Source organism: Mucilaginibacter defluvii (genome assembly GCF_039543225.1).
Lineage (GTDB): Bacteria > Bacteroidota > Bacteroidia > Sphingobacteriales > Sphingobacteriaceae > Mucilaginibacter > Mucilaginibacter defluvii.
The window spans coordinates 229,559-460,244 of record NZ_BAABJI010000002.1 but is presented as its reverse complement, the minus strand read 5'-3'; the positions used below and the strand labels follow the sequence as shown (position 1 = coordinate 460,244).

The window sequence follows — 230,686 nt, the reverse complement described above, 5'->3', positions numbered from 1 at the left end:
TAGTACAATAAGCTTGTCGTCAAAATGTCATAAATGGATTAGGTTAACAGTTTTAGCAGGTGATTTATCGCAGGAAGCATAGGCTTTAAATAGAGAAGGACACTATCTATCCAGTTTCCGGATAAGATCGAGGAACAGGAAAAGGGCTTCCCGCTTTTTGTCTGTCAAATCATAATCTATCTTATTCAACAAATAATCCTCAATATCAAAGTCATTCCGGTGAGGCAACACTTTAAATAACGATAGCCTGTTTTCTAAACCGAACTTTAAAGCCTTGTTAAACTCCTTTACAAAATCAGCAGACATGGGTTTGTTAGCTATCCAGGCGGCGAACACAAACGGCAGGCCCGTAAACTTTTGCCACTCTTCAGCCAAATCATACGCGTATGGGTATTGCTCCGCCTTGCCAAAAGTCCGGTCGCCTATTTGTACAAATGCCGTATAAGGGTCTGAAGGTGTGGCGTAATCTGGAGCATCAGTAATAAGTTCCGGATCGATCTTCCAAAAGTTTTTAAGCAGCACCCGGGCCAGGTTATTTGAGCTGCGCGATTGCGGATCAAGCTGTACGCGCTTAACCTCATGTATATCGCAATTGCTGAATATAAACACCGAAGCGACCGCACCATTGGCGCCAATACAATAGTCGGACACGATATGCCACTCGGGCATATTTAAAGTGGCGGCAACTGGTATCAGGCCGATGTCCGCTCTGTCGTCAATCAGCTTTTGGGCACAATCTGCCGGTATATCTAAACTAAGTTCAATTTTATCAACAAAGTCGGTATGCTGTATACCATATATAAAAGGCGTGGTGTTAGTGTAGCTAACCGCCGAAATTCTAATCTTTTTCACAGATACTTCAAGCCTGCTTTAAGTGCAGGGAATTATTAAAATCAACAATTTCAAATTTTTGCCCGTCATAGGTAACTTTATACAACACCAAATTTTGGTGCGGAAAACTGTCCATTTCGGTAAGCGGGCGCTCGGTTAGCAAACACATTAGTAAACGCATGGCCCGGCCGTGCATACATACTAAAACATTCTTTTCTTCAGGATGAGATAAGATTACCTTTATCGCTTCCTGCTGCCTTAACTTAACCTCGTTAGGGCTTTCACCGCCCTCTATCTTAGCATCAAGGTTACCGTCAAGCCAGTTACGCATCAGGTCTAAAAATGCCGCTTTATTTTCGGGTGTACTGGTCTGGCCTTCCAGCCTGCCCCAGGCCAATTCGTCTAATCCGGCAAGTTTTTCAAAAGGAATATCCAGATCAATGAATTTTTGGATGCTTTGCTGGGTACGCTTTAGTTCAGAAATATAGATCTTATCAAAAGGAACTTGCTTATAAGCCTCATAAAATAAGGCGGCCTGTGCCCGTCCTTCGTCGTTCAAATCAGTGTTCATCCCCCGCCCCTGCACAATCCCCTGCTTATTCAGATCGGTTTGCCCATGGCGGACAATGTATAGTGTTTTTTGTATCATTCTTTCTTTGAGCTGAAAGCGATTTTAGCCTAAAGCTTATATTCTTTTGTAAAATCAGCTATGAGCTTTTACCTTTTCGCTTTCACCTTTCTTCTTTAACCTCAATTAACCACCGGGAGTTTATAAAACTTAGGTTTGATCTCTTCGGCAAACACATGGTCTTTAAAATCGGTAACTACGTTGTATAACGTATCACGTTCAATTGGGTGGCGGCCAACTTGTTTTATCAGCTCGACCAACTCCTTAGTGCTCATGGCCGGGTGCTGCTCTTCTGCACCAGCCATGGAGTATATTTTCGTGGTATCATCAAGTGTACCATCAATATCGTCCACCCCAAAGTTCAATGAAAGCTGCGCGGTGTTCCTGCTGATCATGGCCCAGTAAGCCTTTATATGATCAAAATTATCCAGGTAAATACGCGCGATGGCGTAATTACGCAGATCTTCCAGCGCAGTTGATTCCGGCACATCAGACATCTGGTTATCCTGGTTGCGGAATTTTAGCGGGATAAACGTTTGGAAACCGCCAGTTTTATCCTGTAATTGGCGCAGGCGCTCCATATGGTCAACCCGGTGCCAGTACCTTTCAATATGCCCGTACAGCATGGTAGCGTTTGAGCGCATGCCCAGTTTATGCCATTCCTCGTGTATTTGCAACCACTGGTCGCCGGTACATTTGTCTTTAGCGATCAGGTCACGCACTTCCGGATGAAATATCTCCGCGCCACCACCCGGCATTGATTCCAATCCGGCATCCTTCATCAGTTGCATACCGGTGGCGTAATCAATTTTAGCTTTTTTGAATATATAATGGTACTCAACAGGCGTTAAGGCCTTTACATGCAGATCTGGACGATGCTGCTTGATGCGGGTAAAAAGTTCGGTGTAAAAAGGCAGATCATATTGCGGCAATACACCGCCTACTATATGTACTTCGGTAACCGGCTCGTTATCGTATTTCTTCACTATGTCGAGCATTTCGTCCATAGTATACTCCCACCCCTCGCCACGCTGTTTTATCAGGCGCGAGTAAGAGCAGAATTTACAATCGTACACACATAAATTAGTGGGCTCAATATGAAAGTTACGGTTAAAATAAGTTTTATCGCCGTGTTTGGCGTTGCGTATATAATTCGCTAAAGTGCCAAGATAGCCGAGTTCAGCTTTTTCATATAACAGCACACCCTCGTCAAAGCTGATGCGTTGCAGGTTGAGTACCTTTTGTGCAATGTCTTTTAAATCAGCAGATAAGTTAGTATCATTCAGTAATACCTGTAAACTATCTGAGTTTTGCATTCAATAAAAGTTTTACCAAAGGTAGTAAAATGTGCAAAACTTATCGTTAAACCAGCTCCCTTATTCCTTAAAGAACGCTGTAATTGACATTGTTTTTACATAGGCGTTGCCACATGCATTAGCTATGAGCAGCTTTAGTTTTTCCTTTTAACATAGGTTGATGAAAAGCCATCGTTTACATTATCAGCCAGTATAATAGTGTCCTTAACCATTTTGGTAACAACAAGCGGAATTTCATTTTCACTATTGTCCGGCTTAATAATATAAAGTGAATCAGCGGAGTAGATTGTTTTGTCTTTTACCAACGAGAAATGATAACCCCGGGTCGCTTCGTTGTTCTTAAAAAACAGCAGTTCATCATCTTTAAACTCTAGATGTAATATATAACGGGCGGTTTCGGGTGTGATAGTTACTCCGGCGAAGCCGCCTGTGGTTTTCTTCCAGTCCCATGCGCCCTTCAGGTTTGCTAAACTGATACTTTCCGTCTCAATGGGTAGCTTAGCTGTTTTACATGAAAATAAAGTTAGAACTGCTAAAAAAGCAATTATTGCATTTTTCATTATCCGGATTTTTTATCAATACGTACATTTACCGCGCAACGCTACGAATATACTATGAAGATCGAAACCATTGCCATACATGCCGGCAACCATCCAGATAAAGCCTCGGGGTTAGTTATACAACCCATCACCACATCAACAACCTTTACCCGAAATGCTGAAGGTGAATATCCGTCAGGGCATATATACAGCCGTTCGTCAAACCCTAACCGGACATCCTTAGAGCATGTTTTGGCACAACTTGAGGGTGGCGTTGATGCGGCGGCATTTTCATCAGGCAACGCGGCGGGCATGGCCGTGTTTCAGTCATTACAACCGGGCACACACATTATTTTGCCTGATGATATGTACCATGGCCTGCGCAACCAGGTAAAAAACTTGTTTGCCGGCATTTTAGAGTTCGATTTTATTGATGTGAATGATGAAACGGTTTTACAACAGCACATCAAACCAAATACAGGTATTATCTGGATTGAGACACCATCAAACCCGCTGTTAAAACTTACCGATATAAAAAAAGTGGTTAGCATAGCTCATGCTAAAGGTATAATAGTAGTGTGCGATAACACCTTTGCGACACCTATATGCCAGCAACCGCTTATATTGGGCGCCGACCTGGTGATGCACTCCTGCACTAAATATTTTGGTGGCCACAGCGATTTAATGGGCGGCGCGCTGATAACTGCTAAGAAAGATGATTGGTGGCAAAAAATCCGCCAGGTGCAAGAAATGGGCGGCGCTATCCCCTCGCCCACAGATTGCTATTATTTAGTGCGCAGCTTAAAAACTTTACCTTACAGAGTACGCGGCCATGTTAGCAACGCGCAACACCTTGCCGAATTTTTAGAACGACATCCAAAAGTTGAGCAGGTAATGTACCCGGGACTTGTATCGCATCCGCAGCATGAGTTGGCATCAACGCAAATGAGTTTGTACGGCGGCATGCTGTCTTTCCTGGTAAAAGGCGGGCAAAACGAAGCTGGCAGAGTAATTAACGCCCTGAATTTATTTACCCAGGCAACCAGTTTAGGCGGGGTTGAAAGTTTAATAGAGCATCGTGCGCTGGTGGAAGGTCCGGATACTAAAACGCCTTTTAATTTACTCAGGGTATCTGTCGGCTTAGAGCATATTGACGATTTGATAGCCGATATGAAACAGGCTTTAGAAAGTTTTTAGCAATAAAAACAAATTAAATTTGGAGGCAAATGTTTTTTTAACATACATTTGCAACAATATTTGGTAGCAAATATTTAAGATCAACACCCCTCAAAAAGGTTTGGTTTATAAAGAAGCGGCGAGAGAACAGGCTCAATTACCCGCTGGCAACCCTTCAGCAACTGAAGAAGGTGCCAATTCCTGCCCCGGAAGAATAACCCCGGGAAATATAAATTAACAAACGAAATGAAATATTTATTTAGCATTCCTGAAAACGTACTACAGCATAATCAATATGGTTTAAACCCTTATTGCTGTATGTGTATGTGTTGCTGCTAAGCCACACCATTAAGCACGCTGAACTTCATTTTTGTAATTCGCGTGTAGCCATTAGGGATTATTACATCCTGTTGCTAAACAAAAACATTAACCTTTTTTAAAATTAAAATCTTAAAAACCATGTCTGCTACAAACCTTAAATTCGAAACATTACAATTACACGCCGGTCAGGAAGTTGATGCCGTTACAGGTTCACGCGCTGTACCGCTATATCAAACTACATCTTACGTATTTAACAGTGCTGAGCATGGCGCCAACCTATTTGCTTTAAGGGAATTCGGTAACATATATACCCGCCTGATGAATCCTACTACCGATGTGTTTGAGAAACGCGTCGCGGCATTAGAAGGTGGTGTAGCAGCTTTGGCTACATCATCGGGCCAGGCAGCACAGTTTTTAGCGCTTAACAATATTCTGCAAGCGGGCGATAACTTTGTTACCTCGCCATTTTTATACGGCGGTACTTACAATCAGTTCAAAGTATCATTCAAAAGGTTAGGTATCGAAGCTCGTTTTGCCAAAAATGATTCGGCAGAAAGCATTGAAGCCTTAATTAATGAGGGTACCAAAGCTATCTATCTCGAAACGATCGGTAACCCGGGATTTAACATTCCTGATTTTGAAAAAATAGCAGCCGTTGCCAACAAGCACGATCTGCCTTTAATAGTTGACAATACCTTTGGCGCTGCCGGTTACCTGTTCCGCCCGTTGGAGCATGGTGCGCATGTAGTAGTACAATCAGCCACTAAATGGATTGGCGGGCATGGCACCAGCATAGGCGGCGTTATTGTTGATGGCGGTAATTACAACTGGGGCAATGGTAAATTTTCGCAATTCACCCAACCGTCCGACGGTTATCATGGCTTGATATTTAATGACGTGTTCGGCATTGGCGGCCCGTTTGGTAATATTCAATATATTATTCGCGCCCGTGTTGAAGGACTGCGTGATTTTGGCCCGTCGCAGTCACCATTTAATTCATGGTTATTGATCCAAGGTTTAGAAACGCTATCGCTGCGCGTGCAACGCCATGTTGACAACGCGCTCGAACTGGCCAAATGGCTTGAGCTGCATCCGTTAGTTGCCAAAGTAAATTATCCGGGCCTTACATCTTCACCTTACCACGAACTGGCTAAAAAATACTTAAGCAATGGCTTCGGAGCCGTTTTGTCCTTTGAAGTTAAGGGCGAAAAGGCAAATGCCACGGCGGTAATTGATAATCTTAAACTGGTAAGCCATTTGGCTAACGTGGGCGATGCCAAAACTCTGATCATCCAACCATCTGCAACCACGCATCAGCAATTAAGTGATAATGAACAGCTTGCGGCCGGTGTTACACCCGCATTGTTGCGTGTAGCTGTCGGTATTGAACATATTGATGATATAAAAGCTGATTTTGAGCAGGCTTTTGCCAAAATTGAACAAAAAGAACCAAGCCTTACATAGGCTTTTGATTATAGTTTTAAAATGCTTCCGGCGTAAAGCCGGAAGCTTAATAATAAGAAATGAGTACTGAAATATACAGGCATAAACAAAAATTCACACTTGAATCGGGCAAGGAGCTGCGCCAGTTGGAAATAGGTTTTAATACCTATGGCAAGCTTAACCAAAACCGTGATAATGTAATTTGGGTATGCCACGCGCTTACAGCCAATTCGGATGTGCTTGATTGGTGGAAAGGACTGTTTGGCGCCGAAGACTTTTTTAATCCGGAGGAGCACTTTATTGTATGCGCCAATATATTGGGTTCTCCATATGGCTCAACCAATCCTTTAAGCGTTAACCCGGTAACCGGGCAGCCTTATTATCTGGCTTTCCCGGAGATTACGATACGCGATATGGTTAAAGCTCATCGTCTGTTGGCCACGCATTTGGGCATCAATAGTATCGAAGTTTTAATAGGCGGATCATTAGGCGGACAGCAAGCCATGGAATGGGCCATCACGGAACCTGGAAAGATCAAGAACCTGATACTCATTGCCACAAACGGTAAACACTCACCATGGGGCATTGCCTTTAACGAGTCGCAACGTTTGGCCATCAGTACCGACCGCACCTTTTATGCCAATACACCACGCGGCGGCGAAAAAGGCCTGAAAGCCGCGCGTAGCATGGCTTTACTTTCATACCGTGGATATAAGGCATACAATATCACTCAGCAGGAAGATAGTAACAACCTTACCGATGGCTATAAAGCATCGAGCTATCAAAATTATCAGGGCCAAAAACTGGTAAACAGGTATAACGCCTACAGCTACTGGTACTTAACCAAGGTTATGGATTCGCACAACGTTGGCCGTAACCGTACCAGTGTTGATAAAGCGCTGAGCCTGATCACAGCCAAGACACTGGTTATCGGCATAACATCCGACCTGTTGTTCCCGATTGAAGAGCAGCGGTATTTATTTCAGCACATACCTAAGGCTGCATTTGCCGAGTTCGACTCATTTTACGGGCACGACGGATTTTTAATTGAAACAGAAGCATTAACAAATATTATCAGATCATTCCTGAAAACTGACGTTAAGGGAAAAATTATTGAATTGCAACAAACAGCATAATGAGCAAAAAACTTACTATTGGTTTATTTGGTTTCGGCGTGGTTGGACAAGGTTTGTACGACATCATCAAAACAAAGAACCTGAACCTGGAGATCGTAAAGATCGCTATTAAAAACCCTGAAAAGAAACGTACCCTGCCTGCCGATTTATTCACTACGGACAGGAATGAGATATTAAGTAACCCTGAAATAAACACGGTTATAGAGTTGATAAACGACACCGAAGCGGCTTTCCAAATTGTTGCTACCGCTTTAAAATCAGGTAAGAATGTGGTATCGGCCAGTAAAAAGATGATTGCCACGTACCTCGAGGAACTGTTAGCCATTCAGCATGAACACGGCACATCTTTACTTTATGAAGGCGCCGTATGCGGTAGTATTCCGATCATCCGTAACCTGGAAGAGTATTATGATAATGAGTTACTGCACTCTATCTGCGGTATCTTCAATGGTTCATCAAACTACATACTTTCAAAAGGTTACCTGGAAAACCTGGACTACGCAAGCGCTCTAAAACAAGCGCAAGAACTCGGCTTTGCCGAAACCGACCCTACTATGGACGTAGGCGGCTACGATGCTAAATTTAAACTGGTTATAGCTGCCGCGCATGCTTACGGTGTGGTGGTTAACCCGGATGATGTGCTGAACATTGGCATACAAAACCTTTCGGCAAACGATCTGCAATATACCCGCGAAAAGAACCTGAAAATAAAACTGGTTCCGGTTGCTAAAGAACTGGATGACCGCCATGTAGCCCTTTTTGTTTTGCCGAAACTGGTAACAGAAAGTGAATTTTTGTACAATGTGGAATACGAATACAATGGCGTTATAGTTCAAGCAGCCTTTGCCGATCAGCAATTCTTTTTCGGTAAAGGAGCCGGCGGCCATCCTACCGGCGCGGCTGTATTGTCGGATGTTGCAGCCCTGCGTTACGACTATCATTATGAATACAAAAAAGCCAAGGAAAAAGGCAGCCTTACATTTACCAACGATATTAAGCTAACTGTTTACCTGAGATATACAGATGAGAGCCTGGTTAAAGACCTTGATTTTGAACACATTTTTGAAAGCTACACGTCTGACGGTTTTAAATATGTTATCGGCAAAGTTAAACTGCAAAATCTGATCGATAATCAAAACCGCATTGCTGAAAGTAAAGCGTTCGTGGCCTTTGCCGATCAGTTGACGGGCGTAACCTTAGCTAAAGTAACTACACAGGCAGCCGAATTGGTATAACCCATCTGCTTGTACTTAAACAAAAGCTCAGGAAGTTCCGGAGCTTTTGTTTGTTAGCTTTTGATTAAACGCTGTATCTCGTCCAGTTTCATCAAAGCTTCAACCGGGGTGAGTGTGTTTACATCAAGATTGTTCAATGTATCCCGTATCTTAACCAGCACCGGGTCGTCTATGGAGAACATTTGCATTTGCACCGCCTGCTTCTGCACCTTACGGATACTTTCCTTAATATGCTCACCTCCTGTGCGTTCCGCTTCCAGTTTCTTAAGTATTTCATTAGCACGACCGAGCACCTTTGGCGGCATACCGGCCAGCTTAGCCACATGTATACCAAAACTATGCTCACTCCCACCAGGCACCAGTTTACGCAGGAATATGATCTGCTGGCCAACCTCTTTTACTGATACATTAAAGTTTTTGATGCGGTTGAAAGAATTGCTTAATTCATTTAACTCATGGTAATGTGTGGCGAACAAAGTTTTAGCCTTAGCTGATGGATGATTATGCAGGTACTCGGCAATAGCCCAGGCGATGGATATACCATCATACGTTGAAGTACCACGCCCTATTTCATCCAATAAAATCAAACTTCGGTCAGAAATATTGTTTAAAATACTGGCCGTTTCATTCATCTCCACCATAAAGGTTGATTCGCCGGAGGACAAATTATCCGACGCACCCACGCGGGTAAATATCTTGTCGACAAGCCCGATGGTAGCATCTTTAGCGGGTACAAAACAACCCATCTGCGCCATCAGCACTATAAGGCCGGTTTGCCTAAGCAAGGCCGACTTACCCGCCATGTTAGGGCCGGTGATGATAATTACCTGCTGCGTTTCCGAATCCAGGTAAACATCGTTGGTGATATATGATTCGCCCAGAGGCAAAGTTTTTTCTATAACCGGATGCCGGCCGCCTTTTATGTCGATCAGCCTGCCCTCGTTTATAACCGGCTTGGCATAATGATTTTTAATGGATATGTGCGCAAAGTTTAACAGCACATCCAGGCGGGCAATAAGTTGCGCGTTTAACTGTATCGGCTTGATGTATTCAGCAAGTGAATAAAGCAGGTCGTTGTACAACTGCGTTTCAATTACTAATATCTTTTCTTCAGCACCTAATATTTGCTCCTCATACTCCTTTAGTTCGGGGGTAATGTAACGCTCCGCATTTACCAACGTTTGTTTGCGTATCCATTCAGTTGGTACCTTGTCGCGATGCGAGTGCGTAACTTCGAGGTAGTAACCAAATACATTATTAAACGATACTTTGAGCGACGGTATGCCGGTTATTTCCGCCTCGCGCTTCTGTATCTCTAACAAATATCCTTTGCCGCCGAACGCTATTTTACGCAAGCGGTCAAGCTCCTCATTTATACCCTCGTTGATTACAGATCCTTTTATTAACGCGATAGGTGGTTCTGGGTAAAGTTCTTTCTCGATCTTCTCACATATATAAAAACACGGATTTAACTGTGCGCCAATGGTTTGCAGGGGTTGGCTTCCTGATGCCTCGCTGATCTTTTTTATTTCGCTGGTGGCTTGCAATGCTTTCTTTAGCTGGCAAATCTCCCGCGGGTTGGCTTTTTGTAATCCGATTTTTGAAATTAAACGCTCCAGGTCGCCGATCTGCCTCAGGTGCTGCTGCAAATTTTCCCGCAGCTCTTCGTGCTCAATCAGGTGTTCAACAACGTTAAGGCGATCATTTATAGGCTTTAGCTCCTTCAATGGCATCACAATCCAGCGGCGCAGCAAGCGGGCACCCATGGGCGAGCAGGTGTTGTCGAGCACATCAACCAGGGTATGCGCATTTTCATTAGCCGAGCCAACCAATTCCAGGTTACGGATGCTAAAGCGGTCGAGCCACAAATAGCGGTCTTCCTCTATCCGGCTGATGGCTGATATATGCTGCAGATTACGATGCTCAGTTTCATTAAGATAATGCAGCGCCACGCCGGCAGCTATTATACCCAGGTTCAGTTTATCTATGCCAAACCCTTTAAGCGATTGTACGCCAAAATGTTTAAGCAGCGTCTCGTAAGCATAGTCGCCGCTGTATGGCCACTCATCAAGCGAATAAGTATAAAAACGGTCGCCATAAGTGTCCTTAAAATCATGCTGGCGGCTCTTAGGATAAATTACCTCGCTTGGTGAAAAACTTTGCAGCAGCTTATCAATATAGCCGCTGTTGCCTTGCGCCGTTAAAAACTCACCTGTAGAAATATCAATCAGCGCGATGCCGATGCTATTCTTTTCAAAATACAAAGAGGCGAGATAGTTGTTGCTCTTTTGCTGAAGGATGTTATCACTAACGGCCACACCGGGTGTAACCAGTTCGGTAACGCCGCGTTTAACAATAGTTTTGGTAGTTTTGGGGTCTTCCAACTGATCGCATATCGCTACACGCTGACCTGCCCTTACCAGCTTTGGCAAATAGGTTTCCAACGAATGGTGCGGAAAACCGGCCAACTCGATATGTGTGGCGGCACCGTTTGCACGTTTGGTAAGCACTATACCTAAAATACCGGCTGCCTTAACTGCGTCTTCACCAAACGTTTCATAAAAATCGCCCACACGGAACAGCAATAGCGCGCCCGGGTACTTCGCCTTTATGGCGTTGTACTGCTGCATTAAAGGGGTTTCTTTTGTAGTTGCTTTTGCCAAATCTGTTACCTCGGTTTTTAACCTGATAAAGTTAGCCTCTTAACCCGACTTTATTGGGTTTGTTGAAAAATGGTTTTTATTAACAATCTGCACGATTAACCGCAAAACTATATGTAATGGGTGTTTTCACCCTTTTTAGTTGCGTTTAAAGTGTACCCATTATGGGTTATACAACTCACGGCAAAACACAGCCGTGTGATTAATTTTACAACGTGGTAATACCTAATACCCATCACATTAGCAGTTTTCTCACATCTACCTATAAGCTTTATGTATTGCCCGCGGTTTGTGCTTGAACCGCGGCGCAAACATAAAGTTCATCCAATCCATCTTGTTAATATAACACCATGTTTTGGTAAAATAATAATGCTGCAAGGCGGTAATTTAACAGCGATAAATTAAAACCTTAAATGAAACGCATTTACTACCTGCTTACTCCCGCTCTCATCATCTTTTTCACTTCGTTTACCAATAACTACGGATGGACGCCGTTGCTTGATAACAAGTTAAGCAAATGGGAAACTTACTTAAGCTATCGGCATAAGGATGGCTACAAGGGCGCAATGCCGGTTGACAAAAACGGTAAACCTGTAAAACCTATCGGCTATAATAATGATAAGACCGGCGTATTCACCCTTGTAAAAAATAGCACGCAACCGATATTACATGTTAGCGGCGAGGTTTACGGGTGCTTGTACACCAGGCAGTCCTTCAAAAATTATCGTTTAAAACTGAAGGTAAAGTGGGGAGATAAAAAGTGGGTTCCGCGGTTAAACGAGCCCAAAGATTCGGGTGTTATTTATCACTCCAACGGAGAAGCGGGTGTAGACTACTGGCGATCATGGATGCTTGGCCAGGAAATGCAGGTAATGGAAGGCGGCTGCGGCGATTACTGGTGCATTGCTTCATCAGCGGGTTACATTAAAACTAAAAAAACACCGGCTAAAAAAGACACCATGGTATACGACCCGGCAGGTGTAAAAACATTTATGGGTGCAGGCAATAATTTTGTACAGCAAAGCCATAATTACGAAAAGCCAAATAATGATTGGAATACTCTTGAGCTAATATGCTTTGGCGACAAAAGCCTGCACATATTAAATGGCCATGTTGTTATGGCGCTGAGCGGCTCATCATACAAAGATGGCGACACCTACAAACCACTTACTGGCGGGCGGTTGCAAATTCAGAGCGAGGCGGCTGAGGTCTATTATAAAGACATATATATTAAACCGATTAAGTCACTGCCTAAAAATTATCAAAAATATTTTTAACAGAACTGTCTGCAAATGCTTGCATTTTATAATGATAAACATTTACTTTGTATTTAAAAGTACTTTTTAAATATGAAATTCATTAAATTTTATTTCATTCTCTTTATAACACTCTTTCTGGTTGAGTGCCTGATTGCGCTTTACGTTAACGATTCCATCATCCGCCCCTATTTTGGCGATCTGCTGGTTGTAATTATGGTGTATTGTTTTGTGAAGACCTTCTTCCATATCAGCCCTGTTCGTGCTGCCTTTGGATCCCTGACTTTTGCTTACCTGGTTGAGTTTAGTCAGTACATGAACTTAGCCGCGCGGCTCGGCCTGCAACATTCGAAATTAGCCGTAACTGTAATGGGGTATGCTTTTTCATGGGTGGATATGCTGGCGTATACGCTCGGCGCCATCATCGTTATCATCATTGAAAAGCAAAGAGGCAACACATTTAAAGCCAGCATTATATGAGAACTTTCGTAGCTAAAGATTCAATAGTGCGACAAATTTGGGGAAATGCAGATACGGTACTTTTTATATTTGCCGGTGCCGCATCAGAATTCTCGCTTAACAAAGCGGTAGACTGGTTATATTACACAGGTAAGTTACCTGCTGATCCTTTAGACCGTCTCTTTTCAACAGTAGCTTATTCACGTTCGATCATATTTGCTGATGAGGATGTAGCGCTTCAGGCTATTAACAGAATAACCGCCATACACCAGGGCGTTGAGAAAAGCCGCGGCTCGCAAATACCTGATTGGGCTTACCGCGATGTCTTGTTTATGTTGATAGATTATTCTATCCGCTCGTTTGAATTATTGGAACGCAAGCTCACTCCCAGGGAAAAACAGGAAGTTTTTGATGTGTTTTACCGTATGGGTATGCAAATGAGCCTTAAGCAGCTACCAGCATCACATACTGATTGGTTGATTGCCCGGCAAGAGCACCTGGAGCAAAACCTCATAAAAAGCGAATTCAGCATTGACCTGTATAAACAGTATAAAAAACATTTGGGCTGGTTGCGCTATCATATTATGCTGGGCGTACAATCTATATTAGTCCCAACAGTAGTAAAGCAGCACCTTGGTTTAAATAACGCGCTTTGGATTAAACCGGTGCTATTCGTCTATAAAAAACTGAAGTATGTAAACCTGGCGGCGCTGGCAAAAAACCTTTTATTGCCTGTTAAGTATAAACAGCAAATAGCCCAGCTTAATGTACGGTAATGTCGGCAATTTGTAAAACTGAACGGTTTATAAACTATATTGCCCGCAGCTCCGTACATCATTTAAATAACAATCATGATGAGAAAGATTTGGATAATGGTGATCGCCTTACTGATTGCCGCCATAAATGTAAATGCACAATCGAAAGCTAAAACCGAAAAAGCTACATTTGGTATGGGTTGCTTTTGGTGTACCGAGGCAATATTTCAGCAATTAAAGGGTGTTAAAAAAGTGGAGTCCGGTTATTCGGGCGGTACGGTGTCTAATCCTACCTATGAAGACGTGAGCAGCGGCCAAACCGGCCATGCCGAAGTAATTCAAGTTACTTATGATCCGGCCGTGATCAGCTATAAAGACCTGCTGGAAGTGTTCTGGAAAATGCATGATGCAACTACACTTAACCGCCAGGGTGCTGACGTAGGCACACAATACCGTTCGGTGATATTTTACAGCAACGCTGACCAAAAAGCATTAGCCGAAAAATATAAAAATGAGTTAAACGCGCAAAATGCCTTTGGCAAGCCGGTAGTAACCCAGATTGCACCACTGAAAAACTTTTATAAAGCCGAGGATTATCATCAAAACTATTATAAGCTGAATGGCTCACAACCATATTGCCGTATAGTTATTAAGCCAAAGATGGATAAACTCGAGAAAATTTTTAAAGATAAGCTCAAGTAAAAAAAGCGCGCACTGCCCCATATTTTTAACACTTGTTGCGGCGTATTATTTTAATTTACATATTGAAACCCATTTATATAGATAAATTATGATAAACGTAAATGAATATTTTGAAGGCGCTGTTAAATCGCTTGCCTATACTTCTGCCGAAGGTAAATCAACTATAGGTGTTATTGAGCCGGGTGAGTATGAATTTGGCACATCACAGCACGAAACCATGAAGGTAATTGAAGGCACGTTGCATGCCCTGCTACCGGGTGGTGAATCAACGTGGCAGGCATATACAAACGGCGAATCGTTTGAAATTGAAGCCAATCAAAATTTCAAAGTTAAAGCCGACACACAGGTTTCTTACCTCTGTAAATACCGCTAAATAAAAACGCCGCTTAATTAAAGCGGCGTTTTTATTTAATACTTAGTTTTATTTAGATAATAAGTTTCGCTACGCCCCCATCAGCACGTAAAGCGCTGCCGTTGGTAGCGGCTGATAACGGGCTTGCCACGTAAGCTACCAGGTTTGCAATTTCATCAACACTGGCAAAGCGCTGTATCAATGATGTTGGGCGTGCCGTTTTGAAGAAATCGCGTTCAGCGTCTTCAAGCGTAACTCCTTGGCCTTGGGCTAATTGACTAACAAACTCATTTACCCCTTCTGAACGTGTCGGCCCGGGCAGTACCGCGTTTACGGTAACATTAGTTCCCTTAGTTAGCTCGGCAAGGCCGCGGCTAATGGTTAGCTGGGCGGTTTTCGTTGTGCTGTAGTGTATCATTTCCTCGGCCACGTTTATGCCTGATTCGCTGGAAATAAATATTACGCGCCCCCAGTCCTTTTTAAGCATCTTTGGGAAGTAATGCCTTGACAGCCTGACACCGCTTAATACGTTAACTTCAAAAAAGCGCAGCCATTCCTCATCGCTAATTTGCTCAAATGGTTTCGGCTCGAATATACCCGCGTTGTTAACCAGTATATCTACTTCGTCAACAGCTGCAAGTAATGCATCCACATCGTTTGCGCTCGCAAAGTCCGCAGCTACGCCGCTTACATCAGCGCCGGGCACTTCTTGTTTTAACTTCGCTACAGCATCATCAAGTTTTTGCTGATTGCGGCCATTAATAATAACCCTGGCCCCTTCTGTAAGTAGTCGTTTTGCTATGGCATATCCAATGCCTTGAGTAGAACCGCTAACCAAAGCAGTTTTTCCTTTTAACTGTAAATCCATGTTTGTAAATGTTTATGCATTGCTTTTTGCAATGCGTATTCAAATTAACATACAGTTGCCGTCAGTTTTGTTATTGTAGTGTAAAGCCTTTAGCCGACGGATTATTTACAGTCAACCTTATCATATACTACTGTATAATCTGCCTTGGCATCTGTAACCTGGCGGCCATCTTTAGCATTCACCTTAAACGGTTTCTGTAAAAGTTTATCACCCGGAAAACTGAATTCTACCGCCATAGTATCCTTCATTCCTTCCTGCATAAATGTCCATACCGCTTTGATGATGTTACCGTCCTGAGTCCCTTCCAGTGTGCCCTTGCGCGCATCCTTTTCTTTCGGCAGCCATTGCATATCGCCGGTAACTTTATTGCCGTCTATCATCAAATGTACTTTAGTACTATCCTGCTTTTGGGTTCCTTCAGTATTTAAAAAACATATATGGCCGGGCGCAGCCGCTTGCGCTGTGGTATCATTGTTCGCGCTATCTGCCGCTATACTATCAGCAGTTTTTGTGTTTGGGTTTGAGTTGCAGGCTGCGAAGGCCGCTGTAATTGCTAAAATTGGAAGATATTTAAATTTCATGGTAATAGTGATTATGTACTTTGATACAATCCAGCATGCTAATTGTTGAGTTCAAATAACTGATTTAATTTTCATGACCAGGCATTTTTGGCATAGTTATAGCATAGGTTAATACAAATAACTTAAAAGAAAAAAATTATGAAACGAGTAAGTTTAATAGCATTGGCAGTAAGCGCAACATGTGCGTTTGGCTATGCAAAAGTTACCACAGATCAGAATAACAATACTAACCGTACACCTATAGCCTATCATCAAATTGATGGCATGCAGCAAGACACTGTTCCTGCAACTAAGAAAGGTACCACTAAACAGGTTAGGCCAGGCTCAACCACGCCTGGTACAACACCAGTAAACCCGGCTAATCCGAGCCCGACAAGCCCGAATACCAACCCGGTAAATCCGGCTAATCCAACGGCGCCTACAACAACGCCTAACACAACACCGGCGCCAACTAGTCCAGCGAGCCCGACGGTACCACCAACAACTACTAGTCCGACTACGCCACCGACTACGAGTCCAACGGCGCCAACAACTAGTCCGACTACGCCGACTACAAGCCCAACCACTTCACCAACAGGTAGCGGGACAGGTATGGGAACTGGTACAACCGGCGGCGGTATGTCACCTCAGAAATAATATAATATGAGCAGCGCAATCTATGCGCTATATGGAAAAGCGGTACAGTAAATCACTGTATCGCTTTTTTGTTACTTGCTTTTACAGAAACATCCGCGAGAAAAATGTTAAAAACATGATTTTGTGCATAAAAAACGTTCAAAAAATGCTTGTTGCTATTCTTTTGTTTAATGCAAAGGTTTATGTTTGTTTCAAACAAATAATGTAAAATCAACATTTACTTAGTAGAAACAAATTAAAATCTAGTTATGGCAACAAAAAGCGAAGGCGCAATCACCGCCTATTCAGTAAAAACCAAAACCAAAAACGTTCCAATCATTGATCCGGTAATCGACGTAAAAGCTGGTCGCTACATTGCAACCGGTAAAGATAAAGACGGTAATAAACTTGCCGCCATACTTGGTAAGGCTAAAGCTGAAGAGCACATTAAAAATGGTGCAGCTAAAAAAGGTTCAGGCTGGGAATAATCACCAAAGAGAACACACCGAAAAAAAATGCCCGTAAAAATTACGGGCATTTTTTATTTATTACGAATTTATATACTTAGATCGATTTAGCTAATGTTCAAAATAAAAGACACATTGAATGATGTGCCTTTCTATTAGGTTTGCGATTGGTATTTCGTTGTAAATATGCGCATTAAGGATAAATTTCGCAACTGAGGATGTAATAAGTTCTCCACATTTCCGTTTTACTGATTTACCTTTCAGCACTACAGGTACTTACATGTTAACAAAATTGTCTGTTAAAATTTTTCCTCGATACCTAAACCAAACAGCGCGAAATCGTACTTAACGGGATCATCGGCATCAAATTCCTTTAATTTATTGGTGAGTTCAACGGCGGTTTGCCAATCCGTTTGCTTTCTGGTTATCAACAACAATTTGCGGGCTACCCTATTCACGTGCAAGTCGCAGGGACAAATCAAATCAGCAGGCTTTATGCGATTCCAGATGCCAAAGTCAACCCCACAGCTATCCTTCCTTACCATCCAACGCAAAAACATATTCAACCGCTTACAGGTTGATTTTTGTGAGGGCGACGATACATGTTTCTTTGTACGATGCGGATAATCAGGCAGCGAAAAAAAGTATGACCTGAAATAATTTAAAGCCATCTCCGCATTCCAATCAACCGAACCCGAGGGCATAAAAGCATCTTCTAATGAATCAAACCGCTCATAATGCTGCCTGAAGAAAGCTATAAAATACAGCGTATCAATGTCATTAAATGTGCGGTGCTTAAAGTTGAGCAGTTTTTTCAGGTCGGGTTCCTCATGGTTTATAATGAAATCATAGGGCGCGCCATCCATCAGGCTGATCAACTCCTTACATTTTTTAATGATGGTTCCCCTTTGCCCCCAGGCCAACGTAGCCGCCCAAAATCCCATGATCTCAATATCCTGCTTTGTAGTAAACATATGTGGTATGCTTACCGGGTCAGGTGTTATAAATTCAGGACGGTTGTATTGTGCAACTTTAGCGTCGAGGAAAACTTTGAGCCCCCCTTCCCCCTGAAGGGGGAGTTCTTGAAACTTGCTTATGAGCATAAATCAGGGTTCCCCTTTAGGGGTTAGGGGTTTAGTGCTTGTTTTAAATCATCCAGTAAATCATCAATATCTTCCACCCCTACGCTCAGGCGCAACAGGCTGTCAACCACGCCTACTTTTTCGCGTATGTCTTTTGGTATGGAGCCATGCGTCATGGTAGCCGGGTGATTAATCAATGATTCTACACCGCCCAATGATTCGGCCAAAGAGAATACCTTGAATGAGGATGCGATTTTAAAGGTATCATCTAACGTAGCATCTTTAAGGGTGATGGAGATCATGCCGCCAAAATCGCGCATCTGCTTTTTGGCTACTTCGTGGCCGGGTGCATCCTCAAAGCCAGGCCAGTATATTTTACCAACCTTCGGATGATCTTTTAAGTACTCAGCTACTTTACGGCCGTTTTCGCAATGAGCTTTCATACGCAGGTGTAAAGTTTTTATACCACGCAATACTAAAAAGCTATCCATCGGTCCAGGTGTGGCACCACAGGCGTTGTATATAAACCATAGCCTTTTGTACAAATCCTCATCATTCAGCATCAGCGCGCCCATTACCACATCCGAGTGGCCCCCTATGTATTTTGTTACTGAATGCATCACAATATCAGCACCCAGGTCAATAGGGTTTTGCAGGTATGGCGAAGCGAAGGTATTATCAACCACCAGCTTAACGCTTTTTTCTTTGGCTATTTTGCTAACTGCTTCAATATCCACAATCTGCATGGTGGGGTTAGTTGGTGTTTCCACCCAGATGAGCTTGGTGTTATCATTAATATACTTACGTATGTTTTCCGGATCGGCAAAGCTGATAAAATGAAATTTTATGCCGTAATTAGCGAATATCTTAGTAAAGATACGGTATGAGCCACCATACAGGTCATCGCCAGTAATCACCTCATCGCCTGGCTGCAATAACTTCATCACAGCATCTGTCGCACCCATGCCACTTGAAAATGCAAGGCCGTATTTAGCGTTCTCCAGCGCTGCTAAACAATCTTCCAACGCCTTGCGGGTAGGGTTTGTGCCGCGTGAATACTCAAAGCCTTTATTGTCTCCCGGCGAAGCCTGCCAGTACGTTGAAGTTTGATATATCGGCGTCATGATGGCACCGGTGGTTGGATCGGGCTCCTGCCCTGCGTGTATTGCTTTGGTTGCGAATTTCATATTGTTGATTTTTTTATACTCACCATTAGTATTCATGCTTAATGATGTTGGTTTTAAAAGTAATAAAATCCGGAATACTCCTTAAACAAAAAATGCCGGTGATTAGCCGGCATCGTAGTATATGATATTTAAATTACTGTCCTTGTGCTAACGAGTAACCTGGTTTACCATCAAATATGTTAAGCAGTTCTGTTGAACATACCCGCACGCTATCTGATAATTCAGCGGCGATAGCGAATACGTCACGCGGGGTTAAAGTTATACCATCAGTTTTTTCGTAACGGATGCGTGATTGGTTAACCAACTCGGTAAATATGGAACCCGTTGGCCAAACCTGCGTACCACGGTTAGAGATCATTACCAACTTGAATTTATCGTTCAGTTTTGATTTGGCTATCTCTGCAATTTCAGCAGGCTGCAAGGCTGTTTCAATAAAAATATCTACACCCTGAATTTCTTTAGCAACATCAGGATTGGTATCGGTTACTTTATTTTGCGCTGGTCTTGTTACCGGCTTGCGTGTTTCAAAATTAGGCTGAGCTACTACACTGCCATTGGCTGGCACCTGGCCTAAGTTAGCTATAATGGCATCAGCAAAACCTTGTGTATTTACTGATTGGGTTGAGCGGTCACCAAAATCGCCGGTATGCACGCCTTGTTCTAAAGTGTAAAGTAACGAGTTTTCAATTGAAGCGGCGTTTTCAGTTAAACCCAGGAAACGCAGCATGGATATACCTGAAAGTAATAAAGCCGTTGGGTTAGCTATACCTCTACCGGCAATATCAGGTGCGGTACCATGTACGGCTTCAAAAATTGATATATTATCGCCTATGTTTGCAGACGGTGCAAAGCCTAAGCCACCTACCAGGCCTGCACAAAGGTCAGACACGATATCGCCTTGTAAATTGGTTAATACGATGGATTCAAATAATTCCGGACGAGAAACCAGTTTCATACAAAGGTCATCAACGATAATGTCTGATACTTCAATCTGCGGATATTCTTTGGCTATCTCATAAAAAGTTTCCAAAAATATACCGTCAGTAAGTTTCATAATGTTGGCTTTATGGCCGCAAGCCAGTTTTTTCAAACCTTTGCGTTTAGCCATTTCAAAAGCGTAGCGTATAACCTGTGCCGAACCCGGGCGGGTTATAATACGGCGGCCAACCGCAACATCATTAGTGATCATGTGCTCAATACCACCGTAAGTATCCTCAATATTCTCGCGGATAATGGTGATGTTGATGTTCATTCCTGCTTTTGAAAATACGGTATCAACACCGTTAAGCGTACGGAAATCGCGTTGGTTAGCATAAGTGTTCCATACCTTACGGGCGGTAACGTTAATGCTTTTTACACCCTTGCCTTTAGGAGTTTCCATCGGGCCTTTAAATAATATACCCAAATTTTCAATAGTAGCTTTTGCCTGCTCGGTCATGCCGGTTGAGTGCCCTGCGTCAAAATATGATTTGCCCATTTCAACAAATTCATATTCCAAATCTACATTGGCCGCGCTAAAAATCTTTAATACGGCGTCCATTATCTCAGGACCTATACCGTCGCCATTGGCTACTGCTATTTTTGTTTTCATTGAGTACAATTTAAATGTTCAAACAACTGATTTGAAAAACGGTGCAAATATAGAGTTTTAAAACCGCTGTTTGAAGCGTCAACAGTCAAATTAGTATAAGGTTTGCGCCTAAACCGGTTAAGATGGTATTATTATTTAGCCTTAAGCAGATAAAATTCGCATACTTATCTATCATAATTTTCATAAAGAATTACTATGTAACAACACTACATTTAAAGCTAATCAGGCACTTTTACACCTTAACTAAAATGCTTTACTTTGCAGGTAACGATGAAAGCATTTTACGGCGATTTAAAATTAGGAATATTGGGCGGCGGTCAGCTTGGGCGTATGCTGATACAACAGGCTATAAACTATAACGTTACGGTAAAGGTGCTCGACCCGGACCGTGAAGCGCCATGCCGCAAACTTTGCGAAGAGTTTACAGTAGGTTCACTTAGCGATTACGCTACGGTGTACAACTTTGGCAAAAAGGTTGACCTGTTGACCATCGAAATTGAGAAGGTTAATGTGGATGCCCTGGAGCAACTTGAGCGTGAAGGCGTATTGGTTTACCCGCAATCGCGGGTGATCAGGCTGATACAGGACAAAGGTTTGCAAAAGCAATTTTTTAAAGAGAATGATATACCCACAGCGGAGTTCCAGATCATCTCCTCGCCCGAACAACTAAAGAATAGCGTGATCCCATTTCCGTACATACAAAAACTACGCAGGGATGGTTATGATGGTAAAGGTGTATATAAGGTAGTGAGCGAGGATGATTTGGCGGGCGCTTTTACCGAACCAAGCCTTGTTGAGCGTTGGGTTGATTTTGAAAAGGAGATAGCCGTAATAGTTGCCCGTAATGAAAGCGGAGAGATTAAAACCTTCCCGATGGTAGAAATGGAATTTAATCCGAAAGCTAACCTGGTTGAGTTTTTAATTGCTCCCTCAACCCTACCATTTGAAGTTCAGCAGGAAGCCGAGCAGATAGCTAAAAAGATTGCCGATGATTTAAAGATAGTTGGTTTATTAGCAGTAGAAATGTTTTTAGATAAAAGCGGAAAGATACTGGTTAATGAATTGGCTCCGCGCCCGCATAATAGTGGGCACCAGACTATTGAAGGCAACACCGTATCGCAATTTGAACAACATTTGCGTGCCATATTCAACCAGCCGCTTGGCGACACTGCCTGCCTTAACAATGCTATCATGATCAACGTATTGGGCGAACCTGGCCACGAAGGCCCGGCCGTTTACCAGGGAATTGAAAAGGTATTGAAATGCGCCGGTGTATATGTTCACTTATACGGTAAGGCCTTAACAAAGCCCTTCCGTAAGATGGGCCACGTTACCATTGTTGATGCCGACAGAGAACAAGCTATAGAAAAGGCAAGATTTGTGCAGAAGACATTGAAGGTAGTTAGTTGAGATTTTTAGTTCATAGTTCATAGTTCATAGTAAAAAATCTTTTTGTGGCATTTAGATTTGAAGATTTACAGGTTTGGCAAAGAGCTATGGACCTTGATGATGAGATTGATCGACTTACAAAAAACTTCCCTAAAGAGGAGCTCTTTATATTAACATCGCAAATTAAAAGGGCGGCAGATTCTGTTGTACTTAATATTGCAGAAGGCTCAACAGGACAAACTAAGGCTGTATTTAAAGTATTTTTAGGCTATTCTTTACGCTCAGCAATTGAAGTGGTTAGTTGCCTTTTTATAGCAAAACGCAGAAATTATATTTTAGAAGAAAATTTTGAGAAATTGTATCATGACTATGAGGCTCTTGTTAAAATGATCACTGCATTAAGGAATTCTATTTGATACTATTAACCATGAACTATTAACTATGAACCAAAATAATCCCCAAATAGGAATAATAATGGGCAGCAAATCAGATCTTGGCGTAATGCAGGATGCTGCCGATGTGCTTAAAGAATTAGGTGTTGCTTATGAGATCACCGTGGTATCGGCTCACCGCACACCTGACCGTATGTTCAATTACGCTAAGGAAGCAGCCGGTCGTGGCCTTAAAGTAATTATAGCCGGTGCCGGTGGTGCTGCGCATTTGCCGGGTATGGTGGCATCATTAACGCATCTTCCGGTAATTGGCGTTCCGGTAAAATCGAGTAATTCTATTGATGGCTGGGATTCTATCTTATCTATCCTGCAAATGCCAAACGGCATTCCGGTCGCAACTGTTGCCTTAAACGCCGCAAAAAACGCCGGCTTATTGGCCGCACAAATTATCGCGACAGCCAATGAAACAGTTACTAACAACCTGATCGCTTACAAACAGGAGCTCGCTAAAAAGGTAGAAGAATCCGCACGGGAAATGGAGGGTTAATATTCCGAATGACCGTAAGTCAGGAAGCCCGAAAGGTTAAGGGATAATCTTTTATATTAAAAACTTCCTGCTTTGAAGTTACTTTCAGATTTACTGTCTTTCTGACTTAAAATTCAATTCAACGATGGATTTTCCGGAAAGTTAGCGATGTGGGCATATCGGCTGCCAAGGCTTATCACCACTTCGCGCCATAAGTTGTGCTCGCTATTGGCAAAAACCAGATCAGCATTAAAGCTATTGGCCACAATCCAGGTATCTTCCATCAGTTCGGCATCAAGTTGGCCCTGCGTCCAGCCGGAATAGCCCGCGAAAAACTTTATCTCATTTTCATCGAGCTGGTAAGTGTTTATCAGCTCTTTTACTTCATCAAAGTTTCCGCCCCAATAAATATTATCCCATATCTCAATTCCTCCCGAAATTTTCTCCGGGCAGCGGTGTATAAAATGCAAGGTATTTTTAGCCACCGGGCCACCTTCATAAACAGGTAATTCTGAATAAGATACATCGGGCAAAATATCGCCCAGCATCATTTCGGTTTGGTGGTTCAGCACAAACCCCATCGCCCCTTCTTCCGAGTATTCGGTAAGCAATATTACCGATCTCTTAAAGTTCGGATCCATCATAAAGGGTTCAGATACTAATAACCGCCCCGCCGCCGCTGATATAGAATTAAGCATAAGGTTTACATTTACTTCATCATTTAACAATATTTATAAATTAATGTTCGTACACTAAATTACATTATAACAGTATGTACGGTATAATTAATTTGTAAGTTTGCGTTGATGGATAACGATAGGATACAAAATTTACGGAAGGAATACAGTGCTGCTACTTTAACCGAAGAAAGCACCAATGCCGACCCCCTAAAGCAATTTGACAAGTGGTTTAACGAAGCCCTTGCCGCCGAAATGTACGAGCCCAACGCCATGACCCTGGCTACCGCCACGCATGACGGACGGCCATCGGCACGTATTGTTTTATTGAAAGGTTATAACAGTGATGGTTTTAAATTTTACACTAATTACCTGAGCCGCAAAGGCCGCGAGCTGGCTAAAAATCCGTTAGGTTCGCTGGTGTTTTTTTGGGGACCGTTAGAGCGCCAAATCCGTATAGAGGGTACCATTGAAAAATTGGGTAAGGACGAGTCTGAAAAGTATTTCCACTCCCGCCCTAAATCAAGCCAGATAGGTGCTGTGGTTTCTCCTCAAAGTCAGGAAATAACAGATCGTAACGTGTTGGAAAGTAAAATGCAGCAGTTGGAAGCTGAATACGAAAGCAAGGATGTTCCAAAACCATCGCACTGGGGCGGGTATGTTTTAAAACCAACCATGATTGAATTTTGGCAAGGCAGACCGAGCCGTTTGCACGACCGTATAATTTATAAAAAGGTTGACAAGAAAACCTGGAAAAAAGTACGCCTGGCGCCATGACCTTTGATGAAATAAAGCATCTTTTAGCTGCCAGATTTGGCGATACTGTTATTGTGGGTGAAGAACGTACCGGCTTACAGCCTGCGTTATTAATCCAGCCCGATAGCATTGTTGACGTTTGCCGCGAATTGCGCGATAACCCGAAGACTTATTTCGATTTTCTTTCGAGCCTGAGCGGCGTTGATTATGGTGTAGATTCCGGTCGCTTTGGCGTGGTGTATCATCTGGCATCAATTCCTTATCGTTTACAGCTCACACTTAAAATAACTATTGAGCACGATAGAAATAGCGATGAATTGCCTGCTTTTAAAAGTGTATCATCAGTTTACAGAACCGCCGACTGGCACGAGCGTGAGGCGTATGATTTATTAGGTATTTATTTTGAAGGGCATCCTGACTTAAGGAGAATACTTTTACCCGATGACTGGGAAGGTTATCCGCTGCAAAAAGATTATAAGACAGCAGAATATTACAAGGGGATAAAGATAGATTAATTCCCCTAACCCCTAAAGGGGAAAATTGAGTATCATAATTTGATATCTACACGATCTTGATAACAACAAATTCAAAATACGAAGAAGCTCTTCAGCGCTACACCGAAAAGATCGCCAACGCATCTGTTGAGGATATGGTGCTGAATATGGGGCCGCAACACCCGTCAACACACGGCGTTTTAAGGCTTGAGCTGATAACCGACGGCGAGATAGTTAAAGAAGTTATTCCGCATTTAGGCTACTTGCACCGTTGTTTCGAAAAACATGCTGAAAGCCTTACCTACCAGCAAACTATCCCTTTTACTGATCGTATGGATTACCTGGCGTCTATGAACAATAGCCATGTTTGGGTAATGGGCGTCGAACGAATGCTGGGTATCGATAAAGAGATACCTAAACGTGTTGAATATATCAGGGTTTTAGTTTGCGAGCTTAACCGTATCGCTTCGCACTTGATAGCTATTGGTACTTATGGCATTGATATTGGTGCCTTCACTCCTTTTCTGTGGTGTTTCCGCGATCGCGAACATATTATGGGTTTGCTGGAATGGGTATCCGGCTCGCGCATGTTATATAATTACATATGGATAGGCGGACTGTATTATGACCTGCCTGTAGGTTTTGAAGAACGTTGCCGCGAGTTTATTGAATACTTCAAGCCTAAAATGGTTGAACTAAATCAACTGCTTACAGACAATCAGGTGTTTATTGACCGCACGGCAAATGTGGGCATATTGCCTATGGATGTTGCGATTAACTACGGTTGCTCCGGGCCAATGCTTCGCGGGTCAGGCTTAAAGTGGGATCTTCGCCGTATAGATAATTACTCCGCATACCCCGAACTTGATTTTGATGTACCGGTAGGCAAAGGTGAAATGGGTACCCTTGGCGATTGCTGGGACAGGTACAAAGTGCGGGTTGATGAAATTGCAGAATCAGTAAAAATTGTTGAGCAGTGCCTTGACCGTTTACAAAAAGAACTAAAACGCACGCCGGATTTTGATCCGCGTGCAAAGCTTCCACGCAAGATCACTCCAAAAGCGCAGGATTACTACATACGAGGTGAAGGCTCAAAAGGCGAACTCGGTTTTTATTTTATTGCCGATGGCAAATCGGAAATTCCTTTCCGTGCTAAATCACGTGGGCCGAGTTTCAATAATCTCTCAGTATTGCCTGAAATTGCAAAAGATGTAATGATTGCCGATCTGATAGCCATTATCGGCTCTATCGACTTTGTTTTGGGCGAAGTTGACCGATAAAAAAAGTCCTGTACAACAATGCTGCACAGGACAATTATAACACACAAGAAAAAATTCTTAGATATAGCGGTTTATCAAATTTTCCAGGTATTCCTGTTTTCCGCTTATAACCGCAGGTTCACCGTTTTCTACAGCAAACTGGCGCAAATCTTCTAACGATAACTTTCCGGCTTCATACTCTTGGCCTTTACCATTGTCAAAAGATGCATAACGTTCCTCACGGATTTTTTTGTAATCCGATTTTTGCAAAATGTTATCAGCTGTAATTAACGCACGGGCGAATATATCCATACCACCCACGTGAGCGTAGAACAGATCAGCCGGATCAGTTGAGTTACGGCGTATTTTGGCGTCAAAGTTAATACCACCGCCCTGGAAACCACCACCTTCAAGAATGATCAGCATAGCTTCAGTAAGCTCGTTGATGTCGTTCGGGAATTGGTCGGTATCCCAGCCATTCTGGTAATCGCCGCGATTTGCATCTATTGAGCCCAATAACCCTGCATCAACAGCAACCTGCAATTCATGCTGGAATGTATGGCCGGCAAGGGTAGCGTGGTTAACCTCAAGGTTCAGCTTAAAGTCGTTCAGCAGGTCATATTTTTGCAGAAAGCCCAATACCGTTGCCGCGTCATAATCATACTGATGCTTGGTTGGCTCACATGGTTTTGGTTCGATAAAGAAAGTACCTTTAAAACCTTGCTTGCGGGCATAATCTTTAGCAGTATGTAAAAAGCGCGCAAAATGCTCCTGCTCGCGTTTCATGTCGGTATTCAGCAAGGTCATATAACCTTCGCGGCCACCCCAAAAAACGTAGTTCTCGCCACCTAAAGCTATGGTAGCATCAATTGCTGCCTTTACCTGTGCACCAGCGTGCGCCAATACATGAAAGTCAGGGTTGGTTGACGCACCGTTCATATATCTTTTATGGCTAAACAGGTTAGCAGTACCCCAAAGCAATTTTACACCGCTTTCAGCCTGCTTTTGTTTAGCATAATCAACCAGAGTCTGTAAGCGACGGTCGTTTTCGTTTACATCATTGGTATAATCAACAACATCAACATCATGGAAACAATAGTAAGGCAAATTCATTTTAGTGATGAACTCGAACGCGGCATCCATTTTGTCCTTAGCGCGCTCAACGGCGTCAACTTTTTCATCCCAGGCAAAATTATGAGTAGCGCCGCCAAACGGATCGCCACCATTACCGCAGAACGAATGCCAATACGCGCAAGCGAAGCGTAAATGCTCTTCCATGGTTTTACCGGCAACAACACGGCCGGCATCATACCACCTGAATGCTAACGGATTATCCGACTCAAGGCCTTCAAATTTTATCTGGCCAATACCTTTAAAAAACTCTTTGTTTCCTGTTACTATGCCCATAAGTTCTATATGTTTATTGAAATGGTTTATTTAATATTGATAGTTAAATACTTGTTTAACAACTGCTTCCAGTTTTCGTAGATATCGTTCATTTTATGTGTTGCCTCCGGTTCAATTCGTTTTAACAGCTGCATATCTTTAAATGCCTCCATTGGTGAATTGAAAACTCCGGCACCGATACCTGCACCCAAAGCAGCGCCTGCGCTGCCGTCATTACTGTACAGTTCAACAGGTACGCCTGTAACGTTTACAAACGTTTGCGTGAAAAGATCGCTTAAAAACAGATTGTTTTTACCCGCGCGGATAACCGAAGGGTTCATACCGTTGCTCCGCATGATATCCAATCCGTAACGGAAAGAACACGCGATTCCCTCCTGCACGGCTCTGAAAACATGGCCGCGCGTGTGGATATTCAGATCGATATCACTGAATTGCGCACCTACCAGTTGATTGTTCAGCATACGTTCAGCGCCATTACCAAAAGGCAGTATCAAAAGGCCATCGCTACCTTCAGCAATTTGTTCGGCCTCGCTATTCATTTCTGGATAGGTCAATGTTTGGCCAAACATTTTTTTAGCCCAGCTATACATGCTGCCGGTACCGTTGATGCACAACAGTATGCCAACACGCTTTAAATCGTGCGTGTAATTTACATGCGCAAAGGCGTTTACCCGGGATTGGCTATCATACTCCAAACTATCTGTAACCCCATAAATTACACCCGAAGTACCTGCGGTTGCAGCCACCTCGCCGGGGTTAAGCACATTTAACGACAAAGCGTTATTTGGCTGATCTCCGGATTTATAGGCTACAGGTATACCAGCAGGTATGCCCAGTTCGTTTGCTATATTCTCGGATACAATACCGTGCGAAGAAAATACCGGGTGTACCGGCGGGAACAAATCCTCACCAAAACCAAAGTATTTTTTGATGTCTTCAGATATCTGTTCATTCTTAAAATCCCAGAAAATACCCTCTGACAATGCCGATACAGATGTAGTTATTTCGCCGGTCAGCTTCATGCCTATGTAGTCACCCGGAAGCATAACTTTATCAATCTTGGCATAAATTTGCGGTTCATTTTGCTTTACCCATGCCAGTTTAGACGCTGTAAAGTTACCGGGCGAGTTAAGCAGATTGCTTAAACAGGTATCGCCGCCTATCGCATCAAACGCGTCCTCGCCTATTTTCACGGCTCGGCTATCGCACCATATAATACTGTCTCGCAATACATTCTGTTGCTTATCCACCAATACCAAACCGTGCATCTGGTAAGCTATCCCTATAGCGGCAATCTGTTTAGCATCGTACTTGCCGCTTGCCTGGCATTTAGCCAATGCCAGCTTTACATGTTCCCACCACATCGCCGGATCCTGTTCGGCCCAGCCGGGTTGCAGCGATTTAATGGGTGACTCCACGTCCGGATATTGGGCCGCCACTACAACCTGCTGATTATCCGCATTAACGATACAAACTTTTATAGATGATGTACCTATATCGATACCTAACAGCAACATAGTATAACCTGATTTAATATTGGTTGTGGATTGAGCATTATCTGACAACGAATTTAAATGATTTTTTTGTAAATGCAATCGATTGCACAAAAAATTATTATTTACTTTTAACCAACCATGAAAGCCAAAAAGAGAACTACCATTTACGATATAGCTGAAAAACTCAATATCACCGCCTCATCGGTATCGCGTGCACTTAATAACAGCAGCCATGTAAATGAGGAAACTAAGAAACTGGTATTAAAAACGGCGGCGGAGTTAAATTACAAGCGCAACATACTGGCTTCAAACCTGCGTAAGGGCGAATCAAAAACAATTGGTATCGTGGTGCCACGTATTAACCAAAATATATTTTCAAATGTGATAGCTGGTATTGAGGAAACTACCTACAGTAAGGATTATAACCTGATTATCTGCCAATCTAACGAATCGCACGAAAAAGAAGTAAAATCAGTTAACGCTTTAATCAATCAGCATGTTGATTGTATCGTTATTTCAGTGGCCGCCGAAGGTAGCGATTATTCGCATCTGCAGAATGTAATTGACCATGGCATTAAGTTAATACAGTTCGACCGCGTTGCCGACGATCTGGAGACCTTAAAGGTGCTTAACGATAATCATCAGGCTTCGCTGGAAGGTATAACACACATGATTGAACAAGGTTATAAACGTATAGCCTTGCTTGAAGGGCCTCAAAATCTGGATATATTTCGTCAACGTAAGCAAGGTTATTTGGAAGCGCTAAAGCTTCATAATCTGCCTATAATTAATGAATTAATTATTGAGAACGCTTGGACGAAGGAATTAGGCGCCGACGCGACCCGTAAGTTATTAAACCTGCCAAAGCCGCCTGACGCCATATTTGCCTCCACGTCGGACTTTTCAGCGCTGGGTGTTTTAGAAGTAGCAACATCAATGGGTATCAAAGTGCCTTCTGAATTGGGTATTTTAGGTTACTCTAACGAACCTTTTACAGAGCTAACAAGCCCGTCCATAACTACTATAGACCAGTTTAGCCATTATATGGGTAAAACTATAGCTAACCTTTACTTCCAGGAGTCGGAAAATAAAGAATCGCCTATTGTACCGCGCACAATCAGCGTTAAGCCTAAGCTTATCATCCGTGCGTCAACCTCAAGGCGATCCTACAAATAACGTTACTGGCCTTTTACATTCATTTTCAGGGTGTAAATTCCTTTGGAGGCGGTAATGAACAACACATCACGATTTTTACCTGCGAAACAAACGTTACCAGTCCATTGCTCTGGAATCGGGATATTAAATAACTTCTCCCCTTGCGGATTATAAGCAGTGACGCCTTTACCGGTTAAATAGATATTTCCCTGATCGTCAAGCGTCATCCCGTCTGATCCTTGTTTAATTAGCAGAACGCGGTTAGTGAGCGTGCCGTCCTTTTCAATATTAAACCGGTACGTTTTGTTATCACCAATATCAGCTACATACAAAAACTTGCCATCGGTAGTACCTACAATTCCGTTGGGTTGCTTAAACTGATCGTTTGCAATAACGGCCTGCTTAGCTCCTTTTTTGACCAGATATAATTTTTGGCCATCAAGTTCAGATGAAGTATGCTGCCAGTAATTTCGCTGATAGTACGGGTCAGTAAAATAAATATCGCCATTAGGTGCAACCCAACCATCATTTGGCCCATTAAAACGCTTGCCGTTAAAGTTGGATAAGATGACCTCATGGTTGCCCTTTTTATCAATAGCCCATAGCTCATTCTTTTCGTCGGCACAGGCAAGCAAGCGGCCTTTTTTATCAAAGAACAAGCCGTTGCTCCGGCCTGTTTTGTCCATGTAAACGGTAAGCTTTCCATCGGCACTGTACTTCCATATTTTATCATTCGGCTGATCGGTGAAATAAACATCGCCGTTTTTATCGGTTGCCGGGCCTTCAGTAAATTCAAATTGGCGCGATACTAACACAGGCTTTTGTGTAGTATCATACAAAGGCTTTTGCTGTGCTTTACCGGCTGATACACCTAAAAGTGTCAAGCAGCTGATAATAAAATAAATACGTTTGATCATATAAAAATTTTATTTAAAGGTTTTTGATAACACGGCATGGGTTGCCCGCCGCAAAAACATTGGCAGGTACATCTTTAGTAACTACTGCACCTGAGCCTATCGTGGTATTTTCACCTATATTCACCCCAGGACAGATAATAGCCCCACCGCCGATCCAGACGTTATCTCCGATGGTAATAGGCTTTGCCAGTTCCGGCCCCTTAATGCGTTCCGACGCTATTAACGGATGGGTGGCAGTATATATTTGAACATTAGGGCCAAATTGCACATTGTTGCCAATGGTAACCAAAGCGCAATCCAATACGACACAGTTAAAGTTCATGAATAGGTTTTCACCTGCAATAATATTAACGCCGTAATCACAAAAAAAAGGCGGCTGTATGTCAATAGTTGAACATTTGCCTATAAGCTGTTTCAATACCACGTTTTTTTCTTCAGTGGTTGCAGCTATCATTTGGTTATACTGATGGATCAGCGTCCGGGCGTTTAAGCGCATCTGTGTTAACTGCTCATCAGCAGCTACATAAAGCTCGCCATCGAGCATTTTTTGTAGTTCAGTTTCCATGGTATAATGTAATCGCTAAGATATTTTATTTAGCACACAAATTATCGTACACCACAACAGTATTACCCATCCGCAACTAAACAAACCAGATAAAAAAACAAGCGGCCGGAGACAGAATATCAACAAATGTAAAATGGCCACTGTCTTCATTACAAACAGCGGCCAAGGATTATCTGAAAAACAATCTATTTTAAGCCGGCAAGGATTTGTTTGGCCGAATCCAGATGTGCTTTAATTTCAGGAAGGAATTTATTGGCGAATTTGTTAACCGAAGCTGTACGTATGGTGGCACCTGAATTGAATAAGGTAACTGCTTCCTCATGGTCTTTCACCATCATCGACACATAATCGCGATCGAACTCAACGCCGCTTTTTTTGGCGATAGCCGCTATCTCCTGCTGCTTTTCCATGCTGATGGTATCATCACTGGATATCAGGTTACGGCTTTGCAAACTCTTCAATTCGTCATTTATCCGGCTGTGCTGATCTGCAATCATCGTTGCAAATTGTACAACTTTAGGATTTTTAGAAGTTTGCCGGGCAATTGACGACGCCTCTACTTCGGCTATGCCCGATTCTGCGGCTTTGCGTATAAACACTAAAGCGTCTCCATCAACGCTAACCTGGTGGTTATAGTTTTTAGCCTTGCGTTTATCGTTACAGGCTTGTGCAATAATTAATATAATAAATAAACCGATGTAGTGTACTTGCCTCATGCTGCTGTACTTATAATTGTAAGTAAGTAACAATTGTGCATTACATCGGTTTACAAAATCGAAAAATATATCAGCGCCTGCTATGCCAGGTTACGCCCGGCATTAACGATGCCATATACGGTGCGAATAGCCAGCTTGTTATAAACGTCGGTCAGTTCGCTGTCGTTATTGTCACGTAACAGGCCCAAAGCGTAGTGTTGTATAATTACCAAAGGCAACACAATCTTTTCGCGGATAGCTATTGAACGGCGCTCTACCGGGTAATCAACCATCAATACATTAGCTTCGGTAAGCTCAAGCAGCATCGCCTTGGTTAATTCATATTCGTTTTTAAGCATTGACCAAAACGCGCCAAACCTATCGTCCTTTTCCAAATATGCCGTCACCCTGAAATCTGATTTCGACATAGACATCATGCAATTATCAAGCATGGTACGGAAAAAGCCAGACCCACGGTATAGTTCCTTAATTTCATCCCAATTACCGCTCTCTTTCATTTTTTTTAGCGCGGTGCCTACTCCGTAAAAGCCTGGTATGTTCTGCTTTAACTGGCTCCATGAAGTAACAAAACTGATGGCGCGCAAATCTTCCAGCCTTAATTTAGAATCAGAATTACGCTTGGTTGGACGGCTGCTTATATTCACCAGAGAGAGCAATTTTATAGGACTGAATTTCTCCAGGTAATCCGTAAATAACGGATGCTCGCGCAAATCCATAAACAGTTTATAGCTTTCTTCGGCCATCTCGTTGATCAATGATTTATGACGGCTATCGAGCAAATCGTGCTGGTTTGGATGCAATGCCGATACGATGCCCGCGTGTATCAATTGCTCCATGTTGAACCGAGCGGTTTCAACCGAGCCGTATTGTGAACTAACCGTTTGCCCCTGTATGGTTAACTGGATGTGCTTGTTAGCGATTTCCTGCCCCATTGAAGAGTAGAAACGGTGCGTTTTACCGCCGCCACGTGCCGGCGGACCGCCCCTGCCATCAAAAAACGACAGATCGATGCCATACTTATTCGCCATAGCTGTTAACTCCACCTTAGCTTTGTATATCGACCAGTTGGCCATCAGGTAGCCGCCATCTTTGGTACTGTCAGAAAAACCAAGCATGATGGTTTGTGCGCTACCGCGCTGTTTTAAATGTTCTTTGTAAAACGGATGGGTGTATAGTTTCTCCATCACACCGGCGGCATGTTTCAGGTCATTAACCGTTTCAAACAGCGGAACAAAATCAACAGCTAAATTGTCTTTTTCCCAACCGCTCCATAAAAACAGATCTATAAGCTGTAAGATGTCCGAAGCCTGCTGGCAATTACTGATAATAAAACGCTGGCAAGCTTTTTCGCCGTTGTTGTGTTGTATCTTCTTAACCAGGCGAATGGTGTTCAGCGTATCTTTAGTCAGGTCATCAGCATCATCCGGACAAATAAAATCAGCCTCGTTAAACTTAATGTTTTTCAGCTTTTTGGCTTCGTCCAGCTCGAAGTAGTCCGGTTTTATTCCGGTTTCAGCAATGCGCTCGCTGCCATATTTAAATACGCTGCGCAGCACGCGGCTGTCCTGCCTTATATCAAGTGTAGCAAAGTAGCACCCAAACAGGCGCACTTTGCGTATCATATCATCTACAATATCCAGAAAAAGGCTATCGTGATCATTAATTAACGTTTCGCGGATGCTGCCCAGCATATTAAGCAATTCATCCTGCACATCATGCGGATCGCGTTGCGGGTTAAAAGCATTTTGATAGAGCAGTTTTTCCAGTTCCTCAAGCGTTTTACCAAAACCACGGAAGGTAATACGGCGTTTTAATACTTTAAAATCGCGATAGTAGCACCTGAACAATACCTGCCTTAAAATACGCATAACGGAGCGCGTGGTATCGGTATTGACGTTAGGGTTTCCGTCCCTGTCGCCACCCGGCCAAAAACCAAGCTCCAGTATCTGCCGTTTTGAATCTACATTAACATCAAACTCCTCTTCAATTGTAGTTTGTATACCAGATAGGGCATGATAGAATATGTTCTCCATAAACCATATCAGGCTTATGGCCTCATCAACCGGCGTTGGCGATGTTTTGTTGAAGAATGGCGTTTTACCTAATTGCTGCAACAATTCGTCAATACTGTTAATATCATTATGCTTCAGTGCATCAATCAAATCCGTCATGATGCCGAGTACCGTACCCGGGTAAAATTGCGTAGGGTGAGCGGTGAGCACTAACCGTAACGACATATCATTCAGCTTATCGCTGATATCTTTACGTGCCTGATCGCTGATGTTGGCTTGCTGCAACAGGCTTTGTAAGGTACCCGCGTCAGCAGCACGACCTATTTTACCGAAAGATGAATCCTCAATGGCATCAAACAGTACTACCTGGCGCTCTATGTACTGCAATAAACGGAACATGCGGTTAATCTGTTCCCGCTGGTCAATGTCGGGCACATGCTTGCTGAAGAATGACGAAATGATTTCCTCGGGCGAAAGGCCCGCGTTAACTCCCTGTTCGCAATGAGCTGTAAAAAAAGGCAGTAATATGCCTATCTCCTTCACCTGATAGAACGGAAGTGTTTGAAACAAACTGTTATATAACTCAAAGCGGGCAACAACTTCGTTGTTAAAAGTTGCTTCTCTTTGGCTTAGTTTTAACGATGCGGGCATAGTTATTTTTAAAAATTTGGAACAAACCAAGCCGGTACATATGCATACCAGGCTATTATCGGCGTGAATTTAATTAAAATAAGCAAAAACATGCCGAATTGTTAATTTTTCTACGCTTTTATCAATCAAAAAGTCATAATAGTGGTATAAATAATATCAATAAATAAATTACGTAAATTTGCAAGGTGGAATTCTCCCTATCTAATCCCATCAATGATTCGCAGCAACGAGAGGTAAAAAGTTTTTTTTACAGCCAGTATTTTTCTGACGGATTGCGTTACACGGCGGGCATACTTTTACCGTCACTACTGTTCCTGCAATTTGATATGCTTGATACGGGTTTTACACTCTCCCTCGGAGCATTGTGTTTATCGGTGATTGATAGCCCGGGACCGGTTGTGCATAAGCGCAATGCCATGGCTATAGGTAACGTATGCCTTTTCCTGGTATCGCTGATAACGGGTTTTGCCCGGCTAAACATCGTTACGCTTGGTGTAGAGATTACCTTGTTCAGTTTCATATTTTCGTTATTGATTGTGTATGGTAACAGGGCGGCGTCTGTTGGTACCGCCTCTATACTAGCCATGGTGTTTATGATGGGCAAAAACATCCCGCCCGATCAGATTTTACCCGTGAGCCTTACGCTGCTTGCCGGTGGTATATGGTATACGCTCTTCAGCTTATTATTTTTTAGGATACGCCCTTACCGCGCAGCACAGCAAATACTGGGTGAAAGCATTGGCGATATAGCCAAATTCCTGCGTATAAAGGCCGATTTTTATGATGTAAACACGGACATCGATGAAAATTACAGAAAGCTGGTAGCGCAACAAGTACATGTAAGCACACATCAGGATGCTGTACGCGAAATATTGTTTAAAAGCCGGGTTACGGTAAAGGAATCAACCAATGCCAGCCGGATATTAGTGCTGACCTTTGTTGATTTGGTGGATATGTTTGAACAGGTTATGGCCACCCACTACGATTATGGGCATATACGTGAAAGTTTTAAGGATAGTGAGGTGTTGCCGTTGATCAATAAGATCATTTATAAAATGGCCGATGAGGTAGATAACGTGGCCTTTATGGTGCTATCAAACCTGCGCACCAAGCGTGTACTCGATTTGAGTAAGGATCTTGAACAAATAAAACTCAAGATAGATGAAGCCGGCGTTAAACAAGGCAGCGCCAGCAATCTCGTACTTAAAAAGATACTCATCAACCTGCGCGATCTGAACCAGAAAATCCATAACATATACGATTATTACAATTCCAGTTCATCAAGGTTGTTATTTGAAAAGAAGGGTAAGATTGAGTATTCGAAATTTGTTACCCACCAGGACTACGCACCGCACATCCTGTTTGATAATTTAAGCTTTAAATCAACCTCGTTTAAACATGCTTTACGGGTTTCATTAGTTTGCCTGATAGGATTTTTGGTTGCCAAATTTTTTGCGCCAAGCCACCATAGCTACTGGATTTTATTGACCATCATTGTGATACTTAAACCCGGCTTTAGCTTATCAAAAGAGCGTAACTATCACAGGCTCATAGGCACCATTGTTGGCGGATTGATTGGTGTACTTATACTTGGGCTGATATCCAATAACAACGTATTGTTCGGTATCATGGTTGTGCTGATGATTGGTACCTATAGCTTCGCGCGCCTCAATTACATCGTGAGTGTAATTTTTATGACACCATTTGTACTGATCATGCTCAAATTCATTGGCATTGGCGGCTACGATGTGGTGCAGGAACGTATAGTTGATACAGTAATTGGTTCGGCAATTGCGTTTTTGGCCAGTTATTTTATATTTCCGTCGTGGGAGTTTGAGCAGATCAAAGAAAACCTGCGCGATGTTATCCACGCCAATGCCAATTACCTGGCAAAAATTGGCTACAGCATAGCGGGCAACAACCTTGATGTTACCGAATATAAACTTGCCCGTAAGGATGTGTTCGTTCAATCAGCCAACTTATCAGCCGCCTTTCAGCGCATGACCTCGGAGCCAAAAAGCAAACAGGTAAAAATTAAGGATGTACACAAGTTTGTGGTATTGAATCACATCCTGTCATCATACATCGCTACTATTGCCGCGGGTATGGTAGGTAAACCGGCTCTCCGCGCTTACCCTACAGCGTTGCGGTCCGTAAAAAAGAGTATCGCCCTGCTGAATGATGCGAGCGCAAAAATGTTCGGCGCAAGCACAGAATTTAAAGTAGAAAAACATTTAACCGAGGACAGCGCCGAACAAATCACGCCAAATGCGGATGATAACTTATTAAAAGAGCAACTCGACTTTATTAATAAAATCTGCAGTGATATTATCAAGATAACCGACAGTATATTACAATAGCTGTGTAGCCAGGTTAGCCAGCTCGCTGCGCTCCCCTTTTTGCAGGGTTATGTGCGCATAAAGCGGATGATCTTTAGCTTTATCGATAAGGTATGACAGGCCGTTACTTTCCGCATCAAGGTAAGGCGTATCTATCTGGTAAATATCGCCGGTAAATACAAACTTGCTATGCTCGCCTGCCCTTGAAATAATGGTTTTTACCTCGTGCGGCGTAAGGTTTTGCGCTTCATCAACAATAAAAAATATCTTGCTCAAAGTACGCCCCCGTATAAAGGCAAGCGGCGTAATGGTTATTTTATCATTACTTACCAGTTCATCTATCTTCGACTGCATTTTTTCATCGCCGGCAAACTGATCTTTGATAAATTTCAGGTTATCCCATATCGGAGCCATGTACGGGTCAATTTTCGATTTTACATCGCCCGGTAAAAAGCCAATATCTTTATTGCTAAGCGGTACTATTGGCCGGGTAACATATATCTGCCGGTAAAATTTACGCTGTTCAAGCGCGCTGGCCAAAGCAAGCAGTGTTTTACCGGTGCCTGCATTACCTTGTATAGATACTAATTTAATATCCGGGTGCAACAAAGCATGTATGGCCAAAGCCTGCTCTGTATTGCGTGGAAATATGTTAAGCACCGGCTGCTCGGTCACCTTCTCTAACTGCAGTGAGTTGGCGTTGTAAAAAGCCGGTGTGGATGTTTTTTTACTATTGAATATGTAAAAGTGATTGCTTTTATAAGCGCCATCAGTAAGCATTCCGTTTGATAATGTTAGCTGCTTATTAAGCTGGCCGATAAACTTTTCGGTAGTTTTATCAACCTGGGTAACACCGGTGTATAGTTCACCAACGTTTTTTATTTTACCGGTCTCGTAGTCCTCTGCATTAATGTTAAGCGATTTGGCTTTAAGGCGAAGGCATATATCCTTTGATACCAGCACTACCTTCTTTAGCGGATATTCTTCCTGAATGCTTAAAGCAGCATTGAGTATCCGGTGATCCGTTTTTTCAGAACCGAATATCTCTTCGGCATCCTTCGAGGCCTTAGCGTCCATAATTACCTTAAAGCAACCCAGGCCTTTTTTCTTTAAAGGCGTCCACTCGTTCAAAAGGTTATCACGCGATACATCATCGATCAGCCGCAAAAAGCTGCGCGCTTCGAAATTGCGTGTATCGTTACCGTTCTTTTTGTTATCAAGCTCCTCAAGCACCTGAACCGGTATGGCAACATCATGCTCTTCAAAACTTTCTAAAGCGTTATGATCATACAATATAACCGAAGTATCCAGTACAAATATCTTTTTTTGAGAAGCCGGTTTGCTCCTGCCTGCCTTTGTCATATCCTACTAAATTAGGCATTTATAATTCAGAAAAGCAAGCAGGCATTTAATCATTCGGTATCCGTAAACGAATCGCCGCCTATAAATATCATCGTATTGGTTGGCTTGGCCGGCGAACCGGATGCCCCCATGGCGAAAGATTTAGTAACCGTTTTTCCGTTGTCATAAGTAAAAGTTATACTATGCGCAGCTATTTTGTACGTACCTTTTGCACTGGTTACTTTACCCGCTGTGGCATTTGGTGTTGATATACCGCTGTTGCTGCCGGTGGTAAAATGCGTTGCATCAACAAAGTTAATTTTGTTGATAGTTAATGCTACGGTACCATTTCCGTAATCACCGCCACTGGTTTTTTCATAACCTTTTTTTAACGTCAACGACGGACTGTAAGCAAACGCCGGAAACCAATTGCCTGACCCAAGTTCGTAATCGTGCGTTTTATTTTGTGAGTTGGTGAGATAAAACACGGCTCCGCTCTTTTTCCACTTACCCCAGGCTTTGGGGTGTGTACTTTTTGATGATGCGATATTCAGCGTTTCAACCGGCTCCTCGCCCACTTCGTAATAATCGCCGTTTTTAAACAGTACAACCAGTTCAAAAGTAATGGCGGCCGGATACCCGCTTATAGCCCGGAAATACCAGCCCACAATTGCCGGAGCCGGGTTAGGTGTATTTAGTTTACCTATGTGATTCTGATTATCTGCCTTTACCACAAAGGTCGAGGCAAAAAGTAAAAAGAAAGATAAGATGATGGTTTTCATGGTATTATTGTTTTGGTGATACCAATTAAAACCCAATTGCCGGCGATTTATTTTGTAAAAGGAAATAAATTTTCTCCATTTGAAATAAAAAGCTATAAAAAGCAAAACGGAAGTCTCCTCTGTTCGATTCAACTTCCGTTTTTAATCTCCTGCCAGCCTTAGCCAGCCGGAGACATCAAGTTTTGTGTGATCTTTGAACGGTATGCCTGATATAGTACTCCTCGCAGATTACAAATCATTGCACCACCAATTGCTTCTTGTCACTTTAGCTCCATGGAGCGCCGCGATTTCCGCAATACTTCGCCAAGCTGTGTATCTTATCAAACCACTTTCGTCGTTAATATCTACACGCCTCGAATAACTCTTTTCAAACTGTACTCACCCTGAGGTTTGTTATGTTCGTTATTTGCTTTCCCGTGAAGTTGTCAAAGCACGTCGTTCTTGATAATACTAAGATACACACCATTTAACCTTTGTCAAGTATTTTCTTGATATAATTATTAACAGCTTTTGCACAACTTTACCAACACCATAAATAACTTTAAAACAACAACTTAATCATATCTGTCAACATAGGCCGCATGTTCGCTTATCAACACGAAACCACAATATGACCAATATTTCGCTGTAGTTCAATGCTTAAAAATTGCAGATGCTAAATTATTGAACATCAATAATCATCATCGTCATCATCAAATAACCCTGCCGCCTGGTTGTAAGCTGCCTGCAATTCTGAATAAGCATGATTATCGCGCTTTTCGCGCGCAATGCGCATACCGGTTTGATAAATATTGATAGCGTCATCCTTGCGGTTAAGCGCCTCATACAATTTGCCTAAGTGATAGTAAGTGCCGGTATAATTCGGATGTTTGTTCACCAGGTCCTCATAGTAAGCCAGCGCTTTCCCGGTGTCGTTCAGTCGTAGATATTCGGTTGCCAAGGCATATTTTAAAAACTCATCGTCAGGTTCGTTTTCAAAAAATGCCAGTAGCTTTTGTAGCCTGCTCTCCTCCATAATATATTGTGTAGTTTGATGTAGTTTGATTTTTCAATGGTTCAAAAATAGCTTTTGAAAGCCAAACACCGAATTACGCGTCGAGGTATTAAAGCAAATTTGTATATTCGGCTCAATTTAACCGGGCACAGTAGGCCGGAATAATTGTCCCCTGAAAACAGTAATTTCTTTTTTAAACAAAGATTGTTGTGCATCGTTTTGTGATAGTACAATATGCTTTGTTTAACACGAACGCTGTTGAATACAGGGACGGAAACATTTAAGATAAAGCATACAAAATACATGTGAGGAAATGCCTCAGGGTTTTGCGATGGGAAATAACATGAAAAAAATTGAGCTGGATATTGTTGGGCTTTCATATAGCCAAACACAATCCGGCGCTTACGCCCTTGTTTTGGGCGAGATAAATGGCAGGCGCAGGCTGCCGATAATTATAGGCAGCTTTGAAGCGCAGGCAATCGCTATTGAGATTGAAAAGATGACTCCCAGTCGTCCGCTTACGCACGATCTGTTTAAAACCTTTGCGCAATCTTTTAATATAGGCGTACAGGAAGTAATTATCTACAACCTGGTTGATGGTATATTTTATGCCAAACTGATTTGCAGCGATGGTAAACGCACTATGGAGATTGACGCCCGCACGTCTGATGCTATTGCCATCTCTGTAAGGTTCAGCTGCCCTATTTATACTTACGAGTTTATACTGTCGACCGCAGGTATTGTTATAGAGGGCAACGAGTTTGTTTACCTCGAAAACCTGAACGAAGCTACCGAAGACAAGCCAAGTGTTTCTGCCTCCACGGGTAATTACGCTTCATTAAGTGAGGATGAATTACGCACCCGCCTGCAGGAAGCATTGAACGATGAAGCGTATGAAAAGGCGGCCAAATTGCGCGATGAACTCAATCGCCGTAAGTCATCCTGATCCAAACATCTAACATCTTTAAACGAATCAAAACGCTGCCAAATGGTGGCGTTTTTCTTTTAACAATAACAATTTTCGCGCTTTATTATATCGTAATATTTAGCTACTTTCCGCTTTTAAATACTTAACTGACTTTTTATTACTACTCAAGCACTTATGAATATTAAGTTACGCTTAATACTAATGAACTTTATGCAGTTTTTTATTTGGGGAGCCTGGTTGCTCACCATTGGTGCATACTGGTTTCAAAACAAACAGTGGTCGGGCGCGCAATTTGGCGCTATCTTTTCTACTATGGGTATATCTGCCATTTTTATGCCGGCGCTAACCGGGATAATTTCCGACAGGTATATCAACGCCGAAAAATTATACGGCATAATGCATATAGGCGGCGCATGTGTTTTATTCTGCCTGCCCATGGTTAGCAACCCCATTACATTTTTTTGGGTGATGCTAATTAACATGTTTTTTTACATGCCTACCCTTTCACTATCTATAACCGTTGCTTACTCTGCACTTAAAAATGAAGGTAAGGATGTCGTTAAGGACTACCCTCCTATCCGTTTTTGGGGGACAGTTGGCTTTATAGCGGCGTTATGGACGGTAAGCATCAGTAAAAACGAAACGTCAGCTAATCAGTTCTATATCGCCGGAGGTGTTGCTCTTGCATTAGGTTTATACGCCTTTACGCTGCCTAAAGCAAGGCCAATGCTCAATAAAGCTACAGGCGTGCTGGCTTCGGGCAGTTTAGGTTTAAACGCTTTTAAGTTACTTCGAGATCCGCGTTTCGCTATATTCTTTGCCTTTTCCCTATTGCTTGGTGCCGCATTGCAGCTCACCAATGCATACGGCGATACCTATATTCATGGCTTTGCCGAAGTAGAAACATATAAGAATACCTGGGCGGTAAAATATCCGGCTATCATTATGTCGATATCCCAGTTTTCTGAAACGGGCTTTATCCTGGCGATACCCTTCTTTCTACGTAAGTTCGGCATTAAGTACGTGATGTTATTTAGCATGCTGGCCTGGGTGTTACGCTTCGGCTTGTTTGCTTTTGGCAATCCTGCCGACGGATTGTGGATGATCATCCTGTCGTGCATTGTTTACGGCATGGCTTTCGATTTTTTCAACATCTCCGGCTCGCTATTCGTTGAAACACAAACTACTCCTGAGATACGCGGCAGCGCGCAGGGTTTATTCATGATGATGGTAAACGGCTTCGGTGCCGTGTTCGGCAGTTTAGCCAGCGGTTTTCTGATCGATGAGTTTTTCACCAACCCCGATAATACTAGAGATTGGCATGGCATATGGCTAACCTTTGCAGGCTATGCACTGGTTATCGCTATCATATTTCCATTCGTTTTCAAATATAAACATAACGCCGCGCTCAAGCATGCTATTGAGCATGTGTGATTTTTATCAGATTTATAAAAACCAATAGTGTTTATTTTTGTATACATATATCAGTAGTTAAATCTTTTGTTTATCTGCAACCTATAACATCCGATTCGGTATTGAACAACTATACAAATGGCTAAAATTTTAATTATTGACGACGAGCGGGCAATCCGCAGCACCCTACGCGAAATTCTGGAATATGAAGATTATCAGGTTGAGGATGTAGATAACGGCGTTGACGGACTGGATATGATCCAGAACAACGATTACGACCTTGTGCTTTGCGACATCAAAATGAACCGTATGGATGGCATGGAGGTGTTGCAGGAAGGTTTGAGCATTAAGCCCGACCTGCCGTTTATCATGATATCAGGCCACGGCACCGTTGAAACAGCCGTTGAAGCCAGCAAAAAAGGAGCGTTTGACTTTATATCCAAACCACCTGATCTGAACAGACTGCTGATAACAGTACGCAACGCGCTTGATCGTGGTAGCTTAGTTGTTGAAACCAAAACCTTAAAACGCAAAGTATCAAAGGTTCGCCCTATACTTGGCGAATCGCAGGGAATATTAAAAATAAAGGAAACCATTGAGCGCGTAGGCCCCACAGATGCCCGTGTACTGGTTACTGGTGCAAATGGTAGCGGTAAGGAACTTGTTGCGCGTTGGCTGCACGAAAAATCAAACCGTGCCAATGCACCGCTAATCGAGGTTAACTGCGCGGCTATCCCTTCTGAATTGATCGAAAGTGAACTCTTCGGTCACGAAAAAGGCTCATTTACATCGGCCATTAAACAGCGTATTGGTAAGTTTGAATCAGCAAGTGGCGGCACTTTGTTTTTGGATGAAATTGGGGATATGAGCCATTCTGCCCAGGCAAAAGTTCTGCGTGCCCTTCAGGAAAATAAAATAACGCGTGTTGGCGGCGAGAAGGAAATAGATGTTGACGTGCGCGTTATCGCTGCAACTAATAAAGATCTGCTTAAAGAGATTGAAGCCGGTAATTTCCGTATGGACTTATACCACCGCTTAAGTGTTATATTGATACACGTACCACCGCTGATTGAGCGTAAGGATGATATTCCGCTACTTACACAGAGCTTTTTGGACGAAATATGCGGCGAGTACGGCATGCCTACCAAACGAATTTCTGAAGGCGCGCTGGAGGCTTTAAAATCTCTACCCTGGACGGGTAACATTCGCGAGTTGCGTAACATGGTAGAGCGATTGATCATCATGAGCGATAAAATGATCACCGACAATGATGTACGATCGTTTGCTAACCCGTCAGCACCTGCAACTCCGGTTAACGGCGCGCAGCCGGCGGCCCCGCAAACAGACTTTAACCAGTTCAAAAATTTTCAGGAGTATAAAGATTTTGCTGAACGTGAGTTTATTAAATTCAAACTGGAGAAAAATAACTGGAACGTATCAAAAACAGCCGACGACATTGATATTCAACGCAGCCACCTTTATAGTAAGATAGAGAAATACGGCTTAAAGCGTGGGGAATAATTATTGTACAAAAGATTATAATAACAAAAAAGCGACGGGTTTACCTGTCGCTTTTTTGTTGCTGTACATATTGCTTAACCTGCAGAAGCAGGCCGGTAACACCATTTGTTTTTATCTCAAAAACGGTTGAAAGGGCCATACCGAGCTTACCCGCCGGAAACCCCTTATTATGCAACCATTCCAGGTAGTAAACCGGCAAATCGCATAACAAGGTACCTTTATATTTTCCGAAAGGCATTTTAAGGGTTACCGCGTTTATCAAAACCTCTTTATCGGGTACTATATTCTCCACCCGGTAAATATACTACCTTTTAGCTACAGCTTTAGTAACCAAAAACGCTACCGCCGCAGCACCTAAAGCCACGGCAGCCGCTTTCAGCTTAAGGTTGGGCGTTTCTGTATACGATGGCACGTATTTAACGCCGGTTTCGTCGGCCATGGCAGCACGTTTTACATAACGGCCGTGTTTTGGCACCGCTAACTGCCTGAAGTTGTTGGCCAAATAGTTAAGCGTCGTTTGCAATTCCTTGCCGCGCATAACGAAACCATGCCCTGTGCCGGCAATGCGGGGTTGTAAGGCGGCAAGTTTACGCACCGATTTTTCCGCCGCGTGCCAATCAGTCGTCATATACATTGGTGGGCCCGAAAGCTTTTTATTGAAATTCAATGCGTTTACTACGGACTCATTTTGAGTAGTAGTAAACGCGTCTCCGGCAATCAGCGTAGTATTTAATGGCAAAAACAGTGAAATATGTCCCGGCGTATGGCCAGGCGTATGAATCACTTTCCATTCCGGCAACTCAGGTATACCTTCATATTTATCAATGGGTATTACGCGGCTGCCTAAATTGATAGGCTTTGTTGGATAAGCCCAGGATATCAAACTCATTAAACCACCCCCTACACCCGGATCAGCGGGCGGATATGATGATTGACCTGTTAAATAAGGCAACTCAAGCGGGTGCGCGTAAACGGGTACATCCCAATATTTTAAAAGCTCTTCAAGCGCTCCAACGTGATCAAAATGCCCGTGTGTAAGCACAATAGCCGCAGGTTTGGTACCCGGCCCAAAAATACTTTCGGCCATGGCAATTATTCTCCTGGCGGTACCACGCAAACCGGCATCAACCAATACCCAACCCTTACCTGCTCCCCTCCTGTTCGCTATCATGTAAACATTAACAAAGGTGATTTTCATCCCCCACACGTTTTGGGCAACCTGAAAATAATTTGTCTTTTTTCTCATAATTCAGTTAGATGTATTCAGTACAAACAATGCATTCAATTCAATGGTTTTAATGTTGGTGTTTTATTAGTGATACTTATGGATATTACTTTAAGTCGCACTTGATATTTACTTAAACCGCCGATGTTTAAACGCGGCTATTAAACATTTTTATTATGAACGAACAATTTGAAGCAGTACTAACCGGCTCGGACGGGCCAATTGACGGAATAGTGACCGAAATTACCAACGGTGGAGGCCAGGCGTATAAATTCCAATCAATAGACGGAAGCCTGGAACTTATCATTATCCGCAACGAGGAAGGTAACTGGGAACGCGCAAGCGGAACTGAGCCGTATTTTTCAGGCTGGGTTGATGAACTTATAGAGCAGATTCAAAACAATCAAAAGGCTTTGTAATGGAAGACAGAAAGATAGGAAAATCCGGGTTGACTGTAAAACCCTTTGCCTTCGGCGGAAATGTTTTTGGCTGGACGGCCGATGAAAAACGATCCTTTGAATTATTGGATGCTTTTGTGGATAAGGATTTTAATTTGGTTGATACCGCCGATGTTTACTCTTATTGGGTGCCTGGTAATAGAGGTGGTGAATCAGAGATTATCATCGGTAATTGGTTAAAAAAAACCGGAAAGCGGGATAAAATAGTGTTGGCTACTAAAGTAGGCAAGCCTATGGGCGAAGGCATGAAAGGCTTATCTAAAAAGTATATCAACCGGGCCGTTGAAGCGTCCTTAAAGCGTTTACAGACGGATTATATCGATCTATATCAATCTCATGATGATGATAAAGACACACCTCTGGCGGAAACCATGCAGGCGTTCGATCAACTGATAAAAGAGGGGAAAGTACGTGCCATTGGTGCATCAAACTTTAAAGCCAACCGCCTGGCTGAAGCTATAAAAGTAAGTGAAGATAATGGTTTCGCCGCCTACCAAAGCCTGCAACCGGAGTATAACCTGTATGATCGTGAAGGCTTTGAAGCAGAATTGCAAAAACTTTGTTTAGAAAAGGATTTGGGTGTGATAACCTATTACTCATTAGCCAGCGGATTTTTAACCGGCAAATACCGCTCAGCGGATGACCTTAATAAAAGTCAGCGAGGCGGTGGCATCAAAAAATACCTGGATAATCGTGGTCAGAACATACTTAAGGCTTTGGATGAAGTTGCCGCAAAACATAACGTGCCGCTGGCAACCGTATCTGTAGCTTGGCTGATAGCGCAACCAGGCATAACCGCCCCCATTGCCAGCGCCACCAGTGTTGCGCAGTTGACCGATATTGCAAAGGCTGCCGAAATCAAATTATCTAAAGATGATATTGATTTGCTGAGCCATGCAAGCGAATATTAAAAGTTTAACAAAAATTCAAAAGGCGCTTAACTATGTGGTTAAGCGCCTTTTTTGTGATGGATTTAAGTATTAGGTATTGTTTATCAATCCGGTTGTTTTTTGTTGATAGACCACTCTGACAATTGAAAATCGCGGCTACCCCAGTTTGATTTTACTCTTAACCTATAGTATTTGTAAGCTGTATTATTCCTCTTAAAATGCCAAAACTTACGTTGGTTTGGAGCAGTGAAAAACCATTTGTAATTAACAGAATTCGGGTTATTTGAGGCAGCTGCTGATTCCAATGTAATCCATTTAACATCATCTTCTGAACCCTGAACCTCCCAGTTTCTTGGATTGCGGTCTGGCGCGTCATTACCCGAGACTAAAGTATAGCCACCGGCAACAACCGCACTGTCGAGCGTGAACTTAATTACCAGGTCACCAGCAAAACCGGATTGTAAAAATTTACTATTAGGATTATCGTCAACAACTTTTTTTGAACCTTCGCCGCCATCCGGACCGCCACCATTATCGCGTGATACCCATAACGTACCACCAATAGTTTTAAAATAACTTGGGCCTATCTTTGTCGGATCAAAATTAGGGTCGGCCACCCGCAAGATAATTTCACGGCTCGATGTAAAACCCTGCTTGTTACGTACTGTAAGGTTTACCTTGTAGTTATCGTCAAACTCATACTTATGCATTGGATTTGGGTCTGTTGATGTGCTATCATCTCCAAATTGCCAAAGCAAGCTTTCAAAATCAGTAGAGTTGCTGGTAAATTTAAATTTATTGTACTCGAGCGTATCAGGCACCTCTACACTGAAATCAGCGACTGGACGCGGCAACTCCGGTTCGGGTTTTGTTTCCGCTTTCTCTTTTTTACAGCCGACGGACAGCATAGCTACCAGTACAATGGCTGATGAAATTCTATAAAATGCTTTCATGTTCATTATCTGATATTTTAATTTAACGGAGCCGGGAATAACTGGCTCATTGGTATTACGCGCTTGCTAATTATAACGTTTTTAGGCTCAGTTGCATTTTTTACCTCGTAAGCAAGTATAGCTCGTTGCCCGCCAACGTTTTCTCTGTGATGTGCCTCAATTTTGTAACGTTTACCACGTTCAAGAAATATAGTTCCGACACGTTCAGGCACATCCCACCTATCGGTAAAGTCGTTAACCAGTGCTTTACCATCAACATACAAACGTGATCCGTCATCCCATTCGGTTTGATAGAATTTGTACTCGCCACGTACGGGAGCCAGGAATTCACCGGTCCAACGTGTTGAAAAATTATCGCGGCTTATACCAGGTGTAGCATTTTGCCAAGGGCCATCACCTGTCCAGTTAATATTTTCCTCAATTCTTACCAGTGTCGGCTTACGGCCATCCTGATCTAAAAATTGGTAATCACTAAAATATTCGGCCTTAAGCCCTGTTCCGTTACCGGTAATATAGGAGTTGTTATCCAGATTCACTTCCGGTTGCACTAACACTATCACGTAGTTCTTTACCGGATCAAGCAAGTGTTTGGTAGGATCGGTAATTTTAAGTACAAATCCAAAGCGTTTGTTTGCAATAATATTTGCATCAAACGTAGGCCAGCCTATTTGAAGACGCGCAACTGCTCCGCTCGCCCCTGTAACAATACGAATATTGGTGTCAAGCGTAAACTCATCAGGTTTTAGCGCAATAGTATTTGCCGGCAGTACCTTGTTGGCTATTAATTTTGCCAGCGTATCCGTATCAAGTTCAATTTTCACATTAAACGCCCCGGCAGGTTTACCGGCTAAATTAATAGCAATAGGAACGGTTATGCCACCCGGCCAAGATTTGTTGTAGTTTTTATTAAAGTCGACATCAAGTATGCCTGCGCCGTTTTGTATGGAAATATAATGAATGTCGCTTTCCTTTATCAGGGCATCGCTATCCATTATTACCATAATGTTTGAGTTTTTGGCGCTTATCTGGTTGCCCTTGCCCGGTTCGGCAAGTTTAAAAGCGAAAGCTACATCTTTACCAAAATTTTTCTCGAGTACATTTAAACGTACTACTGCCTCGCCTACTGCGCTTGTAGCCCCGTATGGTACATTAATTACGTTCGGATAATCAACTGATCCGCTTGGCAAAGCCACGGTATTGGTTAACGTACCGTTGCTGATCAGTTTGGTGATGGTATCCGTGTTTAACGTAATACCCACCTGGAATGCCTTCTTCGCCGGTGCGTCCAGGGTTATTTTAAAAGGTACGCGCACGGATTCATTATCGGCAACAACGCCGCTTGCGATAATCCCCTCACCTGAAACGCTGCGCTGCTCGTCATCAATCGGATCAACGTTATCCAGCTTATTTTTACTACACGATGCAATAATAATTCCTGCAAGGCATAAAGCCGTCAGGCTGTATATAACTTTTCTCATAATGGTTACTGGTTATATTTACTCTATCTCTTCCTACTCAGTTTATTGATCTAACCAAACACGTCCGCTTAAATCCCAGCTTTGGCGGCTTGCTATCCTAAACCAGTTAAATACCTGTGATGGAATATCTGTGGTTTGCGGAACAAACTGTGCCAAAGTTTCTGCTGATGGCGGGCATATCAAATCATTAAAATCTTCCCATTTATAATTACCTATCAACTTAAAGTCGCGCGCCTGAGGGCCAAAATCCCTGATGAGGTTTCCTTGTCCGTCGGTACCCGGCCAGTAGCCTACTAAAAAGCTATAATACGGATGTCCCTCATCGATAGTTGTTTCGCAAGCATAATTTTGTATAGTGGCATCAGGCAGAGTGGTTTTAAAGAAACGGATATCACTCAGGTAAACATCCGGAGATCCGTGTCCGGTACCATTCAGATAACCCAGTTTCAGCTTATCGTTGTTATCCAGATCACCGGCATCAGTTATATCAATTTCGTTATCAAACTGCCCGTTGGTATAGGTGCGTATGTATCGGCGGCCCCCACGTATTTCACTCTTTACCGATAATGTTTTCCATTGATTTGGCTCCAGATCGCGGCCGCGGCATTGCCTGTAGTTGCCATTTACCTCTTTAGCGCCACGTAACTCAAAATACCAGTATTTTTCTTCCAGGTAAATTACCCAGCCTACTGATGGGTGCCCGCTTGACCATTCGCGGCGTTTACCTAATATGCTTGGCCAGTTAAAGCGCTCACCGTTCTTTTTCACCTTAAGCTCGATGGTAAACTTAGAGGTATCACCACCCAGGTTAAATATATCAGCAGTGTCAATCTCGGCTCTTACCGCTTCGTTTTGCATACGTACGGTGCGGCCCAGGTAACGGTTGCCGGTAAACGGCTTACTTATAATACGCGGGTTGTATTTTAAAGCGCTGTAAATAGTAAATGTATTTGCTGAGGTGTTGCTAAAAACCGTATTATCATTCTGGTTTTGAGGAATGGTAAATTCACCGCCACCGCTTGACGCGATAACGATCATCCAATCTTCATTAGCATAATTTTCTCGCGCTTTAACAGCGTTTAAAATTTCGCCCACATAACCATCAAATGTTTCAATAGCGGCTTTGTACTGCGGGAAAGAGTTATCGTAACCGTATTGTGCGCCTGCTTGGTCAATGTCATTAAAGTGTGCTACCACGAATGTCGCCGTATCGCTTTGTAAATTATTTACTACAGCGGTTTTAACCTCAGCATCGGTAGCATAAGCTTCGCTGATATCCGTACCGGCTGTAAGCTTTTCTTTAAATAAAGCGGATGCCGAAAACGAAGCAATTTTAATTGAAGGCGTAACCTCTTTAATACGCTCAAACATTACTTTATAACGCTCCAGGTTATTACCTTCAAAGGTATTGCTTGTTACACCGTGATCGTCACTTTTAACGCCTGTAAGCATATCGGCCCAGTTACGTGCATCATTCTTTGAGTTTGGATCATTGAGCGCTACCCAGCTGTATATTGATTTTGGCAGTAATGATTTAATGTTTGGCACATTAGCCGCATTTACCGAAGCGCCACGCGCGCCATCGGTAATTATGTATAAAACCTTGCGCTTGCCGTAAAATACATCCACCGAATCTGTATACTCCTTATCCGGCAGCACACGGGTAAAATCCTTATTACAGGATACGATAGCCGCAGTTAACAAAGCGCAGATGAACAGCCATGCCACTGCTTTTGTTGTTTTCAATTTCATCATCTGTATAGTATATTATAATTGGTGTTTACTCTAATGTTACTCTGATTATATTGTAACGGTCCTCATTATCAAATTTATTGAACCAGCCTATAAGCAACAGTGCACGTTTGCCATCGGCCGACTGTGTTTCTATCACATTATTAAGGCTACCTGCAAACGGACCGGTGGCATTATATCCACTCGCTAACGCACCTGTCGGCGTAAGTATGGCGAAACCGTTTCGGGTAATGTTATCATACTTTTTAAAGCCGCCGGAAATAACGATCAATCCATCATTTAACTGCCTGCAGAAACTTATAAAATTATCAAACGATTTTCCCTGGAATGACTGATCTAACGAGCCATCCTCATTTAATAAAGCCAAACCAAATGCCGGTTTGCCATTGTAGTTTCTAAACACCCCGCTTATGAGGTATTTTTTTGTGACATTGTTGTAAGTTAAAGATGATATGGAATTATCCGCGCCTACGCCTGACTGGAAAGTTTCGTCAATGGTTCCATCTACGTTGAGGCGAACGATGTTGCCCGCGGTTTTCCCATCAAACGTGCTGAAGCGGCCAAACAGCACCAATTTTTCGGCGTTAGCGCCTTCGGTGTGCATGTAAGAGTTTACCGGACCATTAGCCGAAACGTTACCTTTACGGGTTTGCTTATTGAAACGGAAATTTGAATCAAGCGTACCATCCAGGTTAAAGCGAAGTACCTGGCGGATCTCTGTACTATCCAAAATTACCGTATCACGAGAAAAATCATAGTTTGGTTGACCGTAAGTACGGCGTACATAGTATCTGAAACCGCCTACCGCTAAAATCTTATTTTGATGTTTATAGACTTTATCTATGTAACTATTAGTCCCCCCATTAAATCTCGGAAACCACTTTAATGTATCGTTAGTTTTGTTTCCTCTCTTAAACACCCTGATACCAATTGTATCTATCGCGCCGGTACTCGTAAGGGCAGTTATGTTGCTGATATTTTCAGTTCGCTGATTATAGCCACTGAAACCACCTGAAATATAAAACCTGTTGTTAAACTCGATAATACCTGATAGCGAACCGTTTGCAGCCCTGCCGGTACGGAAACTACGGTCATATTCACCATCGCCTGAAATGCGCGCTATTCGGTTTATCGGTATGATGATACCTTTGTTATCGTAATTGGTAAATGAGCCAATAACCAGGTTACGGCCATCTGCAAGCGGGAATACATCGTTAACCGGCCCATTTGTGCCATTTGTTGCACGGAATGACGGGTCAATGTTTACTAAGCCGTTAACCTTAAATTCGGGGCCCAAAACCAACTGGTCATCAATTACTATAGAGGTTATGCCTGTACTGCCCGATTCCGGAACTTTAACTTTTATCTCCGAATCGGTAATTGACATGATCTCGGCTTCCTCGCCGTTAAATAAAAAACGCGCCTGGTCTTTATATTTCATCAGGCCGGTTACCTTAAACGTAACCTCAGTGCCAGGGCTGCCGGCGGCCGGCACAGGTACCGCATCGCGGTTAAGGTTGATGCCGAGCACTTCTTTACCATCAGCATAGGGGTCAGTAAGTACTACCTTTTCCTTACGGCAAGCCTGCGCAACAGCCATTACTGCTAAAAGTATAATTATGTATATCTTTCTTTTCATGTTTTACAATTTTGCCGTTAGTTACTTGATGAAGTTAAGCCGGTAAAATACACGTCGTTAATAAACTCGCTGTAACTGTATCCTAATGTTGCACCTGAATACGCCAGCGTATGTACAACTCCATTACGGGGCTTTATGTCTGAAGAAGATATGGGGTTGATAAACGTAGCGAAATTAGGATTAGAGATATCAGGTACATAAATCATGTTAAGCTTACGCGGACCGATATATTTTACCCCATTAGCATCGCCATAGATTACGCCAATGTTACACACATCATTGCCGTAAGTGTAATATAACTGCCCGGGATATTGGCTTTGCAAGTTCAGGTCAATCTGCGGATAATCCTTAAGGCGGTTTACGCCCTTAAACATATAACGCATGAGATATTTACGCCAAACAACCGGACTAATGTCTGACAATTGTTTCACCGTATCACGGCCAAGTAAAAACAACTCGCGGTTTAAACCGCCACTGGTGTATGATCCAATTGTACGTTTAACTACGTCATCATCCGGAGCGAAAAAGGTAAAATCCTCGTTGCGAAAAACATCTTCCATGCCAGCAAGCTTCACTACTTGGGCAATGGTGTCAAACGGTACAGGCTTTTGTTCCAGGTACTCAAACATACTACCCGGATAGTCGGCCTGAGCTTTGCCGCCGTCTATATAATATTCGTCGCGTTTACACCCGGCAAGCACAAGCAACAGGCCCACGCAAACGAACGATATGGTTTTTAAATTTTTTATCATTTCATTAATATTTTAGTTACCGCCATTTACCCAATAGGTGTTCAAGGTCATGAATGGATTATTGATCAGCGCGTTGCTGCTTATTGGCCAGGTCCAGGCACCACGATTGTATTTATCGAGCGTAAGCACGTTGTATGACCACTGGCTGCTAAGTATACGGCGAGTGCGCACCAAATCAAAATAATGATGACCTTCGCCCATTAACTCACGTGAGCGTTCTAAAAAGATAAAATCCTTAAGCTCCTGGCCACCGCCGCCATTGTAAAGCGGAGCCTCTGCTCTTTGCCTCACACGGTTCAACATAGCAATAGCTTCGTTATCCTCGTTTAATTCCGCCAACGCTTCAGCGCAAAGCAAAATTTCGCCGGCGTACCTGAAAATCAAGAAGGTATTATCGGGGTTAGCATTCTCTTCGCCGCTGGCAAATGAATTGGCAGCGAATTTCAACATCATAAATTTACCATTGTCGGCAAAAATATCCTCATCAAACCACGCTTCTGCCCTTTTATCAGCATTGCTCGGATAAAGCTTTTGCATATACTCCGCACGAAAATAAGCGAAGCTTACGCGGTGTGTATATTCAGGGCGTTTGTAAGGATAATGCAAAAACATATCACCAAAAGGTGCCACGTCCCTATTTTGATCGCCGTAGTTTATACTGCGGTAAAATTCAAACAAGCTCTCGTCAGAGCGGCCCTTTATTACAGTTGACCATTGTTCAATAGGTAATAGCCTGTAAGCGTTGCTGGCCACCAGTTCACGGCCAAGCGTAGCGGTTTCTGTATAATACTTGTTTGCGTTTGCACGATCAAAGCCCGCATTCCACATATTCATGTTCATCAGCAAGGCTATAATGCTACCCCTGCTTGCACGAACGCCTTTTAAAGCCGGATCACTGTATGCCCATGGTAAAAAGTCTTTATAAGCTTTTAAATCAGCAATACATTTATTTAAAACCGACACCATGTTCTCACGGGGTAATGGCTCTGAGTGAAACGCATCAGTATAATAGGCTACATCACCATACAATCGCACCATAAAAAAGTATGATAGTGCGCGAATGAAGGCAGCTTCGGATTTAAACTGATTTGCCTCATTAGCGCTTACACCCGGTATGCCTTCATTAAGTTTTTCTATCAAAATATTAGCGCTTTGTATCACTTGGTAATAACCTGTCCAATCGGTAATTGCGCCAAAATTGTAGAAGTCCCACGGTTTGCCGCCACGCAACAATTCCAATAAATCATTACGGCCAAGTACTTCCACATATTCCCTCGAAGGGCCAACGTCAGCCTGTGGTTCATGCATCACCTCGCCTGAGCGGTATTCTCCGGTCGCGCCTACAAAATGCGTTTCGTTCACTTTACCAAAAAAACGGCGAGACATGTCGTAAATGTTGGCTACAACGTCCTCTTTTGATTGGTAAAAGTTGTTACCTGTCAGCTTATCGATGGGCTGTATGTTCAGGAATTTTTTGCAGGAAGGCAAACAGAAACTTCCTGCTATTATCAAAACTGATGTAATAATCTTTTTCATAACTACTGTTTTATTTACCTGTGTTAAGCTCAAGGTTTAATCCTAAGTTGTATGTACGCGCTACCGGATAACCGTTTGATATATCGCGGCCTAACGATGTTACGTTTTCCGGGTTAGGGCCTGTATACCTTGAAAAGGTCGCCAGGTTATCAGTTGACAGGAACACCCTGAGGTTGTTGAAGCCAAATCTCCGGATCGCGTTGCGGTTAAACATGTATGACAGGGTCAGGTTATTGATTTTAAAGTAGGTGCCTTCTTCCGCCCATAAAGTTTGATCGGGGCGCAATGGTTGTATCTGGTTAAAGCGGGCAAAATCATACGGGTTGGGATACCTGGTAACATCCCCCGGGTTACGCCAGATGTTCATGTTTGTTAACGGCACCACGGCCAGCAGTGAGAACGGATCGCGCATGATGGCCATACGGTCAGACAGGGCGTTGTTCAATATGGTTCTGTTAGCGGTGAATGATCCGTACACGTTAAGCCCCCAGTTTTTGTATACGATGTTAGTTGAAATACCACCGGTAAGCAATGGTTGCGAGTTACCGGTAATTTCGTAATCGTCATCATTTAAAATGTAATCGCCGTTAACATCCTTAAACCTAGGGTCGCCACCTTCAAAGAAGGTTCCGTTGGTTTGATAGCGCTTACCTGTAACTGGGTCAACAGGTACGTCGGCATCATAAGCGTATACACCCTCGTTTATACGCAGGTAATTTGAAAGTGTGTTTTTACCTACTCGGTAAACAATGTGCTGCCTGTAACCGCTGTTATCAAAACGGATGTATTGCCCATTATATTCAATTGGAAGCTTAAGCAGCATATCGCGGTTAATGGCGCCGTTTACAGATACCGTCAATTTAAAGTCTTTCGTATCAACAGCCCTTGCGGTTACCATCAACTCATAACCATAGTTGGCAATACCCACATCGTTGCTGGCCAGGCGGCCAAAGCCCGTCATGTTGGCCAGATTACGGTCAAATAGCAGGTTATCAACGTGTTTATAATAAGTATCAAACACCACGGTAAGCCTCTCACGGAACAAGCCTAAATCAAAACCAAAGTTATACTGCGTGGTTGTAGTAGGTTTAAGCGCAGGGTTTGGTATAAAATCATTATTTATACCGATTGTTGGGTTATTGTTGAAGTTACCGTTAAGGTTGTAAACACCGTAGATGCTTTGCAGCGTACCGCTCGGTACAATGTTCTGTCCCCAGGTTAAACGTAAGCTACCAAAACTTAACCATGACAGATCGCTCAGAAAGTTCTCTTTGTTAAAGTTCCATCTTAAACCAACTGCCGGGTTTTTTGAATAAGGGTTTTCCAAACCGTTAGATGAGGTACCATCCAGGCGATAAGAAAACTCGGCTACATATTTCTTTTGATAATCGTAAGTTACCGAACCGGCAAATGACGCGATTGTAGCGTTACGATAGTTTGATAATACACCACCACCACGCGAATAGTAAGCATCATAACCTACCGGGCCCTGTAGCTGATCGTTAGGGGTACGCTCCTGGCGGATGATACCGCTTTGCGCGCCTTGCTTGTAGATCTCGTTAAAGGTATTTACAAACAGGTTATGATCTTTACCGAAGGTTTTAGAATAGGTGATGGCGTTACGGTTATAAAGCGTATAGTTACGGCCCTCAAAATCATAAACCTTGGCGTATTGCGAGTTGGCAGCCGCCGGCGTAAAAGTAGCCTCAGCATCTGACGTATAATCATAGCTTATACTTGATGATAATGCCAGGCCCGGGATGAATTCATACCTACCGTCAACATTGGTACGCAGGTTTCGGGAGCTGTTGCTGTTTTGTGTACGTAGTGCCGAAGTAACCGCGTTTGATGACAGGTAGAAAGACGGCGGCGGCAGCAATGTTGATGCCTGGCCGTTGGCTGCCACGCCTGATTGTAACAAGCCCACACCATCACCCTTTGCCTGGTTACCTACCGAACCAAATAGCGAGCCAAAGAAACGAAACTTATCGTTCGGTTTAAATTCCATGTTCATGTTCAGGTTATACCTGTCAAAACCGGTATTTTTAATTACACCTTTTTGCGAGAAGTAACCTACGTTGGCTTTGTAGTTAAAGCGTTGGTCGCCACCGTCAAGCGCAAGGTTATGGCTTTGGTTGTAAGTAGTAGCATAAAATACCGATTGCCAGTCTGTCGAGTTATTCCAATAAGCGTTCAAACTGTCGGCCAGAAAAGGGGTCAATCCTAAATCACGCAGTTGCTGCTCAGTACGGGCATTTGACAATATTTGCTGTATTTTAGATTGACGTTCAGCGTTACCGCCCAATGTTTCGCGCAGCTTTGGCGGCGTTTGCACGAAAAAGTTTGTGGTGTACCTAACGCGCGGAACTTTAGAGTTACCACGCTTGGTAGTGATAATGATTACACCATAAGCACCGCGCGAACCGTACATTGACGTAGCCTGCGCATCTTTCATTACCTGAATGTTCTCAATATCTTCAACAGGAATTAATGACAGCGGACTTACGCCCGGGCCTTGCGTCTGAAAACCAAATTCTGAGGCCTTATCAGCATCCAACGGTACCCCATCAATAATATAAAGCGGAGATGTAGGCTGCAGGAACGACTCGTTACCGCTGCCCTGAACGCTTAACGTTGACAGACCACGCACCTGAACTGAACCGCGGAAACCCGGAGCACCGGTGTTATTCTGTACGTTCAAACCGGCAACCTTACCTTGTAACAAGCTTTCAAAGTTGGCAACAGGTATATCCTGTATGTCTTTACCCGAGATGTTTACCGCGGCACCGGTTGTAGTTTCTTTAGCACGTTTTTGATAAGCTACGATAATTACCTCGCTGAGGGCTTTTTTATCTTCGCTCATGTTAATAACGATATTTTTTGAGTTGGCAGTTGCTTTCACCGTTTGGGTTGCATAACCCATAAATGAAAATGAAAGCGTAGCATTCTCGGCAACATTTACAGTAAACCGGCCTTTGCCGTCAGTTTGTATTAAACCTTTGCCGTCAGCAGCCACGGTTACGCCGGGTAACTCAATATTTGCCGTTTTATCAATAACGGTACCACTTACCGTTACTACCTTTTTTTGTTGCGAATAAACTTTTGTGCTGCATATTACGCAAACAATAAGCACTGTATAAAATAGTCTAAGTATTCTCATTGTGATGGCTTTATGGTTTTTATTCGTCTTCAAACTTTGGATTTTCCTTTAAAAAGTGGAATACCACCTCCCAGTCGCCTTTTTTGTAAATAGCGAAGTCGATACCGAACGTGGCTACCGTTCTGCCGCCACCAAAACCTTTACGCGAGTAGCTAAACTCCGCATGGTCGCGGTTGCCTCCCGGCGCGTAATTGGTAACCACTTCAACCAGCGGAATTGGATATGCAACGGTGTATTGCACATACTCGTTGGTTTTTTCCATATTAAAGCCATGAACAATCCTATCCCAACGGGTTTCGTTAAACAAGTTAGGGTTGATAGCAACTGAATCCTTATCCAGGAATTTAAACCTGATAGAATTGCCCGAGCCACCCGGTACCGGGCGTATGTAAACTACAACCTCTTTGTAATCATCGTTACTACGCAGTGGCTGATCACTTTGAGCGCCAATAACGTTATTTAAAAATGGCCTGATGTAATTGCGGCTGTTTGGGTTGTTTGGCGATTTTGGATGCGGTGCAGGCCCCCCGGAGTAAATGTTAAAATCGTCCGACGGTTCATAAGGGCGCTCACGAAACGGCCGAACAGACAAATCGCGGATGATTGCGCTGCCGCCGCTGTTTGTAACCCGTAAATCAAAGTAACGGGTATTCTGCGGAAAATTTGTAGTATCGGCCGCACGAGGTGTAATCAGATCATTGGTTGCCGCCGCCCATAAAATGAACTCGCCTGACTGGCGTACCTCGAACAGCGGATGATCCTCAAGTTTGCGCTTGGCCTCAATTTCCTCAATGCTTTTCTCCAGGCCGGTATATGCCTTGGTCCATACGTAAGTTGGCCTTACCTGGAAAAGGTCAGTTACCGGCCGGCCATCGCCAAAACGCGCATTAATTATCTCAAACTTGATTGGCTGGGTAGAGTTGTCTCCGTTAAAACCACCCATTATATTATTGCGGCCCAAAATCGGGTCGAAGGTTTTATTGTTGTAATTGATGCGCGAACTCAGGTAATCTTTTTCATCCGGCAAATCAAATATCTTTTTACAACTGCTTAGCGCGATGCAGGCAAGCAACATCAGCCCAATTGATTTTTTTAAGTTTATATACATGGTTGGGATCATGTTTAATTTTTTATAACTCATATCTTAATTTGCCCGGTTTATAGTCCATTCAGCTAACTGGAACGCACCGCTTCCGTTGATCTCTGAGATATCTATACGATAGAATTTATAAGCAACAGTATTGCTGCACCTGAATACTTTGGTTTGGTATCTCTCCTCAAAAAAGAAGTTGCTTCTGCGGTCCAGCTCAACCCAGGTTTTGCCATCCATTGAGCCCTCGTAAGTCCAGGCACGCGGATCGCGATCAGGCGCGTCATTAGCCGAAATAAGGGTGTAAACGCCTGAAACAGCAGGTTCTTTAAGTTCATACTGCATCCAAAGACGCCCCTGAAACTCGGCCAGGAATTTGGTATGGTCATCGCCGTCAATAACCTTTTTAGATCCCTCACCGTTGTCGGGCCCACCGTTATTATCGCGCAGTACGCTAAGCTTACCACCAATCTCGAGCATCAGGTTTGGCGGAGGCGGCACAAATGTTAGCCTGGTCACAAACTCGTCAAAGCCAAAAATATGGTCGGGACTAACCACATGAACAATGCCGTTTTTGGTAATGATGTTGTTTGACCCGGTTGTAGTGGTTGACCAGTTACGAATAAATTTGCTACGCTTGGTGTTACTGAATTCGACAGCAACCGGACCTGCGTTAACATTTCCCGACGCTGAATTTCTAACCAATTTTCCATGCATCGGAAAGGCGAAACGCACGCTTGAAAGATCAAGTCCGTCCTGCAATGTAAGCGAATCAGATGTATACCTGCCCCTGATAATGTAATAAGACGCCATTGTATCAAGATGTACGCCATCAATGTTTGACAGGTATAACGGATCCTTATCGCTTTGACGGCGAAGTGTATTCAGGTTGGTAATGGCTAACTGAAAGCTTGGGTTAGTTACCGCGAACAAGGTGACATTACTATCCGTCAGGGTTTGTTTAAGGCCCATACGGTCAACCACGGCAATAAGTGAGTCATAAACACCTGGTTTGCTCTTCAAATAATCGTAGGTGCTGCCGGCAAACTGCGGGTCGTTGTTCGCGGCATCATAATAACCGCCATCTTTGCTGCAGGCAAAAAATGTTGCCGCTACACAAAACAGCAGTGCCGGAGTTTTCATATATCTTTTTATCGTATTCATATATGTTTATTTTATTTCCAGTAAGGATTTTGTGTTAATTGGTTGTTTTGTGAAATAAGCTTGCGCGATATAGGCCAGTAAATACCCTGTGAATTTATAAGCTGCATAAAGCGTGGGTTATTCTGCTTTATTTTATTATATCGAATGAGATCATACCAGCGGTGCCCCTCACCCATTAATTCGCGTCGGCGTTCCTGAAAAACTAAATCTATAATTTCGCCATTAGCATAAATAGCGTTAACTCCTCTTCTGCCAAGCACTTGCGCTACCTCTACTAAAGCACCATTGTTGTCACCTAAAACAGCTAATGCCTCCGCACGAAGTAGTACTACGTCCTCAAGACGCGTAAATATGAGCGCACTGGTAAAATACCTGAAGTTAGGATCATTTGTGCCGCCCTGAATAACCTTGATTTTATTGAAAATCGGGTACTTACCATTAAAGTTTACGAAGTAACTTTCAGTACGTGGCTGACCCAAAGTATCCAAGCTGAAACGCTGATCATTAGGTTGGTCGAATATTTTAATAATGGTGTCCTTCGGCATATAAATGTCAGGCACATTTTTAGTAACTACAGGCTGCGCAAGGGTTAACTCCTCGATATGGCCGGTTACAGATCCATCAATATGGCCCCAATCCGAATTAAAGCCGAACATCTGGCTGCTGTTCTTATTGTAAAAGAAACCGTTCGAATTGGTCAGATCAGTGGTTGACTGGAAGTTAATGCGGCTTTTGCCGTAATTGTCCTCAACAAATTTGGCATAAGTAGCAACATCATCATAGTTGCCTTGCCATGCCGCTACGTGTGCTAAAATAGCGTAGGCAGAATTTTTCGTGGCTAACGCGCCTGACCAACGTCCATCGCTTTCGCCGTAGTATGCACCGGGCTGTTGCTCATCGTTACCACTATATATAAAAGGCAAGTCTGCAGCGGCTTTTTGTAATTCCTGCTCTACCCAAACCAAAATTTTTGCTTGCGGCTCGCGCGGCTTGTTCTCAAATTTTCCATCGTGTGAGCTGGTTATAAAAGGCACGTCACCCCAAATGCGTACCATATAAAAGTATGCGAATGCTCTAAGCAGACGAGCTTGCGCCACATCAACAATCATGTTGTTTTCGGTATAACGCCTGTCAACAGCTTTTACCTCGCCAATACGTTCCATAAAAATATTGGCCGCGTTAATAACAGCATAAAAGCGTGTCCAGTCAGACAGGGCATCAACTGTCGGGTACGATGCGTTTAACTGGTTTGATGTTACCGCTTTCAAATCTAAGCGGTTAGGACTTACAAACTCACCGGTACGTACATCTCCGTAAATCCAGTGGCCGTTATTGTCTGAAAGGGCTGCGCGGGTAAGCGCGTAAACGCCCATAATACCGGCACGGGCATCTTCCAGTTTGTTCCACATGTTTTTTTCGCCTACCACACGTACCGAATCCTTGTCCAGGATTTTGTTACATCCGGTTAGTGCTACTAAAAACAGCAGTGCTATATATAATATCTTTTTCATTTGTTTTACTTCAGATTTACTTTAACATCCTGTTACAAATCCATTTTAACACCCAGTGTGTACGTACGTGGTATAGGCAGGCCGTATCCGGTGTCAAAACCATCGTAGCTAACCAGTTCCGGATCCTGACCGGTGTACGGCGTAAGGGTGAACACATTGTGCACCGAGCCATACACGTATAACCTGCTTACTTTAATGTTTTTACGGCTCAATAGCTTGGTAAGATCGTAACCCAGGGCAACCGTGCGTAACTTCAGGAATGAAGCGTTCTCCAGGAACAGGTCCTGATCGGTACGGTATGGAATAACCGTGCTCCATGGGTTATACATTGGGTATTTTGAGTAGTCACCACGTTTTTCCCAAAAGGTTATCTCTTTAACTGAGCTGATATTGCTGTTGCCTTCACGGTTTACAAAATCAAACCTGTTAGCCATATCCTGATTGATCAGTTTACGACCAAGATTGAAGTAAAAATTCAGGTTAAGATTCCAGCTGCCGTAACGCAGGTTGTTATCAAAGCCACCTGATATAGTTGGCAGTGAATGGCCCATCAACGTCTTGTCATTATTATCGATGTTATTGTCGCCGTTAATATCTCTCCAGCGCGGGTCACCAGGTTGCAACGCAATACCGTTGTATTTTAAAGGCTGTCCGTCAACCACCGGAATTTCACTAACAGCGTTATAAATGCCATCATTAGTCAGCAGCCAGTACTGATCAAACGACTGGCCTACCCTTAACAGGCGGTTGCCGATAACTAACTCGTTTAAACCACGAGGCAGCGATTTTAATTTATTGCTGTTATGATTAAGATTTAGTGATGACGTCCATCCGAACATATTTTGTTTGATGATATCGGCTTTGATGGTTACATCAATACCGCGATTGTTTACAGACATGCCGCTTTCCAGTGATTGCTTGTAACCATATTCAGCATAATCAGGCACGCCGAGTATCAGGTCTTTCTCTGTTTTTGAGTAAAGATCAACTGACAAGCGCAAACGCTCTGCAAAGAAACCCGCATCGATACCAATGTCTATCTGATCTGAATATGACCATGGGATACCGTAACCTATCCACCCTGCGCTGTAAGGCCTGGTTAATACAGCAATAGCATTATAGCCAGGAACTGTTAGGTTACCGGTGTAGCCGGTTGTAGCAGTATACTGCGGACCTTGCGCATAATTATCATAGGCGTTAAGGCGGCCCATACGGCCAATACTGGCACGTAGTACCAGGTCGCTAAAGGCATTATTGTCCTGCAAAAATTCTTTCTTCATGCTCCAGGCAGCTGATACTACCGGAGAAACAAACCAGCGTTTTGTTGGCTGAGCGTTTGACGAGCCATCAGTACGCAAGGTTGCCGAGATCATATACTTATCATTGATAGTATAATCGGCTTTACCGTAAAATGATAACAGGTTATCGCCAGTTTTATCCAGGAAGCGGTAAGTTAACTCACGCGGGAAAGCTAAGGGGTTAAGATAGTTCGAGTTGTTTGGATCTGACTCAAGCAGGTTTATCTTGATATAATCATTAGCGCCTTTATAAGCGTAGGCATTGGTATATTTATAAGTGTCCCACTGAATGGAATTTCCTATCTCAACGTGTAATGCGTGATTTTTAGCTGGCGCAAAGTCATATGATCCCTTATTCTCCAGCATTAAACGCTGATTAAAACCATAGAAGTTTGATGCGTAGCTGTTGCCCTGCAACAGGGTACGTGCGTAAAACACATCGCGGTAACCTTCATTATAGTCAACACCGAAAGTTGTGCTCCATTTAAATTTGCCAAACTCAACCCCGATGCGTGCAAAGCCTTGTATTAGGTTGGTTTTATTATCGTCAAACCCTTTATTGTACTGGTTTAAGTAATCAGCATAAAATTGTTTGTTTGGCGGCAGCGGCGCGCTCAGGTCAGGGAAATAGTTTACCTGGGCAAAACGGTCACGCAGGTAACGGTTACGGTCGCGCTCTAAACGGTTGGCGTTAACCATAGCCGAGAAGACCAGCCACGGCACCGGCTTCATGTTTATATTAAACATGGCGCTGTACCTGTCAATACCTGTATCATCAGCAACGCCTTGATTTTTAGTGTTACCCAACGAAAAACGGAAGTTAGCACGGCTCGTACCGCCGGAAATGCCAAAGTTTATGCCATGGATCAGTGCGTTACGGTAGTATAGATCGGTCCAATCTGAACGGCCGCTATAAACGTTATTCAACGAGTCGCTCAGGTAGATCGGATAATTTTCATCATCAGAATACCTGCCATTGGTGGTATACAGATCGTAAAAACGCTGACGGAATGCGTTTTCATATTTACCGTTGATGGTAGTAACAGACGGGCGCTGAACCATGCCGATATATGAATTAAAGCTAATGCTGCGTACACTACCCGGCTTTTTTGAGGTAAGCACAATAGCGCCGTTTACTGCGCGCGGGCCGTAAATAGCCGATGCCGATAAATCAGCAAGTACTTCAACCGATGCGATATTATTCATATCGATATTGGCAAATACGTTGGTTGCCGGGCCTGGGCGGTTAAAATCAAACTGCTGCAGATCAAACGCGAACGGATGCTCCGTAATAAGGGGAATACCGTCAAGTATTACCAGTGGTTGTGTTTGATAAACTTCACGGCGTGATAGTAACGGCATAGAGGCGCCGCGAATAAACATATTTTGCACAGAACCGGGTTCGCCGGATGGTTCCTGAACGTAAAGACCAGCATATTGGCCTTTAACATACTGCTGCAATGAGATAGCGGGAAAAAGAGATAATTGATCGGGCGTAGCTTTAACACTGTCCGAAAAACGATTATACAATGTTTTCCGGATGTTAGCTATACTATCATTAAGCAAAGTGTCTTTCGCAGACGTATCTTTACGAACAGTATCCTGAAAGAAAGATAATTTAAATTTGCTTATCCCTTCACTATTACCTTTAGCCAAGCCAGTTGATGCTTTGATTGCCGTTCCGAAAAAAACCGCAAAGCACAGCCATAAGTATCGCATATTAATGGATAATTTAGATTGTTGAAATAAAAGAAATGACAAATCGCGGCCCCGTAGAGAGCTGATTAACAATTAGTTAAATTTTGCTTAAGCCGTGAAAGAGATGTGCAAAGTAAAAATTTTACGCATAGTTAAGGGTTTAATTAGTTTATTAAATGGTTATTTATAAAGAGCTGTTCGTGCATTCTCACAAGCCTGAACGATTTACTTGTGTTTCTGACGTTTATTTAATCGGTATAACAAATTAAATCAACAAAAACGGTTTATCAAAATATTATTACAAAATTCTTATCTTTTTCCATATTGATATCGTCAAGTCCAAGAATTTAAAAAAATCACAAAAAAAGCTATTATAATTTATCTATAATTAATAAAAATTCAAACTTAATGCATTTAGCTTTGTAATAATGGCATTAAATCGTCGTGCTTTGTCATGATGATAAGCCATAATTTGATAAACCGTATAAGTATTATTCGTGCTGGGAATATAAAGATGGTCAGGCCCGGGGGTGGTATTGGTTTATGGTCGACCTGAGATAGTCGCGGTTCAGGTGCGTATAAATTTCAGTAGTGGTGATACTTTCGTGGCCAAGCATTTCCTGTACGGCGCGCAGATCCGCCCCACCCTCAACCAAGTGCGTAGCAAATGAATGCCGTAAGGTATGCGGACTAATATTTTTGTGCACACCGGCAAGTATAGCCAGATCCTTTAGCAGCATAAATATATATACACGGCTTAACCTGCTGCCCCGGCGGTTCAGGAAAACCATATCCTCCTCCCCCTTCTTTATAGAGACGTGAGTCCTTAATTCATGCAGCCAGATTTTGAGCGCTTTTATAGCCGCTCCGCCGATAGGTACTAAACGTTCCTTATCGCCTTTACCGGTAACTTTAATAAATTCAATATCGAGGTACAGGTTTGATATTTTTAGTTCAGTTAACTCCGATACACGCAGGCCGCAACTGTACAAAACCTCTATAATGGCTTTATTGCGCGGCCCTTCCGGTTTTGAAAGATCAATAATCGAGATGAGCCGGTTTATTTCGTCGTAACTCAATGTATCGGGGAGTTTACGCTGTATTTTGGGTGCTTCGAGCAGTTCAGACGGATCAGCAGCGATCAAATCCTCCATCAGCATATATTTATAGAATGCTTTTATACCGGACAGTATCCTGGCTTGCGATGTAGGCAGCATACGCAATTCATTTATCCACACCAAAAAGCGGCGTAAATCGGCAAGGGTAACTTTCTCCGGCCCGATATGATTGTGCGGATCCACTGTAGCGAATTGCGCCAACTTATCAATATCACGGGTATACGCCTCAATTGAATTTGATGACAACGAACGCTCGAGCCTTAAATACGCTTGAAAACTTTTTATAGCCTGCTGCCAGTTCAACCTGATTTTACTTTTATTAATTTATACCTAAGTTTGGGCACCATGAATATACAGATAATTAACGGGCCCAATTTAAACCTGCTTGGCGTGCGCGAAAAATCAATTTACGGCGATGCCAGTTTTGAAAGCTATCTTGAGCAACTGGTAGCCCGCTACCCAAATGTTACCATTAGCTATTACCAAAGCAATATAGAGGGCGAAATTATAAATAAACTGCATGAAGTTGGCTTTACGTTTGACGGCATTGTTATAAATGCCGGGGCCTACACCCATACATCCGTAGCCATAGGCGATGCTATTGCGGGCATTAATACCCCGGTGGTTGAAGTGCACATCAGCAATGTATATAAACGTGAGGAGTTCAGGCACTCATCCATGCTGGCTAAAAACTGCAAGGGTGTTATTGCCGGTTTCGGTATGGATTCGTACCGTTTGGCTATTGAAAGTTTGCTGTAAAATTTGTTTAGACGATATATAAAAGGGTCAATTACTCGAGGTAATTGACCCTTTGCTATTCTTATCGGTCCAGACTACGCTACAAAACTTTTCGCCTTTTCGAGTGCCCTGTCAATACCGGTAACATCTTTACCACCGGCCATAGCGTAGAATGGCTGACCGCCGCCACGCCCTTCGATTTCTTTTGCAAGTTCACCAACAATCTTGCCCGCGTTCAGGCCTTTATCTTTTACCAGGTTTTCCGCTATCATCACAGTAAGGCTTGGTTTGCCGTCAATATCAGCAGCTAAAACCAGGAACAAATCGTTGACTATATCCTTTAGGTTGTAAGCTAAATTCTTGATTGCATCCGCATTAGGTAAAGCCACTTTTTGGGCGATGAAATTGATGCCATTTATATTTTCGGCTGTTTTAGCCAGATCATCCTTTAAGCCGGCAGCTTTCTCGAGTACGCTTTTCTCGAGTTCCTTTTTCAGTCCGGCATTTTCGCTAATCAAGCTTTCGATGCTTTTGGTAATATCCTTCGGGTTTTTAAGCAGCTCTTTCAATTGATTGATCAGCAGGCTTTGCGCATTGATGTAATTCTCAGCAGCTATGCCGGTAATGGCCTCAATGCGGCGCACGCCCGCGGCAACGGCGCTTTCGCTGGTTATTTTAAAAAAACCTATTTGCCCGGTTGCGTTTACGTGTGTACCACCGCAAAGTTCCTTGCTGAAATCATCGTCAAAAGTAATAACGCGTACATAATCGCCATACTTCTCGCCAAACAGGGCGGTTACACCACTATTTAAGGCTTGCTGATACGGCACGTTACGTTCTTCTTTCAGATTGATGTTCTCGCGTATTTTGGCGTTGACTATCGCTTCTATCTGTGCTATCTCCTCGTCGGTCACCTTAGCGAAGTGCGAGAAATCGAAACGCAGGTAATCGGCATTAACCAGTGAGCCTTTTTGGTTTACGTGCGTACCCAAAACTTGTTTAAGCGCGGCGTGCAGTAAGTGTGTAGCCGAGTGGTTGCTCTCGCTGCTATGGCGCAAAGCAGGTTCAACAATGGCGGTTAACGCATCACTGATACCCTCGGGCAATGTATCGGTAAAATGAACGGTCAGGCCGTTCTCTTTCTTGGTATCGGTTACATACACGATCTCCCCATCCGGAAAAACCAGTTCGCCCTTATCGCCTACCTGGCCACCGCTCTCGGCGTAGAAAGGCGTTTTATCCAAAACAATTTGGTATTGCTCCTTACCCTTAGCCGTAACCTTGCGGTATTTTACCACATGGGCAACAGCCTCGGTTTCATCATAACCAACAAACTCTACCGAATCATCTTGTTTTAATACGATCCAGTCGCCGGTATCAATGGCGGTTGCAGCGCGGGAACGATTTTTTTGTTCTTGGAGATATACATTAAAATCATGCTCATCAACCGTAAACCCAAAATCCGATGCTATTAATTTAGTTAAATCAAGAGGAAACCCGTTCGAATCAAATAACTCAAACGCTGTCTTTCCATCTATACTTGGTTTAACATCTCCATAATAGCTTATTATGCGGTGTTTTAAATTCTCAGGATTATTAATGAAATAATTCTTTGCATCGATTGTTGAACTATCGTCATGCTCACTCAAATAATCCAAGCTTGGCACTCCAACAGCATCTTGCTCAAAAATATAAGTATAGATTTTTTGCAATCCTCTATCTAACGTTCTCAAAAAAGATATTTCTTCTTCCAAAACTACCTTCTGCACAAAATCCTTTTGTTCCCACAATTCATCGAAAACACTCTTGAATTGCTCAGCGAGTAAAGGCACTAGTTGATTGATGAACGGATCTTTAAAACCTAAATATTGGTATGAGTAACGCACCGCGCGGCGTAATATCCTGCGGATAACATAGCCAGCTTTATTATTAGATGGTAGTTGTCCATCTGCTATAGCGAAACTAATAGCACGAATATGATCAGCTAACACTCGCATGGCAACAGCTTCATTCCAACCCTCTTCGCCTGGTTTTGCAGCAGCGTTATATTGCTTGCCACTTTTATCAGCAATAAACTGAATCAGCGGTTGAAAAATATCGGTATCATAATTAGAAGTTTTGCCTTGCAGCACACGCACCAAACGTTCAAAGCCCATGCCTGTATCCACATGCTTTGCCGGTAGCGGTTGCAGCGAACTATCCTTAAGGCGGTTAAACTGCATAAATACGTTGTTCCATATCTCAATCACCTGATCGTGGTCGGCATTTACCAGCTTGGCGCCATCCACTTCGACACGTTCGTTATCAGGCCTACTGTCGAAGTGAATCTCTGAGCAGGGTCCGCACGGACCGGTTTCGCCCATTTCCCAAAAGTTATCTTTTTTGTTGCCGGGCAGTATATGGCTTTCGTCAACATACTGTTTCCAAAGTTCCAGCGTTTCGGTATCGGTTTCCAAACCTTCCTTTTGGTCACCCTCAAAGTAGGTTACGTAAAGGCGATCTTTGGGTAACTTATATACTTCGGTCAGCAGTTCCCAGCTCCAGGCAATGGCATCCTTTTTAAAGTAATCGCCAAAGCTCCAGTTGCCCAGCATCTCAAACATGGTATGGTGATAAGTATCAATACCCACCTCTTCCAGATCATTATGCTTGCCCGATACACGCAGGCAACGCTGGGTATCAACCACGCGTGAGCTTTTCGCCGGTGCCTCACCTAAAAATATATCCTTAAACTGGTTCATACCCGCGTTGGTGAACATCAGTGTAGGGTCGTTTTTAACTACGATAGGTGCCGAAGGCACAATGGTATGGCCTTTAGAAGCAAAAAAATCAAGAAAAGCTTTGCGTATCTCGTTAGCTGTCATGTACAGTATAATTTTGGAGTGCAAAAGTAATTATTAATCGGTTTATTGTTACCGAATTTATTGTTTAATATAAGGTTAGCCGTTTAATACGCCCTTACATAAAAAATACCTATTTTTGCAGCCTTAATAAAAACACCTTTTTACTATGAGCATTGCGCTATCCGAACAGGAAATTTTACGTCGCAAATCGTTACAGGATCTACGCGATTTAGGTATTGACCCCTACCCGGCCGAAGAATACAAGGTTACCGCCTGGGCTAAGGACATTAACGAAAATTTTAGCAGCAACCCCGATGCTTATAAACAGGTGACCATTGCCGGCCGTATCATGACGCGCCGTATTATGGGCAGCGCATCGTTTTTTGAGATACAGGATACAACCGGCCGCGTGCAGGTTTACATCAAACGTGATGATATTTGCCCTGATGAGGACAAGACCTTATACAATACCGTATTCAAAAAATTGCTTGATATTGGCGACTACGTTGGCGTTAAAGGCTTTGTATTTCTGACCCAAACCGGCGAAATATCAGTACATACACAAGAGTTGACCATCCTTTCAAAATCGTTGAAACCGCTACCTGTGGTTAAGCGCGACGAGGAAGGCAATATATATGATGGCTTTACCGACCCTGAGCTGCGTTACCGCCAGCGCTATGTGGATCTGACCGTAAACCCGGACTTTAAGCAGATCTTCATCAACCGCTCAAAAGTGATCAGCACCATGCGTAATTATTTTAACGCGCAAGGCTGGATGGAGGTTGAAACCCCGATCCTGCAATCAATACATGGTGGCGCGGCTGCAAGGCCTTTCATGACGCACCATAACACGCTTGATATGCCTTTGTACCTGCGTATAGCTAACGAGCTTTACCTGAAAAGGCTGATTGTAGCAGGTTTTGATGGGGTGTATGAATTTGGCAAGATGTTCCGTAACGAGGGTATGGACCGCACCCACAACCCGGAATATACCGCAATGGAGATTTACGTTGCCTACAAGGATTATGTGTGGATGATGGGCATGCTTGAAGAATGTTTAGAAATCGTTGCAAAAGCCGTACATGGTATTACCAGCGTACAGGTTGGCGCCAACGAGATCAACTTTGCAGGCCCGTACGAGAAGCTATCGATGTATGATTCGATTTTGAAATACACCGGCATTGATGTATCGCAAATGGATGAGGCAGGTTTACGCAAGGTATGTGCTGATCTGGAAATCGAAGTGGATGAATCAATGGGTAAGGGTAAACTGATTGATGAAATATTTAGTGCAAAGGTAGAAGCCAACCTAATACAGCCAACCTTTATTACCGACTACCCTATCGAGATGACGCCACTTGCCAAAAAGCACCGCAGCAAGGATGGCCTTGTTGAGCGCTTCGAGTTGTTTGTGAATGGCAAAGAGATAGGCAACGCGTATTCTGAATTAAATGACCCGATAGATCAGCGTGAGCGTTTTGAGGAGCAACTTATATTGGCCGGTCGTGGTGATGAGGAAGCGATGGCTATGGACGATGACTTTTTACGTTCCCTGGAATATGGTATGCCGCCAACATCGGGCCTGGGTATTGGTATTGACCGCTTGGTGATGCTGATGACCAACCAAAGCACCATCCAGGAAGTATTATTCTTTCCGCAGATGCGCCCTGAGAAGAAAGCAAAAGTTTCTACAGTTGAAGATTTTGTGAAGATTGGAGTTCCTGAAGTGTGGGTGCAGGTGTTAAATAACATGGGCTTTAAAACTGTAGAAGAACTAAAGGCAGCCAATCCAAACAAGGTTTATAACGATATGGGCGGTATGCGTAAAAAAATGAAGCTTGATATACCTATGCCAACTAAGGAAGAGGTGATGGCTTGGTTCGCGTAATTATTCTGAACCTGATTTCAAGAATCTGCAGAAGATAACGACCTACAAAATTTGAATTAGCAGGGCGGCAATTTTAAACAAATTACCGCCCTTTTATATTTTACACCTTCGTTGATAACATTTTTTTAACGAAATGTTAAAATTCATAAAACTTTCGTACCGAAACACTTGTTTAGCTTTATGGTTAATATAGCAAATAAGAAAGACTATGACTGGTTCAATCCTTGAGATAACTGAAAACGAGTACCTGATCAAATTAAACAAGAGCACATTTGATTTGTCGCTGATCAGGAATATATTAAAAATGGTTGAGGTTTCAAACCCTACGGAAGATGATTTCAGGTTTCCTGAACGTCGCTATATGCCCATACAAGGCAGCGCATCAGAACCGGGCTACTTCAGCACTATTGACGAAAAATAAAAGCGATACAATAATTTGTACCGCTTTTATTTTTTCTCTGATTTGATAATATCTTAGAACTGGCGGTAGCCACCACGTACTACCTGTTGCTTATCCATTTGCGCCATCTGCGCTTTCATCATTTTTATCTGATCCGCAAGCAACTTATTCTTATCTTCTTTCGAGGCTTCCTGCAAATACATCTGCGCTTCGCGCTTGTTGCGTTTTGCCATAGCTATGCCGGCCAGGCTAAGTTTAGCTAATGCGATATTGTGCGACATGCCCATACCCAGTGATAATGCCTTCTTAAAAAACTTCTCTGATTTTAATGGCGCTTTGCGCGACTCGATCAAGCCCACCAGCAGGTTGTAGTAACCATGCTGTTTGCGGTGCAGTTGTTTCTCATAATCGGTGATCTTGCCAAGCCACTGCTCGGCTTTTTCGGTATTTTCTTTACGCAAAAAATATTGCGCGATAATCATATTCTCGTTAAAAAAGAAGGTGAGTAATACCAGGCCACCAAATATAAACAATGGTATACCCCAGCCCCAAAAGCCAAATGCGCACAGTGTTACACCTGCACCCATTATTACACACGCTATAACTAAGCGAACAATATTTGACATAATTTGTAATATAACAATTTGAAGCGCAAATATCCGTTTATTTGCACTCTTAATCAACATCTGCAAACAATATTTATGGCGATAGATTTAGAGCCTTCGTGGCTGAATGTTTTGGGCGGCGAGTTTCAAAAAGACTACATGGTTAAGCTTCGCGAATTTTTGAAATCAGAAAAAGAAAGCGGGCAAACCGTCTATCCAAAAAACAGTGATATATTCAACGCATTTAACAAAACACCTTTTGATAAGTTGAAAGTTGTTATACTTGGTCAGGACCCATATCATGGAGCGCATCAGGCACATGGGTTGTCATTTTCTGTACAAAAAGGGATAAATCCTCCGCCATCACTTAAAAACATTTACAAGGAGCTGGTGACAGATATTCCGGGTTTTGCAATACCGACGCATGGTGAACTGACGGAATGGGCCGAACAGGGAGTAATGATGCTGAACGCCACGCTTACCGTGCGCGCGGGTAGCCCTGGCTCACACCAAAAAAAGGGTTGGGAGATATTTACCGACACGGTGATCAAAACTATATCCGAACAAAAGGAAGGTATCGTATTTTTACTATGGGGTAAGTTTGCTCAAGCAAAAGCTGAACTGATTGATGCAGGTAAACACCATATACTAAAAGCTGCCCACCCCTCGCCATACTCGGCCGACAGCGGCTTTTTTGGTTGCAGACATTTCTCTAAAACCAATGAGATTCTTGTAAAAAAAGGCAAAAATACTATTGACTGGCAGATACATTAACTTACTATTAGCTTGCCGTAATAATTGATTGCGCCGTATTGAGATTAAGTGTGCGGTAAAAAGTATCTTTGCGAAAAATTTATTTACTATGCAGCTTAACGCTTTATCAGCTATATCACCTGTTGATGGCAGGTACCGTAACACAACCGCCGGACTTGCCGCTTATTTTTCTGAATATGCTTTAATTAAATACAGGGTATTTGTTGAGATTGAGTATTTCATCGCCTTATATGAGCACCCGCTGCCTCAACTGGCCGATTTTGACAGATCGTTATCTGGTAAACTGCGCGACATTTATAACAACTTCAGCGAAGCCGATGCCGAAAGCATCAAGCAAATAGAGAAAACTACCAACCATGACGTAAAGGCGGTTGAGTACTTTATTAAGCAAAAGTTTGACGAATTAGGTATTGAACAATATAAAGAATTTATACACTTTGGCCTTACCTCGCAGGATATAAATAATACGGCCATACCTTACTCGTTTAAACTGGCACTTACCGAAAGCTATTACCCTGCCATAAACAAGCTTGTAGATACGCTAAAAAACTATGCCGCCGAATGGCAAAATATACCCATGCTGGCACATACCCATGGTCAGCCTGCGTCGCCAAGCCGCTTGGGTAAAGAGATCGATGTATTTGTAGAGCGTATTGAAAAGCAGCTGGCGCAACTGCAGCAGGTACCATTTTCCGCTAAATTTGGGGGCGCTACCGGCAATTTTAACGCGCACAACATCGCTTACCCGGCTATAGACTGGAAAGCTTTCGGAAATAATTTTGTTGATAATATTTTAGGCTTGAGCCGCTCGCAGTACACTACGCAGATTGAGCACTATGATAATTTTGCCGCGCAATGCGATGCGCTAAAGCGTATCAACAACATCCTGATCGACCTTGACCGTGATATGTGGACCTACATATCCATGAATTATTTTAAGCAAAAGATCAAAGCCGGCGAAGTTGGGTCATCGGCTATGCCGCATAAGGTAAACCCTATCGACTTTGAAAACTCGGAAGGTAACCTGGGCATAGCGAATGCGCTGTTTGAACATCTGGCTGCAAAACTACCAATCTCCCGCCTGCAACGCGATTTAACAGACAGTACCGTTCTGCGTAACATCGGCGTGCCGGTGGCGCATACCCTGATCGCTATTAAATCGACTGTAAAAGGTTTGAACAAATTATTGCTTAATGAGGCCGCTATCAATGCCGATCTCGAAGCGAATTGGGCGGTAGTTGCCGAGGCTATACAAACCATTTTACGCCGTGAAGCCTACCCTAACCCTTACGAAGCACTAAAAGAACTAACCCGCACCAACACCCATGTAAACGCTGAAACAATTGCGGCGTTTGTAGATACTTTGGATGTTAACGATAGCGTAAAGGCAGAACTTAAACAGATAACGCCATCAAATTATACAGGGATATAAACAAAATTATCAAAGTCATTAAGCGGTCATAACTAAATTGGTTTGCTTTTTTACCAAAAAAGCTGTTTAAATTTGTTATTAATACAAATAACAATCTCGAAAGAAATGAATATCAACGTATATACCGAAGCTACGCCAAACCCGGCAACCATGAAGTTCATTGTGAACAAGTTGCTGATAAACGGCAGTGTGGACTACCCTACCAAAGAAAGCGCCGAAACTTCGACCTTTGCAAAAGAGCTATATAAATTCTCGTTTGTAAACGGCGTGTTTTTCGCCAGCAACTTTGTTACCGTTACCAAAACAGAAGGTACTGACTGGGCCGACATAGAGCCTATATTAAAAGAATTCGTAAAAGGTGCGGTTGAATCAGAACTTGTTGTTAAAGCCGAAGCGCATGAAGAAGTTGACTTTGAAGGTACCGACACCGAAATAAAAATACAGCAAATACTGAATGATTACGTTCGCCCGGCTGTTGAGCAGGATGGCGGTGCTATTACCTACAAATCATTTGATGAAGGTGTGGTTACTGTTGAGCTTCGCGGTTCATGCAGCGGTTGCCCGTCATCAACCGTAACCCTGAAAGCCGGTATTGAAAACCTGCTTAAACGTATGGTACCGGGTGTTACCGAAGTAGTGTCTGAAGCTTATTAATGATAGGATTTCACTGATTTACTTTATGATTTCATCGATTGAAATTACTCAGATAAAATAATACATTATAAAAAAGTCCCATAGGTTGAACTATGGGACTTTTTTTTATTAAACAATCGGAGAAATCAATCTCCTAAAACCAGTGCAATCTAAAAATGAAATCCTGCAATCAGGCAAATCCTAAAATCAAATCAAAAATACTTTTGGATAAACTGCAACATCTCCCCGGTAATATTACCATTAGTGGCTAATAATTCCCGTGTTTCAATAACTTCATCACCACCTTTAAAATTTACCACCTGTCCGCCAGCTTGTTTTACTATTACAATACCTGCTGCAATATCCCATGCGTTTAGATTGTATTCGTAAAAGCCTTCAAAGCGGCCACAAGCTGTATAAGCCAGGTCAACCGCGGCTGAACCAATACGGCGTAAGCCGTGGCAACTGCGCATCAGTTCGGCAAACAATTTCATGTACTGCTCCTGCTTGCCAAAATCGTAATAAGGAAAACCCGTGGCCAGCAAGCTATGCTCAAGTGTAGGCGCATTACTTACCTTTATCTCGTTACCATTCAGGTACGCAGGCGCACCTTTCCAGGCATAAAAACACTCATCAAGGTTTACCTCGTATATTACACCCACCACCAATTCATCGTATTCTTTAAGTGCTATACTGATTGAGAAGGTCGGCAAGCCATGTATAAAGTTGGTAGTACCATCCAGCGGATCGATGATCCAGTTATATACATGCCCAATTTTGGTGCTTGTTTTTTCTTCGGTAATAAAACCTGCTACCGGCAATATCTTTTCAAGCCCGGCAACCAGTTGCTGCTCTGCGGTTTTATCAACATACGATACCAGGTCATTCAGTCCCTTATATTCTATCTTATCCGTACTAAAGGTTTTTCTTTCCTGGCGGATGAAATCACCAACCTGTTTAGCCAGCTCGACAATACTTAGCACAACTTCCTGTAGATTCATAAATTCTATTCTTAATAACGGTTAAATTGCAGGCGTCGGGTTTGTTCTTTTGTTATCGCTTCGTGCTAATAATATCACTCCGGCAATTACCATAAATAGTGAGATCATCTCAGCCTGGGTGAATGATATACCAAATAAATGATACTTGGTATTCACACGGATCAGCTCGACAAAGAAACGCTCAATACCTGCCAGTATCAGGTAAATACCGAACAATGCACCCGGTTTTGTAACCTTATTGCGAATGGTCCAAATAATTAAGAACAGTACCAGGCAAACCACAACCTCGTAAAACGGCGTAGGGAAAACCGGCTGCGGTAATTCATTACAATACTTACCCAGGCAACCGGCAATAGGCACGCCTTCGGCATTTACGTTGTGCGGATATTTAAACGCCCACATCCAATCGGGCGCCCAGCTTAGCCATCCAGGTTTTGGTGCAAGGTTTACAATGCCCCAATCGCCATCGCCTGCCATCTGACAGCCGATACGGCCTACCGCGTATGACAGCATCATTCCCGGTCCGCCAATATCAAGCATAGTGAGTGGTTTAATTCCGTTTTTTTTAGCTATGTATAATACAGCAGCACCACCACATATTAATCCACCATAAAAGGTTAATCCGCTGGTACCGATCAGCATTCCAACCGGATCAGCCGTAAAGGCATCCCAATTCTCAAGCGCGTTAAAAAGCTTTGCCCCGGCAAAACCAAAAACCGCTGCCCATAACAATATGTTGCCCATCAATTCGTGCGGATGAACCAAAACACGTTTTTGCACGGGCTGCGGCAGGCGTTGCTTTTTATTTTCGGCGTAAGCCCAATAGATAAACACCGCGGCTAACACAATACCGCCTAATAAATTACCCCGGGCGGATAGTAAAAAGCTTTGCGTATCGCTTATCAGATCCTGATAATGCAGTATGGCTTCAAGCACTTTAAAGCCGATAACAAAACCAAAAATACCGTTGCCTATTATTTCTGCTGTTGACAGGGGTTCGCCAACAGTAATTGTTTTTTCAATCGGATGAATCTCGCCAAGCTTTTCGCGGCGTTTAAATTCCTGTACAAAAGCCCAATAAGCCGCCATAAAAGCTATGGCTACAAAAAATCCAAAAGTTTGTATGGGTAATGGCGGTACGTTTAACCCGGTGAGATAGTGTATCAGCTCGGATATGGTAGGAAACATAAGCAGTATTTTGAGGACGAATATATGCTTTTAATGCACTAATACCTCAACCGCTTCTGTAATTTCTACATCACCATCCGGTGATATATTTGTTAATTGCACCGTTTTAAGCTCGTTAACTAAAACCGGATCATATTTAGCCTTTACCTTAACATAGTTACGGGTAAAGCCATGCATTAAACCGTCTTTAATGTCGCCTTCAAATAACACCTCTTCGATTTTGTTCAACTGCCCTTCGTAAAATGCACGGCGTTTTTTGTCAGACAATATGTGCAGCATTTTGCTCCTATCGGCACGGGTTGAGCCGGGTACAGCGCCCTGCATCTCGGCAGCGAGTGTATTTTCACGCTCAGAGTAAGTAAACACATGGAGGTATGAAATATCCATACCATTTAAAAAGTTATAGGTATCTATAAAGTCCTCGCGGGTTTCGCCCGGGAAACCCACAATCACATCTACCCCAATGCAGCAGTCGGGCATTACAGCTTTTATTTTAGCTACCCTATCAGCGTATAAAGCTTGCTTATAACGGCGGCGCATCAATCCCAGGATTTTATCAGAGCCTGATTGCAGCGGGATATGAAAATGCGGTACAAACCTTTTGGAGGTAGCCACAAACTCAATAATTTCGTCGGTAAGTAAGTTAGGTTCGATAGATGAAATACGTATCCTGTCAATACTTTCAACCTCATCCAATGCTTTAACCAGGTCAAAGAATTTATCTTCGCGCTGGCCGTTACGAATGCCGAAATCGCCCAGGTTAACACCTGTAAGTACAATTTCCTTAACGCCGGACTCCGCTATTTTACGGGCTTGTTTTAATACATTCTCAATAGTGTCGCTACGGCTGGCGCCGCGCGCTAATGGTATAGTACAGAATGTGCATGAATAATCGCAACCGTCCTGAACTTTTAAAAACGTACGGGTACGATCTCCAAATGAATATGCCGGAACAAACTCGTTCGCTTCAGAAACGGGCTGATTATATACCAACGTTTTTGGCTGCTTGGTAAGGTCTGTTATGTGATCAATGATTTGGAATTTCTCGGCCGCGCCAAGCACCATGTCCACACCCGGAATTTCGGCTATTTCTTTGGGCTTAAGCTGCGCATAGCAACCAACAATAGTAATGTAAGCGTTAGGCGATACCTTTAAAGCCTCTTTGACTATCTTCTTACATTTTTTATCAGCGTTCTCGGTAACCGAGCATGTGTTTATCACATATACATCCGGCGCATCGGTAAAATCAACGGTGCTGTAACCGGCATCGTTAAATAAACGACCGATACTCGAAGTTTCAGAATAATTAAGCTTACAGCCCAGTGTATAAAACGCTACTTTCCTGTTCATTGTCAATCGGCAAAGATAAAAAATATATCTAAAGCCTATTTACACCATAACGTAATTTTCCATGTGCGGTAAGCCAGTCAGTTATTCGAGATAGTAATGCCTGATGCGGTTTAACTCTTCATCCAACTCATAAACCCAGGGGGTGGCTGTGGGTATTTCCAGATCGGTTACCTCCTCATCGCTCATTAAATCAATATACTTAATTAAAGCACGTAAACTGTTACCATGCGCGCAGATGATCACCTGTTTACTCTCGCGCATTGCATGCACAATTACCTCACCCCAAAACGGTAACACACGTTCCATTGTTTCACTCAAGTTTTCAGTTAAGGGCAACTCGCGACCGGTCAGGTTTTTGTAACGTACATCCTTGCCCGGGTAGCGGTCATCATCTTTGGTTATGGCAGGTGGATGTTCATTAGGGTCGCGGCGCCATTTATGCACTTGCTCCTCTCCGTACTTCTCAATGGTTTCCTGCTTATTAAGCCCTTGCAAGGCACCGTAAAAACGTTCATTTAACCGCCAAGACTTGGTTACCGGTATCCATAAATGATCCAGTTCTTCAAGCACGATGTGAAGCGTTTTTATTGACCGTTTTAAAACCGACGTAAACCCCGCATCAAAATTATAGCCATGCTTGGCCAGTAGCTGCCCGGCACGCTTGGCTTGTGCGAACCCTTCTTCAGACAGATCAACGTCTGTCCAGCCGGTAAACCTGCCCTCCTGGTTAAATACGCTTTCGCCGTGGCGAAGCAAAACGAGTTTCTGCATATATAGTGTTACAACATTGAAATACCACGGGAGTTTAAAAAATTTTGCTTAATTCATTTTTAAGCATACATTGCACGCATCCAATTATTTACCTTTTAATTCATCTAAAATTATGAGCACAACCACTCCCATTTCAATGGTTGAGAGCACGGCTAACCCTGCGCCGCTAGGTTTATGCGCCTTCGGTATGACAACCATTTTGCTTAATGTGCACAATGCCGGCTTTTTTGAGATCAATGCCATGATACTTGCCATGGGCATATTTTATGGCGGAACCGCGCAAGTAATTGCCGGTATTATAGAGGCAAAAAAGAATAATACCTTTGGCTTAACCGCATTTACCTCATACGGCATGTTTTGGCTAACATTTGTGGCCATGAACTTTCTGCCCAAGCTGGGCCTCGCCGAAAAAACATCCAATGATGCATTAGTAGCTTTTTTAGCGATGTGGGGATTGTTTACGTTATTCCTGTTTTTTGGCACCTTAAGGTTAAGCAAGGCGCTGCAGTTTGTGTTCGGCTCGTTAGTTATACTATTCGGGTTGTTAGTTTGGGGCGATGCTACGGGTAACGAAACTATTAAGCACATTGCAGGCTACGAAGGTATTATCTGCGGCGCATCCGCAATTTACACAGGTATTGCCCAGGTGCTGAACGAGGTATATGGTCGTGTTGTTTTACCGCTTGGCCCGGTGGTAAAATAGCCGGATTAACGCTAACTTGCGCCCGTGAAAGATTTTAAAAAATATTACACCATACCCGCCACTCCCGAAGAGGTTTACGCGGCTATAACCAACCCGCTCACTATTGAACTTTGGACGGGCGAGCCTGCCCAGATGTCTACTGAAGCAGGCAGTGAGTTTGCCATGTGGGATGGCAGCATATCCGGTAAAAACCTGGAGTTTGAGGAAGGAAAGAAAGTGGTACAGCAATGGTACTTTGGCGAACAGGAAGAACCATCAATAGTTACCATAAAACTGCATGCCGATAAATATGGCACATCTGCCGAATTGAAGCACACCAACATACCGGATGAAGCTTATGATGATATTGTTGAAGGCTGGACGGACAGCTACTTTGGTGGAATAGCCGATTTTTACAGCGTACAATAATCCGTTTCACACAAATAAAGAAACGCCGAATGGTTGATCCATTCGGCGTTTCTTTATTTGTGCTTACCCAGCTATTAATACAAGGTAAATTCTACACGACGGTTTTGCTGACGGCCTTCGGCAGTTTTATTGCTGGCGATAGGCTGGCTTTCACCATAACCTGTAGCTTCAACACGTGATGCATTTGCACCTTTGCTTACCAGGTATGATTTGATTGACTCGGCACGGGCTTTTGATAATTTCAGGTTAGCCGCGTCAGAACCAACGTTATCGGTATGACCTGCAAGTTTAAGGCTGAAATTTTTATCAACAAGCAGTTGTGCTACTTTATCTAAGCTTGGGTATGATTTAGCACGGATGGTAGCTTTACCAAAATCAAACTCCAGGTTATCAATAGCGTCTTTTACAACTTTTTTGTCCTCTTCGGTCACGTAAACTTTTACTTCACGTTTGCCTATCGGGCAACCTGAACCATCAACTTGTGTACCGGCTGGTGTACCAGGGCATTTATCGTACATATCAGGCACGCCGTCTCCATCGGTATCAGCAGATAACTTATTTAGATTTTCATTAGTAGTATTTAAATCATTACGCAGTTTTGCATTCTCTTCTTTCTGCATGTTCAGTTGGCTTTGCAGATCGCTGGTTTTGCGCAGGTACTCGGTACGCATTGAGTTTACCGGGTTGTAAGTTGCCATTTCAGGTTTGCTGCGGCTGCCTAACGAGAATTCCAAACCTACGTGAGCGTAAGAGAACTTGTCGTTGTTCATACCATAGTTATAACCATCAAGGTTATCGCCATTAACAAAACCAATTTGGTAACCTAAATCAAGATTAATACCTGAACCCATGTTTATCTTAAAACCGGCGCCAACAGGTATGTATACTTTGTGGATGTTGCCACCGCCATCGCTAAAGCCTGTACGAGAACCGTCAGCATTTACGATGCTCGGGCGATAAGCAATTACACCACCACCTGCGGTGATATAAGGCTGAATTGCGCCTTTTTTGTGTCTCCAGTTAATATTGGCTAAAGTGAACTGACCACTTAAAGCTGCTGACCAGTTTAAATCAGTGCTGAAACTTTGCGGCGTATTGCCTGAAGCAACGTTGGTTTGGCCTAATCCGCCTTCAAGTTTACCGCGAAGGAAATCAGCCTGTAAGCCGAAAGAAGGAAGAATTTGTTTTTTAATGTAAGCGCCATAACCTATATTTTCGTGCGGGCTCCTGAAATCCTGACGGCTCATGTTCACCAGGAAGGTTGACGGTGATAGCATACCACCATGTATACCAATTGACCATGTACGTAATTTATCTCCGCCTGAAAACGGCTCGACATAATTTGCAGATGAAACAGTTGTATCAGGGGATTGTGCGAACAGTTTGCCTCCAACCATTACACCGGTTAACAGCAGTGAAGCTTTTTTTAGATTTGTTTTCATATATTCAATTGTTAGTATCGGCTGTATATTACAAGCCGCATCCCCCATGTTCAATTCAGATGCCATTGTTTGTAAAGCAAATGTTACAAACGATTGAATAATTACAATTTTTAATGAAATTTTAATGAAACATTAAAATTAATTCACTGAACCATAGCGAATAAAACTAAAATATTTTCATTTTCGCAATGAGCGTTTGAACAGCTAATAAAGTGTAGCTGATAAACTAAGCACATGCACGTAATAAAATACACTCTGTAGCAAGAGGTATTCAAGCTAAACTCGAGAGGTAACTACAAATACGCATTGTAAATAAGATAAGCGCAAGCAGGATTAAAGATAACAAAAGCAGCCTGCTTGTACCGAATTATTAGATACAAGCAGGCTGCTTTTATTATTTTCAATTATCTTACTTAGCGCTTTGCTCTAAAGCCTGGTTAATATCAGCGATGATATCATCTACATGCTCCAGGCCGGTTGAGATACGAATTAAACCGGGTGTAATACCTACTGAAAGGCGCTCCTCTTCCGTAAGCTTTGAATGTGTTGTACTGGCCGGGTGCGCTGCTATGCTTCGGGTATCACCAAGATTAGCCGTAACTGAAAGCATTTTTAGCGAATTTAAGAATTTAGCGCCTGCTGCCGAGCCTCCTTTAATTTCAAAGCAAAGCACACCGCCACCGGCCTTCATTTGTTTTTTGGCAATTTCATGCTGCGGATGGCTTGGTAAAAACGGGTACTTAACCCATGATACCGCCGGGTGCTGCTCCAAAGTTTCGGCCACTTTCAGCGCATTTTTGCTATGGCGCTCCATACGTACATCAAGCGTTTCCAGGCTCTTGCTTAGCACCCAGGCATTAAACGGCGACAGTGCCGGTCCGCTATGGCGGCAGTATAGGTAAATCTCTTTAACCAGATCGGCACGGCCAACAATCACGCCGCCCAATACACGCCCTTGCCCATCGATCCACTTTGTGGCGGAGTGAATAACGATGTCGGCACCAAAATCAATGGGGCGCTGAATTACAGGTGTAGCAAAGCAGTTATCTACATTTAAAATAAGATTATGCTTTTTAGTGAACTGGCCAGCCCATTCCAGATCAATGATCCCGATCTGCGGGTTAGTAGGCGTTTCCAGGTAAACCATTTTAGTATTGGGCTGTACTGCAGCTTCCCAGGCTGCTTTATCATCAGCCGGAACTAAAGTACAGGTGATGCCGTAACGCGGAAAATATTTGGTAACAATGGTAAACGTACTGCCAAATACCGAGCTGCAGCAAATCATGTGGTCACCTTGCTTTAACAAGGCAAAAAACGAGGAGAAAATAGCGCTCATACCGGTGGCGGTAGCAAAGCCATCCTCGGCGCCTTCAAGGGCGCACATTTTAGCTATAAACTCATCAACGTTAGGGTTGCTGAAACGGCTGTATATGTTTTCATCCACCTCGTCGGCAAAGGCCGCACGCATGGTTTCAGCATTTTCAAATGTAAAGCTGCTGGTTAAATACAGCGGCGTGGAATGCTCTTTTTGAGATGTTTTAGAAGTTTGTATGCGTATCGCTTTTGATATCGGGTCTAACTGATCTGACATAGAAAAATAAAAATAAAGAATGTAAAACTACTCAGCCGGGTGTATGAACACCTGCCAGGTTACTGCCGCGCCGGCTTTCTCTAACGTTGCCGATACCGAACAGTATTTATTAATTGAAAGTTCTGCTGCGCGCTGGGCTTTGTCTGCATCTACTGTACCGTATAAATGAAATTCGATATCAACTTTTTGCCACAGTGATGGCTCCTTTCCTGCTTCGCGCTCACCGTTTACTACCATTTTGTAATCCTTCACATTCTGACGCTGCTTTTTCAAGATACTGATCACATCGATAGCTGAACAACCGGCAACCCCCATCAGCAACATCTGCATCGGGCGAACGCCAAAGTTATCGCCGCCGCTTTCGGGGCTGGTATCCATACGCACGGTGTGTCCGTTTTCGTCATACGCTTCAAAGCCATAATCGCCATGAACGCGTGAAAGTTCAATTTTAGGCATAGTATTAAAATATATCGGCTAAGTTATGAATTTGAGCGTTTTGTAGCGTGATGTTGTCTACTTTATGTTTTTATTATGATGCAAACCGTTACGGTATTTGTTAGTATAGCAGCAAAAAGGCTATATTCACCCTTCGTATTTTAACGCTGCATGGTCTTAAATTATATCTGGATTGCCTTTTTTGTTATCGCCTTTATTATAGGTTTAATTAAACTTGTTTTTTTAGGCGATACCGAGATTTTTCAGCAGATGGTTGAGGGTGTGTTCAACTCATCCAAATCATCTGTAATGGATATAGCCCTGCCATTAATAGGCAACATGGCCTTTTGGCTGGGTATACTTAATATTGCAGAAAAGGCCGGCGCAATCAATTTTTTATCGCGCATTGTGGGCCCCTTTTTTCAAAGACTATTTCCCGAAGTCCCTAAAAACCATCCGGCTACCGGTCAGATGCTCATGAATTTCTCAGCCAACATGCTGGGACTCGATAATGCCGCCACCCCGTTAGGACTTAAGGCTATGGGCAGCTTACAAGAGTTAAATAAAGACAAAGAAACCGCATCAAACGCGCAGATTATGTTCCTGGTACTGCACACGTCCGGATTGCAACTGCTGCCCGTTACCATAATCGCTCAACGCGCTATACTTGGTTCTGCCGATCCGGCTGACGTACTAATCCCCTGCATAATAGCTACTTATGTCGCCACTGTAGCCGGTATAATAGCGGTATCCATCAAACAAAAAATCAATTTATTTAATCGGGTAATTATTTTATGGTTAGGAGGACTTACCGCGTTTATAGCCGGGTTTGTGTTCTATGTAATTACTTACCTGAGCAAGGAAGAAATCACTACCCTATCAAAAGTCTCGAGTAATTTCCTGCTTTTTTTGATTCCTGTGGTAATTATTTTAGGCGGTTTTAGAAAAAAAATCGACGTGTTTGACGCTTTTATTGAGGGGGCAAAAGGCGGTTTTGAAACATCAGTAAAAATCATCCCCTACCTGGTGGCCATGCTGGTTGCCATCAGCGTGTTCAGAACCTGCGGAGCGCTTGACTATATTAATGATGGCGTACGCTGGGTAGTTACACAATTCAACGCAGATACACGCTTTGTTGATGCCTTGCCGGTAGCTTATATGAAACCCTTAAGCGGCTCAGGCTCAAAAGCCATGATGATAGACACCATGAAAACTTTTGGTACCGACAGCTTTGCCGGTCGGTTAGCAAGTACCTTCAACGGATCAGCCGATACTACCTTTTATATTGTGGCTTTATACTTTGGATCGGTAGGTATTAAACGCTCGCGGTATGCTATCCCGGCAGGACTATTCGCTGACCTTGCAGGCGTTATTACGGCCATTTTGGTATGCTATCTTTTCTTCGCCTGAGAGCAAAAATACACAACTAATTAAGCTAAACCATGTAACTAAGTGAGCTTAATTCCGTAAAAAATGACAGTAGTACTTTTTTTGCATCTGCTAAAACAGAAGCAAAAGTTTCAGGTTAGCTAACTGTTCATTTTTTAGGAGTTAAATGAAGAAAATTTTTACCAGACTTTTTCCTTTTATTTTTTTTGCCGTTCTGTTTAGCCTTAGCGCTTCAGCCCAAGTTATAACAATTAGCGCTGTTGACCCCGGCCCATACGGCCCCGGTTCAACCATTACAGCCCGCATCAGTGTGAGTGGAGGCTGTATAGTTAATCCCTCAAACCGTTTTAACTTATACCTGTCTGATGCAAATGGAAATTTCAGTGGCACAGGTCGATTGATCGGTTCGTTTAACGACTTTTACACCACCTTTGTTAATGGTACGATTCCATCAGGTATCGCAGCCGGCAGCGGTTACCGCTTGCGGGTGCAGTCAACCTCGCCATCGGTAGTAAGCACAACATCAAGTCCGTTTAGCATTGGTACGGCGGCGGGTGTACCTGTTCAGCTTTCATCCATCACAATTAACAGCGCCAAACCGGAGGTATTCGGCCAGTGCGAAAACACAAGCAACAACAATACAACGTATACAATTAATAACGAGACAGATGCCTCTGCAACGGTAACCGCACGAATTACCAATGAGATTGACAATACAACCGAAAACTTAACGCTTGATGCCGGCTACAGCGCCGCGCCGGCACACTTTACCATAACGGCTAAAGGTGTTTTAGCTAATGGCGTGGTTAGTACCCGCAGCTATATGCTGGTGAATAACCGCGTAAACCTTAACGCTTTCCGTAGTACCGAGGTACAAACCGCCTGTTTGCCCGATGGCACAATATCGTTTGACACTGATTTATCAAATGGTACAAGTTCATTGCGTAAAGTTTTTCCGGGTAATATTTACACCGTTGCCTGGGGTGATGGCCTATCAAGAGACTTCACTGTGTGCGAAATTCTGGCCAACAACGGCATATTCTCTTACAGCTACACCAGGTCGTCGTGCGGAAATAATATAAGGGTAAATTCAACCACATTTTATAATAGCTTTGGCTTAACCATACGTGCCAGAAACGCGTACTGTAGTCCCGGCGGCGCATTAATCGCGCCTATAAAGGTTCTTGGTAAAGCCAATACAGATTTTACCGTGCGGGCTGCAAACGGCGGTGATGCCGGACTTAACGTTTGTACCGGAACGGTTACCTTCTCCAATACTTCTGACCCTGGTGATAATCCGAGTAACAGTAATGCCTCATGTAAAAACCCTAACGCACGTTATAACTGGTATGTAAACGGTGCGCTATTTGCTTCAAACAAAACGCTTGGCGCTACTGATGTTCGCTACAATTTCGCTAACCCGGGTAATTACACCGTGCGCCTGGTGCTCATCTCCACAAGTGCCTGCCAATCAAATCCTAACGACCCAAGTAATGTAATTGAGAAAACTGTATGTGTTCAAAACGCTCCAACGGCTGCCTTTAATATAAACGGCAATACCGGTAATTTTACGCAATGCGGCAACCCTTCATTTACGTTCAGGCCAACCAATACCTCAACGGTTGATAATTCATGTGTACCGGTTGAGCGTACCTGGTCAGTATCAGGGCCAACGGATGGGTATACCATCAATGGTAGCCCAAGTGATAACGCGCCGGAGTTTACCCTCACCAAGCCGGGCCGTTACATTGTACGCCTTATACTTAAAGGCCCCGGCACCTGCGCGCCTGATACCGCTACGGCACAAATTACCTTAAGCACTACTCCGGTTGCACAGCTTAAGGCAGGCCCGATCCGCATTTGCGGTAGTGGTACTATCCAAAGGCAATACAAAAGCGATCCTAACGATGACTTTTATGTAAATCTCAGCGGAACCTCACCTGAAGTTACCGGAACTTATACCTGGGCGGCAACAACCGTAAGCGGCACCGGCACGGTTACTTTTGTAGATCCCGTTACGGCCAAATATCCGCGTTTACGCTTTTCAGGACCGGGCGAGTACCAGGTAACCGTTACACATAAAAATGAGTGTAACCCTGCGGGCGTTGAATCAACACATAATATCATCATTCAGAATGCACCTGAAATCACTGTATCCACACCCGATGTATCTAATTGCCCGGGCGATGCTGTACCCATTAAAGGCGCAGTAAACGGCAGTTATACCAGTACACGTTGGGAAAGTACCGGTGGCGGCACTTTTGCCGACGCCAATAATCTCGAAACAACTTATACGCCGTCTCAGGCGGAAATAGAAGCAGGCACCGCAACCGTAAACCTGGTGGTTACAACCAACCTTTCAGCTCCTTGTAATACCATTACCACTCCTTTAACAATACGCATAACGCCACCAAACACCATAACAAGCCCGCTTACTTTGCGCGCCTGTAGCAACCGCAGTTTTAGTTATACCATCAATGCCACATTACCTGGCAGTACCTTTCAGTGGGAAGTTGATCCCGCAGGCACTTCTACAACGGCTTCAGGCTACCCGGTTAGCGGCACAAGCTCAGTAATTGACGGCACTATTGAAAATACCGATCCGAATGGCGGCGCGGTTACGGTTACGTACATTATCAGGCCGGTAAATTCCGGTTGTGTGGGCGATGCGCGCAAACTGGTGATCACCGTTATACCAGCTAACCCAAAAATTGATTTTACAGCTACTCCTCAACAGGCGTGCGGCCCTACAACCGTAACATTTATCAATAACTCCCCTGCCGAAAATGGCACTTATCAATGGGATTTTGGCGATGGCACTACTTACACTGGCCAAACACCACCACCACATACCTTTCAGCCATCAACCACCGGTGCAGAAGCATCTTACGAGGTAAGCCTTCGCCTGGTGAGCGATTGCCAAACCTTTCCGCCTGTTGTAAAAACAATACTGATAAGCCCTGCCTCGCCTATACCTGTGCTCGAGGCAACGGCCAGTGCCGGTTGCGCGGGCGATAAAACCATAACGCTGGTAAACCGTTCACCAGGTAACAACCAAGCCTATTATTATTATTTGCTTGATGCTAACAAAGCCATTATTCAAACCATTGGCCCAATAGCTGATAAATCAAACCAAAGTTTTACGGTAGCAGCCGATCCGAACAATACACGCCAAGTGTTTGTACGCATGCGTGTGGTTGATAAATGCGGTAACGACGCTACTTCACCCGATCAGCCTTTTACCATTGTGCCAAGCAACCTGATCGCCAGTATGTTTATACAGCAATCGCCACCAAAGGCATGCGCAGGCCAGGATATTGTATTTGTAAACAACTCAACCGGCGACAGCTTCAGTTACAAGATATATAAGGACGGTACCTTGCTTGAGGAAATACGCAATGTGCCGAGAGGAAATTATACGTACAGGTTTATTAATGCAGGCTCGTATACCGTATCGGTTGTGGCGGGAACCATCGCCTGTGGCCCTCAAGGTGAATCGGCACAACAGCCCATTACTATTTATGCAGTGCCGGATGTATCATTCAACGCCTCTGTAGAGAATTGCGATAATAACCTGAACTATTCGTTTACAATCACTGGCGTTACCGATGCAAACACCCGCTATTCATGGGATTTTGGCGATGGTACTCCGCGCTCGCTGGAAAGACAACCGGTGCATCAGTATGCACGTCCGGGCAACTACAACGTAACCTTAACCGTTACCAATCAGTTGGATTGCGGCAATACGGTCACACGCCCTATAGCGGTATCCCCTCCATTGCTTGCCGACTTTAGCGTTGCGCCGGGTTTAGAAATAGAGGTACCTAACTTCCATTTCTCCTTCCGCGATGAGTCTGACGGAAATGTTGTGGCCTGGCAATGGGATTTTGGCGATAACATCGGCACCTCAAACCAGCGCAACCCGGAATATACATATCCGCAATCGCAAATTGGCTCGCACGTAGTAACACTTATCGTAACAGATAGCAAGGGCTGTACCAGCGAAAAACAAAGAACCGTAACCATATCAGGCACGCCCGGAACCTTATTTCTCCCGAACGCTTTTATACCAACCAATAGCAGCGCGGTATTGCAAACCTTTATGGCGCGCGGCGCCGGTATAGCCAAATGGCGTATGCAGATATTTAACAAATGGGGGCAGCTTGTTTGGGAGACAGACAAACTCGGCGCTAACGGCGAACCTATTGAAGGTTGGGACGGCACCTATAAAGGCTCACCTGCACCGCAGGGTGCTTACGTATGGCAGGTATCGGCAACTTTTATAAACGGTACCGAATGGAAAGGTATGTCATACGGCAACTCTCCGCCAAAGCGAAACGGTGTAATTAATTTGATCAGATAAGTATTTTATAAACAGACGTCTACTATAAATGAAAATACAAAACAAATGGTTGTTTTTTGTGCTGATGCTTATTGCTTTTGATAGCCTTGCGCAGGATCATCAGTACTCGCAATTTTTTCAGGCACCGGTATATCTCAACCCTGCCTTAAACGGTCAGTTTGAAGGTAAATTAAGGATGAGCCTAACCTACCGTAACCAATACTCAACCATACCCGGCAACCTCAATTACCTGTCGGCAACTATTGATTATAATATACCTCGGTTTGGCGGGGGCTTTGGTTTGATGTTTACCCGCAGCAGCGAGGGGACCGCTTACCTGCGTAAAAACAGTATCATGGGCCTTTATTCGTACAGCGTAGGGTCTGATGAGTATGTGCTGTCATTCGGCCTGGCAGCAGGCGCTACCAACCGGTCTGTTGATATGAGCAAACTAATATTTGGCGATCAGATAGACCCGAACAGCGGCATCATACCTGGCCAACAATCCTCTGCCGACCTGCTGGCCTATAACAGCCGTTTTTATTTCGACTCAGGTTTAGGTATTAACCTGGTGACCGGCCCGTTCATGGCAGGTGCATCGGCATTTCACCTTAACCGCCCTAACGAGTCGTTCACGGGCACACCGGTTAAGTTGCCTATACGTTTCGCCGGTCACCTGAGCTATCGTTATGATTTGAACAAGTATGATAATCTCGACGATTATGAAAAATCATTTGTTATTCCGTCTGTAGTATTTTACAAGCAAAGCAATGTAAACTCGTACAGTGCCGGTGTGCAATACAAACGCCGCAGCGTAAACGCCGGGTTATGGTATCGCGGTGGCAATGGCGGGCCGAGCGCGGTTGTCGTTTCCTTTATATTCGATATATTTAAAAACCGCGAAAGCGGTGATAAACTGCGCGTAGGCGTTAGCCATGATGTACCAATGTCTAAACTCAGTTACGGCGGCACCAGCGGCACTACCGAGGGCAGCGTAGTTTATGAAACTCCGGGCAATGGCGATAACAACTTCAGGTTTAACGGCGCTTTAAGGTGTTATGATTTTTATTAAACGAAAATCAATACTTTAGCAGCCCAATTATAAATCATGAGTAACGATTATCACCAGCTTAAAAAAGCCAAGGGTAAAACCGCCCGTTTGGGTGTATGGGTAGTTATCGGGCTTATTATTTTATTCGGGCTTATCTTGTTTCGCTTTACCCTGTCGGGCTCACAAAAGCAAAATCTGTTTGGTGGTTTGCCATCAAAAGAGGATGTGTACGAAGCAGCTAAAATTATTGTAAAGCCGTCCCTTAAAGGTGATCATGTCTCCTTTTCCGACGATGGCTTTGAATTCGGCAAGCGTTCGGATTCGGTATATGTCATCCGCTCCTACGCTGATGTAACTGCGGAAGATGGCTCCCAAAGCAGGCAATATTTTAACGTAACGATAAAATACAATGGTGGTTTAGCTACTAAAGCCAACAATTGGGAGTTGCAGGCGTTGCAATTGCAGTAAGCACTACAAAATTTCTTATGACGCAGCAAAAAGAGGGTGTTTTAACCGCCAGAACAGTAACCCGCAAAGAAGCCTATCAAACAGTAGTAACCAGTGGCAACAATGCTATTATTGTTGATGAACCAAATGATAAAGGCGGCAAGGATACGGGCATGGATCCGTTTGGACTGTTGCTGGCAAGTTTGGGAAGCTGTACCGGCATAACTTTGCGCATGTACATCGATCGTAAAATGTGGATTGTAGATGAGATTACGGTTGACCTTGAGCTTTTTAAAACAGACGATGGCATATTGATAGAAAGGCTCATAACTTTTAACGGAGAACTTATACAGGAGCAAATTGACCGCTTGTTACAAATAGCCGACCACTGCCCTATTCACAAAATACTCACGGGCAATATTTCGATCACCACATCGATAGCCTGAAAAAACTCAGGCCGGGAAAACCCGGCCTGAACCAATCACTCTAAAACAATCACCTCTAACCAAAAGAAGTATTTTTAAAAGCCGGCTATTAACCGTCTTTAATATTTTTAACACTACAAAAGTAGTTATAAAACACTTGATTGAATGTTTAAACTTGGGTTTTTTACCCCTGATTGACATAACAATTTAGTTACAATATTTTCTTAGAAAGAAATCAACACGCACATATAAATTTAAATACATTATATTTTTTTTAACGCGCTCCATTTACCGTTAGTATTTTGTAATCATGTTTTTCTTTCAATTGCATGTATAGTTGTAAAATGCTTGAAAATAAATAAATCATTAATTAAAGACCGCTGTTTAACAGGTACATCTATAATTAAAATGTTATGAAAATTCATCAGAACAACATGCTTGGCGAGTTAGGCGGTGCCATTGGCAAAGGTATACTGGCCGGGTTGGCGGGTACGGCCGCTATTACCATCTCACAGATGATAGAGATGAAAATTAACAAACGCGAGCCCAGCGACGCACCAATTAAAGTGGTGCAGGAAACCGCAGATGTTGCGCCTGTGAGCGAGGAGCAAAAAGAAAAAGTATCGCAAGAGATACATTGGGTTTACGGCACCACATGGGGAATTGCCCGAGGTTTGATATCATTAACCGGTTTAAAAGGATTGCCGGCTACCGCAGTGCATTTCGCGGCGGTATGGGGTGCCGCGTTGGTTATGCTGCCTAAGTACAATGCCGCCCCACCGGTAACAGAGGAAGAGCCAAAATCAGTAGCTATTGACGCCCTGCATCATGCAGTTTACGCAACAGCCGCCGGCTTCGCATTTGACGCGCTGGATGCAGGCAGCCGCAACGAACGTAAAATACGCGGCATAATTAAACACCTGAAACTTAAAAACCTGCTCAGGAAATTTTAAATAGATTTTTATGAATTGAAAAGCCCGTAATAGTTAAATACGGGCTTTTCAATTCAGCTTAAGCACCTATTAAAGGATCAGTAGAGCCGTGTTTTCCCGTCTCTACACGTCCGGCGTATCTTCTGGAAAAGTCTTCATACCCTGCTACTTTCAGTTCTACGTCGTACCAGGCATGGCTGCTTTGTAAATTGATGATCTGCGCAGCCCTTTCGCCCGGCTTTACACTTAGCTTTTTGTGGCCTTGTTTATAAGAAAGATCTGATATTACAACCTGATAGCTATCAGATTTACTCTTGTTTGTTAACAAAATCTCCATGTTGCCATTGGATTTATAAACAATTTCGACTTGCATATTAGGACCATTTTTACTCCCTGTAATACTCCTGTAAAACCCGTTAGGGCCATGCAGATCGAGATGGTAACGCGCATTCCCAAATGCCTTAATGGGCCATGAATATTCAATTTCGTCGCCAGCTTTTACCGCAAAAGCCCAGGCAGGCATTGGGTCAACGGTTTTGCCTTCGCGCTGAAACTGCCGACGGGCATATACATTGAACGGCACCCCTGCTTTGTTACCTGCCTTCATTTTAACCGTGATCGCATCATTATTTTCATTCAGATGACCATCGGCGTGCAGTTCATATGGCAAAGCGCATGAACGGCGCATACCTTTTTCCTGTTTAGGAAATGCGGGTATCGCTTCAGGCTTATCGTTTATCGCGACGATCTCGCCTTCACTTAAAGCCTTGAAGTTGTTGGGCGCTTGCTTAAACTTCGCGTTGTAAATTTGCTTTACGGTTTCGTCACGGTTCAGAGATGCAGGATAATTGATCTTCTCACCATTGTAAGGCCTAAATACGGATGTCAGATCACCGCATACCGTCCGCCGCCAATCGCTGATATTAGTCTCTTTTATTTGCTTACCTGTTTTTTTACTCAGGAAGGTTTCTAAAAACTGCAGGCAGGAGGTATGGTCAAACACCTGTGAGTTCACCCATCCTCCCCGGCTCCATGGCGAAGCGATAACTAATGGCACCCTAAAACCTAAACCTATCGGACTCTCGCGGCGATACTGCTCAGGAATACCGCTTTTAGCCTGCTCTGCATTAGTAACATGCTCTGTTGCGGTATCTAACCCTGCGGAGCATTTGCCTGTCTCCGGCTTTGCTGAATGTGGCGGAACAAATGGCGCTACGTGGTCAAAATAGCCATCATTCTCATCATAAGTAAGTATAAACATGGTCTTTTTCCAAACTTCAGGGTTATGTGTTAAAATATCCAGCACTTCTGATACATACCACGCACCATACCAGGGCGAAGAGGGATGATCGGAAAAATTGGAAGGTGCGGCCAGCCATGATACAGTTGGCAGCTTACCATTTTTCACATCCTGCCTGAACTGGTAAAGTATATCGCCCTTCGGCACCTTAACTTCACGCTTTTCACCGTTTTCCTCGTAGGTAAGTGTTTCCAGCTGATGGAAATCGGTATCGTTAACGTTGGTTACAAAGGCCTTTTGATGAATATTCTTTTCGTGATCGCTCAACTTGTCAAAGCGTTCCTGGGTCCATTCGGCTCGCTCGGCTTTCACCTTATCCAGTTGCGTTTGTTTTTTATTGATTTTATCATTTATTTCAGCTGATTGAGGCTGAGCCTTCAGATAAGCTATTTCCTGCTGTAATTTCGCTTCGGCCTTAACCAGATAATCCCGGTGTGCCTTGTGCAGGCGTACGTTGTAATTTTTATAAAATTCAAGATTGTTATCGGTAAAATTACTGAGCCAGTCTTCCTCCTCGCCGGTAAAGCCAACATCCAGACTCAATTCATTCTGATATACTTTCCAGGAGATGCCCGCCTCTTCCAACCGTTCAGGAAAAGTTTTGGCGATAAGGTCACGATAATTCAACTGATCATTGTAAACCAATGCCGGTGAATTGGCATGCTGCTCCTCACGGATGGTTCCGGCCCAAAAATATGAGCGATTTGAACTTGTACCGGTTAAAGAGGAGCAAAAATGCTGATCGCAAACGGTAAAGGCATCAGCGAAAGCGTAATAAAACGGGATATCCTTTCTATCGTAATAGCCCAAAGTAAGCGGCATGTGGGCATACGATTTATTTCCGGACTTTTTGCTCTCCAGCCAGCCGTCCATCTTGCCATTGTTATGCGCGTCGATCTGGTTTTCCCATGAGTGAGGCAATGATTGCATCCAGGTAGCCCTTGAATTTTTTATATCCAGATGAAAGGGTATGTAAGTTTCGCCTGCTTTATTGCTCTGTAACCAAACCTTATTGTTATTCGGTAAATGCATCGCCCTTGGATCATCAAAACCACGTACACCCTGCAAGGTACCATAGCAATGGTCAAAGGACCGGTTCTCCTGCATCAAAAAAACCACATGCTCCGCATCCAGATACGTAGTGCCTTTGTCTGCATCAATCGCCAGAGCTTTTTGTATTGACTCAGGCAAAACGCTGAATAAACCGGCAGAACCGGCCAGCATCGTAGCCTTTTTTATGAATTCCCTGCGTGAATCAGCCATAATCTTAAAAAAGCGAATTTAAATCGCCGAGAAAAAATTAGTTTTAACGCTATATTAAGTTTAAAACGAATAAACTTTGTTTACCTACTGTACTATAAAACGATAAGATCCCGATGCAACTTGATAGCCTTTTTGCACATTCAAAATTTTGCCGTTAAGCATTACTTTTGATGACTGAGCCGGGAAAGTAATATCAGCGGTTGAATTAGCGGGAATGGTAACATCATAGATAACTTTGCCTTGCTCCCGTTTCCAAGATGAAATGATATTACCATACGGTCCCTTATGGCTTGATGTAAAGAAATTCAATCCCTGTACAAAATTCGGTTTCAACAATACATTTTTAAAGCCCGGTTTATTTTCATCGGCTTTAATGCCGCCAAGGCCTTTAAAAAACCAACCACCTATTTCGCCAAACATCATGTGATTTAAGGAGATATCTCGCGGGGCATCCATATCCCAGTTCTCGTGCAATGTGGTTGCGCCATTCACTATCCACCATCCCCAAGAAGGGTAAGTATCCTGCGATGCCAACTTATAAGCTATCTCACCCTGACCGTTATCGCTTAAGGCATTCAATACGGCTTTGGCACCCAATACACCCACATCAATATGCATATTATCCTGCGCGACCCGCTTGGCAAGGTTTGCGGCCAGTTTAAGGCGATATTCTTCAGGCACAAGCTTCCATTGCAGTGCCATGCTCAATTCAGTTTGTACGCCGCTGCCATAAATACACTTGGCCTTGTCAAAATACTTATCATTTATCGCTTTCCTGATTTTTGCAGCCAAAGCAGCGTAAAACTGCTGATCCTGGGTTTTGCCCAGCAACGTGGCGGCTTTTGACAGTATAGTCGCATCTACATAAAAATAAACCGACGAGGTATACTCCAACGATGACGACGATTTTACAGGTACCCAATCGCCTCGGCCAAACGTTGTAAGGTTGTTCGGGCTGATCTTGCTTACATAATTCACATAAGCCTTGATATTGTTATAGTTATCGGCCAATGGCTTTGCATCACCATAAAACAGGTACAAGTTCCAAGGGATAATGGCAATGGTACTCGTCCAGTCGGTGCCATTGGCCGTGCCGTAGCCCCAGCCGCCGGTTGGTATAATGTCGGGCAGTACGCCGTTGGGCTGCTGCTCGTCGCGATGATCGCCGAGCCATTTTTCGTAAACGGTGATGCCGTCAAAATTGAACAAACCTGTTTCGACGGCGAAATGTCCATCGCCTGTCCAGCCATTTTTTTCCCGCTGAGGACAATCTGTAGGATAACCAAATAAGTTGGACAGGTAAGAGGCATTGGTAGCTGCCCATAATTTATTTACCAGGTCACTTGATGTATTTAGTTTACCCACCTGCTCAACATCACTATGCATAAAATAGCCGGTAATATCTTCCTTGTTAAAGTTAATGGGTTTGCTGCTGGTTAACTCCACATATTGAAACCCTTTGTAATTAAAGCTCGGCATAAAATCAACTTCTCCCTTGCCATTCAGTATAACCACATCGGTTTGAAAAAGATCATTTTTATCTCTCGGACGATGGTAAACATCGATATTCGATAAGTCTACATGCCCCTTTGGTGTGCCTGCTTTGGTGTAAAGCTTTTCACCGTGCTTTATTCTTACTACAGTACCGCTATCGCCGCGGAGTTTTACCCGGGTAACACCGGCAATATTCCGGCCCATGTCAACCACGTAATTTGTATCATTAAACTTAACCAGCGATTTGGCCGACAATTCCTCTATATTACAGATAGGCACCATCACCTGGCTTTCTATTTTTTTAGCGGGTGCGGCCCGCAGCCCGGAACCGTTCCATTTACTGTCATCAAAATTGACAGTATTCCAGCCTGGTATTTCTTCCCTGGCGTCGTAATGCTCGCCGGTATAAATGCTATTGAAAACAATCGGCCCGCTGTGGGTTTTCCAGCTTTCATCGGTGAATATGGTTTCGGCTGATCCATCCTCATAGTTTATCCGCAAGTCAAGACAAAAAGTTGGCCGTTGCCGCCAGGGTGCCCGGTCAAAATTCCATACTGCGATAGATTGATGGTTGTACCACCCGTTACCCAACACCACGCCGATTGCGTTGGCGCCGTTTTTTACTTGAGCGGTGACATCATAAGTAACATACAGATTACGCCTGTCAAAACGGGTATACATTGGATCGAGGCGGTGGTTGCCAATCTTGGTTCCGTTAATAAACAACTCGTACAAACCCGCTACCGCGATATAGGCACGCGCCGAGCGGACTTTTTTACCGGCATTAAAAACCTTGCGAAAATAAGGGGCCTTTAACTCGTTTATGCTTTTACCATCGCTAATCCAGTTGCCGGTCCAGTTATTCTGGTTCATCAAGCCGGTTTCAAAAAAAGCGGTTTGGCTTTGCGCCAGTGGTTTGGAATTTTTATCCCAGGTACGTACCGCCCAATAGTAGCGCGTAAAGGGTTTTAAAGGTTTGCCATTGTAAGTGACCAGACTGGATTGAGCGATTACTTTACCGGTGTTCCATACGCTACCCTTACCTACTTCCGCCGGATTTTCAGACACCAAAACCGTATAGGCGCTTTGCAATGCACCCTGCCGGCCATCATTCAATTACCAGCTTAAGCGGGGGTGAGCCTCATCAATACCAAGCGGAGATGTAAGGTGTTCGCATTGTAATTGCACTGCGCCCGGCTGTGCCAAAGCACAGCCTGATATTATCAAAAAAGCAAGGGTAAAAAAACAATTTAGCAACAACGGGAAGTATTTTAATTTCATAGCATAATTAGAATTGGCTCAATTGGAAAGATCAATCAGCAATATCGAAATATCTTTTAAAACACGTTGTAAAAGTTTTGATAAAAAAAGCCTGTTGCGTTTGAACAACAGGCCTCATTTTACCGCAATGCATTATTATTAGTTCTGCAAAAGCGCTTTGCATTGTTTTGCAATTTCCAGCTCTTCATTGGTAGGTATAACCAGTACTTTTACTTTTGATTGTGAGGCACTCACATCGCGCAAGCCCGGTTTACGTTGCGCGTTTTCTTCTGTGCTTATTTGTATGCCCATAAAGTCCATATCGTGGCAGGCCATTTCACGCACCAGGGCGTCATTTTCACCCACTCCTGCGGTGAATACGATAGCGTCCAACCCATTCATGGCAGCGCTATACGCACCGATAAATTTACGTATGCGGTAAGCATACATTTCATAAGCCAGCGCGGCCGCATCGCTGCCCTCATTTATCATTTTGGTGATGTCGCGCATATCGCTATATCCGGTCAATCCAAACATACCGCTTTTTTTGTTCAACAGAGAAGTAAGTTCGGCGGCATCATAACCCTGCTGTTCTATCAGGTATAATAATACCGAGGCATCAATATTACCGCTGCGCGTACCCATTATCAAACCATCCAATGGTGTGAGGCCCATGCTGGTATCAATACATTTACCGGCGTTAACTGCCGCCATACTGCAACCGTTGCCCAAGTGTATAGTAATTATCTTGGCATCAGGTTTTTGAAGATGCTCAATTGCTCTGCCTGACACATATTTATGGCTGATGCCATGGAAGCCATACACACGGATACCGTAATCTTTATAAAAATTATCAGGTATAGCGTAGCGGTAAGCCTTTTCAGGCATGGTTTGGTGGAATGCGGTATCAAACACCGCCACCTGAGTAGCTTTTTTAAAAATGCTTTGCGCTACCTCTATACCTTTTATGTGCCCCGGGTTATGCAGCGGTGCAAGCGGGTAAAGCTGTTTTATCTTTTCCTTTACCTCTTCAGTAATTATGGTAGTTTGTGTTAGGGTTTCGCCGCCATGCACAATGCGATGCCCCACTACATTTATATCGTCCGGGTTGTGCACCACGGCTATGCCAGGCTGCACCAACAGCTTTTCAACCTCAAACATTCCTGCCTCATGATCGGGTATATCCAATTCAAGTTTTGTTACCTTTTCTTCGCCATTTATAAACACGGTGTGCTTAATAAGCGAATCTCCGAGGCCTATCCGCTCAACCAAACCACTACATACCGGCTCGGCAGATTCACTGTGAAACAGTTGATATTTTATAGAGCTGCTGCCCGAGTTAATTACAAATATGTTCATCTAAAAAAATAAGTATCGGGTTTAAATTAAGCGTTCTGGCTTTGTATGGCCGTAATGATAACGGTATTAAAAACATCGTCGACGGTACAACCACGGCTCAAATCGTTCACCGGTTTATTTAAGCCTTGCAGCATGGGGCCAATGGCCAAAGCACCGGTTTCGCGCTGTACGGCTTTGTAAGTATTGTTACCGGTGTTTAAATCGGGGAAGATAAGCACACTGGCCTGCCCTGCTACTTCTGATCCGGGTAGTTTTTGCTGACCTACAACCGGATCAACCGCGGCGTCATATTGTATAGGGCCTTCTACTTTCAGGTCCGGGCGTTGCTGCCTTACCAGTTCGGTAGCACGACGAACTTTTTCCACGTCCTCCCCCGCACCGGATGTACCCGAGGAGTATGACAGCATAGCGATACGTGGCTCAATGCCGAAACGCATACTGTTATCAGCTGATGAGATTGCTATCTGCGCCAGTTCCTCGGCCGTTGGGTTAGGGTTTACCGCGCAATCGCCAAATACGGATACCCTGTCCTCTAAACACATAAAAAAGATAGACGATACGGTAGAAATACCCGGTTTAGTTTTAATGAATTGCAACGCCGGCCTGATGGTATGTTGCGTGGTATGCACCGCGCCCGAAACCATTCCGTCGGCATGCCCTTTATACACCATCATGGTACCAAAGTACGATACATCTGTCATCAGATCGCGCGCCATTTCCATCGTCAGGTTTTTGCTTTTGCGCAGTTCGTACAAAGTTTCTACATAATCCTCATAATGGCCGGAGTTTGCAGGGTCGATTATGTTGATATCATTAATATCCAGATCAATACCTAAACGTTTTATGGAAGCCGCGATTTCCGTTGGGTTGCCAAGCAAGGTTAATTTAACCAATTGCTGCGCGATCAGCCTGCCTGCCGCCAATATAATGCGGTCATCATTACCCTCCGGCAATACAATGTTCTTGATCTCCTTTTTGGCCCATTTGCTCAACTGGTACTGGAACATGTGCGGCGTCATGGCGTCGGAGTGGTAGGTTACCATCTTTTCATCCAGCGCGCCGGTATCTACACAACGGTTAAAGGTGTCAATAGCCAGTTGGATTTTTTTTGAATTATCAGGCGTAATACGAGCTTTTACAGCCGCAATTTTATTGGTAGTTTCAAACGTGCCGCCATTAACCGCAATAATCGGCACCACGTTCTGCAAACCTTCTATTAGTCTCATTACGGGTTCCTCGGGCACTACACCTGCTGTAAGTACAATTCCTGCAACCCGCGGATAGCTTGATGACAAATTTGCCTGCAAGGAACTGATGATGATATCCCCCCTATCACCAGGCGTTACGATCAGTACGTTTTCTTTTAAAAAGCTCAGAAAGTTGGGCACCTGCATAGCCCCGGTAACAAAGTTGTCTACCTGGTTAGAAAGGTGCTCGCTGCCGAAAAGCAAACGTCCGTCCAGATGGCCAAAAATATCACTTACGGTTGGGTTTTGGAGTGCCTTATCGGCAGATATAACCGCGCTTATAGTGCCTTTAGGCAACTGCGAAGCCAGTAGCTTGCGCACGTCATTCGCCTGATCGACATGCACTTTATTAGCCACCAGGGCCAATACCTGTATCTCGCGCGATTGATACGCATGAAATAGATTCAACCCATCCTGAATAATTTCAGAAATCGATTTTCCGTCGCCGGATATGACTAACACCACCGGCGCGTTCAGGTTACGGGCAATCAGCAGGTTGCTTTCAAAATCAAAAGCGGTACCCTGGCCGGTAAAATCGCCGCCTTCAATTACTGTAAAATCGTAGTTTTCCTCTATCTTTTTAAAGCGGCTGATGATGGTATCGATCATTTCGCCCTGGCTTTGCTCGTTTAAAAGCTGCAAGGCTTCGGCGCGGGTAAAGGCGTAAGTATCCTCAAAAGCCAAAGGCAATTGAAAATGCGACAGGATGGTTTGTATATGTACATCTTTAAACTCTGCCGGGTCGGTATTAATTATAGGCTTGAAATAGCCGATCTTTTGTGCCTTACCCAGCAGCATATCAACTATACCGAGCGTAACAACAGATTTCCCACTATAAGGCTCGGCCGATGCGATGAATATTGTTTTTGTCAATTTTGATAAATTTTAAGAGGTATGCAAATATAGCTAAAACACGCTTTCTATATTAAAATCATTGGTTTTAGCCTTTATAAACGATAACATCAGTATGTAAACTATAACGTTAAACTTAAAATCACAGTACTTTGTTCGGCAACCTATATGGTTGTTTATTTGGGTAACCAATTCGTTTTAACGCGCAATATTTGACCTTACCCTAAGCGAATATTTTTACGATATATTTGCTGAAAATTTTACGTATGAAACCCAAGGTGCTGATAATTGATGATGAGGAAAAACTGCGTGGTTTGTTATCAAGGATCATCGGACTGGAAAGTTTTGAAGTATTTGAGGCGGCAACCGGTAAAGAGGGTTTAAAAATACTCGCCCGCGAAAACATTATGGCCGTATTGAGTGATGTTAAACTTCCCGACGTGAATGGCGTCGACCTGGTAAAAAACATCAGGGAGTTGCGCCCATACGTTGAAGTGATTAACCTTACCGCTTACGGCAATATTAATGATGCAGTTAAAGCGATACAAAACGGCGCTTTTAACTACATCATCAAAGGTGATGATAATGAGAAGATTATCCCTTTACTAAATCAGGCCGTTGATAAAGCCCGTTTGCAATTAAAAGTTTACGAACTGGAAACCAAACTGGCTAAAAAGTACAGTTTCGCAAATATCATCGGTCAATCAAAACAAATAACCGAAGCTATCGCCCTCGGGCGAAAAGTTGCCGCTACCAATACCACAGTGTTGCTGCTTGGCCAAACGGGTACCGGTAAAGAGGTATTTGCTTCGGCAATTCATTATGAGAGCGAGCGCAGGCTGATGCCTTTTGTAGCCGTTAACTGTAGCAGCTTTACACCGGAATTATTGGAAAGCGAGCTATTTGGTTATAAAGCAGGCGCCTTTACAGGTGCAGTTAAAGATAAAAAGGGCTTATTTGAGGAAGCGCAATACGGCACTATTTTTCTGGATGAAATAGGCGAAATGAGCCTTGAACTACAGGCCAAGTTACTACGTGTGCTGGAGAGCAAAACATTTATAAAGGTTGGCGATACGCAAACTACCAAGGTAAACGTACGCATTTTGGCCGCCACCAACCGTGACCTGATGAAGGAATCGGAAGCCGGTCGTTTTCGTGAAGATTTGTACTACCGGTTATCCGTGTTTACTATCACGCTCCCATCCCTAAACGAGCGTAAGGGTGATATAGAGTTATTGGCTAAACATTACATGGAAGAGTTTGCCGCCAAGATAAACGGCCGAATAAATAAAATGGACGATGAGTTTATCTCGCTTTTGAACAGCCACCAGTGGAAAGGCAACATTCGCGAGTTAAAGAACTGCATTGAACGCGCGGTTATTTTAGCTGACAGCGAAACACTTACACCTGATCAGCTCCCGCCCGACTTCAGGTTTAAAAACGGCGGCAACAGCAACGCCCTCGACCTGGCAACCATTGAAAAGCAGCACATTTTTAAAGTGTTACAATACACCGGTGGCAATAAAACCGAGGCCGCCCGTTTGTTGGGCATCGGCTTAACAACGCTTTACCGCAAGCTGGAAGAATATCAGTTGAACTAAAACAAGAAAGGGGCTAACGCCCCTTTTATTACATCCGCTCCGGCACCTCAATGCCTAACAGCGCCATACCTTTTTTGATCACTTTGGCTGATGCTGCTGATAGTTGCAACCTGAATTTTTTGGATACTTCATCTTCGGCTTGCAAAATGGAGTGTTCGTGGTAAAATTTATTGTAAGCCTTCGCCAGTTCGTAAACATAATTGGCTATAACAGCCGGACTGTAAGCCTCAGCTGCTTGCGCAACTATATCCGGGAATTGATTAAGCAAAACGATCAGTTCACGCTCCTCAGCGGCAAGCGTGCTAACGCTGGTACGTTCCGTAAAATCAACCCCAGCCCTGTTTAGTACCGATTTGATACGGGCGTGAGTATACTGTATAAACGGCCCGGTATGCCCCTGAAAATCTACGGATTCATTCGGGTCAAACAACAGGCGCTTTTTAGGATCGACCTTTAGTAAAAAGTATTTTAGTGCGCCCATACCGATAGTATGGTACAAGGCGCTCTTTTCTTCTTCCGAAAAACCTTCCACCTTACCTAATTCTTCAGTGCGCTGTTTGGCGGTTTGCTCCATTTCGGTCATCAGATCATCAGCGTCAACCACCGTGCCTTCGCGAGATTTCATTTTGCCGGATGGAAGATCAACCATTCCGTAAGAAAGGTGGAACAGGCTGTTGGTATCAGCCTTGCCCAGTTTTTGCAATATCAGGAAGAGTACCTTAAAGTGGTAATCCTGCTCGTTACCCACTACATAGATCGACTTATCCATGCCGAAATCATTATATTTCAGCAATGCCGTACCAATATCCTGAGTAATGTAAACCGATGTTCCATCAGCACGCAGTACCAGTTTTTGGTCAAGGCCGTCCTCGGTCAGGTCAATCCAAACCGAACCGTCCTCTTTTTTAAAGAACACGCCTTTTGCAAGGCCTTCCTCAATAATATCCTTACCTAACAGGTAAGTGTTTGATTCGTAATAGAACTTATCAAAAGCAACCCCGAGACGCTTGTAAGTTTCATCAAAACCGGCATACACCCAACTATTCATGGTTTTCCAAAGGCCGATCACCTCTTCGTCGCCCGCCTCCCATTTTTGCAGCATAAGTTGGGCTTCTTTTATTAGCGGAGCGTTCTTTTTGGCTTCGTCCTCGGTTTGGCCTTCGGCTTTTAGTGCTTCTATTTCCTTTTTGTATTCTTTATCAAATACCACATAGTACTTACCTACCAAATGGTCGCCTTTTAAACCTGATGATTCAGGGGTTTCGCCATTGCCAAACTTTTGCCAGGCCAACATGGATTTACAGATATGTATCCCCCTATCATTAACCAAGTTAGCCTTGATCACTTCGTACCCTGCTGCACTTAAAATTTGCGCTACCGAAAAACCTAACAGGTTGTTACGTACGTGCCCAAGGTGCAACGGCTTATTGGTATTCGGAGATGAATACTCTACCATTACCTTTTGTCCGTTAGCTTGCGGCTCGGCAAAATCTGCGGATAGTATTTGGTTGTAAAGTGTATTCAGCCAGTAATCATCAGCTATTGAAATATTCAGAAAGCCTTTTATTACGTTAAATGCCGATACCTCGCTCACGTTGGCTTTCAGGTACTCGCCTATCTCGGTACCGGTTTGCTCAGGCGATTTGCGTGAGAAACGGGTGAACGGAAAGGTTACTATGGTTAGCTGGCCCTCAAACTCCTTGCGGGTTTCCTGCAAGCTAATAGCGTCAGCGGTAATATCGGTGTTATAAAGTTCCTTAACGGCCTTGATGGCGGCATCAGTAATAAAATTCATCCGCCAAAATTAAGTAAATGCTGCGAGTTGAGCGTAAAAAATAACACCATCTACTTCTGTAACATTTTTTGTAATAGATTTGCTACCATTATAACCTTTTATGACGCTTAACGACAAAGATTTCAGGATAGATGTAACCTCGGAGATAGGCAGCCTGCGCGCTGTATTGATCCATAGTCCGGATAGCGGACTGGGTAAAGTAGTACCCTCTAAAGCGCAGGATTGGCTGTTTGAAGATATTGTACACTTAGATACGCTCCGCAAAAAAGAATACGATTATTATATAAAACTGCTGCTCTACTTTCTCGATCCGGATAAGATAAAGGGAAAACTTGATGAGGTTGATACGGACCGCTCATTTTTTAAACCCGACAATAAAGATTTCCACTCATCAACCAAAGTGCTCGAACTACAAGTATTGCTAAGCGATATATTGCAGGAAACCGATATCCGTAAAAAACTGGTAGCCTCTGTTTGCGCCATTGAAGGCTGTAGCTACCGCATGCAATTAAGGCTGATTGATACCGACGCGGTACAGCTTGCTAAAATATTTATCTCGGGCGCGTTGAATGATGACGAGATGATCTTTGCGCCTATACCTAATTTGATATTTTCGAGAGATATCGGTATCGCCATAAATAATTACGTGTTATTAAATAAACCCGCCAAAAAAGCCCGCTTTCGCGAGACTTTACTAATGCGGTATATATTTTTTAACCACCCGCTGTTCGCCAAATTTCGCGACAATATTTTGGAGATACCCGAAACGGTGCATCACTTTTTACGTCCCGGCGAGGATAACGAACAAAAAACCACGCTCGAAGGCGGCGACGTAATGATGGTAAGCCCCGACCACCTGGTTATTGGCTGCAGTGAACGTACCTCAACCAGCGGTGCTGATGAAGCCATTAAACTCCTGTTTGAGCATAACGTGGTTAAAAAAGTAACGGTAGTTAAAATACCCAACAAGCGCGATTATATGCATATTGACACCGTGTTTACGCAGGTAAGGCGCGATATGTGGGTGATACTGCACTCGCTGGCCATAGCGGAGAAACCTGAGAAAGAAGCCGGGCCTGCTGCATGGTTTGCCGATAAAAAGAGCAAGGAGAAAACAGAGATCGTACAGTTCAGGCAAGGTAAAAAGCCTAAAACGTTTGATAATATTGAGGAGTTATTGACCGATATCAGCCATAAAGACCTTGGCTATGAGGGCGAAGTAAAGTTTATTTATTCAGGCAATAATACCTTCCCTTTTGATGCCCGCGAGCAATGGACGGACTCGTGCAATCTGCTGGCCGTAAAAGAGGGTGTGGTATTAGGTTATGACCGTAATGATAAAACGGTTGAGGCATTCGTCGCTCAGGGATTTAACATCATCCCGGTAGCAGAACTGCTTCAAAAATTTGAGAATAACGAGTTAAACCCCAAAACGCTTACAGATACACTGGTCCTGATACCGTCAGCAGAACTATCGCGTGCCCGCGGTGGTTTCCACTGTATGAGTATGCCGCTTTGGCGGGAGAAAATTGGGTAATAGTCCATGGTCGATAGTCAATAGACTATAGACTTAAAACTATTTAATAACAAGACTATGCTCAAAATCACTATGGACCGTGGTCTGTAGACTATCGACTAAAAAAATGCAAGCAACATCCAACATACTGATGATCCGCCCGGTGGCTTTTGGTTTTAACGAGCAAACCGCGGGTAGTAACGCTTTTCAAAATAGAAATGCGGAGCAAACCGATGTGCAACAGAAGGCGCTACAGGAGTTTGACGGCTTTGTGCAATTACTACGCGACAACGGCGTAAATGTCATCGTAGTAGATGACACTGCCGAGCCGCATACGCCTGATTCGATATTCCCGAATAACTGGGTTTCATTCCATGAGGATGGTAATGTATACCTGTACCCTATGCAGGCCGAAAACCGAAGGCTTGAACGGCGGGAAGATATTGTTCGCGACTTACAGGAAGATTTCAACATAGCCCACATTACTGATTTGAGCCGCTTTGAAAGTGAGCATAAATTTTTGGAAGGTACCGGCAGTATGGTGCTCGACCGGGAAAATAAAATTGCCTACGCCTGCCTTTCGCCGCGTACTGATGCTGATATATTAGGTGCATTTTGCGAGCAAGCCGGGTATAAGCCCGTTTTGTTTGATGCTTTTGATGCCAAGGGCAGAGCCATTTATCACACCAACGTTTTAATGGCCATTGCTACTAAGTATGTGGTGATATGCCTGGAGAGCATCACCGATGATGAACAACTGGAAGCTGTGATTGATGCCATTGAATCAAGCGGTAAGGAGATCATCAATATTACGTTTGACCAGATGAACCACTTCGCGGGCAATATGCTGGAGGTACATAACCAGGCGGGAGATAGCCTGATCGTGATGTCGGCAAGCGCGTGGAACTCGCTTGATGAAGAGCAGCAGGAAGCGCTGTCAAGCTACAGTAAGCCCTTGTATGCCGATATCAGCACGATTGAAACCAATGGCGGCGGCAGCGCCAGGTGCATGATGGCCGAAGTACACTTGCCGGCAAAGCATTAATTTTTTAATGAAAATTTCGCCCTTTATGAAAAGCCCGGCTTGTTGGCGCGGATGACGAGCGCCCATCATAATCTTCGGGTTTACTAGTTTCATCTCCCCGCATTGTTGGCGTTTGCAGGTTTGATGTAAGCGTATTTAACACGGGGGTTAAATTAAAGCACTGCCTTACGACCAGGTGTATCACACCGTTGGCCATCTGCAATTTGCCGCTTGCCATAAACAACTTTGATTGTACGATCTCTTTCCGATAGGTATCAAAAAGCTTTTGCCATACCACCAGATTGGCCGAGCCGGTTTCATCTTCTAAAGTCATGAACAACACTCCCTTGGCAGTTCCCGGCCGCTGCCGCACAGTTATCAGGCCTGCTATGCTCACATAATCGCCATCCTTATGCCGGGTTAACTCGCTTATCCTGATATTTTTTAGGCGGGACAATTGTGTGCGAAGCAAGCCTACGGGATGATCTTTCAGCGATAAACCGGTAAAGAAATAATCCTGCACCACATGTTCGCCACGGGTCATTAAAGGCAGCGGCACACTATCTTCGAGCACGGTTTCAGATAACTGTCCTTTAAAAAGCCCTATAGGCCTGTCGGCAAGCGCAGAAATTTCCCACAAGGCCATGCGCCTGTCGGCCCCCATTGAACGAAAAGCGTCACCGTCAGCTAATCTTTGTAAGGAATTTTCAGGCACCCCAGCTGCCCTCAACTCGTCAATATGGGTATAACCATCTTTACGGCAAACGGTCAGTATGGTCATATCCTCTTCACGCAAACCTTTAACCTGCCTAAAGCCCAGGCGAACAGCATTTTTACCGTTCTTGTTTTCGATAATATTATCCCATTCAGAATAATTTACATCAACCGGCAAAATCAGCACGCCATGATTCTTCGCGTCCTGAACAATTTGGGCAGGTTGATAAAACCCCATGGGCTGACTGTTGAGCAAAGCGGCACAAAACACATCAGGGTAATGACACTTAAGCCAAGATGATATATATACCAGCAATGCAAACGAGGCGGCATGGCTTTCAGGAAAACCATACCCTTCAAAGCCTTGCAACTGTTTAAATATGCGGTGAGCAAAGTCCCTTTCGTAGCCACGCGCAACCATCCCTTCTACCAGTTTCCTCTCGTAGATATGCAATTTGCCGTTGGCCTTGAATGATGCCATACTCCGGCGCAATTGATCGGCCTCAGCATGTGTAAAACCTGCTGCCTCTATGGCAATTTCCATCGCCTGCTCTTGGAATAGCGGTACGCCAAGCGTCCGTTTTAATATTTCTCTTAGTTCTGGTTTCGGATATTCGGGTAATTCCAGCCCATCGCGCCTGCGCAGGTATGGGTGCACCATGTCGCCCTGAATAGGTCCGGGCCTCACTATCGCTACTTCTATTACCAAGTCATAAAACTTTCTGGGTTTAAGTCTGGGCAGCATAGACATTTGCGCCCGGCTCTCAATCTGAAAAACACCGATAGTATCTGCACGGCAGATCATGTCATAAACATCCTCATCGCTCTGTGGTACGTTTGCCAGGGTGAGCTTGCGGTTGTAATGTTTGAGCACCATATCAAACGCCTTGCGTATCATGGTGAGCATACCCAAGCCCAGCACATCCACTTTTAATATCTGCAGATCCTCCAGATCATCTTTATTCCACTCCACCTGTGTGCGCTGCACCATGCGGGCGTTGTGCACCGGGCAAATGTCGGTAAGTTTACCTTCGGTAATTACAAACCCGCCGGTGTGCTGGCCCAATTGCCTCGGAAAGCCGATCAGTTGGTTAGTAAGTTCCAGTACTTTACGGATAAGCGGATCATGCGGGTTTAAACCCTGGCCGCTCAACCGATTTTCATCAAACCCTTCCTCCCTGAAATCCCAGATGGTGGCACCCAACCGCTTTATAGTATCTTCAGACAGGCCCATTGCTTTCCCTACGTCACGTATGGCGCCCTTGTGCCTTTCCTGCGTAACGGTAGCTACTATGGCCGCGCGATCGCGCCCATAATCGTTATATATAAACTGAATGATCTCCTCCCGCCGCTCATGCTCAAAATCCACATCAATATCCGGCCATTCATCGCGCGCATCCGACATAAATCTCGAGAAAAGCAACCTCGATTCTGCCGGGTTAACAGCGGTTATCCCCAAACAATAACACACCGTTGAATTGGCTGCTGACCCCCTGCCCTGGTGCAATATCCCCAGATCCTCCGCTTGCTGGGTATAACGGTAAACACGCAGAAAATACCATGCAAGCCGCCGTTTGGCAATAAACTCAAGTTCAAATTTTATTTGTTCAACATGCTTTGGGGGAATTGGGTCGCCAAAACGCTCCTTTGCTCCTGCCCAGGCAAGCTTTTCAAGCCGCTGCTGGGTGGTAAGACCGTTCACTAATTTTTCAGCCGGTTCCAGGTATTTTAGGGAATCTAAGGAAAACCTGCAACTGTCTGCAATTAAAAGCGTGTTGCTTAAAGCTTGCGGATATTCCCTGAAAAGCCTGTAAATTTCATCCATAGGCTTCAGGTAGCGCTCGGCGTTAGGATGCAGTTTAAAGCCTGCATTATGGATGGTGCATTTCTCACGGATGCAAGTCAATACGTCCTGCAATTCACGGCGTTCGTGCTCATGGTAATGCACATCTCCGGTTGCAGCCAGCGGTACGCCGGTTTGCGCAAGCCTGTATAATCTTTTGGCATCCTGACCGTGATAATTAAACGAAGCAGCCAGATAAAGCGCATTTCCAAATTGTTGCTGATATTCTTTAAGATCATTTAAAAAAGCAGTATCAAATTCAAAACTGCTGTTTAAGCGTTCGGGAGGAACAACGATAAATATGATACCTTCTTTATAGTTATACACATCGGCTTTGTAAAGCAAACATTTACCTTTTTCAGTCCGCAGATTCCCTAAAGTAAGCAGTGCAGAAAGACGGGCATATGCCTCATGGTCAACAGGATAAGCAAGCAAGCTGGCGCCATCTGCCAGATCAAGCCTGCATGCCGGGATAAAACGGATGCCACTGCTTTTAGCTTCCATGTGTGCACGTACAATGCCGGCCATTGAATTGCGGTCGGTAATGGCAATTGAAGTGTAGCCAAGTACCTTGGCCTGCTCAACCAGTTCGTGCGGATGCGATCCGCCACGCAAAAAACTAAAATTTGATGTTACCTGTAGTTCCGCGTAAGCCATAATGTATTAAGCAAAATAACCATGCAGATACCAGCGGGCATCATTACCATCGTAATGGCCCGAACGGAACAACCAATACCGCTGCCCTTCGGTATCTTCAACCACATAATAATCGCGGTGCTCGCCTTTATCCTGCCACCATTCGCGCCCAATGCGTTCAGGTCCATCGGCCCGGGCTATAGTGTGGCGTTTATTTTTAAAGGTGAATACTTTGGGCGGATGATCGGGCACCAGGGCCATTACCTCTATTGGCTCAGGTATAGGCAGCAAGCGTATCGGCCTGGGTAACTGCGGCCATTGCGTTTCGGGCTGCTCCTGTAACGACCCTGCAACCCTTACCGCGCGCTCAGGCCAGTGATGTTCAGCGGGCAGGTACCGTTTAATGGCATCTGTGCCTACTTTACCGGCAATCTTATCCAACAATTCGGCAAGGTTAGCATCCGCTAACCCTTTAGCCTCCGCCCACAGCGCTTCCTGCGGCGCTTCCATATCCTCAAACCTTAGTACCTCTAAAACAAACAGCTCAATACCTAAGGCTGGTTCAATTTTGGCAACCTGCAACTTAAATAAACGCATAAGGTGCGATACGCTGTGCGATGCGCGTGTAGTGCTTACAGCAACCTGTACCTTACGCCCATCAATACGGTGGCATTTAAGCACCGCTTTACGTATGCCTTTACCATCGCCCTGCAAGCGCAGGCATGTTTTCTCGAGCAGTGTATGAATAGCTATTTCAATACCCGGGGCAGTACGTACAGGCTCCATACAGGGCAGCCATTCCATATAATTTACCGGCAGGCTGATGGGTTCCCAATATTCATCTCCGGTACCTAATGCCTGACCAAGCCTTGTTAACAGGTTTTGCCCAAAGCGCCTGCGTAATGCCTGCGGGGCTATGGTAAGCAACGGCGCTATAGTGCTAAAGCCTAATTTTTTTAAAAGATCGTTCACTTCAGGTTCAAGCCTTAATGCTGCGGGCGGCAGCCCGGCTAAAGCGTTGGCCTGCCCGCCAACAGGTACTATAGGATTTTTTTTAGCGAAACGGGCAACAGCCCATGCCGCGGCAGGCGTATCGGCTATGGCGGCGCGGGCATTAAAACCACCGGAGCGCAGCCTGTTAACCAATTCTTTTAAATACCCCCGTTCGCCACCCCATAAATGCGTGCAACCTGAAATATCCAGTATCAACCCATCGGGTAAATGGATAGATACTATGGGAGTATACCTGATGCAGCCTATACCTATCAGCCGGAGTAATTTTGCGGCCATGCCGGGCACATCATCCATTACGATCAAATCAATGGTAGCCGCCCTTGCATCGGCTACTGCCATACCGGCAAAGGCTCCTTCGCGTTCAGCAACCGGGCTTGAAGCAGTTATAACCATACGGTTTTTTTGAGGCGCGGCAAGTACCAGTGGTTGATCTTTTAACCCCGGCCGCCTGCGAATTAGGCCATCGGTAAGCAAATGCCTGAACCATATTGCCATATAACGCTTTTGCATATCTACCCCACTTGTCTTTCCTCATCAAACAAAATTTCGGTAACCTGCTCAAACATGCCCTCCTGCCATTGCATTACCCAGCTACCCGTTTGCCCGTTACGTACTTTAAGTAAATCAACCTGCCAGCAAAAATGGCCAACGCCGGGCAAGCCATTTATGGGCATGCTGGGTACCGGTTTAATTTGCCAGCGGGCCGCACAAGCCGTTGCTGTCAGTTTATCTGTTGCGTTACGCAACACAAAACCCGTAACCCGGCTATGCTCAACCGCGCGCTGTAAACGTTGCGATTGTTTAAAATCCATGTCTTTCAGTTCGCAAACAACGGCGGTAAGCCCGTTGCATTTCAGCGCCTCTTCCATCACCCATAAGGCATCCGAATCTTTTTTCAGGTCGATAAATACGATTTGATGGGGCGCCACGCCAAAAGTTGCCAATGCCGGTGCAAATACACGCCCTGCACGATATATCCAAACGCAAACGCCACCTTGTTTTAATAATAACGATATTACGCCCGCCAGAAATCCACCGGATGCCGCAGCCTGCTCTGTACTGGCACAAACCACCTCGTGCACGCGGCTTTTAGGGAAAACCTTGTTCGGAAAAGCCTGCTCCAGATCACCTATACCCAAAGGCTCAAACCTGCCACTCGCGGGCGGCTTATAACCCTCCCACCGCAAAATTTGCTGCCGGAGTTCTTTAATGATATGTTGATCTTGGAGGGACATGATAATTTACTCTACAAATTAATACTAATTTTTTTAGCAAATCAAATATTGTGGATAAATTTTCATTCCCTATCAAATAACATTTTTAAATCAGCATTATACATCTTAATAAAAAAGCTTTTATCATGAAAAAGACGCCTGGCTGCTACCCGGAATTTTTGTTACGCCTGCACTTTTCTGAACAATACTTTACATCATCCCAAACAGCGGCCCATTTTTTACGCCAGGTAAACGGCCGTTTGCAGGTAACGCATAATTTTTGAGGCAGATGTTGCTTTTTAACCCCTTGCATAATTGATATATGCTGAATTAACCGCTCTTCAGGCTTACGGTTTTATTTTATGGTCCCGATATTAAAGTTGTATCTTTACAACAGCATAACATGGAAAAGGATTTCGCGGGTTTACTTCACAAAAATCAACTTAAAATTACCGGGCCAAGGCTTGGTGTATTACAGGTTATTGCACAGAGCGATGCAGCGATCACTCAACCCGCGCTCGAAAAAATTATGGGTGCCGATGTTGATCGTGTTACCTTGTACCGAATTCTGAAAACCTTTGAGGAAAAAGGTATTTTGCACAAAGTGATTGACCTGAACGGCACCGCAAACTATGCTATCTGCTCACCCAGGTGTACGGTACATGAGCACCACGACGAGCACTTCCATTTTAATTGCATCAACTGCAAAAAGGTTTATTGCCTGGATGATGTACCACTGCAATCTATTAAAATACCTGAAGGTTTTACAGCTAAAGACATAAACCTGGTAATTAGTGGTTTGTGCGATAAATGCAACGCGGAAAAGCAACCGAAGATGCCGGAGCATCAAACAGCAGGCGTTTAATTACGTTATTGTATCTTTGCGCTTAGTTCAAGCTTGATGAACCCACTTTTTTTTCTCCGGAAATTAATCCGTTTTACACGGTCAGAATACTTTACTGATGCTTTGCGCATCACCATAAGCGTTGTTTTGCCTGTGCTTGTTTTAAACAGGCTTGGATTTACGCATGCCGCTACCATAGTGGGCTTAGGCGCCCTTAATGTAGGGCTTACAGAAACGGCAGGTACAGCCGCCGACAAGCGGATCAGTTTGTTGATCAGCATACCGCTTTCGTTCATTGTATCGTTCATGGTGGCTTACAGCTGGCCTTATTTTATGCTGTTTACTGTAGTTTTCGCAGTTATTATTTTTATATGCTCCATGCTTACGGTATACGGTGTACGCTTTAGTGTTTTAGGCATATCACTTATCGGGCTGGCCATATTTACCTGGGGCTTAAAGCCGGTTGACAGTTTAACATTCGCCCTGTATATTATGGGCGGCAGTGTGTGGTATTACGCTGTAAATTACCTGTACATCACCCTTTGGCCATTACGATCATTAAAGCACGCCATTGCAGAATGCCTTGCTGCTACAGCCGAGTTTTTAGAAGCCAAGGCACCTTTTTATGATGTTAACGTTCCGTTAGATATAAGCTACAAAAAGCTGCTCGCCTTACATGTACGTATTAATGATAAGCAGGAACTGGTGCGTAACCTGTTGATAAGAGATGAGCAGGCCATGCAGGCCAACAACAGCAAGGGTCAGGAGTTACTTAAAATAACGGAGTGCGCTATTGACCTGTACGACCAGATAACCGCCATACATTACGATTATGAATTTGTACGCGAGAATTTCAGGATAAACGGCATACTTGAGCTGGTTAAAAACGTAATCAAACTGCAATCGCAAGAGTTATATGCGGTTGGAGATGCCTTACAAACCAACAAACGGGCGGTTACCAAAACCAATTACCGGGCTAACCTGCAACTTTATTTGGATAGACTACAGTATATTACCGATCGTGAGGATGATAAGCACGTGCCTATGCTTATTAAGCTCAAGCATAATATTGAACGTATTGATGATTATATAAACGAGATCAAAACAGGCCTGTTTAAAGAGAACGTAGATATTGAATACGCCCACTTTGTTAGCGTACAGGATTTAAGCTTCGCAAGTATCAAAAAAAACCTCAACCTCAAATCGCCGGTGTTCAGGTTCGCTTTACGATTTACCACCTCAAGCATCTTCGGCCTGGTGGTTTCACATTTGCTTAACTGGGGCGAGTATAATTACTGGGTACTGCTCACTATCCTGGTTATTATGCGGCCATCATTCTACATCACCCAAAAACGTAATAAACAGCGTTTGCTGGGCAGCCTTGCCGGTATTGTTATAGGCTTTTCCATATTATTGCTGGTTAAACAGCAGGACTTGCTCGGCACTATCGCCATTATATTTTTGGTTGGATTTTTAACTTTCTTACGCACGCAATATCTTGTGGCGGTGGTGTTTATATCGGCCATGATAGTTATTTACCTTAATATTTATACCGGGGGCAATGGCACTATTGTAATTGAGCGCATTTATGATACCCTGCTGGGCTGCCTCATCGCTTTTGCGGGGGCATACCTGTTCCCGGTTTGGGAGAACAAACGTTTAGGCTTTTATATTAAACAGGTATTGCAGGCCAACATCAACTATCTGGAAAAACTGATTGAGGCTACACGCAATGTCCCTTTAGATATAACATCCTACAAACTGGCACGAAAAAGCGTGTACACAAGCTTAGCCGGGCTGGCCAATGCTTTTGCAGGTATGCAGAGCGAACCCGGTTTCCGTAAAGAACAAGGCGCCGGTGTGCACCGGTTTCAAATATTGAACATGAAGCTGAGCTCAATGATCACCTCACATTTTTCTGTTTTTAAATTACCTGATGCAGGCCTTAATATTGAAACGCAGGTGAAACATATACAGGCAAGCATAGCTTTGCTTCAGCATAAGCTGCAAAAAGATGCAGATTCGTTAAATTGGTCTTATCCACAGGATACGGATATTGTACCGAAACAATTTAACAAAGTAAGCGACGATCAGGATGGCGGGACACTTTTATTGCAACTCGCCCGGGAGATCAACCAATGCAACGTACCTGATTTGCGATAGATGGAATCCATCTTAAAATAATTATCTTAAAAAATGAAGCATATTCCGATACACAGGCTTAAGGATAAGACCAGCGCAGGTATGGAAATACGCTGCACTTATGAAGACGATACTGCCAAGCAAGGCAAACAATTAGGCATACATCGCGACGATCATTACGTATTTTTCCTGATTGAAAAAGGCGATGGCTCATTGATGGTTGATTTTAATGAGGTAAGTATATTTGGTCCTGCGCTATATTATATTCTTCCCGGTCAGGTTCATCATGTGTTAGCGTCGTACAATGTAAATGGATGGTTTATAGCGGCAGATACCATGCTGGTTCCGGCGCATTACCGCGAGGTATTTGAGAACCAGATAGCTATACAACAACCATACGCATTATCAGAAGAGCAATATCAACAACTGCTTGCTACCACAAAATTGCTGCATCAACATTTTAACAGCGATCCGGAGCAGCCTTTTTATATTCAATTGCTCCACTCGTTATTAAACAGCTTTATAGGCCTGGCAGCGGCCGGATATTGCAGGGCCAGTGAAGCCGCCAACACCGCTACCCGCCCCTACCAAATTACACAGCAATTTAAAAAGCTGTTAAAGCAACATTTTGTAAAACATAAAAGCCCGTCATGGTATGCCGGTCAGTTGATGATCAGCGAATCGTACCTGAACGAGGCATTGAAAAAAACAAGCGGCTCACCGGTATCTTACTGGATAACCAACGAAGTTTTGCTTGAGGCCCGCCGTTTATTATACTATAGTGAGCTTAACGTAAAAGAGATTGCCCATGCTGTAGGGTATGAAGATCATACTTATTTTTCGCGCATTTTTAAACAAAACGCCGGTAAAACGCCGCTCGCTTTCAGGCAGGATTACCGCAAATAGTCCAATACTTACCTACCAATGTCTATTTTATGCAGATAAGGATTGCCCTTATTTTGTAAGTACTAAACATTTACAAAATGAGCACATTACTATTATCACGCATAAAAAAGAAAGCTACCCAAATTTTAGAGAACCAATTTTTAAAAACCGGTCACGTACTTGAAAGCCGGCTATGGGGCACCGACGATATTGTTGAAATTGATATGCACCTGCCATCAGCCAATATGGATTGGAACGAGGTACAGCATATTAAATGCAAGGTTGCTGATTTTACCTATCGGGATTATACGCCATCGGCCTGGGATGCTGAAACACAAACCTGCACACTTTACATTGATATAAACCATAAGGGCCCGGGAGCAACATGGGCTAAACAATTAAAAAAGGGTGATACTGTAGAATACCTGGGCATTAGCACAACCAGGCACACGCCTGTAAACACCTCTGCAATTATTTGCCTTGGCGATGAAAGCGCTATCGGCCATTTACTTGCATTACAACAGCTTACACAACCCGCCACACGTTTTTCGGGCGCGGTGGTGATGAATGATAGCGCCAACCGCAGCCTGTTTAACGAGTACTTTAAAACATCGTTACAACCAGTTGAGCGCAGCGATAGTTACGGCCATCACTCCCTTATTAAGTGGCTGCTGCAGCAATCAGAAAACCTTGAAAACACTATATTTTATCTTGCCGGAAATTCAACCATGGTGGCGCAACTACGGAAAACACTGCGCGGCCAGGGTTATAGCTCAGGCCAGATTAAAGCACATGGGTTTTGGCAGTAGACCTCTCCTATGGAGAGGGTAAAAATAATAAAAGAACGTCCTAAAGAGATTGCTTCGTATTACGTAATGACGTGATTGGAAGAGCAGTAAAATAATTAAATATCAAACTTATCCAACAACTTTAACAGCGTTTCAAAGTCTTTTGGATATGGCGCGTTGATAGTAATGTCTTCGCCATTCATCAGCTTAAAGGTCACCTGGTAAGCATGCAGGGCAAAGCGTTTCATAATCGGCTGCTCTTCCTGGTCTTTACCTAAATGATATTTACGTTTCAGTTTAGACAGAAACACGGGCTGGCCTTTATACATATCATCACCTGCTATAGAGGCGCGCTGTGTAGCCAGGTGGATACGGATCTGGTGCATTCGGCCGGTTATAGGGCGGCACTCTACCAGTGTGTAATGCTTATAATATTTTAATGAGTTGAACCAGGTTTCGGCGGGTTTACCTTCCTGCCTGCTGATAGTAACGCTGCCTTTGCCCACGTTTAATATTGGCAGGTCAATTTGCAGGTCTTCAAATACGTGGGTTCCATCAATAACGGCGTGATACACCTTTTTTACTTTACGACGCTCAAACTGCATAGATACCCAGCGGTAAGCTTCGGGGTGCTTGGCGAAAATCAGCGCGCCGGAGGTTTCCTTATCCAAACGGTGGCATATCTGCGCGTCATCACTGTAGGCCTTAGCCAGGCGCAACATACTGATCTCACTGCTGCCTTCTCCCCGCTCATCTAGCGAGCTAATAAAAGGCGGCTTGTTCACCACAATTATATCATCGTTTTCAAAAAGTATCTGGTCGGCAAACTTGGGTATTTTCATAACAAGCTGCAAAAGTACGGTTTTAAATGCAAAAGAGCCGCCCGCAGGCAGCTCTTTTACTATATGATGGAGTTATTATATTTGTTTGAGTTACAGGAAGGCAAATGGTTTAATGCGTTAACATTTTTGACATTTCACCCGCCTGCGGATCAACCTGCTACTGCATCGCTTTCATTTGCATTTAAAAACACAAATTGATTATCAAACATATCCAGCTTAATAGTGCTGTCCTTATCTACCTTACCGGCGAGTATTTGTTTCGACAGCTCATTCAGGATTTTTTTCTGAATAACCCGTTTTAACGGACGGGCGCCAAATTGCGGATCGTAGCCCAGTTGTGCCAGCCAGTCAAGCGCCTCGTCTGATGCCTCGATATGGATGCCCATTTCGGCCAGCGTTTGCTGCACCTGCCTGAACTGTAGTTTAACAATATCGCCTATCTCATCGCGTGTTAACGGTGTAAACATGATGATCTCGTCGATCCGGTTCAAAAACTCCGGCCTTATGGTTACGCGAAGTAACTCAAACAATTGATTTTTTGTTTTGGCGATGATCTCTTCACGGTCGTCATCCAGGTCGGTGAAGTTTTCCTGGATAATATTTGAGCCGATGTTTGAGGTCATGATGATGATGGTGTTTTTAAAGTTCACCACACGGCCTTTGTTATCCGTTAAACGGCCATCATCCAATACCTGTAACAGTATATTAAACACATCCGGATGTGCTTTTTCTATCTCATCCAGCAATACCACGCTGTATGGTTTGCGGCGTACGGCTTCAGTTAACTGTCCGCCTTCGTCGTAACCCACGTAGCCCGGAGGCGCTCCGATCAGCCTTGACACCGCATGGCGTTCCTGGTATTCGCTCATATCAATACGCACCAGGGCGCTTTCATCGTTGAACAGAAACTCGGCCAATGCTTTTGCCAGCTCGGTTTTACCAACACCGGTGGTACCTAAAAAGATGAACGACCCGATTGGCTTGCGCTTATCCTGCAAACCGGCACGACTACGGCGTATGGCATCGCTGATAGCCTCAATAGCTTCCTCCTGCCCAGCTACACGTTTATGCAGTTCTTCTTCCAGGTGCAGCAGCTTTTCGCGCTCGCTTTGTATCATTTTTGAAACCGGGATGCCTGTCCAGCGGGACACCACACCGGCAATATCGTCGGCGGTAACTTCCTCTTTCAGCATGCGGCTGTCTACCTGCTGCTTTTGCAATTCTACCTTTAGCTTTTCAACCTCATCTTGCGTTTCGCGGATGCGGCCGTACCGTAGCTCTGCTACCTTGCCGTAATCACCTGCACGCTCAGCCTGGTCAGCTTCCAGCTTAAAGTTCTCTATCTGTTCAACCTTTTGGTTGATGCTGTCCACCAAATCCTTCTCACTTTGCCATTTGGCGCGGATAGAATCACGGTCGGCACTCAGGTTAGCAATCTCTTCGCTCAGCTCGGCTACCTTCTTCTCGTCCTTTTCACGCTTGATGGCCTCACGCTCGATCTCCAGCTGCATAATACGGCGTTCCAGTTCATCAACCGCTTCCGGTACCGAATCCATTTCGAGGCGCAATTTACTCGCTGCCTCATCCATCAGGTCAATAGCCTTATCGGGCAAAAACCTGTCGGATATATAGCGTTGCGACATTTCAACCGCCGCGATAATCGCCTCGTCCTTAATGTGCACTTTGTGGTGCTGCTCATAACGTTCCTTTAATCCACGCAGGATTGAGATCGCGTCCTGCGGATCAGGCTCATCTACAGTAACCTTTTGGAAACGGCGCTCGAGGGCTTTGTCTTTCTCCACGTATTTTTGATACTCGTTAAGCGTTGTGGCGCCGATAGCCATCAGTTCACCACGGGCAAGGGCCGGTTTCAATATGTTGGCCGCGTCCATAGCGCCTTCGCCGCCACCTGCGCCAACCAGCGTGTGTATCTCATCAATAAACAAGATGATCTCGCCATCGCTTTGTACCACCTCTTTTACCACGGCTTTAAGGCGTTCCTCAAACTCACCTTTATATTTGGCACCGGCAACCAGCGCGCCCATATCTAACGAGTACACGGTTTTAGTTTTTAAACTTTCAGGCACGTCGCCTTTAATAATGCGGAAAGCAATACCTTCGGCGATAGCGGTTTTACCCACACCGGGTTCGCCCACCAATACCGGGTTATTTTTGGTACGGCGAGATAGGATCTGTATCACACGACGTATCTCCTCGTCGCGGCCAATAACCGGATCCAGTTTGCCTGATTCGGCGTACTCGTTGAGGTTACGGGCGTATTTGTTGAGCGCGTTGTAGGTGGCCTCGGCATTTTGGTCGGTTACCTTACTATCGCCACGCAAACTAACAATGGCTTTTTTAAGGTCCTTTTCATTCACGCCGGCATCCTTTAAGGCAGTAGCCGTTTTATCATTAGATGCAAGGATACCGAGTAATATATGCTCAACCGATACAAACTCATCCTTAAACTCCTTCAGATATCCCTGCGCCTTTTGCAAAGCGCTGTTAGCGTCTGACGATAAATATATATTACTGCCGCTCACCTTCGGGAACGAGGCGATCTGCTGATCCAGCACATTGCCGAACCTATTAAGGTTAACATTCAGCTTTTTTAATAAGTAGCTTATTACGTTTTCATCTACCAGCAGTAACGCCTTTAGCAAATGTGCATTCTCAATAGCCTGCTGTTGATTACCGGTGGCAATCTCCGAAGCCTTTTGTACAGCTTCCTGAGCTTTTATGGTAAAGTTGTTAAAATTCATAGCGGTAAGTGTTATTCAAATAGTTTACCAATAAATAATAGCTGAAAAAATGTCGGCTAAAATCAGCCAAACCGCCTTTTTGTCTTTTTTTAGTGTTATTTATCATTATAACAACAGCCAATAATTCAGGTTTTTTTAGCCTTGCAGGTTGTGCAATATTTTTGTTACATTTGACCAGCTGACCATTTATAATATTTTTGTTTTGGATGTTGATATAACCGGAACGGCAACCATTAAAAGCCGTGCAGAATTCCGGAATTATTATATGCTGCAAAATCTAAAGAGTATCAAAAAGCTCTGTTTGATATTTTTTGCGTTTAATGTTGGCTTTCGTGTATTTATCACCGCTTTTCCTGCAAGTCTTACCCGCATTCAGAACTTCCCTGAGTTTGATATTAGTAACTGGGTGCATATTTGCGCAGCTCCTTTTTTTTACCTGGGCGTTAACACCTTATATAAAAAGATAAGACGTTTGCGTAAGGCTGACGCTATGATGTCCTTATTCACCGTCGTCTTCGCTTTATATATTATAATGAGCGGGATGGCGTCAAGCTTTATAGTAACCTATGTACCCAGCGACAACCTTATCGTTTTCATGATCGCCCTGACGGTTATCAGCATTATATGCGTATTTGAATATGGCCACACCATGTTTATAACCCTGATAACGGGCGCTGTATTTACCTTGTTGATAACGGCCTTATCCCACAGCCCTACCGAAATACTGTATAACGAGCTTTTATGCTGTATTTTGCTTCTTGGCTTCTTCCTGATGTCCAGATATAATTTTAATTACAAGGCCAACCATTTTTTGCAATTGGTAGAGATCAATAAACAAAACCGGGAGATTGCCCGGGCCAGCAACTTTAAAACCGAAGTATTGGGGATGGTAGCGCACGACCTGCGTAACCCAATAGCGGCAATTGAGTCGGTGGCTATGCTGATGGAGATGGATGCCGCCGATGATGATACACTGGAGAATATCCATCTGGTGAAGCAATCGTGCGAGAAAGCCAGATCCATCATCGATGATTTACTGGAAAGCGCGCGGAATGATAACAATGCCGATTTTGCCGTTAAGGCAACGGAAATGAATACCTTCCTGAAAAACCTCATAGATTTATGGAACCAAACACCTAACATACCCAATCATATTGCTTTCAAAGAAGCGCCTCAACAGGCGTTTGCCGATATTAACCCGGAAAAGTTTCAGCGGGTGATAGATAATCTTATAAGCAACGCCGCCAAATTCTCAAAGGATAATGATATAATTGAGATAGCGTTTTCTATTGAGTTAGCGCAATTGAAAATAGAAGTTACTGATCACGGTTTAGGTATTCCTGATGATATACTACCCAATATATTTGACCGTTTTTCAAAGGCGGGGCGCAGTGGCCTGCGTGGCGAACATTCTACCGGCCTTGGTTTGAGTATTGTAAAGCAGATAGTGGAGCGGCATAACGGGAAAATCGAAGTAAAAAGCACGGTAGGCCATGGTTCAACCTTTGTTATTTATTTACCGGCGAGCGCTAATCAGCCGGCTCAGTAGCACCAAAAAACTTCTCATTAAAGTTAACGAGGTAAAGCTCGTCGGTCGCCCGGGTACAAGCGGTATAAAACCAGCGCAAAAAATCGGTATTTACCATTTCTTCAGTCAAAAATCCCTGGTCAACAAAAACGGCCGGCCATTGCCCACCCTGGGCTTTATGGCAAGTGATGGCGTAAGCGAATTTAATTTGCAAAGCGTTATAATAAGGATTAATCTTCAGCTCCTCATGCTGTGCGCGCTTACCATGAATATGCACGTAATCTTTCATTACTTCGGTATAAAACCGTTTCTGATCGGCAGGTAAAAGCGCGGGCGCTTCTGAATAAAGGGTATCCAGCAATACCTTACATTCAACTATCGGGTCTTCGGCATAATCGGTAAATTCCAACAACACGTTAGCGAACCTGAATCCATATAACTCCTCAATATTGCGGACTTTGCGAACGCGCGCTATATCGCCGTTGGCTATAAAGCCCGTACTGCCCTCTTCCTGTTCCTTTAACCAAAAATAGTTGTTCTTAACCACCATTACCTGGTCTCCGCCGGTAAGCTCTTCCTCGCGCCACAGTATGCGCCCGCGTATCTGGCGATTGTATAAGTTAGCGTTTTTGTTAGACCGGCAAATAATCAGGGTGCTATCGCTGCCATACTTACTGTAGGCATAATTCAGGCCATCCTCGAGCCTGTCGCTGCCCATCCTGAACACATCCTTATAACCCTTTGTTGTAATACGCGGTATGCGTGTATCTTCCAAACGTATCTGGTTACGTACATTGGTTACGTTGTATAATATACCGGAGTTTTTTTGCTGACGCAGAACGTCGGTCAGCTCGTAATGGAATATGGTGAGGCCGAAGCGGTCTTTCATCAACGGTATATCCAGCGCCGGGCTGTCTGCCGAACCAACCGGCGGCAATTGCGCCGTGTCACCAACCAGCATCAGCTTACAATTGTTGGTGTTGTAAACATAATTAACCAAATCATAAAGTAATGACCGGTAGTTGTTGCCGCCTGCTTCGTCGGATATCATAGATGCTTCATCCACAATAAATATGGTATTGCTGGCCATATTTTCGGCAATACTAAAACCTTCATCAACGTTTAATGCCGATTTTTTTCGATAGATACGCTTGTGGATAGTGTAAGCCTTGCGGCCCGAATATGCGGTAATCACCTTAGCCGCCCGCCCTGTAGGCGCAAGCAAAACATATTTGTAGTTGTAACTGCGCAACGCCTTAACCAGGGCGCCCACAATAGTGGTTTTACCGGTACCCGCGTAGCCTTTCAAAATAAAGCACTCGTCGCCAACATCGCTCAGCAAAAAGCGATGCAATACGCCAAACAGTTCGTTCTGCTGTTCAGTAGGTTCAAACGGAAATGCCTTTTGTATATTTTGGATGGACGACACGCACAAATATAAAAAACCCTGCACAGGCTTGCCGGCAGGGTTTTCATTTAAATAATATTTAAATTAAACAGCGGCGTATAGCTCTTCGCGCTGCTTTTTAACCGCCTCGCTGTTGATGTATTCATCATAGCTCATCAGCTTATCGATGGTACCTGCCGGTGTAATTTCAATAATACGGTTGGCTACGGTTTCAACCAGCTCATGATCTCGCGAGGTAAACAATATCGTCCCGCGGAAATCTTTCATACCGTTGTTCAATGCAGTGATTGATTCCAGATCAAGGTGGTTAGTTGGCTCATCAAATAATAAAACATTGGCCTGCTGCAACATCATTCGGCTAAACATGCAACGCATTTTTTCGCCTCCCGATAGTACGCTGCACTTTTTTAGTACTTCCTCACCGCTAAACAACATACGGCCCAGGAAACCGCGGATAAACTGGTCATCCTTTTCGCCCGGGGAGTACTCACGCAGCCAATCGATCAGGTTATCATTCTTACCCTCAAAATATTCGGCATTCTCAATCGGAATATCAGCTATGTTTATAGTAACTCCCCACTTAAAGTTGCCGGTAAAATCTTTATCACGCCCGGTAATTACATCATAAAAGGCACTTGTAGCCAAACTGTTTTGCGAAAGTATGGCGATCTTGTCGCCCTTGTTTACCATGAACGAAATATCATTAAACAGCACTTCTCCGCCCGACGTTTTGCCCAGTTTTTCCAACTGCAAAATCTGGTCGCCTGCCTCGCGGCCGAGGTTGTTGAATATAATGCCCGGGTATTTACGGTTTGACGGCTGTATCTCGTCAAGGTTGATCTTGTCCAATGCCTTTTTACGGCTGGTTGCCTGCTTTGATTTAGAGGCGTTTGCGCTAAAGCGGCGGATAAACTCCTGCAACTCCTTCACCCGGTCTTCCATCTTCTTGTTCTGGTCAGCACGCTGCTTGGCCGCTAACTGGCTTGATTCGTACCAGAATGTGTAGTTACCGGTATAAATGGTCATCTTGCTATAATCGATATCTACCACGTGTGTACACACCGAATCCAGGAAGTGCCTGTCGTGCGATACCACTAAAACAGTAGCTTCATAACCGGCTAAAAAGTCTTCCAGCCAACTAACCGTATTAATATCCAGATCATTGGTAGGCTCATCCAGCAGTAATATATCGGGGTTACCAAAAAGGGCCTGCGCCAATAGTACGCGTACTTTTTGTTTGCCATCAAGTTCTTTAACCAGTTTATAGTGCAAATCCTCTTTGATGCCCAGATTGCTTAATAAAGTAGCGGCGTTACTTTCAGCATTCCAACCGTCCATTTCGGCAAATAGATTTTCCAGTTCACCGGCACGCTCGCCATCGGCATCGCTAAAATCCTCTTTCAGGTAAATGGCGTCCTTTTCCTTCATCACGGCATACATCTCCTTATGCCCCATCAGTACGGTCTCAATTACCGGAAACTCATCAAACTCGTAGTGATTTTGTTTTAACACCGCCATGCGCTCGCCCGGAGTAAAACTTACCGAGCCGGTGGTTGGATCAACCTCTTTTGAAAGAATTTTTAAAAATGTTGATTTACCTGCACCGTTAGCGCCTATTATGCCGTAACAGTTGCCGCGGGTAAATTTCAGGTTGACATCTTCAAACAAGGTACGTTTACCATACCGTAAAGTTAAATTTGATACTGTGATCATTCGTGCGCCTTTATTTCGTGCAAAATTACGGTTTATTAATGCAACAAAAAAACATTAGGCAAATGATGGCGAATTATACTTTACATAATACATAAGGATTCAGAAAAATCGTTTTATTGCATCATTTTAAAACTTTTGAGAATATTATTAATTTACCCGTGGTATTGCAGGCAGCTAAATAATATTTAATAAAGTGATAGCTTTACATATAGCCTGCAACCTAAAGGATATGAAAGAAGATGTTTACAAAATTGTAGCTGACCATGATCTGGCCGGTTTTTGGGACTTTGATATACCCAATATAGCGTGGACGGCAAGCCTGTCGTTCAAAAAAATGCTGGGTTATGATGACGACCAGCACCCCTTGCCTGAAAATTGGGAAAAGTTGGTGGTTGATGAGGACTGGGAGATGGTTCGCAGGCATATTACCACAAGTATTGAAAAAGGCGGAGCGCAGCCTTTTAACATCACCCCGCGTTTTTTACATCGCAACGGTGGCATACGCTGGATAAACTGCAAAGGTAATGTAGTGGAGCGCAATGCTGAAAATAAGCCGACCCGGCTGGTAGGCATCAATGTTGATGTTACGCGGCACATACTTGCCGAGCAGGAGCTTACCAACAATAAGGATCTGCTTAACAAAACCAACCTGAGTATAAAACTCGGCGGCTGGGAAATTGATATTGAAAATAACAAGCTGGCCTGGACACAGGTAACCAAACAACTATACGGCGCCGATATCGACTACATGCCCGCGATTAGTGTGATGTATAACATGTACAAGCCCGGCCGTTGCCAAAGGTTAATGCATGAGGTATTTTCGGACATTGTTGAAACGGGCGAATCATTTGATGTGGAAACCATCATGATTAACCAGCAGGGTAAGGAAGTATGGGTACGCATAATAGCGCATGCTGAGTTTGAGAACCGGCAATGCTCAAAAATATATGGCACGCTGCAGGATATAAGCGAACAGGTAGCCGTTAGGCAAAATCTTAAAAATAGCGAGGACCGGTTTGAAAGCGCGTTTGAAAATTCGCCTACAGGTATGGCTCTGGTATCGCCCGAAGGGAAATGGTTAAAGGTAAACCGCATACTGGCCAACAGCCTTGGGTATACAGCAGAGGAATTTAGCCGGCTCACCTTTCAGGCAATCACCCATCCGGATGACCTGGATGCAGACCTCGAGCTGCTTGAAAAGCTGGTTAACGGGGATATTCCCAAATACGAGATGGAAAAACGCTATTTCCATAAAAATGGCGACATCATCTGGGCTTTGCTCAGCGTGTCTATAGTTCGGGATAGCGAAGGCAACCCGCTGCATTTTGTATCGCATGTGTATGATATCACGGAGAAAAAGTTACAACACCGGCAAATACAGGAAACGCTTGAAATAGTAAGCGATCAAAATAACAGGTTGTTAAATTTCGCCTACATCGTATCGCACAATTTGCGTACGCACTCCGGTAATTTTCAGTCGCTTATTGAACTGGTGAATGATCTGAACACAAGTGATGATGAGCGGCAGGAATATTTGCATTTACTTGAAAATGTATCCACTCAGCTAAACGAGACTATATTGAACCTTAATGATGTAGTATCAATACAAGCTAACCGTAACCTGCAAAAAACACCGGTTAAGCTTTACCAGTATGTGCAGCAAACCATTGAAACATTAACGCCCGATATAAATAGGTATGATGTTAAAATTGACAATAACGTGCCGCATGATGCTGTCGTATATTTTCATCCGGCATATCTCGAAAGCATTTTACTCAATTTTTTAACAAACGGAATTAAATACCGCAGCCCGGAGCGACAACCACACATTCAAATAAGCATAAGCAATTGTGTTAAGAATGACTATTTACTGATTACTGATAACGGAATGGGTATTGATCTGGAAAAGCACGGGAAAGATCTGTTCGGTATGTATAAAAAGTTTCATGGTAATGCCGATGCCCGTGGTATTGGCCTTTTTATTACAAAAAATCAAATTGAAGCGATGGGTGGTAAAATTGAAGTGGAGAGTGCCTTAAATATGGGTACCACTTTTAAAATATCATTACCCAAAAGTTAAATAAATTTAAAATAAATCGCTTACTAATTTCGTTAAAATAATACGATTCCACAATCAGGCAAACTTCTCCAAATGTGCTATTTATGACTAAAAATCAACAATTGTTAAAACTAAACGGAATTCTTTATCGTTACTATACTATATAAACCAATTTAACCGGCACTTAAAGATTATAGATTTGATACAAGCTTCGACCCATATTTAGTAAATGAGTTAAAAACAAGTTCAACACATTAGTTATGGTAGCTTTAATTATAGGATTGATAGTTATTAACGTGTTGTTAGTACTATCACGCAACTCAACCTCTCACAGGGAGATGTATTGATTGCCTCGGAACCAATTATACAAACAGTGCTGCCAGGGCAGCCGTTTCGTGGTCGGCTAATTTTTGCAGAGGCCCCGAAGCAAACATTTTCATCATCATATTAAGTTCGGCGGTTATGGAGTACTGCACGCTGGTATGGCCTGCCTCCTGCGCCAACAGCCATCTAAAATTAACTTTAAACGGTGGCTCGTCTACCGCAGTGATACTGACCACCGAGTCCTCAATTCGTTGATCTACAACCAGCCTCAGGCTGGCCATGTTTTGTATACTAAAACTTATTTCATCAGCGGTTGATCGCCAGTCCTGCACATGAGGTGGCATTAACTGCTGATGATTATTCATATCGCTTAAAAAAGCAAACAGTTCGGCCACCGGCCTTTCAATATGTACAATGCTCTCAAAAACGGTCATGGCAGATAGTTTTAATTATTGTCCCCAGGTTTCAGGGCTGGTACGCCATTGTTTTAAAACCTCTACATCAGCCGGTAAAATATATTGATGCTCCTCAGCATATTTCAGCAATGCGCTGTAGTTTGATAAGGTAAAGAACGGGCAGCGCGCTTCCTTAAAATTTTCGGTAGCTACATCAAAACCGTAGCTGAATATCGCAGCCAAACCGGCAACGTCATATTCCGCCTCGCGCAGTGCCTCAACCGCCTGCAAACTGCTTTTACCTGTTGATATCAGATCCTCAATAACCACTACCCTTTTACCGGTAAGCACATCGCCCTCAATAAGGTTTCCGCGGCCGTGCTCTTTGGCTTTCGCCCTTACGTACACAAACGGCAAACCCAGTTCCTGCGCTACCAGCGCGCCTTGCGGTATGCCCGCAGTGGCTACACCGGCAATGCAACCTACAGCGCCAAATTCCTCCTGAATAAGCGCTGAAAGCCTTTGCCGGATGTATGTACGAATTGACGGATGTGACAGTGTAATACGATTATCACAATAAATTGGCGATTTCCAACCCGAAGCCCATGTAAAAGGTTTGTTAGGTTGTAATTTAATTGCTTTAATTTGCAACAGGAATTCGGCTACCTGTTGTTCCGTCTCAGTATAATTAAACATGGCCCAAAAATACAGAATTTATATCAACGAAAAGGTTATTCTGATAACAGAAAAAGCCCCGGAGAATGCAGAGAACCATCAATTAATTGACGGTCAAACCTTTAATCTGAAAACTATTTATCCCAAGATACTCAAATACAACATAAGTCAGTTTTATGTGATATGTGAGGATGCTAAAGAGTTTATCAGGAACGTTGAGAAAAGCATAACGCTGATTGAGGCGGCCGGCGGACTGGTAAAAAATGAGGAAGGTAACTATTTATTCATCTACCGCAATGATAAATGGGACCTGCCAAAAGGCAAACTGGAAAAAGACGAAAGCCGCAAGGAAGGTGCCGTGCGCGAAGTGGAAGAAGAATGTGGCATAACCGTTAGTAAGCTTGGCGACAAGATTTGCAAAACCTACCATGTTTACACGATAAAACGCCAGGTGGTTTTAAAGAAAACCCACTGGTATGCCATGAAACATAAGGGTAACGAAAAACTTAAACCTCAAAAGGAAGAAGGAATTACCGATGTACGCTGGTTTAAAAAGAGCCAGGTAGATACCATATTGCAAAACACCTTTCCATCCATTGTTGATGTACTGGTAAAAACCAAGTTGATTAAAGAAAGGCCAGCGCTTCCTTAGGGATGAACTGGCTTATATCGCCTCCGTGGCGCAAAACATCGCGCACGATGGTTGAGCTGATGGCCGAGTAGCCCGGCTTGCTTACAATAAATATACTTTCAATATCAGGCGCCAGGGTATGGTTCATTTGGGCTATACCTTTTTCATACTCAAAGTCTGACACGGTACGTATACCCCTGATCATGTAATTGGCATCAATGCTCCGGCAAAAATCAACCGTAAGGCCCTCGTAAGCAATTATGTGAATTTTGGGTTCGGTATTGAATACAGCGCGCAGCATCTCCTGCCGTTTCTCGATGCTTAAAAAGCTCTGCTTACTGCTGTTTACGCCTATGCCGATGTAAACCTTATCAAACAAACCTACCGAGCGCTTTACAATGTCGACATGCGCTTTGGTAACAGGATCAAACGAACCGGGAAACAGTGCGATATTCATGGTAGTAAAGATGATAAAAAAATGCGAAACGGGTTATTGAAATTGCATTTAAGGCTAAGTATGATATTAACTTTATATATTTGGCTTTTTGCCATCGGTATACTAAATAATATATGACGAGTTTTACAGACGGGTTGAGCGATAAGTACGAGCTTGTAGTAGGTTTGGAGGTACACGCCCAGCTTTCTACCCAAAGCAAAATGTTCTCGGCCGATTCTGCGGCCTTCGGCGCCGAACCTAATCATCACATCAGTATGGTATCATTAGGTCATCCGGGCACTTTGCCTTTTACCAATAAAACGGCAGTTGAATATGCTGTAAAAATGGGGTTGGCTTGTAATTGCGCTATCAATAAACACAACTCGTTTGCCCGTAAAAATTATTTTTATGCCGATTTGCCTAAGGGCTACCAGATATCACAAGACCAGGCGCCTATTTGCCTTGGCGGTTACGTACAGGTAAAGCTGAGCGGCGGCTCAACAAAAAAGATAGCGCTTCACCATATTCACATGGAAGAAGATGCTGGCAAAAGCTCGCACGACGGGCATCATACGGATTCTCTGATTGATCTGAATCGTGCAGGCGTTCCCCTGTTAGAGATTGTTACCCAACCGGATTTGCGCAGCGCCGAAGAAGCCGGGCAGTTTTTGACTGAAGTGCGCCGATTGTTACGTTATCTTAACATCTGCGATGGTAACATGGAAGAAGGCAGCATGCGTTGCGATGCCAACATATCCGTACGTTTACATGGCCAAACTGAATATGGCAATCGTTGTGAGGTAAAGAACCTTAACTCAATACGTAACGTTCAACGTGCTATAGAGCATGAATTTGCCCGCCAGGTACGTGTGATTGAAGCTGGTGGCCACATCGACCAAAATACATTGAACTTTGATGCCGATACCGGCGAAACATCGGTACTACGCAGTAAGGAAATGGCAAATGATTACCGCTACTTTCCGGAGCCCGACCTGCAACCGCTGGTACTTACTGAGGATTACGTAGAACAAATTCGCGCGCAGCTCCCTGCCCTGCCCCAACAACTTTACAATAAGTATGTGAATGAGCTGGGCCTGAGCGATTATGATGCCAGTGTAATTACCGCCGACCATGACATGGCCTTGTTTTTTGAGCGGCTTACTGAAAAAACTGCCAACTATACAGCTGCAGCACATTGGTTGATGGGCCCGGTTAAGTCATACCTTAACGAGGGTGGCCATTCTTTCAGCACGCTAACCATTACCCCAGATCACCTGGCCGGTATAATTGAGCTGATTGAACAAGGTAAAATTAACAACACAGTTGCCGCGCATAAGCTATTCCCTGCCCTGCTTGAACAACCCTCAAAAACCGCGGCTGAACTGGCGCAGCAACTCAACCTGCTGATCTCGGCCGATGGCAGCGAACTTGATGGTTTTATCCGTCAGGCGCTGGATAAATATCCGGACAAGGTGAAAGAATATCACAAAGGTAAAAAAGGCGTTGTCGGTTTATTTATGGGCGAGGTGATGAAGCTTTCAAAAGGAAAGATTGACCCGCAGAAAACCAACCAATTATTAGTAAAACAATTAGAAGCAAGTAAATGAAATTCCGTTTAGCACAATATACCCTAATTGCCGGCGCACTGTTTATGGCTGCCTGTAGCAATAAGGATTCATCATCATTTAAAGTAACCGGCGAATTAAAAGCACCAGGCGATGCAAAACAAGTACAGTTGCTGCAAATGGACAGTACCGAACTGCGCCCTGTTGATTCCGCTACCATTCAGGATGGTAAGTTCGAGTTAAAGGGTGTATCTCCCTACGCTGCATTTTACCGTTTGAAAATTGGCGAGAATGAATATGACCTGATTGCCAAAAACGGCGAAGAAATAACCTTTAAAGTCGGCGCTAGAAAAAACAGCTATGAAATTAAAGGTTCCGACGAATCGGACAAACTAAAGGAATTCCATCAAAAAACAGGCGTATTCGCGGAGCGCAACACCAAGTTATCAGAGGAGTTTGAGGCTAAATCGCAAGCGTTGGGCAAACAGTCCGACTCGTTGCTGAATATTTACCGTCCGGCATTTCTGAAAAACCTTGCGGAGTACAACAAAGCCGCCATGAAATTTGCCAATGACAACAAAAGCTCATTAGCCGGTTTTTACGCAGCTACTTCTGTTGATCCGCGCAGCTATGAACAACAACTGATTGCTTATGCCGACGCTATAAAGGATAAGTTTAAGGATAACCCGATCATCCAGCGTTTTGTTACGCAGATGATCGCCATAAAACCGGTTTCGGTTGGCCAGAAAGCACAGGACTTTACTATACCTGGTATCGACGGAAAAAATATCAGCCTGGCCGATTACAAGGGGAAATATGTAATGTTAGATTTTTGGGCATCGTGGTGCGTACCCTGCCGCCAGGAGAACCCGAATGTGGTTAAGCAATACAACCTGTATAAATCAAAAGGGCTGAACATACTGGGTATCTCGCTTGATGATGATAAGGCTAAGTGGCAGGCTGCTATAAAAGCTGATGGTTTAGCCTGGACTCATGCTTCAAACCTGAAGGGTTTTGAAGGACCTGTTGAACGCATGTACCAGATAACCGCTATTCCATCAAATTTTATAATTGACCCGCAAGGTGTTATCGTCGCCAAAAATATAACCGGCCAGCAACTTGAAGAATTTTTAAAGAAAACTTTTAGCAAGCCTCAATAAATTGTTAAACCAAAGTAACGCTTAACAAATAATTAATATTAGTTTAACTATTTACTTCAATTAAGCGTATACTTTTATACCAAAAATTTAACCTGATGAGCTACGCTACAAAACAGAAAATTCTTATTGTTGATGATGAACCGGATATATTAGAGCTGATTGAATACAATTTAAAGAAAGAAGGATACCAGGTTTTTTTGGCACATAATGGTCAGGAGGCTGTTACCGAGGCTAAAAGAACTTTACCCGACCTGATAGTACTTGATATAATGATGCCTAAAATGGATGGCATTGAGGCTTGCCGCATTATGCGTACCATGCCCGAGTTTAAAAATACCTTTATGGTGTTTTTAACCGCCCGCAGTGAGGAATACTCTGAAATTGCCGGCTTTAACGTGGGCGCTGATGATTACATTGCTAAGCCTATTAAGCCGCGCGCTTTGGTTAGCCGCATTAATGCTATTTTAAGGCGCAATGCTCCTGCTGAGGAAGTAGTTGATAACAAACTGGAGATTGAAGACTTGGTGATTGACCGTGAGGCCTACCTGGTTTACAAAAGCGGCGAAAAAGTTGTACTTGCCAAAAAGGAATTTGAGCTACTTTATCTGTTAGCTTCCAAACCTGGCAAAGTATATACCCGCGAGGTTATCCTGAAAAACATCTGGGAAGATTCGGTAATCGTAACCAACCGTACCATAGACGTACACATTCGCAAACTGCGCGAAAAACTGGGCGAAGATTATATCTCTACCGTAAAAGGTGTAGGTTATAAATTCGGCGCTTAATCTTATTTATCATAAATGCAGAGAGGCGGTCTATTTTATAGATCGCCTCTCTGCGTTTGTATGCTATCGCTTAATGGTTATTGCACCTTAAAGCGGTATACGGTACGGCCCAAATGGCCGCTGGCATCGGTACCTTCAACAATAACCTTGTAAGTACCCGGGCTATCTGCTGTATAAAATTCAACAAATGTTTTGCCGGTGGCTTTGTCAGTTTGTACGCGCGGGTTCCAGTAAATTGTACTGCGCAAATCAGCGCCAAAGGCTTTGTTGCCCGGCAAGTATTTTGGCGAATAAAATGTTTTGGCTACATCATAACCTTTAGGTGATAGTTTGGCTACGCTTGGCTGCGGCAGCAAATCCTGCAATTCCTGAACAGATATTTTTGTACCCTGCGGGGCCTTTTTAGTATAAACCGATAATACACCGTTTGTTTGATAAGTGCGGTTAACCAACCCAAGATCGTCGCGCAAAAACACTTCCACTGATTCTATATCCGCGCCTCTCAAGCCTCTCAGGTAATTTACATCAACCGGGCTGCCTTGTGCAAATATGGCCATTGGCACCCGCTTGCCCTGGTTATAATCGCGGCTTACGTAAAACGCTTGTGCCTGGGCATCGTAAGTTACGCCCGGCGCCATACTTTGTAAACAGCTTAGCACATCAGGGCAACTCTTTAACTGTTCGCCGGTAACTACCCTCGCATCAATTGAGCTTAGGCCCGATAAAGCCGAAAACTGCGTATGATCCGTCAATTTAGGTTTTGCTTTAGCCTTGATGACAACCTCCTGCAACGTAGTTGAGTTATTGATAAACTTCTTACTGTTTTGCAGGTAAGCATTCATCATCGTATCTATGTTCAAAACGTCATCGGCGTGCGATATGGCTTTACCGGAGTTAGGGAAAGTGATCGGGTCAACCATCACCATCAGGTTTTTGGAGTTATAATTGTTCTTGGCACTTACAACTACCTGCGATGAATCCGTAAATATCAGGTTGGTAAATTTAAACCTACCCTCACCATCAGTTACCGTGCGCGTGGTGTAAAACTTACTTGGTATTTGCAAGGTTATAGTTCCGCCTTTTACCGGCATACCAGTGTTGTTGCGCAGTGTACCCGTTATATCAATGCCCTGCTCCGGTAAAAAGAATACCTGCGGAAGTTTGTTACCTATTACCTCGCGATAGGTAAACCTGCGGTAGCCTTGCGTAAGCATCAGCACATCTAAATGAGAGTAAGCATTTTTATTGGATGGCGAGAAATAGTAATTAGGGTCTTCTACATAGCCTTTAATATCCGATGTGAGCAATAAGCTGCTCAGTATCGTCGTTTCGGCATTTTCATTAGTCTTTACTTTACCTTCATCTATCACAGCTAATGATAAATCACCAACAGCCGGTGATACACTATTTTTAGCGGATACGTTGAGCCTCACCTTAGCCCGGTTATTATACGATGGCTTTTCGCCTGCAACGTTAAGGGTAAGCAAATCGCTGCTGTGTTTCACAAAAACCAGTCGTTCGCTAAGCGGTTGCCCGTATGATGTAAGCAAAGTTAATTGAACTACCCCGGTCGGAAATTTAGATGTAGGTATAAATGCCGAGTATGAGGTTTTGGTAAGGGTTGTCTGTGCGGCATAGCATAAAACGTTCCCTGCCTTGCCCACTATATAAAATACCTTGTTCTGGTTCTTTTTCAGGTATGTTGAATCTGCTGAGATCACCACCAGCATTTTGCCGGTATCAACCGGGTTTACGTTTAAGTTAACACCGCTGGTTTGTGGCCGGGGCAAATCGTAGCTTTGGCGTGTTCCATCCGCAAGGGTAACATCAGCCTTGTAGTTTTTACCTGGCTGAGGCGTTAAATCAAACACTCCCATACCGGCATGTTTGGCTTCGCAAACGGCAACTGCCGCGCCCGTTTCATCGGTAATATTAGCTTTAAAGCCCATCTCAAGTCCGTTAGGTTGAACCGCCTTTATCGCGATCTTTGTAGCGACTCCTGCAAGCAAATTTCCCCCTTCCGGAAAAAACTGAACATCAACAGGACCAGCAACGGTACTTAATGGTATGGCACTTGTTTGATCCTGCCTGTCTGCCCCCTCATATGTTATGTTCAGGTAAGCGGTGCTCAGATCAGTATTTTTACTATTCGGAAAAACGATATTCAACTGCCCGTTCTTTTCAATCGCACCTTTCCCTTTAGCCAGTTCATTGTCTCCTGATGTAACCGTCCAGCTTACTTTTTTATCGCCGAAAGCGCCCCCATTCTGATCAGTGAAATTTACATTGGCCGCTATTTCAGAAACCTGGTTATTTACGCTTCTTTTAAGGTTAGTTAAAGCGATAACAGGTTTTATAGCGTTGCCTACGGGGATGGTTTTACTAAAAAAGTATTCGCTATCAAAATTGGCCATCCATTTGGTATAGGCCTTTACATGATAATTATCCTGGCCGAAACGCTCCTTATTTAAAGCTAACATACCTGATGTAGTACCATCTTTAACCGGCAGTGTGAGCGATTCAACCAAAGCATCCTTGCCATTATAAACATCTACATAGATGATTTTGCTGTAAGGCGATGGCATGTTAAGCGTATAAGTAAGGTAACCTTTAAACCATACAGTATCGCCTACCGCATAGTATGGCTTATCAAAATGCAGGTACACCTTTTCTATAGGGTATGCCTCTGCCACCTTACCGTACTTTTCGGCCAGATCCTTAAGCGGTACGCTGTCGCGCTGGGCGAAAACTGTGGTAGAAAAAATTGTTAGTAACAGTAAAAATAAAAATCGCCTCGCTATCATCAACTTTTGGAGTTTAATCAAAAGCTAATATAGAAAACCATGGGTTAACGCGATCACCTATTTTAAGGTTTTAACATATTTTCACACTACCATGAATATTACCTGCGTTTTTTGCGGGCCTTTACTGGCTCAATATTATTATGATTTACGGCGATTGCTTTGGCTGCTATCACCTGCTTTTGTGCACGGCCTTCAACGGTTTTTGCCTGCGGCGTAAGTTTGGTAGTTCTGCGCTTTTTAGCCGACGGCGTTTTCTTTGAAGATGATCTTACTTTACTTGCAGTGCTTAAGTCTTTGCCCTTATCGCTAAAGTCATCCCCGGTTACCAGGTTGCCTTGCGGACCTGTTAACATATAGGTAACGGTTTCCTTAACCTTTCCAAAAAAACCTTTTTCATCCTTAACCGGCCCTGATGATCTCGAACTCATGTTATAATCCTTTCTGCATCTTCAATTAATGATAACTCTAACACAATAATTTAACAACGGTTAACGTGTAATGTTCAGATAAACGGCCAGAGTAGCTGCATTAAATATTTATATACACACCAAAACCTGTTATATTTGAGGTGTTAATGTAAAAGAGTATGCCTTATAAAGAACGCGAGATAAGCAAGATGTATTACACTATGGGCGAGGTATCGGCCATGTTTGATGTTAACCAGTCGTTATTGCGTTTTTACGAGAAAGAGTTTGATATACTGCAACCCAAAAAGAATAAAAAGGGTAACCGTTATTTCACTAACGAGGATATTGAGAACCTCAAGATAATTTTCCATTTGATACGCGATAAGGGTTATACCATTAACGGCGCAAAAGAGCACATGCGCAACAATATGGGCGAGAGCAAAGATCAGCAGCGTGTGCTAAACGCGCTGGAAAACCTGAAAAAGTTTTTATTAGAGGTGCGCGATCAATTGTAACCTTTTCATCTTTATAACCTCAACCTGCACATCCTGATTATAACATGAAAGCAAGCCATAAGCACGCCTATCCGTTTGTGTTATTGCTTGCACCCTTTGCCACGGGTATTCTGTTTTCTATTAAAGTGCCGGATATCTCCAGCCATACCTGGCCGGCATGGTTTTGCTTTATAAGCGCCGTTTTATTTATTCTGCTGAATGTTTTTTATAAAAAACTTAAGGTTTTTAAGTACGCCTGGTTGGGTAGTTTACTTGCAATTATTTTTCTGTTTACCGTTGGCGTGGTATTTGCCAGCCAATCCACATTGATTAACCGGCGCGATCATTTCTCAAAAGTAAATGCCACCGCACTTGTGGTTAATGTAGCAACCGAACCTGTCCGTAAAAACGAGAACTTTCGGTTTACCGGCATAGTTAACCAAGCAGGAATTAAAAAAGGCAAATCGAAAACGGTAAGCGGAAAGATAGCGGTAATGCTAAGTGATAAGGGGCAACCCGTTACCTATGGTGATATGCTGATTGTTCCGGCTAATTATAAGCCTATAGCGCCGCCGCTCAATCCGGCGGAATTTAATTACTGGCAGTACATGGCCCACAAAAACATTAATCATCAACTTTACCTCAATCCCGGTAATTATATTACCATACGCAAAAATACGGGCAATGCAATAATTGCCTATGCGCAACGGCTGCGTAAACGCCTGGTTGATAAATTCACCTCGGGCATACACGATAAACAGGCCGCGGCAATTGCCTCTACCTTAATATTAGGTTACAATGCTGAGTTAAGTAATGATGTTTTACAAACATACTCCAAAACCGGAACCATCCACGTACTGTCGGTATCAGGGGCGCACGTGGGGTTGGTTTATTTTGTACTTGCCCTGTTGCTTGCGCGCTTTAATACTGGTACAAAACGCAGGCTGGTTGTAACACTTATAATCATTTTATGTATATGGGGATACGCGTTGTTGACGGGTTTCTCGCCGCCCGTATGCCGCGCCGCTATGATGCTGTCGTTCATATTGATCGGCCGCTGCTTTGCCCGGCGGATAAACCAACTGAACATCCTGGCGGTATCGGCGTTCATCAGCCTATTGGCTGATCCGATGCTTATTACCGATGTAGGGTTTCAGCTTTCTTATATTGCCGTAGCCGGACTCATCGTAGTTCAACCGCTGATCTATCAAAAGTTCAGTTTTAAAAATAAGCTTGCAGACAAGCTGTGGCTGGTGTGTTCTGCTTCCATCGCCGCGCAACTGGTAACCCTGCCGCTTAGCGTCTGGTACTTTCACCAGGTACCGCTTTATTTTTTGATAAGCAACTTAATTATTCTGATCCCATCAGCAGCTATTATGTACGTGGGAATATTGTACTTACTCATGCCGAAAACCTGGATGATAGCCAAGCATTTAGGCTTTATGCTGGAGAAGATGATCCTTTGGATGAACAACACGCTCGCCTCAGTAGAGCACGCCCCGTTCTCTGTAATTGATAAAATCTGGCTTAATCCATTACAACTTACGCTTGCAATAATTACTATAGCCTGCCTTATCTACTGCCTGTATCGCTTCAACAGAGTTGCGGCTGTTATAACTATTAGTATTGTAACAATGTTCGCTATCAGTTTTATGGGGAAATCAATTAGTTTAAATCAAGGCAAAGAACTCATATTTTTCAGCCTGCGGAGTAATACGGCAATCGCGGCGAGAAAAGGTAGAGAGCTAACGCTGATAACCGATCTGGAGCAAAACAGCAAAACCTTTCAATACTCCATAAAGCCTTACCTCGATAGTTGCGGGGTTGAGACGCTCAACTTAAAATTACCGAACAATAGTTTTAGTACAGACTATATTACTCATGATAAAAGCTCATTGAACGTATTAGGGTACCGTATATTGTTGCTTGATAATTATCAGCCGAACATCGACGCCGATACTTACAACTTCATCTACATAACTAATAAAGTCCGGCTAAAAGACGTCAAAAGCATTACAGCGCACAAGGGGATATGGATTTTAAGGATGGGTAGATTTGCGGATAAAGATTCGGCCATCAAACTACTGAATAGCAGGCGCATAAAATATATAATAAACGGTAGTAACAAAGCATTGTTGATACCGTCTAAACAATAAATAAGTAACTTGATTGTATAATTGGTAATTTAACCATAACTTGTACTAACTAAAAACGACCCAATGAACATTAAATTTTTAAGATCAGCGCTGTTTCTTGCTTTATCAGCATCTGCCTTAGGCGCCAGCGCTCAAAAAAACTACACCGAAGGTTTTGCTACCTATACTATCCAAACACCCGGCGGTGCGGTTGATACAAAAAGTTACTTTAAAGGCGACAGCAGCCTTACATCAATGCAGCAAGGCCCGGCTGATATTAAAATTATCACTGCTAAAAACGGTGATTACCTGGCCGTATTAGTTGATGTACCTGTAGCCAGTATTAAAAAAGCGGCTATTGCAACCCCTGCCGAAATTGAAGAAGGTAAGGCGCAGGAGCCAAAATTTACCTTTACCCCAGGTACTGAGACTAAAGTTATCAGCGGCTTTAACTGTAAAAAAGTAACCGTTAAAGACTCAAAAAGCGGTAGCAGCTACGAAGCATGGGTAACTAACGATATTAAAATTCCGGCTACATCATTCAGCCACACGTTTAAAGAAATTGGCGGGGTACCGGTACAGTTTACCGCATTGCAGCAAGGCCAGGCAGTTAACGTTACCTTAAAAAGCGTAACTGATCAAAAAGTAGCCGCGGGCTTTTTTGGTATTCCAAAGGATTTTGAGAAAATCACCCTCACTGATCTGAAATCATTAGGCGGCGGCGGAAATTAATCACAGCCGTCATCGCTTTATAACATTTAATTAAAGGCTTCTTAACATTCAGGCAAATAAGTATTTTTGCCGCCTGATGTTAAGGAGCCTAATTAGTTTTGTCCGGTTTATTTTATTCTGGCTGGTATTCTCGGTAATTACCCGGGCTACGTTCGAGCTTTATTTTATTGATAAGCTTAAAAAAGCCTCCTTCAGCGAAATATTCCAAACCTTTTTTTACGGTATCAGGATTGATGCTTCCGCCGCCGGTTACATCGCAGCGCTCCCGTTATTAGTTTTCATTGTTGGCTGGTTCTTTCCCAAACTTAACATCAAAGGTATTTGGCTAAGGGTATATGTTTATTTCTGTATTTTCATCGTTTCGTTTGTCGCTATACTTAATCTCAACATCTTCAGGGAATGGGGTACCAAGATAAACTTCAGAGTATTTGACACCCTATACCACTCACCGTCAGAGGCTATTGCTTCCACGGGCTCCTCTCCTATAGGTTTGAGTTTGCTTATCGGAGCTTTTTTGTTAGCGGCAGGTATTTTATTAGCCAATTACATTATCGATTTCAATTTTAAAAAGCCCGAGCTTAAGTGGTATGTAAAGCCGTTTGTTGCAATTTTGTTGGTTGGATTAAACGTACTCATCATTCGCGGTGGTGTGCAGCTTTCGCCCATGAACCAGAGTATGGCTTATTTTAGCGACAGGCAGATACTTAACCAATGCGCACTTAATACCGAATGGAACTTACTGCATAATACTGTAGAGAACTTTAAAACGCCGTATAATCCGTACCTGTATATGTCCGCGCATGATGCGGAAAATTTGGTTGACAGTATGTATACTGTAAAGAAAGATACCACGGTTAAAGTACTCACTACAATTAAGCCCAACATTGTCATCATCCAGATTGAAAGCTTTACGGCCGACCTGATTGAATCATTAGGCGGAGAGAAAGGTGATGCGCCCAACTTTGAGGAACTGATAAAGCATGGTTTGTTGTTCGATAGCCTTTACGCTACCAGTGATCGTACCGATAAAGGTATTATCGGCATCCTGAGCGCTTTCCCGTCGCAGGCCATACGTACCGTAATTGTTGATAACGTTAAACAGGAACGCCTGCCCTCGTTAACCAATGTGTTTGATGCCGCTCATTACTCAACCTCGTACATGTACGGCGGTGAGAGTGAGTTTATGAACTTTAAGGCGTATATGCTCAGCCACAAGACTGATGAGATTATCGACAAAAAGAATTTCGACGCCAGGGACATGAACTCTAAATGGGGAGCGCACGATGACGTGGTGATGAAGCGCCATATCAAATATCTGGATAAACAGGACGAGCCGTTTTTCAGTTATCTGCAAACGCTAAGTAACCATGAGCCTTTTGATTTGCCGGTAGCGGCGCACTTTCCGGGCGAAGACCTGAGCAACAAATTCAGAAGTACCGCGTACTACACCGATGCAAGCATTAAGGAATATTTTGATCTGGCTAAAAAACAGGGCTGGTATAAAAATACGCTTTTTATCCTCGTAGCTGATCACGGGCACCGGCTCCCTCTGAACAATGCCGACCCGTTTGAGCCGCAGAAATATCACATTCCGCTGTTATTTTTTGGTGATGTGATAAAACCTGAATATCGCGGCAAGCGCATACACAAGCTGGGCAGCCAGACTGATATAGCGGCGACTTTGCTGTCACAAATGGAAATGCCGCACAAGCAATTCAAATGGTCAAAAAATTTATTGAACCCGTACAGCAAACCGTTCGCGTTTTTTGATTGGGATAACGGTTTTGGTTTTATGGTACCGGGGCAGGTAGTATCATACGACAACGCCGGCAAACGCATTATATATGTTGGCGATACTACCAAACCGCAAAAACAAACCGATGATTTGTTACAATACGGAAAAGCCTTTATGCAACAGGTATTCACCGAATACATGAAGCTATAAGGGCTTGTAAAAGATCTGATTAAGCAGCAGCTATTTCTACTGCAAGTGCGTTTACCCACCCGGCAAACAAGCGGCTTTCTATTTCAACGGCTTTATCGGCATACGTTTGCCAATCAGGTGAGAATTGATGTAACTGGTTAGTCATTTCTTCCAGGTGCCCTTCTTCTTCCAGTATAATTGATTTTACGTTAACCTTGCTGCCGGCATTATCAAGCGCCTGCTGGTAAATGGGGTACAGTTCATCGGCGCGCACCTCAATAGCATAAGTAACTAACAAGTAGGCCGCAAAGCGCAATTCGGCGCCTGAAAGGTTTAAATGCTTTTTAAGATAGCGGCTTACTTCCACATCCAGTAAATTCAAATAATATTTACTGCTTAAAGGTGCCACCAGGTACTCATCAGCATACGTAGGGCATTGCCCCTCGCCTGTTTTTTCAATCTGTTTTTTCAGGTAAAACGCATGCCGGTGTTCTTCGGCGGCATGTTTTAGTATGATGTAAGTTACCGTAACCGGATCTTCGCATGCTGATATTTTACGTGCGCCGGTGTTCTCCATCAGCGAAAGCGTATTCAACCATTTAGCATGCAGTTTATTATCAGCAACAATTTTAGGTAGTAGTGTATTTAGTTCCATATATTGAAATTACAGGTCGATCCTTAAATTTGCCGTAAATATACCAGCCCACTGAATTGAATATGCAATTTGCCGGTAAAATGTATCATGATGCTGATCATTTTGCAGGGTATTGCTTACGCAATAGCTCCACTACCCTTTGATCTGTCGGAAAGGTCACATCCTCCGGCTTAAGCTGATCGATATCCGCCCAGCGAAATGATTGCAGGATATCAGCCTTACCATCACCGTCGAAATCAAATGCCCGGGTTTTAATTGTAAGATTAATGGGTGCGAAGTTTTTCACCAGGTAATATACGCTCATGATCTGGCTATCGTTAAATGCCGACTTGATAAAAAAATCGGTTGTGTAAAAATGACTGGTCACTTCTATCTCCATCGCGCACTCTTCCATAAACTCCCGCTTAAGGCCGTCAATCAATCCTTCACCGTACTCCAAACCACCGCCCGGAAATTTGATAAACTCCATGCCGTATTCCCGCTCATCGCTTAACAATACCTGGTTATCCTCATTAATCAGCAACCCGTAAACACGTACGTTAATGTATGTCATTCAAAATGTTTTTTGTTCCGCATCACCTTGTCAAGTGTCCATTCTATATCTATCCGCTTCGCTTCTGACCGTATCGGACAGTTGGGCATACTGCAATAGTGGCAGCATTCGGGCAGGCATGGATCTGAGTGGATGAAAAGTTCGGTTTTTACCCCGGCCTCTTTATTAATCATTTTATCAACCAATGATACTTCCTCATGCACCCGGTTTAAATCAAAATAATTTGGCAGGGTTAAATGGCAATCAATATGTAATTCGCTGCCGTATTTTTGCGCGCGAAGATTGTGAATATCTATCCATTCCTCTTTACGCTTTTCGTTCAATACCTCGAGTATATTGGTAACAACGCCAAAGTCGGTTTCATCCATCAATCCCGCTACCGAACGCCGTACCAGCTTATAACCTGAGAATATAATGTATAACGCAGCAAGGCCTGAAAGCGCGCTATCCAACCATAAGATCCCTGTAAAGTAAATAACAAGCAACCCAATAACCAGGGCGCCACTGGTAACCATATCCGTAAGTAGATGCTTACCATCAGCCTCAAGCGTAATAGAACGCAATTGCTTCCCTTTATTAATCAGGTAATAGCCTAAACACCCATTTATTAAACCGGTTACTGCGATGATGATGGTACCGGTAATCAGATCACGCACAGGCTCCGGATTCAATAAACCGTATACAGATTTTATTACGATGATCCCGCCCGCGATAACGATTAAACCACCTTCAAGAAATACCGAGAAATACTCCACTTTACCATGGCCATAAGGATGGTTTTCATCCCGAGGCAAAGCTGACAAATAAATACTGAAGAAGGCAAACGAGCTTGCCACCACATTTACAATACTTTCGGCAGCATCAGTTAATATAAAATTTGAAGAGGTGATAAAATACGCGCTGAACTTAGCCAGCATCAGTACTACGCCCGTTATCAATGAGATCAGGATTATCCTTTTTTGCTCGCCCAAAATAAATTCTGTTAGCATGCAAATTTAATGAATAGCAAGCGTAATCAGCAGTAAACTTATTTTCTATATTTGCCGCGTTAACACAAACAATATGACGACATTAAGTAACAGGATACAGAACCTGTCAGAATCAGCAACCATTAAAATGGCCAAACTGGGCCGTGAATTAGCTGCCAAAGGTGTTGATGTGATCAATCTGAGCTTTGGCGAGCCTGACTTTCATACACCTGAATATATAAAGGACGCCGCCAAGAAGGCGATGGATGATAATTTTACTTACTACACTCCCGTATCGGGCTACCCTGACCTGCGTAAAGCAATTGCTGCGAAGCTAAAGAACGAGAACGGTTTGGATTATGACATGAGCCAGATCGTGGTATCGACCGGCGCCAAGCAAGCTATCGCTAACGCGGTACTATGCCTTGTTAACCCGGGCGAAGAAGTTATTATCCCTACTCCTTACTGGGTATCATACTCAGAGGTAGTAAAGCTGGCCGAAGGTAAAAGCGTATTTATTGAATCGACTGCCAAAAATAATTTTAAGATTACCGCGGAACAATTAGAAGCTGCCATTACGCCTAACAGCAAGCTGTTCATGTTCTCATCGCCATGTAACCCTACAGGTAGCGTGTACAGCAAAGAAGAATTAGCCTCTTTAGTTAAAGTATTTGAGAAACATCCTCACGTTTATATACTGTCTGACGAGATTTACGAGCACATCAATTTTGTTGGTGGCCACGAGTCTATCGCTCAGTTTGAAAGCATTAAAGATCGTGTGGTGATCATCAATGGTTTCTCAAAATCATACGCCATGACCGGCTGGCGCATTGGTTACACGGCGTCAAACAAAGAGCTGGCGGCAGCCTGCGATAAAATCCAGGGACAAATTACTTCAGGTACCTGTTCAATTACCCAGCGGGCAGGCACAGCAGCTTACGAAGGTGGATTGGAAAGCGTACACCAGATGCGTGACGAATTCCAAAAACGCCGTGATATTGTTTACAATCTGCTTAAAGAGATTGATGGCATAAAGGTAAACCTGCCTGAAGGTGCGTTTTACTTTTTCCCGGACGTTACTTCGTTTTTCGGTAAAAGCTATAACGGCAAAACCATTAATGACGCTGATGAACTGAGTATTTATATTTTAGAAGAAGCACATGTATCAACCGTAGGCGGCGATTCTTTTGGCGATAAAAAGTCAATCCGCATGTCATACGCCGCAGCTGAAGATAAACTGATTGAAGCCATGCGCCGTATTAAGGAAGCACTCGGAAAACTGCAATAACAGTATCATAGAAAACAAAAAACCGCTCGATTGAGCGGTTTTTTGTTTTCTGGTATCAGAGGTTACAATCCGAAACCATAAGCTACACGCAGACCTACAGTACCGTAATTGTTACCTTGGCCTGAGAAGTTTTCATACTTCACACCAAAATCCCAGTGCTTATCAGCCCAACCTAAAGCTGGCGCTAAAATCAATTTGGTATCTCCCGGTACACCGTCACCTGTTTCGAAACCAGCACCAGCTTCAGCGCCGAAGTACAGGTTGTCAGTAAAGAATGATTTGATACCTAACTTAACCGGAATTACGTGTCCGTCCGGGAAGTTTTGACCGGTTTCGCCAATTTCTTTACCAAAGAAGTTGTAAAAACCTGAAGTTAGAGTTGCTGCCAGGTTATCAGTAATTCCGTATTGCAAACGAGCAGTACCACCTAACTGGAAACTCCTTACATCATGAAGGTCACCGGTTGGGATACCACCTTCAATACCAAAACCTAAACGCCAGGCGCTTTTTTCGTTAGTTTGCGCTTTAACGTCTGATGATCCTAAAAATAATGCTACGGCAGTAATCGCAGCAGCTATCAGTTTTGTTGACTTTTTCATTGTTGTGATTTTTTGTAAATAAATTTTAGATTTCACAACAGGGCTTATCCAATTTTGCTGCCAAATCTATCGAAATAATCGCATCCCCCCTTACATGACGCTACTTTTACAATTGTAACTATGCTGAAAACAAATCAGATCGGTGTTAGAACATAATATTAATCCAATAGCCTCAAACGTGCTGAATCAAGTTTATACACAATTGTTATAAAGTATTATTTATTATACAATATGTATGTTTAACCTGACAATTTCATATAAATTTCATGAAAAATAAACCCTTCAATTAATATTATATGATATTATTAATGTATTTGTGAATATGTAGAAACAAAAAGCCGGGCTTGTAACCCGGCTCATACTTCATTATTTTTTAAACCTCCCCGTGTTCAGGATCGGGCTTGTAATTAGCCTCTAACTCCGCAAGTTTCTTTTTGCCGTAAGCCATACGTGTTATTACATAAAACAACACAGGCACTATAAATATAGCCAGCGCAGTTGCCGAAAGCATGCCGCCAAATACTGTCCAACCGATGGTTTTACGAGACACAGCGCCCGCACCAGAGGCAAAAAGCAGCGGCAATATACCTAATATAAAGGCCAGCGACGTCATCACGATCGGGCGTAAACGCAGCCGTACCGCTTCGAGTGTTGCCTTTTCAAGCTCCATACCCCTATCTACACGCTCTTTGGCAAACTCAACAATCAGGATGGCATTTTTAGCAGCCAAACCAATCAGGGTTATCAAACCAATTTGCGCGTACACATTATTGGTAAGCCCGGGCTGAAAGCTCAGGAATAATATCGCACCAAAAGCCCCCAGCGGTACAGCCAGTAGCACCGAGAACGGTACTGACCAACTCTCGTACAGTGCTGCCAGGAACAGGAACACGAAGCCTATTGAAAGAATAAATATATACACTGTTTTCGATCCCGACAATATCTCTTCACGGCTTAAGCCGGAGAACTCATAGCCGTAGCCTTGCGGCAGGGTTTGCGCGGCCACTTCCTGTAGCGCCTTAATAGCGTCGCCGCTACTATATCCAGGCTTGGTACTACCGTTTATCTCAGCAGAACGGAACAGGTTGTAATGCGATATAAGCGGAGCGTTTTCAATAACCTTATAAGAAGTGAGTGTGCTCAACGGTACCATCTGGCCCGAACGATTGCGCACAAAATACTGCCCTATGTTAGCGATGCTTGTACGATAGTTAGTATCGGCCTGGGCAAGCACCCTGAAATTACGTCCGTAGATTGTAAAGTCGTTTATATAGGTACTACCCATATAAGTTTGCAGCGCGTTATTTATATCGCTGATCTGCACGCCCAACTTTTTGGCCTTTTCACGGTCTACAGTTAACTGATAGGCCGGCGTACGTGCGGTAAAGAACGAGAATGCCCGGGCAATTTCAGGCCGCTGGTTTACTGCGCCAACAAAAGCCTGCAGGGTTTTCTCAAAGTTCTTGATGTCGCCACCTGCTTCGCGCTCTTGTAATATAAAGGAGAAACCGCCTGTATTACCCAAACCAGGGATAGCCGGCGGTGAAATCACCACCACGCTTGCTTCTTTAAATTTAGCCGACAGCTTTTGCTGCAACATACCAACTAAAGCTTCCAGTTGATCTTCCTTTTTCTCACGTTCTTCCCAGGGTTTAAGCTGAACGAAAATGGTGGCACTATTCGATTTGGTTGCAAAGTTAATGGCGTTCAACCCGCCCAAGGCGGCGTAGTGTTTTATTGCCGGTACGCTGTCCAGCGTTTTCATCATACTTCTTAAAACATCAACTGTACGCTCGGTTGCCGAACCTTCCGGCAAATCATAAGTAACAAATATACGGCCCTCATCTTCCAGCGGAATAAAGCCTGATGGCTTGCTACGGAACAGAAACACCGTACCTATGATTATTGCCAACAAAATAAACATTACAAACCTGGAATGCTTAATACCTTTGTCAACAGCGTTTCGGTAACGTCCGGTTACCTTGTCAAACCAAGTGTTAAACTTGTAGAAAAATTTATCTAAACCACCTGATTTTTCATCAATTTTATGCGGACGAAGAATAAGCGTACATAATGCCGGGGTTAATGACAAAGCCACGAAAGCCGAGATCAATACCGATATAGCGATGGTTATTGCAAATTGCTGATACAATCGCCCAACGATACCCGGAATAAAACCTACCGGTACGAATACCGCTGCCAGAATTAGCGCGATGGCTATTACCGGCGCAGATATATCGCGCATGGCATGTACAGTAGCTTCCCTTGGCGACATACCTTCCTCGTCCATATAGTGCTGTACGGCCTCAACTACCACAATGGCGTCATCCACCACAATACCAATAGCCAATACAAAACCGAACAACGTAAGCGTGTTGATGGTGAAGCCCAATGGAATAAAGAATATGAACGTACCCACAATAGATACCGGAATTGCCAACACCGGTATTAGCGTTGTTCGCCAGCTTTGCAGGAAGAGGAACACAACAATAATCACCAGTGCCAATGCTATAACCAGCGTTTCAATCACCTCATCAAGAGATACCTTTACCACGGTAACTGATTCAAAAGGAATCACGTAATCAATATCATTCGGGAAGGTTTTCTTTAACTGCTCCATGGTAGCGGTTACATTATCCGCCGTTTCTATTGCGTTACTCCCCGGCGCCTGGTAAATCAGCAGGTATGATGCCCGCTTATTATCAACAAATGAGTTACCGGCATAATTGAATTTACCCAGTTGTATACGAGCCACATCTTTTAAATGCACTACAGCCCCTGTTTCGGGTTGGGTTTTTACCACAATATTTTCAAACTCCTCTGGTTTTACCAAACGGCCTTTAACCAATACGGTATACTCAAAGGTTTGCCCCTGCATTTGCGGGGTGGCGCCTACAGTACCAGCGGCTACCTGCGCGTTTTGCTCCTGTAAGGCGGCGGTAACATCAGCGGCTGTCATGCCCAGGGCTGCGAGCTTATCGGGCTTGAGCCATATACGCATACTAAAGTCATCGGCGCGCGTAAATACGTCGCCCACACCTTTGGTACGCAAAAGCGCATCCTTAATAAATACGTTGGCGTAATTATCAGTAAAGGTTACATCGTGTGTAGCTTTCGGCGAGAATAACGCCACCAGCATCAGGATGCTCGGGTTACGTTTACGCACTACCAAGCCTAAACGCTGCACTTCCTGCGGTAAGGTTGGCAGGGCTATGCCCACGCGGTTCTGTACGTCAAGCGCGGCTATATTAATGTCGGTACCTACTTCAAAGTTAACCGTCATGCTCATTTGGCCGTTGCTGGTACTGTTACTTTGCAAATAAGTCATGCCGGGGGTACCGTTCACCTGCACCTCAACCGGTGTAGCAACAGTTTGCTCTACAGTGAGTGCGTCGGCACCTGTATAATTACCTGTTACCTGTACCGTAGGCGGCGTGATTTCCGGATACTGGGCAATAGGCAAATTAGCTATGGCCAGTGAGCCTACTATCAGTATTACTAATGATATTACAATGGCCGTTACCGGTCGTCGTATAAAGGTTTCTGCTATCATTCTGTTTTTATAATTTCGTTGATGGGCTAAACAGCCTCATCGTCTTTTTTCATTAGGTTGATATACGCTCGATAGTTTTTACTTGGCAGCGGGTTTACCTTGTGCGCCTGGCTGTGCCGGTGCAGCTGTAGTTACCTTGCTGCTATCGCGCAAACGTTGTATACCCTCGGTAATTACCTTATCGCCTTCGTTAATGCCATCAAGTACTATAACGTCATCCTTAACACGTGGCCCAAGGTTCACCTTGTGCTGTAAAGCAATGCTATCCTGCGCGGTGAAAACGAAAAACTCACCCATTTGCTCAACAACCGCTTTGTAAGGTATTTGTATGCGGTTGCCTGAATCATCATTCAATACCTGCAATACGCCGCTCATTCCGTCCTTCAATTCCTTATTAGGATTAGGGAACTGGACCCTTACGATTGTACTACCTGTTTGGTTGTTTACGCCACGGTCAACCGCCAATATTTTACCGGTACTACCGTACATTTGCCCATTCGGCAACTGCAACCTGAAGGTTGTATCGGTGCTGCTTTTCATCAGCTTATAAAAACGGTCTATCTGCTGCTCGTTGATCACCACATCAATACCCACCGGGTTCTCGGCCGAAATGGTGTTTAGCAGCGTTGTACCAGGCGTAACCTGGGCGCCAAGCCTTACCTGCGATATACCGATACGGCCGGTAAATGGCGCGCTAATGGTGGCGTAAGAAAGATCGGTTCGTGCAGATGCTAATGCAGCGTTGGCTACGGCTACCTGGCTTCGTGCCGTTTCATAAGCCGCGGTTGCCTGGTCCACAGTTTGCCTTGCAACCGCATCATTTTTAAGCAGCATGTTATAACGGTCGATATCCTTTTGCGCTTTTGAGAGGTTAGCCTTAGCACTGAGCACGTTAGCTTGTGCCTGCTGAAAAGCCGCAAGGTATTTACGGCGGTCTATCTCATATAGTGCCTGTCCCTTTTGAACAACGTCACCCTCTTTAAAAAAGATGCCGGTAATAAAGCCTGAAACCTGGCTGCGCAGTTCAACGGTATTTAAAGCTACTACTATACCCTGATAATTATCATAGTAAGCGGCCGGAGTTTTTTTAGCTTCAACAACGCTTATCGGCGTTGCCGGAGGCGGGCCTGCCTGCTGTTGTTTGCTACCACAGGCCGACCATGTTACTGTGGCGGTTACGGCTAAAATATATATACTGGTGTGTTTCATATTCGGGGTTTAGTTTTGTTGTGCAGATATTTTTCCTAATGATCGTTCAAGGTCTATTTTGCTTGACAGCACCTGAAACAAAGAGTTGTAATAATTAAGCTGAGCGGTACGCAGATCGGTTTGCGATACAATTACATCCAGGTATGTTTTAATACCCTCACGATACTGAAGACTTACTACGTTAAATACATCGCGCGCTAAATCAACATTTTCTTTAACCAGTTGCCAGGCGGTGTAATTGCTTTTGTAATTAGCCAGCGCCTGTACATACTCGGTATTTATGCTATTTTGCGTGTTAATCAGATCCAGGTCAACACGCTCTTCCTGTAAACGGGCCTTGCGTAAATTTTGTATCCTGCGGGTACCCTGAAACAAGGGCACGCTTAACGACAGCCCTACATAACCATTCGGAAAGCTATTATTATACAAGTTTGATATACTGCTGCTAGCATATATGAGGTTATAGGTACCAATAGCAGATAGCGACGGTAGGAAGCCCCATTTATAGTAACTTACATTTAAATTTTGCAACGTTTTCTGGCTTTGCAACATACGGTACTCTACCCGCCTGGTTACATCCAGCGTTTGGTTGGTATCTATGGCGGCTTCAGTCTCAAAACGGGTTGAATCGAACTGTAAGCTTAATGATGTATTAGCGTTTACACCCATCAGTTGTTTCAAATAAGCTTCTCGGCTTTTTATACTTTCTGCAATCTGTTTACGGGTTGCCGTTGAATTATTAAGCGCGATAGTTGCTTGCTTAAAGTCAATCTTGTCAGACACGCCGGCTTCGTAACGACTGCGGGCGTCCTTCAGGCTGCGTTGCAAACGCAAAATATCCTCATTGGTTATTTTGAGCTGGCGTTGCGATAATAACACATCGTAGTAAGCTTTACTTACGTCGGATATCAGATTAATACGCGTGCTTTCGGTATTCTGCTTATAATATTGGCGTGAATATTTGGCGGCGCGCGACGCCAGGAATACATCGTTATTATACAAAACCTGGCTAACCTGTACACCTAATATAGATAGGTTACTGATATTTTGATTTTGCAGAACACTGCCTGGCACGTTAGCGGCGTTAGCATTGGGCCCGCCTTCATAATAATGCTGCAGTTGCCCGGTGCCCGTTGCCTGCGGAAGCCAGCCAGCCAGCCCGATACGGATGTCGCGTTCATTAATATCCTCATCGAGGACGGCTTGTCGAGCCAAGGGCTGATTCTGTAACGCGTAATTAATACATTGTTGTAAGCTTACGTTACCCGAGATAGTATCGGGCCGCGGTTGTGTTTGGGCAAACACTCCGCTTACGGCGATGATATTTAATAGAACGATAAATACTCTCTTCATAAATAAATAAATGGAACGGCGGTGTGATGTGTTAATGTGGTCGCAAAAATTCTATATTATTATCAATAATACGGCAAAACGTTACGAATATGTTATTTAAATGACGATTTATTTGATAATAACAAATTTTTTACGTAAAGGTTCGATTACATATATAAAGTATCAGGCAATTTTTCGGTATATGAGGGCGTTAACAATTTGAAAAATTTTGACACTGATTAAATAAAAAAATTAATTACTTTGCCTTTTAGATTTTAAAACATCTACAGAAGAGGCTGTATAAAAAAAATTACACCTGAAAGTTATCGGGATATGGCTTATTCATATTATTTTTACAAAAAATTTAAGCAGGCTTAATGCATGGGTAAAAAACTACATCAAAAAATTGCTCAGTTCCAGGATGCGAATATGATCAGGGCTAAAGGTCTGTACCCTTTTTTCAGACCTATTGAATCGGGGCAGGATACTGAAGTTATTATTAATAATCAACGTGTACTCATGTTTGGGTCAAACTCTTATTTGGGTTTAACCAACCATCCCAAAATTAAAGAAGCCGCAAAAAAAGCTATTGACAAATACGGTACTGGTTGTGCCGGGTCGCGATTTTTGAACGGTACGCTTGACATTCACATTGAACTTGAGAACAGGCTTGCCAGTTACGTTGGCAAAGAGGCTGCCGTATTGTTCAGCACCGGTTTCCAGGTAAACCTGGGCGTATTATCATGCATTACAGGCCGTAACGATTATTTAATATTAGACGAGTACGATCATGCTTCGTTAATTGACGGAAGCCGTTTATCATTTTCAAAAGTTATTAAATACGCCCACAATGATATGGGCGACCTGCAACGCAAACTAAGCTTGCTGCCTGAAGAGGCTGTTAAAGTAATTGTTGTTGATGGTATATTTAGTATGGAGGGCGACATTGTTAAGTTACCTGAAATTGTAAGGCTGGCTGATGAATATGGCGCCAACATTATGGTTGACGACGCGCACAGCTTAGGCGTAATCGGTGAAAACGGATCAGGTACGGCATCTCACTTCGGTTTAACAGACGAGGTTGATTTGATTATGAGTACTTTCAGTAAATCATTGGCCTCATTAGGTGGTTTTATTGCTGCCGACCATGATACGATTGATTATCTGAAACACCGTGCCCGTTCCCTGATGTTCAGCGCGAGCATGACGCCGGGATCAGTTGCGAGCGTTATAGCCGCTTTAGACATCATCGAATCAGAGCCTGAGCGTATAACCAAACTTTGGGATAACACCAACTACGCTAAGCGCCTGTTAACTGAAGAAGGTTTTGATATCGGCGCTTCAGAAAGCCCTATCCTGCCGATATATATCCGTGATAACGACAAAACATTCTTGGTTACTAACCAGTTGCAACGCGATGGTATATTTGTTAACCCGGTAGTATCGCCGGCAGTACCGTCAGATTCATCGCTGCTGCGTTTCTCGTTAATGGCCACACATACGTTCGACCAGATTGACGAAGCCGTTGAAAAAATAGCCAAGGCCTTTAAGGACGTAGGCGTTCACACCATAAAAGAGCGCATTTAAATAAAATATTGCCCGATCATAATAATAAGGTACACCAACACGTGTACCTTATTTAATTATAACCACACCAAAAACATGAGCCACGTTGCCGCGGTCAAAACTAAAAAGGAGCTTGCAAGCTTTATTGACTTTCCTCACGAGTTACATAAAAACGACCCGAACTACGTACCGGAACTTTTTATCGCACAAAGGGATTTGTTAACTACACATCCTTTTTTAAAGCATTCGTCGTTACAAACGTTTTTAGCTTTTGATGACAACGGCAAGATTGTTGGCCGCATAGCCGCGATATTTAACACCAATCATAACCGGTTCAATAACGCAAATGATGGTTTCTTCGGCTTTTTTGATTGTGTTAACGATCAAAAAGTGGCAAACTCATTATTTGAGGCAGCTATCAACTGGCTTAAAGAAAAAGGTGCCAACAAGCTAGTGGGCCCGGCTAATCCATCAACTAACGAAACATGCGGCTTATTGGTAAAGGGCTTTGACTCTCCTCCCCTTGTAATGATGCCTTACAACCCGCAATATTACATGGGCCTGTTTGCAAATGCCGGCCTAACCAAGCAGGTTGATTTGTTTGCTTACAGCTGGAAAGGCAATGCTTATAATGACAAGGCGGTTAAAATGCTCGATCTGCTGCAAGGCCGCCTGCAACGTAATAATATCACTATACGCAAAATCAACCTTAAAAAATTCAAAGAAGAGGCTGCTGCTCTACGCGAAGTATATAATAAAGCCTGGGATAAAAACCTTGGCTTTTTCCCGATGACGAACGAGGAGTTCGACTATACCGCTAAAGACCTTAAAATGATACTCGATCCGGACTTTGCCGTACTGGCCGAGCAGGACGGTAAAATTATAGGCTTTGGTGTGGCAATACCCGATTTAAACCAGATACTGCGTACCATTAAAAAAGGCCGTTTGTTACCAACCGGTATTTTTAAACTGCTGTTAAATAAAAGTAAGATCAAAGGGATACGCATTATGCTGCTGGGCGTGATTGACGGGTACCGCAAAATGGGTATCGAGGCCTGTTTATATGGTGAGATTATGCGATCGTACACCAAAAAAGGCATGGACTACGCTGAGGCCAGCTGGACACTTGAACATAACGATATGGTAAACCGTGCCATTGAAGCTATAGGCGGCGAGCAATATAAAACCTACAGAATTTACGAGAAAGCGATATGAAGGAAAAGGTTTTAATAACCGGTGCCAGCGGATTTGTGGGTTACCATTTGATTAATGAGGCTTTAAAAAATAACCTGGAGGTGTATGCCGCCATACGTAAAAGCAGCAGCATAGATCATTTAAAGGATCTGGATGTTAAATATGTATATCCGGACTTCCGCGATCAGGAAGCATTAAGCAAGCTATTAAGCGATAACGGCATTAATTATATCATACATGCTGCAGGCGCTACAAAAGCCCGCTCGCAAAAAGAGTACGATACTATAAACGCCACCTACACCGTGAACCTTGCAAAAGCATCGGTAAATGCAGATGCACAGTTCAAAAAATTTGTGCTGATAAGCAGCCTGGCTGCAGTTGGGCCTATAAACTCGTTAGAAGGTACCATTACTGACAATACCACACCTAACCCGGTAACCGCCTATGGCCGCAGTAAACTGGCTGCTGAACAACAACTGAAAGCCATAAAGGGATTGAACTATACCATTTTACGCCCTACCGCGGTTTATGGCCCCAGGGACAAGGATATTTTTATATTTTTTAAACAGGTAGTGAAAGGCATTGAACCTTACATTGGCAATAAAGCACAGAAATTAACCTTTATTTATGTTACCGATTTGGCCGAAATAAGTGTTAAAGCGCTGTTTGCAGGCGCGGGTAAAACCTACATCATCAGCGATGGAAATTTTTACAACCGCTACGAATTAGGTAATATTACAAAAAGTGTATTAAATTTGAAGGCTATAAAATTTCATCTGCCTGTAAATTTAGTAAAAGTAATTGCAGCAATTGCCGAAAAAGTTAGTTCTTTGAGCAACAAAGCTTCGGCATTAAATATTGAGAAATTAAAAGAGTTAACCGCCGCCAACTGGAACTGCGATACAGAACAAGCAAAACACGATCTGGGTTTTTACCCTAAGTATGACCTCGACGCGGGATTAACTGAAACGTTAAATTGGTATAAAGCAAATAACTGGCTTTAGCCCCTTATAAATAAATTAGTACAATAAATGAAACACAACATTAAACCTGCTGAGGGTAAATTGGGTATCCTCCTGCCGGGCTTAGGCGCGGTAGCTACAACAATGATCGCGGGTGTTGAGTCTGTTAAAAAAGGATTGACTCAACCTATCGGCTCGTTAACGCAAATGGGCACTATACGTTTAGGTAAAAGAACTGAGAACCGCAGGCCTAAGATCAAAGATTTCGTTCCGCTGGCTGACCTGAATGATATTGTTTGGGGCGGTTGGGATGTTTATTCAGACAACGTTTACGAAGCTGCAAGCCACGCGCAGGTATTAGAGCGTCATCACATCGAGGCTGTTAAAGAGCAATTACAGGCTATCGTGCCGATGAAAGCCGCTTTCGACCGCGATTACGCCCGTAACCTTGACGGCACCCACGTTAAAACCGGTACCCGTTGGGAAATGGCGCAAGAGCTGATGGAAGACATCACCAACTTTAAAGAATCAAACGGCCTTGACCGTGTGGTTATCGTTTGGTGTGCTTCAACTGAGGTTTTCTTTGAAGCCAGCGATATCCACAGCACCCTTGAGAAATTTGAAGAAGCCCTTAAAGCCGATGATAAACGCATTGCGCCAAGTATGCTTTACGCCTACGCGGCACTTAAGTTAGGCGTGCCTTTCGCTAACGGTGCTCCAAACTTAACAGTTGACATTCCGGCAATGGTTGAACTGGCTAAATTAACCGGCACTCCTATCGCGGGTAAAGATTTTAAAACTGGCCAAACTTTGGTTAAAACTATTCTTGCACCAGGTTTAGCTACTCGTTCATTAGGCGTTAGCGGCTGGTTCTCGACCAACATTTTGGGTAACCGCGATGGTTTAGTACTTGACGCGCCTGAAAACTTCAAAACTAAAGAAGTATCAAAAGGTGGTGTATTAGAGGATATTCTGAATGCTGACGATCAGCCTGAATTATACGGCGATCTTTACCACAAGATCCGCATAAACTACTACCCTCCGCATGGCGATAATAAAGAAAGCTGGGATAACATCGACATCTTTGGCTGGATGGGTTATAAAATGCAGATCAAGATTAACTTTCTTTGCCGCGACTCAATCCTCGCTGCACCCGTAGCGCTTGACCTTGCCCTGTTTAGTGATTTTGCTAAACGTGCCGGCATGAGCGGTATACAAGAGTGGTTATCATTCTACCTGAAAAGCCCGCAAACCGCGCCAGGCTTACCGGCTGAAAACGATATCTTCAAGCAATTGATTAAATTGGAGAATACCCTGCGTTACCTGATGGGCGAAGATTTGATTACACACTTAGGCCTTGATTACTACGAAGAACTGGTAGAAGTAGAAAATTAATACCAGCATCTCTATAAAATTAAAGCCCGGTTGCAGCGCAAGCTGTAACCGGGCTTTTTTTCATTTCTAAATTCACCTTAACCGTTTATCTTTGCCGGCTAAAGCTGGCACAGTTATAGTATCACAATTTATTGTATTATAGCTGCTTATCGCTTATATTTATATGGCAACATTTGTAAAGGCACAGGCCTCTTCGTTTATTTCAACCGCGGTTGACTATTTAATTACATTTGTATGCAACCATTTTTTTAATCTCTGGTACATATATTCAAATTTTGCAGGCACAGTTGCGGGTGGCATAACAAACTTTTTATTAGGCCGCATCTGGGTTTTTCATGCGAGGGAAAAAAAAGCACCGGGGCAGGCATTGAAATATATTTTGGTTTGGATAGGAAATCTGTTGTTAAATAACGGGGGTGTGTTTTTATTTGTACATTACTTACACGTTGATAAATATATATCAAAAGCCATTGTTTCATTAATAGTTGGCTTTAGTTACAATTATTTTATGCAAAAGAAGTTTGTATTTGCATAATCGCCCTAACACCATAAATGAATAAAAACACACCGGTAAAAAAACTTTTTTTACTCACCCTATTCCTTTTTCAATCAACCTTATTATTAGCCCAAATTACCGTTGTTAACGGCACCGTTATCGATGCCAAAAACAAAAAGCCGCTCCCCTATGTGTCGGTAGCATTTGCGGGTACCAGCACAGGCACAACCACAAATGCCGACGGTAGGTTTTTTCTGCAATCCGTAAAAGCGCAGAGCAGTTTGCAGGTATCATTTGTAGGCTATAAAACCGTAAACTTTGCCATAAAGCCTGGAGCCGAACAAAATGTAACCATCCGGTTAACTGCTGAACCGCAAGCGCTTAACGAGGTAATTGTTAAAAGCCAGAAAAAGCAAAAATATAGCAACAAGAACAATCCCGCCGTTGAGTTGATCCGTAAGGTAATTGAAAATAAAGAGAAGAACCAACCGGAAAGCTATGAGTTTGTGGAATATCGCAGTTACGACAAAATGCAATTCTCGTTCCTGAATGTTTCGAGCAAACTGGCCGACAAAAAGTTCTTTAAAAAGTATAAGTTCCTGATTGATAACCGCGACACGACCACCATTCCGGGTAAAAACCTGCTTCCATTTTATCTTAACGAAAAAGTATCGCATACGTTCTACCGTAAAAATCCGGAGAAAAAACACACCGTGGTTTTAGGCGAAAAAGCGGTAAACTTTGGCCCGTTTGTAGACAGTGAGGGCATTGGCGCGTATTTCAAGCACATGTACTCCGAGATCAACATTTACGACAACAACGTAATGCTGCTCACCAACCAGTGGCTCAGCCCGATAGCAGGCGTATCGCCCAACTTCTATAAGTTTTTTATAACCGATACCGTTACCACCGCCGGTAACGAAAAGCTTGTGGAGCTAAGCTTTACCCCACGCAATACCGCCGACATGTTGTTTGAGGGTATGCTTTACGTTACACTCGACGGTAACTATGCGGTACAGCGAGCGGTATTAAAAGCGAACCGGAACATCAACCTAAACTTTGTAAAAAGCATGGAGGTTGACCTTGACTTTGCTAAAAATACCGACGGGCGTTATCACCTGAACAAAAGCACCACGCTGGCCGATTTTGGTTTTAACAAAGATAAATCGGGCGGATTATTTGGTATAAGAACCATTACGTTCGACAAGTTTTTCATCAACACGCCCCGGCCTGATGCCGCTTACGCGGGGGAAGCCGTTGTATATATGGATGAGGCAAAAGAACGAAATGAACAGTTTTGGCGCGAAAACCGGCTGGATACGCTAAGCATTGCCGAATCAAAAGTATATACTAATATTGATAGCCTCACACGTATGCCATCCTACCGGCGCACAGCGGATCTGCTGTCGCTGCTGGTATTCGGCTACAAAGGTTTCGGTAAGTTCGAGGTAGGTCCGGCAAACTCGTTCTACAGCTTTAACCCGGTGGAGGGTTTCAGGCTTAGGTTTGGCGGGCGTACTACTTATGATTTTAGTAAGCGAATTTTCTTTGAAACTTACGCGGCCTACGGTTTTAAAGATGAGCGCTGGAAATACTTTTTAAGCAGTACCTACTCGCTCAATGCTAAATCAATATATAAGTTTCCGCAGCATTATGTGCGGGCGAGCTTTCAGCGCGACACCAAGATACCCGGCTTAAACCTTGATTTTGTACGGGAAGATAATTTCCTGCTATCATTCAAGCGGGGTAATAACGATAAGTACCTGTATAACGATTTTTACCGGTTTGATTACGTGCGCGAGTTTGAAAACCACTTTTCGTACAAATTCAATTTTACCAAATGGACGCAGGAGCCGGCCGGGTCACTCTACTTTAACCGCCTGGTAAACGGCGCGTTGATCAGTGATCGCTATCTGACCACGAGCGAGTTAAGCCTTAACCTGCGTTACGCGCCTTACGAGCAATTTTACCAGGGCAAAATGTTTCGCACGCCAATCATCAGCAAATACCCGATATTCAATCTATATTACACCAAAGGAGTGAAAGACCTCTTTGGCGGGCAGTACGGTTACGACAAATTGTTGGGCCGTATTGATAAGCATTTTTACCTCTCGGTATTTGGCTATGCTGATGTAGCTTTAGAGGCCGGCCACATATTTGGCAAAGTGCCTTACCCCTTGCTGAACATCCACCGGGCAAACCAAACTTATGCTTACGATGTTGACTCGTATAACCTGATGAACTTTTTAGAGTTTGTAAGTGATGATTACCAAGCTATCAGCATCGATCAGCATTTTTACGGATTCTTTTTTAACAAGATACCATTGTTAAAAAAACTGAAGTGGCGTGAAGTGGTATCATTCAAGGCATTGTATGGCGGCCTGCGGAGTGAAAACGACCCGTCATTGCATCCGGATCTGTATCAATTTCCTGTGGATGAGTCCGGAAAACCGATCACTTATTCATTGGGAAGTAAACCTTACATTGAGGGGAGCGTTGGTATTGAAAATATTTTTAAATTTATCCGCCTGGATTTAGTAAAGAGATTTAATTATCTCGACAATCCAAACGTATCCGAATGGGGCTTGCGAACACGCATCACATTCGACTTTTAATTGACAGTAAAAAATTAATGACACAGCAAACCACCACGGCAACAACATCACCAAATCTGCGTACCAGCCTGCAACTGGGCATTTATAAAGTAATTGATCCTTTTGTAAAGGTGCTTATTAAACTTGGCCTAACCCCTAACGCGGTTACCTCAATTGGCTTCGTGCTTAATGTTGGTGTTGCCGTAATATTTATAGCGGGCGCTGAAACCGGCGCGCGTATAAACCTGAACTACGTAGGTTGGGCAGGCGGCCTGATATTATTTGCCGGCTTGTTTGACATGCTTGACGGGCAGGTTGCACGCTTGGGCAACATGAAATCAACCTTTGGCGCACTGTACGATTCAGTACTTGACCGTTACAGCGAACTGATTATGTTTTTAGGCATATGTTACTACCTGGTAGCGCATCACTATTTCTTCAGTTCGATATTCGCTTTCATAGCCCTGATTGGCTCCATGATGGTAAGCTACGTGCGCGCCCGTGCCGAAGGACTTGGCGTTGAATGTAAAGGTGGTTTAATGCAACGCCCTGAGCGTGTGGTTACCATTGGTTTGTGTGCCATATTATGCGGTGTAATGTCAAACTACATTGGCGGAGATTACAAACTATATGTACCTGGTATTAAATATCATGTATTTGAAACCATGTCTTTTTTTACGCTCCCAATTACTATATTAGCTGTACTAACTAACATAACCGCGTTTAACCGGTTGCGTGAGGCTAAAAAAGCCCTCGAAGAAAAAGAACAGCAATAACATATGTATAAATTATCGGCCTTACTGCTTTTGGTGATGTATTTAATGCTTGCCAAAAGCAGCAAAGCCGATAATGCTTATAACAACGCTACATCAGATACACTTAAGATAGCTGAGCTACCCACTCCTAACGGTATCGAAATGCTGTTTTACCTGCAGCGCGATCCGAATACCAATACCATTATTTACGAGCTCAACTGGAACAAAGACGGTACGCTGAATATAGACGACCCTATACACCCGTACTGGAAACTTTACGCCAAGCAGCAGCAGTGCGTTGAACTGAGCATGATACAGCGTAAATTTGCCTTTGGTGTTAGCGCGAAAGCAATTGGCGCCGAAAAATATGATATCAGAATATTGTCATACAAAAAAATTCCGCTAACGCTGATGAAGGGAACTGACGGAAAATATCATATCTTCGTAACCATTTTAAACAGGCAAGCGATACTTAACCGGGTGTTTGTACGTATTGATGGCGGCCCTGTTTGGTCGCCCAACGTAAAGTTTATGGAATTGAGAGGCATTGATACCGCAACCGGAAAACTTATTGCAGAGCGTTTAAAACCCTGAAAGGCCATGAAGAGGAACTTTGTATCAAACTCGCCCGAGTCGGTGAGAATGTTTAAGAACGATATTTTAGAGAGTTTATCAAAAGTAAGCTTTTACGTACCCATTATAATTTTTGTACCCGTTATAGGTGTATGCACTTACTATTCACTTTTTGTTGACGGTCAGCCATTTTTAAACTTTGCCGGTTTGTTTTTAGGCGGTTTATTTGTGTGGACGTTTATTGAGTATGTAATGCACCGCTTCGTATTTCACTTTGTACCTAAAGCTAAGTGGGCCCTGCGTTTACACTTTATTTTTCACGGTGTACATCATGATTATCCCAGCGATGCCAAACGCCTGGTAATGCCACCGTCGGCAAGTATTCCGCTGGCTACTGGCTTTTACTTTCTGTTTAAATTTGTTTTTCCAGATTTGTATGTAAATGGCCTGTTTTCGGGGTTCATATTAGGTTATCTGATGTACGACATTTCGCACTACGCCATACACCACTTTAATTTTAAAGGCAGTTTCTGGAAAAAAATAAAACAACACCACATGCTGCATCATTACCAGGATCCCACAAAAGGTTACGGTGTAAGCTCTCCGTTGTGGGACAAAATATTTCGTTCGGATTTTTTAAAGAAGTAACATGGCCAAAACTGCCGGCGCAGTTTTTCCGGTTACTCCCAAATCGGCTTTAACTGTTTCGCTGATATCTATCGCGTATTTAATAATTTCTTGGTTACTGCTGGGTTTTAAAAGCGATCAGTTAGTGCTGGTGCTCTTATATAACCTGTTCTTCTACGCCACTCCTATCAGCCGAAAATTCATTGTAGGTTTTTCTATATTCATTGTATACTGGATAATCTACGATTATATGAAAGCCTTTCCTAACTATGAGTACAACACCGTTCACATAGCAGGCTTATATAACTTCGAAAAAAGCTTATTCGGCATACAGGCAGGTAACAAGATACTCACGCCTAACGAATACCTGTGGATTAATAATATCACTTTTCTGGACATCATATCGGGCATTTTTTATTTGTGCTGGATACCTGTGCCAATGGCTTTCGCAGTTTATTTATTCTTTGTAAACCGCAGGCAATTTCTGAGCTTTTTGCTTACCTTTTTTATAGTAAATTTTTTAGGCTTTATCGTTTACTATACATACCCGGCTGCGCCACCATGGTACGTGCATTTTTACGGCTTTAACTTTGTGCAAACCACTCCGGGCAATACCGCCGGTCTGGCCCGTTTTGATCAGTATTTTGACGTAACTGTTTTTAAAACCATTTACGCTAAAGGATCGAATGTGTTTGCAGCTATGCCATCGCTGCATTCTGCTTACCCGTTAATAGTGTTATATTTCGGTCTTAAAAATAAATTAGGGTTTATCAATCTTTTCTTTGCCACGGTGATGGTCGGCATCTGGTTTGCAGCGGTATACACCAGCCATCATTACGTGCTTGATGTAACCTTCGGAATTGCTACTGCCGCATTAGGTATTGCCTTATTTGAATGGGCATTCTCCCGTATCAGTTTACTACGAAACTTTTTAGATCGATACGAACAAACCATCAAGTAATTTGGCTACAAACTGTACCAAAAAAGCTACTATAAACGCAAACAAGTTTTAATGGCATTTGTATGCGATAAACAATTTTCAGCTTCTTTGGGTTTATTTACAATCATTAACGCCCCAGATCGCAACGCAGGCATGTTGTTTGAATACGTTTCATCATAGCCTTTTAGCTGATGAAAAAACTATTCACAATTATTGCTTTCGCATCTTTATTTATAGCTTACACTGTTCATGCAGATGATCTGGATAGCCTGAGAAGAAAGCTCAAGAAAACCACTGTTGACTCGCTGCGTGCCCCTATCCATATTAAGTTAGTAAATGTGTACATGCACTATGATACAGTAAGCAATCCGATGAAAAAGGCCATGTATCAAAATGAAGCGCAAATTAACTGCTTCCAGGCATTGCATCTGTATTCCGGCATTAGTGATACAACGGGTATGCGTATCAGCTTTGATAAACTTTCGCAATTGTTTTACAAGCAAAAAAAATACAGCCAGGCAAAATGGTATGCTCTGCAATCCAACAACCTGTCGCGTATTAAAAATGACGTACCAAATATTATCGTTTCCCTGCAGCATCTCGCCGCTATAAAAACGGATATTAAAGAGTATAAACTGGCCGAAAGGGATTTGAAGGAAGCTTTATACTGGTCAGAACAGCAAAAGTCGGCCACCGCGTCAGCATCTATAAAAAAGGATTACGCTAAGCTGAACAAAAAGCTGGGTAAGAAAAGTAAAGCCATGCTGGCATCCGCAAAGACAAAAAAGAAAAAGCAAAGCGTAAAACCAACGGCTCCTGTAATATCCGCTAACGACACGGCGGGCTCGGCAAAGCCGGTTGTTGCTGAGAAAAAACCTGCAAAAATTACCTCTAAAAAATTAGCGGTTATATAACACGCTTAAACCACTTTTACCGTTTACAGTCATACTTAACGGTATGAAGAGAAACATTATGAAAGGAGCCGCGCTGCTGATGCTCGGCCTGGTGTTAACGAGCATGAGTAATTTTAACGCCAACGGTGATTTTAAAGACGAATTTTTGGAACGCATAAACACGGTACGCCGCACCGGTTGTAATTGCGGAACACAGCGCATGGCGCCTGCCCCACCACTTGTATGGAATGAACAGTTGGAAGAAGCGGCTGAAGATCATGCCAAAGACATGGCCAGGAAGAAATACTTCAGTCACGAAAGCAGGGATGGCCGCAGCATTCAGGATCGTATTATGAACGCTGGTTATACTTACAAAGGCTTCAGGAGCTATGCCATTGCCGAAAACATTGCTTACGGCCAACGCAGTATTGCCGAGGTACAAAATGGTTGGTTTAAAAGCCCCGGCCATTGTAAAAACCTGATGAACCCTGATTTGAAAGAAGTTGGTGTGGCCGAAAAGAACAACTACTGGGTACAGGATTTTGGCGGACGCGAAAACTTTACGCCCCAGCAACAGCAAATGATTAAGAATGGTGCGCGCATTATCCGGAAAAGAGGGTAATTTTGTTATGATGAACTACTTTGAATTTTATAACATACCCGAATCTTTCCATTTGGATGAAGCAGCTTTGAAAAAACAGTTTTACCAGCTGAGCAAGCAATATCATCCTGATTTTTATGCTACTGAAGGCGACGAAAAACAACAGGAAATACTGGAACTTTCTACCCTTAACAATAAGGCTTACCAAACGCTGGCCGACCCAGCAAAGCGACTGGAATACGTTCTACGCAGTCATGATCTGCTCCAGGAAGGTGCCAAACCGCAATTGCCCGGAGATTTTTTAATGGAGATGATGGACATTAATGAACGCATGATGGAAGTTGACAATGCTGATCAACTACGGGATATTACTTCAGAAGTGCTTGCTTTTGAGGGCGATATAAATGAGCAACTGAGTAAACTCACTACCGACTACCCTACCCTTGACGATACTGCTAAAGAGAGCCGGTTAAACGAAATTCTAAATATTTACTATAAACAAAAATATCTGTTGCGTATTAAGGAGAGTTTAGATACATTTGCAGCCCGGTTCTGAAAGAACAATAGTTGCCCAGATGGCGGAATCGGTAGACGCGTTGGTCTCAAACACCAATGGCTGCAAGGCCGTGCCGGTTCGACCCCGGCTCTGGGTACGTATCGGATTAGTCCGATATTAAGGGTTGCTCCTTCAGAGCAACCCTTTTTTATTGGCATTATTCTATACAACTTTCAAAACAGGCCTTTTAACAATCATCAATAACTCCGGTGCTGTCGACTTTGAATCATTACCGTAGATAGATTTACAACTTATTTGTATCCTCTCGTTTTGTAATTAATTCACCGTTACGATACAGAATCTAACGAGTATCAGCTAATTCGATTTTTAATCGTTGCAACTTCTTATTATCTGGGTGTAAAGCAAGTTGATGCTCTTTTCGGAAAGGCAGTTAAATTAGCGTAATTAATAAGATGTTTGATGTATAATTGCGCTATAGTTATTTCAAACGGCTCAATGTATTTTTATTAATTTTCCTAACCGTAACTGTTTTAGTACCATTCCATTCTTCAAAACTCGCTTCCGTGTACACAGTCCATTTGTCTCCCTTCAGCTCCTTTATTGAACTTGTATAAGTAGGATAGCTGCCCGGAATCAGTCTATCTCCATCATAAACCCTATAATTTTTAGTTATCAATGCCGTGTCCGATATCACGTAATCAAACAGCGTATAATAAGATGTGTTCTCGTTTAATTGTGAGCGACCTGTTCCGTCTGACTTATATTCAACGATATTTAGTTTAAGCGGCAACTCTTCTTGTCGATCTTTAATTTTTAATCTACCGTCTTCGTATTCTGTATATAAAACATTGGTCAATATCCACTTACCAACAATGGGATGTTGTTTTGACTGATCGGGTTGCTTTTCTTCTTTTTTACAAGACGTTGAAAACAAAAGAAGTACAACGACAACTAGCGCATAATATTTTTTCATATGATAATTTTTAGATTAAGTTTCAATTATAACAAAAAAGCAGTGAATAAAATGTTTTTTACCGTAACATAACATAGAGCTGTCAGATAACAAAAAAAGGATTGCTGTTAACAATCCTTTTTACTTATAATCCGCATGCTACTATAACGGCTGGAGCGGCTGTCGGGCGGGACCGGTTATAACTTTGCCGTCAATATCATACCGTGCACCATGACACGGACAATCCCAGCTTTTTTCAGCGGCATTCCAATTTACAAAACATTTCATGTGCGTGCATACCGGGCTAAGTGCGTGTACGGCTCCCTGCTCGTCTTTATAAGCGGCAACTTTTTCGCCATCTATTTCAATTACCTTACCTGTGCCTGCCTGTAATTCGTTTAATGCGTTAAGCTTTTCAATGCCAAACCTATCTGCTACAAAGTGATAAGCCACATCAGCATTTTCTTTTACAAACTCCGTAAAACCATCTATAGGTTTCAGGCGCTTGGTGCTCATCAGTTCCGCAAACTCATTTTGCTTATCAACAATTAAATCGGCCAGAATATCGCCGCTGATGGTAGCCAGCATCATGCCGTTGCCATTATAACCGGTAGCACACCAGATACCATCCGCCTGCATAGGTATCTGCCCTATGTAAGGTAAACCGTCAGCAGGCACGTAATATTGTGATGACCATCGGTACTTTACCTCCTGCACATCAAAATACCGTTTTATATATTTTTCCAGGTCGTTGAATGCGGCTTCCGGATCGTCATGGCCTGTTTTATGATCGTTGCCACCTATCAATAATAACTTTTCGCCGTTTATTACATGTGTCCGGAAATAATGATAAGGCTCCTGCAAGTCATAAATCAATGCGTCGGGACAATCGGCATCGTTCTGAAGCTTTACAGCGACTACATAACTACGATATGGCGCACAACGCATGTTGAATACATTTATACCCGGCGGCATATGAGTGGCGTAAACTACATTTGACGCCTGAATGGATATATCGCCAGCTTTTGCAGCATGTACGTCATCACTGCTTTCAACTTCATTAATAAAAGTATTATTAAGTATGATGCCACCCGCCTTTATGTATTCAGCTGCAAGCGCGTTTAAATATTTAAGCGGATGAAACTGGGCTTGTCCGGGTAATGTAGCCGCTTTTTGATGCGGGACAGGTATAGGTACATTTTCAGTGTAGTTAACGCTAACTCCAACCATTCTCGCCCCCTCAACAACCTGATCTAAAGCCTTCATTTGTTGCTCATCCTCTGCATATAGGTAACCCGGTTTCTCTTCGTAATCGCAGTCAATGCCGTACTTAGCAATATTATCCCTTATAATGTTATATCCGCCATTAACCGCATCGGCAAACAGTTGGGCTCCTTGTTCCCCAAAAGCCTGTTTCACTTCCATATAGGTTGTATCGGCAAACGTATTGATGTGGGCGCTGGTGCCGCCAGTAGTACCATAACCTAAATTATATGCTTCGGCTATTACTGTTGATTTACCGGCCAGTTGCAGCTTAAGTGCAGCCGTTAGTCCGGTTATACCGGCACCAACTATCAGACAATCATAAATTACAGCCTGACTAAAATTAGATTTAGCTGAAGGAGATTCAGCCTCAGGTTCCCATGGGCTTGCCTGGTAACCGTCACGGATTGATTTTTGACTTTGCATAGATTGCTTACACTATAAAATAATTAATTTAAACTACTTAAGTAACCGCTTATACCGCAACCTGTTTTTTCAACCGCTTCTTCATCTATTGTGCCATATTAATGCTCTCAACATTCAGGCTCAATAGTTTTCCTGTCACGACAGGCCTTCCTATGAATCAAACACATCTTCATGAATTATAAATTTATGAAGATGTACCGTTAGTCCTCTGTTTTTGTGAGATCGGGATCAACAGGTTCATCCTCGTCTGGCGTGTTGCCGTAACCATTGTTCTGCTGTGTACCCGTTGCCTTACCGGCTTCGGTATTTTCTAAATTAGTAGCCGATTCTCCGCCTTGTGAAGGTTGGTGCTGAGGATTTGCGTCTTCCTGAGCGGCGTCATTGCTGTAACCGGGATTACCGGCAGTTGTTAAACTATCCATAATATTTAATTATATAGTTGGTGTACCGCCGGTTACCTGTATGGTAGCGCCGGTTATGTAACTTGATCCTTCTGATGCCAGCAATACATAAGTATCGGCCAATTCAGCAGGCTGCCCCGCTCTTTTTAGCGGTACATTTTCGCCGAATTTACTCACATCTTCACCCGGGAATGTGGACGGGATTAGCGGCGTCCAGATCGGGCCGGGAGCAACACAATTCACCCTGATACCCTTTTCGCCCCAAAGCTGCGCCAGGTTAGCCGAAAGGTTTTGAATGGCACCCTTGGTTGCCGCGTAAGCAATAAGCGTTGGCTTTGGTTTGTACGCGTTTACCGATGTAGTATTAATTATCGTACTACCGGGTTTTAAATGCGGTTCGGCATATTTACACAGGTAGAACATCGGGTATATATTCGTTCTAAAGGTCTTGTCCCATTCTTCGCTACTCACATCTTGTAATGATTCGCGCGCCATCTGAAAAGCGGCGTTGTTCACCAGAATATCCAGCTGACCAAATTCAGCAATCGCTGTATCGATGATATGCTTGCAATGCTCCTCGTCACAAATATCGCCTGGTATCAAAACCGCTTTCCGACCGGCTTCTTCTATATACTTAGCCGTTTCGCGGGCATCTTCTTCTTCGTTAAGGTAAGATATCAGCACGTCAGCCCCCTCGCGGGCATAAGCAATAGCCACCGCACGGCCAATGCCTGAATCGCCACCCGTAATTATTGCCTTACGTCCGGTTAATTTACCTGATCCTTTGTACGATGTTTCGCCATGATCCGGTGCCGGGTTCATAGCCGCGGTTGTTCCGGGTACCTGCTGCTCCTGCTCGGGATATGGGGGTTTTTCGTATTTCTCTCTTGGGTCCTGATTCATAATGCTCTGTTGTTCGATTAATGATTTGCCTCGTTATCGCCTGTGTCTTTGGCAGGCGAGGAATTAAATAAAGTATCGGTACCTGCACCGCCATTCATGGTGGTATCATTACCGGGGCCTGCGCCTCCATTTGCTGTATCAATCTGATTGGTATCGGCATCGTTGTTATCTTTCTCCGAGCCGCCGCATGATGCCAGCGCTACCCCGGCACATAGCACGGTTATTAAAAAATACTTTTTCATGACTAGATATTTTGTTTGTGACTATTTTTTCTTTTTAAGCACGCTAAATAGTGTCAACGCCACCACCGAAGCCACCAAAATCTGGCTTACAATTTTTTGCGGATTGTGTTTCCAGGTAGCTTTTAATCCCTTTTCAGCAAACACATTAGGGATATGGCCTTTTTTTACATCATCAATAATACCTTCAAACACATTGATGCGGTCGGCAAGTATTAGCGGCAACCAGTGGCGATACCTGTCTTCACTGTGTGTAAAGGCGTAACGGCGGATTATCCCGCTCAACCCCGACGGGGGAACCGACGTACCAAAAACCACCGGTGGTTTGGGCCGCTCGTTTGATTGCAGTATTTCGACTGTAATTGGTTGCTGCGGCGAACGCTCATAATTAATGCGGTTATGATCATCGCCGGTATAATTTTTCATGGGATAGGTAGGCTCATTTTCAGGATCGGCATCCATGCCCCATCCCGGTATTGCCTTATAGTCAATTGCTTCGTTTCTCATAATTCTTAAGCTTTGGTGGATGGTATAAGTACTGTTTTAATACAGTTATCCAGTTTGGACGAGAAGATATTGTAGGCTTCTGATATTTCTTCGAGCGGAATGCGGTGTGTGATCAATCCCTTAGGATTTAACCTGCCCGATTGCACATGATCGATCAATTTTGGCAACAAGCGTTTTACTGAAGCTTGATTAGCACGGATGGTAATGCCTTTGTTGACCACATTGCCTATAGGTATAAGGTTAAACGGCGGACCATACACACCTACAATTGATACAATCCCTCCCTTTTTAACCGAGTTTATTGCCCATTGCAGCGCGGTACCAGCACCGGCCTGCAATAAAGCTTTTCTACCGGTAAAGGTTTGCAGGGCGTTACCTTCGGCCTCACAGCCAACACAGTCAATACAAACATCGGCACCGTACCAGTCCGTGGTTTTCTTTAGGAATAAAACCGGATCTTCAAGCGATTTGAAGTTATATACCTCGCACTTCGCATAGTTTTTGGCAAATTCTAATCGATAATCTACGTGATCTATAACAATAACCCGTGAAGGACCGAAGAACCAGGCGCAGCGCGCGGCCATAATACCGATAGGCCCTGCCCCAAAAATTACTACGGTATCACCTTCTTTTATGCCTCCCATTTCAGCAGCCTGATAGCCGGTCGGTACCACATCGGTGAGCAGCACTGCATCATCCGGGTCCATGTCCGGAGGGATGACCGTCGGACCAACGTCAGCATACGGCACGCGAACATATTCTGCCTGCCCACCATCAAACCCACCGGCTGTATGTGAGTAGCCGAATATCCCGCCCACGGCAGTTGCCATGGGGTTTGATTCGTGGCAGTTACCGTATAAACCCTGCTTACAAAAATTGCATTTGCCACAGGCAATGTTAAACGGCACGAGCACATGGTCACCCACTTTCAAATTTTGCACCATAGGGCCAACTTCCTCAACAATACCCGTAAACTCATGGCCAAAAGTTGAACCTACCCTTGTATCAGGAACCATGCCATGGTAAAGGTGCAGATCGGATCCGCAAATACAGGTGCGGGTTACCCTCACTATAGCATCCTCGGGATGAAGTATCTCCGGCATCGGTCTTTGTTCGGTACGTACACGGTAAGGCCCGCGATAGTTCATTGCTAACATATTTACTTCAATATTTACGTTAATACTTTAATGGTAATGTGCTGCAGAATGATGGGCAATAAAACAGCGCTGATGGGCTTATATACTATTAGATACCCTCTTTTGTAACTATTTGTTTTACTTTTTTATTATTAATTAAATAAAACAATACAGTAATAAAAAAACACCATTAAGTTGTGATGGTGTCAAAAAATCAACAAGTGAGAAAACAACAATGCACTAATAAAACTACGGTTGGCCGAAGGGGAAATCTGAGATCATCATCAGGCACTGAGGATTTGCGCCGGGTTATTGGAAAAGATTAAGGATTGAAGCGCTGTTGATTAGCGCTTCAATCCATTTAGCAATTAATGGAATCTGTACACGTTGTTAAGCATAGAAACGCCATTGTGCGTTTCGAACGAGTTAAGTACTCCAGTATCAGGTGTACGAATACCCCATTTGCCCCACATTAAACCGTTTGAATTACGGGCAGCCCAGGCGGCTGTAGCATTATTGTCGAGCCATTGGCCGTAGGTGCCTTGCAAGCCGGCCGATGCTACATAAATACATGCCCAGCGCGCGAATATCCCTTTAAAACCTTGGGTATCGCCTGTGTCATACTCATCGGGCAGTATACCTGCCGGGTTGCACATGCTGTTTTTGGTATAGTTCATCACGTTATTAGCCATTGTTACATAATTACCTGACGGATATTCGTTACGCAACACATCGCATGCACCTATAAAAGTGCCTTGGGTATAAGTGCGTGTACCTTCGGTAATTACATTGGCTGCGTTAACAGCGCCTTTGACTTCACCATTTGAAATATAGAATTTGCCTACCATCCAATCCATTATCATTTTAGCCTTGGTTTTATAATCGGCATTGCCGGTTGCCTGGTATATCTTCATGGCACATATAACAGCCGGGGCATTTACGCAAGCGTTTTTAGATTGCTTGTCTGTTTTCCACCACAGGCCGCCCCCAAGCTGGGTATCCCAGGCGCGGTTCCAAACCAGGTCGAAATTAGCTTTAGCCATATCCAGCATACCACCATCATTGGTAATAGCATAAGCGCGGATGCACATTAAAGCGCCCCAAATAATATCGTCATTAAATTCGTTATTGGCCCAGTAGGTTCCGTAACCGTCGCGCATACCGTTGTACAGGTAATGTATCTTATTCTTAAAGTCCTGGCTGGGGTTGGCATCGTAAGCATCAATAAACATCTCAATGGCTTCGGCCTGCGTCCAAAAGTCCATGCGGCCATTATGGTTCAGGTCTTTCCAATAATAAGCCTTGAATGATGGCCCGTACGTTCCGTACTGATTGTAAAAATTATTGTTGTAAACCTGCATGGCCAGTAATGCCTCGCTTCGTGTAGGTATGGCTGCAATACGTTTGTTGCCGTCGGGCACCGCCTTACCGGCGCTCATAAGAGGTTCACTCTTTTTACAACCGGTGGTTACAAATGCGGTAATAATAACAGATAGTAAGCACAAAACAAGTGTTTGCTTTTTCATAAGTAAATTGAATTTAATTGGTTGCTGATAGAAAAAGTGGTTCAAGTATTTCTTCAAAAAACACTTGAACCACTTGTATTATTGAATCTTAACAGATGTAATTACATCATTAGCATTTGGCGTAAGCGTAGTAAAATTTGAGTTGTTTGATGTCAGCGTCCACGATTGGCCAGTTGAATTGTTATCGGCATACATGGTCACCGTCCATCCGCTTGGTATTTTTATGGATGATGCCCAATCGTTCACAAAGCCAAATTTTTCGAGCTGGGTAAGTGTATATGTTCCTTTCGGGATAATACCGGTACCATAACCCCCGTAATTAGCATCAGCAAAAAAGCGTACGCCGGTACCCAAACTGGTATCATACACCGTGGCCTTTCCATACAATTGATTAGAGAAGCTGGAAAGGTAAGTATGCACATCGGTATTTGGTAAATTATACGTAAGGTAGATGCCGTAACCATTGTTTACCGTTTGCGTAGCCAGATTGGCAGCAGTTGCCGAACTGGTTGCCTGGATGTCAATAGCCGCCGGACCAAGATTAGCCGCACTTAAACCCGGAACAGATGGTACGGAATAGGTTCCATAAATAGCATTCCAGCTATAGTTAATTTTTGAACCAACGGTAACGCCGTTGTATGACAGGCGCGAGGCTGCAGGGCCGTAAAAGTAAAAGGATATAATTTTGTTAGGTAACAATTGCCGCAATGCCGTTACCAGGTAAACAAATGAACTGGAGTTGGGCTGACCGGTTCCGTTAACACCATAATCTGAATACTCGTCATCAAAATCAATTCCATCCAGATTGTAGGTATTAACCGCATTGGCCAGTTGTTGCGCAAATGCCTGTGCGGCTGCCTGGTTAGGAAAATTACATATACCCGCACCCTGATGATTGCCCAGGATAGATAGCAAAACCTTTATACCCCGATCCTGCAAGGGTTGTACATAAGTATTGCGATTTGTGAGCACATTGGTAACCTGCGGATTGAAATAAAGCTGCGCCGTTTGGGTGGATGTGTTATAGTTGATATTAGCCGCGAAGATGATACCGATATCAAACAATTGCTCGCCGGTAGTTAGTTTGTAATTACCCACATTGCGTATATCATTATAATTTACCTCGACGTAACATACGCTTTTAGGGCCGCTGGCGCCTAATGCATCTGCTCTTTTAACGGGTATTTGTTTGTTTGCGTCAACAACAGGTGCGGCGTCTTTTTTACAAGCTGAAATTAAGAGCATAAGCGCTCCGGCCGTCATAACGGCAGCATTTTTAAATACTAAGTTTGTTTTCATAAATTGGTTTTTTTGGATTAATTGGTTTTTGGTAAGTAAGAAACAGAACTTGTTTATCCATAGGCAAATTGATTTAGCTGAAAAGGAGTGTTTATACACATCGACAAGTACGATAGCTAAACACGTTGACAGCAAAGGTGCCTGGCACCGAAAGAAAATTTAATTGGTTATTTTACTAAAACGGACATCCCGGCCATTAGGTTACATCGCACTGTATAAAAGAATAGTACTAGGGCTAAAAACAAAAACGGCCGCCTTTACAAAAAGCAGCCGTTTACTTTAGTTGGTCTATACTATAACTCCCTCACCCAAATATTGCGATAACTGATAGTCTCGCTCGGGTCGCCGTGCGATTGTAGCTTTATTGGTGCAGGCCCATGCGCTTTATAAGCCGGTTGGCCAATGTATGGCGTATCCCCTTTTAAAACATAGTTATTTTGTACCAGCACCCCGTTATGTATGGCCGTAACCCGCGCAGGCGATTTAAGGCTACCATCCGCGTTAAACCGTGGCGCGGTCCAGATCACGTCATAGGTTTGCCACACACCCGGTTTACGCGCGGCATTAGCCAGCGGGATGGATTGTTTGTAGACACTACCCACCTGCCCGTTCACATAAGTTTTATTTTGATAGTTGTCCAGCACCTGCAGTTCGTAACCACCTGCGCCCCAGGGCAACGCCGCTAAAAATATGCCGCTGTTACCCCTGCCCTGCCCGGTGCCATGTATAACCGTTGGTATCTGGTATTCAATATGCAGCTGATAGTCAGTAAATTTCCGCTTGGTGCGCAAATCTCCTTTTGTTTTATCTACAGTCATGGCACCATCGGCGAGCTTCCACTTTTGGGTTGATGTGCTATCATCTAATAAAACCCATTCATCAAGATTTTTTCCGTCAAACAATACAATGGCGTCCGCCGGCGCATTACCCGGCGTTTTGGCCGGAGTTACCACCTTTGGCTCAGGCAACCATACCTCTGTATCTTCGGGTTTAGCATTCTGGGCTTGCGCGCTCAGCGCAAATAAACTGACAGCGCCAATTGTATAAAGAATTTTCATAACCATACTTTACTTTACTTTTCAAGCGATTTTATCCATTGAGCAATTTTACGTGCTTCGGCCTTGGGTACTTGCGGCATAGGCGGCATAGGCGTTGAATAATCCGGCCAATGCTCGGGTTTAGGTTCGCGTATCAGCTCCATAATTTCTTCAACGCTATACTTGCGCTTGGCTACGTCAACATAAGCAGGCCCCACCTGGCGTGTGTTAGCATTATGGCAAGCCAAACAAGTATTCTTGGTGAGTAATGTTTTTACTTCGGCATAAGTGGGCGCTTTGGCTGATTTAACCGTTTTAACGGCATTGGCTTTATTTACCTTTTTAGGAGATACTACCGGTTTTGCCGCGGTGTTTTTTGTACTCACACCCGCCATGTTTAGTTTTGGCCCGCCCGGAATATTATTGAGTGTATAATAACCCGTTGGATGCACCAATGAATATGAGTTCTCCGCATCCCGAACTCCGTCTACGGTAATGGTATGGATGTAATATTGGCGCAGCTTACTTACAATCAACCGGGCTTTCAATCCGTCGGCTGAAACCTTAACACCCAGTATAGGGCATTTTTGCTCATTAACAGGCGGGCTACCGTAAACGCTGTGATATTTGTAGATGTAACTTTCTACAGCATAAGAGGCTATATCGTTAGCTGTTTTTTGATCAACTGGTTTGGTAAACTCTATCTCGAAACCATCCGGCATAGCACGAATAGCGCGCATTTCAAACGGAACCTTATTGTTCCATACTAAACGTTGAAGCCCCTCTGTGGCTTCACCTGCCGAACCCCAGCCACGGTTGGTTTCACCTGCATACAAGGATCCATCCTTGCCCCAGGCCAGCCTTACCACGCCCGACTGAAAGCCACTGCGGAATGGCCACGCTACGCCCTGATACTCACCGTTTACTTTTTCCATAAACACGCGGCTAACCATACTTTGGCCCTGATCGCCCACCAGTAACTGGCCCTGGAATGGGCCAAATACGCCTTCCGGAATCTTAACGATCTCGGAATTTGAAATACCTAAAATACCATGGGGCAACCACACTGCCGGCAATTGTAATTGCGGGAAGTCTTTCTTTATTCCGAACTCCGTATTAAACTTTTCGTTTACGATATTTTGCGGCTTAACCGGGTTTCCGTTTTCATCAAATTCCTCACGCAGTTTATTCTTAGCAAAAAACTGCTCCGAGGTTATGTGCACCGGTGAGCCGGGCAAACCCGACCAAACCAAACTGGCCGGATGCCCCATAAAAGAGCCCTTTTTAACCGGCATTATACTGCCCGACCCTACCCAGTCGCCCTGGTTGTCGGTATAAAATAATTCATCATCGATCATGCTGATACCGCATGGTGAGCGCATACCTGCAGCCCATGGTTCCACACGGCCATCCTCATAAATATGCAGCGCCCAACCACGCCATGGCACCATACTCTTGGGTATCCACCAGGTTGGCGGGAAACCAAGATTAAGGGTTACAAAGAAAGATCCGTCTGCCGCCAGTTTAGGGCCAAAACTATACTCATGATAATTGCCGGATAATGGCCAGGCATAAATTGTTTTAAAATCATCAGCCACACCATCCATATCAGTGTCGGTCATTTTAGTTAACTCGCCACGCTGAACGCAATACAATGAGCCATTTTTATAAGCCACACCCAACACCTCATGTAAACCCGAGGCAAACTTGCGGAAAAATGGCCGCTGACTCGAAGGATTCTCTACAATAAAGATATCGCCACGACGGGTTGATACCGCAAGATTTCCGTTAGGCATAACGCACAAGCCACCCACTTCCAATATGTTACCTTCGGGAGCGGGCACACGCATAATCTTGAAATAATCGTCTTCTTTTGGTGATTCGGCTTGTGCTAAACATGTACCCGGAAGCAACAGGCTCAACAAACCAACCTTTATATATTTAATGATATTGTTCATGCTAATATTAAAATAGAATAGAATAAGTTAGTTTCTTGCTGATGGGAACAATCAGCTCTTTTTGCGCTCCGCTATTACGTATAACCGGTTTACCACTATCATCACCCAAATGCAGATAATAACCTTTGTCGTCTATCATATACCAGCCTTTACCCATCTCATCAATCTTGTCGGCAGCTACAACGCGATAGTAAAGTTTCTCTGCCGGCTGTTGTAATTCAATGGTACGTTGAATGCCTTGCCCGCCATCTAAAACAGTGGTAGCATCGGTTACTGTAACACTATAAATGCTATAGCTAAACGTGGGCTTTTTATCTTCATCTAACTTATAACCAATAGGTTTAAATCCGGTTCCTGAAGTATCGCTACTCCAAGCTGCATTAACATCGCTTAGTTTGTTGATAGCTGGTTTGGCACTGCCAAACTGTAGCGCGTAGCCTGTGGCTCGGGATGATCCATCGCCACGTTCGTGCCACATCGGGGTGGCATCTAAAAATCCGCCGCGCCATAATTGCACCAACATACCGTTATCGGCATCATAAGTGTAATGCACCTGGGCGCTGCTGCCTACGTTAATGGCGTGGGTTACACGCTTGCCATTCCTTAGATCAATAAAACAACGCAACAGTGAGTTTTTACCGGTTACATTGATCAGTATCGGATCAACCATATCCAACGAGGGTACATTCCCATCGCTTATTAAATACTCACGCACACCCGGGCCTGCTACCACTAAACCTAAAGCCGGCCTGGCCCAATCTACTACCTTTGAGTAATATAAGTCAAATGGTGTTGTACCCGCTTTGAGTGTCACCTTGCCAACTCCGCTATTTTCTTTTACAGTTACCACCGGATTGCCGGCTACACGCATAACTCCGCTACCACCGGGAACGCCGAGATTGAAGCTATATTCGCCCGGCTCTGCTACTTTTATATCACCGGTATAATGTATCAGGAAATCGTTTTGCAGCGTGTTTACATTTGATGATAATAGTACAGAAGTACCTTTAGCTTCGGGAGTTGCTGTTTTGTAATCGGGCTCGCCATCAAACTTACCTTTATAAACTGCATACGCCAGGTTAAGCAACTCCGGGCGGGGCTTATTATATAGTGTGTAGCTTATATTACGAAACGCAACCGAACCATGATCGCCCTGTAAGCGTAACGGCCCGTTAGCCGCTTCCTGCTGACTAAGCGCACCGCGGGTAGGCCCTGACAGCTCAACGTTCTCCTGAATCTTGATCCCGTTTAGTTCAACCAGTAAAATACGGGCGTTTTCAATTTTCTTACCTGAGCCATCAAACTTTGGCGCCTGGAAAGCTATTTTAATATGCTGCCAAACACCGGGAGCACGCGTAACATTTTGCCTCGGGGCGTGCCCGTCAAAACCCTGCTGGCCTTCGGGACGAGTATCGTCCCAGCGCTCGTAAATGCCGCCGTTATCGCCCGCCTTCACGTCGGTCAATCCCCAGCTATCAGCCAGTTGAACTTCATATAAACCTTGCAGGTAAATTCCCGAATTTGAGCCGCGTGCCATCATGTAATCCATTTCCAGATCCATGTCGCCATGTTGCATTTGGGCAATCAGATCTTCGCCTTTGTTCTTATCTTCAGAAATATTAGCCAGCACGCCGGTACCTTTAACGGTACGGATAGCACCAGTTTTTTCAGGATCCATAAATACATCGCCCGCAATTTGCCAGCTTTTAGTGGGCTTAAAGGCAGAAAGATCAGTAAGCGGTAGCTTATTTTGTTGACTATTTGATTGTGCGTTCACTACCACCGGGCAGCAAATGCAAAATAAAACAGGCACGTTGAATAACATGCGTTTTAATTTATTCATTTGGGTTATAAAGGTTAAATGCAATCGATTGCTTTAAGATGCACATAAATTTGACACATTATAAAGTTGGCCTAATTTATTTAAAATGAATTGTATCATTTTAACCTTTGATAGTGTTATTTTAACAGGGTTAATGCCTTAAGCATTCAATTTATACCTTCTCATCCACCAGGAATATGGCGCTTATAAAAAGGCTTGGCATTATTAATGTTATTGGTAATAAAAAGTATATATTTGAGTTTACATCTACTAATTACAGCAAGGCAAAATGGTCAAATTATTCATTGGCGGGCATCCGCTAACTATGGATGAGCTGCAACTCGTTCAGCTCGTAAGTCCATACGGGCAGGTTGCTACCATAAAAATGGTACGCGACAGGCAAACAAGAAAATCAAAAGGATATTCATTTTTAGAAATTACAGATACAGAGGGTGCGGAACGCATAATGGAGGCGTTACAGGGAAAAGCATATGGTGATAAGGAATTAAAGATCAATATTGTACCGCCTGACGCTGAACCGGCAAAAAAAGTACAAAGGCCAGGCGGTTTCAGGGCACCTGCTTATCCCAGAGTTGATCGCCGGGGCTCATCATCCTACGGATCTCCGTCTAACGACGGTTCAAAACCGAGGAGGCCACGTAAACAATTTTAAACACATGACAGATAGCCGCGAAAAGCGGCTATTTTAGTATTCAACCGTAACATTAAAGCCTAAACCACCAACGCCTACTTTTTCCCAGCGCGCCTGGCTCGTTTCGCGCCATATAAAGGGGCCGCTCAAAAAGCTCGACGAAAACATCACCCCGCCCCTGGCCGACTGTATCCATTCCAGGCTCACAAAAAAGTCGTCGTCCACGTAAATATTGTAGGGTTCCAAATTAACATTTATCTGGTCGTCGCCATTATGCACTAAAACAAATATATTTTGCTGCTGCAAAATCTGATCGGGCAAACCGTTTTTAACGCTATAAAAGTTCAGTCGCATTTTAACCGAATCTGCCGGGCCGGATGATATAGAGGCATTAAAGCGTTTTAAATAAGTTGGCGCGCGCTTTATCTTAATTATGCGGCCTAACTCATGCCCCAACCTGCTACTGGAAAATCCGGAGTTTGATGACTTTGATTTTGTAGTATTCCCTAAAACCGCTGTTTTCCATTTTTTGGGCTTAACCGTTACTTCCTTCAGTTTGATATTATCCGACTCGAGCCTAATGGATTTGCCCTGATAATTGGATATAAAAGCTGACGAAATTAAAACTAACGGCTTGTAACCTATCATTGATATCTTAACGGTATCGTTAATGCTGCCTTTTAAATCGAGCTTATATTTGCCCTTATCATCGGTAACGGTACCTATTGAGTTACCAACTATACCTACATTAACATAAGGTAATGGCTGCCCTGTACCGGCATCCGTTACTATACCTTCAACAACCTGAGCGCTTGAAACACCATAACAAAAAATAAAGAGTAATAAGGTTAAGGTCCTTTTCATCAGATCATATATATGCTTAATGCAAACCTTTACGTTTCAATAAACCGCCAGTGGTATCTTCAATACTTTGTTGTACAATAAAAGCTTTCGGGTCAACCTCTAATATTACCTGCTTGATAGATGGCACTTCGAGCCGTGTGGCTACAGTAAATACAATGTCGCGGGTATCATTTATCTCCCCATCTTTACCATAACCGCTTTTGCCCTGGTAAATGGTAACGCCCCTGCCTAACTGATTGGTGATAATACGGCGTATTAATTCGCTTTTGGTTGAAATTACAGTGATGCCGGTATACTGCTCCAAACCATTCAATATAACATCGATCATTTTTGACGCGGCAAGGTATGTGAGAATGGAATAAAGTGCTGACTCAACGCCTAAGAACTTAGCCGCGGTAAGGAATATAACTACATTGAAGATCAGAATAACATCATTCACCTTTACTACCTGGGCCTTTTTGCTAACCAGCAGCGCGGCAATTTCGGTACCGTCCAGCACCGCACCGCCCCTGATGGCCAGGGCTATACCTACGCCGATAAACAAGCCGCCAAATACAGCGGTAAGTAATTTATCCGACGTCACGTCCGGCACGTTAATAAAAGCCAACGCTAACGAAAGGCCTGCGATAGCCGCCGTACTTTTTATGGCGAACAGCGTGCCCAGCTTATTGTAACCCAACCATAAAAAAGGTACGTTTATTACAAATATGAGTATAGCTATAGGTATGCCGAAAATGTTAGAAAGCAGCATGGAAATACCGGTTACACCGCCGTCAATAAAATGGCTGGAAAGCAAAAATCCTTTAAGTCCGAAGGTGGCTGATATAATACCGAGTAAGATCAGGATGGTATTGTTGATAATGGTCCTTTTGGAGAAGGTTGACATTTTCTTCATTCCCAAATATAACTTTTTTGAGCCTAAAAGCCATTCCTAAATTTTGCTACCTTTGTATTAAACTATTTGCTAAGCACTTATGAAAAAATTGTTTTTACTTGTTGCCGGCTTATTTATTGCCGCCGCAAGCTTCGCGCAGGACGAAATTACACCGGCTGCACCGGGCGTTACCTATGGCGATAAAGTTACAGCCGCTAATGCTATCCAGCTGAATGAATTAAATACAAAACTGGCCAAAGATTCGGTATATAAAGGTAAGATTACCGGAAAAGTAGTTGAAGTATGCAAAAAGAAAGGCTGTTTCATGACGTTGACACAACCAAGCGGCTCGCCGATTATGGTGCGCTTTACTGATTACGCCTTTTTTATGCCGCAAAACATAGTGGGTAAAACTGTAGTAGTTGAGGGCACCGCTACCGTGAAAACTGTGCCCGTGGAGCGCCTGCAACATTTTGCCGCCGACGCCGGTAAAAGCAAAGAAGAAATTGCAAAAATAACCAAACCCAAAAAGGACGTACAGATTATGGCTGATGGCGTATTGGTGATGGATTAAACATTTGTTTATTGTATAACAAAATGCCCAGTACACATGTGTGCCGGGCATTTTTGTTAACGAAGAACAAACTGAGCAGTATTTCGGCTTTGCTGTTCAAGCAACACTTCTTTTCCCTCAATATAGTTATTAATAGCATGCGGCTTATAATGCCTTAAAGTGATCAGGCTAAGCCCGTCGTTGTATTTTACTTTGAATGCCTGTTTTAAGCTATTGAGCAGATCCTCAAAACGTTCTGGTTTCAGGTCAATACATACCGAAAAGCTTAATGCAGAGGTTTGCAGCACATTGGCTTTCACGTGGTGCCTGGCAAAAATGGCGAAAATGCTACTCAGGTGATCCTCGGTAATAAAGGAATAATCTGTAGCTGAGATGGATATCAGTACCTGGTTTTGCTTTACAATTATCACCGGTTTAGTAAACACCGGCACCACCCCCTCTTTAATTACTGTTCCGGGTGCATCGGGCTGATTGAATGATTTTACCAGCAAAGGTATATCCGCGTTTTGCAGCGGCTTTATGGTTTTAGGGTGGATAACGCTTGCACCATAGTAAGTCATCTCGATGGCTTCGTTATAGCTCAGTTCGTCAAACTTCACCGTATCGGCAAACAGCTTAGGATCGGCATTTAAAATCCCCGGAACATCTTTCCAGGTAGTTACTGATTCGGCTTTAAGGCATGACGCAAATATGGATGCCGTATAGTCAGACCCTTCACGACCTAAGGTAGTCGTAAAATTTTCGGATGTGCCGCCTAAAAAGCCCTGGGTAACAACTATGCTATTTTGCAGTAATTGCGGTAAGCCCTGCTCAATGGCTTCACAGGTCTTCGGCCAGTCAACAACACCTTCGCGGTAGGTATTATCCGTGTGTATGTAGCTGCGCACGTCAAGCCATTTACTGGCCAGTCCGGCGGTATTTAAATAAGCATTTACAATGCGGGTTGATACCAATTCTCCAATTGAAACTATTTGATCGTATATAAAATCGAAGTCGTCATGCGGCTCATCTTCTATCATCCAGTCAATCTCAACAAAGGTATTTTGTATATCGTCAAACACGGGGTGGCCGTGTTCAAACAAACTCTCCATAATGTTAAAATGATAGCTTTTGATATCCTCATAGATATCGTGCATATCGCTACGCTGCTCCACATAGGCACGGGTAAGATTTTCGAGCGCGTTAGTGGTTTTGCCCATTGCCGAAACAACAATAAGCAATTGCTGCTCGCGGTACTGTTTAACTATGTTGCCGAGGTTAATAATCCCCTCAGCATCTTTTACCGAAGCACCTCCGAATTTAAATACAAGCATTTATTATTTAACGTATTGTGTTATTACGGTATTAGGCCGTAACAGCTGTTTAATTTGCGTATATGGTATAACCAGTTCGGTTTGCCCGGCTGCGTAAGGTTTTATTTCGTATTGATTATATAAAAACCTTAACCCGATGGGCGTTACCAAAAAGTTTTTGTTCAGCGCGAATTTATCGTTCTCAAAAAAGTAATTGGTAGCCAATGATGCCGTATCACTTAATTTTTCATTAGTTCTGAATATTTTCTCGGCAACGGCATTTAGCTTGGCGCTGTAACCATCCACCAACAGATCGTCGAGCGTTAGGTCTTTATTGGTTTTGGTGTCCCAGTTGATAAAACCGGTTGTGGTACCGCCATGTGCCCCGCCCTGAAATATATATCCCGAAACTTCAATAGCCACCAGGTTCGAATCCTGATGTACAATATTGGCATGGCTATCCATTTCAAAATACATCTTGGTATCCGGGTTTTCCTTTTTAAACGTTTCGTAGTCGTTTAAAAAGCGTTTGGCATAAGCGTTAAGGTTGCTGTCCGGTTTTCCATCGTAGGCAAAAAGTAGCAATAGTTTACGCTGAACGCTATCGTTAAGCTTCGGCTGATCTTTAAATTCCGGATACTTAACCGTAAAGTGCGTGCAGGTACTGTCAGCTTTATCACCGCAATCAGCAGCCCGTTGAGAAATAGTTTTGTACTGGTAATTTAACGTGTCTTTGTAAATGGCATCTTTTTGTTCGATGTGCTCATCGCTCCATACACATGAGGCAAGTGATGCGCTAAAAAATGTAAAAACAGCAGCAAGGTAATATATTGTTCTCATGCCGATAATAACCTTAAAAACTAAGTAATTGTTCTTTACTTAGCGATGCATTCAACCAACCGGCTTCAATAGCGGCGTTGTATTTATTATAGAAGTTTATGGCCGGTTCGTTCCAGTCAAGCACCTGCCAGCTCATACCGTTAAAGCCCAGTTCCTGCGCTTCCTGCACTATGCGGTCAAACAAAAGCTTGCCCAGACCGCGGCCGCGCATGGTTTCAGTAACATAAAAATCTTCGAGGTACAGGCGACAGCCTTTCCAGGTTGAAAAGCGCACATAATAAAGCGCGAAACCAACAATAAGGCCATCCACTTCGGCAACAAATGCTTTCCATACGGGTTTGCTACCAAAGCCGGCCTCTTCCAGTTCCTGTAAGGTGATGGTTACCTCTTGTGGCGCCTTTTCATACAAAGCCAGCTCATTAACCAGCTCTAAAATACGGCGGCAATCATCCTTAACGGCAATGCGTAGGTGCATTTTCATACTGCTCTTAATTGTTTTTCCAGTGTTTAACTACCCGTGTACCAAAAACGGTGCTGCCCAGCCTGATAAGGTTACTGCCCTGCTCAATGGCAATCTTATAGTCTGACGACATGCCCATTGACAGTACATTGAAGCTTTCCTCCTTGCGGAAATAGCTTAACTTAACACCATCAAACAAAGTACGCAACTCGTAAAACTCTTCTTTAATTTGCTTTTCGCTATCGGTGTTGGTAGCAATTCCCATCAGGCCGCGTATACGAATGTTTTTCAATGCACTGAATTCCTCTGAATGCAGCAGCTCTATCAATTCATCATATTGCAGGCCAAACTTGGTTTCTTCATCAGCTATATATACTTGCAACAAACAATCTATTACGCGATCATTTTTCAACGCGTGTTTATTGATCTCCTGCAATAGTTTTAAACTATCAACCGCCTCAATCATGCTGATAAATGGCGCTATATACTTAACCTTATTGCTTTGCAGGTGGCCGATCAGGTGCCACTCAATATCTTTGGGCAATTGCTCATACTTTTCCACCAGCTCCTGCACGTTGTTTTCGCCAAACAAACGCTGCCCGGCATCATAGGCTTCCATAATATCTTCAACAGGTTTTGTTTTTGATACGGCCAGCAGCGCAACATTTATGGCATCTGTTTCGTTTTTTAAAGCGCGTATGTTATCTGCAATGCTCATTTTTATACGTAATTTTGTCAATTAAGCCGCTAAATTAAATAATGCGTAAATATATAATCCTGTTTTTTTCAGCTTTGACTGTTTTATGTTCGTGCGGTGATGATAAACCGGAAGGTATATTGAACGAAAAACAAATGGCCGATGTGCTTACCGACGTACACATAGCCAATGGCACCATGTTCAGCGTACCAGCCATACCTGATAGCTTATATAAATATGGCTTAGGCCGGTACATGCTGGTTTTTAAGCAGCACGGTACCGACTCGGCACAATTTACCCGAAGCTACAAGTATTATACTCGAGATGTGGAAAAACTGGTGGCTATTTATGATACAGTAAATAAAAAACTGCAAAAAAAATCCGACTCGCTTAACAAGATATTTATAAAACAGCAGCAGCAACCGCAAAAAATTAAGCCGCAAAACCCCAAACCGCCACAAATTGCCGATACTGCTAAACGAATAAAGAGATCGGTAGCAAAAGATACTTTAAACCGAATTTAAAAGGAATGCTATACCCTGATAACAGTGCTGATAAACTCGGGTTTAACGAGGTTAAGGAACTGATAAAAGCACATTGCCTGAGTACCATGGGCCGCCAGATGGTGGACAAGATACAGGTGATGAATAATTACGATAATATCCGTAAATTTTTAAGCCAGGCCGCGGAGTTTAAGGATATTCTGACAAATGACGCCGCCCTGCCGATACAGCATTTTTTTGATATAAAAACGCTGGCTAACAAAGCCCGTATTGAAGGCGCTTTTTTAAGCGAGGAAGAATTTTACCAGGTACAGGCATCGCTATCAACCGTGTTTGCCGTTATTGCTTACTTTAACGAGCGTGAAGGCCAATACCCTAATCTTGAAGCGTTATTTGAGCATTTGCCAATTGAGAAATCAATATTAAAAAAGATAGGGTTGGTAATTGATGAAAAGGGAAAGATAAGGCCAAACGCTTCGCGGGAGTTGCAGGATATCACCAGCTCGATAGCGAAAGCCGAGCAGGAAGCCCGCCGGAAAATTGACCAGATATTTAAAAGCGCCGCCGCCAATAACTGGACTGCCGACGGATCACTCACCGTGCGCGACGGGCGTTTGTGCATACCGCTGTTAGCCGAAAATAAGCGCAAGCTTAAAGGCTTTGTGCATGATGAGTCCGCATCCGGGCAAACCGTTTATATGGAGCCTGAAGAAGTATTCACGCTCAACAATCGCGTACGCGACCTGGAGTTTGAACGCCGCCGCGAGATCGTAAAAATACTTACGCAGCTAACTGATGATTTGCGCCCTTATGTGCCGCTCCTGCTATCTTATCACGGCCTGTTAACCAAGCTTGATTTTGTGCGGGCTAAGGCTTTATTTGCTATTGATATTGATGGATCGCTGCCTGAAGTTACCAATGATGCGTCAATAAAATTGGTTAACGCGCGCCACCCCTTGCTGTACCTCAGCTTTAAAAAGGAGCAGCGCACCGTTGTTCCGCTTAACGTGAGTATTGACGAGTCGTCGAGGGTGATTGTAGTATCAGGCCCCAACGCCGGTGGTAAATCAGTATGTATGAAAACCGTAGGCTTATTACTGATGATGGTGCAGGCTGGCTTGCTTATCCCTGCTGATGATACCAGCCGGATGGGTGTGTTTAAACAACTTTTTGTTGATATTGGCGACGACCAATCCATAGAAAGTGATTTGAGTACCTACAGCGCCCACCTTTCAAAAATGAAATACTTTGCCGAAAACGCAAACGGCAAAACCATGATACTGATAGACGAGTTTGGTACAGGTACCGATCCGCAATTTGGTGGCCCGATAGCTGAGGCCGTGCTCGAATCACTCAACCAGAAAAAGGTAAAGGGCATGGTTACTACCCATTATTCAAACCTGAAGATATTTGCCAGCAATACCGAGGGGTTAGAAAATGCATCGATGCTGTTCAATAACGTGGAGATGAAGCCGCTTTATATATTGGAAGTGGGTAAACCCGGTAGCTCCTACGCTTTTGAGATAGCGCAAAAAATAGGCCTGCCTCAACACGTACTTAATCTGGCTAAAAACAAAATTAGCGCGGGACAGAAAAAGGTAGACACTTTATTGGTTGACCTGGAACGAGAAAAGAAGGAAATTTACGATACCCGCATAAAACTGAACAGCCAGCAACAAAAAGTGAACACTTTGCTTGCGGAGAACGCAAAGTTGAAGGATTACCTGGAAGAGAATAAAAAGAACTTGATACGCGAGGCCAAGCAACAGGCGCAAAGCATCATCCTTAACGCGAACAAACTGGTTGAAAACACTATTGCCGAAATAAAAAGCAGCAATGCCGATAAGGAAAAAACCAAAGCCCTGCGCGATAATCTGAACGTTGAGCTTAAGAAAAACACGGTAAAAACCGAGCAGCCTAAACCTGCCGCTAATGCAGAAGAAATACAAAAAGGCGACTGGGTTAAGCTTACCGACTCTGACACAACAGGCCAGGTTATCGAGATCAATAAGGACAATGTGGTGATCGCTATCGGCGATTTACGTACGGTTGCCAAGCGAAAGCGTGTGCAGAAGGTATCGAGTTCCTCGGTTCCGAAAGAGGTTAGGCGAAGATCGGCTTCAAGCGTTGGCGATTATTCAAGCTTTAGTCCGGAGATAGACGTGCGCGGTATGCGCGGTGAAGAAGCACTTTATGCTATCGAGCGTATGCTTGACCGTGCCCTGATGATGAGCTTTAACAACATCAAGATATTGCATGGCAAAGGCGATGGTATACTGCGCAAACTGATACGCGACTATTTGAAAAAATACGACCAGGTGGATCGTATGGAAGACGAACATGCCGACCGTGGCGGAGACGGCATTACCTATGTGTATCTGAGGTAGAGAAACATCAAGCGCCATTGGCTTAATAGCGCTTGATGTTTTTTGTTATTAGTCAGCCAGATTAACTGTGCCTAAATCTTTCACGGCGTTGTTTTGCACTGAAACATTGTCAATAATAACTCCGTTATATGGCGATAACGGCACCACTTCTACGCGGTAATTTCCGGCTTGTAAGCCGGGCAAAAAGAAATTACCGTTATTGTCGGCAATTGCGCCAACTGTATCTGTTCCATTGATAGCGTAAACCCTTGGATAGGCAGACGCCGGCTGAACTACGCCCTTAATAGCGCCCGAAACCGCCACCGGTATGGCCCTGATTACCGGTTTTAAGTTATACTTACCGTTGCCGGTAACCACAATAGATTTAGCTGCATCAAAATCCAACAGCAACGTGTAGGCTATACCTGCGGTTATATCGTCCTGCACTTTCAATTTTACTCCTGATGACTGTCCGCTCGGTGTTTTCAGGTCATGAGATACGCCATCAACCACTACCCGATTACCGGTATCATATAACACCAGCCTGATCTCCTGTAAGCGCCCGGCGGGCACGTCCACTCCGGCTAAAACAGTATCTCGCCCGGCCCTGAAACGCAATATGTCTATAGGCCTTTCATTAAGATCAACCGTAGCGCGTCCGCCCGACGAAATGATAACCACTTGTTTTACATTCAAAATCAGCGCATCAAACAAACCGGGGGCATCGGTAAGTTTAACCGTAACCCTTGAGGTACCACTACCGTTATTCGAGCTGTCTTTTTTACATGACGCTGCTAACAACAATAGACCGGTGGCAAAAAATAAAGTTACCTTTTTCATAGTATTTAGTTTAACAATGCGGTATAAACAGCTGTTGAACTAAAAAGTTGACACCGGTGAAATAACGCTTTACAACTAAAAAGAGATTTTATTTAAATTCAGATTTGAAGTCGGCAAATTCTGCCTTATCTGTTGGCTCTCCTTTATAGTGTAAGCCAACACGCGGGCTCCTATCCCACTGCGGTAAATAACCTGTGGATAAGGTTTGCGTTAATGGCACCGCCAGCCAGCCTTTGCCATCGGCATTGTAATAAAATGTGCAGTTATGGTTAGCATCCGTTTTAATTTGCACACCAACGTTTTGCGGTTGGGCAACCTTTACGCCGCCGGCTTTCTCCCATTTCCCGTCGCGAACGCTCCAACATACTATGCTATCGCCTTTTATACCTATACCCAATGCGGCGTTGACATCGCCGTAATAAGCCAATCCTTTCAATTCGTTATTGCTGTTCACCACCGTTACCGATGCTTCAAAAACGGCCGAATATGGGCGGATAGCCAACACGATGCCCGTTTTATTGTCCTGTGTGATGGTACCGCTTAAACTTAGCTTACCATTGGCCTGGCTAATTTGTGGCATGGCATGCCTAAAATCCCATTGCCAATACTTGGCCGTAGCTGTACCTGCGAAGGTATCTGTTATTGACGGCGTTACAGCCGGCACATCAGACAAGGCTTTGAACGCCGGCCATCCTGACTTACTATCCCAATCAACCTGTGATACCAACCCTTCGCGGCCTGCAAAAACTGTATTTTCTTTACTGTAACCGTGGTGTATGTAATAGTATTTACCGGCGGCATCATTCACAAAAGTGCCGTGCCCCATACATTTCCATTTATCGTTTTGAAACAGCACCGGGTTGTTACTGTATAACTCGTAGGGCCCTTTAAAATTAGTGGAGCGCGCCACGCGTATATTGTAGCTGCAATCAATACCACAGCAGTTACCTGCCGAATAAAATATGTAATAATACTTTCCCCTCTTGAGTATGCTTTGCCCTTCAAGACCGATGCGCTCCGTATCTTTCAGCATGGAAAAAGGCTCACCTTCCAATTTTAAACCATCGGCAGATATTTTGCTTCCTAATATTTCGATAGGCCTGTCATCCAAACCATAAGCTTTAAAGGTGATGTAAAGCTGGTCTTTATCTTTAAATAAAAACGCGTCTATCACCTCTTTTCCAAAGCTCAATAATATCCCATGATCTTTGAATTCACGGTCTGGATATTTGGACGTAGCTACCCCAATGCAGGATATACCATCGGATTTACGGCGGGCCGTGTAATAAATATAATAGGTATCATTAATCTTATAATACTCAGGTGCCCAAAACGATCCGGAAATCCAGTCAGGTGTTTTATTAAACACATAGCCGGTAAGTTTCCAGTCCTTCAGGTTTTTTGATAGATAGATAGGATAATGCGGTGCCCATTCAGATGACGTAGCTACCGAATAATAGGTACTGCCTACCCGCAAAACGGATGGGTCGGCATAATCCCCGGGAATAGCTGCCGGTATTTGCGCTACTAACGAGGTGGCCGCGCATAGCGGCGCACAAAGCATTATAAATGCCTTTTTTAAGAAAGTATAGTTCATCAGCAAATTGGTTAAATGCTATTGTATTCACCAAAAATAACATTAACCCGCACTAATACGCAATAACATTAAAAAAACAAGGGGAGGCTTGCGGCCTCCCCCTTTTCAACTAAACTATTTAACTGATGGTTACTCCCAACCGCCGCCTAAAGCCTGATATATGTTTATACGGGCATTTATTTGCTGCTTCTTGGTTTCAATAAGTTCAAATTTTGCTTCGAGCGCATCGCGTTGGGTTAACAACACTTCCATATAATCGGCCCGGGTTGATTTAAACAAGTCGTTAGAAATGTTTACCGATTGCGCCAACGCCTGCACCTGTTTTGATTTAAGCGTGTAGCTTTTTTCCAGATTATCCATTTTTGATAGCTGATTGGCAACTTCGATGTAAGCGTTTAACACCGTGCGCTCATAATCATAAACCGCCTGTATTTGCTTGGCATTGGCATTAACGTATTCTGCTTTAATGGCATTCCTGTTAACTAATGGCGCCATAATATCGCCGCCTATGGAGTAAAGCAATGATTCCGGCGTATTTAGTAAAAACGACGGATTGAACGCCTGGTAACCGATGGATGCCGAGATATCCAATGACGGATAAAACCTTGCTTTGGCCGATTTTACATCAAGCTTTGCGGCGGCAATGTTCAGCTCTGCCTGACGTATATCCGGCCGGTTAATCAGTAGTTGCGATGGCAAACCCGCTTGTACAGCTAACGGCGGCAGCTTTTCAAAGCCTTCGCTGCTGCGCGCTATAGGTTGCGGGTAACGGCCCAGCAAAAAATTAATACGGTTTTGCGTTTCAACAATCTGCTGCTGAATGTCATACTGCAAACTTTGGGTACTAAGCACCTGCGCCTCAAAGCGACGAACAGCCAGCTCTGTAACACGCGCGGCCTCCTTTTGCAACCGCACAATTTTAAGCGCGTTTTGCTGTATGGCGATGTTTTGCTTTACTATACTTAGTTGATTATCAAGCGCCAGTAACTCGTAATATGAATCAGCTATTTCGGTAATTAAATGGGTAACCATAAAATTACGGCCTTCAACTGATGCCAGGTAGCGTGACACTGCCGCCTTTTTGGCGTTGCGTAGCTTATGCCAGACGTCAACCTCCCATGTAGCATAGGCTGCTACCAAGTAGTCAGGCAGCGGATCGGGCATTTCCTTCCCGGGTTTTATTTCGGTTGTGGCTTCGGATGCACCGCGACTGGTGTAACGCGCTACCTTATCTAAACCCGCGCCTGCTTTAACACCTACAAATGGCAGGTATTCACCTTTACGGGCCTTGATCTCGTTACGGCTCATCTCAATCTCCTGCATGGTGATGTTCAGCTCCTGATTGTTTTTAAGCGCCGTATCGATCAAATTTTTCAGGTACTGATCCTGGAAAAAATCGCGCCATACCACCTTTGCTGTATTGGTAGTATCAGTAATGCTATCGGTGCCAAAAGCTGTAGGCACATTTTTATTAGCCGTGCTTTCGGCCAGGGGCGGTATGCGGCAGGCAGCGTAAATTAACGACAGGCCGGCAATACCTATATATCTGTATATTTTGCGTCGGTTACTCATGTTGATCATTGTTTACTGGTGCTGATTGCTCTTTCTTAAACTTTAAAAACCACTTCTTCTTTTTGCGTTTTGAGTAGGTAAAGTCCTCGCTAAGCGGCACTTCATCCTCATCCCGTATAAGCTTACGGCCTGCGGCTATGCTACCAAAAACGTAGTACAGGCCCGGCACCAGTATTACGCCGAACACGGTTCCTAAAAGCATCCCCCCCGCTGATGAGGCGCCAATGGTACGGTTACCCAAGGCACCCGGGCCGGTAGCGAACAACAGCGGTATCAAACCGGCAATAAATGCGAAGGATGTCATCAATATCGGGCGGAAACGAACTTTGGCACCTTCAATAGCTGCTTCGAGTACGGTGGCGCCCTGCTCGTGTTTCTGGGCAGCGAACTCTACTATCAATACTGCGTTTTTACCCAGCAAACCAACAAGCATTACCAAACCTACCTGGGCATATATATCGTTGGAAAGGCCCATGATCTTGAGCAGCATGAATGCCCCGAACACTCCGACCGGCAAAGAGAGGATAACTGAAAACGGAATAATAAAGCTCTCGTACTGAGCAGCCAATACGAAGTATACGAATATCAATACCACCAGGAAGATGTACAGCGCCTCGTTACCACGGCCAACCTCATCCTTTGAAAGACCGATCCAGTCGACACCGTAACCGCGTGGCAGCGTTTGGGCTACTTCTTCAATAGCTTTAATGGCCTCGCCGCTGCTATAGCCTGCAGCCGGCGCACCGTTTATGGCCGATGCGGTGTACATATTGAACCTCGTGATCTCGTTCAAGCCCTGCTTTTTAACAATGCGCATAAAGGCTGAATATGGCACCATCTCGTCGCGGTCGTTTTTTACATATAGTTTTAGTACGTCTTCAGGCAATGCCCGGTATTCAGGCAATGCCTGTACGTAGACCTTAAAGAAGTTACCAAATCGAACAAAGCCCTGTTCATAAGTACTACCTATCAGGATGGACAGGTTATTCATAGCCTTTTCAATGCTTACACCCTTTTGCATGGCGGCCTTATTGTCTATCTCCAGCTCATATTGCGGGTAGTTGGCCGCAAAGAAGGTAAACAGACCGGTAAGCTCCTTGCGTTTGCGCAGGGCAGCCATAAATTCATCGTTCACTTTGCCGAAGGCTTTGTAATCTGATGAGTTGGTTTGATCGAGCAAACGCAGTGAGAAACCACCCGCCGCGCCATAACCCGGTACTGCTGGCGGTTCAAAAAACTCGATGGTTGCGCCGGGTATTACTCTTGCCTTTTCTTCCAGTTCCTCGATGATCTCCTTAGCGTTGTGTTCACGGTCCGACCAATCTTTCAGGTTGATCAAACAGGTACCCGCGTTTGAACCACGTCCCTCGGTAAGCACCTCATACCCGGCCAGCGCCGATACCGATTGTACGCCTTCAACGTGCTCCGCGATTTTTTGCAGCTGTTGCGATACGTCATTAGTACGCTCCAACGTTGAGCCCGGAGGGGTTTGGATGATAGCGTATATCTGGCCCTGATCTTCATTCGGGATAAAGCCTGATGGTAAACTTACTGATAGCAGCCAGGTACCCCCGCAAAACGCGATCAGCAAGCCAAAAGTTACTACCCGACGGCCGACTATACGGCGTAATAAATTGGTGTAACTGCCGGTAACCTTATCAAACCAGGCATTAAAAGCATCAATCATCCTGTTTATAGGTGTACGCTTGCAGGGTTGCCCGTGCGTATTCCTTAAGATTATAGCACATAAAACCGGCGTAAGCGTTAAAGCTACCAACCCCGAAATAACAATTGACGTTGCCATGGTGATAGAGAACTGGCGGTAGAAAATACCCACAGGCCCTGTCATAAAAGCAACCGGTACAAACACAGCTGTCATCAAAAAGGTAATGGCTATGATGGCTCCGCTGATTTCCTGCAATACCTGCTTGGTGGCCTTGAAAGGCGACAGGTGCTCCTCGTGCATCTTGGTGTGTACTGCCTCAACCACCACAATGGCGTTATCCACCACAATACCAATGGCTAACACCAACGCGAAGAGCGTGATCAGGTTGATGGTGAGCCCGAATAGCTGCATAAAAAAGAAAGCCCCGATAAGCGATACCGGCACCGCAAGGGTTGGTATGAGCGTTGAGCGCCAGTCGCCCAAAAAGATAAATACCACAATGGCCACCAGTATGAATGCCTCAACCAGGGTGTGAATTACCTTTTCCATTGACGCGTCGAGGAAGCTGGATACGTCATAGCTGATCTGGTAGTCCATCCCCGGAGGAAATGATGATTTCTTGATCTCCTCTAGCTTTTCCTTTACTTCCTTAATTACATCGCTGGCGTTACTGCCGTAGGTTTGCTTAAGGGTGATAGCCGCTGAAGGATGGCCATCCATATTAGAATAGATATCGTAAAACTCACTACCCAGCTCTACTTCAGCTACATCTTTCAGGTAAAGCAACTCCCCCTCTTTGTTGGCACGGATAATAACATTTTTATATTCTTCGGGCTGATTGTAGCGGCCTTTGTAAGTTAGTACATACTCAAGCGATTGTGAGCGCTTACCGGTACTTTGCCCCAGCCTGCCCGGCGAACCGATAACACTCTGCTGTGCAAGGGCTTCCATCACTTCATCTGTTGAAATATTGTAGGCTCGCATACGGTCAGGTTTTAACCAGATACGCATGGCATACTGGCGGCTACCTAATATTTTTGCGCTACCTACACCCTTTAAACGGCTCAGCTCGTTGATTATATTTACCCCGGCAAAGTTGTACAGAAAGTTCTCGTTCGCTTTTGGATCCTTACTATATAGGTTAACATACATCAGCATGTTTGGCGAGGTATAGCTCACTACCAAGCCTTCGCGTTGTACCAGCTCGGGCAGCCTGTTAGTTACCTGTTCGATACGGTTTTTCACGTTTACAACAGCCTGGTTAGGGTCAACACCCAAATCAAATACCACCTGGATGGTAGCCTCGCCCGCACTGGTAGCGTCAGACGTCATGTACTTCATGCCAGGCGCGCCGTTGATGGCTTTTTCCATCGGGATGAGTACGGAGTTAACCAATACATCGGCACTGGCACCGGGATAAGCTACGTTTACCACAACCATTGGCGGCGCAATGGACGGGAACTGCGACACGGGGAGCGTTTCGATAGCGATGGCCCCCATGAACATGATGACCAGCGACAGCACGATGGCCAGCACCGGTCTTTGAATGAATTTATTAAACATCTTTCTCTCTTAGTTTTAGATTGTGAACTATTCTGACGGTAATCTTAACTGAGGGATGATAGACTTGAGGTTTTGATAGTTATAAACTATTTTATCGTTGTTTTTTACTTTACGTAAGCCTTCAAGCAATATCTTATCATTAGCGGTAAGGCCTGCTCTAACCTCATACAGATCGTTCATCTCGGCACCTATCTCAATTTCCCGGGCCTGTACACGGTTATCTTTATCAACCACGTATACATACTTTTTATCAAGCACTTCAAAAGTTGCCTTTTGCGGGATGATCAGCGCGTTTTTAAGCGGTACCTTGATCTGCACATTGCCGGTTTCGCCGTGCCTCAACAAGCCCTGCGGGTTTGGGAATGTAGCGCGGAAAGGGATGTTACCTGTTTCGTTATCAAAATCGGCCTCAATGGTTTCAACCTTGCCTGGGTAGTTAAACACTTTGTGGTTAGCCATCAGCAGGTTCACCTGTGAATTATCTTTATTGGCCTGGGTTTGGTAATCCAGATATTCAGCCTCGGGCACGTTGAAGTAAACCCACATCTGGCTGTTATCGGCAAGGGTGGTAATTAAATCACCTTCATCAATAAGACTGCCCAACCTGGCCTGCAGGCGGTCAATAATACCATCAAACGGCGCGCGTATCTCGGTAAACTGTAAGTGCGCTTTACTCAAAGCCAGTTCGGCTTTAGCTTTGCGCAGTTTGGCTTTGGCCATGGCCAGTTCATTGGGCGCAACTACGTTACTGTCGGCAAGCCTTTTGGTGTTACGGTATTCTATCTCGGTAAAATTTACTTCGGCAGCGGCTTTATCCTGCTCGGCACCATAAATTTTAGGCATTATCTTAAACAGCAACTGACCTTTTTTAACATGCTGACCTTCGTCAACATAGCTACCTTCAAGGTAACCTTTCTCTTGAGCACGTAATTCAATGTGGCGGATGGAGCGTACTTGGCCTACATAGCTGTTCACTACTGTGGTATCCATTTTTAGCGGACTGGTAACCAGTAATTTTTCTTCTGTTTCCTTTTTTTCATTGTGGGATTTGCAGCTTGCATAGCACAACAAGGCGCACAAACCCATAAGCATGAGTTTCATCTTCATGATAATTCGTTGTTAAACGGGTGTGATTTTTTATGTTGAATTTGGAGTTGATTAATAGCAACCGGGGAAGCGCTTTAACTGCACACGACGATACACACAGCGCCTAAAAAGCAGCTAAACGCAATAATTTGTAAGTGAAAATGGCAGCGGATACCTGCCTGAAAGAATAAAAATCAGATACGGAATACCTTAAGGCTAAGGTATATTTTGTGGACAGCAGAAATTAACGGGTAAACGGTAGTATGCAAAGGTTTATCTGCATACCTGAAATAATTACCGTAAAAATAGAATTGAAAAGCTGCGGAAAGAAAATCTACATGATCGGTAAGCCGGTTATGCGTTAACGATTCGTCAATCTCCTCGTCGGCTTCAACTATGTATATCTTGTGATTATCGCTTTGCTTATGCCGGTTGGCCAGTTTAGCCTGTATGGCATTTGGCGTTCGGTCTGCAAGCGCCGTTTGGTGGTGATGATAATTACCGCTAATGGGGTTGTTGTCATGACGGTTGTTTACTGTACCCGCGTGAACAGCATCGTGCCCAAAGGACACCATGAACGTAAGCGACAGAAATAACCTAAATAACCACCTCATTGTCGGGGCCAAATGTAAATAAAAAAGTGAAACGCAAGTATAGGTTGCGGATAAACAAGGCCGCATTGTTCAAATACTCTAACTATAACTCAATAATAATTATAATATTTTTAACGATATACACTTTTTGTTAAAAATTCCACTAAAGCAACAACCTATAAAGCAGATTCATAGTGGGACTTTTACAGGAAGCAAACAAAATTTTTACATATACCCTGACGGCTTTCAATCGGCTTAAACTATATTTTCTAAATATTTATAGCCGCTGCCAGTATTCAGTAGCAGCACCCGTTCACCCGGTTTTACCCATCCCGATGCACTTAGTTTTTTAAACGCGACCCACAAAGCCGCGCCTTCCGGCGCTATCAGCATGCCTTCAGTATTGGCTATATGTTTAACGGCGGCGTTCATTTCAGCATCATCAATTGCGATGGCGTTTCCATTACTTTCATACAAAGCTTTCAGTATCTGCTTGTCGGCGTAAGGTTTGGGTACGCGCAATCCGTTGGCTATGGTAAAGCCTGCATCTTTAAATTCCGAAGTTAAATCACCATTGTGAAAAGCCGTAACAATACCATCACAACTAATTGACTGGACGGCTACCATACGCGGCCGCTCCTTACCTATCCAGCCCAACTGCTCCAGCTCTTTAAACGCTTTCCATATACCGATCAAACCGGTACCGCCGCCTGTTGGATAAAAAATAACATCAGGCAGTTGCCAGTTAAATTGCTCGGCGATTTCATAACCCATTGTCTTTTTACCTTCAAGCCGATAAGGTTCTTTTAAGGTTGATACCTGGAACCAGCCGTTTTGTAATGCATGGTCGTTCGCAAGCTTGCCGCAATCGGCAATATTACCATCCACTTCAACCAGGTCTGCGCCGTACAGGCGGCATTCATCTTTAAATACTTTAGGCGTAAGCTGCGGCATGTATACCGAAGCTCTGATGCCCGCTCGTGCACAATAGGCAGCAAGCGCACCACCCGCATTGCCGGCGGTTGGCGTTACAATATGCGCTATACCTAACTCCTTCGCTTTTGATACCGCCATGCCGATACCCCGCGCCTTAAACGATCCCGTAGGATTACCTGATTCGTCCTTCCAGAACACTTGATTATTTAATGCTTCTATACTCAATCCGGCAAGCGTAAGCAGAGGTGTAAAGCCTTCTCCCAGCGACACAACGTTACTTGGATCAGCAACCGGCAAAAACTCATGGTAGCGCCACATGCTGGCCGGGCGGCCTGCCAGAAATTGTTCGCGGTTTAACCCGGTAGGCAGGTCATATTCAGCAAATAAAGTTGACCGGCAATCAGCATTTTCACACACGGTGTTTACATTAGCCGCATTGTGCACTAAGCCACATTGCGGGCAACGAAGATGTTTTAACCACGAGAATTTGTTGTTGTAAGGATACGCTGATGCCATATAGTTTTTTTAACGGACGGGCAAATTACGTATTCGTAAACCAGATGTGAGCTAAACTTTGTTATTTTTGCATTGCATCAGATGAAAAAGCAAATTTTTACCAGCCCGGTTACACCACCTTGATCCATACCCTTGCCAGATCGGAAAAAGTCTCTAAATAACGACAAGCTGTTAAAACTACTCGTTGGCTACGCATTGATGTATTTCGTAATGATCCATCCCTATCTTTTAAACTATCCCATAAGATTAATCACGTTCGCTGTATTAAACATAATCGGCGTTCATAATAAAGCACTAACTATACGATGAGCAAAACCTACAATCGCTTATTTGATTTCTCGCAAAAGGTAAACTACAAAAATGAAATCTTCGCCGGGTTGACCGTCGCCATGACGATGATGCCCGAATCTCTATCATTTGCCATACTGGCGGGCTTTCCGCCGCTGGTGGGTTTATACGCGGCGTTCATCATGGGTTTGGTTACCTCTATATTCGGCGGGCGCCCCGGGCTTATCTCTGGCGGAGCGGGCGCTACCGTTGTAGTTTTGATAGCGCTGATGAAAAGCAATGGAATTGAATACGTTTTTGCGGCGGTAGCGCTGGCCGGCACTATCCAGATATTGGTTGGCGTATTTAAACTGGGCAAATTTGTGCGGCTTGTGCCGCAACCGGTAATGTACGGGTTTGTTAACGGCCTGGCAATTATCATTTTTATGGCTCAGCTTAACCAGTTCAAAACCATAATAAATGGTCAGGAAACCTGGCTAAGCGGAACTCCGCTATTGATAATGGGCGCTTTGGTAGCACTTACTATTGCCATTGTATTCATCTTTCCGCGGATAACTAAAGCGTTTCCGCCAAGTTTAGTTGCCATTATAGTGGTATTTGCCATAGTTCTTGGCTTTGGCATCGAAACCAAAACGGTTAAGGATATTGCTTCAGTAAGCGGCGGCTTCCCTCCGTTTCACATTCCGGCAGTACCATTGAATTGGGGCACACTGAAGATCATTTTTCCGTACGCGCTCATCATGGCGGGTGTTGGCTTAACCGAAGGCTTGCTTACACTTAACCTGGTTGATGAAATTACGGCAACCCGTGGCAACAGCAACCGCGAGTGTATAGCACAAGGCAGCGCCAACATACTGAATGGCTTTTTCTTTGGAATGGGTGGCTGCCCCATGATCGCCCAAACATTGGTTAACCTTACCGCCGGGGCAAGGGCAAGGCTGTCAGGCATAATTGCCTCCTTAACCATATTAATGATCATTTTATTTGGTGCTCCGGTTATTGAAAAACTGCCTATGGCTGCGCTTACCGGTGTAATGATCATGGTTGCCATCGGAACCTTTGAATGGGTGAGCCTGCGTATCATCAACAAAATGCCCCGGCAGGATATTTTTGTGGGCATACTGGTGGCGGTGATCACGGTATGGTTGCATAACCTGGCCCTGGCTGTTTTAATTGGCGTAATTATATCGGCGCTGGTATTTGCCTGGGAAAGCGCCAAACGCATCCGTGCTCGCAAATATGTTGATGAAGCAGGTGTGAAACATTATGAGATATATGGTCCGCTGTTTTTTGGCTCGGTAACGGCGTTTACGGAGAAGTTTGATGTTGATAGCGATCCCACAAAAGTAATAATAGACTTTAAGGACAGCCGCGTGGCTGACATGTCGGGCATCGAAGCATTAAACAAACTTACCGATCGTTACAAAAAAGCAGGAAAAACGCTTCACCTAAAACATTTAAGTGATGACTGCCGCACATTATTACGAAATGCCGAAGATGTGATTGAGGTAAATATTATGGAAGATCCGGCTTATCATGTTGCTGTAGAAGGTAAGTAAGCTGGGCATTGCGCTTATTATTTTACAAAGTAGGCAACCGCCAGTTTTTTCTATAGGCTATAATACGAACCATGCAAATAACGATAATGGCTGCCACCTGTGCCCATTCCTCGTTAATATAAGGTATCATCAAAAAATACAGCAAGCCGCCTACTATACAGGGCGTAGCATATAAATCAGCATGAAAAAGTGCCGGTATATGGTTAAGCAGTAAATCGCGTATTACACCGCCAAAGCAACCGGTAATGGTGCCAAGCGTTATGCAGATGCCCGGCTTCAAGTCGATTGCCAAACCCTTTTTTATACCTATTATTGTAAACAACCCCAACCCGAGGGCATCAAACAACAGCAGTGTTTTTTGCAGGTTTACTATCCGGTTTCGAAAAAGCATGGTAACGATAGCCGTACCCAGTATAATGAGCAACGTGTTTATATCCTTCATCCAGGCAACGGGTGTAGCGCCTATCAAAATATCCCGCACAGTCCCGCCGCCTATAGCCGTTACAAAGGCTATGATGGTAACACCAAATACATCCAGCTTTTTATCCATAGCGGCAAATACACCCGATATAGCGAAAGCGATTGTACCCAGTATTTCAATAATGTGCGAAAAAGTAGAAAGCGATATATTCATCTTAACCCGAAGCCAAAAATAGCACAAAAGCCGGTTGAAGCCTAACGTTAGCGGATGAACTTAAGTCATGCCCCTTCTTGCGATGGGCCTGTTGATTTAGTTTGCTCTCTGGCCGTTTTGCTGGTTGTTTTTTTCGGCACTCATCTTACGTACAAACGCCACATCTGCCGCTGTAACTATTTCGGGCGTATTATTAAAGTTCGATTTAACGTAGTTGAGCACTTCTGCTATCTGTGCATCATTCAAAAAGCTGCCGTGTGCGGGCATTACCTCGTTATAAGGCAGGCCTTTTACAGTGATAGGGCCTTTTAGCCCGTTCAACACCACGCTAATCAGCCTGAACTTGTCAACGTTCACCCATTCTGACTGTTCAAGCGGCGGAAACCTATTGCCATCTCCTTTACCATCGCGCTGGTGGCAAGCTACGCAATAGGTATTGTAAATCTGGGAGTTTTTAGGTAGGTTTTTAAAAAGATTATCCTTTATCTCGTCCGGAGTTTTTATGTTGGATGCTGTTTGTTTGCGTTTAAGCATGCCCGCTAACTGCGGCGCACCAAACTGCTTTTTATCGCCGGTATAGATAACCCGCCATATACGCCCTTTTTCAGTATCGGCTATATAAAGGGAACCATCCGGCCCTTCAGCTAAACCCATAGGCCTGTATTTGGCATCCCGCACACTGATAATCGGGTCAACTCCTGCAAAACCGTCGGCAAACACTTCCCAATCGCCGGAAGGCATACCGTTTTTAAACGGCACAAACGCAACAATATAACCGGCCTGTGGATAAGGCGCGCGGTTGGTAGCGCCATGAAATGCTATAAAAGCGCCATTCTTATACCGTTCCGGGAATTGTTTGCCTTTGTAAAACAACAAATCATTAGGGGCGAAATGCGCAGGGAAGCCGATCAGTGGTTTTTGCAGCTTTGCACCATTGCCCTCTTTTATTTTATCGCCGCCAAACTCGGGGTTGAGCAGCTTCTTGCCTTTTATCTGGTCATAATAATAATAAGGCCAGCCACCGTCAAGCCCTTCATTAACCTTAAAAAATTCTTCGGCGGGCAGCATGGCGCTTTCCCACGGCGAATAAATATACGGCCACAGCAGCCTGAAGTCGTCGCGCCCGTGGTTAACGGTATACAGGGCTTTACTTTTGGGATCCCAATCCAATGCTACAATACTTCGCAGGCCGGTTGCATAACGGGTTCCGTCGGTTTGTTTCTGGTTCAGCTTATCGGCGTCAAAACGCCATATACCGCCATGATCTTTAAGCAATGGGTTTCCCTGTTCAGGCGAGAAAGGGTCACCTATACCCTTTGAGCCCGGCACCCGGTTTTTCTCCTGCCCGGCGTTTGAGCCGGCCCCCCAACCTACGTAAATATGCCCCTTGTCATCAAACGCTATCGGTTTTGTTTGATGCTCATGATAAGGAGGAACATCGGCAACAATAGTATCCAATTGCTCATCGGGCAGTAACGCTTTACCGTTAAGCTTCATGCGGTATACCACCAGCTCCGAACTAAAGTACAGATAACCGTTGTAGATACGCATGGCCGTACCATACGAACGACCCTCGTATTTACCGAAAGACTGAATAACATCCATACGGCCATCGTTATTGGTGTCACGCAGGGCGATATTGCCAAAACCATCATTGTAATTAGGAAAACGCGCCTTGACATAAATATCTCCCTGATCGCTTACCGCAATATGCCTTACGCGACCTTTCAGGCTATCAACCACCACCAGAGCACGAAAGCCGCCAGGCAGATACAAACCACCATTATCCGGATCGGGGTTGGGTAATTTAGTATCGCTATTATACCAGGTAAAAGCGCTTAGTATAAACGAAATGCCGGCGCCTATCACTTTTAAATAACGGCGGTTGAAAAAATTCAGACAAGCTAATGCCCCTGAGGTTGGTTTGTGGTGGCTCATGTATTGGTTATGTATTGCGTTAACAGTCCGGCCTTTTTATTGAAACGGAATATTTAAGTGGACGACAGGTATCAGCATCAATTAAAGGCAGAATATGGAAACGGATTATATTAAAGACACACGAAAGTTACCAGTAGACTAATGATCTGCAAAAAGGTACAATTTTTTTTGTTTATATAATTTAACTAAATTATTCAATCGATTACCCATGACAGCACTTAAGTGTTATACCATTTTTAAAACTGGTATATAAACGTAAGCCAATGTTTTAAAACTGATTTTTATAACATATATTGGTAAATTGAATATGCACACCAAAAGCTTACAGCATGCTAACGATCAGGAATTGCTTTTTTTGCTTACGCAGGGAAGCAAAGCCGCCTTTGACGCGCTGTATGATAAGTATTGGAAAAAAGTGTATAACGCGGCATTTAAACGGTTGAACGATACCGAATACGCGCAGGACATAGCGCAGGATGTATTTATACAGTTATGGACGCGCGCCACCACGGCCCCTATTGATAATCTGCCTGCTTACCTCAATGTTGCGGCGCGCAACGGTGTGTTTAAGCACATGGAAAAGCAAAGCCGTTTTGCCGATCTGCCTGAAGCCCCTGTTCACCTGGAAGGTATTGATAAAGCCGATGAAAAAGTTCTTTTTGCAGAATTTTATACGGCTTTTTATAAATTGATTGACTCTTTACCTGCCCAGCAACGTTTAATTTTTAAAATGCGCTTTGAGGAAGACCTATCCACTGCCGAAATTGCCGAAAAACTACAGATTGCCCCCAAAACAGTGCGCAACCAAATCGGCAAAGCGCTCACTACTGTCAGGTCATCATTGCTTATTATGCAAATTTTAATTTATTGTTGCCATCAGCGATAGAAAAACAACGATTTATCGCTTATATTTTAAAAACGACAATCATTATTATCATTTATTAAAATTTTTGTAAAAAAATTTTAAATCAGCGTGGGCTATTTCCTTTTTTTTAACTCATGTATATATAACCAATGTTAATGAACGATCTGGATAAACGATATTTTGCCGATCTGCTAAAAAGGTATCGAAACGGAAAAGCTACCGAAGAGGAAAAAAACTTCCTGGTGGCTTACTATAATGTTTTTGATATTAACGAAGATGCTGTTGACGAAACAGATAATACCGACGCTATTAAGCGCAGGCTAAAATTACGCATTGATGGGCAGATAGGTTTTAACAAAACGAACCATTATAAATCGGTATGGTTAAGGTACGCTGCCGCGGCTGTTATTTTAATCGGCATAATGGCCGGCGGCTATACCTTTTTCAGCCGTAAACATAAAGCACAACAACTGGCAACTGTTAGTGATGTAGCGCCGGGAAGCAACAAGGCTGTGCTAACGCTGGGCAACGGGCAGCGCATTGTGCTGGACGACTCGGGCAAGGGTGAAATTGCGCGGCAAGCCGGTATCAGCATTACCAAAACAGCCAACGGGCAAATTATCTATAAAACAGAAAGCAGCGCCAGTAGCCTGGAACAGCCTGCCGTACAAAATACGGTAAGCACACCTAAGGGCGGGCAATACACCGTAATTCTGCCGGATGGAACCCGCGTATTTTTAAACGCGGCATCAACCATTACCTATCCCTCACACTTTGCCGGGAACCAACGACTGGTTAAACTTAACGGTGAGGCCTATTTTGAAGTGGCCAAAAATAAGGTAATGCCTTTCCGGGTAATATCAAACAATCAGGTGGTTGAAGTATTGGGTACCCATTTTAACATTAATGCCTATACGGACGAAGGCTCGATTAAAACTACCCTGCTCGAAGGTTCGGTAAAAGTAACAAGCGGTATATCATCCGTAACGATCAAGCCAGGACAGCAAGCAGTTGTAAATAATAATACCCTGAGCAGCAAACAGGTAGACCTTGACGAGGAAACAGCCTGGAAAAACGGTGTATTCGCTTTTGAAGATGCCGACCTGCGCTCGGTCATGCGCCAGGTATCGCGCTGGTATGATGTGGATGTTGTTTATGATGACAGCCTGCCCGATGATAAATTTTACGGTGAGATCTCACGCAACAGCAAACTATCGGAAGTATTTAAGATACTGGAACTTAACAATTTTAAATTCACACTGAAGGGCAAAACGGTAACGGTATCGTACGCGCCTAAAGCATTATAACTAAACCCCGCATTAATTAATTAACTAAACAATTCATTAACCCCTAAACGCTAAAGAATGGAGATATTGCTACAAAAGCCACATTAACTACAGTACATGACATGAAAAAGCCGGAAGCCTCTCACCGCTCCCGGCTATAAAAAGGTCAGCAGCAATGGTTTACTACAAGCTGCTTTTATTAACCCTATTCTATTCAAAAGTATGAAATTAAAATTTCTTTACAACGCCGTATTGCCCATACGGCAGGTAAAGTATAAACTGTTATTAGTGATGAAACTCACTGGCATATTGCTGCTTGTGGCCAGTTTGCACCTGTCGGCAGCTACTTTTTCGCAAACGGTAACTATATCGAGGCAAAACGCCACGCTCGAAACCGTATTTAAGGACATAAAGAAACAAACGGGCTATTTGTTTTTCTATAACGGAAAAATAAATACCAAGGGACAGCGCCTTGATGTTGAACTTAAAAATGTAACCCTTGACGAGGCTTTGGGTTACTGCCTATCGCGCTATAACCTTACTTATACCATTGTTGATAAAACCATAGTAGTACGCAACAAAGCGCCGGAAGCCCCGGCCAGCGAGATGGTATCAATGCCGGTTAAATTTCAGCTGAGCGGTAAGGTAATAGCCGCAGACAGCAAGGAGCCATTACCGGGGGTTAACATTGTAGTTAAAAGCAATAATGCAGCCTGGGCTCAAAGCAACAACAAAGGTGAATTTAAGCTGATGGTTGATGCCGGCGACGTGCTTGTGTTTACCTACATAGGTTTTAAAACCAAAGAGGTAAAGGTAACCGACGCTAAAGCACTGACCGTTATGCTCGAAACGCAGGTTAACGCCATGAGCGATGTGGTTGTTACCGGCTATCAAACACTAAAGAAAGATACTTATACGGGTAATGCCGTTACCATTACGGGTGATGACCTGCGAAAATTCAACTCGCAAAACGTGTTGAAGGGCGTTGCTGCGTCCGATCCATCATTCCGCATACTGGAGAACAACCTTGCCGGATCGAACCCGAATAACCTGCCGAGGATTAACATCCGCGGAGCGACTGCGCTTCCATCAATAACTGACCAGATTGACCGTAACAACCTCTCGAGCACCTACAATCTGCCAACATTTATACTGGACGGTTTCGAGGTATCACTACAAAAAGTGATCGATCTGGATATAAACCGAATTGAAACCGTTACCATACTTAAGGATGCCGCTGCGACTGCTATATACGGCTCACGTGCTGCAAATGGCGTTATGGTAATAACTACCAAAGCGCCGGTACCTGGCCAGCTACAGTTAACTTATAATTATGAGCTTAATGCAACCGCTCCTGATCTGAGCGGTTACCATGTACTTAACGCCGCCGAAAAACTACGCTATGAGGAACTTGCAGGCTTGTATGTTAGCGGCGGCCTCTCAGGCGGTAGCCAGGACGAGTTGACTAACCAGTATTACAACAAGTTGAAGAACGTGGTAAGCGGTGTTGATACCTATTGGTTATCTCAGCCGCTGCGCAATACATACGGACAAAAACATGGCTTGTACGCACAGGGCGGCGACTCAACCTTTAGGTACGGGGTTGATTTACGTTACCAGGCCAACCCGGGTGTGATGAAGGGCTCTGACCGTAACCGCTATAGCGGCGGCATGAGCTTCACTTATAATCCATCAAAGAAATTAATTTTTCGTAACGACTTGACCATAACGCAGGTTAATGCACAAAACTCCAAGTATGGAGATTTTTCGACCTACGTTTACATGAACCCCTACTATCCTATTTACGGCCCGGATGGAAAGATCATTCGCGAGCTTGCTAACTGGAATGTAAACACAGGCGGGCAGGGTGCTGATCAATACAAAAATCTCCCGGTTTTTAACCCACTTTACGAGTCTACTTTGGGTAACTTTGATAAATCGTCTTACCTCGAAATTATTGACGCGCTATCGTTAGACTGGTTTATTAACAAAGCGTTACGGTTAAAAGGCCTTGTTAGTTTAAATAAAACAAAAAGCACGGCCGACAGATTCGCATCTCCGCTCAATAACGAGTTCTATCTCGGCCCGTTAAGTGAGATAAAGAACCGTGGGCGTTATAATTATTCAAGCGATGACCTGCTTGGTATTGACGGTAACGTCAGGCTACTTTACAACAAACTAATCGGCGATCACTCCGTAAACTTTAACCTTGGTGTAAACGTAACTTCAAAGGATTACGATAACAAGAGCTTTGAGGCACGGGGCTTTACCAATGATCGCTTTACAAACATCGGTTTCGCACGCACCTATACGCCCAATTCAGCGCCTTATGGCTTTGTATCCACCAGCAGGTTGATCGGTTCATTCGCATCGCTCAACTATTCCTTTAAAAATAAATATTTGCTGGATGCCAGTTACCGCCTTGATGGTTCGTCGGCCTTTGGCAGCGAACGCCGCTTCGCCCCTTTCTGGAGCACCGGTATAGGCTGGAACGTACACAAAGAAAACTTTATGCAGGGAAGTAAAATATCCCGCTTAAGAATTACGGGAACTGCTGGTATGACCGGTTCTGTTGACTTTCCGCCTTATCTGTCTAAATCACTGTATAGCTATCAAAGCTCCAACTGGTACTCAACCGGTGTAGGTGCCGTGGTAAACGGCTATGGTAACGAAAATCTGGAGTGGCAGCGCACCAATGAGTACCAGGCACGTTTAGAGGTGGGCTTATTTAATGATAAGGTTGTGATAACGCCTATATATTACTACAAACTTACCAAGGGTGTACTTACCGATATTAACCTGGCGCCATCAACCGGTTTTACAACTTACAAGGAAAACCTGGGCGACATGAAAAACCAGGGTTATGAGCTTTATTTAACCGTAAACGCTTATAAGAATAAGGACTGGAACGTAAACTTTATAGGTAACCTGGCCCATAACAAAAACAAGATCGTAAAGATTGCCAATTCTTTGAAGGCTTATAACGAAGCGATAGATGAATATCAGCAAAACCCTGACAATAATTTGCAGGGCGTACCGCTGCTGCGTTATAATGAGGGTCAATCGTTAACCACCATTTACGCGGTAAAATCATTAGGTATCGATCCGGAAAACGGGAAAGAGATCTACGTAAAAAAAGACGGATCACTTACCTATATATATGATGTAAAGGATACGCAGCCGATTATTGACGCGGCGCCTAAAGCGGCAGGCAACTTTGGCAGCAGCATTACCTACAAGCAATTCCAGATGAGCCTTAGTTTTTATTACACCTTTGGCGGCTACCTGTATAACCAAACCCTTGTTGACCGTGTAGAGAACGCTGATCCACGATTTAACGTTGACCGCCGCGCGCTTGAGCAGCGCTGGGTAAAACCGGGTGACGTTACTTTTTATAAGAACATTGCCGATCAGAACGTAACGCAGGCATCATCGCGCTTTATACAAAAGGAAAACCGTATAGAGTTGCAGTCGCTATACCTGTCATACGATATGAAGAAGGAAGTTGCCCGCAAGATAGGCTTGCAAACGCTACGTCCCTCCATTACGATGAACGATGTTTTCAGGGCGTCATCCATCGAGATTGAAAGAGGTATAAGCTACCCTTTCGCCCGCAATATCACATTTGCTTTACTGGCCACATTTTAATTAATGCGTAAATGAAAAAACTGATCTATATATTAACCCTGCTCGCGCTTACATCGTGCAACAAGTTTCTGGATGTAAAACCGGAATCGGAGATTGATAAGGACGAACTTTTTAAAACTGAGGAAGGCTATAAAGAAGCACTGAATGGTGTTTATACCTTTTGCTCATCGCAATCGCTTTACGGTGAAAACCTTACCTACGGCAACCTGGATATTATGGCGCAAAACTATGAGTTTACCGACCTGGTATTACGCCGCGTAGCCAACTTTGAATATGAATCGCCGGCAATGGTGGGCTTCCGTAACACCGTTTGGGCGAATGCTTACCGCGCTATCGCGAATTGCAATAACATACTGGAAAATATCGATTCGCGTAAATCACTTTTTCAGGGTAATAACTACCAGATAATTAAGGGCGAAACGCTTATACTGCGCGCTTACCTGCATTTTGATATGCTGCGCTTGTTCGCCCCATCATTTAAAAGCAACCCGGCAGCCAAAGGCATACCTTATGTTACGCGGGTATCCACCCAAAGCACACCTTTTTCAACGGTAAGCGAATCATTAGATAAGATCATTGCTGACCTGAACGAAGCCAAGGCGCTGCTTAAAGATACCGATCCCATCGTATCAGGCTACCAGGTTGGTTACCCCGGCGATTTGGGTAACCCGGAAGTGAACTACCCTGACCTGTTTATCCAAAACAGGCGCCACCGCATGAATTATTTTACCGCCTGCGGAGAACTGGCAAGGGCACATCTCTATAAAAATGATATGGCCAACAGCCTGCTCAACGCGCGTATCATCATTAACGCGAACCGCTTTCCCTGGACCGAGGAAGCTGACTTTTTTCAGCAGGACCTTACCAAGCGCGACCGGATATTTTACAAGGAGCTTATCAGCGCCTGGTATGTGAATGATAATAATGCGATCAGGGAGAAACTTATTAGTTTGTATACAGCAGTTAGTCCAACTTTTGCGCCTACAACCTCATTGATTGATGATATTTACGAAAGCGCCCGCTCCGGCGCTGATGACTGGCGGTACAAACAATGGTTCTTCCGCACCACTATACAGTCGGGCACAGGCGAGCGCGCCCTTTTGCAAAAGTATGTTTCAAACACTACGCCCACACCCAACAGGCACCCGCTGGTGATGCCTACTTTACGCCTTAGCGAGATTTATTACATAGCCGCCGAGGCGAGCTTTGACAGCGACCCCGCACAAGCCGTGGCCTACTTTAACACCCTGCGCAGGCAGCGCGGTATTGGAGATGCGGTTAACGCTCAAGTTGCAAAGGACGATTTTATAAATATGCTGGTGCTGGATGCACGTAAGGAATTTTACGGAGAGAGCCAGATATTTTACATGTATAAGCGCCTTAACAAAGCAGTTAAGGTATCGGCCACGATAAACATCCCACCGTCTGACCGGATATTCGTGCTACCACTGCCAAACGATGAAGAAGCTTACCGCAATAATTAATTAAAAGATGATGAAAAAGAATTTGATCTTGATATTATTGGCCTGCTTTGCATTTGCGGCTTGTAAAAAAAGCGAGAAGCTTACTTACGATTCTCCCGACAATATTTACCTTAATTACAACGGCGGCAGTGCGGATACTATTACCTACTCCTTTGCTTATGTACAAGGTGTTGACCGTGACACTGTTTGGGTGCCTGTAATTATATCAGGCAAGCGCGTTAACCACGACCGCAGTTTTATATTAAAAGTTGTTGATACGGCCACCACAGCGGTAAAGGATCTGCATTACGAACCGCTGAAAGAAACATACACCATGCCGGCCGACTCGGGTGTGGTGCATGTACCGGTTATTATAAAAAACACGGATAAGGAACTTGAAAACAAGTCAGTCACGCTTACCGTGCGCGTATTTGGCGGGCAGGATTTTGGTACTAACCTGCCTGATACCATCCGCAAAAAAACCATCATGTTCTCTAACCGGCTCGAACGCCCGCAATGGTGGAATTTTTGGGAGGGTGAGCTCAAAACCTACAGCCGTACCAAACATCAGTTGTTTTTAATTACTTCGGGCACACGTGACCTGGTTGATTTAAGTACACCTGAGTATTACCTGTACATTCCGCGCTGCCTTTACTACATCGAAAATACCCGTACGTTTTTAAAGTATCCGTTCGACTGGGTAAGGCAACATCCGGATGCCGGTTATGTGCTGACAAAAAGGGCTGACAATAGCGGCGATTATGACTTTTATAGCGTGAATGCGCCCGACAAAAGGTTCTTGCTCAAGTATTTCAGTAGTGTTGATCAGTACAGGTTTATTGATGAGAGTAACAAGGAAATCAACATGTAATAGCACCCTTTAGATTAATAACAATGAAATTCAGATATATAGCATATTTATTATCGCTCAGCCTGCTGGCGGCCTGTAAAAAGGACTTGGGTAATTATACCTATATGCCGCCATCAGAGCCGGTGATTGTTAACTTTACTGACCGCACTTTTGACGCGTTGGTTGGCGACTCCCTGATTTTACAACCTTATGTTGAACTTGACGGCGCCGACCCGTATAAAGACCTGACATTTGACTGGGAGATTTTTGTGGATGAAGCTGCACGCACCGATAAATACACCGGATATCCATTAAAAATAGTTTACAATTTAAGCCCGAAAACACGCACGGCCAAACTTACCGTAACCGACAAGCGCAACCAGATGAAGTACTTTTTCCCTTTTAAAATTGCAGGTAATACGCAGTTCACTAAGGGTTTTACTGTGCTGAGCGTTGATGCAGGCGTTACTAAACTCTCCTTTATAAAACCGGATAGCGCGAGTATTTTAAGCAACCTCTACTTCTCGTTGCATAACGAGAATTTGCCAGACAACCCGGTGCAGTTGTTTGCCAAACCCTATGCTTACCAGCCGGGTACTGCCGAGGATTACTGGGTGATAGCTAAGGACCCGCAAAAAGGCAGTGTTATTATTGACGGTAACACCATGCTGCGCAAAAGGTATTTCCCTGATCAGTTTTTTAGTCCGCCGGCAAGCATTATTACCGAAAGGTTTGAAGCATCAAAAGGATGGGCTACCGGCATAATTAACGGCAAGCTTTACCTGAGCGTTACTACTACCGCCCCCTTCGCTCCCGATTGGGGAAAATTCTCTAACCCGCAAGCGGGTGATTATGAGTTATCACCTTATTATGGTAATACACCTAACTACTATTTCGGTTTCGATATCAAAACCAAGGCTTTTGTATCGTTCAGCAGCAATGGCGGGTATTCGGGCACTGAATACCAGGTAAATGGCAACGCCTTTAACCCTAAAAACATAGGCATGAGCAACCTACTGTTTATGCAGCCGGTGCCCGGCACCACCTATGCCTTTTTTAAGGATGATGCCGGCAGCATTTACGAACTATCGTTTGGTATAGATATGGACAATTACTTCTCTACCCGTGTTATTAAGCCGTACACCAAAAAATTATTTAAAGGCTCGGCAATGGTAAACGCTGATACAAAATGGCAACGCTCAGGCACCGATGTATTTTACTTCAGCTCGAACGATAAGATTTACCGGTACAATCCTATCAACGAGGAGTTAAGGTTACTGGATGCCAATTTCTCGGGTAAAAAGATCAGTATGTTGAAGCTTAGCGGAAACGTTTTAACCGCCGGAGTTGATGGCGAACTTAACTTTTTGGACGTAAGCGTTGGCGCCAACGGTAAACTTATTAAAAGCATTAAAGGCATACCGGGCGCGCCGGTTGATTTTATATCCAAAAACCTTTAAAAACCTGACCGATCATGAGCTTATTAAAATATAAAGTTGCCGCTTTTGCCCTGATCATGGCGCTTGGAGCTGCATCGTGTAAAAAGTCTGCAGTTGATAGTGAACCTAAACCTGACCCCGAAGGTGCTCCTCCAAAAACATGGAAGGAGCACTGGGGTTATCACCACCAACTGCTAAACCGGGTGTATTATGATGACCACGTAGCGGTTTATTATGATAACCTGATGGACCCATCGATAACCTGGCTTAACAAAGCCATGTCAGACTCGTGGGCGTATGTAAAAAAGAATTACGGTGAGTTTGGGCCAGATCAGCGTTTGTTTGTGATTTGCCATCGTACCGTTGACACTACGAACAACCTCGGCGGCGGGCACCCTGCATCATGGCGCGATGCCACCCACGATAACCGTAATGTGATTGACAACGGCCTCGGCAGCTGGACATACCCCACCGGCGAACAGATTGGTTTGCCGATACACGAAATTGGCCACATTGTAGCCAACGCCTCGCATGGTCGCAGCCATGAGGACGGCAATTTATGGGGCGACAGTAAATTCGCGGAGATATTTGTTTACGATGTGCTGCTCAATATTGGAAGGCAGGACGAAGCTTCGCGAGTATATTATGAATTACAAACCAAAACAGACAACTTTCCGCGAACAGGCACACAATGGTTCAAAAACTGGTTCTACCCCATATACAGCAAGTATGGTGAGGGCCGGGTACTGAGTAAATACTTCGAATTAAAAGGCAAGTACGAAAAACAAAACCGGGATATTAACTGGGGAGAGTTTATACACTTTTGGAGCGGCGCGGCGGGTGTTAACCTGAAAGAACAAGCTACCATCGCTTTTGGCTGGCCCGACGAATGGGAGCTACAATTCCGCAAAGCGCAACAGGATTTCCCCGAAATAAAGTATCCTTACTAATCATCAAACCAATAAATAAACAAACTTGAACATGAAAAAATTTTTAATGATAGCCGCACTGTTACCCGTAGCAGCATCGGCACAAACCGGTAAGTTTACCATCACCGGTAAAATTGGTAACTTAGATAAACCTGCCAAGGTTTACTTTGATTATATGGACAGCAACGGTGCCGGTAAAGAAGATTCGGCGGTTGTGGTGAACGGAACGTTTAAATTTACGGGCAATCTTACAGGTATAGGCAACACCCGCATGTCGCTCGATCATACCGGCGAAGGTAAGCCGCACTCTATCTATGCTCCGGGTGCCGATGTGATTTATTTTTATTTCGGCAAGGAAAATATCGTGATCAACTCTAAGGACTCTTTAAGCAACGCCAGGTTCACAGGCTCTAAGGTTTACGATGATTTCCAGGCTTATAACAAACAAATAGGCGGCACCATTATGGATTTGACCAAAGCCGCTAACAATGCTTATTCAAAAGCCACACCTGAACAGCAAAAGGACAGCATTTTTATGGCCGGATTGAATGCCAGCTTCAGGAAAAGCATTGACGCCCGATCTGAAAAACAATACCAGTTTGCTAAGAGCAACCCAAAATCATATTTCGCGCTGGTTGGCCTGTCCGAAGCCGCCGGAAGCAAAGTAGACGTAAAAAAGATACAGCCCGTATTTACTGCCCTCGATCCTAAACTGAAGCAACTGGATATGGGCAAAGAACTGCAGCAGCGTATAGAAGCGGCCGGTTTAACCTCAATTGGTTCGGTAGCTCCGACGTTTACTCAAAATGATGTAAACGGCAAACCGGTATCATTAGCTGACTTTAAAGGCAAAGTGGTATTGGTTGAGTTTTGGGCAAGCTGGTGTGTACCATGCCGTGCGGAAAACCCTAACCTGGTTGAACAGTATAAAAAATATAAGGATAAAGGTTTCGAGATACTATCGGTATCACTTGACAACAGCAAAGCTGCCTGGCTTGCCGCCATTGAGAAAGACGGGCTGCCCTGGGCTCAGGTATCTGACCTGAAGGGCTGGAACAACGCTGTTGGCCGTTTGTATGGCGTAAGGGCGGTGCCGCAAAGCTTTTTAGTGGATAGAGACGGAAAAGTAATAGGCAACACCCTGCGCGGCGAAACGCTTAATAAAAAGCTGGCCGAGCTGATGAATTAGTCACCAATTAGCATATACTATACTACACCACCCATAAATGCCTTAGCGTTTGGGTGGTGTTTTTTTACAGATGAAAAAATTAATATTTACCTGCCTTACCCTTTTGTTGTGCACTGTAATGGCCCGGGCACAAAAGGTTAACCTGCCGCAGTTACAAGCCACCTTGCAAAAAGGCATTAAAAGCGCCTATTTGCCAAGCGTACGTATGTGGGGTTATGATACAACGGCCCGCCAGCAAATGAGCGCACAATTCAGTGGCGTGGTGATTACGGCCAATGGCTACATCCTGACTGCTGCCCACGTTACCATCCCCGGCAAAACTTACAAAGTAATGTTTGCCGACGGCAAGGAAGCCATTGCCGTAGCCTTGGGAAAAATTGAGCTTGCAGCCGACCGCACCATACCCGACGTAGCATTAATGAAGATTGCCACACCAGGAAGCTGGCCTTTTGCTCCTATGGCTAAATCATCAGCTATAAAAGTGAATGAACCCTGCCTGAGCATCGCTTACCCGGAGAGCCTCAACCAATCCAAACCGTCTGTACGCTATGGCCGGATCAGGGTAATCAAAAATGATCGCGGCTTTATAGAGTCGACCTGTAAAATGGAGCCAGGCGATTCGGGCGGGCCGTTATTTGATTATATGGGCAGGGTAATCGGCATTCACAGCGCCATCAATACAGATGAGGATACAAACTATGAGATACCTGTAGACCTCTATCATAAATATTGGGATGCGCTGCAAAAACAACAGGTTTACACAGCTCTTCCAACCGATACACAAGCCTTAGCCCCGGACGATATCAAGAATATAATGACTGATGACGGACTGGCCAGCATGCAATCTACAGCAGCCGCTTTAATAAAGAAGCATAAGCTTGACCGCATGGTTGTAAGTATAACCAGTACAGCCGATTCGGCGAATACACCTGCATTGGGTACGATTATCAAGGTGAACGGCAAGTCTGTTTATATTGTAAGTAAAAGCTCTATTGTTGGGAATGATCCTAAAATAACCATGCCGGGTAATAAGGTTTTTGAAGCCCAAGTTTTTGCGAGAGACCGGCAAACCGATCTGGTATTGCTCCGGCCTTCAGCAAATATCAACGGTGGGATAACCATTTCAAAGGATAATCAACCCACTGTTGATTTGGGCTGCATGTTGATCACTCCTTTTACTAATAAAGAAGGATTGGTTAGTATAACCAGCGGATTGGATGTTACGCTTAGCCGTTTTTGGAGCCTGGGTTACTTGGGTGCGGCAGTAGGTTATAATGCCGTTCCGCCTGCCTTTACTTATGTACAGCCTAACTCACCCGCGGCAAAGAGCGGTTTGCTGGTTGACGATGAGGTATTATCCGTAAACAACGTGGCGATGAAAAAAATTGAGGATTTTGGCACGGCTATGCAACAATACTGGCCGGGCGATACCATAAATTTCAGGATATCAAGAAACGGCAAACAGGAGAACAAAACGGCGGTGCTGGGCGCAAAACGCCAAACCCCGGGTAAACATCCGGCTGAATTATTTAAAGGCGGCAAAAGCCTGCGAAGAGACGGTTTTGAAAATTTAATAACCCATGATGCAGCCTTGTTACCCGCGCAATGCGGCGGCCCTATTTTTAATCTTGACGGTAAATTTATAGGTGTGAACATTGCCCGTTTCAGCCGTACTACATCGTTAGTTTTGCCGGCCCAAATAGTATATAATTTAATAATGCAGCACGTTAAAAACCAGTAGTACTTATCATTACTGACCCGGCCCGTTATAAATAACGCCTGAAGTGGGCGTTTCCTTTAGTTCGAGGGTTTGAAGTTGTGGGAGCGAAGGTTTTATTTCATTCCAAAGCCAGCTTACCAAAACCTCTGCTGTAGGATTATCTAGACCGGGAATATCATTTAAAAACCGGTGATCTAATTGATCGATCACCGGTTTTACTATAGCTTTTAAATCACCATAATCCATAACCCACTGCTCAGGGCGTTGCAGGTTACCTGAAACATACACCGTAAGCTGGTAGGTGTGTCCGTGCAGTTGTTTGCACTTATGCCCTTCCGGAACGTTCGGCAGCAAATGGGCCGCATCGAAAGTGAAATGTTTATATATCGTCATGCAGTGCCAAAATTGGCTTACTCTGCTTGGCTATGCAATGACGGTTGTCACTTTTTATCAGATGATTACTTTACCAGCAGCTATTTCATCCAGATATTTTTGCACTTCATTTATTAGTGCCGGATAGGCAGGCTTATCTGCTCCCCAAAGTTCTTCGCTGGTAAAAACGTATGCAGCGATGCTATCCGGCGAACAACTGCTATAAATAGCCGTAAGCACACCCGCTTTTTCATCTGTAAACACATGCTTTACACCATTTATTTCAAGAGAACACTTACCATCCTGCTCAACAATCTTGGTCATCAAAAACAGGTAGGCCGCTAAGCCTTTTGCTATATTCTGCGGAACTTCCTCAGTTTGTTTAAAATGCTGGTGTAACAGCGGCAGCACCCGGGTACCTATTTTGGTGGTATACTGCTGGGCTATATTAACCCACAAGTGTTTAATATAGGGGTTACTAAACCTGTCGACCACTTTAGCGGAAAACGCTTCCATGGTTTCCTTATCTGTTTTATAAGGCATAGCAAGGCGGACATCGGCAAGTATACTATTCATAAACCTTGCAAAATCAGTATCCGCTGTCGCCTGGTTAACGTAATCAAAATTAAGTAACAAGGCCATAGCACAGGTTAGCGTATGCGTACCGTTAAGCAATCTTAACTTCAGCTCACGATGTATCTCAATGTCTGGCGTTACCACAACACCCTCATCAGCCTGCTCAAAACTCAAAATAGCCTTTACACGCTCATCTCCCTCAATAGCCCATAAAGTATAGGGCTCGGCAACAATGAGCAGATCATCCCCGTAGCCGTTCGCCTCTTCAAATCGCTGAACTTCTGCATTATCGGGCTTACCTGGTACGATTCTGTCCACCAATGAATTGCAAAACGAGTTATGCTCCAGCAACCAGGCTTCAAACGCAGGTTCAAGTTTATTATACCGACATAACTTTACCAAAATTGATTTTAATATGGTTGCGTTATCCGGTAAAAGCTCTGTAGGGATGATAACCAAACCACTTTCGCTACTGCTGTTAAAAGTTTGATAGCGCCTGTAAAGCACGGCAAGTAATTTGGCCGGGAATGATGCAGGGGGACTCTGGTGAATATCCTCATTAACAAGCTGTATACCTACTTCGGTAGTGTTCGATATTACAACTTTCAGATCAGGATTAGCGGCTTCCTGAAGTATCTCCGGCCATTGTCCGTTAGCTGTTAACACATGGCTAATGGATGAATTAATACTTATTTCGTCCATCGGTTGCTGATCTTTAATACCTTTTACCCAAACGGTGTATAAATTATCCTGCTCAGCAAACGCATCGGTTTTATTAGCACCCGTTGATTTTATCACCACTACCCTGCCGTTGAAAACGCCTTGTTTATTAGCTTTATCAATAAAGTAGTCAGGCAATCCGCGCAATAATACCCCTGTGCCAAATTGCAGCACTTTTACGGGTAAATCTTTATAGTTAGCCAGCGGCAGTTCAATATTGTTTTTTATTTGCGGCAATATTTTATTGCTGAGTTTCATGATAGATGTAGTTCTGATTACTATAAGTTAAATACTGATCATGGCTTTAATAACGCCGTTTTTAGGGTCGAGCCATTGCGCAAAACAACCCGCAACCTCGTCAAAGCCTACACGATGCGTAATATAAGTTTCCGGATTTACTTTATCGCTTTTCATGCATGCTATAACGTATTCAAAATCATCGCGCGTAGCGTTGCGGCTGCTCATCAATGTAGCTTCGCGTTTGTGAAATTCCGGGTGGCTCACTATTATCTCATTTTTTTGCAGACCTACTAATACATAACGCGCGCCATGTGCCATATAGTAAAAGCCGTTATTTATCGCCTTTTGATTTCCCGTAGCATCTATTACTACGGTAGGCATATCGCCGTTTGTTATTTCTTCGAGCCGGGCTTTAACATCATCAACCTGCGGATTAATAACATAGGGTACACCGAGCTTATCTTTACAAAAGGCAAGCCTGTTCTCGTTAAAGTCTACCGCGATTACCTGTCCGCCTGCTATGCGCGCAAATTCCATTATCCCTAAACCGATTGGTCCAGCGCCTATAACCAGCACAAATTCGCCCGGCTGAACGTTGGCCCGGCTTACGCCATGTGCGCCAATCGCCAACGGCTCAATTAAGGCGAGTTCATCAAAGCTTAAACCCCGCCCGTTAACCAGTAAACGTGCGGGCACACTCAGGTATTCAGCCATGCCACCGTCGGTGTGGACACCAAAAACCTTAATGTTTACGCAACAATTAGGTTTGCCCGAACGGCAAGCTATACAAGTACCGCAATTGTTATAGGGTATAAAAGTAACAGCATCGCCGGGATTGAAACCTTCGGCCCCGCCCCCATCGATCAACTCTCCGGCAAGTTCGTGCCCCAAAACACGCGGATAGCTGAAATATGGCTGCGTACCTTCAAATGCATGCAAATCAGTACCACAAACGCCTATCTGCCTAATGCGGATGATGGCATTTCCTTCCTCACCTTGCGGATAATCGGCTTCGTTATAAAAAAGTTTACCAGGCTCTTCACAAGTTAATATTTTCATTTAAATCAAATTCAATTGGTATGGCATGCGCGAATAATGATGAATTTTTACCTGCCGGATTAAATGTCAAATTAAAACAATTGTAAACAATATTACATTGGAACTTATGTATGCGATTAGCTTTGCAATGAGTTGGACAAACGCAACAAAAGCGATCATAAAATAAATTATGAACTGATTACCAATAGCTTAAAAATAAAAAGTGAATTTTTAAGCTATTGTCGATTATTACAGCTTGCTATTTTCGCTTAACTTTTTACCAAAATAAGTTATTACTAAACCAGCATTTTTTTCGCCGTGCTTAGCGCGTTAAGCTATATTTGAGCTGGCCGTTAAACCTGCATTATATTATAAACCTATTTTTTGCAAGCTATGAAGATCAAATTATTGGTTCTTTGTGTATTACTACCTTTTATTGGATTTACACAGGATTTAAAGTTGTGGTATGATAAACCCGCTGCTGTATGGACAGAAGCCTTACCTGTTGGGAACGGGCGCTTGGGTGCCATGGTTTTCGGCAATCCTGAAAATGAACTGCTGCAACTTAATGAAGGTACGCTATGGTCAGGCGGGCCGGTTAAACCAAGCCTCAACCCTGAAGCATCTAAATACCTGCCCATAGTACGTGAGGCTATATTGAATGGCGAGTACCAAAAGGCCCTGGAGCTATGCAAAAAAATGCAGGGGCCATATTCGCAAAGCTATCTGCCACTTGGCGACTTAAATATTAAACAGGATTTAGGCTCAGAAGCCGTTAACGGTTACTACCGTGATCTGGACATATCAAAGGCTATCTCAACTACAAAATTTTCTGTTGATAACGTTAACTATACCCGCGAGGTGTTTTCATCAGCGGCCGACCAGGTTATCGTTATCCGTATCAAGGCAGATAAGCCCGGGAAACTAAATTTATCGGTAAATACCAAAAGCAAGCTCAAAGCAACCAACTCCGTAACCGGCGATAAAATATATATATTAAGCGGCCAGGCACCTACAAATGTGGAACCTAACTATATCGACTCCAAAAATGCAATTAGCTACTCCCCCGAAAACGGCTGCGGCGGTATGCGTTTCCGGTTATTGGTTAAGGCGATTAATAAAGGCGGCGAGGTAAGCGCAACGGAAAACGGTATACAGGTTAAGGATGCTAACGAAGTGGTTTTTCTGCTATCAGCTGCTACCAGCTTTAACGGGTTTGACAAATGCCCAGACACTAACGGAAAAGATGAGCAAAAAATATCAATGGGCTATTTAAATAAAGCAGCCCTTAAATCATACGAAAGCCTATTAAATGCTCATATTGCTGATTATCAAAAATACTTTAACCGGGTAAAACTGAATTTGGGCAGCGACGATGCAGGGTTAAGATCCAACCCTACTGACAAACGCCTCGAACTTTACGCTAAAGGCGGCCACGACACCGGCCTGGAAGCTCTGTATTTTCATTACGGGAGGTATCTGCTTATCTCCAGCTCAAGGCCCGGAAGCGCTGCCGCTAATCTTCAGGGTATCTGGAACAAGGATCTGCGCCCGGCATGGAGTTCAAACTATACCACCAACATTAACGCGCAGATGAACTACTGGCCGGCTGAAATCACCAATCTGTCTGAACTGCACCAACCGCTGATGCAACTTATTAAGAACATGGCTGCCAATGGCAAAAACGTGGCTAAAGAATATTATGGGCTCAATGGTTGGGTGGCGCATCACAACAGTGATATATGGGCAATGGCTAACCCGGTAGGCGAAGGCAGCGGCGACCCTAAATGGGCCAACTGGTCAATGGGCGCCAACTGGTTATCAGAACACCTATGGCAGCATTATGAATTTACAAACGATAAGGTGTTTCTTAAAAACACAGCTTATCCTTTAATGAAAGAGGCGGTTATATTCACTTTAGGTTATCTTATTAAGGACAAGGATGGTTATTGGGTAACGGCACCTTCCGGATCACCTGAAAACTCTTTCAGGGATGAAAACGGGAAAGAGGGCGCTATCGCGCTGGCATCAACCATGGATATGTCGATTATCCGCGAGTTGTTTATCAACTACCTTATGGCGGCAAAAACATTAGGCATTGATGCTAACCTGCAGCGGCAGGTGGTAGAAAAACAGAAAAAGCTTTATCCGTTCCACATCGGTAAAAAGGGCAATATAGTGGAATGGTATAAGGATTGGGACGATGTGGAAGTGCATCACCGCCACGTATCACATCTATACGGACTTTACCCTGCCGACCAGATATCACCTGCAAAAACACCAGAGCTTGCTGAAGCCGCCCGCAAAACACTTAACATCAGGGGCGATGAAGGTACCGGTTGGAGCAAGGCCTGGAAAATCAACTTTTGGGCCAGGCTTTGGGATGGTAATCATGCTTATACGCTGGTTCGCGATCTATTGCGCCTGACCAAAGAGAATGACACTAATTATGGCAGAGGTGGCGGTACTTATCCCAACATGTTCGATGCGCATCCGCCATTTCAGATTGATGGTAACTTTGGCGGCACTGCCGGTATAGCCGAAATGTTGCTGCAAAGCATATACGGTGAGATTAACCTATTGCCTGCTTTGCCCGACGAATGGCAAAACGGAGCAGTTAAAGGCTTAAAAGCACGCGGTGGTTATACTGTTGATATTAATTGGAATAAGCATAAGTTAAGCAGTGCGATTATCAAATCTACAATTAACGGCACTTGCACTATACGCACACCTGCACCTATTAAAGTGACAGGGCAAAATGTAAAATCAGTTAAAACCTCAAACGGTTATATTACTAACATCAAGGTAAAAAAGGGCGGTTTGTATACGCTTAAATCTTGATGTGATATTACTTTGCTTTAAGCATACGGGTTATGGCGCGTATAATTAAAGTAATCAAAATGAGTAACGAGCCGATAATAGAAAAATCAATTATGTTGTTTGAGTAATCAACATGGTTGATTTTTGCCCATACAGCAGTCGCTAATAATGTAATAATGAGTAGTGATAATAACAGGTCGGTTTTTTTCATGATTCTGGTGATACTTTAAGTAGTTATTAATAATCGCGCTAAGTTCATGGCTAACAAAAAGGGTTGCAATAGATTATTCGACTGTTTTAATTGATTATCCGTTTAGCCCTTTTTCGCTTTACAAGATTGATATACTTACAATCGCAGCCGGCAAATTTTACATAATAGTTCATAGCGTTACCGGTGTTTTGTATCACAAACCCGGAATCGGTTACCAAGGCGCCCACTCCTACCGGAATTTCAACGCTATCAGCGGATGTTTGCGTGGTATCATTGTCTTCGCCTGATATGTCACCCTCGTATTCTGACCATCGGATGCCTTCGAGCGTTAAAAAAGTCTCGTTCCCTTCGCTTGTAATACTGGCTTTTCCGCTGTAACGTTGTTTACTCAGATTAAGTAGGTAATTGTAACCTGTACTGTTACGATCAATCACCAACGTCATGGGGCAAGCGCCTGTTTCATCAACCAGGGGAACCCGCTCATAAGTACCTTCATATTTGCCGTTGGCTTTGCTTGGTGTAGATGATACGGCCTTGCTCCCTGTAGCTGTTGAATCCTTTTTTTCCGTAATTACCTTGGTGGAATTATTCGGGTTACCGCATGAGGCGATAATCAGACAAAATGAAATTATAGCTGATGACGGACTTTTCATAAACAGGAGCAATATACTTAAAAGGCTGACTTGTTATGACAACATCGCGCCTACCGTGTCAATCAGTTCATTGTTATCAAACGGCTTATAAATTACCGCGTCGGCACCGTAATTTCCCAGCGATTCTAAGACCTTAGCATAACCTGATAGTAACACCACCGGTATATGCGCCGTTTCGGGATTATTTTTTACCTGACTGCAATATTCACCGCCGTTTATACCTTCTAAAATATAATCGGTAATAATCAGGTCGGGTTTTACCTCTTCAACCGTACGAATGATGTCGTCCGTTTGATTAATTGACGTAACGGTGTAACCTTCGTCGGTAAATAAAACTGTTAATATGTCAGTTATGTCGAGGTCGTCTTCTATTATCAGCAAATGCTTGTGCCCCGTATTATTTATATTATTTGTCGCCACTGTGCTTCCCTCAAAGTAAGGTATAAGCAACAATAATCGTGCTATGTAAATGTTTTGCTTTATCAAACATGTTACATATATATTAAAAGGATTGTTTGTACAGCAATTTATACATCAGCATGCATAGCATTCTTTACAGCCGATAAATAAAACTGATTTGGCGTGCTGAATCGACTTATTAACAACCTGACAAAGCATCGGTTTAGGCAATTAAAGTGTATATTAGACAGCGTAACCAGTATTGAACTATATTTTTATGAATAACCTGAAAAGCCTTTACTTTTTAGTATTGGTGCTGCTTGTGCATTATTCCGTAGCTGCACAGCAGGCACCATTGCCTACCCGTTGGACAAACGCCGCCATGCAAGCCGACGTTCCGTTCCAGGAATATCCGCGTCCACAATTACAGCGCGAAGATTGGATGTGCCTCAATGGCAAATGGGATTACCGCGGCGGTAAGGACGTTCCCACAGCGCTACGCCCGAAACAGCCGGCCTCCTTTGAAAATGTAAAGGAGCAAATAAAGGTGCCCTATTGCCCTGAAGCGTACCTATCGGGCATAAACCGTAAACAGGAGATCAACATGTGGTATCGCCGCAACTTTGAAGTTCCGGCCGCCTGGAAAGGCAAACAGGTATTGATACATTTTGACGCGGTAGATCATGACGCGACAGTATTTGTAAATGATAAAAAAGCGGGCGAACACGCCGGTGGTTACGATGCATTTACGTTTAATATAACTCCATTTTTAAAAAAGGGCCAAAACACAATTATAGTGGCCGCCCATGACCCAAACGATGGCCGTACGCCATCCGGAAAAAACGGCCCACGTGGCGATTATACTTTTACATCAGGCATATGGCAAACCGTTTGGCTGGAACCGGTTAACAAAACACATATCTCCTCAATCAGGCTTATACCTGATCTGGCCGGCAAAAAGCTGCGTGTGCTGGTAAACAGCCCGGCAGGCAGCAAAGTAAAAGCTGTAGCGCTTAATGGTAAAAAAGCCGTTAGCCAGGTTAACGGTACTACAGGCGCTTATTTTGATTTACTGATTGAAAACCCGCTAACCTGGTCGCCCGACAAGCCTTTTCTTTACGACCTTGAACTGACCCTTTACAATGCCAACGGTACAGTTGCCGACGAAGTAAAAAGCTATTTCGGTATGCGCGATGTAAAGCTGGCTAAAGTTAATGGCGTAGTACGGCCGCTGCTCAACAACAAATTTGTAATGCAGGTTGGCCTGCTCGACCAAGGCTACTGGCCTGACGGTATACTAACCGCCCCGACAGACGAAGCACTCAAGTTTGATGTGGAGTTTACTAAAAGAGCGGGCTTTAACCTGATACGTAAGCACATGAAAACCGAACCGCAAAGGTTTTACTATTGGGCCGATAAATTGGGGCTGCTGGTTTGGCAGGATATGCCGGCCATCTGGTACCAGCATGAAGATACCACGGTAACACGCAAAAACTTCCGCAAGGAGTGGAAAGCGATTATCGACGATCACTTTAATTCTCCGTCGATTATTACCTGGGTCCCCTTTAACGAGAACTGGGGCGCGTTCGATGTTAAAAGCATCACCAACTGGACAAAACAATACGATCCTTCGCGCCTGGTAAATGGTAACTCCGGCTTTAACAACAACCCGGGCTACCAAAAAGCTTACGGCGACCCGGGTAACGGCGATTTTGTTGACACGCATATTTATGTTGGCCCTTACGACGCCTCGGTACCTGACGATAAACGGGCGGCATCCTTAGGCGAATTTGGGGGTATAGGTTTATTTACCCGCGGACACATGTGGCCGGTAGAAAATAATGCATATGATTATGCAGCAACTACCACTGCCTTAACAGACCGTTATGTGTTACTAATGCAGCAGGTAACGCAACTCATGAAATATAAAGGCCTCAGTGTAGCCATCTACACGCAAACTACTGATGTGGAGCACGAAGTAAACGGCATGCTTACTTATGACCGCGATGTGGAGAAGATGCAGGTTAACCGCATAAAAGAAATTAATGAGGCGGTGATTGCCGATGGTGACACATTGAACAAGAAACAGTAAAAACAAAACCTCTATATTAGCCGAAAAACGGCTTATGAAAACGTTAAGTGAATTTAAAAGTTCGTTAAACAATACTGCGCCTGACGTTGCACTTTCGCCACAGCTAAAAAGCCTTTGGTTTGATGGTAGAGGTGACTGGCATACCGCTCACGAGCAGGTGGATCATTTGAGCGATCGTACATCCGCATGGGTACACGCCTACCTGCACCGTAAGGAGGGCGACGTTTGGAACGCCGATTACTGGTATAACAAAGCAGGTAAAACTCGCCCCCACTTTTCATTAAATGAAGAATGGGAACAGTTAGTCAATCACCTGATAAACCTATAAACCCTCAAATACGAAAACTTCCTTTTTGAGTGGTTTGCGCGGTAATAGCTGTGAGCGCACGCTTGTCTGGTAAACAAATGAAGCGACAATAATGGCCGCCTGTTTCAGATCATCCATTTGCAGGTGGTCATAATCGTCCAGGTTGCTATGGTGTGTGCGGGTTTCATAATCAAGCGGATCCTGTATAAACTGGAACGCAGGAATACCGGCCCAGTCAAACGAGATATGATCGGTTGAACCGGTGTTGCTGTTCGTTACGGTTGTAGCGCCCAAATCAGCAAACGGCTTAAGCCACTTGGTAAATATTGATTGCAGAGCTGCGTTGTTCTGCGTGAAAATACCACGAATTTTTCCGGTACCGTTATCCAGGTTAAAATAAGCGGATAATTTGCTCTGCTCTTTGGTAGTTTTAAAAGTTTTTGAATCCATGAAATGCTTTTTGACATATCCATAGGAGCCGAAAAGCCCTTCTTCTTCCCCATCCCATAAGGCAATACGTATGGTACGTTTTGGTTTCAGGCCGAGGGAATCAAGCAACCTTACCGCTTCCATCGTCACAACACATCCGGCGGCGTTATCAGTTGCGCCGGTGGCGGCACTCCACGAGTCGAGGTGACCGCCAAGCATCACCACTTCAGCTTTGAGCTTCGGATCGGCACCCGGTATCTCAGCCACTACGTTGTACCCTTTGGTATCGGCCGTTGATGTTTGCGTTTTAATGTTGACAGCAATCTCAACCTGCTGGCCTGATGATATCATCCGCTTAATGCGCTGTCCATCCTCGATAGCCATGCTGAGCTGCGGTATGCCTTCAGGATCTGAAACGCGGAAGCCCGTATACGCCTGAACAAATACGGCACCGTCAGCATTTGTGCGGCTTGCGATGATGAGGCCTAACGCACTCGCCTTTTCAATCAAGCCGTCAAGTTTTTTATACAGCGCTACTCCTTTTATTTCCCGCTCAATATCCGCACGGCTTGCCATGTATTGGTCCTTCAGATTTGCCAGGGTGGTATCGGCAAGCCTTTCAGCAGCAGGCTTAAATTTTGCGTCGCCTTTGTTCGCATTACCGGTTAACAACACCCACTTACCTTTTAAATCAGCGGCATGTTGTGTGAGGTAACTGCTATCCTGGTATTGCTGCGGACTGAGCAAATAAACCACACCCTGCTGAATACCCTTAGTACCAGCCGACCATGGGGTTGGGTATGCCCTTAAAGGCGTAACATAAGGCGCACGCATCGTGATACTAAAATCCTCAATATCCCATTGCTTGCCAAAATCGCCCCATTCCTCTAACCTTGCGTTTGCCAAGCCCCAGCTTTTAAGTTTACTTACAGCCCAGTTTGCCGCGTGTTTATAGCCTTTTGAACCAGCTAACCTTGCCCCGGATACATCCGTTAGGTAATGTGCAATTTGTGGTATTTGCGAACTATTGAGTTCAGCCTTTCTGATCTTGTTAAAAATGGATGTATCGGGCTCATCCTGTGCGAAAGTCGCCATAGCGGTAATCGTTATACAAAACAAAACCGGCAATGCGCGGGTAATTATTGGTTTCATGGTTTTAAGGATTTTCGGTTAAATATAATTAAAACACGATACCTATAACATGCTAATTATCAATATAAATACATTACGCAAAATATAAACGATCAATATATCGAACCCATGACTAAAAAATTATCCTGACGTAAATCTGTGCTATTTTTACATACAAACGGGCTATTTATGTGGCGGCTAATTCAGCAATTTTGAATTGTTAAAATAAATAGTTCAACTTAAAAAATAAAATCATGTCAAAAACAATTTTAATTACAGGCGCATCACGGGGTTTTGGTAAACTTTGGGCCGAAGCCTTTTTAGAACGCGGTGATAAAGTGGCTGCCACAGCCCGCAACCTGTCGGCATTGGACGACCTCGTACAAAAATATGGCGAAAACATATTGCCTGTTCAATTAGATGTTACCAACCACACCGCCGTTAATGATGCAGTAAACCAGGTAGCCGAACATTTTGGCAGTATTGATATCCTGATAAATAACGCAGGGTACGGCCTGTTCGGTACCGTTGAAGAAACTACCGAAGAGCAAGCCCGGGCACAAATGGAAACCAACTTTTTTGGGTTGCTTTGGGTAACGCAGGCGGTATTGCCGGTTATGCGTAAACAAAAAAGCGGCCACGTAATCCAAGTATCCAGTTTTCTGGGAATAGCCACCTTGCCGATGCTCGGCTTATATAACGCATCTAAATTCGCTGTAGAAGGATTGAGCGAAACCATTGCAGGTGAGGTAGCGCACCTGGGCATTAAATTTACTTTGATTGAGCCTAACGGCTACTCAACTGAATGGGCCGGTAATTCAGCCATACAAACCACTGCCGACATTCAAGATTATAACCCCGTACGTGAAGCATTTGCCAAAGGCGGCGACAATCCAGACGCATGGGGCAAACCGGAAGCTACAATAGATGCCATACTTAAAGTAGTTGACAGCCCGAACCCACCGCTAAGGTTGCTGTTAGGTAAAGTAGCTTACTATGGCGTGGAGCAACTTTACAACAAAAGACTTACGGAAATAAAAAAATGGAAAGATGTAAGCATTGAAGCGCATGGTCATTAATAATTGTAACTTTAAAATCAACTTATAAATAAGCTATAATGCAACATTACAGCACACTTGCAGAACTCCACAAAGCAAACGGCTGGGCACCGCCTGAGCATCCCTTAATTAGCGTGTTGGCGTGCCAAACAGACTGCCCGCTGGGTGACCGGGAGTTTACCAGTGACTGCTACATGATAGGTTTCAAAAAACTTAAATCGGGCGTTATTCTATATGGTCGCACTGAGTATGATCACTCTAATGGATCAATGATGTTTACTAAGCCGAGGCAGATCATCGAGATAAAAAACCTCGAGTTTGAAGAGAAAGGTTTTATGCTGCTTATTCATGAAGATTACCTGAACGGGCACGAACTCCATAAAGCCATGCCAAAGTATGGTTATTTTGATTATGAAGTTAATGAAGCCTTGCACCTTTCGCCACGTGAGGAATCAATGATGTGGGAACTATATGACAAGATCAGGCTGGAATATGAAAATAATCCCGATGAATATAGCCGAGAAATTATACTCGGGCATATAGCATCGATGCTGATGTATGCGCAGCGATATTATAAACGCCAGTTTGTTAACCGCACCGAGGTTTCCGGAAAAACAGCCACTCGTTTCCACGAGGTACTTCAGGATTACTATCGTAAAGGCTTGTTACAAACACAAGGCTTACCATCAGTAAACCAAATAGCGGATAACCTGCATGTATCATCAAGGTATCTGAGTGACCTGCTTAAACAGGAAACCGGCAAAACGGCTATGGATCTGATACACATATCGCTTATCGGCGAAGCTAAAAACCTGTTGCGCCAGGGGCAACAAGGCGTGGCTGAGATAGCGTATCAACTCGGCTTTGAAAATAGTTCTTATTTTACCCGACTTTTTAAAAAGCAAACGGGCATGAAACCGCTGGAGTTCAAGCGACTACATGTGAATTAGATGTAAATGGATTACACAACAAAGCCCGATCTTAACCGATCGGGCTTTTGTTATTGGTTTAGGTTTGTTAATATCCGGGGTTTTGTTTCAGCTTCGTATTTAAGCTAAGCGTTTTTTGACCAATAGGAAAAATTGCAGTATGGCTATCAGCGTCTGGTTTTTTATCCCACCATGTGCCTGTATTGAATACGCCCCAACGTATTAAATCGGTACGGCGACGATTTTCGCCTAAAAACTCTCGGCCCCACTCATCCAACATCTCCTGATCGGTTAGTTGACTACCGTCAGCCGTATAAAGGCTGGGTGAATTGTCTGGGAAATTACGTTTTCGCACTTGGTTCAACTGCATTGCGGCTCCCGCTTTATCACCCTTGCGGTATAAACATTCAGCTAAAGAATAATAAGCTTCTGATAACCTCACTTCAGCGTATGCTGATGTAATACGATTCGGGTCAGGCGTTGGGTACATCGGGTATTTCACCATAAAGATACCTGAGTTATGATCAGCATGATTCATATTCGACTCTTTATCGGTTATCTTAGTACCTGGCTTTGCACCTAAAAACCAACCTACCTGGTCACGGATATACAAAGCGTATGGCCCTTTATTACCTCTCACGGTATCCGCAACCGGGTTACCAT

191 protein-coding genes, 1 tRNA gene, 2 pseudogenes and 1 riboswitch (1 of these 195 only partly in view) are annotated in these 230,686 nt (G+C 43.9%); of the genes and pseudogenes, 90 read left to right on the top strand and 104 right to left on the bottom strand.

The window, feature by feature from the left end; all coding sequences use genetic code 11:
• Nucleotides 1-102: 102 nt before the first annotated feature.
• The 4 genes from ABD960_RS08250 to ABD960_RS08235 all read right to left on the bottom strand — a co-directional run bounded on the left by ABD960_RS08250 (nt 103) and on the right by ABD960_RS08235 (nt 3,335).
• Nucleotides 103-852: a menaquinone biosynthetic enzyme MqnA/MqnD family protein gene (locus ABD960_RS08250; protein ID WP_345330549.1), complete on the bottom strand. Its 750-nt coding sequence runs from the start codon at nt 850-852 to the stop codon at nt 103-105.
• Between the two features lie 7 nt (nt 853-859).
• On the bottom strand, nt 860-1,480 hold the full coding sequence (locus ABD960_RS08245) for a histidine phosphatase family protein (protein ID WP_345330548.1): 621 nt from the start codon (nt 1,478-1,480) through the stop codon (nt 860-862).
• A gap of 101 nt (nt 1,481-1,581) precedes the next feature.
• Nucleotides 1,582-2,775 carry an aminofutalosine synthase MqnE gene (gene mqnE / locus ABD960_RS08240; protein WP_345330547.1) on the bottom strand — a complete coding sequence of 398 codons (1,194 nt, stop codon included), beginning with the start codon at nt 2,773-2,775 and terminating at the stop codon, nt 1,582-1,584.
• Nucleotides 2,776-2,909: 134 nt separating this feature from the next.
• On the bottom strand, nt 2,910-3,335 hold the full coding sequence (locus ABD960_RS08235) for a hypothetical protein (RefSeq protein ID WP_345330546.1): 426 nt from the start codon (nt 3,333-3,335) through the stop codon (nt 2,910-2,912).
• A gap of 54 nt (nt 3,336-3,389) precedes the next feature.
• On the opposite strand from ABD960_RS08235, the gene ABD960_RS08230 reads away from it, so the two are divergent.
• From ABD960_RS08230 to ABD960_RS08215, 4 genes are all read left to right on the top strand, one after another.
• Complete coding sequence (locus ABD960_RS08230; RefSeq protein WP_345330545.1) at nt 3,390-4,511, top strand: trans-sulfuration enzyme family protein; 1,122 nt, start codon at nt 3,390-3,392, stop codon at nt 4,509-4,511.
• A 102-nt stretch (nt 4,512-4,613) separates the two neighbouring features.
• A riboswitch (SAM riboswitch) is annotated at nt 4,614-4,726 on the top strand.
• Between the two features lie 223 nt (nt 4,727-4,949).
• The gene (locus ABD960_RS08225) at nt 4,950-6,275 is read left to right on the top strand and encodes an O-acetylhomoserine aminocarboxypropyltransferase/cysteine synthase family protein (RefSeq protein WP_345330544.1); all 1,326 of its coding nucleotides are present in this window, start codon (nt 4,950-4,952) and stop codon (nt 6,273-6,275) included.
• Nucleotides 6,276-6,334: 59 nt separating this feature from the next.
• Complete coding sequence (locus ABD960_RS08220) at nt 6,335-7,390, top strand: homoserine O-acetyltransferase family protein (protein ID WP_345330543.1); 1,056 nt, start codon at nt 6,335-6,337, stop codon at nt 7,388-7,390.
• Complete coding sequence (locus ABD960_RS08215) at nt 7,390-8,625, top strand: homoserine dehydrogenase (RefSeq protein ID WP_345330542.1); 1,236 nt, start codon at nt 7,390-7,392, stop codon at nt 8,623-8,625. The genes ABD960_RS08220 and ABD960_RS08215 overlap by 1 nt, the downstream gene beginning before the upstream one ends.
• Nucleotides 8,626-8,678: 53 nt before the next feature.
• Here the strand turns inward: ABD960_RS08215 and mutS are convergent, their stop codons facing one another.
• The gene (gene mutS / locus ABD960_RS08210) at nt 8,679-11,288 is read right to left on the bottom strand and encodes a DNA mismatch repair protein MutS (protein WP_345330541.1); all 2,610 of its coding nucleotides are present in this window, start codon (nt 11,286-11,288) and stop codon (nt 8,679-8,681) included.
• A gap of 410 nt (nt 11,289-11,698) precedes the next feature.
• Between mutS and ABD960_RS08205 the strand changes: the two genes are divergently transcribed.
• The 5 genes from ABD960_RS08205 (at nt 11,699) to ppnP (ending at nt 14,830) form a co-directional block, all read left to right on the top strand.
• On the top strand, nt 11,699-12,562 hold the full coding sequence (locus ABD960_RS08205) for a 3-keto-disaccharide hydrolase (RefSeq protein ID WP_345330540.1): 864 nt from the start codon (nt 11,699-11,701) through the stop codon (nt 12,560-12,562).
• Nucleotides 12,563-12,634: 72 nt separating this feature from the next.
• Nucleotides 12,635-13,021, top strand: coding sequence for a ribosomal maturation YjgA family protein (locus ABD960_RS08200; protein WP_345330539.1), 387 nt, complete (start codon nt 12,635-12,637; stop codon nt 13,019-13,021).
• Nucleotides 13,018-13,776 carry an oxygenase MpaB family protein gene (locus ABD960_RS08195; RefSeq protein ID WP_345330537.1) on the top strand — a complete coding sequence of 253 codons (759 nt, stop codon included), beginning with the start codon at nt 13,018-13,020 and terminating at the stop codon, nt 13,774-13,776. The genes ABD960_RS08200 and ABD960_RS08195 overlap by 4 nt, the downstream gene beginning before the upstream one ends.
• 75 nt (nt 13,777-13,851) lie before the next feature.
• On the top strand, nt 13,852-14,457 hold the full coding sequence (gene msrA, locus ABD960_RS08190) for a peptide-methionine (S)-S-oxide reductase MsrA (RefSeq protein ID WP_345330536.1): 606 nt from the start codon (nt 13,852-13,854) through the stop codon (nt 14,455-14,457).
• 88 nt (nt 14,458-14,545) lie between these two features.
• Nucleotides 14,546-14,830 carry a pyrimidine/purine nucleoside phosphorylase gene (gene ppnP, locus ABD960_RS08185; RefSeq protein WP_345330535.1) on the top strand — a complete coding sequence of 95 codons (285 nt, stop codon included), beginning with the start codon at nt 14,546-14,548 and terminating at the stop codon, nt 14,828-14,830.
• 52 nt (nt 14,831-14,882) lie between these two features.
• Here the strand turns inward: ppnP and ABD960_RS08180 are convergent, their stop codons facing one another.
• A complete protein-coding gene (locus ABD960_RS08180) occupies nt 14,883-15,677 on the bottom strand; it encodes an SDR family NAD(P)-dependent oxidoreductase (RefSeq protein WP_345330534.1) in 795 nt (264 codons plus the stop codon).
• A 101-nt stretch (nt 15,678-15,778) separates the two neighbouring features.
• The gene (locus ABD960_RS08175; RefSeq protein WP_345330533.1) at nt 15,779-16,258 is read right to left on the bottom strand and encodes a hypothetical protein; all 480 of its coding nucleotides are present in this window, start codon (nt 16,256-16,258) and stop codon (nt 15,779-15,781) included.
• A gap of 138 nt (nt 16,259-16,396) precedes the next feature.
• On the opposite strand from ABD960_RS08175, the gene ABD960_RS08170 reads away from it, so the two are divergent.
• Both ABD960_RS08170 and ABD960_RS08165 read left to right on the top strand, forming a co-directional pair.
• Nucleotides 16,397-16,894: a hypothetical protein gene (locus ABD960_RS08170; protein WP_345330532.1), complete on the top strand. Its 498-nt coding sequence runs from the start codon at nt 16,397-16,399 to the stop codon at nt 16,892-16,894.
• 248 nt (nt 16,895-17,142) lie between these two features.
• Complete coding sequence (locus ABD960_RS08165; protein WP_232175565.1) at nt 17,143-17,361, top strand: hypothetical protein; 219 nt, start codon at nt 17,143-17,145, stop codon at nt 17,359-17,361.
• Nucleotides 17,362-17,639: 278 nt separating this feature from the next.
• Here ABD960_RS08165 and ABD960_RS08160 read toward each other — a convergent pair whose 3' ends face one another.
• The 3 genes from ABD960_RS08160 to ABD960_RS08150 all read right to left on the bottom strand — a co-directional run bounded on the left by ABD960_RS08160 (nt 17,640) and on the right by ABD960_RS08150 (nt 21,200).
• Nucleotides 17,640-18,443 carry a TIGR02757 family protein gene (locus ABD960_RS08160; protein ID WP_345330531.1) on the bottom strand — a complete coding sequence of 268 codons (804 nt, stop codon included), beginning with the start codon at nt 18,441-18,443 and terminating at the stop codon, nt 17,640-17,642.
• 23 nt (nt 18,444-18,466) lie between these two features.
• A complete protein-coding gene (locus ABD960_RS08155) occupies nt 18,467-19,645 on the bottom strand; it encodes a cystathionine gamma-synthase (protein ID WP_345330530.1) in 1,179 nt (392 codons plus the stop codon).
• A 97-nt stretch (nt 19,646-19,742) separates the two neighbouring features.
• The gene (locus ABD960_RS08150) at nt 19,743-21,200 is read right to left on the bottom strand and encodes an NADP-dependent isocitrate dehydrogenase (protein WP_345330529.1); all 1,458 of its coding nucleotides are present in this window, start codon (nt 21,198-21,200) and stop codon (nt 19,743-19,745) included.
• A 270-nt stretch (nt 21,201-21,470) separates the two neighbouring features.
• Between ABD960_RS08150 and ABD960_RS08145 the strand changes: the two genes are divergently transcribed.
• Genes ABD960_RS08145 through purE form a run of 3 tightly spaced genes read left to right on the top strand, consistent with a single transcriptional unit; the run spans nt 21,471 to nt 23,528 of the window.
• Nucleotides 21,471-22,610 carry a 5-(carboxyamino)imidazole ribonucleotide synthase gene (locus ABD960_RS08145; protein WP_345330528.1) on the top strand — a complete coding sequence of 380 codons (1,140 nt, stop codon included), beginning with the start codon at nt 21,471-21,473 and terminating at the stop codon, nt 22,608-22,610.
• A gap of 44 nt (nt 22,611-22,654) precedes the next feature.
• Entirely contained in the window at nt 22,655-23,005 is a 351-nt protein-coding gene (locus ABD960_RS08140; protein ID WP_345330527.1) for a four helix bundle protein, read from the top strand.
• A 25-nt stretch (nt 23,006-23,030) separates the two neighbouring features.
• On the top strand, nt 23,031-23,528 hold the full coding sequence (gene purE / locus ABD960_RS08135; RefSeq protein WP_345330526.1) for a 5-(carboxyamino)imidazole ribonucleotide mutase: 498 nt from the start codon (nt 23,031-23,033) through the stop codon (nt 23,526-23,528).
• 113 nt (nt 23,529-23,641) lie between these two features.
• On the opposite strand, the gene ABD960_RS08130 is transcribed toward purE, so the two are convergent.
• Nucleotides 23,642-24,205: a YqgE/AlgH family protein gene (locus ABD960_RS08130; protein WP_345330525.1), complete on the bottom strand. Its 564-nt coding sequence runs from the start codon at nt 24,203-24,205 to the stop codon at nt 23,642-23,644.
• Nucleotides 24,206-24,313: 108 nt separating this feature from the next.
• On the opposite strand from ABD960_RS08130, the gene pdxH reads away from it, so the two are divergent.
• The 3 genes from pdxH (at nt 24,314) to ABD960_RS08115 (ending at nt 26,714) form a co-directional block, all read left to right on the top strand.
• Nucleotides 24,314-24,961 carry a pyridoxamine 5'-phosphate oxidase gene (gene pdxH, locus ABD960_RS08125; RefSeq protein ID WP_345330524.1) on the top strand — a complete coding sequence of 216 codons (648 nt, stop codon included), beginning with the start codon at nt 24,314-24,316 and terminating at the stop codon, nt 24,959-24,961.
• Nucleotides 24,958-25,455 carry an NADH-quinone oxidoreductase subunit C gene (locus tag ABD960_RS08120; protein WP_345330523.1) on the top strand — a complete coding sequence of 166 codons (498 nt, stop codon included), beginning with the start codon at nt 24,958-24,960 and terminating at the stop codon, nt 25,453-25,455. The genes pdxH and ABD960_RS08120 overlap by 4 nt, the downstream gene beginning before the upstream one ends.
• Before the next feature lie 134 nt (nt 25,456-25,589).
• Nucleotides 25,590-26,714, top strand: a complete 1,125-nt coding sequence (locus ABD960_RS08115; protein ID WP_345332794.1) for an NADH-quinone oxidoreductase subunit D — start codon at nt 25,590-25,592, stop codon at nt 26,712-26,714.
• A gap of 57 nt (nt 26,715-26,771) precedes the next feature.
• On the opposite strand, the gene xylA is transcribed toward ABD960_RS08115, so the two are convergent.
• Nucleotides 26,772-28,100: a xylose isomerase gene (xylA, locus tag ABD960_RS08110; RefSeq protein WP_345330522.1), complete on the bottom strand. Its 1,329-nt coding sequence runs from the start codon at nt 28,098-28,100 to the stop codon at nt 26,772-26,774.
• 26 nt (nt 28,101-28,126) lie between these two features.
• Entirely contained in the window at nt 28,127-29,617 is a 1,491-nt protein-coding gene (locus ABD960_RS08105; RefSeq protein WP_345330521.1) for a xylulokinase, read from the bottom strand.
• Nucleotides 29,618-29,734: 117 nt separating this feature from the next.
• On the opposite strand from ABD960_RS08105, the gene ABD960_RS08100 reads away from it, so the two are divergent.
• Nucleotides 29,735-30,772 (top strand): LacI family DNA-binding transcriptional regulator, encoded by a 1,038-nt coding sequence (locus ABD960_RS08100; RefSeq protein ID WP_345330520.1) that lies wholly within the window; start codon nt 29,735-29,737, stop codon nt 30,770-30,772.
• Nucleotides 30,773-30,774: 2 nt separating this feature from the next.
• Here ABD960_RS08100 and ABD960_RS08095 read toward each other — a convergent pair whose 3' ends face one another.
• The 4 genes from ABD960_RS08095 to ABD960_RS08080 all read right to left on the bottom strand — a co-directional run bounded on the left by ABD960_RS08095 (nt 30,775) and on the right by ABD960_RS08080 (nt 35,612).
• Nucleotides 30,775-31,668, bottom strand: coding sequence for an SMP-30/gluconolactonase/LRE family protein (locus ABD960_RS08095; protein WP_345330519.1), 894 nt, complete (start codon nt 31,666-31,668; stop codon nt 30,775-30,777).
• Nucleotides 31,669-31,681: 13 nt separating this feature from the next.
• Complete coding sequence (locus tag ABD960_RS08090; RefSeq protein WP_345330518.1) at nt 31,682-32,233, bottom strand: sugar O-acetyltransferase; 552 nt, start codon at nt 32,231-32,233, stop codon at nt 31,682-31,684.
• A gap of 185 nt (nt 32,234-32,418) precedes the next feature.
• Complete coding sequence (locus tag ABD960_RS08085; RefSeq protein WP_345330516.1) at nt 32,419-32,949, bottom strand: DUF4142 domain-containing protein; 531 nt, start codon at nt 32,947-32,949, stop codon at nt 32,419-32,421.
• A gap of 80 nt (nt 32,950-33,029) precedes the next feature.
• Nucleotides 33,030-35,612: a phosphoenolpyruvate carboxylase gene (locus ABD960_RS08080; RefSeq protein ID WP_345330515.1), complete on the bottom strand. Its 2,583-nt coding sequence runs from the start codon at nt 35,610-35,612 to the stop codon at nt 33,030-33,032.
• 185 nt (nt 35,613-35,797) lie between these two features.
• On the opposite strand from ABD960_RS08080, the gene ABD960_RS08075 reads away from it, so the two are divergent.
• Complete coding sequence (locus ABD960_RS08075; protein ID WP_345330514.1) at nt 35,798-37,972, top strand: FUSC family protein; 2,175 nt, start codon at nt 35,798-35,800, stop codon at nt 37,970-37,972.
• On the opposite strand, the gene ABD960_RS08070 is transcribed toward ABD960_RS08075, so the two are convergent.
• The 3 genes from ABD960_RS08070 to ABD960_RS08060 all read right to left on the bottom strand — a co-directional run bounded on the left by ABD960_RS08070 (nt 37,964) and on the right by ABD960_RS08060 (nt 41,089).
• Nucleotides 37,964-39,313 carry a PhoH family protein gene (locus ABD960_RS08070; protein ID WP_345330513.1) on the bottom strand — a complete coding sequence of 450 codons (1,350 nt, stop codon included), beginning with the start codon at nt 39,311-39,313 and terminating at the stop codon, nt 37,964-37,966. The two genes, ABD960_RS08075 and ABD960_RS08070, sit on opposite strands and share 9 nt — an antisense overlap.
• 50 nt (nt 39,314-39,363) lie before the next feature.
• Nucleotides 39,364-40,074 (bottom strand): hypothetical protein, encoded by a 711-nt coding sequence (locus ABD960_RS08065; protein WP_345330512.1) that lies wholly within the window; start codon nt 40,072-40,074, stop codon nt 39,364-39,366.
• A gap of 670 nt (nt 40,075-40,744) precedes the next feature.
• Nucleotides 40,745-41,089, bottom strand: a complete 345-nt coding sequence (locus ABD960_RS08060; protein WP_345330511.1) for a tetratricopeptide repeat protein — start codon at nt 41,087-41,089, stop codon at nt 40,745-40,747.
• 322 nt (nt 41,090-41,411) lie between these two features.
• Here ABD960_RS08060 and ABD960_RS08055 point away from each other — a divergent pair, with 322 nt between their 5' ends.
• The 3 genes from ABD960_RS08055 to ABD960_RS08045 all read left to right on the top strand — a co-directional run bounded on the left by ABD960_RS08055 (nt 41,412) and on the right by ABD960_RS08045 (nt 44,930).
• Nucleotides 41,412-42,014 (top strand): bifunctional nuclease family protein, encoded by a 603-nt coding sequence (locus ABD960_RS08055; protein ID WP_345330509.1) that lies wholly within the window; start codon nt 41,412-41,414, stop codon nt 42,012-42,014.
• Between the two features lie 156 nt (nt 42,015-42,170).
• Nucleotides 42,171-43,430, top strand: a complete 1,260-nt coding sequence (locus ABD960_RS08050) for a nucleoside permease (protein ID WP_345330508.1) — start codon at nt 42,171-42,173, stop codon at nt 43,428-43,430.
• 117 nt (nt 43,431-43,547) lie between these two features.
• A complete protein-coding gene (locus tag ABD960_RS08045; RefSeq protein WP_345330507.1) occupies nt 43,548-44,930 on the top strand; it encodes a sigma-54-dependent transcriptional regulator in 1,383 nt (460 codons plus the stop codon).
• A 40-nt stretch (nt 44,931-44,970) separates the two neighbouring features.
• On the opposite strand, the gene ABD960_RS08040 is transcribed toward ABD960_RS08045, so the two are convergent.
• Nucleotides 44,971-45,222, bottom strand: a complete 252-nt coding sequence (locus ABD960_RS08040; protein ID WP_345330506.1) for a DUF3820 family protein — start codon at nt 45,220-45,222, stop codon at nt 44,971-44,973.
• Between the two features lie 12 nt (nt 45,223-45,234).
• A complete protein-coding gene (locus ABD960_RS08035; RefSeq protein ID WP_345330505.1) occupies nt 45,235-46,176 on the bottom strand; it encodes an MBL fold metallo-hydrolase in 942 nt (313 codons plus the stop codon).
• A 155-nt stretch (nt 46,177-46,331) separates the two neighbouring features.
• On the opposite strand from ABD960_RS08035, the gene ABD960_RS08030 reads away from it, so the two are divergent.
• On the top strand, nt 46,332-46,574 hold the full coding sequence (locus ABD960_RS08030) for a hypothetical protein (protein ID WP_345330504.1): 243 nt from the start codon (nt 46,332-46,334) through the stop codon (nt 46,572-46,574).
• Entirely contained in the window at nt 46,574-47,524 is a 951-nt protein-coding gene (locus ABD960_RS08025; RefSeq protein ID WP_345330503.1) for an aldo/keto reductase, read from the top strand. Before ABD960_RS08030 ends, ABD960_RS08025 begins: the two co-directional genes overlap by 1 nt.
• An 83-nt stretch (nt 47,525-47,607) precedes the next feature.
• Here ABD960_RS08025 and ABD960_RS08020 read toward each other — a convergent pair whose 3' ends face one another.
• The 12 genes from ABD960_RS08020 to xerD form a co-directional block, all read right to left on the bottom strand.
• Nucleotides 47,608-48,456: a PKD domain-containing protein gene (locus ABD960_RS08020; protein WP_345330502.1), complete on the bottom strand. Its 849-nt coding sequence runs from the start codon at nt 48,454-48,456 to the stop codon at nt 47,608-47,610.
• Nucleotides 48,457-48,473: 17 nt separating this feature from the next.
• Nucleotides 48,474-49,934: a PA14 domain-containing protein gene (locus ABD960_RS08015; protein WP_345330501.1), complete on the bottom strand. Its 1,461-nt coding sequence runs from the start codon at nt 49,932-49,934 to the stop codon at nt 48,474-48,476.
• A gap of 42 nt (nt 49,935-49,976) precedes the next feature.
• Nucleotides 49,977-51,689, bottom strand: a complete 1,713-nt coding sequence (locus ABD960_RS08010) for an alkaline phosphatase family protein (protein WP_345330500.1) — start codon at nt 51,687-51,689, stop codon at nt 49,977-49,979.
• A gap of 25 nt (nt 51,690-51,714) precedes the next feature.
• The gene (locus tag ABD960_RS08005) at nt 51,715-53,325 is read right to left on the bottom strand and encodes a DUF5008 domain-containing protein (RefSeq protein WP_345330499.1); all 1,611 of its coding nucleotides are present in this window, start codon (nt 53,323-53,325) and stop codon (nt 51,715-51,717) included.
• 17 nt (nt 53,326-53,342) lie between these two features.
• Nucleotides 53,343-54,077 (bottom strand): hypothetical protein, encoded by a 735-nt coding sequence (locus ABD960_RS08000; RefSeq protein WP_345330498.1) that lies wholly within the window; start codon nt 54,075-54,077, stop codon nt 53,343-53,345.
• Between the two features lie 12 nt (nt 54,078-54,089).
• Nucleotides 54,090-55,613: a RagB/SusD family nutrient uptake outer membrane protein gene (locus tag ABD960_RS07995; protein ID WP_345330497.1), complete on the bottom strand. Its 1,524-nt coding sequence runs from the start codon at nt 55,611-55,613 to the stop codon at nt 54,090-54,092.
• Nucleotides 55,614-55,623: 10 nt separating this feature from the next.
• Nucleotides 55,624-58,773, bottom strand: a complete 3,150-nt coding sequence (locus ABD960_RS07990) for a SusC/RagA family TonB-linked outer membrane protein (protein WP_345330496.1) — start codon at nt 58,771-58,773, stop codon at nt 55,624-55,626.
• 19 nt (nt 58,774-58,792) lie between these two features.
• Nucleotides 58,793-59,914: a DUF5007 domain-containing protein gene (locus ABD960_RS07985; RefSeq protein ID WP_345330495.1), complete on the bottom strand. Its 1,122-nt coding sequence runs from the start codon at nt 59,912-59,914 to the stop codon at nt 58,793-58,795.
• Between the two features lie 3 nt (nt 59,915-59,917).
• Nucleotides 59,918-61,027, bottom strand: coding sequence for a discoidin domain-containing protein (locus tag ABD960_RS07980; protein WP_345330494.1), 1,110 nt, complete (start codon nt 61,025-61,027; stop codon nt 59,918-59,920).
• Nucleotides 61,028-61,038: 11 nt separating this feature from the next.
• Nucleotides 61,039-62,538, bottom strand: coding sequence for a RagB/SusD family nutrient uptake outer membrane protein (locus ABD960_RS07975; protein WP_345330493.1), 1,500 nt, complete (start codon nt 62,536-62,538; stop codon nt 61,039-61,041).
• A gap of 32 nt (nt 62,539-62,570) precedes the next feature.
• On the bottom strand, nt 62,571-65,555 hold the full coding sequence (locus tag ABD960_RS07970) for a SusC/RagA family TonB-linked outer membrane protein (RefSeq protein WP_345330492.1): 2,985 nt from the start codon (nt 65,553-65,555) through the stop codon (nt 62,571-62,573).
• Nucleotides 65,556-66,052: 497 nt separating this feature from the next.
• On the bottom strand, nt 66,053-66,955 hold the full coding sequence (gene xerD / locus ABD960_RS07965; RefSeq protein WP_345330491.1) for a site-specific tyrosine recombinase XerD: 903 nt from the start codon (nt 66,953-66,955) through the stop codon (nt 66,053-66,055).
• A gap of 42 nt (nt 66,956-66,997) precedes the next feature.
• Here xerD and aroQ point away from each other — a divergent pair, with 42 nt between their 5' ends.
• Nucleotides 66,998-67,411, top strand: coding sequence for a type II 3-dehydroquinate dehydratase (aroQ, locus tag ABD960_RS07960; RefSeq protein WP_345330490.1), 414 nt, complete (start codon nt 66,998-67,000; stop codon nt 67,409-67,411).
• A gap of 74 nt (nt 67,412-67,485) precedes the next feature.
• Here the strand turns inward: aroQ and alaS are convergent, their stop codons facing one another.
• Entirely contained in the window at nt 67,486-70,254 is a 2,769-nt protein-coding gene (alaS, locus tag ABD960_RS07955) for an alanine--tRNA ligase (protein ID WP_345330489.1), read from the bottom strand.
• 145 nt (nt 70,255-70,399) lie between these two features.
• Between alaS and lysS the strand changes: the two genes are divergently transcribed.
• Entirely contained in the window at nt 70,400-72,121 is a 1,722-nt protein-coding gene (gene lysS / locus ABD960_RS07950) for a lysine--tRNA ligase (protein ID WP_345330488.1), read from the top strand.
• A gap of 208 nt (nt 72,122-72,329) precedes the next feature.
• Nucleotides 72,330-72,542, top strand: a complete 213-nt coding sequence (locus ABD960_RS07945) for a hypothetical protein (RefSeq protein WP_345330487.1) — start codon at nt 72,330-72,332, stop codon at nt 72,540-72,542.
• A gap of 53 nt (nt 72,543-72,595) precedes the next feature.
• Here ABD960_RS07945 and ABD960_RS07940 read toward each other — a convergent pair whose 3' ends face one another.
• Nucleotides 72,596-73,147: a DUF2892 domain-containing protein gene (locus tag ABD960_RS07940; RefSeq protein WP_345330486.1), complete on the bottom strand. Its 552-nt coding sequence runs from the start codon at nt 73,145-73,147 to the stop codon at nt 72,596-72,598.
• A 75-nt stretch (nt 73,148-73,222) separates the two neighbouring features.
• Between ABD960_RS07940 and ung the strand changes: the two genes are divergently transcribed.
• The 3 genes from ung (at nt 73,223) to ABD960_RS07925 (ending at nt 75,986) form a co-directional block, all read left to right on the top strand.
• Nucleotides 73,223-73,900: a uracil-DNA glycosylase gene (ung, locus tag ABD960_RS07935; protein WP_345330485.1), complete on the top strand. Its 678-nt coding sequence runs from the start codon at nt 73,223-73,225 to the stop codon at nt 73,898-73,900.
• A gap of 88 nt (nt 73,901-73,988) precedes the next feature.
• Entirely contained in the window at nt 73,989-75,332 is a 1,344-nt protein-coding gene (gene purB / locus ABD960_RS07930; RefSeq protein ID WP_345330484.1) for an adenylosuccinate lyase, read from the top strand.
• A 105-nt stretch (nt 75,333-75,437) separates the two neighbouring features.
• Entirely contained in the window at nt 75,438-75,986 is a 549-nt protein-coding gene (locus ABD960_RS07925; protein WP_345330482.1) for a NifU family protein, read from the top strand.
• A gap of 191 nt (nt 75,987-76,177) precedes the next feature.
• Here ABD960_RS07925 and ABD960_RS07920 read toward each other — a convergent pair whose 3' ends face one another.
• From ABD960_RS07920 to gpmA, 4 genes are all read right to left on the bottom strand, one after another.
• Nucleotides 76,178-76,966, bottom strand: a complete 789-nt coding sequence (locus tag ABD960_RS07920) for an inositol monophosphatase family protein (RefSeq protein ID WP_345330481.1) — start codon at nt 76,964-76,966, stop codon at nt 76,178-76,180.
• A 21-nt stretch (nt 76,967-76,987) separates the two neighbouring features.
• Nucleotides 76,988-78,154, bottom strand: coding sequence for a prolipoprotein diacylglyceryl transferase (locus ABD960_RS07915; RefSeq protein WP_345330480.1), 1,167 nt, complete (start codon nt 78,152-78,154; stop codon nt 76,988-76,990).
• A gap of 30 nt (nt 78,155-78,184) precedes the next feature.
• Complete coding sequence (gene mtaB / locus ABD960_RS07910; protein ID WP_345330479.1) at nt 78,185-79,504, bottom strand: tRNA (N(6)-L-threonylcarbamoyladenosine(37)-C(2))-methylthiotransferase MtaB; 1,320 nt, start codon at nt 79,502-79,504, stop codon at nt 78,185-78,187.
• Between the two features lie 81 nt (nt 79,505-79,585).
• Nucleotides 79,586-80,275 (bottom strand): 2,3-diphosphoglycerate-dependent phosphoglycerate mutase, encoded by a 690-nt coding sequence (gpmA, locus tag ABD960_RS07905; protein WP_345330478.1) that lies wholly within the window; start codon nt 80,273-80,275, stop codon nt 79,586-79,588.
• Nucleotides 80,276-80,387: 112 nt separating this feature from the next.
• On the opposite strand from gpmA, the gene ABD960_RS07900 reads away from it, so the two are divergent.
• Both ABD960_RS07900 and ABD960_RS07895 read left to right on the top strand, forming a co-directional pair.
• The gene (locus tag ABD960_RS07900; protein ID WP_345330477.1) at nt 80,388-80,978 is read left to right on the top strand and encodes an acetate uptake transporter; all 591 of its coding nucleotides are present in this window, start codon (nt 80,388-80,390) and stop codon (nt 80,976-80,978) included.
• A gap of 24 nt (nt 80,979-81,002) precedes the next feature.
• A complete protein-coding gene (locus ABD960_RS07895; RefSeq protein ID WP_345330476.1) occupies nt 81,003-81,386 on the top strand; it encodes an SRPBCC domain-containing protein in 384 nt (127 codons plus the stop codon).
• A 74-nt stretch (nt 81,387-81,460) separates the two neighbouring features.
• Here ABD960_RS07895 and ABD960_RS07890 read toward each other — a convergent pair whose 3' ends face one another.
• The 3 genes from ABD960_RS07890 to ABD960_RS07880 all read right to left on the bottom strand — a co-directional run bounded on the left by ABD960_RS07890 (nt 81,461) and on the right by ABD960_RS07880 (nt 84,875).
• A complete protein-coding gene (locus tag ABD960_RS07890) occupies nt 81,461-82,828 on the bottom strand; it encodes an OmpA family protein (protein ID WP_345330475.1) in 1,368 nt (455 codons plus the stop codon).
• Between the two features lie 409 nt (nt 82,829-83,237).
• Nucleotides 83,238-84,419, bottom strand: a complete 1,182-nt coding sequence (locus ABD960_RS07885; protein ID WP_345330474.1) for a trans-sulfuration enzyme family protein — start codon at nt 84,417-84,419, stop codon at nt 83,238-83,240.
• A 27-nt stretch (nt 84,420-84,446) separates the two neighbouring features.
• A complete protein-coding gene (locus ABD960_RS07880) occupies nt 84,447-84,875 on the bottom strand; it encodes an OsmC family protein (RefSeq protein ID WP_345330473.1) in 429 nt (142 codons plus the stop codon).
• 150 nt (nt 84,876-85,025) lie between these two features.
• Here ABD960_RS07880 and ABD960_RS07875 point away from each other — a divergent pair, with 150 nt between their 5' ends.
• The 6 genes from ABD960_RS07875 to ABD960_RS07850 all read left to right on the top strand — a co-directional run bounded on the left by ABD960_RS07875 (nt 85,026) and on the right by ABD960_RS07850 (nt 93,461).
• Nucleotides 85,026-86,264, top strand: a complete 1,239-nt coding sequence (locus ABD960_RS07875) for a nucleoside recognition domain-containing protein (protein ID WP_345330472.1) — start codon at nt 85,026-85,028, stop codon at nt 86,262-86,264.
• Between the two features lie 145 nt (nt 86,265-86,409).
• Nucleotides 86,410-90,606, top strand: a complete 4,197-nt coding sequence (locus ABD960_RS07870; RefSeq protein ID WP_345330471.1) for a PKD domain-containing protein — start codon at nt 86,410-86,412, stop codon at nt 90,604-90,606.
• Between the two features lie 28 nt (nt 90,607-90,634).
• Nucleotides 90,635-91,657 carry a PorP/SprF family type IX secretion system membrane protein gene (locus ABD960_RS07865; protein WP_345330470.1) on the top strand — a complete coding sequence of 341 codons (1,023 nt, stop codon included), beginning with the start codon at nt 90,635-90,637 and terminating at the stop codon, nt 91,655-91,657.
• A gap of 36 nt (nt 91,658-91,693) precedes the next feature.
• On the top strand, nt 91,694-92,104 hold the full coding sequence (locus tag ABD960_RS07860; protein WP_345330469.1) for a hypothetical protein: 411 nt from the start codon (nt 91,694-91,696) through the stop codon (nt 92,102-92,104).
• Between the two features lie 17 nt (nt 92,105-92,121).
• Nucleotides 92,122-92,529 (top strand): OsmC family protein, encoded by a 408-nt coding sequence (locus tag ABD960_RS07855; protein WP_345330468.1) that lies wholly within the window; start codon nt 92,122-92,124, stop codon nt 92,527-92,529.
• Between the two features lie 392 nt (nt 92,530-92,921).
• Entirely contained in the window at nt 92,922-93,461 is a 540-nt protein-coding gene (locus tag ABD960_RS07850) for a hypothetical protein (protein ID WP_345330467.1), read from the top strand.
• Nucleotides 93,462-93,519: 58 nt separating this feature from the next.
• On the opposite strand, the gene ABD960_RS07845 is transcribed toward ABD960_RS07850, so the two are convergent.
• From ABD960_RS07845 to pta, 5 genes and pseudogenes are all read right to left on the bottom strand, one after another.
• A complete protein-coding gene (locus ABD960_RS07845; protein ID WP_345330466.1) occupies nt 93,520-96,003 on the bottom strand; it encodes a phosphocholine-specific phospholipase C in 2,484 nt (827 codons plus the stop codon).
• Between the two features lie 84 nt (nt 96,004-96,087).
• Nucleotides 96,088-96,423: an alpha-L-rhamnosidase C-terminal domain-containing protein gene (locus ABD960_RS21035; RefSeq protein WP_486348236.1), complete on the bottom strand. Its 336-nt coding sequence runs from the start codon at nt 96,421-96,423 to the stop codon at nt 96,088-96,090.
• Nucleotides 96,403-98,778: pseudogene (locus ABD960_RS07840) on the bottom strand (family 78 glycoside hydrolase catalytic domain); the annotation flags it as partial. The pseudogene ABD960_RS07840 and the gene ABD960_RS21035, both read right to left, overlap by 21 nt.
• A 138-nt stretch (nt 98,779-98,916) precedes the next feature.
• On the bottom strand, nt 98,917-100,116 hold the full coding sequence (locus tag ABD960_RS07835; RefSeq protein ID WP_345330464.1) for an acetate/propionate family kinase: 1,200 nt from the start codon (nt 100,114-100,116) through the stop codon (nt 98,917-98,919).
• 26 nt (nt 100,117-100,142) lie between these two features.
• A complete protein-coding gene (gene pta / locus ABD960_RS07830; RefSeq protein WP_345330463.1) occupies nt 100,143-102,236 on the bottom strand; it encodes a phosphate acetyltransferase in 2,094 nt (697 codons plus the stop codon).
• 245 nt (nt 102,237-102,481) lie between these two features.
• Between pta and ABD960_RS07825 the strand changes: the two genes are divergently transcribed.
• A complete protein-coding gene (locus tag ABD960_RS07825; protein ID WP_345330462.1) occupies nt 102,482-103,816 on the top strand; it encodes a sigma-54-dependent transcriptional regulator in 1,335 nt (444 codons plus the stop codon).
• Between the two features lie 28 nt (nt 103,817-103,844).
• Here ABD960_RS07825 and argS read toward each other — a convergent pair whose 3' ends face one another.
• On the bottom strand, nt 103,845-105,611 hold the full coding sequence (gene argS, locus ABD960_RS07820; RefSeq protein ID WP_345330461.1) for an arginine--tRNA ligase: 1,767 nt from the start codon (nt 105,609-105,611) through the stop codon (nt 103,845-103,847).
• 100 nt (nt 105,612-105,711) lie between these two features.
• Here argS and ABD960_RS07815 point away from each other — a divergent pair, with 100 nt between their 5' ends.
• Together ABD960_RS07815 and ctlX are read left to right on the top strand one after the other, a co-directional pair.
• On the top strand, nt 105,712-107,148 hold the full coding sequence (locus tag ABD960_RS07815) for an arginine deiminase family protein (RefSeq protein WP_345330460.1): 1,437 nt from the start codon (nt 105,712-105,714) through the stop codon (nt 107,146-107,148).
• 106 nt (nt 107,149-107,254) lie between these two features.
• Entirely contained in the window at nt 107,255-108,172 is a 918-nt protein-coding gene (gene ctlX, locus ABD960_RS07810) for a citrulline utilization hydrolase CtlX (protein WP_345330459.1), read from the top strand.
• Nucleotides 108,173-108,176: 4 nt separating this feature from the next.
• Here ctlX and ABD960_RS07805 read toward each other — a convergent pair whose 3' ends face one another.
• The 4 genes from ABD960_RS07805 to ABD960_RS07790 all read right to left on the bottom strand — a co-directional run bounded on the left by ABD960_RS07805 (nt 108,177) and on the right by ABD960_RS07790 (nt 113,885).
• Nucleotides 108,177-111,365, bottom strand: a complete 3,189-nt coding sequence (locus ABD960_RS07805; protein WP_345330458.1) for an error-prone DNA polymerase — start codon at nt 111,363-111,365, stop codon at nt 108,177-108,179.
• A gap of 6 nt (nt 111,366-111,371) precedes the next feature.
• A complete protein-coding gene (locus ABD960_RS07800; protein WP_345330456.1) occupies nt 111,372-112,868 on the bottom strand; it encodes a Y-family DNA polymerase in 1,497 nt (498 codons plus the stop codon).
• 2 nt (nt 112,869-112,870) lie between these two features.
• On the bottom strand, nt 112,871-113,593 hold the full coding sequence (locus ABD960_RS07795) for an ImuA family protein (RefSeq protein ID WP_345330455.1): 723 nt from the start codon (nt 113,591-113,593) through the stop codon (nt 112,871-112,873).
• A 145-nt stretch (nt 113,594-113,738) separates the two neighbouring features.
• Nucleotides 113,739-113,885, bottom strand: a complete 147-nt coding sequence (locus tag ABD960_RS07790; RefSeq protein ID WP_345330453.1) for a DUF2256 domain-containing protein — start codon at nt 113,883-113,885, stop codon at nt 113,739-113,741.
• Nucleotides 113,886-113,975: 90 nt separating this feature from the next.
• Between ABD960_RS07790 and ABD960_RS07785 the strand changes: the two genes are divergently transcribed.
• From ABD960_RS07785 to ABD960_RS07770, 4 genes are all read left to right on the top strand, one after another.
• A complete protein-coding gene (locus tag ABD960_RS07785) occupies nt 113,976-114,437 on the top strand; it encodes a Fur family transcriptional regulator (protein ID WP_345330451.1) in 462 nt (153 codons plus the stop codon).
• A gap of 36 nt (nt 114,438-114,473) precedes the next feature.
• Nucleotides 114,474-116,579 carry an FUSC family membrane protein gene (locus ABD960_RS07780; RefSeq protein WP_345330450.1) on the top strand — a complete coding sequence of 702 codons (2,106 nt, stop codon included), beginning with the start codon at nt 114,474-114,476 and terminating at the stop codon, nt 116,577-116,579.
• Nucleotides 116,580-116,612: 33 nt separating this feature from the next.
• Entirely contained in the window at nt 116,613-117,464 is an 852-nt protein-coding gene (locus ABD960_RS07775; protein WP_345330449.1) for a helix-turn-helix domain-containing protein, read from the top strand.
• A gap of 77 nt (nt 117,465-117,541) precedes the next feature.
• Nucleotides 117,542-118,252, top strand: coding sequence for a siderophore-interacting protein (locus ABD960_RS07770; RefSeq protein WP_345330448.1), 711 nt, complete (start codon nt 117,542-117,544; stop codon nt 118,250-118,252).
• A 95-nt stretch (nt 118,253-118,347) separates the two neighbouring features.
• Here ABD960_RS07770 and ABD960_RS07765 read toward each other — a convergent pair whose 3' ends face one another.
• Together ABD960_RS07765 and clpB are read right to left on the bottom strand one after the other, a co-directional pair.
• A complete protein-coding gene (locus tag ABD960_RS07765; RefSeq protein ID WP_345330447.1) occupies nt 118,348-119,073 on the bottom strand; it encodes an RluA family pseudouridine synthase in 726 nt (241 codons plus the stop codon).
• 149 nt (nt 119,074-119,222) lie between these two features.
• Entirely contained in the window at nt 119,223-121,835 is a 2,613-nt protein-coding gene (gene clpB / locus ABD960_RS07760) for an ATP-dependent chaperone ClpB (protein WP_345330446.1), read from the bottom strand.
• A 202-nt stretch (nt 121,836-122,037) separates the two neighbouring features.
• Between clpB and ABD960_RS07755 the strand changes: the two genes are divergently transcribed.
• Nucleotides 122,038-123,384, top strand: a complete 1,347-nt coding sequence (locus ABD960_RS07755; protein ID WP_345330444.1) for a sensor histidine kinase — start codon at nt 122,038-122,040, stop codon at nt 123,382-123,384.
• On the opposite strand, the gene ABD960_RS07750 is transcribed toward ABD960_RS07755, so the two are convergent.
• Together ABD960_RS07750 and ABD960_RS07745 are read right to left on the bottom strand one after the other, a co-directional pair.
• A complete protein-coding gene (locus tag ABD960_RS07750; RefSeq protein WP_345330443.1) occupies nt 123,365-124,816 on the bottom strand; it encodes an ATP-dependent DNA helicase in 1,452 nt (483 codons plus the stop codon). The genes ABD960_RS07755 and ABD960_RS07750 overlap by 20 nt on opposite strands.
• A 39-nt stretch (nt 124,817-124,855) precedes the next feature.
• On the bottom strand, nt 124,856-126,484 hold the full coding sequence (locus ABD960_RS07745; RefSeq protein WP_345330442.1) for an ABC-F family ATP-binding cassette domain-containing protein: 1,629 nt from the start codon (nt 126,482-126,484) through the stop codon (nt 124,856-124,858).
• A 229-nt stretch (nt 126,485-126,713) separates the two neighbouring features.
• On the opposite strand from ABD960_RS07745, the pseudogene ABD960_RS20985 reads away from it, so the two are divergent.
• Both ABD960_RS20985 and ABD960_RS20980 read left to right on the top strand, forming a co-directional pair.
• A pseudogene (locus ABD960_RS20985) lies at nt 126,714-127,088 on the top strand (PAS domain-containing protein); the annotation flags it as partial.
• Between the two features lie 351 nt (nt 127,089-127,439).
• Nucleotides 127,440-128,564, top strand: coding sequence for a sensor histidine kinase (locus ABD960_RS20980; RefSeq protein WP_425563478.1), 1,125 nt, complete (start codon nt 127,440-127,442; stop codon nt 128,562-128,564).
• Nucleotides 128,565-128,905: 341 nt separating this feature from the next.
• Here ABD960_RS20980 and ABD960_RS07735 read toward each other — a convergent pair whose 3' ends face one another.
• Together ABD960_RS07735 and pyrE are read right to left on the bottom strand one after the other, a co-directional pair.
• A complete protein-coding gene (locus ABD960_RS07735) occupies nt 128,906-129,301 on the bottom strand; it encodes an SRPBCC family protein (protein WP_345330440.1) in 396 nt (131 codons plus the stop codon).
• A gap of 15 nt (nt 129,302-129,316) precedes the next feature.
• The gene (gene pyrE / locus ABD960_RS07730; RefSeq protein ID WP_345330439.1) at nt 129,317-129,958 is read right to left on the bottom strand and encodes an orotate phosphoribosyltransferase; all 642 of its coding nucleotides are present in this window, start codon (nt 129,956-129,958) and stop codon (nt 129,317-129,319) included.
• Between pyrE and ABD960_RS07725 the strand changes: the two genes are divergently transcribed.
• The gene (locus tag ABD960_RS07725) at nt 129,957-130,589 is read left to right on the top strand and encodes an NUDIX hydrolase (protein ID WP_345330438.1); all 633 of its coding nucleotides are present in this window, start codon (nt 129,957-129,959) and stop codon (nt 130,587-130,589) included. The two genes, pyrE and ABD960_RS07725, sit on opposite strands and share 2 nt — an antisense overlap.
• Here the strand turns inward: ABD960_RS07725 and coaD are convergent.
• Nucleotides 130,564-131,025 (bottom strand): pantetheine-phosphate adenylyltransferase, encoded by a 462-nt coding sequence (gene coaD, locus ABD960_RS07720; protein WP_345330437.1) that lies wholly within the window; start codon nt 131,023-131,025, stop codon nt 130,564-130,566. The genes ABD960_RS07725 and coaD overlap by 26 nt on opposite strands.
• A gap of 113 nt (nt 131,026-131,138) precedes the next feature.
• Between coaD and gatB the strand changes: the two genes are divergently transcribed.
• The 3 genes from gatB (at nt 131,139) to ABD960_RS07705 (ending at nt 134,514) form a co-directional block, all read left to right on the top strand.
• Nucleotides 131,139-132,611 (top strand): Asp-tRNA(Asn)/Glu-tRNA(Gln) amidotransferase subunit GatB, encoded by a 1,473-nt coding sequence (gene gatB / locus ABD960_RS07715; RefSeq protein WP_345330436.1) that lies wholly within the window; start codon nt 131,139-131,141, stop codon nt 132,609-132,611.
• The gene (locus ABD960_RS07710; protein WP_345330434.1) at nt 132,608-133,729 is read left to right on the top strand and encodes a redoxin domain-containing protein; all 1,122 of its coding nucleotides are present in this window, start codon (nt 132,608-132,610) and stop codon (nt 133,727-133,729) included. Before gatB ends, ABD960_RS07710 begins: the two co-directional genes overlap by 4 nt.
• Nucleotides 133,730-133,824: 95 nt before the next feature.
• Nucleotides 133,825-134,514 (top strand): response regulator transcription factor, encoded by a 690-nt coding sequence (locus ABD960_RS07705; protein WP_232175450.1) that lies wholly within the window; start codon nt 133,825-133,827, stop codon nt 134,512-134,514.
• A gap of 77 nt (nt 134,515-134,591) precedes the next feature.
• Here the strand turns inward: ABD960_RS07705 and ABD960_RS07700 are convergent, their stop codons facing one another.
• On the bottom strand, nt 134,592-137,318 hold the full coding sequence (locus ABD960_RS07700) for a carboxypeptidase-like regulatory domain-containing protein (protein WP_345330431.1): 2,727 nt from the start codon (nt 137,316-137,318) through the stop codon (nt 134,592-134,594).
• 98 nt (nt 137,319-137,416) lie between these two features.
• Nucleotides 137,417-137,746, bottom strand: a complete 330-nt coding sequence (locus ABD960_RS07695) for a hypothetical protein (RefSeq protein ID WP_345330429.1) — start codon at nt 137,744-137,746, stop codon at nt 137,417-137,419.
• 158 nt (nt 137,747-137,904) lie between these two features.
• On the opposite strand from ABD960_RS07695, the gene ABD960_RS07690 reads away from it, so the two are divergent.
• The 4 genes from ABD960_RS07690 (at nt 137,905) to ABD960_RS07675 (ending at nt 143,031) form a co-directional block, all read left to right on the top strand.
• Complete coding sequence (locus tag ABD960_RS07690; protein ID WP_345330428.1) at nt 137,905-138,240, top strand: MerR family transcriptional regulator; 336 nt, start codon at nt 137,905-137,907, stop codon at nt 138,238-138,240.
• 44 nt (nt 138,241-138,284) lie between these two features.
• A complete protein-coding gene (locus ABD960_RS07685; protein WP_345330427.1) occupies nt 138,285-140,375 on the top strand; it encodes a ComEC/Rec2 family competence protein in 2,091 nt (696 codons plus the stop codon).
• Between the two features lie 63 nt (nt 140,376-140,438).
• Nucleotides 140,439-141,086 (top strand): hypothetical protein, encoded by a 648-nt coding sequence (locus tag ABD960_RS07680; protein WP_345330426.1) that lies wholly within the window; start codon nt 140,439-140,441, stop codon nt 141,084-141,086.
• 76 nt (nt 141,087-141,162) lie between these two features.
• A complete protein-coding gene (locus tag ABD960_RS07675) occupies nt 141,163-143,031 on the top strand; it encodes an LTA synthase family protein (RefSeq protein WP_345330425.1) in 1,869 nt (622 codons plus the stop codon).
• 19 nt (nt 143,032-143,050) lie between these two features.
• Here ABD960_RS07675 and ABD960_RS07670 read toward each other — a convergent pair whose 3' ends face one another.
• The 3 genes from ABD960_RS07670 to ABD960_RS07660 form a co-directional block, all read right to left on the bottom strand.
• Nucleotides 143,051-143,665: a hypothetical protein gene (locus ABD960_RS07670; protein WP_345330424.1), complete on the bottom strand. Its 615-nt coding sequence runs from the start codon at nt 143,663-143,665 to the stop codon at nt 143,051-143,053.
• 97 nt (nt 143,666-143,762) lie between these two features.
• The gene (locus ABD960_RS07665; RefSeq protein ID WP_345330423.1) at nt 143,763-144,218 is read right to left on the bottom strand and encodes an NUDIX hydrolase; all 456 of its coding nucleotides are present in this window, start codon (nt 144,216-144,218) and stop codon (nt 143,763-143,765) included.
• Entirely contained in the window at nt 144,215-145,207 is a 993-nt protein-coding gene (locus ABD960_RS07660; protein WP_345330422.1) for a cation diffusion facilitator family transporter, read from the bottom strand. Before ABD960_RS07660 ends, ABD960_RS07665 begins: the two co-directional genes overlap by 4 nt.
• A gap of 73 nt (nt 145,208-145,280) precedes the next feature.
• On the opposite strand from ABD960_RS07660, the gene ABD960_RS07655 reads away from it, so the two are divergent.
• Nucleotides 145,281-146,474 carry a pyridoxal phosphate-dependent aminotransferase gene (locus ABD960_RS07655; RefSeq protein WP_345330421.1) on the top strand — a complete coding sequence of 398 codons (1,194 nt, stop codon included), beginning with the start codon at nt 145,281-145,283 and terminating at the stop codon, nt 146,472-146,474.
• 62 nt (nt 146,475-146,536) lie between these two features.
• Here ABD960_RS07655 and ABD960_RS07650 read toward each other — a convergent pair whose 3' ends face one another.
• The 4 genes from ABD960_RS07650 to ABD960_RS07635 all read right to left on the bottom strand — a co-directional run bounded on the left by ABD960_RS07650 (nt 146,537) and on the right by ABD960_RS07635 (nt 153,188).
• Nucleotides 146,537-147,073: a hypothetical protein gene (locus ABD960_RS07650; RefSeq protein ID WP_345330420.1), complete on the bottom strand. Its 537-nt coding sequence runs from the start codon at nt 147,071-147,073 to the stop codon at nt 146,537-146,539.
• A 373-nt stretch (nt 147,074-147,446) separates the two neighbouring features.
• Entirely contained in the window at nt 147,447-150,626 is a 3,180-nt protein-coding gene (locus ABD960_RS07645; protein WP_345330419.1) for an efflux RND transporter permease subunit, read from the bottom strand.
• 78 nt (nt 150,627-150,704) lie between these two features.
• Nucleotides 150,705-151,835, bottom strand: coding sequence for an efflux RND transporter periplasmic adaptor subunit (locus ABD960_RS07640; RefSeq protein ID WP_345330418.1), 1,131 nt, complete (start codon nt 151,833-151,835; stop codon nt 150,705-150,707).
• A gap of 9 nt (nt 151,836-151,844) precedes the next feature.
• Nucleotides 151,845-153,188, bottom strand: coding sequence for a TolC family protein (locus ABD960_RS07635; protein ID WP_345330417.1), 1,344 nt, complete (start codon nt 153,186-153,188; stop codon nt 151,845-151,847).
• A 360-nt stretch (nt 153,189-153,548) separates the two neighbouring features.
• On the opposite strand from ABD960_RS07635, the gene spt reads away from it, so the two are divergent.
• The 14 genes from spt (at nt 153,549) to ABD960_RS07570 (ending at nt 166,416) form a co-directional block, all read left to right on the top strand.
• A complete protein-coding gene (spt, locus tag ABD960_RS07630) occupies nt 153,549-154,754 on the top strand; it encodes a serine palmitoyltransferase (RefSeq protein ID WP_345330416.1) in 1,206 nt (401 codons plus the stop codon).
• Nucleotides 154,755-154,829: 75 nt separating this feature from the next.
• Nucleotides 154,830-155,948 (top strand): GNAT family N-acetyltransferase, encoded by a 1,119-nt coding sequence (locus ABD960_RS07625; RefSeq protein ID WP_345330415.1) that lies wholly within the window; start codon nt 154,830-154,832, stop codon nt 155,946-155,948.
• Nucleotides 155,945-156,931 carry an NAD-dependent epimerase/dehydratase family protein gene (locus ABD960_RS07620; protein ID WP_345330414.1) on the top strand — a complete coding sequence of 329 codons (987 nt, stop codon included), beginning with the start codon at nt 155,945-155,947 and terminating at the stop codon, nt 156,929-156,931. The genes ABD960_RS07625 and ABD960_RS07620 overlap by 4 nt, the downstream gene beginning before the upstream one ends.
• 27 nt (nt 156,932-156,958) lie before the next feature.
• Entirely contained in the window at nt 156,959-158,284 is a 1,326-nt protein-coding gene (locus tag ABD960_RS07615) for an inositol-3-phosphate synthase (protein WP_345330413.1), read from the top strand.
• A 163-nt stretch (nt 158,285-158,447) separates the two neighbouring features.
• Complete coding sequence (locus ABD960_RS20975; RefSeq protein ID WP_425563467.1) at nt 158,448-158,819, top strand: GtrA family protein; 372 nt, start codon at nt 158,448-158,450, stop codon at nt 158,817-158,819.
• 17 nt (nt 158,820-158,836) lie between these two features.
• On the top strand, nt 158,837-161,395 hold the full coding sequence (locus tag ABD960_RS07610) for a DUF5686 and carboxypeptidase-like regulatory domain-containing protein (RefSeq protein ID WP_345330412.1): 2,559 nt from the start codon (nt 158,837-158,839) through the stop codon (nt 161,393-161,395).
• Nucleotides 161,396-161,412: 17 nt separating this feature from the next.
• The gene (locus ABD960_RS07605) at nt 161,413-162,150 is read left to right on the top strand and encodes a CDP-alcohol phosphatidyltransferase family protein (protein WP_345330411.1); all 738 of its coding nucleotides are present in this window, start codon (nt 161,413-161,415) and stop codon (nt 162,148-162,150) included.
• Nucleotides 162,151-162,153: 3 nt separating this feature from the next.
• Nucleotides 162,154-162,723 (top strand): DUF4833 domain-containing protein, encoded by a 570-nt coding sequence (locus ABD960_RS07600; RefSeq protein WP_345330410.1) that lies wholly within the window; start codon nt 162,154-162,156, stop codon nt 162,721-162,723.
• Between the two features lie 6 nt (nt 162,724-162,729).
• On the top strand, nt 162,730-163,350 hold the full coding sequence (locus tag ABD960_RS07595) for a sterol desaturase family protein (protein ID WP_345330409.1): 621 nt from the start codon (nt 162,730-162,732) through the stop codon (nt 163,348-163,350).
• Nucleotide 163,351: 1 nt separating this feature from the next.
• Nucleotides 163,352-164,290 carry a phosphatase PAP2 family protein gene (locus tag ABD960_RS07590; protein WP_345330407.1) on the top strand — a complete coding sequence of 313 codons (939 nt, stop codon included), beginning with the start codon at nt 163,352-163,354 and terminating at the stop codon, nt 164,288-164,290.
• A 170-nt stretch (nt 164,291-164,460) separates the two neighbouring features.
• Nucleotides 164,461-165,183 carry a hypothetical protein gene (locus ABD960_RS07585; RefSeq protein WP_345330406.1) on the top strand — a complete coding sequence of 241 codons (723 nt, stop codon included), beginning with the start codon at nt 164,461-164,463 and terminating at the stop codon, nt 165,181-165,183.
• Nucleotides 165,184-165,226: 43 nt separating this feature from the next.
• A complete protein-coding gene (locus ABD960_RS07580) occupies nt 165,227-165,784 on the top strand; it encodes a CAP domain-containing protein (protein ID WP_345330405.1) in 558 nt (185 codons plus the stop codon).
• Between the two features lie 7 nt (nt 165,785-165,791).
• Nucleotides 165,792-166,319 carry a Fe-S protein assembly co-chaperone HscB gene (gene hscB / locus ABD960_RS07575; RefSeq protein WP_345330404.1) on the top strand — a complete coding sequence of 176 codons (528 nt, stop codon included), beginning with the start codon at nt 165,792-165,794 and terminating at the stop codon, nt 166,317-166,319.
• Between the two features lie 13 nt (nt 166,320-166,332).
• Nucleotides 166,333-166,416 (top strand) — tRNA-Leu (locus ABD960_RS07570).
• Nucleotides 166,417-166,758: 342 nt separating this feature from the next.
• Here the strand turns inward: ABD960_RS07570 and ABD960_RS07565 are convergent.
• From ABD960_RS07565 to ABD960_RS07510, 12 genes are all read right to left on the bottom strand, one after another.
• The gene (locus ABD960_RS07565; protein ID WP_345330403.1) at nt 166,759-167,253 is read right to left on the bottom strand and encodes a hypothetical protein; all 495 of its coding nucleotides are present in this window, start codon (nt 167,251-167,253) and stop codon (nt 166,759-166,761) included.
• A 141-nt stretch (nt 167,254-167,394) separates the two neighbouring features.
• Nucleotides 167,395-168,921 carry an FAD-dependent oxidoreductase gene (locus ABD960_RS07560; RefSeq protein ID WP_345330402.1) on the bottom strand — a complete coding sequence of 509 codons (1,527 nt, stop codon included), beginning with the start codon at nt 168,919-168,921 and terminating at the stop codon, nt 167,395-167,397.
• Between the two features lie 200 nt (nt 168,922-169,121).
• The gene (locus ABD960_RS07555; RefSeq protein WP_345330401.1) at nt 169,122-169,343 is read right to left on the bottom strand and encodes a hypothetical protein; all 222 of its coding nucleotides are present in this window, start codon (nt 169,341-169,343) and stop codon (nt 169,122-169,124) included.
• Between the two features lie 9 nt (nt 169,344-169,352).
• Complete coding sequence (locus tag ABD960_RS07550; RefSeq protein ID WP_345330400.1) at nt 169,353-170,225, bottom strand: SDR family oxidoreductase; 873 nt, start codon at nt 170,223-170,225, stop codon at nt 169,353-169,355.
• A gap of 17 nt (nt 170,226-170,242) precedes the next feature.
• Entirely contained in the window at nt 170,243-170,467 is a 225-nt protein-coding gene (locus ABD960_RS07545; protein WP_345330399.1) for a hypothetical protein, read from the bottom strand.
• A 21-nt stretch (nt 170,468-170,488) separates the two neighbouring features.
• Nucleotides 170,489-170,971, bottom strand: a complete 483-nt coding sequence (locus ABD960_RS07540) for a hypothetical protein (RefSeq protein ID WP_345330398.1) — start codon at nt 170,969-170,971, stop codon at nt 170,489-170,491.
• A 5-nt stretch (nt 170,972-170,976) separates the two neighbouring features.
• A complete protein-coding gene (locus tag ABD960_RS07535; protein WP_345330397.1) occupies nt 170,977-172,128 on the bottom strand; it encodes a zinc-dependent alcohol dehydrogenase in 1,152 nt (383 codons plus the stop codon).
• A gap of 347 nt (nt 172,129-172,475) precedes the next feature.
• Entirely contained in the window at nt 172,476-173,633 is a 1,158-nt protein-coding gene (locus tag ABD960_RS07530) for a glycoside hydrolase family 76 protein (protein WP_345330396.1), read from the bottom strand.
• Between the two features lie 78 nt (nt 173,634-173,711).
• Nucleotides 173,712-174,932: an endo-beta-N-acetylglucosaminidase H gene (locus ABD960_RS07525; protein ID WP_345330395.1), complete on the bottom strand. Its 1,221-nt coding sequence runs from the start codon at nt 174,930-174,932 to the stop codon at nt 173,712-173,714.
• 293 nt (nt 174,933-175,225) lie between these two features.
• The gene (locus ABD960_RS07520; protein WP_345330394.1) at nt 175,226-175,990 is read right to left on the bottom strand and encodes a 3-keto-disaccharide hydrolase; all 765 of its coding nucleotides are present in this window, start codon (nt 175,988-175,990) and stop codon (nt 175,226-175,228) included.
• A 14-nt stretch (nt 175,991-176,004) separates the two neighbouring features.
• Nucleotides 176,005-177,927 carry a c-type cytochrome gene (locus tag ABD960_RS07515; RefSeq protein ID WP_345330393.1) on the bottom strand — a complete coding sequence of 641 codons (1,923 nt, stop codon included), beginning with the start codon at nt 177,925-177,927 and terminating at the stop codon, nt 176,005-176,007.
• A gap of 7 nt (nt 177,928-177,934) precedes the next feature.
• On the bottom strand, nt 177,935-179,770 hold the full coding sequence (locus tag ABD960_RS07510) for a 3-keto-disaccharide hydrolase (protein ID WP_345330392.1): 1,836 nt from the start codon (nt 179,768-179,770) through the stop codon (nt 177,935-177,937).
• A gap of 268 nt (nt 179,771-180,038) precedes the next feature.
• Between ABD960_RS07510 and ABD960_RS07505 the strand changes: the two genes are divergently transcribed.
• On the top strand, nt 180,039-180,422 hold the full coding sequence (locus ABD960_RS07505) for an RNA recognition motif domain-containing protein (RefSeq protein WP_345330391.1): 384 nt from the start codon (nt 180,039-180,041) through the stop codon (nt 180,420-180,422).
• A 33-nt stretch (nt 180,423-180,455) separates the two neighbouring features.
• Here the strand turns inward: ABD960_RS07505 and ABD960_RS07500 are convergent, their stop codons facing one another.
• Entirely contained in the window at nt 180,456-181,265 is an 810-nt protein-coding gene (locus ABD960_RS07500) for a carboxypeptidase-like regulatory domain-containing protein (protein WP_345330390.1), read from the bottom strand.
• Nucleotides 181,266-181,281: 16 nt separating this feature from the next.
• Nucleotides 181,282-182,160 (bottom strand): YitT family protein, encoded by an 879-nt coding sequence (locus ABD960_RS07495; protein WP_345330389.1) that lies wholly within the window; start codon nt 182,158-182,160, stop codon nt 181,282-181,284.
• 79 nt (nt 182,161-182,239) lie between these two features.
• Between ABD960_RS07495 and ABD960_RS07490 the strand changes: the two genes are divergently transcribed.
• A complete protein-coding gene (locus ABD960_RS07490; RefSeq protein WP_345330388.1) occupies nt 182,240-182,713 on the top strand; it encodes a DUF4920 domain-containing protein in 474 nt (157 codons plus the stop codon).
• A gap of 56 nt (nt 182,714-182,769) precedes the next feature.
• On the opposite strand, the gene ABD960_RS07485 is transcribed toward ABD960_RS07490, so the two are convergent.
• From ABD960_RS07485 to ABD960_RS07470, 4 genes are read right to left on the bottom strand one after another with little or no spacing between them, the layout of a single operon-like run.
• Complete coding sequence (locus ABD960_RS07485; RefSeq protein ID WP_345330386.1) at nt 182,770-184,026, bottom strand: aspartate kinase; 1,257 nt, start codon at nt 184,024-184,026, stop codon at nt 182,770-182,772.
• 3 nt (nt 184,027-184,029) lie between these two features.
• A complete protein-coding gene (locus ABD960_RS07480) occupies nt 184,030-184,845 on the bottom strand; it encodes an RsiV family protein (RefSeq protein ID WP_345330385.1) in 816 nt (271 codons plus the stop codon).
• 13 nt (nt 184,846-184,858) lie between these two features.
• Nucleotides 184,859-185,326: a GNAT family N-acetyltransferase gene (locus tag ABD960_RS07475; protein ID WP_345330384.1), complete on the bottom strand. Its 468-nt coding sequence runs from the start codon at nt 185,324-185,326 to the stop codon at nt 184,859-184,861.
• A gap of 7 nt (nt 185,327-185,333) precedes the next feature.
• Nucleotides 185,334-186,023 (bottom strand): YggS family pyridoxal phosphate-dependent enzyme, encoded by a 690-nt coding sequence (locus ABD960_RS07470; RefSeq protein WP_345330383.1) that lies wholly within the window; start codon nt 186,021-186,023, stop codon nt 185,334-185,336.
• A gap of 41 nt (nt 186,024-186,064) precedes the next feature.
• On the opposite strand from ABD960_RS07470, the gene ABD960_RS07465 reads away from it, so the two are divergent.
• Both ABD960_RS07465 and ABD960_RS07460 read left to right on the top strand, forming a co-directional pair.
• Nucleotides 186,065-186,526: a DUF4296 domain-containing protein gene (locus tag ABD960_RS07465; protein ID WP_345330382.1), complete on the top strand. Its 462-nt coding sequence runs from the start codon at nt 186,065-186,067 to the stop codon at nt 186,524-186,526.
• A 5-nt stretch (nt 186,527-186,531) separates the two neighbouring features.
• Nucleotides 186,532-188,892, top strand: coding sequence for an endonuclease MutS2 (locus ABD960_RS07460; protein ID WP_345330381.1), 2,361 nt, complete (start codon nt 186,532-186,534; stop codon nt 188,890-188,892).
• A gap of 48 nt (nt 188,893-188,940) precedes the next feature.
• On the opposite strand, the gene ABD960_RS07455 is transcribed toward ABD960_RS07460, so the two are convergent.
• The 7 genes from ABD960_RS07455 to ABD960_RS07425 form a co-directional block, all read right to left on the bottom strand.
• On the bottom strand, nt 188,941-189,711 hold the full coding sequence (locus ABD960_RS07455) for a DUF4382 domain-containing protein (protein WP_345330380.1): 771 nt from the start codon (nt 189,709-189,711) through the stop codon (nt 188,941-188,943).
• An 88-nt stretch (nt 189,712-189,799) separates the two neighbouring features.
• Nucleotides 189,800-191,308: a family 43 glycosylhydrolase gene (locus tag ABD960_RS07450; RefSeq protein ID WP_345330379.1), complete on the bottom strand. Its 1,509-nt coding sequence runs from the start codon at nt 191,306-191,308 to the stop codon at nt 189,800-189,802.
• Nucleotides 191,309-191,437: 129 nt separating this feature from the next.
• Nucleotides 191,438-192,880 (bottom strand): TolC family protein, encoded by a 1,443-nt coding sequence (locus ABD960_RS07445; RefSeq protein ID WP_345330378.1) that lies wholly within the window; start codon nt 192,878-192,880, stop codon nt 191,438-191,440.
• A complete protein-coding gene (locus tag ABD960_RS07440) occupies nt 192,873-196,109 on the bottom strand; it encodes an efflux RND transporter permease subunit (protein ID WP_345330377.1) in 3,237 nt (1,078 codons plus the stop codon). The genes ABD960_RS07445 and ABD960_RS07440 overlap by 8 nt, the downstream gene beginning before the upstream one ends.
• A 27-nt stretch (nt 196,110-196,136) precedes the next feature.
• On the bottom strand, nt 196,137-197,216 hold the full coding sequence (locus ABD960_RS07435) for an efflux RND transporter periplasmic adaptor subunit (RefSeq protein ID WP_345330376.1): 1,080 nt from the start codon (nt 197,214-197,216) through the stop codon (nt 196,137-196,139).
• A gap of 173 nt (nt 197,217-197,389) precedes the next feature.
• The gene (locus ABD960_RS07430) at nt 197,390-197,809 is read right to left on the bottom strand and encodes a hypothetical protein (protein ID WP_345330375.1); all 420 of its coding nucleotides are present in this window, start codon (nt 197,807-197,809) and stop codon (nt 197,390-197,392) included.
• 234 nt (nt 197,810-198,043) lie between these two features.
• Complete coding sequence (locus tag ABD960_RS07425) at nt 198,044-199,240, bottom strand: threonine synthase (RefSeq protein ID WP_345330374.1); 1,197 nt, start codon at nt 199,238-199,240, stop codon at nt 198,044-198,046.
• 305 nt (nt 199,241-199,545) lie between these two features.
• Between ABD960_RS07425 and ABD960_RS07420 the strand changes: the two genes are divergently transcribed.
• Nucleotides 199,546-201,087 carry a SulP family inorganic anion transporter gene (locus ABD960_RS07420; RefSeq protein WP_345330373.1) on the top strand — a complete coding sequence of 514 codons (1,542 nt, stop codon included), beginning with the start codon at nt 199,546-199,548 and terminating at the stop codon, nt 201,085-201,087.
• Nucleotides 201,088-201,109: 22 nt separating this feature from the next.
• Here the strand turns inward: ABD960_RS07420 and ABD960_RS07415 are convergent, their stop codons facing one another.
• Nucleotides 201,110-201,721: a trimeric intracellular cation channel family protein gene (locus ABD960_RS07415; RefSeq protein WP_345330372.1), complete on the bottom strand. Its 612-nt coding sequence runs from the start codon at nt 201,719-201,721 to the stop codon at nt 201,110-201,112.
• Nucleotides 201,722-201,817: 96 nt separating this feature from the next.
• Complete coding sequence (locus ABD960_RS07410) at nt 201,818-203,659, bottom strand: PQQ-dependent sugar dehydrogenase (RefSeq protein WP_345330371.1); 1,842 nt, start codon at nt 203,657-203,659, stop codon at nt 201,818-201,820.
• Between the two features lie 307 nt (nt 203,660-203,966).
• On the opposite strand from ABD960_RS07410, the gene ABD960_RS07405 reads away from it, so the two are divergent.
• From ABD960_RS07405 to ABD960_RS07365, 9 genes are all read left to right on the top strand, one after another.
• Nucleotides 203,967-204,545 carry an RNA polymerase sigma factor gene (locus ABD960_RS07405; protein WP_345330370.1) on the top strand — a complete coding sequence of 193 codons (579 nt, stop codon included), beginning with the start codon at nt 203,967-203,969 and terminating at the stop codon, nt 204,543-204,545.
• Nucleotides 204,546-204,679: 134 nt separating this feature from the next.
• Nucleotides 204,680-205,831: a FecR family protein gene (locus ABD960_RS07400; protein WP_345330369.1), complete on the top strand. Its 1,152-nt coding sequence runs from the start codon at nt 204,680-204,682 to the stop codon at nt 205,829-205,831.
• Between the two features lie 201 nt (nt 205,832-206,032).
• A complete protein-coding gene (locus ABD960_RS07395; protein WP_345330368.1) occupies nt 206,033-209,458 on the top strand; it encodes a SusC/RagA family TonB-linked outer membrane protein in 3,426 nt (1,141 codons plus the stop codon).
• Between the two features lie 11 nt (nt 209,459-209,469).
• On the top strand, nt 209,470-210,942 hold the full coding sequence (locus ABD960_RS07390; RefSeq protein ID WP_345330367.1) for a RagB/SusD family nutrient uptake outer membrane protein: 1,473 nt from the start codon (nt 209,470-209,472) through the stop codon (nt 210,940-210,942).
• A gap of 7 nt (nt 210,943-210,949) precedes the next feature.
• Nucleotides 210,950-211,792 (top strand): DUF4843 domain-containing protein, encoded by an 843-nt coding sequence (locus ABD960_RS07385; protein WP_345330366.1) that lies wholly within the window; start codon nt 210,950-210,952, stop codon nt 211,790-211,792.
• Between the two features lie 23 nt (nt 211,793-211,815).
• Nucleotides 211,816-213,231, top strand: a complete 1,416-nt coding sequence (locus tag ABD960_RS07380) for a PKD-like family lipoprotein (RefSeq protein WP_345330365.1) — start codon at nt 211,816-211,818, stop codon at nt 213,229-213,231.
• A gap of 14 nt (nt 213,232-213,245) precedes the next feature.
• Nucleotides 213,246-214,160, top strand: coding sequence for a hypothetical protein (locus ABD960_RS07375; RefSeq protein ID WP_345330364.1), 915 nt, complete (start codon nt 213,246-213,248; stop codon nt 214,158-214,160).
• Nucleotides 214,161-214,191: 31 nt separating this feature from the next.
• Nucleotides 214,192-215,328, top strand: a complete 1,137-nt coding sequence (locus ABD960_RS07370) for a redoxin domain-containing protein (RefSeq protein ID WP_345330363.1) — start codon at nt 214,192-214,194, stop codon at nt 215,326-215,328.
• A gap of 70 nt (nt 215,329-215,398) precedes the next feature.
• Nucleotides 215,399-217,069 carry a S1C family serine protease gene (locus ABD960_RS07365; RefSeq protein WP_345330362.1) on the top strand — a complete coding sequence of 557 codons (1,671 nt, stop codon included), beginning with the start codon at nt 215,399-215,401 and terminating at the stop codon, nt 217,067-217,069.
• Nucleotides 217,070-217,078: 9 nt separating this feature from the next.
• Here ABD960_RS07365 and queD read toward each other — a convergent pair whose 3' ends face one another.
• From queD to ABD960_RS07350, 3 genes are read right to left on the bottom strand one after another with little or no spacing between them, the layout of a single operon-like run.
• The gene (gene queD, locus ABD960_RS07360; RefSeq protein WP_345330360.1) at nt 217,079-217,441 is read right to left on the bottom strand and encodes a 6-carboxytetrahydropterin synthase QueD; all 363 of its coding nucleotides are present in this window, start codon (nt 217,439-217,441) and stop codon (nt 217,079-217,081) included.
• 57 nt (nt 217,442-217,498) lie between these two features.
• The gene (locus ABD960_RS07355; protein ID WP_345330358.1) at nt 217,499-218,974 is read right to left on the bottom strand and encodes a tagaturonate reductase; all 1,476 of its coding nucleotides are present in this window, start codon (nt 218,972-218,974) and stop codon (nt 217,499-217,501) included.
• 27 nt (nt 218,975-219,001) lie between these two features.
• On the bottom strand, nt 219,002-220,015 hold the full coding sequence (locus ABD960_RS07350) for a zinc-binding alcohol dehydrogenase family protein (RefSeq protein WP_345330356.1): 1,014 nt from the start codon (nt 220,013-220,015) through the stop codon (nt 219,002-219,004).
• A 372-nt stretch (nt 220,016-220,387) separates the two neighbouring features.
• On the opposite strand from ABD960_RS07350, the gene ABD960_RS07345 reads away from it, so the two are divergent.
• Nucleotides 220,388-222,835 carry a glycoside hydrolase family 95 protein gene (locus ABD960_RS07345; RefSeq protein ID WP_345330354.1) on the top strand — a complete coding sequence of 816 codons (2,448 nt, stop codon included), beginning with the start codon at nt 220,388-220,390 and terminating at the stop codon, nt 222,833-222,835.
• A 7-nt stretch (nt 222,836-222,842) separates the two neighbouring features.
• Here the strand turns inward: ABD960_RS07345 and ABD960_RS07340 are convergent, their stop codons facing one another.
• The 3 genes from ABD960_RS07340 to ABD960_RS07330 all read right to left on the bottom strand — a co-directional run bounded on the left by ABD960_RS07340 (nt 222,843) and on the right by ABD960_RS07330 (nt 224,059).
• Entirely contained in the window at nt 222,843-223,025 is a 183-nt protein-coding gene (locus ABD960_RS07340) for a hypothetical protein (RefSeq protein WP_345330352.1), read from the bottom strand.
• Between the two features lie 86 nt (nt 223,026-223,111).
• Entirely contained in the window at nt 223,112-223,678 is a 567-nt protein-coding gene (locus ABD960_RS07335) for a hypothetical protein (protein WP_345330350.1), read from the bottom strand.
• Between the two features lie 33 nt (nt 223,679-223,711).
• The gene (locus tag ABD960_RS07330) at nt 223,712-224,059 is read right to left on the bottom strand and encodes a response regulator (RefSeq protein WP_345330348.1); all 348 of its coding nucleotides are present in this window, start codon (nt 224,057-224,059) and stop codon (nt 223,712-223,714) included.
• 295 nt (nt 224,060-224,354) lie between these two features.
• On the opposite strand from ABD960_RS07330, the gene ABD960_RS07325 reads away from it, so the two are divergent.
• Together ABD960_RS07325 and ABD960_RS07320 are read left to right on the top strand one after the other, a co-directional pair.
• Nucleotides 224,355-226,169, top strand: coding sequence for a glycoside hydrolase family 2 protein (locus ABD960_RS07325; protein WP_345330346.1), 1,815 nt, complete (start codon nt 224,355-224,357; stop codon nt 226,167-226,169).
• A 34-nt stretch (nt 226,170-226,203) separates the two neighbouring features.
• Nucleotides 226,204-226,497 carry a hypothetical protein gene (locus ABD960_RS07320; protein WP_345330344.1) on the top strand — a complete coding sequence of 98 codons (294 nt, stop codon included), beginning with the start codon at nt 226,204-226,206 and terminating at the stop codon, nt 226,495-226,497.
• Here the strand turns inward: ABD960_RS07320 and ABD960_RS07315 are convergent.
• Nucleotides 226,492-228,057: a M20/M25/M40 family metallo-hydrolase gene (locus tag ABD960_RS07315; RefSeq protein WP_345330342.1), complete on the bottom strand. Its 1,566-nt coding sequence runs from the start codon at nt 228,055-228,057 to the stop codon at nt 226,492-226,494. The genes ABD960_RS07320 and ABD960_RS07315 overlap by 6 nt on opposite strands.
• 233 nt (nt 228,058-228,290) lie before the next feature.
• Here ABD960_RS07315 and ABD960_RS07310 point away from each other — a divergent pair, with 233 nt between their 5' ends.
• Entirely contained in the window at nt 228,291-229,115 is an 825-nt protein-coding gene (locus ABD960_RS07310) for an oxidoreductase (RefSeq protein WP_345330340.1), read from the top strand.
• A 38-nt stretch (nt 229,116-229,153) separates the two neighbouring features.
• Nucleotides 229,154-230,044, top strand: a complete 891-nt coding sequence (locus tag ABD960_RS07305; protein ID WP_345330338.1) for a helix-turn-helix domain-containing protein — start codon at nt 229,154-229,156, stop codon at nt 230,042-230,044.
• A 67-nt stretch (nt 230,045-230,111) separates the two neighbouring features.
• Here ABD960_RS07305 and ABD960_RS07300 read toward each other — a convergent pair whose 3' ends face one another.
• Nucleotides 230,112-230,686, bottom strand: the 3' end of a protein-coding gene (locus ABD960_RS07300; RefSeq protein ID WP_345330336.1) for a RagB/SusD family nutrient uptake outer membrane protein. It continues 1,120 nt past the right edge of the window; the window shows 575 of its 1,695 coding nt (coding positions 1,121-1,695); the start codon falls outside the window, past its right edge — the gene reads right to left on this strand; the stop codon is at nt 230,112-230,114.

Bases quoted from the DNA above. Each gene is read 5' to 3' on its own strand.
- ABD960_RS08060 (WP_345330511.1), bottom strand. From the start codon at position 41,089: ATGGAGGAGAGCAGGCTACAAAAGCTACTGGCATTTTTTGAAAACGAA.
- ABD960_RS07505 (WP_345330391.1), top strand. From the start codon at position 180,039: ATGGTCAAATTATTCATTGGCGGGCATCCGCTAACTATGGATGAGCTG.
- ABD960_RS07785 (WP_345330451.1), top strand. From the start codon at position 113,976: ATGGAAAAGGATTTCGCGGGTTTACTTCACAAAAATCAACTTAAAATT.
- ABD960_RS07855 (WP_345330468.1), top strand. From the start codon at position 92,122: ATGACGCAGCAAAAAGAGGGTGTTTTAACCGCCAGAACAGTAACCCGC.
- ABD960_RS08095 (WP_345330519.1), bottom strand. From the start codon at position 31,668: ATGATCAAACGTATTTATTTTATTATCAGCTGCTTGACACTTTTAGGT.
- ABD960_RS07775 (WP_345330449.1), top strand. From the start codon at position 116,613: ATGAAGCATATTCCGATACACAGGCTTAAGGATAAGACCAGCGCAGGT.
- xylA (WP_345330522.1), bottom strand. From the start codon at position 28,100: ATGGGCATAGTAACAGGAAACAAAGAGTTTTTTAAAGGTATTGGCCAG.
- ABD960_RS08005 (WP_345330499.1), bottom strand. From the start codon at position 53,325: ATGAAAAGAAAGATATACATAATTATACTTTTAGCAGTAATGGCTGTT.
- mtaB (WP_345330479.1), bottom strand. From the start codon at position 79,504: ATGAACAGGAAAGTAGCGTTTTATACACTGGGCTGTAAGCTTAATTAT.
- ABD960_RS08180 (WP_345330534.1), bottom strand. From the start codon at position 15,677: ATGGATTTACAGTTAAAAGGAAAAACTGCTTTGGTTAGCGGTTCTACT.
- ABD960_RS07845 (WP_345330466.1), bottom strand. From the start codon at position 96,003: ATGGCTGATTCACGCAGGGAATTCATAAAAAAGGCTACGATGCTGGCC.
- ABD960_RS21035 (WP_486348236.1), bottom strand. From the start codon at position 96,423: ATGTTTGGCGAAATAGGTGGTTGGTTTTTTAAAGGCCTTGGCGGCATT.
- lysS (WP_345330488.1), top strand. From the start codon at position 70,400: ATGAGCATTGCGCTATCCGAACAGGAAATTTTACGTCGCAAATCGTTA.
- ABD960_RS07435 (WP_345330376.1), bottom strand. From the start codon at position 197,216: ATGAAGATGAAACTCATGCTTATGGGTTTGTGCGCCTTGTTGTGCTAT.
- ABD960_RS07990 (WP_345330496.1), bottom strand. From the start codon at position 58,773: ATGAGAATACTTAGACTATTTTATACAGTGCTTATTGTTTGCGTAATA.
- ABD960_RS07455 (WP_345330380.1), bottom strand. From the start codon at position 189,711: ATGAAAAAGGTAACTTTATTTTTTGCCACCGGTCTATTGTTGTTAGCA.
- ABD960_RS07315 (WP_345330342.1), bottom strand. From the start codon at position 228,057: ATGAAACCAATAATTACCCGCGCATTGCCGGTTTTGTTTTGTATAACG.
- ABD960_RS07650 (WP_345330420.1), bottom strand. From the start codon at position 147,073: ATGAAAAAGTCAACAAAACTGATAGCTGCTGCGATTACTGCCGTAGCA.
- ABD960_RS07520 (WP_345330394.1), bottom strand. From the start codon at position 175,990: ATGAAAATTCTTTATACAATTGGCGCTGTCAGTTTATTTGCGCTGAGC.
- ABD960_RS08045 (WP_345330507.1), top strand. From the start codon at position 43,548: ATGGCTAAAATTTTAATTATTGACGACGAGCGGGCAATCCGCAGCACC.
- ABD960_RS08065 (WP_345330512.1), bottom strand. From the start codon at position 40,074: ATGAAAACCATCATCTTATCTTTCTTTTTACTTTTTGCCTCGACCTTT.
- ABD960_RS07880 (WP_345330473.1), bottom strand. From the start codon at position 84,875: ATGCCTAAAATTGAACTTTCACGCGTTCATGGCGATTATGGCTTTGAA.
- ABD960_RS07605 (WP_345330411.1), top strand. From the start codon at position 161,413: ATGACACAGCAAACCACCACGGCAACAACATCACCAAATCTGCGTACC.
- aroQ (WP_345330490.1), top strand. From the start codon at position 66,998: ATGAATATACAGATAATTAACGGGCCCAATTTAAACCTGCTTGGCGTG.
- ABD960_RS07780 (WP_345330450.1), top strand. From the start codon at position 114,474: ATGAACCCACTTTTTTTTCTCCGGAAATTAATCCGTTTTACACGGTCA.
- ABD960_RS08085 (WP_345330516.1), bottom strand. From the start codon at position 32,949: ATGAGGCAAGTACACTACATCGGTTTATTTATTATATTAATTATTGCA.
- ABD960_RS07405 (WP_345330370.1), top strand. From the start codon at position 203,967: ATGCACACCAAAAGCTTACAGCATGCTAACGATCAGGAATTGCTTTTT.
- ABD960_RS08130 (WP_345330525.1), bottom strand. From the start codon at position 24,205: ATGCTTAATTCTATATCAGCGGCGGCGGGGCGGTTATTAGTATCTGAA.
- ABD960_RS08235 (WP_345330546.1), bottom strand. From the start codon at position 3,335: ATGAAAAATGCAATAATTGCTTTTTTAGCAGTTCTAACTTTATTTTCA.
- ABD960_RS07680 (WP_345330426.1), top strand. From the start codon at position 140,439: ATGAACATTAAATTTTTAAGATCAGCGCTGTTTCTTGCTTTATCAGCA.
- ctlX (WP_345330459.1), top strand. From the start codon at position 107,255: ATGCAAGCAACATCCAACATACTGATGATCCGCCCGGTGGCTTTTGGT.
- ABD960_RS07920 (WP_345330481.1), bottom strand. From the start codon at position 76,966: ATGAATCTACAGGAAGTTGTGCTAAGTATTGTCGAGCTGGCTAAACAG.
- ABD960_RS07945 (WP_345330487.1), top strand. From the start codon at position 72,330: ATGACTGGTTCAATCCTTGAGATAACTGAAAACGAGTACCTGATCAAA.
- clpB (WP_345330446.1), bottom strand. From the start codon at position 121,835: ATGAATTTTAACAACTTTACCATAAAAGCTCAGGAAGCTGTACAAAAG.
- ABD960_RS07550 (WP_345330400.1), bottom strand. From the start codon at position 170,225: ATGAATCAGGACCCAAGAGAGAAATACGAAAAACCCCCATATCCCGAG.
- ABD960_RS07885 (WP_345330474.1), bottom strand. From the start codon at position 84,419: ATGTCAGATCAGTTAGACCCGATATCAAAAGCGATACGCATACAAACT.
- ABD960_RS07790 (WP_345330453.1), bottom strand. From the start codon at position 113,885: ATGCAAGGGGTTAAAAAGCAACATCTGCCTCAAAAATTATGCGTTACC.
- ABD960_RS07690 (WP_345330428.1), top strand. From the start codon at position 137,905: ATGCCTTATAAAGAACGCGAGATAAGCAAGATGTATTACACTATGGGC.
- ABD960_RS07395 (WP_345330368.1), top strand. From the start codon at position 206,033: ATGAAATTAAAATTTCTTTACAACGCCGTATTGCCCATACGGCAGGTA.
- ABD960_RS07450 (WP_345330379.1), bottom strand. From the start codon at position 191,308: ATGAACTATACTTTCTTAAAAAAGGCATTTATAATGCTTTGTGCGCCG.
- ABD960_RS08170 (WP_345330532.1), top strand. From the start codon at position 16,397: ATGAAACGAGTAAGTTTAATAGCATTGGCAGTAAGCGCAACATGTGCG.
- ABD960_RS07325 (WP_345330346.1), top strand. From the start codon at position 224,355: ATGAATAACCTGAAAAGCCTTTACTTTTTAGTATTGGTGCTGCTTGTG.
- ABD960_RS08230 (WP_345330545.1), top strand. From the start codon at position 3,390: ATGAAGATCGAAACCATTGCCATACATGCCGGCAACCATCCAGATAAA.
- msrA (WP_345330536.1), top strand. From the start codon at position 13,852: ATGATGAGAAAGATTTGGATAATGGTGATCGCCTTACTGATTGCCGCC.
- ABD960_RS08015 (WP_345330501.1), bottom strand. From the start codon at position 49,934: ATGAGAAAAGTTATATACAGCCTGACGGCTTTATGCCTTGCAGGAATT.
- ABD960_RS08080 (WP_345330515.1), bottom strand. From the start codon at position 35,612: ATGCCCGCATCGTTAAAACTAAGCCAAAGAGAAGCAACTTTTAACAAC.
- ABD960_RS07420 (WP_345330373.1), top strand. From the start codon at position 199,546: ATGAGCAAAACCTACAATCGCTTATTTGATTTCTCGCAAAAGGTAAAC.
- ABD960_RS08245 (WP_345330548.1), bottom strand. From the start codon at position 1,480: ATGATACAAAAAACACTATACATTGTCCGCCATGGGCAAACCGATCTG.
- ABD960_RS07525 (WP_345330395.1), bottom strand. From the start codon at position 174,932: ATGAAAACAAACTTAGTATTTAAAAATGCTGCCGTTATGACGGCCGGA.
- ABD960_RS08160 (WP_345330531.1), bottom strand. From the start codon at position 18,443: ATGCTCATAAGCAAGTTTCAAGAACTCCCCCTTCAGGGGGAAGGGGGG.
- ABD960_RS07900 (WP_345330477.1), top strand. From the start codon at position 80,388: ATGAGCACAACCACTCCCATTTCAATGGTTGAGAGCACGGCTAACCCT.
- pdxH (WP_345330524.1), top strand. From the start codon at position 24,314: ATGGATAACGATAGGATACAAAATTTACGGAAGGAATACAGTGCTGCT.
- ABD960_RS07670 (WP_345330424.1), bottom strand. From the start codon at position 143,665: ATGGAACTAAATACACTACTACCTAAAATTGTTGCTGATAATAAACTG.
- ABD960_RS07765 (WP_345330447.1), bottom strand. From the start codon at position 119,073: ATGAAAATACCCAAGTTTGCCGACCAGATACTTTTTGAAAACGATGAT.
- ABD960_RS07465 (WP_345330382.1), top strand. From the start codon at position 186,065: ATGCGTAAATATATAATCCTGTTTTTTTCAGCTTTGACTGTTTTATGT.
- ABD960_RS08150 (WP_345330529.1), bottom strand. From the start codon at position 21,200: ATGAAAACAAAAATAGCAGTAGCCAATGGCGACGGTATAGGTCCTGAG.
- queD (WP_345330360.1), bottom strand. From the start codon at position 217,441: ATGACGATATATAAACATTTCACTTTCGATGCGGCCCATTTGCTGCCG.
- ABD960_RS07595 (WP_345330409.1), top strand. From the start codon at position 162,730: ATGAAGAGGAACTTTGTATCAAACTCGCCCGAGTCGGTGAGAATGTTT.
- ABD960_RS07805 (WP_345330458.1), bottom strand. From the start codon at position 111,365: ATGGCTTACGCGGAACTACAGGTAACATCAAATTTTAGTTTTTTGCGT.
- ABD960_RS07665 (WP_345330423.1), bottom strand. From the start codon at position 144,218: ATGACATACATTAACGTACGTGTTTACGGGTTGCTGATTAATGAGGAT.
- spt (WP_345330416.1), top strand. From the start codon at position 153,549: ATGGGTAAAAAACTACATCAAAAAATTGCTCAGTTCCAGGATGCGAAT.
- ABD960_RS07995 (WP_345330497.1), bottom strand. From the start codon at position 55,613: ATGAAAAAGATTATTACATCAGTTTTGATAATAGCAGGAAGTTTCTGT.
- ABD960_RS07610 (WP_345330412.1), top strand. From the start codon at position 158,837: ATGAATAAAAACACACCGGTAAAAAAACTTTTTTTACTCACCCTATTC.
- purB (WP_345330484.1), top strand. From the start codon at position 73,989: ATGCAGCTTAACGCTTTATCAGCTATATCACCTGTTGATGGCAGGTAC.
- ABD960_RS07515 (WP_345330393.1), bottom strand. From the start codon at position 177,927: ATGAACAATATCATTAAATATATAAAGGTTGGTTTGTTGAGCCTGTTG.
- ABD960_RS07380 (WP_345330365.1), top strand. From the start codon at position 211,816: ATGAAATTCAGATATATAGCATATTTATTATCGCTCAGCCTGCTGGCG.
- ABD960_RS07320 (WP_345330344.1), top strand. From the start codon at position 226,204: ATGAAAACGTTAAGTGAATTTAAAAGTTCGTTAAACAATACTGCGCCT.
- ABD960_RS07870 (WP_345330471.1), top strand. From the start codon at position 86,410: ATGAAGAAAATTTTTACCAGACTTTTTCCTTTTATTTTTTTTGCCGTT.
- ABD960_RS07735 (WP_345330440.1), bottom strand. From the start codon at position 129,301: ATGACCGTTTTTGAGAGCATTGTACATATTGAAAGGCCGGTGGCCGAA.
- ABD960_RS07980 (WP_345330494.1), bottom strand. From the start codon at position 61,027: ATGAATACGATAAAAAGATATATGAAAACTCCGGCACTGCTGTTTTGT.
- ABD960_RS07645 (WP_345330419.1), bottom strand. From the start codon at position 150,626: ATGATAGCAGAAACCTTTATACGACGACCGGTAACGGCCATTGTAATA.
- ABD960_RS08030 (WP_345330504.1), top strand. From the start codon at position 46,332: ATGAACGAACAATTTGAAGCAGTACTAACCGGCTCGGACGGGCCAATT.
- ABD960_RS07875 (WP_345330472.1), top strand. From the start codon at position 85,026: ATGGTCTTAAATTATATCTGGATTGCCTTTTTTGTTATCGCCTTTATT.
- ABD960_RS08220 (WP_345330543.1), top strand. From the start codon at position 6,335: ATGAGTACTGAAATATACAGGCATAAACAAAAATTCACACTTGAATCG.
- ABD960_RS08050 (WP_345330508.1), top strand. From the start codon at position 42,171: ATGAATATTAAGTTACGCTTAATACTAATGAACTTTATGCAGTTTTTT.
- ABD960_RS07675 (WP_345330425.1), top strand. From the start codon at position 141,163: ATGTTAAGGAGCCTAATTAGTTTTGTCCGGTTTATTTTATTCTGGCTG.
- gpmA (WP_345330478.1), bottom strand. From the start codon at position 80,275: ATGCAGAAACTCGTTTTGCTTCGCCACGGCGAAAGCGTATTTAACCAG.
- ABD960_RS07490 (WP_345330388.1), top strand. From the start codon at position 182,240: ATGAAAAAATTGTTTTTACTTGTTGCCGGCTTATTTATTGCCGCCGCA.
- argS (WP_345330461.1), bottom strand. From the start codon at position 105,611: ATGAATTTTATTACTGATGCCGCCATCAAGGCCGTTAAGGAACTTTAT.
- ABD960_RS07480 (WP_345330385.1), bottom strand. From the start codon at position 184,845: ATGAGAACAATATATTACCTTGCTGCTGTTTTTACATTTTTTAGCGCA.
- ABD960_RS08025 (WP_345330503.1), top strand. From the start codon at position 46,574: ATGGAAGACAGAAAGATAGGAAAATCCGGGTTGACTGTAAAACCCTTT.
- hscB (WP_345330404.1), top strand. From the start codon at position 165,792: ATGATGAACTACTTTGAATTTTATAACATACCCGAATCTTTCCATTTG.
- ABD960_RS07705 (WP_232175450.1), top strand. From the start codon at position 133,825: ATGAGCTACGCTACAAAACAGAAAATTCTTATTGTTGATGATGAACCG.
- ABD960_RS08000 (WP_345330498.1), bottom strand. From the start codon at position 54,077: ATGATAAAAAATTTAAAAACCATATCGTTCGTTTGCGTGGGCCTGTTG.
- ABD960_RS07390 (WP_345330367.1), top strand. From the start codon at position 209,470: ATGAAAAAACTGATCTATATATTAACCCTGCTCGCGCTTACATCGTGC.
- ABD960_RS07825 (WP_345330462.1), top strand. From the start codon at position 102,482: ATGAAACCCAAGGTGCTGATAATTGATGATGAGGAAAAACTGCGTGGT.
- ABD960_RS07635 (WP_345330417.1), bottom strand. From the start codon at position 153,188: ATGAAGAGAGTATTTATCGTTCTATTAAATATCATCGCCGTAAGCGGA.
- ABD960_RS07770 (WP_345330448.1), top strand. From the start codon at position 117,542: ATGAGCACATTACTATTATCACGCATAAAAAAGAAAGCTACCCAAATT.
- ABD960_RS07600 (WP_345330410.1), top strand. From the start codon at position 162,154: ATGTATAAATTATCGGCCTTACTGCTTTTGGTGATGTATTTAATGCTT.
- ABD960_RS07510 (WP_345330392.1), bottom strand. From the start codon at position 179,770: ATGAATAAATTAAAACGCATGTTATTCAACGTGCCTGTTTTATTTTGC.
- ABD960_RS08090 (WP_345330518.1), bottom strand. From the start codon at position 32,233: ATGGAAACTGAACTACAAAAAATGCTCGATGGCGAGCTTTATGTAGCT.
- ABD960_RS08145 (WP_345330528.1), top strand. From the start codon at position 21,471: ATGAAAGCATTTTACGGCGATTTAAAATTAGGAATATTGGGCGGCGGT.
- ABD960_RS08115 (WP_345332794.1), top strand. From the start codon at position 25,590: ATGGTGCTGAATATGGGGCCGCAACACCCGTCAACACACGGCGTTTTA.
- ABD960_RS07355 (WP_345330358.1), bottom strand. From the start codon at position 218,974: ATGAAACTCAGCAATAAAATATTGCCGCAAATAAAAAACAATATTGAA.
- ABD960_RS08165 (WP_232175565.1), top strand. From the start codon at position 17,143: ATGGCAACAAAAAGCGAAGGCGCAATCACCGCCTATTCAGTAAAAACC.
- gatB (WP_345330436.1), top strand. From the start codon at position 131,139: ATGACGAGTTTTACAGACGGGTTGAGCGATAAGTACGAGCTTGTAGTA.
- ABD960_RS07475 (WP_345330384.1), bottom strand. From the start codon at position 185,326: ATGAAAATGCACCTACGCATTGCCGTTAAGGATGATTGCCGCCGTATT.
- ABD960_RS07915 (WP_345330480.1), bottom strand. From the start codon at position 78,154: ATGTTTCCTACCATATCCGAGCTGATACACTATCTCACCGGGTTAAAC.
- ABD960_RS07655 (WP_345330421.1), top strand. From the start codon at position 145,281: ATGACGACATTAAGTAACAGGATACAGAACCTGTCAGAATCAGCAACC.
- ABD960_RS08205 (WP_345330540.1), top strand. From the start codon at position 11,699: ATGAAACGCATTTACTACCTGCTTACTCCCGCTCTCATCATCTTTTTC.
- ABD960_RS07530 (WP_345330396.1), bottom strand. From the start codon at position 173,633: ATGAAAAAGCAAACACTTGTTTTGTGCTTACTATCTGTTATTATTACC.
- ABD960_RS07485 (WP_345330386.1), bottom strand. From the start codon at position 184,026: ATGCTTGTATTTAAATTCGGAGGTGCTTCGGTAAAAGATGCTGAGGGG.
- ABD960_RS07415 (WP_345330372.1), bottom strand. From the start codon at position 201,721: ATGAATATATCGCTTTCTACTTTTTCGCACATTATTGAAATACTGGGT.
- ABD960_RS08175 (WP_345330533.1), bottom strand. From the start codon at position 16,258: ATGAAATTTAAATATCTTCCAATTTTAGCAATTACAGCGGCCTTCGCA.
- ABD960_RS07370 (WP_345330363.1), top strand. From the start codon at position 214,192: ATGAAAAAATTTTTAATGATAGCCGCACTGTTACCCGTAGCAGCATCG.
- ABD960_RS07835 (WP_345330464.1), bottom strand. From the start codon at position 100,116: ATGAACATATTTGTAATTAACTCGGGCAGCAGCTCTATAAAATATCAA.
- ABD960_RS07710 (WP_345330434.1), top strand. From the start codon at position 132,608: ATGAAATTCCGTTTAGCACAATATACCCTAATTGCCGGCGCACTGTTT.
- ABD960_RS07410 (WP_345330371.1), bottom strand. From the start codon at position 203,659: ATGAGCCACCACAAACCAACCTCAGGGGCATTAGCTTGTCTGAATTTT.
- ABD960_RS07685 (WP_345330427.1), top strand. From the start codon at position 138,285: ATGAAAGCAAGCCATAAGCACGCCTATCCGTTTGTGTTATTGCTTGCA.
- ABD960_RS08195 (WP_345330537.1), top strand. From the start codon at position 13,018: ATGAGAACTTTCGTAGCTAAAGATTCAATAGTGCGACAAATTTGGGGA.
- ABD960_RS07865 (WP_345330470.1), top strand. From the start codon at position 90,635: ATGAAAATACAAAACAAATGGTTGTTTTTTGTGCTGATGCTTATTGCT.
- ABD960_RS07560 (WP_345330402.1), bottom strand. From the start codon at position 168,921: ATGCAAAGTCAAAAATCAATCCGTGACGGTTACCAGGCAAGCCCATGG.
- ABD960_RS07555 (WP_345330401.1), bottom strand. From the start codon at position 169,343: ATGGATAGTTTAACAACTGCCGGTAATCCCGGTTACAGCAATGACGCC.
- ABD960_RS07815 (WP_345330460.1), top strand. From the start codon at position 105,712: ATGACGCTTAACGACAAAGATTTCAGGATAGATGTAACCTCGGAGATA.
- ABD960_RS07445 (WP_345330378.1), bottom strand. From the start codon at position 192,880: ATGAGTAACCGACGCAAAATATACAGATATATAGGTATTGCCGGCCTG.
- ABD960_RS07615 (WP_345330413.1), top strand. From the start codon at position 156,959: ATGAAACACAACATTAAACCTGCTGAGGGTAAATTGGGTATCCTCCTG.
- ABD960_RS08070 (WP_345330513.1), bottom strand. From the start codon at position 39,313: ATGACAAAGGCAGGCAGGAGCAAACCGGCTTCTCAAAAAAAGATATTT.
- purE (WP_345330526.1), top strand. From the start codon at position 23,031: ATGAACCAAAATAATCCCCAAATAGGAATAATAATGGGCAGCAAATCA.
- ABD960_RS07625 (WP_345330415.1), top strand. From the start codon at position 154,830: ATGAGCCACGTTGCCGCGGTCAAAACTAAAAAGGAGCTTGCAAGCTTT.
- ABD960_RS07795 (WP_345330455.1), bottom strand. From the start codon at position 113,593: ATGTCCCTCCAAGATCAACATATCATTAAAGAACTCCGGCAGCAAATT.
- ABD960_RS07335 (WP_345330350.1), bottom strand. From the start codon at position 223,678: ATGAAAAGTCCGTCATCAGCTATAATTTCATTTTGTCTGATTATCGCC.
- ABD960_RS08155 (WP_345330530.1), bottom strand. From the start codon at position 19,645: ATGAATACTAATGGTGAGTATAAAAAAATCAACAATATGAAATTCGCA.
- mqnE (WP_345330547.1), bottom strand. From the start codon at position 2,775: ATGCAAAACTCAGATAGTTTACAGGTATTACTGAATGATACTAACTTA.
- ABD960_RS07975 (WP_345330493.1), bottom strand. From the start codon at position 62,538: ATGAAAAAGATATTATATATAGCACTGCTGTTTTTAGTAGCACTAACC.
- ABD960_RS07460 (WP_345330381.1), top strand. From the start codon at position 186,532: ATGCTATACCCTGATAACAGTGCTGATAAACTCGGGTTTAACGAGGTT.
- ABD960_RS08020 (WP_345330502.1), bottom strand. From the start codon at position 48,456: ATGAAAGCATTTTATAGAATTTCATCAGCCATTGTACTGGTAGCTATG.
- ABD960_RS07585 (WP_345330406.1), top strand. From the start codon at position 164,461: ATGAAAAAACTATTCACAATTATTGCTTTCGCATCTTTATTTATAGCT.
- ABD960_RS07925 (WP_345330482.1), top strand. From the start codon at position 75,438: ATGAATATCAACGTATATACCGAAGCTACGCCAAACCCGGCAACCATG.
- ABD960_RS07440 (WP_345330377.1), bottom strand. From the start codon at position 196,109: ATGTTTAATAAATTCATTCAAAGACCGGTGCTGGCCATCGTGCTGTCG.
- ABD960_RS07345 (WP_345330354.1), top strand. From the start codon at position 220,388: ATGAAGATCAAATTATTGGTTCTTTGTGTATTACTACCTTTTATTGGA.
- ABD960_RS07850 (WP_345330467.1), top strand. From the start codon at position 92,922: ATGAAAATTCATCAGAACAACATGCTTGGCGAGTTAGGCGGTGCCATT.
- ABD960_RS08100 (WP_345330520.1), top strand. From the start codon at position 29,735: ATGAAAGCCAAAAAGAGAACTACCATTTACGATATAGCTGAAAAACTC.
- ABD960_RS07745 (WP_345330442.1), bottom strand. From the start codon at position 126,484: ATGATCACAGTATCAAATTTAACTTTACGGTATGGTAAACGTACCTTG.
- ABD960_RS08225 (WP_345330544.1), top strand. From the start codon at position 4,950: ATGTCTGCTACAAACCTTAAATTCGAAACATTACAATTACACGCCGGT.
- ABD960_RS07985 (WP_345330495.1), bottom strand. From the start codon at position 59,914: ATGAGTTATAAAAAATTAAACATGATCCCAACCATGTATATAAACTTA.
- coaD (WP_345330437.1), bottom strand. From the start codon at position 131,025: ATGAATATCGCACTGTTTCCCGGTTCGTTTGATCCTGTTACCAAAGCG.
- ABD960_RS07660 (WP_345330422.1), bottom strand. From the start codon at position 145,207: ATGCTAACAGAATTTATTTTGGGCGAGCAAAAAAGGATAATCCTGATC.
- alaS (WP_345330489.1), bottom strand. From the start codon at position 70,254: ATGACAGCTAACGAGATACGCAAAGCTTTTCTTGATTTTTTTGCTTCT.
- ABD960_RS07365 (WP_345330362.1), top strand. From the start codon at position 215,399: ATGAAAAAATTAATATTTACCTGCCTTACCCTTTTGTTGTGCACTGTA.
- ABD960_RS07700 (WP_345330431.1), bottom strand. From the start codon at position 137,318: ATGATAGCGAGGCGATTTTTATTTTTACTGTTACTAACAATTTTTTCT.
- ABD960_RS08120 (WP_345330523.1), top strand. From the start codon at position 24,958: ATGACCTTTGATGAAATAAAGCATCTTTTAGCTGCCAGATTTGGCGAT.
- ABD960_RS07495 (WP_345330389.1), bottom strand. From the start codon at position 182,160: ATGAAGAAAATGTCAACCTTCTCCAAAAGGACCATTATCAACAATACC.
- ABD960_RS07695 (WP_345330429.1), bottom strand. From the start codon at position 137,746: ATGAGTTCGAGATCATCAGGGCCGGTTAAGGATGAAAAAGGTTTTTTT.
- ABD960_RS07640 (WP_345330418.1), bottom strand. From the start codon at position 151,835: ATGAAACACACCAGTATATATATTTTAGCCGTAACCGCCACAGTAACA.
- ABD960_RS07425 (WP_345330374.1), bottom strand. From the start codon at position 199,240: ATGGCATCAGCGTATCCTTACAACAACAAATTCTCGTGGTTAAAACAT.
- ABD960_RS08055 (WP_345330509.1), top strand. From the start codon at position 41,412: ATGAAAAAAATTGAGCTGGATATTGTTGGGCTTTCATATAGCCAAACA.
- ABD960_RS08215 (WP_345330542.1), top strand. From the start codon at position 7,390: ATGAGCAAAAAACTTACTATTGGTTTATTTGGTTTCGGCGTGGTTGGA.
- ABD960_RS07545 (WP_345330399.1), bottom strand. From the start codon at position 170,467: ATGAAAAAGTATTTTTTAATAACCGTGCTATGTGCCGGGGTAGCGCTG.
- ABD960_RS07310 (WP_345330340.1), top strand. From the start codon at position 228,291: ATGTCAAAAACAATTTTAATTACAGGCGCATCACGGGGTTTTGGTAAA.
- ABD960_RS07620 (WP_345330414.1), top strand. From the start codon at position 155,945: ATGAAGGAAAAGGTTTTAATAACCGGTGCCAGCGGATTTGTGGGTTAC.
- ABD960_RS07535 (WP_345330397.1), bottom strand. From the start codon at position 172,128: ATGTTAGCAATGAACTATCGCGGGCCTTACCGTGTACGTACCGAACAA.
- pyrE (WP_345330439.1), bottom strand. From the start codon at position 129,958: ATGTTTAATTATACTGAGACGGAACAACAGGTAGCCGAATTCCTGTTG.
- ABD960_RS07725 (WP_345330438.1), top strand. From the start codon at position 129,957: ATGGCCCAAAAATACAGAATTTATATCAACGAAAAGGTTATTCTGATA.
- ABD960_RS07470 (WP_345330383.1), bottom strand. From the start codon at position 186,023: ATGAGCATTGCAGATAACATACGCGCTTTAAAAAACGAAACAGATGCC.
- ABD960_RS07400 (WP_345330369.1), top strand. From the start codon at position 204,680: ATGAACGATCTGGATAAACGATATTTTGCCGATCTGCTAAAAAGGTAT.
- ABD960_RS07580 (WP_345330405.1), top strand. From the start codon at position 165,227: ATGAAGAGAAACATTATGAAAGGAGCCGCGCTGCTGATGCTCGGCCTG.
- ABD960_RS08105 (WP_345330521.1), bottom strand. From the start codon at position 29,617: ATGTTGCTGTTAGGTATCGATATAGGTACATCATCTATAAAAGTTTGT.
- ABD960_RS07540 (WP_345330398.1), bottom strand. From the start codon at position 170,971: ATGAGAAACGAAGCAATTGACTATAAGGCAATACCGGGATGGGGCATG.
- ABD960_RS07500 (WP_345330390.1), bottom strand. From the start codon at position 181,265: ATGAAAAGGACCTTAACCTTATTACTCTTTATTTTTTGTTATGGTGTT.
- ung (WP_345330485.1), top strand. From the start codon at position 73,223: ATGGCGATAGATTTAGAGCCTTCGTGGCTGAATGTTTTGGGCGGCGAG.
- ABD960_RS08200 (WP_345330539.1), top strand. From the start codon at position 12,635: ATGAAATTCATTAAATTTTATTTCATTCTCTTTATAACACTCTTTCTG.
- ABD960_RS07350 (WP_345330356.1), bottom strand. From the start codon at position 220,015: ATGAAAATATTAACTTGTGAAGAGCCTGGTAAACTTTTTTATAACGAA.
- ABD960_RS07340 (WP_345330352.1), bottom strand. From the start codon at position 223,025: ATGAAAAAAACCGACCTGTTATTATCACTACTCATTATTACATTATTA.
- ABD960_RS07970 (WP_345330492.1), bottom strand. From the start codon at position 65,555: ATGCGATACTTATGGCTGTGCTTTGCGGTTTTTTTCGGAACGGCAATC.
- ABD960_RS07385 (WP_345330366.1), top strand. From the start codon at position 210,950: ATGATGAAAAAGAATTTGATCTTGATATTATTGGCCTGCTTTGCATTT.
- ABD960_RS07430 (WP_345330375.1), bottom strand. From the start codon at position 197,809: ATGAGGTGGTTATTTAGGTTATTTCTGTCGCTTACGTTCATGGTGTCC.
- ppnP (WP_345330535.1), top strand. From the start codon at position 14,546: ATGATAAACGTAAATGAATATTTTGAAGGCGCTGTTAAATCGCTTGCC.
- ABD960_RS20975 (WP_425563467.1), top strand. From the start codon at position 158,448: ATGGCAACATTTGTAAAGGCACAGGCCTCTTCGTTTATTTCAACCGCG.
- ABD960_RS07940 (WP_345330486.1), bottom strand. From the start codon at position 73,147: ATGTCAAATATTGTTCGCTTAGTTATAGCGTGTGTAATAATGGGTGCA.
- ABD960_RS07860 (WP_345330469.1), top strand. From the start codon at position 91,694: ATGAGTAACGATTATCACCAGCTTAAAAAAGCCAAGGGTAAAACCGCC.
- ABD960_RS07890 (WP_345330475.1), bottom strand. From the start codon at position 82,828: ATGAAAACAAATCTAAAAAAAGCTTCACTGCTGTTAACCGGTGTAATG.
- ABD960_RS07800 (WP_345330456.1), bottom strand. From the start codon at position 112,868: ATGCAAAAGCGTTATATGGCAATATGGTTCAGGCATTTGCTTACCGAT.
- ABD960_RS08010 (WP_345330500.1), bottom strand. From the start codon at position 51,689: ATGATGAAATTGAAAACAACAAAAGCAGTGGCATGGCTGTTCATCTGC.
- ABD960_RS07565 (WP_345330403.1), bottom strand. From the start codon at position 167,253: ATGAAAAAATATTATGCGCTAGTTGTCGTTGTACTTCTTTTGTTTTCA.
- ABD960_RS08035 (WP_345330505.1), bottom strand. From the start codon at position 46,176: ATGAGAAAAAAGACAAATTATTTTCAGGTTGCCCAAAACGTGTGGGGG.
- ABD960_RS07305 (WP_345330338.1), top strand. From the start codon at position 229,154: ATGCAACATTACAGCACACTTGCAGAACTCCACAAAGCAAACGGCTGG.
- ABD960_RS07590 (WP_345330407.1), top strand. From the start codon at position 163,352: ATGGCCAAAACTGCCGGCGCAGTTTTTCCGGTTACTCCCAAATCGGCT.
- ABD960_RS07375 (WP_345330364.1), top strand. From the start codon at position 213,246: ATGAGCTTATTAAAATATAAAGTTGCCGCTTTTGCCCTGATCATGGCG.